We start from the raw sequence: 219819 nt of genomic DNA, 5'->3' as shown, positions 1-219819 counted from the left end.
GCCCAGCACAGCACCGCGTAGGAGAAGGCGCCGACGTCCGTATCCCGGTTCACGATGTGCGCCATCTCGTGAGCGGCAACCGCCTCCAGCTCCTGCCGGTTCAGCAGAGCGACAAGACCTTCGGTGAACACGATGAAAGCGCGGTCACCGGAACCCATCGTGTACGCATTACACATCCCCTCGTCACTGACGACCACGCGCGGGGCTGCGATGCCGAACTCCTCAGCCACCCGCTCGACCGCGCCAGCCGCAACACGCGTGGACTCATCGAGCTCCTCCCCGCCGGCCGCCAGGCGGACCGACCGATTGCGCAGCCATGCCAGGAAGCTGGCGGCCATCAGAGGGGCGATCACCAACAGGACCGGGATCAGGGAACGGGCCTCTCCCGCCACAACCGCGGTGATGATCGAGACATTCAGCAGAGCGACGACCGCGACGGCGACGGTGAGCCATCTGTTACGTACGATCTGGCGACTGGTCAGCCGCCGGTGAGGTGGCGTGTGACCCCCTTCTTCCATCCCGCCCCCCTTGAACAGCCTTGCGCACTACGCACATCCGGGTCGACCTGGAAGGTCGAATACTTCAAGGCCGCGAAGAAGGAGAAGGTCTCGCCTGCATCGATCGAATGAACGCGCCGTCGGTGAATTGTCTTCGTCCTCCCATAAAGACCCACACCAGACAAACGTCAAGGGCGCCCGACGCAGTCGACCGCGCCCCCCACTGCCGCGGCGGGCAGTGCAGCGCTCCGGGTCTGATGGAGGCTCGATTCCCTGAAAGGATCGAGTCATGGCACGTCCGTCTCCCTACCCGCCCGAGCTTCGTGAGCGTGCGGTGCGCATGGTCGCGGAGATCCGTCCCAACTACCCAACTGAGTGGGCCGCGATGAAGGCGGTTGCGGCGAAGCTGGGCATTGGTGCAGCTGAGACGGTGCGGACGTGGGTCCGCAAGGCCAAGGTCGACGCCGGCCGGCGGCCGGCGGCCCGGCACCACGTCCGACGAGGCCACGGAGATCAAGCGTCTGAAGGCGGAGAACGCCGAACTGCGGCGGGCCAACGAGATCCTCAAGGCGGCATCCGCTTTCCTCGCGGCCGAGCTCGACCGGCCGTCACAGCGCCCGTAGCGTTCATCGACGCCCACCGCGAGGTGTTCGGAGTCGAGCCGATCTCCCGAGTCCTGACCAGCCACGGACTCAAGATCGCGACGAGCACCTATCACGCGGCCGGGAACCGCGCTCCCAGCACCCGGACACTGCGCGACGCGGAGCTGAAGACGCAGATCAGACGCGCCCACGCGGACAACTTCAGCGTCTACGGAGTCCGGAAGGCCTGGCGACAACTGCACCGCGAAGGCATACCGGTGGCCCGCTGCACCGTCGCCCGGCTGATGCACGACCTCAGCCCGGAGGGCGCCCGACGCGGGAAGAAGATCCGCACCACCATCCATGACGACGGCCACGAGCGAGCTGTCGACCTGCTCAGGCACGACTTCACCGCATCCCGCCCGAACAACCGATGGGTGGCCGACTTCACCTACGTGGCCACCTGGTCCGGGATCGTCTACGTCGCGTTCATCGTGGACGTGTTCTCCCGGGCGATCGTCGGCTGGTCCGCCGCCACCAGCAAACAGGCCAAGCTCGTCCTCGACGCCCTCGACATGGCCCTGTCGCGCCGCGACCGCGCCGGAACTCCCCCTGGACCGGAGCTGGTTCACCATTCGGATGCGCCCAGTACGCGTCTTTCGCGTTCACCGCCCACCTCCCCGAGGCCGGCACCGACGCCTCGATCGGCACCGTCGGAGACGCCCTGGACAACGCCCTCATGGAATCCCCGATCAGCCTCTACAAAACCGAGCTGATCAAGCCCCGCAGGCCCTGGCACGGCCTGGCCGACGTCGAACTCGCCACCGCAGAATGGGTCGACTGGTTCAACAACCAGCGCCTCCACACCACCATCGGCGACATCCCGCCCCACGGACACGAGACCAACTACAACGCTCAACACCAGCCCCAACCGGCAGCTGGAGCCAACGCATAGAACCTCCACCGATCCCGGAGCACTTCACCGCCCGGTTGGGTTTCTGTCGGGCCAGCGGTTGACCGATACTGGGGCCGTGGCGGACGCGCGGAACGGCCAAGCGGTCGAGAGGGTGCTGAGGCGTGTCCGTCGGCAGGCGGATGAGCCGCCTGCCGGGGGATCAAGGGGGTTCTGGCTCGTCGTTCGTGGAAGAGGATCACGGCAGCGGGCAACCGTCTGGACCCCGCCGGACGCCGACTCGCGTATCGCGAGGTGCTGGCCGACTGGGCGGCGGCGGGCGCCCCCGACGACGCCCGCCCCGACGTACTCGCCGAATGGGCGGGAGGCCACGAGCAGTTCGCCAACGAGGTCATGGAAATGGCGATGGAGCCCGGTGCCGACCACCGCATCGCCCTGGGGGCATTCTGCACGCGGAACGAGAGCAAGCCCTACCGGCGAAACCAATCCGGCTGGGCGCTCCTCTGCGTCCTCACCGGGCAGGGGGAGCTGTGGCAGGCATTCGACCCAGACGGCTCATTGCTCGGCGAAGCCGATCGGTTCCTTCTGGGTCGCCCTGCCCACCGGGCCGCGCTCCGCGAGGCGCTGGAGGAAGTCGACATCAGCGCGGACGTGATGCGGACGGTGCTCGTGTCCAGACGCCGCATCTCGGAGATGCCCGCCGACGAGCTCGAGTACCTGGTCCGGCGCGGCGTGACACCCGATGACCCGATGGGCCAGGCGTGTTTCTTCGCCCTGACCGGGCAAACGGAGCAGCGGCAGGCGGTGGACCCGGACGGGGCGCTGCTGGCCGCCGCCTATCAGGATGCCACAGAAAACGGGCGGGCCGCGTTACAGAAGGCCATGGAGCGCGACGCCGTTGTGGACGCGGTGCGCGTGGTGGCAGACGGTGGGCAGCAGATCGCGAATATCACGAATGCGGAGCGCAAGTACCTCATGGGTCTGCTTCGCGACCGCCGGGACTGGGCTGCACTGTGGCGGCTGGCGCTGGATCTGCCGGTCGCCAACGCGGCGCGGGCGGTGCGGCTCATGGACCCGCAGTGGCGTCCGGCGGCCCAGCGGGACCGCGAACTGTTCAGCCTCCTCGCCGAGATCAGGCCCGCGGACATCCGGCAGGCGCGCAAGGCGATGGACCAGAGCCAGGTGGTCCACCTGGAGGTACCGGGCAAGGTACGGGCGGGCGCGCTGAGCGACGACGCGCGGCGGGTGGCGCTGTGGACGCACGACAGCCGCCCTGTCGGCAACAACGTCTGGCCGGAGGCGCCGAGTCCGGGCACGATCAGCATCCACTCCCTGCCCGATGGGGCACTCCTGGCGCGGCACGCCGCCACCATGTGGCAGGAAGCCTTCCTCGCTTACTCCGGCGGCACGCTCACCGCATTCACCGTCCGCCACTCAAGGCCCTCTCAGGAAGCGTGGCTGTACCACTGCCCGGAGGACGGGCGCCCCATGGAACTCACCCACCACGACGAGCACACCGCCGAGCACGGTGCCATCGCGATGGCTGCGTTCCAGGACGGTCTCGTCACCGCTCGCCTCGGCAACGCGGTCGGGTTCCACGACAGCACCGGCAGGGAAGTCGCGACCACCCGGTACGGCGACCCGTTTACCCTCCAATGGACCGACTACCCGTCCGGTTACTCATCCACGGTCGCCTCGATCACCGTCGATCAGCAAAGCGGGCGGATCGCCGTGATGCGCGACCACTACGGTGTCCTGCTGGACGGGGAGAAGCGGACTCAACACACCATCCCGTTGGTCGGCCGGCTCGAGCGACCGATCAGCTGGCACGGGATATGCCTGCGCGGCGGGGGCCATCTCGTCGTGGCTGACACTTCGGGGCTCGAGCGGTGGCACCTGACCAGCTCCTTCGAGCGGTCCTACTGGAGTAGGGGGGCCGACGTCACCAGATCCATGCGGCCGGGCGCATGGGACGTGACGTGGATCCGGGCGCGAGACGAGATCTGCTACAAGTCAGCCACGTCGGGCGCCGCAAACGTCCACTACGTGAAGGGAGCGGGACTCAGGCCGGTGGAGGCAGGCGGCGAGCTGACCGGCAAGGAGGCGACCGTGCTGTTCGGCTCGGCGGGCGCGACCTGCCACGCGATCGGCGGGGACGGGTACGCGGACATCGCCGTGGGCGAATACCAGGCCGTCGGGATGCTGGCGGACAGCCCGCAGGCCGCGTGGCAGCCGGACGACCTGCGCACCATCGCGGCGGCAGGCCGACTGACCACGAGCCATCACCACCCGGCACAGCCGCTCTACCGGCTGGTGCGTTCCTGCATGGAGCACCGGTTCAGCGACGATGAGGCCGACATCGCACGGTGAGAGGCATGCGTAACGGTTGTAGCGATTCCTCGCCGACACCGATTGCAGCCAATGCGATGCGGCCCGAATGTCCCCCTCGACTACTTGCCACCCGGCGGCAGTTCTGCGAGTGCAAGACTGCCCCGGGGCTCCCAGACGAGATCACTCGGACGGGCCCACCGCACAGTCCCAACGTGCCGTCGCGAACATGCAGTCTATGAATCGTCGCAGTTCAGAGTCGGTTAGCGGGTTCCTGCGGTCGGAAATGTCGAGGACTACTGCAGGAGCAGCTCCAGCTGGGTCAGCAGCGTCAGGGCCGTGAGCTCCTCGTCGAGGGGCAGGTCCCCCGCTGCTGTTTCAGCACTGAGGCGCTTCAACGCGGTTTCCACCACCGTGATGAGGGCAGACGCGGCGCTGGCCGTACGGTCCGGGTCCCAGAACAGGACGGGCGTGTCATCGGCCAGGAGCAGCGCCTTACGGATCTCGGCGAGGGTGTAGGGGCAGTGTTCCGAGCTGCCGCGCAGGGCCAGGACGTATGGCATGCGGCAGTCGTCGAGGTAGTTGAGCGCGTTGTAGCAGTCCGCCATGCGGCGGGGATCGGCCAGCACCACGGCCCCGAGCGCGTCCTTTCCGAGGGCATCCCACACCTGCGGGTCAACGTCGTCGGGCGGAGCGACGTTGTAGAGCAGGAGGCCATCCGGCAGCGTGATCCGGCCGAAGAAGGCGGTGGTCACCAAGTGCCCAACGGGGATGACGAACTCGGTGGGCGCACTGAATGCGGAGACCTTTCGGATGAACGCGGCGGAACCTGCCCGCTCACCTCCCGCAATGAGGATCTTCCCGGTCACCGGCCCGCCGCAGGTAGTCGCGCCCGACTCGCCCTCGGACGCCATCGCGTCGCCTGCCGGGTCGTCGTCCTCCATCCAGGCCATCAGCCGGTCCAGGCCGGTCTGGTCGTACCCGGGCGCCGAGGGAGCGACGCGATCAAGCTGGCTGAGGAGCTCCTCCACCGTGATCGTGCCGTGCGCCTCCCCTTCGGCCGGACGGAACTGGTCAGGAGTGCGGTCAGCGCTGCTCATTGGGTACCTCCTCCTGGAGTGACTCCCACCAATCGGACGGAAAGAGGATCTCCGTCCCGAACTTTTCGAGCAGCACCCTGCGGGCCCCGTGCAGGTGGACTCGTACCGTGCTGGTGGTCATGCCGAGATGCTCGGCGATCTCGCGGGACGTCCAGTCTCCCTGCCAGCGCAGCAATGCGACACGCCGCTGTGTGGGCGGCAGTTCGGCTATCGCGGCCCAGCACCGCTCCAGCAGCACATTGGCTGCGGCGATCCGCGGGGTATCGACGGCCGACGCGGAATCCGGCGTATCCGGCAGCGGCGCTCGTCTGCGTGCCGAGCGCCACTGGTCGGCCACCTTGTTCCTGACGAGCTGGAACAGCCACGCCCGCTGGGACGGACGGTCCTGGGACCTGAGCCTCCCCCATCGGCTCGCCGCGGCTTCGAACGCCTCCTGTGCGACATCGGCGGCCGCGTCGGAGTTGCCCAGCAGCCGGCCGGTGTACTCCGTGAGTTCGCGGCCGATCTCCATGTACAGCAGCGCGATCTCCGACCGGTGCTTGTGCGGGATGCGGCTCACCCGGATTCCCCGCTCTCCGAGGCGGCCGCGCGACCGCTGCCCACGCTGATCCACAGGGCAGGCCCGCCCGCACCGTCCCCCTGGACGACCTGCGTACCCGCAGGCGCACGCGTGGCCACATCCACCAGCGTCCTGCGCCGGGCCCGTTCCACCAGCAGCCGCCGCACCCCGCCTAACAGCAGCACCGAGCCCACGGCGGGCCAGGCAGGGCCGGCCAGCCCCAACTCCGTCCACATCTCGCAGTCGTCCTCTCACTCAACCTTGAAAACGCGTACACCTATACATCTGCCGAGAGGGCAAAAGCGTTTAGAAGATCGGCGCAACTTGTCCGGAGATGTTCGGAATCTGAGCATGTTTGCCGCCCCGCAGCGCGCGATCGTCGGCAGCTGGACCACCGCTCCCAGCGCGCTGCACCCCGTCTGAGCCCGAGGAAAACGGAAGATCGACGCCTAACGACGGGGCCGTCGCGGCAGCCCCAGCAGGACGCGCGCAGCGGCCCGAGGCCGGCCGTTGCCACCGATGTCGGGGGAACTCACCCCGGAGTACGATCCACCGGGCGGGGGAACCAGACCTACGCCAGGAACGACGATCCCGATCTCACCCCCGCCGCCCCGGCCACCACCAGCACGCCCGCACCCCGGCCCACCGAGGTCGTTCACCCGATCACGAGCCGGGCCGCCCGGATCGCCCTCACCACCGTCGCCCTCGGACACCTGGCCTGCGTTGCCTTCATCACCGGCAACGTCGCCTACTTCTCCCACTACTCCAGCGAGCCGACCTTCTGGCTCCTGCCCCCGTCGATCATCTGCGCGCACCTGTTCATCGGCAGCTTCTACGGCTACCGACAGCTGCCCACCGCCCTCGCCATCCTGATCGACCCGCCCGTGGTCCTCCTCATGACCGTCGGCTTCGGGCTGATGTTCAGCGACCTCCTCGGGGCCAACATCAACCCGCTCGCGATGGGGGTGGCATGGGCGAGCCTCTTCTCCCCCGGGATGCTCGCGCTCACCTACGCCTTCCGCTCCTGGTTCGGCCAGATCCGGTTCACCGAGGCGTAGTACCACCTCGGCGCACTACGTCAGCCGCGGCGGGAGGCACGGAGGTGGTCGCGGACGGTACGTGCGGTGCTATGACCGTGCGGCGGAGATGTACGAACGGGAGCGGTCCGCGCTCGTGCCGCCGGCGTCGGCAACCGCCGCCCATCCCCCGGCAGCCGGCAGGTGCCCGTACGCGGCGAGGTAGGTGGGGATCCACGCGTCCGCACTGCCGTCCACACAGTGCAGAAGGACCGCTCCTCTCGGCAGCAGCGTGGCCGCCATATCCCTCGCGAGGTCGAAGGCCTTCTCCAGGGACGGGATTTCCGTGCACCGTACTTCGTCTTCGGACGGACGCCCGACCACCATGATGGTCACCTGCCACTGATCGCCCGTCGTCCGCTCGTAGTTCGCGAATCCACCCGGCCCGTTCTGGAGATTCGCGTGCATGTCAGCCGCGGAGGCCCGCTCCTGATCGACCGCCGTGACCATCCACCCAGCAGATGCCTCGACATGCTCCTCGGAAACCTGCCCGAGATCCACCGGCCGCTCCCGCCGGGGCTTCTTCACCTTCACCCGTCCCATCACAACTCCATCCGAATCGCGGCGACTTCCGCAGGTCCAACGAGGCGATCGCCCCGAGCGCACGGTCCCCGCCCGGCTGATCGCTGACACATAGTCTCTTGACGTTGATCCGGGTCTGCGCGCATCGTGGCGCCTCGATCGGAATCTGCACCAAGGGGGCCTGCTGCGTCGTTTGCGTGGCGCTATTACGTTCGTTCCGACGGTTCCTTCTGCCGCCCCATGAATATCGACGGGTCTCTCGACTCCCTGGGCGATGAGGACCTCGCCCGCTGCCCCACGTGGGCAGCCGCGAGAAGACGGAGTCGACCCCCCTGCTCTCGGTGTGCGGCGGAACTGCTGCTGTACTGGAACGGGCCGGCGACGACCGGGGTCTGGCTGGAGCTGTGCCCGGTCTGCGACGCCAACCGCCCCGCCGGGACTGCCCTCATCGCCTGGATCCGCGACTCCGACCGGCGCCCCGCAGACCTGCCGCAGCTCTTCGACGACTGGGAGTCGAAGACCATGCAGGCTCTCGGGTGGTCCGTCGTCCCCGCCGCCGGGACGCCCGCAGAGCTGCCGTCGTACGAAGAGCATGCTCCGCGAGGACACGGCTGACGACGGGTGAGAATCGGAGCCTGCGTCAGCCGACGGGCTGGGGAACTCGGTCGAAGAAGCGGGCGCGAGCGAGTTCGACATCCACCTCGATGGTCCCGGTCCGACCGTGGCGATTGTGAGGCACGAAGAGCTCGGCGAGCTGGACGGCTGGCTCCTGCATGTTCACGTGGTGTCGTCGCCTGTGCGAGCGGGCGAGCGGCGGTAGTGGTCCAGGGCTGCAGCATGCTCGTGGTAGGGGATGCGCGGGAGACGGGAGACCAGGGACCACATTGTGCGCTCGGCGGCGATTTCTTTGGGAATGTCCAGGCCGAGTGATGCGGCCAGGGGGTGTCGTCCGACGTTGACCAGGGCCCGCACCGCGGCCGCCCATTCATCTGTGGCGCTGACGGCGCACCGGTACCACACGGGCAGAAGTGCGGCGAGGACGACAGCTGTCGTCGCTGCGGCCGGCGCGCCGGTGGAAGTGGACGAGAGGGTCGCTACGGCGGCGAGCAGCACGGCAAGGTGGCCGTAGAGCAGGCAGACGAAGAAGTCGACGCTGGTCCGTGCGGTGTCGACCTGGCGAAGGGCCTGCTCTGGGGCGGTGGAGGTCAACTCGTTCCACAGGAGCTGCGAGTCCAGTTGATAGCGGTCGTAGGCGTACACCTCGAAGCGGCGGATGGCGTTGCCCAGACGAGTCGGGGCGAGGTGGCTGTCGTCGATGGGATAGCGGGCGAGGCGCTCTTGCAGGAGGGCACGGCGGGTGACGGTGCTGCGCCGGTCCAGGCTTTGATAGCGGGCGAGATGGCGACTGTGGCGCAGGAGGGTGAGGTCGGCTCGGTCGATGGCGGACAGGCCGGGGCCCGCGGCACGGCGTTCGAGGCGCAGGAGAAGTAGCCGGTCGGCCAGGTCACGTCTGATCACCTGGTGACGGCGGCAGCCGTATTCGTAAGCGAGTGAGGGCCACAGCAGATAGCCCTCCAGGATGCGGTAGAGAGGGTTCTGCAGCGCGTTGAGGACCAGGCCCAGCATCAGCGATGCGGTCAGGAAAGCCAGTGCGCCGCGGCCTTCGGCCAGACTCCAGGCACGTTCGAACGGCGGAACCTTGCGAAGGCTGGGGAGTAAGGTCGTAGTGAGGACGGCGAGGTTGAGGGCGGTGGGGAGCACCCACCCGACCAGCAGACTCCAGGCGCCTCCCAGCGCGCCCTTGGCGATGTCTCCCATCAGGCGCCAGCGCCCCGTTGCGCACGGTGAGGAGCGATCGGCGTGGTGGGCGGCGGGGCCGGCCATTCATCGTCGTCCGGGGCGGGCGAGGGCCCGGGTGAGGTGTGCAGGGCCCCGAAGTCCACGGGGTTACGAGCCCGGTAGGCATCCCGATACGCGGCCGGGGAAGAGCCCAGTTGGCGGCGGAAGTGACCGCGCAAAGCCGTCGGCGTGCGGAAGCCGCAGCGTTCGGCGATCTCGTCGACGGAGAACTCCGAAGTCTCCAACAGGCGCTGGGCCTGGAGAACCCGCTGTGTGGTCAGCCACTGCAAGGGGGCACTACCGGTGAGTTCACGGAAGCGGCGGTCGAAGGTGCGCCGGCTCAGGTACGCGCGTGCCGCGAGCGTCTCGACGTCGAACCGCTCATGCAGGTGCTCCAGCGCCCAGGCCACGACCTCGGCGAGCGGGTCGGCGCCGATCTCGTCGGGTAGCGCGCGGTCCAGGTAGCGTTCCTGGCCTCCCGTCCTGCGGGCGGGCACCACCAGGCGGCGGGCCAGTGCGCCTGCCGCCTCGCTGCCGTGGTCCGTCCGGATGATGTGCAGGCACAGGTCGATGCCGGCCGCGGTGCCGGCGGACGTCAGGATGTCGCCGTCGTCCACGAAGAGTTCTCTGGGATCGACGTGCACGGACGGATAGCGTTTGGCCAGCGTCGGTGCGTACATCCAGTGCGTCGTCGCGGGGCGGCCGTCCAGCAGGCCCGCCGCGGCAAGGACGAACACCCCGGTGCCGAGCCCGACGATGCGGGCGCCTTCCTCGTGCGCCTTACGGAGCGCGTCGAGCGCCTCCTCGGACGGCGGGGAGGTGATCGACCGCCAGGCCGGCACCACGACCGTCCCCGCGCGTGAGATCGCGTCCAACCGGTGCGGCGCGACGAGTTCGAGCCCTCCTGTGGTCTGTAGCGGGCCGTCCTCGCCGGCCACCACCAGCAGGCGGTAGCGCGGCACGCCGGCGTCCTGGCGGTCGATCCCGAACACCGACAGCGGAATGGAACTCTCGAGGATGGGGCCGCCCCGAAACAGCAGCACCGCGACAACTTCCTTGCGGCGCCGCCTGGGTATCTTCCAGGGCGCGGCATCGACGGTGCCGGGAGCCGCGGCCGCCTGGGAGGGCTCTCCGGAGGCCACCGGGAGGTGACCGGCTTGGGGGCGCGGCTTCTTCAGCACGCCAGCTTCTGCTGTTACCGGCAGGAATTGGCCTACCAGAAGCCGAAGTTGAGTGCTTGCACGGGGCCGGTCGCGCATGACACGACGCAAGCGCATCCGCAGTTCTGCTTCCACATCGGCAACCGTCTCCTCCTCACTGCGCTCGAAGGCGCGGAGCAGGTCACCGCGTGCACGCTCCAGCTGCTGCCGGACATCGTTCGCACGCGTCGCGCTGCCCGGTTCGTTGTCCACGAGGAACGTCACGAGAGCGTCGCGGACCAGCGGCCACGACTCCTCGCGCATGTGCCTGACGAACTCGGCCGCGCAGACCGTGACGAAGTCTTTCAAGGAGGTCCCCCGTTTCCCCAGCAGCGGCCCGGCAGCCCGTGGGCTGTCGGGAACACGGTAGGAGATCATCACCAACTCTGCACGGGCGAGCCGGACTTGAACGCAGTGACCAGATTCGGTGTACTCCAGCGGAGTTTCGTACCGAACGCGGCGGCCGCGGGGGCGAGCATGGAGGACGACCCCGACGGGCCGTTCGGCAGCCGATGTTTCACGCTAACGCTGTCGGAGGCGATCGACCGGGGAACTGTGCGCCGTACCAGGTGGTGTGTATGGACATCACCGACACGCCGTTCCAGGCCGCCCTGCTGCCGGGTGCCGAGGGCCGGTCGGACGAGATGCGCGGGGCACGTCTCGCTGCGCTCCAGACGGCCCTGGTGAAGGCATCAGCCGAAGAGGCATTCAAGCGCACGCTGGTGTTCCACCACGTCGTGAAGGAGGCCGAAGCGTTCTCGGCCGGGGTGCCGGATGTCGCGGCGCAGCTGCACGCGGCCGATCCGGAGCTGTACCCGGCGGCGGTGTGGGCGGACTGGCTGTGCGGCGATCACAAGGCGCTCCACCGCCGCCGGGTGCTCGGGGAGTTCTCCTCCCTCATCGCCACGGACGGCACGGTGGTGGAGAAGGCGTTCCTCAGCTCGGTGAAGCTGTTGGGCGAGGGCGTAGATACCCGCAACTGGGACTCTGTGTACTTCGCGGACGTGCGCGGGTCGATGCCGGACCTGGTCCAGGCCGTGGGCCGTGCGCTGCGGATGCAGCCCGGTGAGGGCAAGATGGCCTCCCTCGTGGTGCCGGTGCTGCTGGCGCCCGGGGAGACGGCGGACAAGATGCTCACCAGCCGGGCGTTCGGCGGGTTGGCGAAGCTACCGAGTCACCCGGGATCCGACAACCGCCTTCGCTCAAGTCGCGATCGGCCGGGTCGAGGCGCACATTGGAAGCAAGGGTACTTTGCCCCGCGAGGGGATTCCCGCCTTCAGAGTCGGTGACCTGCCCGCGGGGCCGGGCTGAGGAGGTCATCGATGGCCCGCACCGAACTCCCGCTGGGCGGCGTCGAGTCGGAGAACCATCCGTGGAAGATCCGCCTCGTCGAACATCCGAAGCGATTTGAGTCCGCGCAGTTCCGCGCCGCCAAGAAGACGGCGCACGCGATCCTGCGCTCCATGGACGACACCGACCTGCCCTATGGGCCGAGACCCGTTGACCCGGGGGCGGGACCCGGCGCTCCCGAGCACTGGGAGATGCACCACGGGGGCAGCCTGTGGGTCAAGGGGGCCGGGGGCTGGCGTATGTACCGGGCCCGCGTCGGCATCGAGTGGAGCATGCAGTTCTGTGCGGATCCCGCGAAGGTCGAGCGGCTCCGGCAGGAAGCCGCCGAGCTGGTGGACGCTTTCCCGCCGACCCTGCCCGCGCTGGCGGAACTTGGTTACGAGGAAGCCGAGGCCCTCCTGCGCACACCGGTCAAGGATGCCGACGGGGTCGAGGCGTGGACCGACTCCCTGTTCAATGCGTGCGTGCCGCTGAGCCGCGGAAACCACCAGGGCGTACTGCCCGATGTGCCCGGCGAGCACCACTACCCGTGGCCGGTGAAGGCCGCGGACTTCGTCCGGTACGACGACTTCCAGCTGTGGGTGACCCTGCCCGACGGCACCCACGGCGCAGTCACTCCGGTGGATCGCCGCGGGTCCGGCGACGGGCACGTCCGCCTGGCGTTCGTCCCCGAGGGCAGCGCCGCCGCCCCGACGATCGCCGAGGCGCAGGCCCGTGGCCTGATGGCCGTCCTGCCGGCGAACAGCGATGTGGCCATGCAGGCGTTCGCTCAGCAGATCGACCCCGGCCGGCGCACCGCCTCCGGCCCGATACCCACCGGTTAGAAGGGAACACCGACATGCCTCGTGCGATCGTCGTGTGCCTCGACGGGACGGGCAATCAGGTGGGCGCCAGCCACCCCACCAATGTGGTCAGGCTGGTGGAGATGCTGGACGCGGACGATCCGGCACGCCAGCTCGTCTACTACGACCCCGGGGTCGGAACCATGTCGTCCGGCACCGCTCACGGTCCGGTCGGCCGCCGGCTGTCCCGCTTGTGGGGCCTCGCCTTCGGCAGCGGGCTGAGAACCAATCTCGCCGAGGCATACACGTACCTCATGCGGCACTGGCAGCCAGGCGACGAGGTGTACGTGTTCGGCTTCAGCCGGGGCGCCTACACCGCCCGGGCGCTCGTCGGGATGCTCAACAAGCCTGGTCTCATGCGTCCAGGCTCGGAGAACCTCGTGCCGTACGCCGTGTCGAAGTACGCCTTCAACCACGATATCGAGCAGAGCGAGGAGGAGGTCGCACGGTTCTCGCACGCATTCTGCCAGCGCACCGAGAACGAGCCGCTGTGGGCGCAAGTGAAGCAGAACAGTCCGCGCCAGGTCTCGCACCACGCGCTGCCAGTGGCTTACCTCGGTGTCTGGGACACTGTGAAGGCGGCCGGCCTGCTGCGCCTGGGCAATCTGCAGTGGCCGTACACCCATCAGCTGCCGAACGTGGCCCGCGTCCGGCACGCCGTGTCGCTCGACGAGACCCGTCGCCCTTACCACGAGTTCCTGGTGACGCCCCGCCCTGCGCCACGTCAGGGCACTGCCGAGGAGGTCTGGTTCGCGGGGGTGCACTCGGATGTCGGCGGCACCTTCGCACATGCTGAGGGCGAACCTCTACTCTCGACGATCCCCCTGAAGTGGATCACCGACGGTGTCGCCCAGAGCCTGGTGTTCCGGCCGCAGGCCTACGGCACTGGCTGCGCGGTCACCGAGGAATTCGCCGGTGCTCCGGTCCACGACAACGGCCCGCTGTGGATCCTCGCGGGCCGACGCTCGCGTCCGGTGCCCGGCAACGCCGTGTTCCATTCCAGCGTCAGGCTGCGCCGGGAGCGGGACCCCAGGTACCGCCCGGACCTTCCCAGTCCCCAGGAACCGGGGCGATGGGCCGACCCAGACTGGACCAAGCCGCTACCTCCGCCAGAGGGTTGACTGCCCGTCATGGCTCCCGTGGCAGGACTTGAGTGGGGCGGAGTTTCCACGACCGGCCGGAGCCGGTTGACGACTTCAACAAACTCCGGTTCGCCCAGCTGGAGCTCAGCCTCACCGCCACTCCTAAGCGGCTTTCCAGAAGTTCTGTCGATAACTGGTCGGGAACCATGTGCTGGTCCAAGGCGCGGCAGTGGTCAAAAGCTGGCCGCGTGAGCGGTTGCGGAAGAAGGCGTGGACCTGGCGTCTGCGGGCTGGCCGGCACGCCTCTACGAGCCCTGCGCACCACCCTCACCGACGCGGTCGCCCGCTCCCACGGCCTGGCCGCCGCCGGCCTGAAGTCCGAGAAGAAGACGGGCCTACGCGTCCATGGCCGCACGGGCGAGCCCTGCCCGGTCTGCGGCGACACCATCCGCGAGGTGTCCTTCAGCGACTCCTCGCTGCAGTACTGCCCGACGGCCTGACGGGCGGGAAGCCGGTGGCGGACCGGAGGATGTCCCGGTTGCTGAAGTAGTCGCCGAAGCGTCACCAGTACGGGCTGCCCACCAGGTAGGCGATGTCCGCGAGGACGGCCAGGACCAGCGCCGGGATCGTCAGACCTTTCGCGATCGAGGTCAGTGCGTGCGTGGCACCCGCCGCCTGCATCGTGTAGCGCTCCTGTCGCCTCCTCAGGTTGTGCCGGGCGAACGCGCCGACGATCAGGGCCAGCGCACCGGTGATCAGACACACGGTGAGCGGCGCGAGCGCTCCATGGTCGTGGATGTTGTCCTCGACGTTTCCGTACACCCCTTCGTGGCTTCGCTCGATCACGGCTGACACCGCCGCTTGGATGGCCACGATGGCCGTGATGGCCGCTGTGCCGGCGAGGACGAGGGCGGTGTCGGCGAGGACGAGGGCGAGGCGGGATGTGTGTGGTTCCTTCCGTCCGGTTACGGGTCCTGGGGGCGGTGTCGATGGGGGCTCGGGTATGGACGGCGGCGGAGTCGGGGGCTGGATGATCGTTGTGTCCGTCCCGGGACCGGACGGCGGGGGCTCGGGCTCCTGATCCGTGGGTCCGGCTGGGGGCGCGGACTCGATCCGCGAGCCCACCACCGCCTCGACGTGGATCAACGCCTCGTCTGCCACACCCTTGAGCACGATGTCGCCGGACAGGTGCCCTTCGGCGGCCGTGTCGACGTGGACCTCGAGACCGCTCTGCGTCGGATCGACCTGCAGCCATGACTGTGTGGGCTGGGCCACGCAGTGACGGGCCAGCGGTGGGCCCTGCATGGTCACGGACTTTTTCCGAGCGGGCGCTCCCTTCGGCAGCAGGCCGAAGTCCAGGTGGTCCGGTGACGGTGCCAGGTGGATCTCGCTCAATACGTCCGACGCCAGATCGGCAACTTCCGGGATGTCGTTGTGCGCGACCTCTTCCAGGTGCTGACGTGCCCCTTCCGCAATGGGCAGCTCCGGGTTCTGCAGTCGCTTGTTCAGCCACAGCAACACGGTGTTCTGTCGTTTGATGACCTCGCTGCTGTTCATGGCCTCCCGCAGGGCGGGCGGCGAGGGTACGGCAACGATCTTGAGTCGGCCACGCCGACTGTGCGCCAGCCACGGATCCCCCCGCATCTCCACCGTGCGTTTCGGTGTCTGGTTCGGATTCTCCTCCCGCACGCGCTCGTACACGTAGTCGTACAGCTCGTTGAGGCGGACCTCGCCGTCTTCGTCGCGATCGGCCTCGCCGCTCTTGAGGCCCTCCACCACCGCGTGCGTGAAGACCGACGGCCGCGGAGCGGAGTTCTCGGCGAGTTCCGGGCCCTCGAAGGCGTATTCCATGGAGTCGGATGCCGTGATGACGGCCCAGCCCTGCCCGCCGGGCTCCTTCTCCGTCTGGAACGACTCGAGGACGTTCACGTCTCCGCCGGCCCGCACAGACGCGCCCCGGGAGAAGGCGCCGCCGTAGCAGCAGTCGAGGAACAGGACGGTCCGGCCTGCCTTCGTCCGGGACATGCACCCGCGGACGAACTGGGACGAGATCGCCGTGGCGTCCAGCAGCTGCGGCTCGGTGTCGCCGGCGGCGAAGTAGAACTCGCCGGACTCGCTCTTGAGGCCGTGGCAGGAGAAGTGCAGCAGGAGGGTGTCGTCGCGGCGGCGGTCCTTGAAGAAGCGCTGGATGCTCCTGCGCATCTCGTCGGCCCGCGCGTTGTGAACGACCTGGACCTTGAACTCGCCGATCTGTGGATCCTCCAGCACCCCGGCAAGGGCCGCGGCGTCCTGCGCGGGCGCCCTGAGCTTCTTCAGCCCTTGGTCGGCATAACGGTCGTTTGCGATGATCAGTGCGTGCCGGGACTCCGTCATGACCGGGCTCCCGCCGTCGCATGCTGCTGCACAAAGACTCTGAGCGCCTCCGCGATCTGTTCGTCGGTCGCCTTGGACACCTCGATGGCGTCGCCGTCCATCTCGAGACGCAACGACGGACGTGAGTCATGAAATCGGTCCAGCCACGACCGAACCGCGTTCACCACCTGGCTCAGGGCGGTCGCCGAGCTGCCCAGAGCCACCAGCAGGGAGCCGATCTGAGTGACGTCCACGGCCCGCGTTCCGGGCGGGGTCTCCGCGCCGGGGAGCGCCGTGACGTCGTCCACGTCGAGATCGAGTAGTTCCTCGCGCAGGTAACTGGTCAGCTCTGCCACGCGTTCAGGTTCCGCTTCCTCCTCGGAGAGGAGTATCAGCAATTGCTTCTCCACCGGGTCAGCCCCTTTGTTCGTGCTGGTCGGGGCGGCGCAGAGTCGGACCATCGGTGGGCTCTACGTCATCGTTTACAGTCTCTGCCGCTGATGGCACGGCGGCAAATCGTCGATGACGGAATGCATTTCACGGTTCAACCGTAACGTTCACCGTTCAACCTCCGTGCTCGCGCCGGGTATTGGCTACTGCACCGGGAGAGTCACCAGGTGCTCCCCTTCCATGGTGCGCACCTCGTAGCGGACGATCTCGTCCGGGTGCATGGAGGAGGCGCCCATCATGGTGTTCTCGCGCGCGTCGTGCCGCTCCACGTCCCAGGTGGTCACACTCGTCGAACGCCTGGCATCAGCGGACCAGAGGCCGCGCCACCCGTACGACGGTGGCAGGTCGAAGGCCAGGTGAACGGCCACTGGGGCACACTCCTGCGGGACGTCGCCGAGAGGGACCGCGCCATCGGCTCCATCCGCCGGCGCCGCAGGCAGTACCCCACCAGCGAGTTCCGTCTCGTCCAGCGTCACCACGAGCACCTTCGACGACCCCGACGCTCCTCCGGAACCCATGACCGAAGCGACCGACCGGTGCCTCTGGTGCGGCGCACCCCACCCAGGGAAGGAAGCCGCAGCGTGAGCGACAGCCCCAACCTGCCCGCCCGTCCGCGAGCCGACGACGGCCCGCCCCACAAGGGTGTCCGCATCGAATACCGGGCCACGGTGCCCCGCCACCTCCTCGGCGCCGCCATCGCTGAAGCGTTCGAGATCATCGAGCGTGAAACCCGGCCGGACGACGACCAGCCCGCGCTCGACTGACGCGGGCAAAGCAAAACCCCCGGGGTGGACCGGGGGCTTTGTTGCGTGGACAAGCAGGACCAGCGTACGGCGGTCGAGATCACGAACGGGCTCCCGAACCTGCCAATAGCGCACGCCGGTCCTCGTGTCGAGTGCCCTGATCCGGTCCGCGAGGTGCTGATCGGGCAGGTGGTACCTGGTGCCCTCGACCTCCTCCACCTTCAAACCGGTTCACCGCCTCCCGCACGGACGCGATGCGGGGGCGAGCCGGGTGGATCTCCGAGATGCGAGGGAGGCTGAAGTTGATGTCGATGCGGGTGTCCGCTTTGAGGGCTTGGCCGATCCAGTGCTCGGCGTCACGCAGTTCCCCGCGGCGCAGGTGCTGCAGGTACAGGCAGTATGCCGCGGTCGCGTCGCCGGCGCCTTCGGCGAACTGCCACCACCAGATCGCTCCCTCGTCCTCTTGGGCGAGGCTGAGCAGGCAGCCGAAGTACAGGGCGCCCTCGATGTTGCTGAGGTCCTCGACGATGCGGGCCACATGGCCGGAGGCCTCGGCGCGGCTGACGAGGCTGCAGGACAGGGCGTTGAGGTAGACGTCGGCACGCTGCAGCTTGGTCGCCTGGCGGGCTTCGCGCTCAGGGTAGGGCGGGGCGGCGAACATGAGCACCGCGGTGACATCCCGGGTGACCTCCCGCTGCAGGTCGCCGTGAAGGGTCCTTTCCCAGAGACGGAGTTGGGCACTTGCTGGGAGCGGATCTGGGAAAAACCTGGGACGCGACTGGGACCTCAGTCGCCGAGCAGGCCGAGCACCGCCCGCTGGTAGACGGCATACACCGTGGGGAGTTCGGCGAGGTGGGCTCGTTCGTCGATTCCGTGCAGCCCTTCGTATGGCACTCCGAAGCCGGCGGTGGCCGGGATGCCCTCTCCGGCCAGCAGATTGCCGATGTTCGAGGGCCCCGCGGTCTTCGGCCGGACCATGAGGCCCGCTTCGGCGGCTGCGTTCAGCAGGGCCGCCCCGGGCTGCTCGGCATCGGCGAGCTGGAACGGGGGCCACGCGGCCACCAGTCTGATCTCGGTCGGGCTCTGGACGGGCATTTCGGCATCCAGTTCGGCTGCTGCCTTGCGGACGAGCGTCTCGGCGTCATGGGCATCGAATCCGGGCGTCGTGCGCACGTCCACGTTGAGGTCGCAGCGGTCGGGGGTGACCGAGAAGCCTTCGCCGCCGTGGCAGGCGGTGACCGACAGCTTCGGCGGGAGCGGGAATTCCGCGCCGGCCTCCACACCAGGAAGTTCGGCCGCGTCGAGCAGTCGAACCAGGTGCGCGGCGCGGGAGATCGCACCGACCACGGTCCTGCTGGACCCGGAGTGCCCGGAGGGAGCGTGGACGGTGAGGACTGCCCGCCACAGGCCCCGGCCGCCGACGACGACCTCATCGATTCCGGGATACCCGATCATCACCCCGGCTGGGCGGACTGCGGCCTCGTCGGCGAGACAGGCCCGCGCACCGCCGAAGTTGCCCGTGTGCTCGTCGACGTCCAGGAGCACAGCGAGCCCGCCGCGCAGCTGCGAGACTCTGGGGGCGAGGTCCTCGGCGATGTGGCAGAACATCGACGCGGCCAGCTTGGAGTCGGCCCACGGTCCCGACCCAGGCCAGCAAACTCCGGCAGCCAGCAGCTGTGGTCGCAAACGACCGGCTGCCCAGCACCGTTCCGAGCATGCTGAGGACCACCACCACGTGGCAGTCCTTGTGCGTGTCGACCCCGAAGACGATCTCCGTCTGATCGGATTCCCTCGCACGAACGGTCACAGCCACCATCTCCCCTCCATCTCCGGACGGCAGCACACCCGGCGGCAAGACGGTCAGACCTGTGACGGTGCCGAGGCAAGGCCCCTATGCAGACACGCATGCCCACCCGACGGCTGCACCGTCCCCGGCGCGGACGGCAGATCGCACTCAGGGCATCCCAGACGGAGCCAGGCAGAATATGGGCCAGGCCGCACCGCAGATGGCACTCTCCATGCTCACAGGCAGAATACGGAACCAACGCTGCTCCTGCGCCTGTGGGTTGAGACTTCGAACACCTCCCCCAACGGCACGGGAGCCTCGTGCGTTGCGGACGGCGCTACGAACCGGCGCCTCCACCGCCACTTACGGCTTGACAGACAGCATTAGGAATCAAGGGCCACGCTGAAAGAGCTCAGTGACCATCGCCGGGGGGGCTCGTCGAGCTGGGCGCGGAAGTCATCGCACGACGGGCGAGCCCGAACACCAGGCCCGGGCACACGTTGGCCCGCTCGGCGGCCTCACGATGGAGGCGATGTCGCCGCGCACAGTGAATTCAACGGCGGTAACGGTGCCGGCAGCAGTGCCGGAGCCGACCGCGCATGCGTACGCGTCCTGCGCGTCCCGTTGCTCGTAGGGATCCGGGAGTTCGGCTGTCTCCCGGACCCGCTCGACGGCGGTGTGCAGGCGTTGGCGCTCCTGATCGGAGAGGGTCTGGCGCAGGGCGGTCACCTTCAGTGTGCCCGGGCCGGAGGCTTCCGGCAGGGCGTCGAAGTCGACGTCGCCCATGGCGGGAACAGCGGCCGGCGCGGCGCTGCTGGGGCAGCTCGACGAGCCCTCGGTCGCGGTCGCCAAGGCGATCGCAACCGAGGGCGCCACCGCCATCACCGCACCGGTCAGCGACGTGAACGGCACGACCGTCGCGGCGCTGAGCGCCGTCGGCCCCTCGGTCCGGATGCCACCACGGGTGATCACACGCTACGGCGAGCAGCTCCGCGTCCGTGCCGCGGAGCTGTCCGATCTGCTGGGCGGCAAGAGCGCGTAGCGCTTCAACGGCCCGGCCAGGACCCCGCCGGGCGGGGAGACGACGACCGCGCCGTCGCCGATCGGGACGGCGTCCGGCGCGTCGCCCTCGGCCTTGCAGCGTCCGCGCCGGCCCTGCCCAGACCCGGGTACACCGTCACCGACGATCCCGCCCACAGATTGCTCCGTCGTCTGGTCGAGGAAACGGCCGACGGGAATGAGCGGAGTGCGATGAACACCCTGGCAAAAGAAGAAATTCAAGGTCCTGCGGCTTTCTGACCCTCCATCGCGGCAATTCTTGCCCATGAGGCAAAATCGAGTCCGCTATGCGCGGTGCGCCGTGAGGATTCCGTAACTCGCCCTTATTCCGGATGACCTGGTTCGGTAATCGCGGCTGGCTGAGGTAGTGGTCACACGCAGCGGCGAGGGGCCCTGAACCCGGCGCCCGGCATGGAGGATGTCATGCCCGAGATGTATTTCGACGTGCGCTGGCCCGATGACACGACCCAGCGCTGCTATTCCCCCTCGACGGTCATCGAGGAGTATTTCACAACCGGCGACACCTACGAACTGGGGGATTTCCTGGAGCGCAGTCGAACAGCGCTCGGAATCGCGGGTGAGCGGGTCCGTGAGAAGTTCGGTTTCCACTGCACCGGCGCTTCGGGCCAGCTGGAGCAGATCGAGGAGACGGTGCGCGTCCGCGCCTTCCCCGCCGACAGCAAGGTCACGGTCGAGGCGCTTCTCGACGCCGACGGGAGTCCGAGGTGAGCGCGGCGCCCCGCCTCGCCGGGGCCCACCACACCGTCGCCGTGATCGGCGGCGGCCAGGCGGGACTGTCGGTCAGCCACGGTCTGCGCGAACGCGGTGTCGACCATGTCGTCGTCGAGGCGAACCGGGTGGGGCACGAGTGGCGTGAACGCCGCTGGGACTCCTTCTGCCTGGTCACCCCCAACTGGCAGTGCAGACTGCCCGGTCACCCCTACGCCGGCGGCGACCCGGACGGCTTCATGGTCCGCGACGACATCGTGCGCTATCTGGAGGACTACGTCGCGTCCTTCCGACCGCCGCTGGTGGAAGGCGTGTCCGTGACCCGGCTTCGCCGGTCGCCGAACGGCGTCTTCGAGGTCACCACCACGGCCGGAGGGTTCACCGCCGACCAGGTGGTCGTCGCGACGGGCCCCTACCACACGCCGAAGATCCCGCGGATGGCCGAGCGGCTGCCGGCCTCCGTCACACAGGTCCACTCCTCCGGCTACCGCAACGCCGGCCAACTCCCCGACGGTGCCGTCCTCGTGGTGGGCACGGGCCAGTCCGGCTGCCAGATAGCCGAGGACCTCCACCTCGCCGGCCGTCAGGTGCACCTGGCTGTCGGCAGCGCACCCCGGGTCGCCCGGTTCTACCGGGGCCGTGACTGTGTGGCATGGCTGGACGAGATGGGCCACTACGACAAGCCCATCGACGTGTTCGACGATGCCGACGCGGTACGGATGCGGGTCAACCACTACGTCACCGGGCGCGACGGCGGCCGCGACATCGATCTGCGTGCCTTCGCCCGCGACGGCATGCGGCTGTACGGGCGGCTCACCGGAATCAGCGGTACGGAGATGGAGTTCGCCGACGACCTCAAGGTCAACCTCGACCACGCCGACGCTGTCGCGGAGGGCATCAAGGACGCCATTGACGCGCACATCACCACCAAGGGCGTCACCGCGCCGGACGAGCCGCGCTACGTGCCGGTGTGGGAACCGGACGAGCAGCCCCGCGCCCTGGACGTGACCGAGGCCGGCATCACCTCCGTCGTCTGGTCCACCGGCTTCACCCGCGACCACCGCTGGATCGAGATCCCCGCCTTCGACGGCCGCGGCTACCCCATGCACTGGCGGGGCGTCAGCAACATCCCCGGCCTGTATTTCCTGGGCCTGCCCTGGCAGCACTCCTGGGGGTCGGGCCGGTTCGAGGCGGTGGGCCGGGACGCCGGGTTCCTGGCGGACCACATCGACGCGGGACGCCGTATGGCAGACGTGTGCGGAGCCCTCACCGGTGCGCCCACCGCCGTCGCTCCCGCACTCCCGATCGGCTGACGCCCATGGTGTTCGACGCACACCGCCACATCGGTATCCTGCCCGCGTATCCCTTCTACGGCGGGCCGCCCGTCAGCCCCGACACCACGGCCCGCGCCACGGTGAAACAGCTCATCGCCGACCTGGACGCCGAAGGCACCGAACGCGCCCTGGTCATCCCCAACTACGGCGTCCCCGACCCCGCGATCGCCTTCTCCTTCAACGAGCTGGCGATCGAGGCCGCGCAGAGCGACGACCGGATCCGCGCCGGCCTGTGGGTCTCCCCGCGCCCGGAGGACGCCCAACGCACCGAAGCGGCACTCCAGTTGGCAGGCGAGGAGGGCGTCCGGGCCCTCAAGCTCAGCTTCCTGCTCGGCGGCCGCCCCACGGACCCGGCCTGCCGCCCCCAGCTCGACCGGATCTTCGCCACCGCCGCGCGGCACGGACTGGTCGTCCACGTCCACACCTCCCCCGGCGCCGCCTCCGACATCGACGAGGTCGGACACCTCGTCGACTGGTACGCCGACCAAGTGCCCGTACATCTCGTGCACTTCGGCGGCGGGATGAGCGGCCACATCAAGCTCGCCGGCTCCCGGTTCTTCGACTGGATCACGGCCGGCAAGCGCGTCTACACCGACCTCTCCTGGGCCATCGGTTTCACTCCCCGCTGGCTGGCCCAGGAGATCGAGCGCCGCGGTATCGGCCACGACCGGGTGCTCTTCGCCAGCGACCAGCCGTGGGGCGACTTCGCGGGCGAGTACGCCCGTCTTGCCGCGGCCACCGGCGGCGGCGCCCTGGGGGACCTGGTCTTCCGGGACACGTTCGCCGCGCTCTACGACTGATCCCAACCCCCTTCAGCACGCACCGTACGCACAAGGAGACAGCCATGTCCGAAACCGCCCAGCTCAGCGACGTCGAGCAGAAGTCCCTCGACGAGATCCCGCACCCCTCCCTCCCCGAGGGTTCCAGCATCTACGGCTCCACCAAGGTCTTCCCCGACTACCAGGCCGAGAACGGCGAGACCTACTTCACCCTCGTCCACGGCATCGCCCACGAGTCCTCGGTGTCCTTCGTCGCCGTCCTCCAGGCCACCCGCGCCCTGCGCAAGGGCTTCGAGACCGCCATCTACTTCTACGGCCCCGGCTCCCTCAACTGCCTTGCCACGCGCGGCTTCCCGACCACCGGCAACTCCGCCTTCCCCGGCGAGCACAACATCAACAACCAGCTCAAGACCTTCATCGCCGAGGGCGGCAAGGTCTACTGCTGCCGCTTCGGCCTCTCGCTGCACGGCGCCCGCGAGGAGGACCTCATCGAGGGCGTCATCCCCACCCACCCCCTCGACGTCCAGGACGCGCTGATCCACTACGCGCGCAAGGGCGCCATCATCAACTCCACCTACCAGCTGTAAGGAGTCGGCATGAGCGTGGACACCGGCTCTACGGCGGTGGATGTACGGATCACGACCCGCGCCGAACTCGCCCTGCGGGGCGTCGCGTTGGACGCCCCCGTGCGGCGGCCCGACGGCGCGGGACCCAGCGACGACGGACACGTCCTGGTCGACGGCGCCGGTGCCGCGCTCCCCCGCAACCCCGACAGCCCCTACACGGTCCGCGACGGGAAGGTCTGGCTCGGCGACGACGACACCGGCCTCACCCTCACCGCCGTACACCGTCCGAAGTTCTACGACCTCACGACCGACGACGGCGTCCCCTACGAGCACATCGCCCGCCTGCACGGCGCCGACGTCCTCGCCACCACCGTCGTGCAGACCTGCATCCGCTATGCCGAGTCCGACCGCTGCCGCTTCTGCACCATCGAGGAGTCCCTGCGCTCCGGCGCCACGGTCGCCGCGAAGACCCCACAGCAGCTCGCCGAGGTCGCCGAGGCAGCCGTACGACTCGACGGCGTCAAGCAGATGGTCATGACGACCGGCACCACCACCGGCCCGGACCGCGGTGCCCGCAACCTGGTCCGTTCCGTGCGGGCCGTCCTGAAGGCCGTGCCCGGGCTGCCCATCCAGGTGCAGTGCGAGCCACCCGGCGACCTCGCCTGGATCCGCGCCCTGCACGACGCCGGGGCGACCTCGATCGGCATCCACGTCGAGTCCCTCGACGACGGGGTACGCCGACGCTGGATGCCCGGCAAGTCCACGGTCCCGATGGCCGAGTACGAGGCCGCCTGGGACGAGGCGGTGCGGGTGTTCGGACCCAATCAGGTCTCCACCTACCTGCTCGTCGGCCTGGGCGAGGATCCCGACGAACTCGTCGCGGGGGCCGGGAGGTTGATCGAGCGGGGCGTGTATCCGTTCGTCGTGCCGTTCCGCCCGATGAGTGGCACCCTCGCCGCCCGGAACGGGATCACGGCGCCGAGCGCGGAGCTGCTGCGGTACGTCACCGCGGGCGTCGCCGGGAAGCTGCGCGCCGCCGGGATGCGCGGCGCGGACCAGAAGGCCGGGTGTGCGGCCTGCGGGGCGTGCAGCGTGCTGCCCGCGGCGGGCGGGTGACGGACATGCAGCTCGACGGATCCACGACGGCGGCGACCCCGGACGGCGCGTTCGACGTCCTGGCCCTGCTCGGTGACCGCAACACGCTGCAGCGGCTGGCCGCCTTCCACATCGAAGAGGCCCGCGCGGCGGCCGACCTGGCCGCATACCGCCGGCTGCGCCGGGACGTCTTCGTGGCCGAGCAGGGGCTGTTCACCGGCGACGACCTCGACGACCGCGACCTGGACGACCGCACGATCGTCCTCGTCGCCAGGGCCAAGAACGGCGCGGTGGTCGGCGGGGTTCGTCTCGGGCCCGTCGACGACGGCCCGGACGTGGGCTGGTGGGCGGGCGGCCGGCTGGTCGTCGACCGCCGGGCCCGGGGCCCGCACGGCGTCGGCGCAGCCCTCGTCCGCGCCGCCTGCGCACGCGCGGAGGCGGCGGGGGCACTGCGCTTCGACGCGACGGTCCAGGCCCGCAACGAGCCCCTCTTCCGACGCCTGGGCTGGCGATCCGTACGACCGGTCACGGTGGCGGGCACACCCCATGTGCTGATGCGCTGGCCGATCGGCCGGATCGCGACCCAGGCGAGCGCCGCCAAGTCAGCCCTCGGCCCCCTGCTGGCGGCCCTCCACGAACCGGCGGGTCGCGCCCACGCCCAGGACCCGGTCGGCGGGGCCCAGGGGCCGGGGACGCGGGCCGTCCTCGGCGGCGCCGGCTTCGTCGGCGACGACGGCTCGCCCGTCCCCGCCACCGACGTGATCGCTGCCTGCGACGCGATCGTGCCGTCGATGGTCGAGCGTGACCCTGAGTGGGCGGGCTGGTGCTCTGTCCTGGTCAACGTCAACGACCTCGCCGCGATGGGCGCCGCACCGCTCGGGCTGCTCGACGCCCTCGGCGCCAGGGATGGCCTGCACGCGGCCCGGGTGCTGGACGGACTGGCCCGCGCCGCACGGTCGTACGGCATCCCGGTCCTCGGCGGGCACACTCAGCTCGGTGTCCCCGCAGCCTTGTCCGTGACCGCGCTCGGCCGTACCGCAAACCCGGTGCCGGGCGGTGGCGGGCGGCCGGGGCACGAGGTGCGGCTGACGGCCGACCTCGGCGGCGGCTGGCGACCGGGATACCGGGGGCGTCAGTGGGACTCGACGAGCCATCGCCGTACCGACGAACTGCGTGCCATGACCGGCGCGGTCGCCGCTGCCCGGCCCGCCGCGGCCAAGGACGTGTCGATGGCCGGGATCGCCGGGACGCTCGGCATGCTCGCCGAGGCGAGCGGCTGCCGAGCGGTCCTCGACGTGGCCGCCGTGCCGCGCCCGGCGGGTGCGGCGGTGGGCGACTGGCTGACCTGCTTCCCCGGCTACGCGATGCTCACCGCCGACGCGCCGGGCGCCCCACCGCTGCCCGCCGGGCCCGCCACGGGTGCCGTGTGCGGCGAACTGACCACTGGAGAAGGCGTCGGGCTGCGCTGGCCCGACGGCGAGATCACCGAAGCGGTCGCCTCCACGGTGACCGGGATGGGACCCGCATGAGCACGCTGCGCATGGCCGCCGTGGCCGCCGAGTTCGGCCGCGACCTGGATGAGGACTTCCTCGTCGCCGAACGGCTGATCAAGGAGGCCCGGGAGGACGGCGTACGGCTGCTCGCCCTTCCCGAGGCGTGCCTGGGCGGGTATCTGCTCAGCCTCGACGACTCCGCGGAAGTCGACGAAGGCCCGCCGGCCCTCGCCCTCGACGGCCCGGAGATCCGCCGACTGGCCGCCCTGGCCGGGGAGATGACGGTCGTAGCCGGCTACTGCGAGGCGGACACGGACGGCAACCGCTACAACAGCGTCGTCTGCGTCACCGGCGACGGCGTCCTCGGCAACCACCGCAAGGTCCACCAGCCGCTGAGCGAGGACGCCTCCTACTCCTCCGGGGACCGCTTCCACGCCTTCGACACGCCGGTCGGCCGGATCGGCATGATGATCTGCTACGACAAGGCCTTCCCGGAGTCGGCGCGAGCGCTGGCGCTGCACGGGGCGCAGATCGGGGTGTGCGTGTCGGCATGGCCGGGTGCGCGCACCAACGCGGCCGCCGATCTCGAACAGGACCGCTGGAAGCGGCGGTTCGACCTCTTCGACCGGGCCCGTGCGCTGGAGAACCAGATCGTGTGGCTGTCGGCGAACCAGGCGGGAACGTTCGGGTCGCTACGCTTCGTCGGCAGCGCCAAGGTCGTCGACCCCGGCGGCGAGATCCTCGCCGACACGGGGGTGGCGTCCGGCATCGCCGTCGCCGAACTCGACGTCGTACAGACTCTGGAAACCGCTCGCCGGTCGATGGGGCACCTGCGCGACCGGCGGCCCGAAACCTATACGTATGCAGGAGCAGTCACCGCATGAGCACCATCCGGATCGCGGCCGCGGCCGCCCACTTCGGCCGCGACCTGGAGTTCGACCTCGCCCGCATCGCCAAACTGATCGACGACGCGCGGGCCTCCGGCGCCGGACTGCTCGTGCTGCCGGACGCAGCCCTTGGCGGTTACCTGGCGGACCTGCGCCACCCGGACCCCGAGGCGCTGCCCCCGGCCCTCAAGGTCGACGATCCGCTGATCCTCCAAGTGGCCCGGATGGCCGCCGAGATGGTGGTCTGCGTCGGCTACTGCGAGGACGGCGGGGACGAGCGCTACAACGCCGCCGTCTGCGTCAGCGGCGACGGCGTCCTGGGCCGCCACCGCAAGGTCCACCTTCCGGCCGGGGAAACGGCCGCCTACTCCCCCGGCGACCGCTTCGCCGCCTTCGACACCCCGGTCGGCCGGATCGGCATGCTCATCGACTACGACAAGACGTTTCCCGAATCGGCCCGCTCGCTGGCACTGGACGGCGCCGAGATCCTCGCCTGTCTGTCGGCGTGGCCGACCAGCATCACCAATCGCGCCCCACGCATGGCCCAGGACCGCCAGGCCAGGCTCTTCGACCTCTACGACCAGGCCCGCGCCGCCGAGAACCAGGTGATCCTGGCCTCCTCGAACCAGACGGGCGCGATGGGTGGCATGCGCTTCCTCGGCCAGGCCAAGGTCGTCGGCCCCGGCGGCGACATCCTCGCCCGAACCTGGTCCAAGGCCGGCCTGGCCGTCGCCGAGGTCGACGTCACAGCAGACCTCGACCGCGCCCGCCGCATCCTGCGCCACCTCGACGAACGGCGCCCCACCGCCTACCGAGAGAGCCCGTCCTAATCCTGTCTCCGGGAGCACCCTCGTGAAAATCGCCCTGCTCAGCTACTCCACCAAGCCGCGCGGCGGGGTCGTCCACACGCTCGCCCTCGCCGAGGCACTGGCGGCGCTGGGCGAGGACGTCACCGTGTGGACGCTGGGGCGCGGTGGCGACGCGGGCTTCTTCCGACCGGTCGACCCGGCCGTACGGCTGCGGATCGTGCCGTTTCCCGACGGCCCGCCGGACGAGACCGTCGGGGCCCGCATCCTGCGCTCCATCGACACGCTCGGTGCGGCCTTCGAACCCTTCGCGGCGTCGTACGACATCGTCCACGCCCAGGACTGCATCAGCGCCAACGCGGTCGGCGGCCGCTGCGTCCGCACCGTGCACCACATCGACCACTTCACCACGCCCGAACTGGCCGCCTGCCACGAACGTGCCATCGTGGAACCCGAGGCGCACATCTGCGTATCCCGGTCGGTCGCCGAGGAACTCGCCGCCGGCTGGGGCCTGAAGCCGGCGGTCATCCCCAACGGGGTCGCCTACGAACGCTTCACGGCCACGGACCCGGCCGCCCGCGCCGACTGGCGTGCCCGGCTGGGCCGTTACGTGCTGACCGTCGGCGGCATCGAACCCCGCAAGGGCTCCCTCGACCTGTTGGAGGCGTACGCCCTGCTGTGCGCCGCCCACCCCGACGTGCGGCTGGTGATCGCAGGCGGTGAGACCCTCTTCGACTACCGCGACTACCGCGCCCGCTGGGAGCGGCGGGCGGCCGAACTCGGTGTCGAACCGGTCGTGTTGGGACAGGTCGCGGACGAGGAACTGCCCTCGCTGGTGGCCGCCGCGGGCGCCTTCGCCTTCCCCTCCGTGAAGGAGGGCTTCGGCCTCGCCGCGATGGAGGCGCTGGCCGCGGGCGTGCCCTTGGTCGTGCGGGAACTTCCGGTCCTGCGGGAGGTGTTCGGGCCGGCCGCCCGTTTCGCGTCCACCCCGCAGGCCCTCGCCGCCGCACTCGACTCGGCGCTCACCTTCGACGATCCGGCCCGGCGGACCGCCGGACGCGCCCTCGCCGCGCGGCACACCTGGGCCCAAGCCGCCCTCCGGCACGTGGAGTTCTACGACTCGCTCCGCGCCCGCACCCCAACTCACCTGTGACTTAAGGACGTCCTGGTCCTGCTGGAGCGGTCCAACGCCCCGCGGATGGCCGCCCGTCCGGCCAAGGACGTCTTCACCGACCTCGACGGGCAAACCGTCGTGGCGGGCACCGAGGCGGCCGCGCCGATGGTCCCCAGCCTCGCCGGGCCCCTGACCGCCGCGCTCGAACAGCGACGACCGATGGAGAATGGAGAAACGGCTCGAAGAGCTGCTGAAGGCACACGCGCTTCCCCAGCTCCTGACGTCGATGCCGGGCGTCGGTGTCAGGACCGCGGGCCACCTCCTCCTCGGCATCGGGGTCGGCACCAAGTCCCCCACCGCCGCCCACCTCGCCGCCTGTGCCGGACTCGCTCCTACTACCCGCAGTCCCGGCTCCTCGATACGAGGCGAACACCAGTTGAGGAGAGGAGACAAGCAGCTCAAGCGGGCTTCTTCCTCTCCGCGTGCGCCGCCCTGTCCGCCCCAGACGTGCTCTTCGCGATGCGCCGCGACGGCACCTTCTGTCGACCGCCAACCCCCATTGCCCCTTGACCGAAGTCATACGGAGCCCCCGGAGTCGTGTTGCCCCCAAGGCAGGGCATCCGGGATCGAGGGTGGGGGAAGGCTGCCCCATGGCTTTTCGCTTCCATCTCACGCAGGACGACCTCCGTCGGATTTCCCTGGCCCGCAGGACCGATCCTCTGCTGGAGACGGTCCTCAGTTTCCGTCTCCTGCAACAGCGGCATGCGGGGCCGCTGTTCACGGACTGGCAGACCTGGGCGCTGGCCCGGCTGCCCCGTTCCGCAGGCTTGCTGCGGTCCTTGGTTCCGCGCGAGGACTTCTGTCCCGACTTCCTGTCGCCGCTCGGGACCACGGACGTCGAAGAGGGCCTCGACACGGTCCTGCACACCACCAAGGCCCGCCTGCGCGCGGACTTCGACGCGCTCGCCACGCTCGGCTCCCCCGCGTGGCGCCCCCTGGCCCCGGCCTGGCTGCGAGCGGTGGCCGACGGGGAGCCACGGGCGTTACAGGCCTTGGTGGCCACGGTGAGGGACTGGTATCAGGTGCTGGTGGAACCCTTACGCGAGCACATGGAGACAACCACCGGGTCGGCACGCCTGACAGCGGGGGAACTCCTGGCGGAAGGGCTCGACTCCCTGTTGTCCGGTCTCCACCACTCGATACGGTGGCGGCCTCCCGTGCTGGAACTTCGTTGCTCGGGCTATGACTGGGACATCCGTATGGACGGCCGCGGGCTGCGGCTCATCCCCTCGTACTTCTGTCAGGGCGAGGCTCTGATCTACCTGGACCCTGCGTTGCCCCCGGCCGTGATCTACCCGATCGACCACGAGAGCGTCTGGACACCTGCGACGGAACGCCGCCGGGAGGGCTCCGGACATTCGCGCCAGACCAGGCTGGCCGCGCTGCTGGGGACGACCCGGGCCATGGTGTTGCGGGCGATCGCCGACGAGGGCGGGAGCGCGGCCGGCGATCTGGCCCAGACGACGGGCATTTCGTCCGCCACCCTGTCGCACCACACCAAAGTGCTCCGCCAGGCAGGTCTCATCACCACATCGCGCTCCGGCGGCAGTGTGCGGCACGCCGTGACGCCACTGGGCCGGCACCTGCTCGGCGGCCCGTGACACCCCGACGAAAACCACCTCGTCCACCTGCGTGTTTCGAGGAGGGTCGAAAAGGTTGGTGAGCCAGAGGCTGTAGCGCAGAATGGGACGTCCAGAGATTCTCTGTTCAACGGCTGATGACTTGGTTTTCCATCAGATGGGAGGTTCATGTCCGACGCCGAGCAGCCCGCCACTGCCAAGGCAGTCATCTCGCAGACATTCTCTACACCGGTGGCCCGGATTCCGTGTCCGTATGCGGACGAAATCAACGGCCCGCTCACCGAACTCGTCCTGGCCCGGCTCGATCCCCTGTACAAACGGCTCGGTTACAAGTCCGAGACCCCTGACGACCTGACCCGGTGGGGTGATCCGGTCGCCGACCGGCTCTCGCGGTGGGTGGTGCGGATGGCCCGGCAGTTCACGGAGGCCGTCACCGGGCGCAGCCTGGAGGCCTCCTTCGCCGCATCGATGACCAGGGAACGCGGCGATGTGCCGTCGGAGGCCGACAGCAGGTCCGTGCGGATCGCCGTGAGCCGCAGCTGGGCGAGCGTCTACCGCAAGGGCGACCGGCACGAACCGCACTTCCACCCGAACACGGCGCTGGCCGCGGTCTACTACGTGACGGCTCCCGAGTCCTGCGAAATCGACCTCCTGGACCCACGCCCGGCCGTGGACTACTACGACCCCGGGATCTCGCTGGCCGGTGACGGCCACCGCGTCCGGATGAGTTGCTCGCCGGGCGAACTGCTCCTGTTTCCCGGCTGGCTCAAACACGGCGTTCCGGAATTCCAGGACGGGTCCGTACGCATATCCGTCTCGTGGAATCTCAACTACGCCGTCGTCCACTGATCAGTGCCGCGCAATTCTTGCGGTCTTTCCTGCCTTCTTGGCAATGACGCACCCTTTCACGCCCAAAGGAACGCACGTAAGAGAAGGGAAAAGACATGCGCAACATAGAGCTCTTTTCGACCGACACCGACGACGGCGTCGTATCGGTCGTGGCGAAGACCGGTCGGGGCGAGCACCGCACGGTCAAGCAGATCCGGGTCGGCAACGCGCCGCGCGGCGGGGTGAAGTTCACCAAGAGCGGTCGTGGCTTCGTCTGCAACACCAGTCAGAACACGCTCTCCGAGATCGACGCCGTCGCCCTCACGGAGGTGCGGCGGATCGAGGTCGGTCACGGCCCGCGCGGCCTGGGCATCGTGCCCGGCGAGAAGTACCTGCTGGTGAGCAACTCCGGTTCCGACAGTGTCTCGATCGTCGACCTGGGGCTCAGCACCGAGCTGACACAGATCCCGGTCGGTCGCGACCCCCGTCACATGGGCATCAGCGCCGACGGCACCGTGGCCTACGTGTGCGTCTGGGGCGACGGCTACGTCAGCAAGCTCGACATCAGCGGCCTGGCGAACGGTGACGCGGCGGCCGTGCACGAGATCGCGCGCATCCCGGTCGACCGTGCCGCGCACCCGTACAGCCTCAACATCGACCCCAGCGGACGGCGGGTCTTCGTCGCCAACACCCAGGCCTCGTACGTCACGGTGATCGACGTGGCGACGGACGAGACGCACCGGGTGGACCTCGGCCACATCGGCGGCCGGGCCGTGGCCTTCAGCGACGACGGCAAGTACGCGCTCGTCACCGTCGAGACCGTCAGCCGTATCTACGTCATCGACGTCGACACGCTGGAGGTCACCCGGCACATCCCGGTCGGTCCCGGCCCGCGCGGACTCGTGGTGGACGCGGTCGACAAGACGGCGTACGTCACGAACTTCGCCCGGGTCGGCTTCACGATGGCCTCGGAGAACCCGGCGTACGCGTCCAACACCCTCACCATGGTGGACCTGGACTCCGCACCGCTCGACCGTCCGGAGGGCGAGTTCGAGTACGAGGAGATCTTCGTCGGCTACGGGCCGTGCAGCGTCGTGATGTTCGACCTCGACACCATCCCCGAGGACGAACGGCTGCGGCGCGCGGAGCACATCGACGCCTGACACCGTCCCGAACCCACCTGACGTGGTCCGCCGCCGTGCCGCCGTCCGGCACGGCGGCGGAGCACCGTCACCGTCCTCCGGGGAGCCAGTCGATGGTCGAAGTCACGTTCTCTCAGGTGCAGCCGTGGTCGCTGGTGCCGGATCCGCCCCGGGCCGACCGGGCCGGCGCGCGGGCCGAACGGGACGCCTACCGCAAGCACTTCCGGTACAAGCGCATCACCCGTCTGCCGGTCGACTGTCCACCGTGGGTCCTCGGCCAGGAACTCGGCTGGCTGGTGCGGTCACCTGTGTCCATCGACATGGCACCGCTCGGAGACCTGGACTTCGACGTGCCACCCGACGAGGAACTCCGTGACGTGGGACGGAAGATCAACCGCAGCGAGGTGTGGCACCGCGGCGACGGCTGGATCGCCACCCGCGACAGCAGCTGGCTGCGGACGTACGACTACCGGAGCGACGACGACAACTGGGAGAGCATGTTCCTGCCCAACGGCCTGGGCACGGTCGAGTGGCGGCTCGGCTGGGGTGTCACGATCCCCGAGCGCTACTTCCTGATGGTCATGGACGTGGCCGTACCCGGTCTGGAGGTTCCGCTCGGCGTGATCCCGGCCAGGGCCGCGAACGGCATGGCCGAGCGCGGCGGCTTCAGCGTCGCGGTCCGGCCGACCCGCCCCGTCAGCCTGCGCCGGGGCGACCCGATCGCCCGGCTGGTGCTGCTCCACGCCGACTCGCTGCGTTCGTCCACCGGCCGTCCGGCCCCGGAAGGGAGCACCGATGACCGTTGAGCCGGTGACCGAGGGCGGCGAGGAGGCCGCCGTCGCAAGGACGGGCCTTGCCGTGCTCGCCCGGTCGTCCGTGGGCGGCCTGCTGGCCATCGCCTTCCTCAGCCGGGTCACGGCCGCGGTGCTGCCCATCACCCTGCTGGTCGGCCTGGCCCAGACGTACGGGTACGGCAGGGCCGGCATCGTCAACGGGAGCGGCACGCTGGTGCTGGCGCTCCTGGTGCCGCTGCGCGGTCGGGTCCTCGACCGTTTCGGCCACCGAAGGCCCCTGCTCCTCATGGCCGCGACCGCGACGACCCTCATGTCGCTGGCCGCCGTGAGCGTCGGGCTGCGTTGGCCCTGGTGGTCGCCGTTGCTGTTCGTCGTCGCCGCGAGTATGACCAGTCCGCCGCTCAACGCGGCGCTGCGATCGTCCTGGCGCACTCTGGTGGACGGTCAGAAGGAGCTCAAGACGGTGCACTCGGCGGACTCGGTCCTGGAGGAGGCCGGGTTCGTGGTGGCGCCGCTGGCGGCGGGGCTCGCCATCCTGGTGTTCGGCGCGCGGCACGCGTACGAGGTGACGGTCGGCTGCTATGTCCTGGTCGTCATCGGATATCTGGTGATGGCCCGGCGCTGGGGGCTGAGCCGCCCGGCGACCGGCGCGGCACCCGTACCGGCCGACCGCAGATCTGTCCGGCGGCGCTGGCTGGGGCCCCTGGCGGAGCCACGGATGTTGATGATTCTGCTGCCGCTGCTGGTCATGGGATGCGTGTTCGGCGGCATGGGCGTCTACACGCCTGCCTACACCGAACACGTGGACGCGGTGGCCTGGCTCGGGCCGCTCCTCGCCGCGATCAGCGTCGGCGGAGTCGTCGGTGGCATCGCCTACGGTCTCGTACCGTGGGAAGCGGATCTGTGGCACAAATTCCGACTCCTTGTCCTGGGGTTCGCTCTGCCGGCCTGTTTCTTGTTCGCGGCGCGGTCCCTCTGGCTGCTGGCCGCACTCCTGCTGTGCGCGGGACTGTTCGTCACACCGCTCTTCATCAACGCCTTCCTGCTGGTCGACGCGACGGTGACGGACGACGTGCGCAACGAGGCGAACACCTGGGTGGGTGCGAGCACGGACATCGCGAACGGTGTCATCGCGATGCTGGTCGGCGCCCTGGTGGCCGGACAGCACTGGCAGACCACCAGACTGCTGCTGAGCGGCTGCGCCTTCGCGGGCGTTCTGTTGGCGCTCCTGTGGCGCGGTCCGGCACAATCACCGCAGTCTCCCGGGGACCGGGAGCAATTACAGGAGTCCTGTCCCCAGGAGAGAGCCGGGAGTTGAGCGGGTAGTGCGACCGAGCGAGGACCGGGCCGCGGTGCCCCTGTCGCAGGCCGAGGCCCGGGCGATCGCGGTCCGCTCGGCCCGGCCGGACCCTGTGGGCGAGGGCGGCATGCCGGGCGTACTGCGGCATCTGGGTGCAGTGCAGTTGGACTCGATCAGCACGCTCGCGCGTGCCCACCAGCTCACCCTGGCGGCTCGGCTGCCAGGCGCGACGGGGACAGCGGTGGACGAGGTCCTGTGGGCGGACAACGGCGAGCCCTTGGCGTTCGACTTCCCGGCCCATGCACTGGCTCTCGTACCGGTCGAGGACTGGCCGCTGTGGGCGTTCCGACGGCGGGCGACCCGTCTGCGCCGCGAATACCCGGACCGGGCGACGGCTCGGGCGGTGCTGGAACGCGTCGCGGCGGACGGGCCGTTGACCTTGCGGAAGATCAGGGGGGACGAGGCGGGCGGGGGCGGTGGCTGGGACTGGGGCCCGGTCAAGACCGCCGTGGAGTTCCTCGTCTGGTCGGGGGAACTCGCCTGCGTACACCGTGACCGCTGGCAGCGGCTGTTCGGTCTTCCGGAGCGGGCTGTTCCGGCACGTTTCCTGACCGACGCGCTGAGCGACGACGAGTGCCTGCTGCGCTTGCTGGAGAAGGCCGGACGCGTCCTCGGCGTCGCGACCGGCGACAGCCTCGCCGACTACATCCGGATCCGCCCCGCCCGCGCCACCACGCTGCTCCCCGGGACGTCCCTGGTCCCGGTGGCCGTCGAGGGGTGGGACTCCGTCGCCTGGGGCCACCCGGCCGCGCTCGCGGACGAACGGAAGCTGGAGCAACGGGCCGAGTTCATCGGCCCGTTCGACAACCTGATCTGGCACCGGCCGCGGGTCGACCGGCTCTTCGGCTTCAACCAGGTCCTGGAGGCCTACAAGCCCGCGGCACGGCGCGTGCACGGGTACTACGTCTGCCCTCTGCTCGTCGGCGACAGGCTCGTCGGCCGGGCGGATCTGGCCCGCAGGGACGGAACGCTCACCGTCCTGCGCGCCTCCGTGGACAACCTGGGCGAGGCCGTCGTCGACGGTTTCGCCGAGGCCTGTCATCGCATGGCTGCAGTCGTCTGCCCAGGTGACGCGCGCACGGTCGTGATGGACGACGCGGCCGACCCCGCAACCGTGCGGGCGTTGCGCTCGGCTTTACTGCGGATGGCCGGGCGGCCCTCATCCGCCGTGCTTGAGGACCGGTCCGTGACGTGATCCCGTTGCCGGGGCGGTTCAGTGGAGCAGCCGGCCTGTCCCGAGTCGGGTGGAAGTCCGTCGCCGCCTCCAAGGGCATGTCAGCGGGCCCAAGGACGCAGGACTTGCTGCGCTATCGGGCGCCGATGCCGGCCCTGTCGCCACTCTCGCCGCCGCGATCGTGACTGTCCTGGCGCAGGCACGAGCGCAGCGTGATCAGTGGCGCGCGGGGAGACAGCAACCGCAACGCCGAGGACACCCTCCTGGCTGCCGAACGAGAGCGCATTCTCTACCGAGCGGTGAAGGACTTCCGCCTCGCAGTCCGCAGCGTCCTCGGCAACACGGACGGACACAACGAATCCTCACCGGAACCCTCGCCGAGCAGGGCGAACCGCTGACTCGTACAGCAGGAGCAGTACGGCGCCGAGGCGGACGTCCGTAACGTGCCGCGGGGCGCCGGCTGAGGCAAGCCGTGAACCGCTTGCCGAACCGTGGCTCGCCCGGGGTGTGTTCCCCACCCGGTGCCCGTCCGGGTTTCGTCTCAGTACCTCGTCCGGCCTGCGCCAACGCAGGTCGGACGAGGTATGGCGGTAGCTGGGGGTTCGGGGAGCAGGCCGTGCTGTCGCCGCCGCCTCAGCTCAAGCGGTCCTTGGCCTTGTAGTAGGCGCCGCCGAACGGCAGGAACCAGGCGGTGCCGTTGCAGAAGGGCACGGGCACCTTGGGGAAGCCGAGGCCGCGCAGAGGGTTGGCGCCCGGCTTGCCGTCCATCATCTCGGCGACCGCGCGACCCATGTACGTGGCCATCTGGACGCCGTGTCCGCAGTAACCCATCAAGTAGTAGAGACCCTTGGCGCCCTCGGCCTCGCCCGCGTGCGGGATCCGGTCCCAGGAGAAGCCGGCCGTGCCGCCCCAGACGTAGTCGATCCGGACGTCGGAGAGTTGGGGGAAGATCTCCGTCATCTCCCGCTTCGGGATGTCCCCGCTCTTGACGTCGGAGGCCGGGTTGGACGGGGCGAAGCGGGCCCGGCCGCCGAAGGCGAGGCGGTGGTCCGGCGTGAGCCTGATGTAGTGGCCGCCGAGGAACTCCTGCACGAACTCAGCCCCGCAGAGCGGCTGGTGCTGCGCAGCCAACACCACGTCAAAGCGGCCATCCGAGCCCTCGACCGCGACCTTGAACACGAACACCATGCCACTGTCGATCTCAGGAACGCCCGCAACCTGAATCCCGGTGACCTCGACGACCGCGATCGTGCCCGTCTGCGCTACTTCGCCCGGTATCTCGACCGGGTCCGGGACCGCACCCGCGAACTCGCCTCCCACCTCAACCGGGGGCGCCGTATCCGCGACAACGAGCTCGACAACGCCCGCACGCTGGCCCACGACATCGCCCACGCCCGTGAACTCGTTTCCCCCAACCCTGCCCTGGACCGCGCCCGCGACCTCAACCACGGACTCAACCGCGAACTCGACCCTGCCTCTGCCCACGCCCGGATCGTCATCATCGACATCCGCAGCACCGAAGTCCTGCGGGCCATCGGCGAAGTACTGCGCCAGCAGCCCCCGACGCTCGACGCGCCCTCGCTGTATACGCTGCTGGACGACTTCACCACCGCCGACCTGACCGGCCTCGACAGCGGCACGTGGATCATCCGATCCGGCACCGCCCCTCTGCGCGACTACGCCGAACTGCAGACCGCTGTGCCCTTCCCACTCCACAGGCGACCGCCCAGCCCTAGCCCCCTTGCAGAGCACAACACGAACCGGCACCTCCTCCTCCAGCCACCGCAGGAGTGGGGAGGTGCCGAGCTGCGCATGCCGAATACGGGTGGCAATCCAGTCGCGCCAACGAGCCATCAGCTCGCAGGCCTGCTGCGGCCGGTCGCATGAGCGGGATCCTGGTCACCCTCGCGGCCGGGGCCTACAAAGGTTGCGAAGTGGCCAGAGGCCCTCGCCATTCCCGTCGAAGCAGCCCGGGTCGTACAGGCACGTCCCACCACCCACCAAGGCCGAACTGGCGTTGCAGCCCGGCCCCGGGACAATGAACCCTGGGACGGTCCCCCGAAGTGGACTTGGCGGCGGCCAGCCAGCACGGGCGGGCCCGGGGCACGCCGAGTGGGCATACCTTCGCCGGCGAGCTCGACGAAGCAGTCGGATGCGGGGGCGGGGACGGGCGTTCCTCCCGTGCCCGCTCAGCTCTGTGCAGAGCCTGCGGTTCCACGCTGCCAGGACTTCGGGATCTTGGAGTCGTCCGGTTCCGGGTCCGGGCGTCCCACTTCCGACAGAGTCTCGCGGGCGCGTGCGTCAACGAAGCGGGTCACGAGATGCTGGGCAGCCCCGAAAATAACGGCCCAGGCGACTATTTGCGGGCTGGAATCCAGATCGCTCAGGCCGGGGATGAATGCCCCCCTGATGAGCACCACTCCTACGAACGCGGTAAGAGCTCCGGTGGGGAATTTGAGCAGGGCCGCCGACAAGGGAAGCATATAAGGACTGCTCGTCCCCTGAATCCGACGCAGAGACGCGATGACGGTCAGGGCTGCGCCAGCCAGTCCTGCCGCCTCGGTGACGAGGACGTCGACGTGCCGGGCATAGTCACTCGGAACAAAATTCGGGTTGCGAGGGACTTCCCCGGAAGGGCATGCGGCAAAATTCTTTCCCTCAGGGAGAAAACACATGTTGAGCGAGTCGGGGCAGTACCAGCCCCAGACTTCGAGCCCACCCGCACCGAGGAGAACGAAGAAGGTCGCAATCCGCAGGATCGTGCTGAGGCTGCGTACTCTGCTGAACTCGGCGTCCAGCGCATCGTACGAAGCGGCCAAAGCAAGGACAAGGAACCCCCGATCTCCCGGCAGGGGTCCCTTCGTCTCCATACGCTCCACGACTGCCCCCACCTTCACCCGTAGTGGGTCGCCGGGGCGAAGGTGCTGTTCCATGTGGCTTGATACGTCAACGCTTCGGCTGATCAAGTCTTGTTCCGGACACAGGCTGAGCAGCATCACGTCGGTGGCGCGCACATTGGCCCAGGCCCTCTCGAGAGCTGCGGCTCCCGAGAAGAGGTGGCGCCGGGCGGAGATCGCGTTTCCTGCCTCTTCCAGTTGCCGTGCGATCCCCTCCAATGTCTTTTCCCGCTGGCATTGCTCAGCTCGGTCACTTACTACCCGGCATCTCTCGCGATCTGCTTGCTGTTCCAGGTAGAGAATGCGTGCGGAAGCCCGCTCGCGCCAGGCTGTTTTGTGGGCCCTGAACAGCCCTTTAGGAATTTTAGGGAGCTGAGCGGCGTTCTTACGTCTCGTCGGCTTGTAGGGGTGATCACGCGTCGTTTGATCTGACGTTAGCGTGTTCCCGAGAATGAGCGAGGCGATCCACAGGAGAATGAAGAGAGAGACGCTTCCCCTGGCCTTCTTCTGGGTTTCTGTACCGTTGAATACTTTCCCGTTGGTCATCCCGACCTCCAGCAAAGGCTTCCCCTCCCAGCGTAGGACGGACAGCCAGCAGGTGCACGTCAAGAACCTGTCGCGCTGCGCAACGGCTTCTTGAAGGGCCGTGCTGTGATGGCGGACCTGATCGGCATCCAAGGTGCACAGGATGAATATGCCAGTTTCAGCAACACCGTGGGATGTCATGCCTTCCACACCGAAGCGGCGTTCTCCGGCGGCGAGGTGCCGTTCACCTCTGCGAGCGGTGTCGCACCTCACCATCTGGTGCCAGCGCCTGGGCAACCACTGCCGGCCGGGCTCGCCATCCCGCAGCACTGGCAGAAGCGGAGGTGACGTTCCCGGAGTCGGCTTGCGCGGCGAACCGTGGCGTGTCGTGGGGGCCGAGCCCACAACTGGCGTTATGGCGGAGTGAGGCGGCCGTTGTGAACGCGGGTGCCGGCCTGCTTGAGGCGGCGTAGGACCGGGACCACGTCCACCTGGGTGACGGCAGGGAGCGCACCGACGGCGTCGGCCACGTAGGCGTAGAGGTCGTCCGTGGTACGGCAGGTGACGGTGACCAGGAGGTTCGCCGAGCCGGTGACGGCGGCGGCGAAGGTGGTCTCGGGGTGACGCGAGAGTGCCTCGCCGGTGGTCCGCAGGCTGCCCGGGTTGACGGTGAGCCACAGATAGGCGATGGCGTGGAAGCCGAAGCGGGCGTAGGCGAGGTCTACGGCCAGGTAGAGGGCCCGTCCTCGGAGCAGTTCCTCCAGGCGGGAGGAGACGCCGGCCCTGGGCCAGCCGGTGGTGCGGGCCAGGTCCAGCACGCCGGTGCGCCCGTCCAGCGCGAGTTGTGTCAGCAGCGGGGCATCCGCCTCGCTGAGCAGTTCCGCGCGCGGGTCGGATGCCTGCTGCGCCGGGGCGTCGTCGCCGTGCAGCAGCTGGATCTCGGCGGGGGTGAGTGGTTCGTCGAACGCCCGCCACTTGGCCTCGGGTCCCAGGTGGACGTGGAGTACGGCGTAGGCATGAAAGCCCAGCACTCTGGCGGTGCGCGGCAGCCGGTGCAGCACCGAGCCCTGCGGGTGGGCAGGGTCGCTGCGGGTCTGGCAGACGATCTCGGCCCCGCCGGAGGTGATGCTGACGTAGGCGGTGTCCTCGCGTGCGGCCAGGGCTTCGGCCAGGGCTTCGGCGGCGTCGGGGCGGCACTGGACCCGTACGAACCAGGTTTGCTCGCGTGATCCGCCGTGGCTGGGCAGGGCTCGGACGCGCACGGCGCCATCGGCCACCAGCGTGCGGTAGCGCCGCGCCACGGTTTGCTCCGAGACGCCCGCGACCCGCGCGATACGACGGAAGGAGGCCCGGCCGTCCTGAAGCAGGCACTGCACGATCCGGCGGTCAATCTGATCCATGACGGAACTATAGGCAGCAGCACGGACCGTCCATGGAGGTTCTGCTCTGTTTCGCGCCTATGACTGCTGGTCCGGGCCGGGCGGCGGTCACAGTGGAGGCATCTCCGATTCCACCGCCCCTCCAGAGGAACCCACGATGAGCGACACCCTTCCCGGCGGCACCCTGCGCCTGTCCGACACCCTGACCGTGACCCGGGTCGGATACGGCGCCCTGCAACTGGCCGGGCCGATGGCCTACGGCCCACCCCGCGACCGCGACGAGTCCCTGGCCACGCTGCGCGACGTGGCCGAGGCGGGAATCACCCACATCGACACCAGCGACTACTACGGGCCGCAGTACGTCAACCGGCTGATCCGTGAAGCCCTGCACCCCTACCCCGCAGGCCTGCGCATCGCCACCAAGGTCGGCGCGCGCCGAACTCCCGACCGTGACTGGCCCGCCGCGCTCTCCCGCCCGGAGCTGATCGACGCCGTTCACGACAACCTCAAGCACCTGGGCCTGGAAACACTCGACCTGGTGAACCTGCGCATGACCGACACGTTGGAGGCGGACGACATCGTCGAGCCCTTCACCGTGCTGGCCGAACTGCGCGACCAAGGACTCATCCACAACCTCGGCGTCAGCAACGTCAGCGCCCAGCAGGTCAGGGCCGCCCAACAGATCGCCCCGGTCGTGGCGGTGCAAAACCACTACAACCTCGTCCACCGGCAGGACGACGCCCTGGTGGACTGGTGCGCGCAGCAGGGCATCGCCTTCGTTCCCTTCTGGCCGCTGGGCGGCTTCCGCCCCCTGCAGGTGCAGGCCGTAGAGCAGGTGGCTTCCGATCTCGGCGCCACCACGCGCCAGGTCGCGCTGGCCTGGCTGCTGCACCGCTCCCCGACCATCCTCCTCATCCCCGGCACCTCGACCCGCCCTCACCTCGCACAGAACATCGCCGCAGCAGCCCTCGACCTGCCCCAAGAGGCACTTCGGCTGTTGGACGCCGTTGCCGGCACCGCCAGGTGACACACAGCCAGCCGCCCCCTCCCACACACGGAGATCCGTCATGCCCCAACCCCAAGCCGTACACCGCACGCTGGTCCTGTCCGGCAGTCTTCGCACCGGGTCCATCACCACCCAGATCGCGCACGCCGCCCTCGCCCACGCCCGCTCCGGCCACGAGATAGTCCTGGGCACCGGATTGGACACGCTGCCCCTGTTCAACGAGGACCTGGACACCGACCGCGTACTGCCGCAGGTCGGCTCGCTACGCGCCCAGGTCCACGCCGCGGACAGCCTGCTGGTCGTCAGCCCCGTCAACAACGCCAGTATCTCGGCCGTTCTCAAAAACGCCCTCGACTGGCTCTCCCGCCCCCGTGACGACTCCCCCCTGACGGCCAAACCGGTCACCAGCCTCATGATCGGCTACCGCTCCCACGGCGCAGAACACCATCTCAACGCTGTCCTACGAGCCACCGGGGCGGCTGTTGTGACCAGCCCCCTTCCCATGCTCGGCCTGCGCACGATCGACCAGCGCGACATCTCCCGGGATCCCCGGGTCAACACCGCCGTCGATCACGCCCTGAACAGCCTGCTGCGACCCGACCCCGTGACGGCCTGACCTCCCGGCCAACCGCCGACCGTAGGAGATCCGGCCCGCGCGATACTCATCGACCAGCCGGTCGAAGATCCGGTTGGCGGTGTACCGCTGCTTGCGCGGGACATCCAGGTCCGCCCACAACATGCCTGCGGCCACGCGGACTTCATCGCCTTCTGCACCGCGGGGTGTCCTACCCCGTACTTGCGCATCAGACCATGCTTGCCCAGCGCGGCACGATGATCACGGTGGAACCGGCGCGTACAGATCAGGCCTCGACTTCGCACCCACCGGAGAGGCAGGGCACCCGCATGCTCCCGCCGCAAGCCCCCCAGGTGTTGCTGGAACTCATCAACACCGTTCCCCGCTAAGAGGTCATCTCGATAGGTGGGGTTGGTCCATCGAAGTGCCCTGCTGGTTGGGTCAGTAGGCGGGGGTGCAACGGTGCGGGCATGCGCGAGTTGAGCCAGCTGATCGACGTCGAGGAACCAGCCTGGCCGGGGCTCCGAGAGACTCTTGGCAGTGGACCGGTGTCTGTCGTGGTGCTGCCACCTGATAGCGACCTGGCCAGGTCATCGCTTCTCCAGTTGCAGGTGACGACCAGGTCGTATCTGGGTGCGGTGGTGCTGCACTGTGGCGCGCTGCTGGTGGACCACGGGTGGGTGAGGGTCTTCGGCAGCCCTTTGTGCGGGGCGGCGCCGAGTCTGGCTCGGGTCAACCAGTTCCCGGGAGTGTTCGACTCTGCTTGGCGACCTGATGCCGGTCTGGTGCTGTGACCGGGAAGGTTGGCCGGGTTGGGGTCTTCCGCCGGTGCTGATGGCCTCGGAGTATCGGAGTGTGGGGCATCAAGAGGGTCTGTTAGAGGCATTCCGGGCGGAAGCCGGCGTTGAGTTCGCGTTTCTGGTCGAGGACGCAGGTTTCTCGGGCTCGGAGCAGACTGACGTTGGACTGCTCTTCCGCAGCAGTGATCTCGACGTGGAGGTCTGGTTCCTGGATGGGCATGAGCCCGTGGTGACGACGCTGGTCGCCCCGGTTGCACCGGACGGGGCGAGGACCAGGGGAGTGTGGCTGGACGAGCTGTACGTCTTGAGCGGATGCGGTCCCGCTCAAGACGTGCCCGGCTCGGCCCCGACCCGTCGAGCCACGCTTAAGCGTGTCCATCAGCATGCGGCTGCCCTGCGCCTGCTCATGCCGCAGTTGCTCACCGCTGAGGGTGCACAGCTCATTGCCCACTGTCGCCAGGACTGACTGCGGCGCCTGGATCCTTATGCGCCTTGGCTGCGGGGCGTCCGCCCCAGCGGATGCCTTTCTCGCTGCGGATGCGGGCGCGCTCCTTGCGCTCGGCGGCCAGGACGTCGCGGTGGCGGGCATTGGCGTTGCGCCAGCGCAGATAGGCGTGCAGGGCCCGGGTCTGCATCGTGTGGTTGGGGTGATGGGAGTTGGCGACGGTGAACTGCCGCAGCGGTCCGAAGTGGGCCTCGATGGGATTCGCCCAGGAGGCGTAGGTCGGTGTGAAGCACAGCTCGACCTTGTTCTTCTTCGCCCAGCGCCGGATGCCGGTGCCCTTGTGGGCGGAGAGGTTGTCCAGGATCACGTAGATCGGTGCGCCGTCGGGCCGGGTGGCGCGGATGGACTTCAGCGCGGCCAGTGTGTTGGCGGCCCCCTTCTTGCGCCTGTCGACGCCCCACAGCCGGTCGTCGCCGACCGAGTAGCAACCGTGGAAGTACCGCACGCCGTGGGTCCGTTGTTAGGTGGCGGGCAACCGGTCGGGGCGTTTCCGCGCGCCCCAGCACGAACCGGCGGTGGGCCGGATCCCGAGCGGGCCGAACTCGTCGAAGGCGGACACCCGGTCCGGAAAGCGGTCGAGGACTTCCTCGATCCTGTCCAGCTTCACCTCGCGTTCGGGGTCCGGGGATTCCATTAGGTCTTGGTGCGCTGGAAGGTGACGCCGCGGCGGGCGAGCAGGCAACGTAACGCCTCGCGGCCGATGCGGATCACCCGGCCGTGCACTTTGCGCAGGTAGGCGACGAGTTTGCGCAGCGACCAACGGGTGAAAGACTGGCAGAGCTTGGTGGGACGTGTGGTGGCCGTCTGGATGACGAACTCCTCGTCGTCACGACTGAGCAGGAGGGGACGGCCTCCCGCCCACCGAGGGTCCAGACAGGCCAGGCCGATCTCACTGAACCGGTGGATCGCATCGCGGACGGTGTCCTCATCGGCCTGCACCAACTGGGCGATCACCGGCACGCGGTTCCCGCCGGCCGAGGCCAACAGCATCATCGCGCGCCGGTAGCGCACCGAGCCGGTGCTGCCCCGACGCACGATCTGCTGCAGCTTCTGCCCCTCCTGATCGGTCAGTCTGCGCACACGGACAGGCTCAGCCACCACACATCCAGCGGTCGGACGGACATCACCGCACATCCAACCGCCACAACGGCCAACCCGGCGAACCTTCCCGGTCAGAGCACTAGCGGTGGTTTGTTGATATGGGACTTGTAAGGCTGTCGCCGCCCGTGCCACTTCCGGAAGGCCTGCGCCCCAAAGAGGGCACGCGAACACTTCATCGCCTCCCTGAACTGCCGTGCTTCCCATCCGCGTTGCTCGTCGCTCAGCCGATTGACGCGGTGCATGGCGTCGGCAAGGAACTGGTCGAAGTCCCGACCGCCGTACTCGGTGGGCGGGGTGAGCCGGAAGGCCAGGAAGCGGAGGACCATCTCCCGGTCCGCCATCCGTTCGTTCGACACGCTCCAGTCCGTCGCGTCGCCGAAGGCGGGGTCCTCGGCGAGGTCCGCAAGGAAGTTCCGGGCGGGACCGGGGATCACGGCGTGCCGGATCTCCTGCCGCGCGACGGCCCACCGGCACTGATACGCGAGAAGACGTTGAACTTCACGGCCTCGGGGGTGCCGTGCCGGACGATGTGCACGGCGAGACGGGTCTCGCGCAGCCTGATGCGCAGCCGTCCCGGGAGGTGCTGGTGGCCCATGCCGTGGAACCCTCGAAGGTAGTCGAGCCCACTCAGTCGTAGCGGCCGCATGTCCACCGCCTCCTGGCGCCATGAACCGGGCGAATCGCCGTGAGCCGCTGGATGCCGTCGACGACCGACCAGGTGTCGTCCTTCTGCTGGGCCATGAAGAACGATGAGACGGGGATGCCCAGAAGGAGCGACTAGATGAGCCGGCTCTGCTGCAGGTCGCTCCAGACGCCGCCCCGGCGCTGGAAGTCCGGCGCCGGGGCGATCGTCCTCTCTCAGCCGGAACAGCAGCTCGTCTACGGTGAGGTCGTGGGTCTCGATGCCGATGCCTGAGGACTCGAGTGGCGCCGGTGTCGAGACCCGGTCCGTCTCGTCCTCGGGCAGTTCCAGCTCCACGCCCGTGGACCGCCCGTTCGCACCGAGCTCGACGGCGGGCTCGGCGATCAACGACAGCCAGAGGTCGTCCCCGAATCCGTCTCCGCCCAGAGGCTGCTCGCGCTGGTTTCCCACGGCGCAACCCTACCGAGCGGTTGGCCGGATCGGCGGGTGGCAGGTCAGGTGAACAGCGCGTTCACCGTGGCCCGGATCTTGTCGACGACGGTGAGCACACCGGTGGCCGCGCCGACGGCGGTCGTCAGACCCGTCAGCAGCATGTTCAGGCGTGGGCGCCGCGGCTGACCGCTGGTCAGCTCCTCCTCGATCGCGTCGACCGTCTCGTTGGCCTGTTCGATGTCGGCGACCTGCGCCGCCTGGGAGGCCAGTGCGGCGCGGAGCTCCTGGAGCCCCTCAAGAGCGGGCCCGGACCTCATGTTCTGCGTCAGGTCGCGACCCGCGGCACCGCCCATCACCTCGTTGCGGTTGCCCCGCACCTCAACTCGGTTGCTGACACGCGCCCCCGGTTCCCGGTCGTCTCGTGGTCGTCGTCGCTGTGCCATGTTCACCCCTTGCCCTTCGGCTCCGCCGGCGCCTTCTGCGACCCGGTCTGTTTGCTGTCCCTGCCGGCCGCGGAGGTCATCACCTTGTTGTTGTCCCCGGTGACGTAGGTCGTGTTGAAGACGTTCGACACCTGCTTGTCGAAGTCGACGAGGTCGGCGCCGTGCTCGTCGAGGAAGTACCGCACCCTGGCGAACATCCAGACCTGGAGGGTGTGCGCGTGACGCAGCGCGTCCTCCCACTGGTGCATGTCCTCGACGCTCGTCCGCTGGCAGTGCTCACGCAGGCTGACCGGCTTCTTCTCGTCTTCGTCGTCGACGTCGCCGGTAGCGCCGACGGTGCCAGCGGACACGCTGCCCTGGTTGACGACCGTCCCACGGCCCGTGCGCTCCAACGGCAGGCTCCGCCGCACCGTCCCGTACGCCCGGATCGCCAGGTCGACCGTGTCCCCGACGGCGTGCAGCGGGACAAGCAGCAGATCGCCGGCCAGGGCCCAGCCCCCGCGCGCCGCGACCGCCGTGTCCTTGCGGAGCGGGGTCAGGTAGTGCGGTCGGGTGACGAAGTGCAGCATGCGCCCTTCGAGTGCCGCGTGCGCGAAGATCGTGACCACGATCTGCCCGTCCCAGCTGATCACCTGAGCGGTGAGATAGCGCCGGGTGGCCGTGCTGGACGGTGCGCCCCTCGCGCCGCGGACCATGTCGTCGGCCTCCGGCCAGACCTTTTGCAGCCCGACGGGCAGGTTCTTCCACTCCGTTTCGGGCACGCCGAGCATCTCGGAGACATCGCAGTTGGGTAGCGAGTGCGTTTCCACGAGGACGTCCCGAAGGCGCTCCAGTTCGTCCCGTACGTCGTCCATCAGCTCGTCGGCCTCGAACTCCCGGAGGCCTTCGAGTTCTTCGTGGTCCTGGTTCTTGCCGTCGTCCTCGTCGTCTCCGCCGGCCGCCTTGAGCCGGATGCGCGACGACGTCTTGTCCCAGGGGATGCCCGCACCGACGAACCGGTACTCGCTGCCGTAGTTCGTGTAGGCGACGGACTGCCAGGTCTCGGTCACCTTGATGGCGGCGGTCTTCCTCGCCGAGACCGGAGCGGCATGGGGCCGGTCGCCGATCGTCCGGCGTCCCGGCCGCACCGCGAGCACATAGGCCCAGGCCACCCACCGGTCCAGGACGTACACAGCGGTGACGGCCAGAGCCAGCAGTACGGCCTCCCGCGCACCCTGCCGCAGAGCCTCACGGAGCACCGGAGCGTAGGTACCCGCGAGGCGGTAGACGGCGAAGGCGGCGAGGCCGAGCAGGATGAAGGAGATGAACGACGTCGTCCCCCACCGCAGGATGCGTCCGACCCTGCCGCCCCGAAGCGACATGTGCAGGAGTGCCGCGGCGATGAGGATCCCGGCACCCCACGGATACCGGAGCGCGGTCAGGCCGACCACGACGACCAGCAGAGCCGCGCGCAGGCGCCACTGCCTGCGCGCGGCGACGCAATGGCTGAGCACGGGCGCGAGCTGGAAGCCGAACGAGGGTACCGGCCGCTTATCCGCGAACAGCACCTCGCGCAGAGCCAGCCGCGCCAGGTACTCCCCCGCGTATGGGCCGAGCTGCGGTATGCGCCGCTGTCTCCGCCTCCCGCGCGCCTGGTCCTCCATACGGCCCAGCAGAGCCTTCATCTGCTTCAGACGGTGGGGCCGATCGTGCACCGATGCGCAGATCTGACGGGTGACCGAGGTGTCCGGTATCTCATCGCGATGGGCGTACGATCTCCGCCACACCGACTCGTCAGGCGCCGGAACCTCCGGTTCGGGGTCGGCCGGCTCTGCGTCGCGACGGATACGTGGGCTCCCCGGTTTCAGGTCTTTCCAAGACGGTAGTACCACACGCCCTCCCCCGACTCGCGCCGACGCAGGCCAGTATTTTCCCGACCAGCCGGGGCGCGCGCCAGAGTGCGCGATCCGTGTCAGACGAAGGCTCTTCGAGACTCCGGCAAGTAGCCGAAGTGGCGTACGTACGGCGGCACTTGGCACCTAGCGGTGGTTTGTTGACGGCGGATCGGGGCGGTTGAGGTCAAGAGGTCTGCCGGTGGCGACGGCGTCGATCAGGGCCTGGAGTTCGCTGGGTGGAGGCTGGGCTGTCCAGGCTCGCCAGCAACGTTGCAGCATGTTCCAGGGCACCAGCCAGCCACGGACGGCCCGGATCGCGCGGGGCCAGCCGGGCAGTTGGGGCGGATGATGTTCTGTCCCGCCCCCTCTCTGCCGCTCTTGACGGCGTGTCAGGTTCAGGTGTCGGGTCGACCGACGCCGGTGGCGGTGGGGCGAACCAGGTGTTCCAGCAGAAGCTGAATGCGCAGTTGACCAGGGTCTGATGGCGGCGGATGGCGGTGTCGGAGCGGACCTGGAAGTCGGCCCAGCCGAGTTCGTCCTTGACCTGCTTGTAGCTCTGCTCGACCCAGTGCCGCAGCCCGTAGATCCGCATGATCTCGGCGAGGTCGGCGGGCAGGTAGGGCGAGTCGGCGACGCGCGGGGAGCCGGGTCGGGGCAGATCCGTGGCCAGATACCAGGTCGCCTTCGCCGGCAGGGTGGCCGGGTCGGTGGTGGCCACAACCAGGCGGACGTTCCCGTCCGGGCCCCATCAGCCGAGCCGGGCTTCAGCGGCCCACCAGGTGGCAGTGTGTCCGTCGCGGAAGGTGCGCTCGATGCGTGTCCAGTCCCCGGGGTGGTCTGCGTCGGTCCAGGTCAGAGCGTGAGCGGCGTCGACGGGGGTGTAGGCGTCGGTGCCGTAGGACCAGGTGCCGTGCCGGGGTTTGAGGGCCATCACGAACGCCAGGCCGGCTGCGTGCAGGCCGGCACGGAAGCTGTCGTGGTCGCCGTAGGCGCAGTCGGCGGCCACCGCCCGGAAGACGAGCCCGGCGGCCTTGGTCTGAGCGGCCAGGGCCACCGCGATCTGCAGTTTGGACTGGAAGTCCGGGGCCTTCTTCTCCTGCGGGAAGTGGTGGGCCGGGGTGTAGGGGCGGGCGTGCACGGGGTAATAGATGCGCTCGTCCGCCCAGCAGGTGGTCACGGTGACTACACCCCGGTCGATCTTCCCGACCGAGCCCAGGTACTGCTTGCCCACGTGCGCGGTCGCCGTCCCTGACTTGCGGTCCCCGGAATCATCGATCACCAGCACCCCGCTCCCGTGTGGCGCGGTGGCCGGATCGGCCAGCAGCAGCTCCAGGCGGCGCCCGTTGACCTGGTGGTTGTCCCAGGTCGACTCCGAGAGGAAGAACTGCAGCCGCTGCACCGCCGCATGCTGGGCACCGACCACCGGCTCGGTGCCGACGAGGCAGGTCAGCGTCTTGTTCCGGTCCCGTGGAAGCAGCAGCCCGGCCAGATACTCGCGAAACCCACGCCGCTGCGCCAGGGTCTCGAAGAGATCATCGAAGGGGGCGGCGTAGGCTTCCAGCGGACCGGGGGCGGGCGGGCATGGCATCCGCTTCGTCATCTGAGGCTCCACGAAGGCGAGTTGGAACTCTCACTTCCGACTACTTACGCCCCGATCCGCCGTCAACAAACCACCGCTAGTCGAGGCACTTGGGTCCGGTATATCGGTGCCGCAGGTGGCGGCGGACGGTGTTGACGTCCCCGCGGTGGCCCAGTTGCTGGGACTGCCCCAGTGCAAGGTCGGCAGCGGCAGCCAGGCGGTGGAACACCTCGGCGCGTGGGGCCACCCGCTCGACAGGGTCCTGCACGAGGCCCTCGCCCTCAGCGCCGGGCATGCTGCGACCACCCGGACGTCTCTGTCCGGCCAGACACCCGGGTCGAGATCCCGCTCACCCGGGTTGCTTGTCTCTACCACCGGTTGAATTGCCGACCACGTCCGCCATCTGACGGCGCACAGTATCGCAAATGGAGCAGATCATCGCAAACTAGATGTAGGAATTGCTAAATTTTGCAATTGGTTAGATGCTTTGTTGGCTGTGTTCGCAGGTAGCCGTGGGCACAGCCTTTCGTGTCGGCCCCCCGGTGGGGCGTGTAGGGGAAGCCGAGGGGTCGTGTCCGTTCCGCTGTATCAGGCCAAGGCCGAGTTCTTCCGGATGCTGGGGCATCCGGTCCGCATCCGGGTGCTGGAACTGCTGCAGGACGGTCCGAAGCCTGTACGGGAGCTGCTGGCCGCCATCGACGTGGAGCCGTCGAGCCTGTCGCAGCAGCTCGCGGTGTTGCGCCGCTCCGGCATCGTCGGCTCGGCCCGGGAGGGCTCGACGGTCGTCTACGCGCTGGCCGGTGGGGATGTCGCGGACCTGATGAGGGCGGCGCGCCGGATCCTGACCGAGATGCTGGCCGGGCAGAAGGACCTGCTGGCCGAGCTGGAGGAAGCCGGGGTCGCCGCGCGATGACGACGGCCCTCGCACGGATCACCGAGCTTCTCCCCCACCGTGACGACCTGGCGCAGATGCGTCGCGATCCCCGCCGCGACCTGCTCGCCGGCCTGACGGTAGCCGTCGTCGCGCTGCCGCTCGCGCTCGGCTTCGGTGTCTCCTCCGGTCTGGGCGCGGCGGCGGGCCTGGCCACCGCCGTCGTCGCGGGTGCACTCGCCGCGGTCTTCGGCGGCTCGAACCTTCAGGTGTCCGGGCCGACCGGGGCGATGACCGTGGTGCTGGTGCCGATCGCCGCCAAGTACGGCCCGACGGGTGTGCTCACCGTCGGACTGCTGGCCGGGCTGATGATCGTCGCCCTGGCGGTGGCGCGAGCCGGAAAGTACATGCAGTACGTGCCGGCGCCGGTCGTCGAGGGCTTCACGCTCGGGATCGCCTGCGTGATCGGGTTGCAGCAGGTGCCGAACGCGCTGGGCGTGGCCAAGCCGGAAGCCGAGAACACCGTGGTGGCCGCCGGACAGGCGCTGGCGGAGTTCGCCCGGCACCCGAACTGGACCGCCATCGGGCTGGCGGTCGCGGTAGCCGTGGTCATGCTGTCCGGTGCCCGGTGGCGGCCCACCGTGCCCTTCTCGATCCTCGCGGTGATCGCCGCGACCGTGGTGGCGCAGGTCGCGGACCTGGACGCGGCGAAGCCGATCGGCGCGCTGCCGCCCGGGCTGCCCGCTCCCTCCCTCGCCTTCCTCGACCTCGGCGCGCTGAGCTCGCTGTTGCCTTCGGCGGTGGCGGTGGCGGCGCTGGGCGCGCTTGAGTCGCTGCTTTCGGCGTCCGTCGCCGACGGTATGACGGTCGGTCAGAAGCACGACCCCGACCGGGAGTTGCTCGGGCAGGGCCTGGCGAACATCGCCGCCCCACTGTTCGGCGGCGTGCCAGCCACCGGCGCGATCGCCCGCACTGCGGTCAACGTCCGTTCCGGGGCGGGCTCCCGCCTCGCCGCCCTCACCCACGCCGCGATCCTCGCCCTGATCGTGTTCGCGGCGGCCCCCCTGGTCTCCAAGATCCCCCTCGCAGCCCTCGCCGGCGTCCTGCTCGCGACGGCGATCCGCATGGTCGAGGTCGGCTCGCTGAAGGCGATGGCCCGGGCGACCCGCTCGGACGCGGTCATCCTCGTACTGACCGCGATGGCCACCCTCGCCCTCGACCTCGTGTACGCCGTCATCATCGGCCTCGTCGTCGCAGGCGCCCTCGCCCTGCGCGCGGTCGCCAAGCAGGCCCGTTTCGACCAGGTGCCGCTCGACCGGGGCGACCACAGCGTGGAGGAGCATGCGCTGCTGGCCGAGCACATCGTCGCGTACCGCATCGACGGCCCACTGTTCTTCGCCGCCGCCCACCGCTTCCTGCTGGAGCTGACCGAGGTCGCCGACGTACGCGTGGTGATCCTGCGCATGTCGCGCGTCTCGACGATGGACGCCACGGGTGCCCTGGTGCTGAAGGACGTGGTGGAGAAGCTGAACCGGCGCGGCATCGCCGTGATGACGTCGGGCATACGCCCCGGCCAGCGCCGCGTCCTGGACTCGGTCGGCGCCCTGGGCCTGCTCCGTCTGGAGGGCCGGGAGTACGCCACCACACCCGAGGCGATCAAGGCCGCGCGCGACCACCTGGAAGTGGCCGGCATCCTGCCCACCGTTTCCGTACAGAAGAACCACGTCACCAGCGAGGAAACGGTCCGATGAGCACTGCCCCGGCGAGCTTGCGCATGGTCGAGGTCTCCGGCGCGGAGGCCCTGTGGCTGCTGGAGGCGTGGCGGCATCCCGCTGCACGTACACCAGCCGCCCGAGCTTGCTGCCCCAGGTGGACGAGATCGGCGCCGCGACGGGCACGGGCTGGACGGTGACGACCACCGGCCCCGCCGACGTGCTCACCGACCCGAACGAGGTCGCGCACCACCGACGCACGCTCGCCGGGTGGACGCACGGCCCGCACGACACGATCACGCGAATTCATCCGCAGACGGTCACCGGTTTCCGCTTCACCCAAGGCCCGGAGAGCTGATGTCCTCGCAGCTGGAAACCCTGCCACACCGGCACGTGCTCACCCTGCCCACCGAACCAGCCGCGGTCCGCACCGCCCGCGTGAGCGCCGAGCAGGCCCTGGTCGAGTGGGGCATCGGCCTGCGCCACCCCGCGGTGGACCCGGCCCTGTTGATCCTCGGCGAGCTGGTGACCAACAGCGTCCGCCATGCCGCTGTCCTCTCCCCGCAGCTCACGGTGATCTACGCAGCGGGCGAGGGTTGTCTGGCGTTCGCCGTGCACGACCGGCACCCGTATCAGCCTGCGCTGTACGGCGCGCTGACCGACGCCGGCACGAGCGGCCTGGCCATCGTCATGGAGCTCACCCTCGGCCTGAGCGGCACCGCGGTCGTCCGCCCCGACGCCGACGGCCAGGGAAAGAGCATATGGATCACACTGCCCCTCTGACCGGAGAGCAGACCCCCAAGCCGGAAAACCGCGCAAGGAAGTACACGACATGACCATCGAGTGGCGCTACACCATCGAGCAGGACCTGGGCGTCCTGTCCATCGCGGGCTATCTGGGCCCGCAGGCGGTCCACCGCTTCAGCGGCGCGGTCGGCTGGGTGGTCGCCCGCGGCACCGGACCGGTCATCGTCGACCTGACGGGGCTGCGCAGTTGGTCGGCGGAGGGCCAGCTGGCCATCACCGACGCCGCCCGCCGGCTGGCCGAAGCGGGGCGGGGTCTGGAGCTTGCCGCCATCCCCGCCGAAGGCTCCCTCGTCCCGGCGGGCGAGGGCCCGGACATCCCCGTCCACTCCGACCTGGCCGCCGCGCTCGCCGCCCACACCGGATTCGGTCCGGGCGGCGAGGGCCAGCAGGAGTGGCGTACCGACGGCTGGCCCGCCTGACCTACATCTTGGTCCTCCCGACCGGGAATCGGCTCGCCCGCACGAGAAAGTGACATGTGATGAGTGAAGAATCCCTTCCCTCCTGCCCCAAGTGTTCCGGCGTCTACACCTACGAGATGGGCGCGCTGCTGGTCTGCCCGGAGTGCGGACACGAATGGTCGCCATCGGCCACAGCCGAAGGCAGCGGCGAGGACAAGGTCATCAGGGACTCCGTCGGCAATGTCCTCGCCGACGGGGACACGGTGACCGTGGTCAAGACGCTGAAGGTCAAGGGCAGCCCGAGCGGAATCAAGGCGGGGACCAAGGTGCGCAACATCCGTCTCGTCGACGGGGTGGACGGCCACGACATCGACTGCAAGGTCGACGGGTTCGGTGCGATGCAGCTCAAATCCAGCGTCGTCAAGAAGGTCTGACCCGCGGGGTGGGAGGCCGGACCGGTTGCTCGCGCCGGGGCGACGGCGCCGTCGCCGTCCCTCAGCGGTACGACGGCGCAGGTGTCCTCCTCGGCGGCGATCGCCACGTCCTCGACGGACCCCATCGCGGCCAGCTCCCGCCCGGAGGCACTGGTGGCGACCGCGTGAGAGACGTCGCCGGTGCCCTCGTAGCCCGCCTTGACGGCGGCGGCCTCCGCCGACAACGGACCCGCACCCTGCAAAGCCAGATCGCAGACCAGCGCTCCGGCACCGAGCAGGTCCTCCAGCCCGGGACGCAGGCCGCCGTCCAGCCACGGCCGCCAGCGGCGATCACCGCGACGGGGCGCTCGGGCGTGCCATACGGCTGGGGGTGAGCCAGCCGCCGACGGCGGTGACGTTGCGCAGGCAGGCGTCCACCACCCTCACCGCGGTGGTGAACGACAGCACGTCGACCACGACCGGACAGGCGGCCCGGGCGGTAAGGCGCCGCGCTCCGCCCGGCCCCCACTCGAACCGGACGCCGCTGCCGCACTGCGCAGCCCAGTCACCCATCACACCACTCATTCCCCAGCTGGGTCACCCGCCACCGGTTTCCGACGCGGAACAGGCTGCCCGTCCGCTCACGGACGGCCCGAGCATGCGGGCACCACCACACTGCGGGCCGATGCCCTCCTCGCGGACAGCGGTGGTGCGGTGGATGTGAGGATGGCGCCCGGGCGCGTGAACCACAGGGCGGCTGCGCCGCCCAGAGGAGCGGTTCTCACCAGGACTCTCACCTCACGTATGAAGTTGCTAATGTTAGCAATTACTGAGCTCATCATTCCTGGATCCGACGGCTCGATCCCCGTGTGGGTCCGACGAGCACCGCGGGCGAGGATGGGCCGCATGTCTGTGACGAGTGGGTGGACGCGATGTACCAAGGGCCGGCCGGCGGGGCTCTGCTCCTGGGAGGGAGAGAGGACCACGCGATGAGTACGCCGCTGTACCAACTGAAGGCCGAGTTCTTCAAGACCCTCGGCCACCCGGCCCGTATCCGCGTACTGGAACTGCTCAGCGATCGCGAGCACGCGGTCGCCGAGATGCTCCCCGAGGTCGGCATCGAGCCTGCACACCTGTCCCAGCAACTGGCGGTGCTGCGCCGGGCGAACCTGGTCGTGACCCGCAAGGAGGGCTCGACCGTCTACTACTCGCTGACCAGCCCGCATGTGGCCGAGCTGCTGCGAGTCGCCCGGACCATCCTGTCCGGCGTCCTGACCGGGCAGGCCGAACTGCTGGCCGACCTGCAGGCAGCACAGCGGGAGGCGAAACCGCCGTCGTGACGGCGGCCCTCGATCGGCGGCCTCTCCCAACGGAGTTCGACAGCGCTCCGTGGTGCGGGGCGGCGGCCCTCTCCACCTGAAGGTGAAGCAGGGCCAAACATCGGAAAAGCGCCGTAACTCCTTTCGTGGGACGGCCGGTTGGTCCCCCACGAACGGTCCTCACCGTCGCAGGGAGGGTTCATGGGCCTGTTGCGCAAGATCCGCACCATCGGGATGGTGGCCGAGCCCCCTCCGCCGCGCCCGGAGGGCGAAGGCGCGGGAGCTGGGCGGGTCGGTGCAGGTGCGGTGCGTGGACGCCGGACTGCCCCAGCACGCCGAGGAACTGCTCACCCAGGGCCACCGGCTCGCTCTGGTCACCGCCCACCTCGACGAGAGCGGCCCGCGCGTGGTGTACCTGTTCACCTCCGGCCCGCCCGACAGCCGCACCGAACTCTAGGTCCGTCTCCACCCCGACCACCCCGAGGTGCCCTCCCTCGCCCACCTCTCCTTCCCGGCGGGCCGGTTCGAGCGCGAGATGCGTGACCTGTTCGGCATCGTGCCCCTGGATCACCCGCTCCCCCGCCGCCTGGTACGGCATTTCCACTGGCCGCGCGGCTGGTACCCGATGCACCCCGATGCCGGATCACCACCCGCCTTCGGCGAGCAGGAGGGGCCGTACCCCTTCCTGGAGGTGGAGGGCTACGGCGTCTACGAGATCCCGGTCGGCCCGGTGCACGCCGGCCTGATCGAACCCGGCCACTTCCGCTTCTCCGTGGTCGGCGTGACCATCCTCAAACTCAAGGTCCGCCTGTGGTTCGCCCACAAGGGCATCGAGAAGCTCTTCCAGAACCGCTCGACGGCGGCCGGCCTCCCACTGGCCGAGCGCATCAGTGGCGACACCGCCGTCGGCCACGCCTTCGCCTACTGCCTGGCCGTCGAGGAGGCCACCGGCACCGATGTCCCGCCCGAGGGTACGTGGTGTCGGGGACGTACACGACGCTGCTCGTGACGCGTCAGCGGCTCTTCTGGAACTGCGTGGTGGTCAAGTGCTTGAGTATCGCCGGGCGTTCGGGGATGGGACGGACCGCGCCGTGGCCGGTGGTAGTCAGGGCCGCGGCCACCGCCGCGTACCGCGCCGCCTCCACCGGCGAGGCCCCCTCGACCAGACACGCGGCGAACGCCCCGTCGAAGGTGTCCCCCGCCCCGGACGCATCCACAGCCGTGACCCGCTGCGCCGGGATACGCGTCACCTCGCCGCCATCGGCCAACAAGGCGCCCTGCTCCCCCAGTTTCAGCACCACCACCTTCGGGCCCCGGGCGCACAACGCCCGCAGCACCGCCTCCGGGGACTGCTCCCCGTCAGCATCCGCCCCTCCTCCATATTGGGCAGCGCGATGTCACACAGCTCCAGACTGCGCAAGATCACCGCACGCGCCTGCTCCTGCGTCCACAACGCAGACCGGTAATTGGGGTCGTAACTCACCAGCGTCCCTTGCGCACGGGCCACCGCCATCGCATGCAAGGCCGCATCGCACGCCGACGCACCGATGGCCTGCGTGATACCCGTGACATGCAGCAACCGCGCCTGAGCCACAGCCTGCTCGGGCACATCCGCAGGACTCAGCCGACTCGCCGGCGAACCCGCCCGGTAGTACGTGAACCCGTGCCCGGCCGGACCGCGGGCAATGAAATAGACACCCGTACGCCCACCTGGCTCACGCACCACGTGAGTCGTGTCGACGCCCTCCCGCTCCCACAGCCGGGTGAGAACGCGACCGAAGGCATCATCACCGATCCTGGTCACGTAGCCGGCACGGGCACCCGAACGCGCCGCGGCAACAAGGAAGTTGGAGGTGTCACCGCCGTAGCCGACCGCGAAGGACGCGGCATCCTCCAACGCCCCGTCCACATCCGCGTTGAACTCCACCATGGGTTCACCCAGGGCGAGGACAACGGCAGGGACCGTATGTTCGTGTGTCATGGCCTCAGATCCGGTCTCGGCGCGCTGCGGCGCGCGGGATGCAGGGGGTGGAGCGTTTTCACGGGCCCGCCGCGCGCTCCGATCGCGCGCCGGGGGTGTCGTCGGCAGGCTCGTCGGCCTTCGCGTAAGCCTCCTGCACGCGTCGGTCGCTGACGCGGAGTGCGAGCAGGGAAGCACCCGCGCACAGAGCCGCCAGGACGGGAAAGGCGACACGGTACGGGAAGGCGCCGTCGCCACCGGTCGGTTCGGCGAGTGAGGCCGCCAATGTCCCGGCCAGGGCCACTCCGAAGGCGCCCGCGGTCTGCCGTTGCATGTTGAGGAGGGTGGTGGCGTCGGCCGTGCGGGGGGTCGGCATGGTGACGAAGGCCGCGTTCTGGGCGCTGGCGAACAGCAGGCCCACGGACATGCCGAGCAGGTACATCGCCGGGTACAGGGCGAGCGGATGCGAGCCGGCCGTCAGGACCGCCAGTCCGACGATGATCAGCGCGGCTCCGGCTCCGCCTGCGACCATCAGGCGGCGGGGGCCGACCCGGTCGTGGAGGCGGGGCACGATCTGGGAGGCGGTCAGCATGCCCAGCGCCTCGGGGGAGGTGGCCATTCCCGAGTGGAGCGCGTCATAGCCACGAACTGTATGCAGGAACTGGGGGTACAGGTACAGAACGCCCATGAACGCGGCCCCGGTGGGCAGTAGGACCAGCTGCGTGGTGCGGAACAGCTGGTCCTCCACCACCCGTAGATCGATCATGGGGTGTCGGGCACGCAGCTCCCACGGCACCAGCACGGTGAGGAACACGACCCCGCCGGCCAGCGGACCGAGGACCGCCCCGCTCCCCCAGCCACGGTCCGGGGCCGTGGTGAGGGCGTACAGGACCGCCGCCAGTCCGCCGCCGGCGAGGACGAAGCCCGGCACGTCGAAGCGGGGTGAGCCCGGTCCGGGGAAGTCGGGCAGGGTGCCCAGCCCGAAGAGCAGGGCGAGCACGCCTACGGGCAGGTTGACGAGGAACACCCAGTGCCAGGACGCGGCGTCCACCAGCCAGCCCCCCAGCACGGGTCCGAGGGCGGGTGCGACGGCGGTCGGCAGCATGACGTACTGCTGTGCGCGCAGCCGCTCGGCCACGGGAAACGCCCGCAGCATCATCGTCATCCCGACGGGGGCGAGCAGGCCGCCCCCGACGCCCTGCAGGACACGGTAGGCGGTGAGCGCCTCGATCGTGCCGGCGGTGGCACACAGCCCGGAGGCCCCGGTGAACAGCAGGAGGGCGGTCAGTGCGGTACGCCGGGTACCGAAGCGGTTGCCGAGCCAGCCCGAGACGGGGATGAAGACGGCAAGGGCCACCAGATAGCCCACGTTGACGGAGCTGAGACCGGAAGGGTCCACACCGAAGTCGCGGCCGATGGCCGGAAGGGAGACGTTGACGATCGTGGTGTCCATGATCGCCATGAAGTTCGCGGCGACGAACACCCCGCAGACGGCGATCTTCGCGGAGACCCAGTGACCGAGTCGCGGCGCGAGGACGGGGCTGGTCGCGTGCTCGGCCCTCACCGGCCGTCCCGGAGCCATCGAACCTGCTCCTCGGTCAGCGTGAGGCGGCGGGCGTGCAGGGAGCTGTCGATCTGGGCGGTCGTCCTGGGGCCAATGGACGGCCAAACACCGGGATGGTGGAGCGTCCAGGCCACAGCGACGGTCTCGGGCCGGGAGTCGAGCTGATCGGCGAGTTCCCGGCAGCGCAGCCGTCGGGCGCGGTTGTCCTCGGTGTCGTAAGGGTCCGGCTTGCCGTGGTGCTCCTTCGGGGCGTTGCGTGCGAAGTAGCCGCGGGCCTGCGAGGACCAGCCCAGCAGGGGCAGTCGGTGGGTGCGTACAACGTCGAGTACGGCCTTGTCGGCGTGCAGGCTGCCTTCCAGCAGTGCCGGGTCGGGCTCGGCGAGGCTGAACTGGTAGCTGGCGACGGGGGTGTGGCCGCGCCCGCCGAGTTCGGCGGCGAGCTGCGCCAACCGTTCGGGGCGCCAGTTGGAGACGCCGACGCGGCGGACGTGTCCGGCGTCCACCAGGGCCACGAGGGTGTCGGCGAGTTCGGCGACGGATCGGGTGGGGTCGTCGCAGTGGTACAGCAGGACGTCGAGCTCCTCGACACCGAGGTTGTCCGCCGCGGACCGCACGTGCTCGAAGACGGTGTCGCGATCGAGGGGGATGTCGCCGCCGGTCGTGTCGTGGCCGACCTTGGTGGCCACGCCGAGCGTGCCGGGGTTCGCGCGCAGCCACTGGCCGACCGCGGCCTCGGCCTTGCCTCCGGCGTAGCTGTGGGAGGTCTCGACGAGGAGGCCACCGGCGTCGGCGAAGTGGGCGAGCCGCTCGGCGGTGGCCTCGGCGGGTTCCGCTCCGAAGGGGCCGCCGAGGACGAACCGGTGCGCGGCGCTCTCCATGCCGTCCTCGTCGAGGAGTCCGTCCAGCAGTTGCAGGGGGGAGTGCGGCATCAGGCGTCGCCTCCGGAGACCCGCCGGAAGCCGTCGACGTCGGCGAAGGGGCGCGGCAGGTGCGGCCGCAGCGGGATCTGGAAGGTATTGAGCATCATCGCGGACATGCTGAAACTGCCGATGCAGCCGATCAGGTCCAGCACGCCGTCCTCACCGAACAGCTCCATCGCCTGAGCGTAGGTGGCGTCGGTGACGAAGTGGTCGTAGAGCATCTCGTGGGCGAAGGCGTGGAACACGCGCTCGTCCTCGGCCTTGAATCCGGGGTCCTCGCCGCGTGCGAGGCGGTCGAGGCACTCGGCCGGAATGCCCTCCTCGACGGCCTGCTGGATATGGGCGTTCCAGGCGGCCTGGCTGTCGAAGTGGCGTCCGGCGATCAGCACGCTCAGCTCGCGCAGCTTCTGCGGGAACCTCGACTCGTTGCGGCAGTATCGGCCGAGGTTCTCCACCCAGTGGGCCAGTTCCATGTTGCGCGCCCAGGCGATGAAGGGCGGCGGTGGTTCGACTCCGGGGCCGACGATGGTTTCGAGGAGTTCGGTCTGCTCGGGGGTGAGGCTGGTCAGCGGGGTCAGTCTCATGGTCTTGCTGCCTTTCGAGGGGGGAGAGATCGGATCGCCGAGTCGATGTCCGCGCCCACGGGGGACGAGGGTGGGAGTCCGTCGGATGGGCCCGCGCCCAGGGCGGCCCGTCCATGACCTCGGAGCGCGCTCGACGGGCGGGCGGCCCCGCGGTCGGGACGGTGGTGGGAGGCGCCCCGGGCACGGGCGACCGCACCGGCGGGCCGAGGGGGTGGCATGTCGGCGCCCGGGCGGGGATGGGGGCGATGCGGTGACTCGGCGCGGGGAACATCCCGGACGGGATGCTCAACCCGCTGGAGGAAGGGGTGAACGCGGAGCGTCAGGCGGTGCGCCACCACGCGTAGTACTTGTCGCCGTAGCCGTCCATGATGTCCGGGTACTCGTGGTCGGCGTCCGGGAACTCGAAGAAGTCGTGCGGTACTTCGAGGTCGGTGAAGCGGGCGTCGAGGTCGCGGATGGTGGGCGCGAGGCGGGTGTCGAGCCGGCCGGACAGCAGGCGGACCTGGCTGGTGCGGCGCAGTTCGGGGGCGTTGGCGAGGACCAGGCTCCAGGGGTGGCAGAGGTCGTAGTACTCCTGGTCGCCGAAGTAGGTGTTGTTGACCCGGTCCTCGGGTTCGTCCTTGAGGTTGCGCAGGATCGCGGGGGCGACCGCCGAGCACTTCCCGAAGACCTTCGGGTACTTCAGGCCGAGGTGCAGGGCCCCGAAGCCGCCCATGGAGAAACCCTCGACCGTGCGGGCGGCCGCCTCGGGGATCGTGCGGTAGGTGGAGTCCATGTGCTGGACCAGGTCGAAGGCCGTGATCTGGGCGAGCGGGCGGGCACCGTCCTTGGAGTCGACGTACCAGCCGATCGGCAGGATCTGCGGGACGACGACGATCGTCGGCGGCATGACCTCGCCGCGGACGGCCTTGTCGATCCGCGCAACCATTTCCGAACCCTGGCGGGCATTGCCGAACCCGCCGTGCAGCCAGTAGATGACGGGGAAGCGCCGTTCGGGTTCGGCCTCGTACTGCGGCGGAAGATAGAGCTGGTAGCTGCCCCGGGCGTCCGCCTCACCCCGGGAGGGCTGGGGGTAGAGGCCGAAGGTGGTGAGTTCCTGGTCCTCCTGGACCTCGTCGATCCACTGCTGCTCGATCTCTGCCATCTGCTCGGGGGTCGTGCGTACCTTGTGAACCTTCTCGGGCACGGGGCTTGTCCTCTCGGGGAAGCTTGTGGTGCGGTTCCCGGGTCCTCCGAGGCAGGTGCGGCAGCCCTCCGACCCACCAACCCGGGCGTTCCGTTACGCGAAACGATGTATTCTCTTGTGGAACGTTCATCAGTGAAACCGCGCGACGGGAGCCTGTCAATGGCCGGGATCGAAACTTCAGTGGACTCACAGACGGGCGGGCGCGGGGGACGCAGTTCGCTCGCGGGCAACGCCACCGACAAGGCGCTGAACCTGCTGGAGGCCGCCTCGACGCCTGGCTACCCGCACCGCCTGGGCGACATCGCGGCGGCCGCCGGAGTGCCCAAGGCCAGCGCGCACCGCATCATGACCAACCTGGTGGCGACCGGTTTCCTGGCCTCGGACGGACAGGGCGGCTACGGCCCCGGACCACGGGTCCGCGCGCTCGCCGCCCGGATCACCCAGGGCTGCGAGGAGGACCAGGTGATGCGCGCCGAGCTGGAGGTACTCAGCCGCCGCATCGGGCACACCGTGCACATGGGCGTACGGACCGGCGACGTCGTCACCCTGCTGGTCAAAGTGTCGGGCCCCAACGCCGTACAGGACTCCTCCCGAGTGGGCATGCAGCTGCCGCTGCACACGACCGCGATCGGCAAGTGCGTGTTGGCCGGCCTGGCCGACGAGGAGCTCACCGCCCTGGTGGGACGGCTGGGACTGCCGGCCCGCACGGAGAACTCACTCACCGAACTCGCAGCCCTGCACGCGGATCTCGCCAACGTGCGCGAGCGGGGTTTCGCCCTGGACGACGAGGAGAACGAACCCGGCGTGCGCTGCCTCGCCGTACCGGTACGAGACGCCAAGGGCGCGGTCATCGGCGCGGTGAACGTCTCGACGATCACCTTCCTGGAGACGCGAGAGGCCCTGCTGGGCTGGGCCGACGCCGTACGCACGACGGCCGAGGGACTGCACGGCCTGCTGGGCTGAGGCCGACCGGCACGCACACCGCACACGCCTCTACGATGACGTCCGATTCGTATGCCAGAGCATGATCCGCACACTTATCTTTCGCGCCCGGCGCCCAATTCCCCTTGCACGGATGCTGGACAGCAGGGCGTCGTTTCAGCAGGGTTACACCACTGGGCCGATCGCGTCTCGTCCGCGCCGCGGCCGAAAGGCGCCCAGGCTCCGCTTCACCGGCCAGCCCCCGGTGAACCGGCACCACCTCAGTACCTGAGCCTGATCCTCGCGAGCAGCGGGAGCACCTCCGGTTCGTCGCCGCTCATCCCCGAAGACCGCTTGCCTCGTACGGCCCGTTTCCGGCCGTCGCCGCACAGCGGTCCCCTGCGACGCACCCGACCCTCCGCACCTACCCGGCCCTCCGCCGGCTGGCTCGCAACCCCGTGAACATGCGCGGGTGGACCCTTTGCGGGCGCCACCCGGGCTCGGCGATCCCATCGTCCGCGCCCGGCACGTGCAGAAATTCCCATCACATCCAGCTCCCCGCCCTTCCGGCCCCTGTCGCCGTGGCGGACCTCCCGTGGCGCTAGGAGAAGACATGCACCGCTTCGACTCCCCCGCTCGCCGGCTCACCCCGAGAGCACACCGCACCGCCCGCACCGGCCTCATCGCCGTGTGCGCCGCGCTCTCCCTCACCCTGACCGCCTGCGGTGGCAGCAAGAACGCCGCCACCGGCGCCAAGGACACCGGCAAGGCGGTGCCCGGCGACACCCTGACCGTCGCCGAGCAGCAGGCCCCGACCGCCCTCAACCCGGGCACCGCCGACCTCGGCTCCGTCGACTTCACGATGCTGTCGTACGAATCACTGTTCTACCTCTCCCCCGAGGGCAAGGTCGAGCCGGCTCTGGCGAAGTCCTGGAAGTACGTCGGCTCCGGCAACACGGAGCTGTCCATCACCCTGCGCCCGGGCGTGAAGTTCAGCGACGGGACGGCGGTGACCGCCGACGCGGTGAAGGCCTCGCTGGAGTACGCCAAGAAGGCGCAGGGCAACCAGGCCCACTACCTCACCGACGCGACCATCACCGCCACCGGCCCCCTGGCCCTGACCATCAAGCTGGCCAAGGCCAACCCGATCCTGCCCACGCTGTTGACTCAGTCGTACGGCATCGGCCAGATCATCAGCGCCAAGGGCCTGGCCGACGCGAAGAGCCTGACACCGACCAAGACCAGCCAAGGCGCGGGGCCGTACATCTACCAGCCCTCGGACAGCGTGGCCGGCGACCACTACACCTACACGGCCAACCCGGACTACTACGACAAGTCCAAGCAGCACTACAAGAAGATCGTGATCCGAATCGTGCAGAACGGCCAGACCGCGGTCAACGCCATGAAGACCGGCCAGATCGACGTCTACAAGGGCGACTACACCTCCGCCTCCTCCGCCAAGTCCGCCGGTATGTCGACCGTGGGCCTCCCGGTGATCCTCCAGGGCCTGAGCCTGATCGACCGCAAGGGCGAGGTCTCCAAGCCGCTCGGCGACGTCCGGGTCCGGCAGGCGATCAACTACGCGATCGACCGGGAAGCGGTCACCAAGGCCCTGCTGGGCTCCAGCGGAACGCCGACCGTGCAGACCGTGATCAAGGGCGGCGACGGCTACTCGGACGAGCTGGCGAAGGAATACCCCTACGATCCCGCGAAGGCCAAGCAGCTGCTCAAGGAGGCCGGCTACCCGGACGGCTTCACGCTGCCCGTCCTCGCCGCCACCTTCGTCGGCTTCGACACCATGGCGCAGGCGATCGCCGGCCAGCTGTCCAAGGTCGGCATCAAGGTGAAGGTCACCGCGGTCACCAGCATCACCTCGTTCGTGGAGAACCAGACCAACAAGAAGTACCCGGCCGTCTCCGGCGGGTTCACCGAGGAGCCGATGTACCTGGAGGGCCTGGACCTGTTCATGCCCGGCTCGAAGGTCTTCAACGGCTTTGGCAGCAGCGCTCCCGAACTGACCTCGCTGTTCAACAAGGCCGCCGCCGCCGAGCCCGCCGAGCGCGCCGAGCTCGACCAGCAGATGCAGGAGTACCTGGTGAAGAACGCCTGGTACGCCCCAGTCGCCTTCACCCCGGTCAACTACTACGTCCGTCCCGGCATCGGCGGTGTGAAGGTCAGCGCGGGCGCTCCCTTCGTCAGCCCGCTCGCCATCTACGCCACCAAGTAAGTGCTCCGGGCGGCCGCCGTACCTGACCACGGGGGCCGCCCGGCTCGAGAAAGGAGTGAGGTGAGATGCACAGGATCCTCTTCCGCTGGCTCGTCGGCGCGATCCCCGTGGTGTTCGGCGTGACCGTTCTGACCTTCGTCCTGACCAGCCTGGTCCCGGGCGACCCCGGCCGGACGATCCTCGGCGCGAACGCCAGTCCCGCCCAGGTGAAGGCACTGGACACCCAGCTCGGCCTCGACCATTCGCTGCCGGTGCGCTACTGGGACTGGCTGACCGCCGCCCTGCACGGCGACCTCGGCGACTCCATCACCTCCGGGGTTCCGGTGAGCGACCAGCTCACCTCACGCCTGGGCACCACCCTGTCGCTGATCGGCGGCGCGATTCTGGTCGCCGCGGTCGCCGGAGTCGCCCTCGGTGTCCTCAGCGCACTCAAGGGCGGCTGGCTCGGGCGCGCCGTGGACGGCATCGCGCTGGTCGGCCTCGCGGTGCCGAACTTCTGGTTCGGACTGGTCCTGATGACCGCGTTCGCCGTGCAGCTGCCGCTCTTCCCCGTCTCGGGCTACGTGCCGTTCACGGACTCCCCCGTGCAGTGGTTCGAGTCGCTGGTCCTGCCCGTCCTCACCCTCGGGGTGCCCGCCACCGCGCCGGTGGCCAAGCAGACCAGGGACGGTGTGCTGACCCAGCTCAACCGCGACTACGTCCGGGTGCTGCGCGCCCGGGGCATCCCCGAGCGCTCGGTGATCTTCCGGCACGTACTGCGCAACGCCGCGGCGCCCATCGTCACCGTCCTGGGCGTGGTCGTGGTGACCCTGTTCGGCGGCACCGTGCTCGCCGAGACCCTGTTCGTCATGCCGGGCCTCGGCGGCCTGGCCGTCACCGCCGCGCAGACGCAGGACATCCCGACGGTCCAGGGCGTCGCCCTCGTCTTCACGGTCACCGTGATGCTGATCAACCTCCTGATCGAAGTGGTGTACGCGATGCTCAATCCGAAGGTGCGGACATGAAGGCGCCGGCCACCGACCCCAAGACGGCGTCCGCGACCGGACGTGGAGACCGGTCGCCACGTGCTGCGCGGCGCGGTTTCATCGCCCGGCTGCTGCGCAAGCCCGCCGCGGCCGCCTCCGGCGGCTACCTGCTCCTCATCGTCCTGGTCACGGGGCTGGCGGGCCCGCTGGCCCCGTATGCCCCCGACGAGCAGGACCTGACCGCCGCTCTCCAGGGCCCCAGCGGCGCCCACCTGCTGGGCACGGGTGAGCTCGGCCGTGACGTGCTCAGCCGCCTGATGCACGGCGGGCAGATCACCCTGCTCGGTGTCCTGATCACCCTGGCCGTGTATCTGCCCCTCGGAGTCCCGGCCGGAATGATCGCGGGCTACAAGGGCGGCTGGTTCGACCGGCTCGTCCTCAAAACCGCCGACCTGATCTCCGCCGTCCCCGTCATCATCGTCCTGCTGGTGGTCCTGTCGGTCTTCACCAACAACGAGAGCGCGGCCATGGCCGCCAACGGCCTGCTCGGCGCGCCCCTCCTCGCCCGCGTGGTCCGCTCCGCGACGCTCGGTGTTAAGGAGGAGCTGTACGTCCGGGCGGCGGTGGCGGGCGGCATCCGTGACCGGGTCATCATCCGCAGGCACGTCCTGCCCCGTGTCACCGGCGTCGTCCTCGTCCAGGCCTCGGTGTTCGGCGCCTACGCCGTTCTCCTGGAGACCGGGCTCGGCTTCCTGGGCCTGGGCACCACCGAGGCCAGCTGGGGCAGCATGATCGCCGAGGCGTCCAAGAACATCGGCACCGACCCGTGGCTCCTGGTCCCCTCCGGCTTCATGATCATCAGCTTCATCCTGGCGCTCGGCCTGCTCAGCGACGGCCTGCGCGACACCCTCGCCGAACGCTACTCACCCCCGGCCGACAAGCCGCCGTCCCGCCGCATGGGCCGCCCGCGCGGAGCGACGTCCGAGCCGGTGCAGGCCGAAGTCCCGGACACCCCGAGGGAGATCGAGGAGCCCGACCCCGACGCACTGCTGTCGGTGCGCGGCCTGACGGTGTCCCTGCGCATCGAGGGCACGCCCACCGAGGTGATCCGGGACGTGTCGTTCGACCTACGGTCCGGTGAAGTGCTCGGCATCGTGGGCGAGACCGGCTGCGGCAAGACCGTCACCGCCACCTCCCTGCTGGGGATGCTGCCCGCGGGCGGCGAGATCTCCTCCGGCACCATCCTCTTCGAGGGCGCCGACCTCGCCCGCGCCGACGCCGCCGCGATGCGCCGCGTACGGGGCCGCCGTATCGGATGGATCTCCCAGGACCCCATCTCCAGCCTCGACCCGTCCTTCACGGCCGGCGCCCAGGTCGCGGAGGCCGTGCGTCTGCACACCGGCTGCTCCCGCAAGGAGGCCAGGCGGCGCACCCTGGAGCTCTTCGCGAAGGTACGGCTGCCCGACCCGGCCCGGGTCGCGGGCAGTTACCCGCACCAGCTCTCGGGCGGCATGGCCCAACGGGTCGGCATCGCCGCCGCGTTGGCGGGCGACCCCGCGCTGGTGATCGCCGACGAGCCGACCACCGCCCTCGACGTGACCGTACAGGCGGAGATCCTCGACCTGCTGCGCGACCTGCAGGCGGGCGGCACCTCCATCATCCTCATCACCCACGACTGGGGCGTGCTGGCCGACCTGTGCGACCGGGCCGTGGTGATGTACGCCGGCGAGGTCGTAGAGGAGGCGGAGGTCACCGACCTGGTCACCACGCCCGCGCACCCCTACACGGCGGGCCTGCTCGCCTCCGACCCCCACCACGCCCTGCCGGGCCAGCCGCTGCCCGCCGTCGAGGGCGCGGTGCCGCCCCCGACCCAGTGGCCCGTCGGCTGCCACTTCCAGAACCGCTGCCCACGGGTGACCGACGCCTGCAAGGAGAAGCCCGTCGTCATCTCCCATCTGGTCGAGCTGGAGCGGTCGACGCGGTGCATACGGCCGCTCGAACTGATCGGAGGAGAGGCGCATGAGTGAGCTTCTTCGGGTGCGCGGACTGGAAGTCACCTACCGCCGCTCCCGGCGGCGCGGCGGCGACGTCAACGCCGTCCGCGGCGTGGACCTGACCGTGGGCCGCGGCGAGACCGTAGGCCTGGTCGGCGAGTCCGGCTCCGGCAAGTCGACCATCGGCTCCGCCGTACTGGGCCTCGTCCCGGCGACCGGCGGCAGCGTCGAGTTCGACGGCGACGACATCACGCACAGCACCCGCGCGGACCGCCGGCTCCTGGCCCGCCGTATGCAGGTGGTCTTCCAGGACCCCTACGGGTCCATGAACCCCGCGCACACGGTCGGCGACACCCTCGCCGAAGCCCTGCGCCACAACCTGGGCCTGCCCCAGGAGAAGATCCACGAACGCGTCCTGCGCGCCCTGGACGACGTCGGCCTGCCGCCCGGCGCCGCCCACCGCTACCCGGCCGCCTTCTCCGGCGGACAACGCCAACGCATCGCCATCGCACGGGCGTTGGTCATGGAACCCGACTTCATCGTATGCGACGAAGCGGTCAGCGCCCTCGACCTGTCCGTACAGGCCCAGGTCCTCAACCTACTGGCCCGCCTCAAGCAGACCCGCGGCCTGAGCTACCTCTTCATCTCCCACGACCTGTCCGTGGTGCGCTATCTCAGCGACACCATCGTCGTCCTGTACGCCGGCCGGGTCGTCGAGCGCGGCCCGGCGAGCCTCGTCGCCGACCATCCCTCCCACCCCTACGCCCAGGCCCTGCTGGCCGCCGCCCCGGTTCCCGACCCGGTCGTCCAGCGGCGCCGCCAGGCCGAGCGGCGGCTCGCCGGCACGGCCACCCCCGCCACCGGGCGCGTCAGCACCGGCTGCGCCTTCGCCACCCGCTGCCCGTTCGCGCAGGAGAAGTGCTGGACCGACCAGCCCGACCTCGTGGACCACGACGGGGTCGCCGTCGCCTGCCACCGCCGCGACGAGATCGCCGCCGGCACCGCGGTGCCCCTGCAGACATCGGCCGGAGCCTCCTGACCGCCCCGCCGGCCCCGGCTCCTCCGCCACCCCCACCTCACAAGGAACTCGATGACCACCACCGCTCCCGCCTCCTTCGACATCACCGCACTCCTGCCCGACAGCGCGCACCTCATCGCCGGCGCATGGGTCCCGGCCCGCTCCAAGGCCGTGCTGGAAGTCATCAACCCGGCCACGGGCGCGGTGCTCGCCCGGGTGCCGCGCGGCACGGCCGAGGACATCGACGACGCCGTACGCGCCGCCGAGGCGGCGCTGCCCGCCTGGCGCGACACCAGCCCCGCCATTCGCGGTGAACTCCTTTACCGCTGGGCCGAGTTGGTCCGCAAGCACGACGACGACATCAACCGCCTCGAGGCGATGGAGGTCGGCCACCCGGTCGGCCCCTCCCCCATCGCGGCCCGCCTGACCTACCTCGCCGGCAAGGCCGACAAGGTCTTCGGCGACACCCTGCCCACCCGCTCCCCCAACCTGCTGGGCCTCACCCTGCGCGAGCCCTACGGCGTCATCGGCGCGATCATCCCGTGGAACGCGCCCGGCCCGATGACCGTGTTCAACACCGCCGCCCCGATCGCCGCCGGCAACACCGTCGTCCTCAAGCCGGCCGAGGACGCCCCGCTGACCGCCCTCTACCTGGCCCGTCTGGCCCAGGAGGCGGGTCTGCCGCCCGGCGTGCTCAACGTCGTCACCGGCTACGGCGCCGAGGCCGGCGCGGCCCTGCCCGCGCACCCCGGCATCCGCAAGATGAGCTTCACCGGCTCGCCCGCCACCGGCACCGCCGTGATGGAGGCCTGTGCCCGCAACCTCATACCGCTGCAACTGGAGTTGGGCGGCAAGTCCCCGCAGATCGTGCTGCCGGACGCCGACCTCACCAAGGCCGTCCCGGCGATCGTGCGCAGCATCGTCATGAACAGCGGCCAGGTCTGCGCGGCCGGTTCGCGTGTCCTGGTACACCCCTCGCTGCACGACCGGCTCGTGACGGAGGTCGCCGACGCGTTCCGCGCCGTGCGGGTCGGGTTGTGGGACCAGCCCGTCGACATGGGGCCGCTCATCAACGCCCGCCAGGAGAAGCGGGTGCTGGACTACCTGGCCATCGGCCGCGAGGAGGGCGCCGAAGTCGTCGTCGGTGGCGGGAAGCTGACCGGGGCTCCGTACGAGGACGGGTACTTCGTCGAGCCGACCCTCTTCGACCGGGTGCGGCCCGAGATGCGCATCGCCCAGGAGGAGATCTTCGGTCCTGTCCTGTCGGTGCTGACCTATGAGGACGAGGAGGAGGCCGTCGCCATCGCCAACGGCACACGCTACGGCCTGACCGCGACCGTCTGGACCCAGGACGTCGGGCGGGCGGTGCGGCTGGCCCGGCGGGTCCAGGCCGGTCAGATCGCCGTCAACACCCTTGGCGACGGCGGGCCCGCCGGGGCGATCGGGGCGCCCTTCGGCGGCTACAAGCACAGCGGCTTCGGCCGGTCCATGGGACCCGACTATCTGGAGGACTGGACGCAGGTGAAGTGCGTGGTCATCAACGCCGGATGAGTTCCGCGGCGTCGGCCACGGGCCACGAGCACCCGTGGACTGCCGGGCCACACAGAGACGGGAACACCGTATGACTCCGTTGGACCTGCAACGCCGCGCGTTATGCATGGGGTTGGGAGCCGGGACCGTGGGAGCCGCTCCGGCCGTGAGCGGTCAACGCACGGCGAACGTGGCCAAGTCCGCCGACGCCGGGTACCTCTTCGTCGGCGGCCGGCCGGGGACGAGCCGCGTGAGGGGGTTGTGGCCGCAGCACGTCGGCCGGCGGGCCGGGAAGATCACTCCTGTCGGGCGGATCGGTGGCGAGTTCGACTGCGGGCCTCTCCCGGCAAGTGGCGTCGGACGTATCCTCACCGGCCGCGTCGATTCCTCGGACGGGGAGCCGACCGCGGCCGCCGTCCACAACTCGTCCGGCTCTTCACGGCCTCTTCCGGGCTCGAAGCACGGCCTGGGCAGCGACGGCACCCGTGACCACGTTTCCAGTTTCGAGATCGACCAGCACACCGGCAGACCACAGCCGCCAGCGTCAACTTCTACCAAGGCCAGGTGATCACCATGACCGTTTCCGGATCGAACACGAGGCCACGACGCCTCGGGCGCGGGCCGCTCGCCAGACTCCCGGCGACGCTGCTGCTGTCGGCCGCCCTCCTCGCGGGCGGGACAGCCGTGGCGGGCGGAGAGAGCTTCGCGGACACGCCGGCCACCGACACCACGGCCGACCCCACCACGTCCTGCCCCTCCGTCACCGGCACCCAGTCCGCCACACCGACCGCCGGCTGGACCTCCCAACAGGCCGCCCAGGCCTTCGCCACCGAGAAACTGGCCGCGTCACCGCGCACGTCCCGCTGGGTGAGCCTGCCCTTCCACGGGCAGACCATGCGAGCGTGGGCGGACTACCCGATCGGCAAGAGGAACGCACCCGTCGTCCTCGTCCTGCACGAAGTGTTCGGGCTGACCGACTCCACCCGCAACACCGCCGACAAGATCGCCGCGATGGGCTACATCGCCATCACGCCCGACATGATCTCGGGTCTAGGACCCGACGGCGGCGGTGACGCGCGCACCCTCACCGGCACCGGCGGCGGAACCTCCGACTTGGTCACGGCCGTCCCCGACGAAGAGGTCAGCGCCCGCATCGGCGCCTGGGTGAACTACGCCGAACACCTGCCGCGTTCCACCGGCCAGACCGACATCGTCGGACTCTCCTGGGGCGGCGGGGCGGCGTTCCGGTACGCCGCGACGGGCACGAGGTCGGTCGACTCGGTGTTCGTGTTCTACGACGTCGGCCCGCCCGCCGTGACCCAGGGCTGCCACCGCACCGAGGGCCTCACCGACTATCCCGTCGACAAGATCGCGGTTCCGGTCCACGGGTTCTACGGCGAGACCGACACCCGCGTGATGACCAGTCTCCCCGCCACCACCGAGGCGATGTCAGCCGCCGGGAAGTACTACGACCCCGTCGTCTACGCCGGCGCGGACCACGCCTTCATGCGCCTGGGTGAGGATCCGTCCGACACGAATGCCGCGAACTCCGCGGCGGAGCGGGCCAGTCTGAAGCGCCTCAAGAAGGAGATACGGCAGTCCTTCGCCCGCTGAACCTGGTCATCACCCCTGCTCGGGCGGCGGGATCCGCGGTGACTCCGATGGACAACTCCCCTGGTCGCGCGGGGTGATGACAATGCACGGCCATGCAGGCCCTCGCTTGCGACAGGCCGTCCCGGCAGCCACGAAGCTGTGAACCAGTCAAACACCCGACAATATTGTTGACATTATTGCCAACAAAAATCTAGCCTGAACGCCACAGTCACCCACCCGCAATCAAGCAACGGTCGGCCGTGCCGGGCCCGATGCCACTTGTCGAGCAGGCCCGCAGCACCATGGGGCGCCGCCGACCGAGAAGGGCCTTCCTGACCATGAAGCGCAGGACTGTCATATCCGGGCTCGCCGCAGCGGCGGCCGTGCCGGCCGTCACCACCCTCTCGGCCACCCCGGCGAAGGCCGCCCCATCGGCCGGCAGCACCACGGCCGCCGCCAAGACGTCCAGTTCGGGAGACTCGGTGTCGTTGAAGTTCGACAAGGACGCCTACTCGGTCCTGACGACCACGATCACGACCGGCAGCGGCGACCACTCGGTGACATACCACTTCTACAAGGCCGTCACCTACGTGGCGAAGCCGGTCGACCATTACTACCAGAGCATGAACATCAGCGTCCCCGTCGAGATCGACGGCACAGCCGTGGACGCCTGCAACGCACCGATCATGCTGGCCAACATCATGGGCGGCTACACCTCCTCCTTCGTCACCGACGCCACCGGCATCGGCGCCACCGGGACGCCGGGTGCGACGCCCACGGGCGACACCTACCAGGTCCCCGGCACGCCGACCCCGATCGGCGGCGGCGCGGGGGTGGCAACGGAGCGGGCCAGGGCGCCACCGCCTCGCAGAACAACGCGCTGTACGCGCTGGCGCACGGCTGGGTCGTGGTCGAGCCCGGCGTGCGCGGCCGGGACAACGTGAACACCGCCGGTGTCTACTTCGGCAAGGCACCGGACTGCATCGTCGACCTCAAGGCCGCGGTGCGCTACCTGCGCCACAACAAGCACCGCATCCCCGGCAACACCGACTGGATCGTCTCCGGCGGCGGCAGCGCAGGCGCGGCACTCTCCTCCCTGCTCGGCGCCTCCGGAGACAGCCCCCTCTACCACCGCTACCTCAAGGAGATCGGCGCGGCCGACGAGAGTGACGCCGTCTTCGCCACCACCGCCTACTCCCCCATCACCGACCTCGACCACGCCGACATGGCCTACGAGTGGATGTTCGGCACCCTCCCCCTCGCCAGCGGCGCCAAGGCCACCGAGCCCTACTCCACAGAGCTCACGGACGCCTACACCGACTACCAGCAGTCCCTGCACCTGCGCGGTATCGAGGGCTTCGGCCGTCTCAGCGCCGACAACTACGCCGACTACATGGTCAACGTCTACCTCCAGCCCTCGGCCACCGCCTACCTCACCGCCCTGCCGGACGCCGACCGCGCCACCTACCTCGCCAACAACACCTTCATCAACTGGTCCGACGGCCAGGCCACCTTCACCTGGGACGGCTTCCTCTCCCACATCGGCAAGCGGATGAAGAACGCCCCCTCCTTCGACACCCTCGACGCCAGCGCCTTCGAGAACCAGGAATTCGGCGACGCGACCACCAACGCCCGCCACTTCACCCTCTACAGCCTGCGCACCGCCACCGGCAACGACACCGCGCAACTCGACGCCGACCTGCCCGAGAAGATCAGGCTGATGAACCCGATGTACTTCCTCGGGCAGCGCAACCCCCACCGCTCCCGGCACTGGTGGCTGCGCACCGGTGCGCTCGACACCAACACCTCGCACAACATCGTCCTCAACCTCGCCGCCAAGCTCGACAACCTGGGCGACGACGTCGACTCCTACCTCTACTGGGACGGCGGCCACGCCGTGAACCAAGACGCCGACGCCATGATCGCCTGGATCAACAACCTCACCGGCCACCGCCCCGCCTAGCCTCCCGACGTTCATCTACCTAAGGAGCCTCACTCACGTGAAGACATCACGCCGTGGCTTTATCGGCCTGGCGCTGGCCTTGGCGCCCGCCACATCCTTCACATCGATGTCGTCGGCCGCTTCCGCCGCGCCCCGTCGGGTTTCCGGCACCACGACGAAGACGGTCGACGCGGACGGAGTCACGGGCATCACCGACACGTCCAACGACACTCTCTTCAGCAGCGGAAACGCCGAACAGGGGGTAGCGGACCTGATCGCGGCAGGCGCGGTGAAGGTCAACGACGTGCCCGTGCCCACCGTCACAACCACCGGCGGGTACAGCGCGGACCGGCTGGACATCAACGGCGGCAGCGGGCTGTGGAAGAACGCGGACGGCACGTGGTCGTACAACGTCCAGGTGCTGCTGCAGGGATCGAACGAGAGCTACGCGACCGCTGTCGTCGACTTCGTCAACGCCGTCACGCTGATGCGTGGGATCAGCTACCGGCTCACCCTCGTGGACGACGTGGTCACGGCGATCGACGCGACCGTCAAGGACGCCGCTTTCGCGAACAAGGTGAACAGGGGCCGTCATGTAACGACCTTCGACATCGTGGGGCGCGGCGACGGGAGCACCGACAAACCCGATCCGTCCACGATCAGCTTCCCGAACACGAACGTCGAGGGCCGTCCGCAGAGCCAGGACATCGTTCTGTACTGGAAGGACGCCGCGGGATGGCATCTGGAGCGCGCGGCCAGCAAGAACGTGGTCCTCGATGTGAGCGTCGATGCGTCGGGGAACTGGACGGAGTCGGTGAACGGAGCCGCGTTCACCGACTCGCGCCTGACCCTGCAGTACTCGGCGCCCTGGAACAGGCCCACGCAGCCGTTCCGGGCCATGCACTGGATGGGCGAGAACGACGTGAACGCCACCCAGTGGTTCGCCACTCCCGGCGTCACCGTCGGCTTCTCGCGCGGAGCGGGTGCTAGGTCCGAGCTCGCAACGGCGGTCACGAAGGCGGCGGACGCCCTCAGCACCATCGCGGTGTCCAGCGCCGGAGACGGTTCCGACGTGGCCGAGGGAAAGCTGTGGGTCTCCGGGGCCTACCACGAGATCTTCACCCGGGCAGTCACGGACGCGCGGACCGAACTCGACGACCACCGCGCGACGAACGACAAGTACCAAGGCGCGCTCTACCGTCTCGCCCAGGCCTACGGCGGCCAGACCGGAGACAGGTTCAGCTGGCTGGAGAACACCTATTTCGGCAGTGGTGACGACTACGGCTTCGGGACGCCGTTCGACACCGGATACAACGGGACCGGGTTCTGGACATTCGCCCAGACACACCTCGGGACCGGTACGGCAGATTAGAAAAGCAGGTCGGTCGGGCCCGGACGCGTGTGGTCGGCGACGGCGGCCGCCCTCCGCGGGTACTCACCTCGGCGGCAGGGAGCAGACGAGCTTCCCACGCACATGACGGCCGGCCAGCTCGGTGAGGGCCGCCGGGGCGTCCTCGATGGCGCGGGTCCTGGCCAGCATCGGGTCCAGGCGGCCGTCCGCGACCAGCGTCAGCAATTCGCCGAGCATCGTGGACAGGTCAGCGCGGGCTCGACCGTCACCGCGGCTGTAGGCGGCGCCGAGGGCGATCTCGTGGACGGACGGCGCTTGGTGAACGGGGCCACCGCGGACAGCTCCGGCCGTTCGGCGACGGCTGCCAGCCCGCCGCCATGCACCGTCAGGGCCAGATTGGCCTCGGCCGACTCCCTGCCCACGGTGTCGACCACCGCGTCCACGCCCCGCTTCGCGGTCAGTTAACGCACCCGGGCCGTCACGTCCTCGGCGCGGTAGTCGACGACCTCGTGTGCTCCCAGCTTCCGGACGTGTTCGGCGTTGTGCGCGGAGGCGGTGGCGATGACCCGCGCGCCCGCCCGGGCTGCCAGCTGGACGGCGAAGCCGCCGACCCCGCCCGCGCCCGCGGTGACCAGCACGGTGTCGCCCTCCGCGACGCGCAGACGCCGTACCACCGCCTGGTACGCCGTCATGCCAGCACAGGGCAGGGCGGCGGCCGTGGCCAGGTCCAGCCCGTCGGGCACCACGGCGAGAGTCGAGGCGTCGGCGAGGGTGAACTCCGCGAGGCCGCCGGGGCGGCGCAGGTCGCCGTGCCCCGCGCCCCTCTGACCGGGGCTCAGACCCTTCACTTCGTCGCCGACCGCGTCGACGGTGCCGGCCACGTCCAGCCCGAGGACGTGCCGACAGACCCAGTCGGGATGACCGCCAGCCGCGACCTGGTAGTCGACCCGATTGAGGCCGCACGCGGCCACCCGGACACCAACCTCTCCCGGGCCGGGTTCGGGGACCGGCAGGTCGGCCGGGCGAAGCGTGTCGGGGGTGCCGGGGCGGTCCAGGACCAGGGCACGCATGGTGTAGCGCGAGCCAGCCGACGTCGTGACGCAGCTACTCATCCCGGACCTGGTCGTACCTGCGTGCGAGCTGATCAGCGCAGTGCACCCCACACTCGAACCTGCCGAAGCTGCCCGACTGGGGTCCGCGATCCTCTCGATCCGGCCGGCCGCTTCTCACCACGAGCAGGGTGGGGTGGAGCAGCCCCGGTACCGAAGGCTCGTCAGCGCGCTCTCCGCAGAGCACCTGGCTTGATGACCCAGCCAGGCCGCTGCTCCGGTTTCCCGGAACCAAACGCGGAACCCGCCGACTCGACGACCTCACCCACGCCTGCCGCACCTGGCTCCAACCCGTCTGACCAGCAATAGGAGCATCAACGCCCCGCGATCCTGATCCCGCTCCTGATCGGCGTGCGTTACCCCGCTCGGGTGAGAAGTCACCGCCCAGTTCGCCGTCGACTCCGCGGAACCCACCGCGACCGCGTCGACCAGATCCTCAACCTGCTGCCGTGCGAAGGGCATGTTCTGGCTTTCGGCGCGATCACGGCGGTGCTGCGGCGTCCTGGCTCAAGGAGCCGTGGGTCGCGGGGAGGCGGGCGGCCGGACGGGCACGCAGCGGAGTCGCGGAGACCAGCCCACCGGGATCGGAAGGCTGCGGGTCGACGGGACGGCGGCCGAACGCACTGCCGGGTTCCGCCGTCCGGGATGCTGTGGCAGGGCGGGGCCGATCGGCTTTTACTGGAAGGTAAGGATCACCAGAACAGGTGACCGAATCGTTTCATAAAGGCAGGAGGTCGTGCCATGGACCCGCCTCTGCGAGAGCGCGACCTACCGCACCTGGTGGTCGACCGCCCGGACCGGCTGCGCGGCCGGGTCTTCGTCCTCGACGACCAGCCGATGCTGGTCGGGCGGGACTCCGACTGCCAGATCCAGGTGGGCGATCCGGGCGTCAGTCGACGGCACGCGGTGGTGTGGCGGGCCTCGGGCCGGACCACCGTCGAGGATCTCGCCTCCACCAACGGCACCATGCTGAACGGTCACCCGGTGTACGGGCAGCAGGTGCTCCACTCGGGCGACGTGCTGGATTTTGGGCCCTTGGAGGTGCATTACGAAGAGCTGCGCCCCACCGACCGGACCGTTCAGGCCCCCAAGCTCGGAGTCGGCGGCACCTCGGACACCATGCCTGGCTGGGGCCCCGCCCGTGAGCCCGGGCCCACGCCTTACGGCGCTCCCGCCGCAGGGCCGCCACCCTCCGCCCCGCCGGGCCGCTCGGCACCGCGCGAGACCAGCCGTACACCGCCCGGCGCCGAGCGGCGGTTCGACATCGGGGCTCAGCAGGCCGACCGGCTGAGCAACGTCGCCGGGAACCAGTACAACTACGTTCAGCAGGCGCAGCGCGAGAGCTTTTTCAAGGAGATCGCCGCGACCCGTACCAGGGCACGACACCTGATCATGCTCGGCTTCCTGCTCTTTGTGGTCGGTGGCGGGATCTACGGCTGGGTGATCATCCGATTCATTGCCAGGACCAACGACGATATTTCGTCGGGGAGTTCGAACTTCGGCTCCTCCTCGGAGCTGCTCGGACCGAAGGTGGCCGGAGTGTCCGCAGGAGCGGTCGGGTTCGCGATGGCGGCCATCGGGACGGTTCTGACGGTCATCGGGATCGTTCTGCACATCGTGACGACGTCCCGGCGCCGCCGCTTCGAGGATGCCGAGCGGCAGGCGTCCTGGCGGCAGCGGTGAGGAGATGAGGAGCCATGGCCTTCAACATCGGCAACCAGCAGGGTGGCGTGGTCAACAACGTCGCCGGGAACCAGACCGTTCACGGTGGCCAGTCGGCCGTCTTCACGGCGGGCGGGCAGGAGGTGCGCGGTCTGGTCCGGGAACTGAGGGCGTCGATCGAGCGGACGGCGTTGCCGCCAGCAATCGAGCCGGAGGTTCGGGCCGAGTTGGACTCGCTGGACGAGGAGGTCGCCCGGCCTGAGCCGGACCGTGAGGCAGTGGCGGGCCGCCTCGGCCGGATCACCCGGCTGCTGTCCTCGGCGGGTGCGCTGGCCACGGCCGGCACCGGGCTGATCGGGCCGATCGGAGCACTCGCGGGCTGGCTCGGCACACTCGGCCAGCCGATCTTGCGGGCGATCGCAGGGTGACGGGAGGAGGCTGACGGAGAGGGCCTTGACCCCGGATGTTGGACCAGCGCCATGCGGGTCGGACAAGACCCAGCCTCAGCCGCTCACCACGGGGATCCCCATCTGCCACCGCCGTCCCGGCGCCCCCGGTGGAGAAGCCGCTGCAGGGTTCCCGCAGCCTCCTCTCGCTCTCCAGCATTCCCAGCACCGACGCCACCGCGCACCCCTCGGTCATGCAGCGGACACAAGACGCCGTATACCGCCCTCACTCTGAGCGAAATGATGCCTGACCTGCAGAAACCAAGGAATGAGGTTCGGTTGAGAGACTGCTTGCAATGTCGCGGTCGCCCACCGTCCGCAATGGATCCCATCGAACCCGGCGGCGGTAACGCCGGTACGGCCGAAAGATCCGAACCGATACGGGGAATCAGGCCGCGACGAGTTCCTGCTCGCGGACCGGCGTTTCGGCGTTGGGCTTCTTGTTCGGCAGCGAGAGGCGGAAGACCTTGTGCCACGCGGAGAACACCTGCTTGGGCAGCGGCCCGGTGACGTAGTCCAGCTCGTACTTCTCGAACAGCGCGCGCACCTTCACCGCGACCTCGGCGTAGCGGTTGCTCGGCAGGTCCGGGAACAGGTGGTGCTCGATCTGGTGCGAGAGGTTGCCGGTCATGAAGTGCATGGCCCTGCTGCCGCTGATGTTCGCCGAGCCCATCATCTGGCGCAGGTACCACTGACCGCGTGTCTCGCCCGTGATCGACCGGCGCTCGAAGACCTGTACGCCCTCGGGGAAGTGCCCGCACATGATCACCGAGTGAGACCAGATGTTGCGGACCAGGTTCGCGGTGAACGTGGCGGCGAGCGTCGGGAGGAACGACGGGCCCGACAGCAGCGGGTGGATCACGTAGTCCTTGAGTACCTGCTTGCGGATCTTGCGCCCGACGGCCTTGGCCCTCGCGCGGAACTCCGGGTTCTTGCGGCGGCGCTTGCGCAGGTTTTTGCCGAGTTCCAGGTCGTACGCCGCGATGCCGTACTCGAAGAAGCAGGCGTTGATGAAGTTCCACAGCGGCTGGCCGAGGTGGAAGGGGTGCCACTTCTGGTCCTCGTCGACGCGCATGATGCCGTAGCCGAGGTCGTTGTCCTTGCCGATCACGTTGGTGTACGTGTGGTGCAGCTCGTTGTGCGAGTGCTTCCACTGGTCGGCGGGCGAGACGTGATCCCACTCCCAGGTGGTGGAGTGGATCTTCGGGTCCCGCATCCAGTCCCACTGGCCGTGCAGGATGTTGTGGCCGATCTCCATGTTGTCCATGATCTTCGCCACGGACAGGCCGGCGGTGCCGATCACCCACGCGGGCGGGAAGATCGAGAACAGCAGCACGGCCCTGCTGGCCAGCTCAAGCTTGCGCTGCGCTCCGATGACCTTGCGGATGTAGGCGGCGTCCTTCTCGCCGCGGCCGGCGATCACCTCGTCGCGGATCGCGTCCAGCTCGCGGCCGAGTTCCTCGATCTGCTCGGCGGTCAGGTGGGCGGTGGGGTCGATGGCGGTCAAGGTGCTCCTACCGTTCGATGTCGCAGGGGCCCGCCGCGGCGGACACGCAGGTCTGGATGAGGACGCCCGGCTCGGCCTCGGTGATCTCGCCGGTGCGCAGGTCGCGGACGGCGCCCGCCTTGAGCGGCGTGACGCAGCCGAAGCAGATGCCCATGCGGCACCCGGGGGGCATGAGCACGCCGGCTTCCTCGCCGACGTCCAGCAACGGCGTGGCGCCGTCCGCGTCGACGGTCTTGCCGGTGGCGCTGAACGTGACCTCGCCGCCGTCGCCGGTGGCGACGATGCCGGGGCGGAAGCGTTCGGTGTGCAGACGCTCCGGGACGCCGTGCTCGCTCCAGTGCTTTTCGGCGGCGTCGAGCAGGCCCGCGGGCCCGCAGGCCCAGGTCTCGCGCTCGGCCCAGTCGGGCACGAGTTCGTCGAGACGGGTGATATCGAGCATGCCGTCGGTGTCGGTGTGGAGCTCGGTGAGCCGCAGTTTCTTGTCCGCGACCAGGTCGTGAAGTTCGTTGCGGAAGATCACGTCGTGCGGCTGTGGCGCGGAGTGGATCATGACGACGTCGTCGAACTCGGTGTCGCGCAGCATGCCCATCACGGGTGTGATGCCGCTGCCGGCCGTCAGGTAGAGCACCTTGGCGGGCTTGGCCTTGGGCAGTACGAAGTCACCGGTCGCCTGGTCGAGGTGGATCAGCGTGCCCGGTTTCGCCCTGCGGACCAGGTGGTTGCTGACCTTGCCGTCCGGGATCGCCTTCACGGTGATCGTGACGCGGCCGTCCGGGCGGTTTGCCGGTGAGGTGACCGAGTAGGCACGCCACAGGCGCACCCCGTCGACGTCGACGCCGATCCGCACGTACTGACCGGCCGTGTGGCCGCGCCAGCCCCGTCCCGGCCTGATCACGATGGTCGCGGCGTCGCCCGTCTCGGGGTGCACGGCCTCGATGCGTCCACGCAGGTCGGCGCCCGCGCGTAGCGGGCTGACCAGGTCGAGGTAGTCCGACGGCAGCAGTGGCGTCGTGACCATCTCCAGCAGTTTCCACGCCCTGCTGCGGAGGGCTGTACTCGTCATGACTCCAGCTTGCTGTGCCTGGAAGGGTAAAGTCCTGACCGCAGGACGTGAATTCAGTCGATTGAATTGTTCGCAGGGAACAAAGACGTGAGCCATGCAATGCGGAGGGTCAGCGAGCTGGCCCTGGATGAGACGACGGTCACGGCACTTCGGGCCGCGCTGAAGAGCACCGCCGACGAGGTCGTCCAGGCGATCATCGATGAGGTCCCTCCTTACGCAGGCGCCCTCTCGGGCAGCATGGGCGGCACCATCCGCCGAGCCGTCCGCACCGCTCTGGGGCACTACCTGGACCTCGCGAGCGGGAACGCCACAGGCGGCGACGCCAGCGACGCGGCCTACGAGCTGGGCCGCGGCGAGGTCCGGGACGGCCGTTCGATGGACGCCCTGCTCAGCGCCTACCGGGTCGGCGCCCGCGTGGCCTGGCGATGCCTGGCAGCGGGTGCCGTACCCGCGGGTCTGCCCGCCGCCGAGGTCGCCAAGTTCGCCGAGCTGACCTTCGCCTACATCGACGAGCTCTCCGCCGCGAGCGCCGCGGGCCACGCCGACGAACTGGCCGCCCGGGGCCGGGCCCACGAGCGCCACTTGGAACACCTCGCTCGCGACCTCCTCGCCGGCGCCAGCCCGGACGTGCTGCTTGTCTCGGCGCAGCGGGCCGGGTGGCAGCCTCCGGTTTCGCTGACCGCGGTGCTGCTGCCCGCCGCCCAGGCCCGGCCCGCCTACCGCGCGCTCGACCCGGGCACCCTCGTCCTCGACGATCTGCCGGACGCCTTGGGCGTGCTGCTCGTCCCCGATGCCGACCGCTCACATCTCTTGCGGCAGCTCACCGGACGCACCGCCGTGGTCGGCCCGGCCCGGCCATGGACTCGTGCGTCCGCCTCATACGCGCGAGCCGTCCGCGCGCGCTCCCTCTCCTCCGACATCCGCGACACCGAGGACCATCTGGCCGAGCTGGTGCTGAGCGCGGACATGGATGCGTTCGCCGACCTGCGTGCCCGAGCCCTCGCACCGTTGCGGACCTTGCCTGTGGCGACCGCGCGGCGGCTGGAGGAGACGTTGCGGGCGTGGCTGCTGCATCAAGGCAGGCGGGACGAGGTGGCGGCGGCGTTGTTCGTCCATCCCCAGACCGTCCGGTACCGGATGTCGCAGCTACGGGAGCTGTTTCCGGATCTCGCGTCGCCGCACCGGGTCCTTGAACTGACGCTGGCGGTCGGGCTTCAGGTCAGCTGACGCGTACTTGGACCGTCCAGGGCCTCGTCCGCGAGCGGTCCAGGAATCGTGCCGGGTCCTCGGTGCGCCCACGCTGTTCCTACCTGGCATTGGGGGGAGGATCAGATCTTCCAGGAACGCAGCTGCTCGACGACGGCGGGAACGCCCGGACGCTGGAATGCCGATCGAGTCGAGCCGTTCAGACGCGAACGAGAACGGGCTCCGATCTGACCCGGGCGACCGTCACGGCGTACAGGAGCAGACCGGCGGTGGTGAGGACGAAGCCCGCCCAGACGGTGGACAGGGTTCCCAGCCGGCGTCGAGGGCGACCGCGCTGCCGATCGCGCCAAGACTGTTGGCCAAGTTGAGGACGGCCGTCAGTCGACCTGGTCGGCTTCCATGACAGTTTCTCGGTGTACACATCGCCGAGCAGCGGGCCGATGACCGTCGTGTCACCGAGCACCACGCCAGCGGTGGCCACTGCCCGTCCACCCACCCCCGTACGGACCGCGCGGCGATGAGGACGGGCACGCTGTTGGCCGGGCCGATGGTCTCGGCGAGCCTGTACGTCGTCACGACCCGGCTCGGATGCCCGGGCCGCCGAGATCTCCCACGATCGTCGGCATCACGCTCGACGCGATCGTCCGCACCCATGGCCGACAGCAGTCCCAGCAGGATCATCGTGGACACGTGTTCCTCCGGGCCCGGAACATGGGACTGGGCTGGGACCGGGCTGGGCCCCGGCACCACGATCAACAGTGCCGGTTGCCGAGCGTGTCCGACCTCCTGTCGCGAGTGAGCCGCGCTCACGCGGTGACGACAGCCGTTGCGACGTGTACGGCGGTCAGGAGCGAGGCGCCCGCGATCATCGTCCACTTCCGGGTGGCGGCTCCGATGACGGCGTCGCCCACCTGGGCCGCGGCGGCCGCGCACAGGACGAGCGAGACGGCCGGACCCGACCACGCGAGCGGTGCCATGAGGGCCGCCACCCCCAGTGGCACTCCCCGGGTCGCGTACATCCAGCCGTAGAAGCGTTCCCCGGCGGTCGGCGTACCGCTCTCACTGAGCGCCGCCGGGCGTATTCCTCCCACCAGGGCGAAACCGATACCGGCGACCGCGGCGACAGAGTTGGCCCCCAGAAGGAGATTCACGAGGCGTACTCGGCCGACGGTTCGGTGCCGTACTTCGTCCAGACCCCTGCGACGGCGTCGTGCGACAACGGCTGCCCGGACTCGACCATCGCCTTGAGGTCGCGGAAGTACTGCACGTACAGGTCCGGAGTGAAGGTGTTGAGCATGACCGCCGTTTCATCACTCACGTTGGCGAAGGTGTGCGGTGCGCCCGGCGGGACCATGACCCACGTGCCGGCTCCGGCGTCGTGGTCGTCCTGCCCGACGGTGAACCGCACGCTGCCCGAAAGTATGTAGAAGCCCTCGTCGTGCTGTGCATGGCGGTGCTGCGGAGGGCCGGCGGTGTGCGGCGGGATGGTGATCTCACCCATCCCCAGACGGTGCTCGGTGTTGCTGCCGTCCTCGAGGATCCGGATCGTCGACGGGCCATTGACGATGAGCTCGCCCTCGCCGGGACCCGTGATCGACACCTTGGCCATGAAGTCTCCCTGGATTTGGTGGGGTTGCCAACGCCAGGACCCTATGGTCGATCCGAACACCCATGCAAGTCGACTCTCAAAAAAATAGTTGACTCTCATTCGGTGGTCTCGCCCGATATGCTTTCGGTCGGCGCGGAAGGATGATCATGGTCGAGCGGAGTCGCCCGAAAGGGCTCAGTAACCAGATGGAACGCACCAGGTCGGCGATCGTCAGGGCGGCCCGCGATCTCGCCGACACCGGAGCGGAGATCACGATGCCGGCAGTCGCGGCCGAGGCGCGGGTCTCCGAAGCGACCGCCTATCGCTACTTCCCCGACCTCCTCTCACTCCTGCGCGCCGCCGTGATGTCGGAAGATCTGGTCGCGGTCCTGCGATCGGCGACAGGCAGCGACGATCCGGTCGAACGGATCGGTCAGGCCGCGGAGATCCTCGGCCGGGCAGTACTGCGCAGGCAGGGTGCCGTCCGGGTGGTTGTCGCCTCGGCCATCGCGAAACCTTCGGCGTCCAAGGACCGTCCCGCCCACCGCTTCGGACTCATCGAGCACGCTCTGGCCCCGTGGGCCGACATGTGCGGCTCCGCGCAGCGCGCGGGCGTGGAACAACTGGTCCGCGGCCTCGCCCTTGTGATCAGCGCCGAGTCGCTGTTCGCGCTGATCGACCTCTGCGGCCTGACCCCCGACGACGCCATCGCCAGCCTCGCGACCACCGCACGGCAGATGACCGCAGCGGCAGTCGCGGCCACCCCCACGGGACCTGCCACCGGCTGAACCGCCGAATGCCGACTGTGCTTGCTGCACGAGAGGCATTGCGCAGGCCTGGCGCATCGGGTCGGCCCGGATCGCGTGAGGCATCCGGCGGACAGGGATATCGGTCAGGCGGGGCGCCGTCGGCGTCTCCCCGACACGGACACGCGGGTACGACGAGACAGGCACTCTCACCTGGAAAGTGCCCGCCCGTCACCTGGCCCAAATCGCCAGACCCTGCAGTTTCTCCGCCGCACCGGCCCCCGCAATCCGCCGGCCCCCCAGCGGAACCGCCGCATCCACACCAAATCACCTCGCGCCACCCGGTGAGGAAGAGCGATTGCGGAGGCCGAACTGTCGCTGAAAGTTCGCGAGTTGCTCTAGGGGTTCGCCGGGAAACCGGCCATTCTCCAGCCGGTACCGGCCACTCCGGCAACCCTCGCCCCAGCACGTCGCTCCTACTCTCGCGGGACCATTTCCAGGCTGTTGACCGCGGCCTGCGTCGCATTTCGGGGGATGCCATGTTGACGTTCCATTTCACCGGCGCGGACATCGCCCGCGTTCGGGTGGCGAGCAGACCGGATCCGTTGTGGGAGCTGCTGCTCAGTCTGCATCTGGTCGGGGGAGACGACGGCGCGGTCGTCTTCGGCCCGTGGAAGAGGCAGGTGCGGTCGCGGCTCTCCGCTCCCGTCCATATGCTCTTCGACCTCGCCCCGCCCCGGGGCTACTCGGCCGACTTCCTGACCCCGGCCCCCGGTGGGGACGGGGTGGAGGCGGGACTCGACGCTCTTCTGTCCACCCCGCGCCGAGTGCTGCGCCGGGACGTCGGAAGGCTGGCCGCCGCCCAGCGACCCGGCACCTGGATCCGGTCCCTGGCCGAGGGGGACCTCGGCACCCTGCGCCGCCTCGGCGGGATCCTGCGCGCATACTTCGCCGTCGCCCTGCGGCCGCACTGGACCCGGGTGCGAACGGCCTTCGACCGGGATCGTGAGCTGCGGATGCGAGCCGTGACGGACGGGGGCGTCGAGGGCATGCTGGCCACTCTGCACCCGGATCTGCGCTGGCGGTCCGGTCTGCTCACCATGGCCGGCGCCTGCGACCGCGACATCCACCTCGACGGGCGGGGCCTGCTCCTGCTGCCGTCGTTCTTCTGCTGGCGCGCTCCGATCACCCTGCGCGATCCCGGTCTGCCTCCGGTGATCGTGTACCCGATAGCCCACGACCTGGGCTGGGCGCAGCCGCAGGCCGAGCTGCTCCGCGATCCGCAGGAGGCCCTGCGTACCCTCCTGGGCCGGACCCGCGCCGATCTGCTCGTCGCCCTCACCACGAGCGGTGGGTCGACCGGGGAGCTCGCCCAGCGGCTCATTGTCTCCCCCGCCTCGGTGTCGCAGCACACCGCCGCTCTGCGTGACTCCGGGCTGATCGTCACCCAGCGCCGCGGACCGGCCGTCCATCACAGTGCGACCCCGTTGGGGCAGGCACTGGTGGACGGCCGGCGCGGTATTCCACCGGTCATGTCCGGGTGACGCGGCCCTGATCAGGCACCCAGGGTGAACACTCCCGCGCCCTGCCCCGGAGCCTGGCTCCACCCCTTGATCCGCAGGGCGAGGCCGCGGAGCCGGGGGTCACCGGGGCGTACGGCGATCTGGAAGTGCGCCGCGTGCGGCCGGCGCAGGCGGCCGCCCCAGGCCACCACTCCCCCGCATTCCTGGACGATGTCCCGCACCACGGCCAGCTGTTGGGGGAACAGCACGCCGGTCGCGGCCAGGGGGTAGGCGGCCGGGCGTATCTCGACGGCCGTGCCGGAGGCGTAATTGGTGGTGTGTCCCGTCAGCCCCGCGGCGGGGCGGTGACCGGCGAGTTCGTGGCGGGCCACCTCCTCGACCTCGTAGTGGAATCTGCGGATGACGTGGACGAGCACCGTGGAGACGTCTCCCTCCAGCAGCGCGACGGAGGCCGGGGTGCCCGGCACCGGCAGGGTGCTGATGCCGGTGGTGGTGACGGGCCATCCGTTGGCGCTCGTGGTACCGGCCGCGGCCGAGGCGGGGGTGGCCGTGGGCAGGGAGATGCCGGCCGCCACCGCCCCTGCGAGTCCGGTGAGCAGCAGGGTCCGCCGGGGCAGGCCTCTGCCGCCCGGTCTGTCCGTGTCTCTGATCTGCATGCCGGTTCCCCCTTCAGCCGCGCACGACTGCGTTGTAGGCCTCGAAGATGTTGTAGAGGTCGCGCGCTCGGCGGCCGTACTCGTCCGCGCCGTTGTACAAGGAGAGCACGTTGACGATGTCGGCGTCGGAGTAGCTCAGCCGGTCGGCGGTGATGCCGTCGATGGCAGCGGACCAGATGTGGATCAGCGGGACGGTGCTCACGTTGTAGTCGTCGTCGTTGCGCAGCTGGTCCCAGACCGCCCGGCGTGCCCGCCAGTCCTCCGTGTCCTGGATCGGGGCCGAGATCACGTCCGCGCGGATGCAGTGGTTACGGGCCTTGATCGCGGTCCTGCCGAAGATCTGGGCGACGCCCGTGCTGGAGTCGTCCCTGATCACGGTCGGCGGGGTGGGCGGTGACCCGACGGGGTTCTGCTCCCAGGCGGCCTGCGCGTCCTTCCAGTTGTAATAGGCGTCGACCAGTACGTCCACGGCCTCGTCGGTGAAGTCGGCCTGGTACTCCCAGAAGACCACGGCCTGGATGAGCGACTTGCGCATCCGGAAGGAGCGGGCGAGACCTGTGATCAGCGCGTCCATGTCGAGGACCTTGGCGATGCATTCCTCGGCGCTGCGGGCCCGGTACCAGTCGTCGTGGCCATTGGCCACGATGTAGGCAACGAGACCCGAGGTCAGGCCACTTCGCAGGCTCATGTCGAAGGGGACGTCCAACGCGGTGTCCGGCCCCCGTGGCGTGAACTGGGTCTGCCCGGTGTCGCGCCCGGACGCGACATCCTTGTCGATCTCGATGAACCCGGTGCCCGATCCCACCGTGATCGTCGCGATCTGGTCGAAGGCCCAGTCCTTCGGCAGCGGGAAGCCCAGGTTGCCGCTGTAGCCGGTCGACATGTCCGACACGAAACTGGCCACCGTCAGACCGGCCTTGGCGAGCCGGCTGCAGATGTTGCGGGGCGCGTAGACACCGACGCGGTACTCGCTGCCGTAGGCGGCCATACGGCCCGCCAGTCCGCGGAAGTGCGGGATGACCCGGCTGGTGATCTCCTCGTCGACGGCGTCGTAGTCGACGGAGAAGTAGATGGTGGTCCCGGCACGGAAGCCGTGCCCGCGGGCCGCCTCCAGGGCCGCCAGGGCGTCCGCGGCGCCCTGCTGCGCGTTGAAGTACTCCGGATCGCCGCCGTTGGTCTGGTAGATCGGGAAGACCGAGAGGCCGCCCGCGACGATGTTGGCGAGTTCACCGGGCTGGATCTTCTTGTTCTTCGGGTTCGTGACGTTCGCGTTGGTCAGGTACCGCCCCACCGTGGTGTATCCGGCGGCGCGCAGCGCCTGGGCGCGGGCCGGGGTGATCTCGGTGATGCAGTCGGCTGCGGTGCCGGGCCGGCTCGGGTCACCGGTGCTGACCAGCAGCGAGGCCCAGGTGCGGAAGTCCGCGGTGCCGGTGGTGGGCAGCAGTTGGGCGAAGTGCTGGAAGTCCACGACGGTGCTGAGCAGTTCCCCGGAGTAGAGGCCGTCGAACGCGACGTCCCAGCCGTTGAACCGCATCGCCGCTTGGAACAGGTGCACGAACTGCTTGGCGCCGTCGGCCGAGCCGAGGCCGAGCAGCGCCTGCGTCCTGATGCCGTCCTGAGTGCCGGGGCCGAAACGGCCGTTGGCGACGTCGTCGCTCATGCCGATCTCGTACTGGAGGGCGAAGACCAGCGCCTTTTGCACGTCCCGGGAGAAGTTCCCGTCGGCCGGGCAGATGAAGAACTCCCGTCGCTGGACGTACCGCCCGTTGAGCCACTGCTGGATCTGGCGTACCTGCTCGGTGCCGTTGCCCACCCGCACGTACGGGTCCATCGTGAGGAGCGCCTTGAACACCTTCGGCTGCAGCCCGCTGCCCGGACAGGCCCCGCTCACGCCCATGTCGGACTTGAGTTCGGCGACCGAGTCCGCGGTCCTGCCGTTGTAGGTGCCGTCTATGCCGCCGCCGTCGTAGCCCTTGCAGTACAGGCCCGACTGGATGATCCGGTAGACGTTGCCGTGCCGGGTCAGGTCGTCGATCTGCGGTCCGAACCGGGACTGGAGCGTGCTCAGCGTCGTCGGACCGAAGGTGTCCGACAGCGAGGTGATGCCCAGCTCGTACTGGAGCGCCCGGGTCAGCGCGTACATCACCGACCAGCTGGTGCGCCCGTTCACCTCCACCTTCGGGATGCCGGACACGTTGTAGGAGTTGATGAACCGCTGCGCGAGCTCCACCATCTCGTCGGCCATGTGCGCCTCTTCTCGGTGTGGTGGGGCGTCAGACCCAGTCCTGGTAGATGCCGCCGTTGCAGCCGGTGGTGCGGAATCCGCTGTCGTCGCTGTCGTCGATGCAGTCGTCGGTGTACTGGTTGCGGAAGGTGAGGCGCACCGAGTGGTGGCGGATGACGTACCAGCTCACGTACTCGGAGCTGTCGCAGTACTGGGCGCTGAAACCGGCCGGGCCGTCGTAGAGGCACCGTCCCGTGACCTGGTTCTGGAAGCGGCGCGTGCCGTCGTTGAAGACGTGCACGTCCCACTGCTGGTAGCGGCCGCTGTTGCAGGGGAACGTACGGAACCCGTATTCATAACTGTCGTCCATGCAGCGCTGCGTGCCGAGGCTCTGGAAGGTGTTCACGACCAGGACGGTGCTGCCGCCGTCCTGGGACTCCTGCGCGGCCTCGGCGCTGCCGGTCGTGGTGACCAGTGCGCCCGCGCAGAGCAGCGCCGCCGCGGCCGTCTTGAGCAACTTCATGTCATCCCCCGGATGTCTTGGTGGTCGGTTCTCGCACGCCAAGACTGGGACCGGGGTCCCACGGGCACCAAACGTTTCAGCTATAACCGAAAAGGGGTTGGCGGCCACAAGTGGTCGTCCTGCTGGGGCGCTACGGCCGAGTGGATGTCCAGCGGCGCGGCCTGGCTTCGGGCAAGCTCAATCTGCTCGCCGACGACACTGTCGGGTCCGCCGCGAACTGCCCCCTGGCTGGTCACGATGGCCGACGGCGGGGTCGAGCAGCTCCTCACCACACTCCGCGGTCCGTTGAGTTGCTGCACTTGTCGTGGCAGCAACTCCCCAGCACCAGCTGACTGGTTGAACGAAAAGCCGACACCGGACCTGGCTTGCTGACCGGCGGCCCGGAGGGATGTTGCAGAGACCATGCCGTATCCGAAGGAGTTCCGCGACGACGTCGTGCGGGCCGCGAGGAGGCGCGGCCCGGGTGTGACAGTGGAGCGGGTGACCGCCGACCGGCACGCCGGCGGATCAAGCTGCCGAGCAGGAGAACCAGATCGTGCGCCGGGCGCGGCCTACCTGTCGCAGGCGCATCCTTCGGCAAGGATCCGCCTGCTCGTGAAAGAGCCGGCCGCGGACGGTGTGCCCGTCACGGTGACGTTCCGGGTCCTCAAGCTCGTCAGACAACCCCACCACCGTTGGCTGGCCAAGACAGGCCGTATCTCCGTGCGATCAAGCACGTCTTCCGCAACAGAATCGGGGGCTCCTTCCCTGTCGCCCGTGGCATGTACGGCTCGGTCCGCTCAGTGGAACAACACGTGACGGGCCCTTCCTCACCCACCACATTGCTCACGGGCACCCCTGCACCGCAGACCGACGAATGTGCGGGGCCATGCACTGATCATCGGAATCGGGGGAACGGCACATGGGTATTGAGGGCACCACCGACACCGCCGCGGCCGGGTCGGTCATCTCGTTGCCCAAGGGGGGTGGCGCGGTGGGCGGGCTGGGGGAGAAATTCTCGCCCGACCTGTTCACCGGGACCGGGAACTTCTCGGTGCCGATCGGGCTCCCGGCCGGACGCGGCGGATTGCAGCCCCAGTTGACGCTCTCCTACAGCACCGGGAGCGGAAACGGACCCTTCGGACTCGGCTGGCGGCTCTCCCTGCCCGGCGTGTCCCGGAAGACCTCGCGGGGTCTGCCCCGTTACACCGACGCCGATGTGTTCGTGCTGTCGGGCGCGGAGGACCTGGTCGCCGTCGAGGGCGGCTACCCGGGGCGGGTGCGCTACCGCCCGCGCACCGAGGGCATGTTCGCCCGGATCGAGCACGTCAGTGACGCCACCGGCGACTACTGGGAGGTCCGCGCCAAGGACGGCTCACGCACCCGGTACGGCACCCCGCGGCCGGCCGACGCACCGGACGGCTGGCGGGACCCGGCCGCGGTCGCCGCCCCCGGGACCCCGGGCCATGTCTTCGGCTGGCGGATCACCGAGACCACCGATGCCCTCGGCAACCTGGTCAGGTACTCCTATCGGCGCGATCTCGGCCAGGAGCCGGGCCGGGTCTGGGACCAGCCGCTGCTCGCCCGGATCGACTACGCGGACTACGGCGACCGGGCCGACCCGGCGTTCCTGGTCACGGTGGACTTCGACTACTCCCAGCGCCCCGACCCGTTCTCCGACTACCGGGCCGGTTTCGAGGTCAGGACGTCCCTGCGCTGCGACACGATCCGGGTGACCACGCACGCGGCCGACGGGGTGGCGCGGGTCGCCCGCGAGTACCGCCTCGGCTACGCCCAGGCCGCCTTCAACGGCGTGTCCCTGCTCACCGACGTGACCTGCGTCGGCATCGACGAAGGGACCACGGACAACTCGACGGACGCCCCGGGGACGGGAGGCATCGGGTCGGGCGGGCCCGTGTCGGAGGACGGCCCCGGCGGGCCCGCGTCAGGCGGCGAGTCCTTCGCACCGACAGCAGCACAAGCCGCGCCCTCCGAGCTCACGATCACCCCGGCCGCCGCAGCACCCGCTCCTGCCGTCGAGTCCCTCCCGCCCCTGGTGTTCACCTACACCGGCTTCGACCCGGCGACCCGCGCCTTCGCCCCCGTGACGGGCCCCGGCCTACCGACCACCGCACTCGACAACCCGACCTACGCGCTCGTCGACCTCCGCGGCGTCGGCCTGCCCGACGTCGTGGAGCTCGGCGCCGCGCAACGGGTCTGGCGCAACGCCGGGAACGGCCGTTTCGAGCTGCCGAGGACGCTGCCCGAGGCCCCGCCGTTCCGGCTCGGGGCGTCCGGTGTCTCCTTCCTGGACGCGGACGGCGACGGACGTCCCGACCTGGTCGTCTCCCCCGCCGCCACGCCTGGCGCCCGCGTCGCCAGGGGCGGCGGCCCGACAGGGTATTTCCCGATGACGTTCGCGGGCGGCTGGTCACGGCATTCCTTCCGGCCCTACCGGCAGGCACCGAGCGTGAGCCTGGCCGACCCGCACGTGAAGCTGGTCGATCTCGACGGTGACGGGCTCACGGACGTACTGCGTTCAGGCAGCCGCCTCGAGGCCTGGTTCAACGACCGGGATCCGCAACTGGCCTGGCAGGTCACCGCGGTGAGCAACGGCAGCGGGCCCGGCGTCGACCTGTCGGATCCCCGGGTGCGGCTCGCGGACATGACCGGCGACGGCCTCCAGGATCTCGTGCTGCTGCGCAACGGCAACATCTCGTACTGGCCGAACCTCGGCTACAACCGCTGGGGCGCGCGGGTGACGATGCGCGACTCGCCGCGGCTGCCCGACGGGTACGACCCACGCCGGGTGCTGCTCGGCGACGTGGACGGCGACGGCATCGCCGACCTGGTGTACGTCGAGCGCGGCCGGGTGTCGCTGTGGGGCAACCGGTCGGGCAACGCCTGGACCGCCGAGCCGGTCACCGTCCACGGCACCCCCGATCTCGTCGACTCGGACTCGGTCCAGCTGTCCGACCTGTACGGCACCGGCATGGCCGGGCTGCTGTTCAGCCGTGCGGCGGGCGGCCCGGGACGCGGCGGGTCGAGCCTGCGGTTCCTCGACATCACCGGCTCCACCAAGCCGTACCTGCTCACCGGCATGGACAACAACCTCGGTGCGGTCACCCGGGTGACGTACACGCCCTCGACCCGGGAGTACCTGCGGGACCAGGCCGATCCCGCGACCCGCTGGCGGACCACGCTGCCGTTTCCCGTGCAGGTGGTGACGAAGGTCGAGGTCGACGACCGGATCTCGGGCGGCCGACTCAGCACCGAGTACCGCTATCACCATGGCTACTGGGACGGCGTGGAGCGGGAGTTCCGCGGCTTCGCGATGGTCGAGCACCTCGACACGGAGACCTTCGGCGCCGCGCCCACCGGACCCGGCGCGGTGCCGCCCGAGCACTACTCGCCGCCCACGCTGACCAAGAGCTGGTTCCATCCCGGGCCGGTCGCCACCGCCGAGGCCGGCGACTGGACCGAACTCGACCTGCGGCACGAGTACTGGACCGGCGACGCGCCGATGCTGTCCCGTCCGGCCGCACAGGACGCGTTCCTGGCCGCCCTGCCGCGCGACGCCCGCCGGGCCGCACTGCGCACGCTGCGCGGGCAGGTGCTGCGCACGGAGCTGTACGCCCTCGACGACACCGCCCGCGCGGCCCTCCCGTACACCGTGACCGAGACGCTCTCGGGGATGCGCGAGGAGTCCGCGCCGACCACTGCCGAGGACCCGCGCCGGGAACGGATCTTCTTCCCGTTCTCCCTCGGCACCCGGACCACGCAGTGGGAACGCGGCGCCGAACCCATGACGCAGTTCGACTTCCCCACCGGTTACGACGTCTACGGCCTCTCGACCGGACAACTCGCCGTCGCGGTGCCCCGGGGCCGGGACCCGCTGGCCACGGCCCCGCCGGGGGCATTCCCCGAGCCGTACCTGGCCACCTTCACGACCACCGAGTACGCCCGCCGCGACGACGCCGGCCACTACCTGGTCGACCGTGTCGCGCGGACGAGCGGCTACGAGGTCGTCAACGACGGCCGACCGTCCGTACCCGACCTACGTGCCGCGGTCCTCGCGGGGCAGGCCGCCGGGGACGGCATCTCCCTGCGCGTGATCGGCCACACCCGGACGTTCTACGACGGCGACGCCTACGTCGGACTGCCGCTCGGCACGCTCGGCGAGTACGGCCTGGCGACCCGCACCGAATCGCTCGCGTTCACCGACGCCTTCCTCGACGCGCTCCACCCCCCGGGCGACCCCCGGCCCCCGTACCTCGTGCCGGGCGGGGCTGCCTCCTGGCCGGCCGAATACCCGCCGGAGTTCCAGCGCCTGCTGCCGCCGCTGGCCGGCCACACCCACTACACCGACACCGACTTACCCGGATCGCCCGGCGGCTACTACGTGATCAGCGCCCGCCACCGCTACGACGTCCACGTCGCCGGAAGGGTGCCGCGCGGGCTGCCGGTCTCGTCACTGGACCCGCTGGGCGCCGAGAGCCGGATCGAGTACGACCGGCACGATCTGCTGCCGGTACGCGCGGTCGACCCGGCGGGGCTGGAGATGGCCGCCGTCTACGACTACCGGGTGTTGCGGGCCCGCGTGGTGACCGACCAGAACGGCAACACCGCCGAGGTGGCCTTCTCCCCTTCCGGGCTGGTCACCGCCCACTTCGTGCGGGGCAAGAACGGTGAGGGCGACCTATCCGCGCCGAGCACCCTGATGTCGTACGACCTGCTGGCGTTCGCCGAGCGCGGCGAGCCCGTGTCCGTGCGCAGCGTCGAGCGGGTGCACCACGACACCGACACCGGCGTCCCGGCCGACCGGCGGGACGAGGTGATCGTCTCGGTGGAGTTCACCGACGGGTTCAACCGGGTGCTGCAGTCCCGCGGACAGGCCGAGGACACGCTGTTCGGCGACCCGGTGTTCGGCGGCGGCCTCATACCGGCCGGGGATCTCGCATCGGTCGGCGACACCACGGGGCGCACCCGAGGCCCGTCCGATCCGGACAACGTGATCGTCTCCGGCTGGCAGATCTACGACAACAAGGGCCGGGTCGTGCGGAAGTACGAGCCGTTCTTCTCCACCGGCTACGCCTACGCGCCGGCACTCGAAACCCAACTCGGGCAGCGGACCAGCACGTTCTACGACCCGCGCGGACGAGCCCTCCGGACGGTCCGGCCGGACGGCGCGGAGCAGCGCGTCGTCCTCGGCGTCCCCGCCGACCTGACCGACCCCGACCGGTACGCGCCGACCCCGTGGGAGTCGTACACCTACGACCCCAATGACAACGCCGGCCGTACCCACCCGGACACCGGCACCGCCTTCCAGGGCCACTGGAACACCCCCGCGAGCACCGAATTCGACGCGCTCGGCCGCACAGTACGCGCGATCGTCCGCAACGGAACCACCGTCGAGGACCGGCTGACCACGGTCTCGGCCTACGACATCCAGGACAACCTCGTCTCGGTCACCGACCCGCTGGGCCGGATCGCCTTCGCCTACACACACGACCTGGCCGGGCGATGCTGGCGGACCGACGGTATCGACGCAGGCCGGCGCGACACCGTGCCCGACGCGCTCGGCGGCCCCGTCGAATCCCGGGACGCCAAAGGCGCGTTGACGCTCGGCACCTTCGACCCGCTGCACCGGCCGGCCCGCGTCTGGGCCCGGGACGACGCGTCGAGGGCGGTGACACTGAGGCAGATCGTCGAGTACGGCGACGGCGGCACGCCCGCCCAGGCCGCCGCCGACCGTGCCGCGGCCCGCGCGGCGAACCTGCTCGGCAGAGTGGTACGCCACCACGACGAGGCGGGCCTGGCCACCGTCACCGCGATCGACTTCAAGGGCGGCGTGCTGGAATCCGCCCGCAGGGTGATCGCCGACGCCCCGATCCTCGCGACCTACACGTCCGCGGCGGCGAACGGCTGGCGGGTGGCGCCGTTCCAGGTCGACTGGACGCCGGCCGCGGGCCAGGACCAGGCAGCGCGGGACGCCGTACTGCTGGAACCGGCCGGCTACCTCACGACGACGCGCTACGACGCGCTGGGCCGGGTCGTGTCGCGGCTGCTGCCGGCCGATGTCGAAGGCCGCCGCCGCGAGGTGCGGCCCGGCTACAACCGGGCCGGGGCACTGGAGGCGGTCAGCCTGGACGGTGCCGTCCTCGTGCAGCGGATCGCCCACGACGCCAAGGGCCAGCGGACGCTGATCGCCTACGGCAACGGCATCATGACCAGGTACGCGTACGATCCGCACACCTTCCGACCGACCAGGGCACGCAGTGAGCCCTACACGCTCGCCGACGGGCCGACGTACCACCCGTCCGGGGGCGCGGTGCAGGACCACGGCTACGACTACGACCTCGTCGGGAACATCCTCGCTGTCCGCGACCGCGCGCCCGGCAGCGGCATCCCGGGCAACCCCGAGGCCCTCTCGACGACCGATCCCGTGCTGCGGGGGCTGCTCGGCAGCGGCGACGCGCTCAACCGCAGGTTCGCCTACGACCCGGCGTACCGGCTGCTGTCCGCCACCGGGCGCGAGCACCAGGCGCCCGCCGCCGGTGACCCCTGGCCCGGCCTGCCGCGCGGCACCGACGTGACGCAGACCCAGGCGTACACCGAGACGTACGGCTACGACCCGGCCGGGAACCTCCTCGCCCTCTCCCACGCCGGCACCGGAGGCTTCACCCGCGCCCACACCGTCGCCACGGGCAGCAACCGGCTCCAGCGGACGACCGTGGGGAACACGGCATACGACTACGCCTTCGACCCCAACGGCAACATGCTGTCCGAGACCACGTCCCGGCACTTCGGGTGGGACCACGCGGACCGGCTGACGGCGTTCGCCACCCAGACCGCGGGGGCCGAGCCTTCCGTGCACGCCCAGTACCTGTACGCGACGACCGGCGAGCGGGTGAAGAAGCTGGTCCGGCGGCAGGGCGGGGCCGTGGAGGTCACGCACTACCTGGACGAGACGTTCGAGCACCACCGCTGGGCGACCGGGACCCCGAGTGCCGCCCAGAACAACCACGTTCACGTGATGGACGAGCACCAGCGCGTCGCCCTGGTCCGTTTCGGTCCGGCCCACCCGGACGACCGCGGCCCCGCCACCGCCTACCATCTGCCCGACCACCTCGGCAGCAGCACGGCCGTGCTCGACGCCGCAGGCACCCTCGTCAACCGTGAGGAGTACACCCCGTACGGCGAGACCAGCTTCGGCAGTTACGCCCGCAAGCGGTACCGGTTCACCGGGCAGGAGCGCGACGAGGAAAGTGGGCTCGCCCATCACGGCGCGCGCTACTACGTTCCGTGGACGGCGCGTTGGGCCTCATGCGATCCGACAGGCGCGGCCGGAGGTGTCAACCAATACCAGATGTGCGGTGGTGATCCGGTCAACCGGACGGACCCACGCGGCACGGACTGGGAGTTCACCTGGGATCCACGGGAATGGGCCCCGCTGGAGTTCGCCAAGGAGGAGATCGCCCCCAGAGCGGCGGGCGCCGCCAAGGTGGTGGCCGGCGCGGGCGCCTTCGTCGCCGGAGCGGCGCTGTGCGAGACAGGGGTCGGCTGCATCGCCGGCGGCCCGCTGATGGTGATGGGCGCCGACGTGGCCGGCTCGGGGGCGGTTCAGACGGTACAAGGCGCGCCTGCGCCCACGGCGTTGGGCACACTTGCCGGTCCTTCGGCCCAGCAGTTCGAGGAGAACGTGGTGGCGGCCGCCGGCCTCGCTCACATGGCTGCACAGGGCTATGCGATGTGGCAGACCGGTCGGCCGCTCGGACCCCCGTCCGCGCCGCCCCGGCCGGGCACCGGAACGAGGCCCACGGGAACAGGCGGGGGGAATCCGGGTCCTGGGGGCAGGCCTCCGGCCGGGCCACCCGCTGAGCCGACGTTCCTCAAGTCCAAGCCGCCCGAGCCCGCCGCCCCGGCCCCCAAGGCGCCCCGCGCCGAGCCACCGCAGTCTCCACGCTTCCAGATCGGTGAAGGCGTCCGCAGATCGGTGGCCCATCGAGAACTGGGCATCCCCTCCGTCGAGGCGGTCCACTCCGTCACTCGCCAGCCGCTGGGCCGGATCCCGGTCGACCAGTTGCTGTCGCCCAAGGCATCCGTGGCAGCGGACTCCCGGTACCTGGATGTGCTCCGTGGGGTCGGAGGCGGCAACCCTCCGGGCGTGCCGGGTCCACCGCCCATCGCGGTGGAGCCGCTGCCGCCGGGGGCCGATACGAGCAACCTCACCCCGGTTCCTCAGGTTCGCCTCACCCGACCGCGATGAATTCGCAGGTCCTGTCCTGCCCGTCCGGCGCGACCGCCAGTAGCCGAAGAAGAAGCCCCATGACCGGATTGGAATTCTCGTGACCGTCAACGAATCCCCAGCCCTGAGCGGTGCGACAGCGGCGACCCAGACGATCCCCAAAGCACCCCCGGAAGTCTTCCCGTCGGTGACCATCGCCCCGATCACCGCCCGCGTGGTGGCGGGAGTCGCGACCGCGGTCACCGTGAACGCCAACCGGGGCACGCACTGGGTGTGGCTGTCCGGGGACCTCAGTTGGAACGACGAGCCGATGGTCACCTTCCAGGAGACCAGGATCAGCATCGACGGTGTGCAGGTCCTCTCCGACCACCGGGGAGGCGGCGGCACCGAGGCGGTGACCTTCCAGACCCCCGGCACACACACGCTGGTTGCGTCCGCCGTGACCACCGACGGGGCCGTCTACTCGTCGGACCCGATGAGCGTGCGGGTCTACGCGGCCGGGCCGCCCGCGTTCACGGTGGCGGCACCCGCGGCCGGCACCACCGTCAACCTGGACGAGGCCGGTAAGGACGTCACCGTCCAGGTCACCACGACGAGCGACCAGTACCTCCCGCTCAGCGTCAACGTCACCTGGGACGACAGGGTGACGACCGGGCAGATACCCCTCGGCAGCACCCAGTTCCAGACGACGATCCACCTCGCCCCGATGCCACTGGGCACGCGGACCATCTGGGTGACCGTCGCGGATCCCGACGGAGTCGGCTCGACCAAGACCACCTCGGTGACCTGCAAGGACGTCTCACCGGCCCACGTGCAGGTCGACTATCCGCCGCAGAACGGCAACATCCCGGGCGACGACACGGGCGCGGCGACCGTCGCCATGCACGGCACGGCGACGGACCCCCAGAGCGGCATGGTCGGCGGCAGCGCCTCGGTCGCCTGGGCCCTGACACCCACCGGGACCAGGACGGTGGCCACCCCGGCGGCCACCGGGGACTTCAGGAACTGGACCGCCTCGGTGCCGCTGACCCCGGCCGGGTTCGGCGCGCACACGATCTACGTGTGGGCGACCGACTCCGCAGGCAACACGATGGCGTCCCCGCAGACCGTCCCGGTGACGGTGATCAGCTCGTACACCCCGAAGACGCTGGACGAACGACTCAACGACCGTGAGTACCTGGCAGCGTTGCTGTCGTTCGCCCAGGAGCAGGTGACGTTACCGGGGACCCCGCCGACGCCGCTGGACACCCACACCCTGGTCGGCGCCCTGCTGCAGCCCGTCGACCGGTTGAGCCAGCCGCTGTCGGCCGCCCTCGACCAGGGGAACCGCGACATCAACCAGTTGCGGGTGCCCATCGAGGTGCTCCGGTCCCACATCGCCGCCACGAACACCTCCACCACGCCGGGCGCGAACGGGGACCGGGCCTATCGCATCGCCGCGTACACGGCCCTGCTCGCCGCCGCCGGAACCTCGTACACCGAACTGCGCCTGGCCAGGGGCGCCGACCCGGCTTCCCGGCAGGCACTCGCTGCGCGGCTGGGCATCCGGCTGTCGGCGACCTCGCCCGACGAGCTGGACCTGTTGCTGCTGGATGCCACGGGTCCGGCCGAGTCGGTGCTGGAGACCGTCTTCGGGCTGCAGGCGACCACCGGCGCCGACCCGCTGCGGGTGCCGTCGACGCCCTGGCTGCTGACGTGGCGGCAGACCGCCCTCGCGCTGACCTGGGCCGAGCAGGACCAGCACCCGGCCGTGCCACCGGCCTACCGGGTGCTCGCCGACCCCGACGTGATCGCCGCCACCGACATCGTGCCCGGCCCGAGCGGCGACCGCGTCCGTACGCTGCTCGGCTCCCGGACCCTGCTGCTCACCCTCTACCTGGCGCAGCTCAACGACGCCCGGACGAAGGCAGCCAACCCCGCGGCCGGCCTCGCGGCGATGCAGAACCTGGCGCTGCCCGGCGTCGACCTCGCGGCCCTGGAGACCAGGGACGGACAGGGCGAGGACATCAGCGCCGCCCTCGCCGCGGCGGGGCTCACCCGCAGCGGGTTCCTCCTTCTGCGGAAACTGAGCAGGCTCGCGGCCACCGGGACCGTCACGACGGCCGAGTGGGGCGACGCGATGTCCGTGCTCGTCGGCGCACACAAGGAGACGCTCTACGCGGGCTGGCGGGCACAGGAGTCCACGTTCGTGCTCTCCCCCGACTTCTTCGTGCTCACCACCGCCGCCGGGCCCACGGTCAGCCCCTATCGTGTGGACCCGCGTGCCCGCACGGACTGGCAGGCCACGTTGCGCACCCGTATCACCCAGCGCCAGGACCTGATCGACGCCAACGACCAGGCCGTCGCGTCGGCCGAGCAGGCCGCCCTGCCCATCCTGCGCGACGCCCTCCTGGCCGACCTCGCCCCCTCCACCACGGGCAACATCGGCGAGGAGATGTCGGCGCGGTTCTTCATCGACGTCCTGGCCGGCGGCGCACTGCGCACCACCCGCATCCGGCAGGCCGTCGAGAGCATCCAGTCCCTGCTGTCGGCGAAGCGCTCCGGCGAGCTGCCGGCCAACCATCCCGCGGCGGCCTGGATCCTGGGCGGCGCCTCGTTCAGCGGCGCGTGGACGTGGATGGGCGAGAAGGAGAGCTGGCAGGCGGCCACCCTGGCGTTCCTGTTCCCCGAGCGCCATCTCGACCCCGCCCTGCTCGTCCCGGCCGACGGGCCGCTGCACGCCCTCTTCGAGACCGTTCGCGGCGCGGGTGTCTTCAACGGCTCCGTGGCCGCGCAGGCGGCGAAGGACTACCTCAAGGCGATGAACAGGACCTTCGGCTACTTCGACGCGGCTCTGTGGACCGCGCAGCGCCCGCCGGAACCGGACAACACGCAGATCTTCTGGACCGTACCCATGCTGCTCGCCCAGCGGCTGCAGGCGTCCGGCGACTACCAGGCCGCGCTCGACTGGTACCGGCTGATGTACTCGTACGACGTCTACGACGCCGGGAAGCCGGTGTCGCTCTACGACCGGATCAACACCGAGAAGGTCGTCCGCCCCGACCTCAGTTTCCCGCCCGGCTGGACGACCGCGCTGGACCCCTTCGCGCTCGTCGCCAAGCGCCCCGCGCCCTACACCCGGTACACCCTGTTGTCCGTGATCAGATGCCATCTCGACTACGGCGACGCCCAGTTCACCCGGGAGACGGACGAGTCGGTGGCGCACGCCCGCACCCTCTACGTCACCGCGCGCCGCCTGCTCCAGAACCCCGCGCTGCAACCGCAGCTGCCGCTGAACGCCGGTGAACCCGCCCTGCCCATCCCCGACCTGGACGTGCTGCGCAACCGGGCGGAGGTGCAGCTCGCCAAGATCCGGCAGGGGCGGAACATCGCGGGCCTGCCCCGCGCGCAGGGTACCGAGGCCGCGACGGTCGTCCAGCCCACCCCCTACCGGTTCAAGACCCTCCTCGAACGGGCCAGGCAACTCGCCGCCCAGGCCGCCCAGATGGAGGCCGGTTTCCTCGCCGCGCTGGAGAAGTACGACGACCGGAGCCTGCGCCTGTACGACGCGGTCAAGGGCATCGACATCACGGCCGCGCAGGTCGGCGTTGCGACGAGCCGGGTACGGGAGGCCGCCGACGCCGTCCTCGCCGCAACGGCGCAGCGGACCAAGGCGGACACGATGGTCACGTCCTACGCGGCGGCCATCGACGCGCCGCCGAGCCAGTACGAGCAGAGACTGCTCGACAACTATGCCGACATGCGCGACATCAAGGACCACATATCGGAGGCGAACACCGCGATCGGAGTGGCCCAGGCGGCCTCCACGGCGGCCAGCCTCTTCGGGCTCCTCGAGAGCGGCGGCGCGAAGGCGGCGCTTGCCGTGGGCATCGAGGTGGCGACCGTCGCCAGGGGCGCCTTCGAGCTGCAGCAGAACTCCCTCGAAGCGCAGATGCAGGCCAACCAGCTGCGGGCCGGCATCGAGCAGCGCAAGGACGAATGGCGACTGCAGCAGGTCTCCGCGCAGCAGGATTCACTGATCGCCGCCGCCCAGGTCACCACGGCCCGCGACCAGGTCACGATCGCCGTCCAGGAGCAGGCCGTCGCCACGCTGCAGCACGACCAGGCCGTGGCCACGCTGAAGTTCCTGGGCGAGCAGTTCACCAACGCCGACCTGTACCTGTGGATGAGCAACACCCTGGGCGGCGTGTACCGGTACTTCCTCCAGCAGGCCACCGCCACCGCCCGGCTGGCCCAGGCCCAACTGGCCTTCGAGCGGGCCGAACCGGCACAGACCGTGATCCGCAACGACTACTGGCAGTCGCCGGCGGAGCTGACGGCGAACACCGCCCAGGCCGACCGGCAGGGCCTGACCGGCGCGGAACAGCTCACCGCCGACCTGGCCCGGCTCGACGACTACTCCTTCAACTCGGCGCGGCGACGCCTGAATCTGTCGCAGACGTTCTCGCTGGCCCGGCTGATGCCGGTGGAGTTCCTGGAGTTCCGGCGCACCGGAACACTCGCCTTCGCCACGCCGATGTCCCTGTTCGACGCCGACTTCCCCGGCCACTACCTGCGGCTGATCCGCCAGGTGCGCACCAGCCTCGTCGCGCTCGTACCGCCCGACCGGGGCATCCGCGCGACCCTGTACTCCAACGGCATCTCCCGGGTGACCACCGGCTCGGACGGCACCTTCCAGGACGTGACGGTCCGCTCCGATCCGGGGGTGGTGGCGCTCACCTCGCCGGTCAACGCCGGCGGGGTGTTCGAGCTCGACGTCCAGTCGGACCTGCTGCTGCCGTTCGAGTCCAGCGGCGTGGACACCTCCTGGGAGTTCCAACTCCCGCCCGCGGCCAACCCGTTCGACTTCTCCAGCATCGCCGACGTACTGCTGACCATCGACTACACCGCGGCGTACGACGACACCCACCGCAGACAGCAGCTCACCCGGCTCAACGCCGACCGCAGCCGTGGCGCGGACTGCGTGTTCAGCCTGGCCCGTGACTTCCCCGACCAGTGGTACGACCTCAACAACCCCGCCGATCCCAAGGCCCGTTCGGTGACCGTCCCCTTGCGGGACATCGACTTCCCGCTGGGGATCGACTCCCTGTCCACCGCCGCCGTGACCGTGCACCTCTCCAGCGGCGCCCCGGTGCCCGACACGACCGTCACCCTCACCCACGGCCAGACCGGAGGCACGGCCACCGCCACGAACGGCATCGCCAGCACCAGACGCGGCAACGCGACCGCCTGGATCCCCCTGTGCGGTCCCAGTCCCGCCGGAACCTGGCAGCTCACCTTCGGAAGCGACTCCGCCCCGCTGTTCGCCTCCGGCGCCCTCGACGACATCGTCCTCGTCATCGGCTGGACCGGCCAGGCCCCCACCTGGACACCCTGAGCAGACCCGGTCCCCTCCGGTCCGGCCTCGGAGGGGACCTCTCCATCGTGCTCAAGGAATGTCATGACGTGGTCGGCGTCGTCGACGCTGCCGGAGGCGAACAGCGGGGCGATCTCGATGCTTGTGGCGAACGGCCTAGGTCCGGTGTCTAGCTCAACAGGCGCAGCTGCCGTCGGACACCCGCACCTGCGGCGGAGAAACCCCATGGCCATGCTCTGTCTCACCCGCTACCCGTGGACACGGTGCCGGTCTCGGGAAGCGGGTGGGCGCGGCGCTCTTCCGCTGTCAGCGAGCGGAAGATGCGTTCACGAGCCGCCGGCAGGAGCGCGGTGATGTCTCCCTCGGCGGCCCAGACCCGGATGGTGCGGTCCTCGGAGGCGGAGTCCACCCGACGGCTGTCGGGAAGCCAGGCGACAGGGGAGCATCGGTCGCGATGGATGCCGATCACCCTGTTCTGGCCGCCGTCCAACGGATTCCACAGACGGACCGTGCGGTCGTCCGGGCCAGCGGCGATACGGCTGCCGTCCGGCGACCAAGCGAGCCCGTGGACACGGGCCTCATGCCCCTTCAGGATGTGCCGGAGCGTACCCGTCGCGGCGTCCCAGATGCGTATGGTCCAGTCGCCGGAACTGGTGGCGAGCCAGGAACAGTCGGGGGACCAGGCCACCGCGTCGACTCGGCTCTGATGGCCTGTCAGACGGTGCAGGAGACGGTGATCCGGCACATCCCAGATTTGCGCCGTGTGGTCGTCCGAACCGGTCGCCGGCATCGTCCCGGTCGGTGACCACGCCAGCGCGCAGACTCACTGGGAGTGCTCTCCGTACTGTCCGAGATCTGTGCCGGTCGCGACGTCCAGCACGGTGGCATCCTTGTCGCGTTCGGCGATGGCGAGGCGAGCTCCGTCCGGGGGCCAGGCGAGGCCTGTACGCGGTTGGTGTGGCCGCGCAGACGGACGAGTTCACCGCCGCCATCGAGGGAGCGCACCTGGACCTCGGGCCCGCGTGAGGAGACGACGAAACTGCCGCCGCGAGGCGAGCAGCACAGATCGGTGACCAGCTCGTTCGACTCCGGGAACGTCTGCCTCACCTGTCCGGTCCTGGAGTCCAGGACCCTGATCCGGTGATCCACCGCGCTGACCAGACACTTGCCGTCCGGTGTCCAGGAGACGGGCGTGGCGTGGTTGTTGGAGCGTTCAAGAACCTGTTGCGGGCGTCCGGTCTCCATGTCCCAGACGATGCAGGTCCGGTCGTACGCGGCGGAGACGAGTCGCGTGCCGTCCGGGAACCAGGCGAGCCGGTAGATCTCGTTGCGGCGGCCGGACAGCTCCGCCGCCTGCTGCCAGCTCGCCGTGCCGAAGAGCCGGATGCATCGATCGCGCGAGCAGGCCGCGAGCCGGGGGCCGTCGGGAGACCAGGCGACGTCCCGGACCGTGTTGTGAATGCGGTCAGTACGGTGACGGCCTGTCCGGAGACGGCATCCCACACCCGCACCGTCCGGTCGCGTGACGCGGTGGCCACGCGCCGCGAGTCCGGCGACCCGTGCACGCCGCCGACCCCCGACGTGTGGCCGGTCAGCAGCGTGGCGGGCGCGCCCGGCACGGCGTTCAAGATGCGGGCGGTCCCGTCGAGTGACCCCGTCGCGATCGATGTCCCGTCGGGCGACCACGCTATGGCACGTACACCCGCCGTGTGGCCGGTGAGATCGGCCTGCGTGTGGTTGTGCGTGAGCGCGGCCATCAGGGCACGTACGGCCGTGGCGGTGGGTGGGCACTCGGCGAGGACCGTCGCCGCGAGGAGGGTGCCCAGTTCCGGGTCCCGTTCGGTGTTGGTCAGGACGTACCGGCCGACCGATTCGGAGACCTGGTGCAGGAAAGCCCGGTCCCGACTGCGGCAGGCTGTGACCAGTCCCCGCATGTCCGGGGTCGCTTCTCCCGCGGGCTCCCGCGCGGACAGCCACCGTCGGGCCAGGGCGAGTCTGTCCCCGGTGAGGAGGTAGTCGGGGCTGCGTCCCGAGGACCGCCAGTCGGCGGCCCAACGCTCCAGCTCACTGCGGGTGTTGAGCCGTTCGGCGCGTACCGCGTCACTTGCTCCACCGGTACCGCTTCCAGATGCGGAAACAGCCTCCCGGTCAAGTCCTCACACGTCAGCCAGGATCCCGGCAACGTGGCCCAGCGTCACGGGCGTACGGAACATGATCGCCTTCACGGAATGCGCGCCGGGACCCGGTTTCAGTCGCCGTAGCCAGCATTCACGAATTGACGGTCACGGCGGCGGACCGTCCGCCGCGATCGGCTGGCTGCCGACATGCTCCTCGAAGCCGGCCGGCACCGGCGTCACGCGCGCGCACGAAGGCTAGCGTGGTGGGGACTCCGTTCACCACGGACACGCCGGGGCCTGGGGACCACGGCACGGTCCCCAGGCCCCGACGTCGCCGTCAACGTGTGTGCTGGGCCGAATGGAGTTGACCGATGAGCTGCGGGGTGAGCAGCGCGCCGGCGCGATCGGCGAGGACGGCCATCTCGTAGCCGACCAGACCGACGTCGCAGCCGTCCGCCGCGAGGACGCCCAGGCAGGAGCCGTGCCGTATGTGGTTGACCATCATGAACCCGTCGACCATCTCGATCATGACGAGTTTCATACCGCGGTAGCCGTAGGCGTCGGCGGCGTTCTGGGTCAGGGACACGATGCCGGACACCAGGGCGGCAAGATGGTCGGCATTGTCGCGGCCGAGGCCCTCCGACGCCGCGATGAGAAGGCCGTCGGAGGAGACTGCGACGGCGTGGTTCACGCCATCGGTGGAGCGGACGAAGTCGGAGACGAGCCAGGCGAAGTTCTGATGTGCGGAGGTCACTGGTGTTCCTATCTGGCTTCGGCACGCGCAACGCCTGCGCGGAAGCCGTTGAGCATGGATGAGACGTACTTCCGCCGATCAGGCGACGGCGCCTCGTCAGGGGCGAGGATCTGGGCAGGGAGGGTGACGAGCACGGACACACCCCCGGCAGGGGTGTCCGAGAGCAGGACCTCGACACCGAGACGATGGGCAAGGCGGCCCACCACGTAGTGGCCAAGGAATCGGGTGGGAGCGACGAGGAATGCTTCCTTTCCGGCGATACGGGCATTGGCGCGGGCCAGGTCCTCGGAGGACATGCCGACGCCGTGATCGACGACGGCGATGCAGTAGTCCTCGCCGTCCTTCCAGCCGTAGACGTCCACGGCCTGCTCCGGCGGTGAGAACGTGAGGGCGTTCTCGATCAGTTCGGCGAGCAGGTGGGACAGCTCGGCGACGGCTCGCCCGCTGATTCGACGGGGCTCGATCTCGGCCAGAACGACTCGCCTGTACTGTTCCACCTCGCCGACGGCGGACTGCACGAGTTCGCGGCTGCTGGCGGTCACACTCCCGATCTGCGGGCTGCGTTCGTCGACGAGGACCAGCAGGCTCTCGGCGTTGCGGCGCATACGAGTGGCGAGGTGGTCGAGTTCGAACAGCTCGGCGAGCGCCTCGGGATCGAGTTCCTGCTGTTCGAGGGCCGTGATGAGGGCCAGCTGCCGGCGCACGAGTCCCTGGTTACGGCGGCCGAGGCTGGCCAGGGACTCGGAGGTGTTGCGGCGCAGCACGGCCTGCTCGGCGGCCAGACCGACGGCCGTGCGCTCGACGTTGTGCAGGGCCGTGACGACACGGGAGATCTCCTGCGCGCTGTCGGCGGGCCGGTCACCCTCTTCGTCCTGGGTCAACTCGCCACCCTGGATGCGGGCCACGGTCTCCGGCAGGCGGCGCTGGGCAACGTCGTCGGCCTCGCGGGCCAGCGCGTTGAGGGGCCTGGTGATGGAACGGCCGGCGAGAACAGCGGCCGCGCTGAGGGCGGCGATGACCACCAGACCGAGGACGAGGTACCCGGTCAAGGTGGCGGCGGCATCGTCACTGAGGGAGTTGGCCCGGGCCTGCGCGTCCGCGTCGACCCTCCGCTGCGCGTCGTACATCGTGCTGTCGACGCGGACCATGTTGCGGGAGAATTCCGTGGCGGTGTACGGAATTCTGTCCCCGTCGAAAGCCATCAGAGCCGCGTTCTCGATGGTGTCGACGCGCTTGGCCACCGCGGAGGAGAACATCTTCAGGACGGCGTCACGCTGGGAGGGAGTGGCACTCCCGTAGAAGCGGGCCATGGCCGAGAGACGGGTCGCTCGCGCCTGCATGAAATCCGGGTAACTGGTTGCACGGAATGCACCCGCCGCCAGAACACCGCTGAGCAGGCTGCCCTCCTGGCCACCTGCCTCCTTCGCCTCGCCGAGGGCCTGCAGCGCGTCCAGATCTTTGCGCAACTGATCATCGCTCCGTGTGGCCGTGTCTTTCGTGGGGTCCGCGGCGTTCAGGGCGCTGATCAACTTGGTGTAGTACGTGTGGGTCTCCTTCTTGTCGGCGAAACCGGAATCAACGGACGCGCGGACCGAGGCCAACCGGTCCGCACTGCCCAGGATCTTGGCCACCACCGGTTCGTCGCTCAGCTCACGGCGGAAGACATCGGCCTTTTCGCGTGCGTCGCCCATCTGTGCCCGGTAACTCTTCTCACCGCCGATCAGGCCCTCGGTGAAGGTGCGCTCCTCCTGCAGGCGATGCACCAGCCCCTGGATACGGAGGGTCACTGCGATCTGCGACTTGGTGTCGCGCGCGTCACTGTATGCCTGGATCTGCTGTGCTCCCGCCGTTCCGAGCAGGACCAGCAGGAGACAGGTGGGGACGGCGAGGATGACCGTCATACGCCCACGGATGGTGTGCCAGCTCACGACATCGCGCAGGGGCAGCGCTGTTCCACGGCGGAGGAAAGACCGAACGATTCCGGGCATGCAGGGACTTCCTGTTCTTGTCGCCCTGTCTGTCAGGGCAGGAGCGGTTGCGCCGGATGTCGCCGAGGGAAGAGACCGTCAGTGCGGCGCGGATGTACGCGAGGCGGCCGATCGCGCCGTCCGCGACGAATGTGCGTATGAGGAGGGCCTGGGGGCGGTGGCGGTACATCTGGTTGAGGGCGAAGGGGTTCTCGAACAGCACGCGCGTGCCTGCACTGAGGCCCTTGATCGTCCACTCGGCGGGCATCGAGACAAGCAGCCGAATGCACACGGGGCCGAGAACGGCACGGCCACCGACCGCGACCAGGTCCGCACGCCGCGGGCACTTCAGTGCTGTGGCCATCTCCCTGCCGCTCCCCGCAACGGAGAGGAGCCCCGGGCGAACCGCTGTCGTCGCGGTTCCCCGCGCGTCGCCGGGTCGACCTTCACCATGCGTCCGGTGTGCAGGCTCTCCCCGGTCACGTAGGCCGGCCCGAGATTGGCACGACCGTCGTCGAAGTCGGGCTGGGGCGCGACCCCGCTGGTGATCGCGTGGATGAAGTGGGCGAGTTCGGCGCGGGAGGCGGAGGTGTAAGGATCGAGGAAGAAGCTCAGGTGGGGCGAGGCACCTTCGGTGCCCTCCGCGCTGAATCAACGGGCGCCGTCGGGGGGCAGGTTGCCCACCGAAAGCGTGCCGAGTGCGCCGAGAGCCTCCAGGCGCCGGTCGTAGCCGGAGGTGCAGCGGCGGCCGTGGGTGATGTGCGCCGGCGCGCCGTCCGCCCCGCGCAGCGTGACCAATGCCCCGCCGACAGCGCCGGGGGCCGGGATGCAGGCGGCGACCAGACTGCTGCCCACCGCCGAGACCTCGACGACCTCGACGAGCAAGAAGCGTGCCATGTCCGGGTCGTGGGTGGTCATGTCCCGGAACAGACCAACGGGAGTCCGCAGGTATTCGGCCGGGGCGGATGCGGGGTCCCGGATGATGACGATCAGCTGCTCCAGCCGGCCGGGCACAGCCCGCCACGCGGTCGTGCGCCGCACACAAGGAGGATTGGAAGCAGCGGTTGAACCCGACCATGACCCGGGAAGCGGAGGCACCGATACCGGCACGGCAGTACAGCACGGCCTTGCCCGTCTCTATCGCGCGGGTGAGGAGGTCGACGTGGGCCGGTGTCGGCGAGGCGACGGCCACCACATCCGCCTCCGGATCCGTGAGCGCCACGTCCGTGCCGGAACCCGGGATGCCGCCGAACAGGGCGGCCACCTCCCGCGCGGCGATCTCCGCAGGGTCGCAGATCCGAACGAGTTCGGCCTTCTGGTGCAGGGCAATCAACTCGGCGTGAACACGCCCGATGCGCCCGCATCCCATCAGGGCGATACCCATGAGAACTTCCTTTAGAGCGATTTAAGCGTCTTGTAGCCCGAATCATGGATTGCCCCTACCTCGTCGTCAAGACTTAACTTAGATGGTCCGTACTGCTAACTTCGAGCATTCCCGGGGCGGCCTGCCAGAGGCCCGATCGCCAATGCGATAAATGCTCCTGGCCTGGAACAACAGGCCCGTACATTACAAAATACGGACGCGTGCCTGGGTGTGGGCTGTGGACCCTGCTCCGGCCGCCCGCAGGCACGTGGTCGTGGACATCGACGGCGTGCACGTGCTCGCGCATTCCGAGAAATGGGATGCCGCCGCGACCTGGAAGATGACCTTCCGTCATCATCCCCTCGTCGCAATCTCCGTTCACAGCCGGGCCAGGGCGGGTCCGGGGACCCTGTGGCCGCCCTGCTGCGGCTCGGCAACGCGGACTCCGACACCGCCGACCGCATCGATACCGCCAGGCCGGACCTGGCCCAACTCGCGAAAGGACTGCGGCGGGAACGCCAGACGCTGACGCGGACCGACTCCGGCGGCGGCACACGCCTCCTCGACCGGCTCTCCAGGCCCGACGGGCGGCTCGTCGGCTGTCGTACTCCGTTGCAGGGACCATCACCGACGCCACCTGCAAGCCGTCCCGAAGATCCCGAGGAAAGCACGACTCCGCCAGGAGGCCTATCCTGCTGCAGATCGTCCAGATCGCTCCCGAACTCCCCGCATGGCTGCCGATGCTCGCCCTGACCGGCGGAAACCGCAGACGGGGCCCACCGTCTTCGACTGCAACGGTTCTCCCCCTCGATCCCACTCCTCACCACCGCCCGCCGTCGGCTCCTAAGACTCGCGACTCACCGGCCTTGGACCATGTGCCACTCGCCGCCCGGCGCCCTCTTCCCGCCGTCGTAGCCGCGTGAGGCGGCCGGCACCGTCGCGGCGGCACGCACCGACTGCGCGTCGATGATCCCGGCCCGGTCTGCCGGCTTTCGTGCTCACGCACCCGGCCGTGCGGCCGGTCGTGGAAATCGGTGAATACTCGGTGCTCGTGCCAGCTGCGCAAGAAGGCGTGAGCCGGGCTTCATGGAGGGAGATCCGCCGGCATCGCCCACCGGGAACGTCGTCTGGGGCGCCGAGCCGCTCAGCCACGTACTCCAGAACGTCGCCCCGCGGTTCGTCCGGGTCCCATCCGCTGCGCGAGAGCAGATGCCGCAGCCTGTAGGCACAGTTGTGACCGGCGCCCAGACCGACTGGCGACTGCTCTTGCGCCCGACCGGGCCCAGCAGGCTCCGGACGCGGTCCTGCATCCGGCGCCACGCCTGAGCCCGGCCGAATCATCCGCTCATCCGCAGGAAAACCTCTCCAACTCGGCACTCCGGCGTCCCGTGACGAACTCCGCCGTCATGCCCCGAGCCTGCACATCTGCGCCCACCCTGAACGACGGCTGCCCCGAACCGGCCCCTGATCCCCCGTCAGCCCGCTCGGCTCTGAAAGACCGCCGACGACCAGTGGAATTGAAGAGGCCCCGCTGGAGTGCTAGTTCGACGAGCGTGCGTCGCCGTCCCGCAGTGAGTCCAGCAGCCTGGGCGATGCCTGGAGTCCCGTACGCTGCATCAGGTCCAGGACTCCGCGTGTGCCCGCCATCTCGGAACCTCCACCGGCCCGGCCCGGGCCGCCGTGACGCAGGGCGGGGAGCGGGGACCCGTGTCCGGTGGTCTGCTTCATGTTCGTCGAGTCCAGCAGGTGCAGGCGTCCGTGCCACGGAGCCGCCTCCCGGACGAAGGCTGTCGTCCAGGCGAGGTCATCGCCGATCACGGAGGCCGCGAGGCTGCCTCGGCCGCGTGCGATCAGATCCGTCGCGTGGGCGGTGTCGCGGTACGCCAGCACGGTCGCCGCAGGCCCGAACGGCTCGACCTCGTGAGGCGCGGCGGCGTCCGGGTCGGCGGAGATCAGCAGCGTGTCCAGGAAGGCACCCCGCTCCGCGTCGGCGCCCACCACCCGCACCTTGTCCGGGTCACCGTGCACGAAGCGGCCCGACTCGGCGATGGCGCGCGCCGCCCGCCGTACGTCGTCACGTTGCTCCAGGCTGACGACCGCGCCCATCCGGACGCCTTCCGCACGAGGGTCGCCGATGGTCACCCCGGCCAGTTGGGCCGAAATCGCGTCCAGGGCCGCGAGTTCGTGCACGCGAGGAACGAGGATCCGGCGGATCGCGGTGCACTTCTGACCCGCCTTGACCGTCATCTCGGTGACGACCTCGCTCACGAACGCCTCGAACAGCGGGGAGCCCGGCGTGGTGTCCGGGGCGAGCACGATGGCGTTGACGGAGTCGGCCTCCGCGTTGAACCGGACGGAGTGGGACACCAGATGGGAGTGGGTGCGCAGGGTCTCGGCGGTGGCGGCCGAGCCGGTGAAGGACAGCACGTCCTGTTCGCCCAGCAGGTCGAGCGCCGTACGGACCGACCCCGCGACCATCTGCAGGGCACCGGGGGGAAGCACCGCGGCGTCAGCCACGATCCGTACGAGGTGTTCCGTGAGGTATGCGGTGGGCGTGGCCGGCTTCACCACGCTCGGCATTCCGGCCAGTACCGCCTGGGCCAGCTTCTCCAGTGGGGCCCAGACCGGGAAGTTGAAAGCGTTCACCTGCAGCATCAGGCCCGGTGAGGGGTGACGAGGTGGACGCCGAGGAAGTCCTCGCCGCGCGCGAGGCGTTCAGCAGGCCCCTCCAACAGGTAGGGGGCGTCCGGGAGTTCGGCCCGCGCCCGGGCCGCGTAGTCGCGCAGGACGCGGATACCGCCGTCGATGTCGTACCGTGCGTCCGACAGAGTCGCTCCGGCGCGGGCGGAGAGCGCGTAGAGCTCCTCGCGACGGGCACGCACCGCGGCGGCGACCGCGTCCAGGAGGCCGGCTCGCTGGGTGAAGGTGAGGGCGCGCAAGGCGGGACCACCGACGGATCGGGCGTGGTCGAGCGCCTCGGCGACGTCGAGTCCTTCGGAGGAGACGTGACAGACGGCCTCGCCGGTGACCGCGTCGCGGACTTCGACCGCCGACTCGGCCTTGCTCGTGGGGGTGACCCAGGTGTCCTGCAGAAAACTCTGAAGCATGGGTTACGGCTGCTTTCGTCGAGGGCGGTGAGGGAAGGACCGGTACCGTCGGTCCACCGGACGGACGTCCGGCCGTGTCAGTCCACCGGGTGGTGACCCCAGATGTCGGCCGTGTAGACGCGGCTCACCCAGGTGCTCTCGTCGACCTGCACACCCCCCGCACCGATCTCGATGCCGAAGCCGGCGGGTGAGGTCATGTAGAAGGAGAACATCCCGTCGTTGGCGTGCTTGCCGAGTGTCGCCATGAGCTGGACGTCGTGCTCGCGGGTCCGGTCCAGGGCGCGGCCGACCTCCTCCGGGCTGGTCACCTCGCACAGGATGTGGTGGGTGCCCTCGTTCTTGTAGGAGCGGATGAAGGCGATGCTGTGGTGCCTCGGGTTGCAGCCCAGGAAGTAGAAGGTGCCCCAGGGGTAGTCGGCGGTGTCGCTCAGCCGGAAGCCCAGCACGTCGCCGTAGAAGTCCACCGCCTCCTGGACGCGCGGTGTCTTCATCACCACGTGCCCGAGCCCCTGTTCCCCCGTCACGAAGTCGACGCCCAGCGGTGAGACGAACTGGCTCGGGGCGAGACGGCGACCGCAGAACAACTCAGTGCGGATGCCCAGCGGACCGGTGAAGTGCACCATGCGGGCCACCTGGCGGTCGCGGCACTCCTCGTCCGTGCCGGCGCTCACGTCGACCCCGGCCTCCTTGAGGCGCACCGTCATCGAGTCGATCGCGGCCGGGTCGCGGACCTCCCATCCGATGACAGTCACGCCGCCGGTCCGTGCCTCGGTGAGCCACATGCGGAACGGGTGCTGGTCCATCCGCAGGCGGTGCGACGCGAACTCACCGGGCTCCCCCGTCTCGACGGAGAGGCCTATCACTGTCCGGGCGTACTCCGCCCATGCATCCGGGTCGGGCGTACCGATGCCCACGTACCCAAGGCTCTGGATCGTCATGACCAGGACGATATTTGTTAGACCCTTGACGGTCAAGACTTTGACCAATACGTTGGCGCCATCGAGCCGAGGAGGTCCCCGATGCCGGGAGAAGTGCCCGAGAAGGCCCGCCTGCAGCCCGTCGACGAGAGCGAGCTGCACGAGAAGACGCTGGCGTCACTGGCGCCGTACCGCGACCAGGACGGGCGGATCTACACGATCTGGGCGACCCTCGCCCACCACGAGGACGCGCTGCGCCGCTTCATCGTCTTCGGCAACCACGTGCTGGGGAAGAACACCCTGCCGCTGAAGTCCCGTGAGCTTATGATCCTTCGGATCGCGGCCCGGGCGCAGGCGGCCTACGAGTGGGACCAGCACGTCCGGATCGCCCGTCGGGCCGGCCTCGCCGACGAGACGATCCTTGCAGCCGCGACCGGCACCCGGGAGGGGCTCGACGAGGTGGACCGGGTGCTGCTCACCGCCACCGACTCGCTCCTGGACCGCCAGGGCGTCGACGACGACCTGTGGGAACGGCTGACGGCCCACCTGAGTACCGAGCAGGTCATCGACATGCTGTACACCGTCGGCCAGTACCTGACGATCGCCACGGTGATCAACACCCTCGGGGTCCAGGTCGAGGGCGACCTCGCACTGCCGCTGCCCGAAACGACCGAGAAGGAAGAAGCCGTATGAAGCTCGCCAACCTCGCCGGCCGCCCGGTCGTCGTCCGCGACGATCTCGCCCTCGACATCGCGGACGCCAGCAAGGGGGCGATCGAGCCGCGCCTCGAGGTGCTCTCCGACCTCTCGCTCCACGACGAGCTGCGCGCCCTCGCCGAGCGGGCCGAGACGGCGGACTGGAAGCCGTTCGAGACTCGCCGACTGGGCCGGGTCGCCAAGCCGTACAAGGCCATCGGTGTCGCCCTCAACTACCGCGCGCACGCCGAGGAGTCCAACCTCCCCGTGCCGGACGAGCCGTCGGTGTTCGCCAAGTTCGCCTCGTCCGTCGTGGGGCCGTACGACTCCGTCGTGGTGGAGGCCCAGTACGACAAGGTCGACTTCGAGGCCGAGCTCGTGGTGGTGATGGGTAAGGTCGGCAAGAACATCCCGGAGGCCGACGCCTGGTCCTACGTGGCAGGTGTCACAGCAGGTCAGGACATCAGCGACCGCAGGGAACAGTGGCGCAAGCCCATCAACCAGTTCACGCTGCCGAAGTCGTACGACACCTTCAGCCCGATCGGCCCCTACCTGGTGACCGTCGACGAGTTCGAGGACCCCGACGACATCGAGGTGGCCGGCTGGGTCGACGACCTGGAGGTGCAGCGGGGCCGCACCTCGGACCTCATCTTCAGCGTGCCCGCGCTGATCGCCTGGCTGTCGAAGCGGGTGACGTTCGAGCCCGGCGACCTGATCTTCACCGGCACCCCGGCCGGCTGCGGAGTCCGCCGCACGCCCCGGCTCTACCTGACCGACGGTAAGGTCCTGCGGACCGAGGTCACGGGCGTCGGCACTATGGTCAACCCGGTAGTCGGCGGCTGACTTCGGTCCGGCCGGACCTGAGAGGGTGGGAGAACGTGACGGACACCGTTGGGGAATCGGAAGCCACGAGTCTGCGCCGGACCCGGGAGTTCTCAGAACTGCTGCGCCACCACCACCGCGAGCTGGGCACCACCGACCCACGGGATCTCGACGCGATCGAGATGGTCACCGACCTCACCCGGCTCGAAGCCCGGCTCACCAAGGACTTCGAGAAGCACGTCCACCGGCCGCTCGGCCTGACCTGGGCGGGATTCCGCATCCTCAACGCCCTGTGGGCCTACGACGGGCTCGCCCAGCAGGACATCGGCCGGGTCTCCGGGTCCACCCGCGCCAGCATCTCCAGCGCGCTGACGACCCTGGAGAACCGCGGTCTCGTCACCCGTCGGCGCGACGAGACCGACCGCCGCCAGCTGATCGTCGAGCTCACCGAGGAGGGCCGCGAGACGCTGCGGAAGGCCATCGAAGCCCAGACCCTCCGGGAGCGGGCGTGGACCGCGGTGCTGCGCGACGACCAGCTCGGTGAGCTGGTTCACCTGCTGCGGACCCTGGTCAATCAGGAGACCCCGGCCGCAGACTGAACGGCCCCGCCCGGTCGCCCGGAGCCCTGGATGGCGTCACCCCCCGAATTCGTAAGAACTTTGACTGTCAGACCTCTACCCAATATCTCTCAAGCGCTTTAACGTTCAGCCACCTTCACCTGACGCCCCCGTCGGTTTCTCAAGGGAGAGAATCATGGTTCGTCGTGTCGTCACCGGTGTCAGCCCGAGCGGCAAGCCCGCGATCGTCAGTGACGGCGAGCCGCCGCGCACCCGTCAGTACACCCACACCCCGGCTTCGCCCGGTCCCTGGTGTGGAACACGGCGGCGCCCGCCGTTCCGTCGGCCGACCCGACGGAGTCCCTGAAGTCGTTCGTCCCCGCCCCCGGCGAGACGATAGCCCTGACCGTCACCTTCCCGCCGGCCAGTGTCTACGCCGACCCGGCCTGGGACCCGGTGGCCGCCGCCGGCGAGCAGCTGGCGGCCACCCCGGGCCTGGCGGAGCTGTTCGAGCCGGACAACCCGGGCATGCACACCACACCCACCGTGGACTACGGCGTCGTCCTGAGCGGCGAGATCGTCCTGGACCTCGACGGCGGCGAGGTCGCCACGCTGGGGCCCGGCGACCTCATCGTGCAGAACGGCACCCGGCACGCCTGGCGCAACAACGGCACCGAGCCCGCCACGCTCTTCTTCGTCCTGATCGGCTCCGGCGGCACCGCGTGAACGCGCTGATGACCGCGGCGCCGGGTGCGCCCGTCGTCGAGCTGGATCTCGCCGAGCTGCGCGACGACCCGTACCCGGCCTACGCGGAGCTGCGCCGCACCGCACCGCTGGCGTGGGTGCCGTCGGTCGGACGGCATCTGCTGACCCGGTACGAGGACATCGTCCACGCGGAGAAGCTGCCGGAGGTGTTCAGCTCCCGCGAGGAGGGCTCGCTGCTGCTGCGCACGGTCGGCCCCAACCTGCTCCGCGAGGACGATCCGGAGCACCGGCGGCTACGGGCCGCGGCCGAACCGCCGACGCGCCCCCGTCAGGTCCGCGACCTGTGGGCCGGGACCTTCGAACGCAACGCGCACGACCTGCTCGACCGGATAGCCGGGCTCGGCGAGGCCGACCTGATCGCCGACTTCGCCGAGCCGCTCGCGGCAGCCAACCTGGCCGTGGTCCTGGGGCTGCGCAACGCGAGCTCCGACGACATCTCCGACTGGTCACGGGCGATGATGGCCGCGAACGGCAACTACGCCGACGACCCGGACATCTGGCTGCGCGCCGAGCGGGCCACCCGGGCCATCGAGGACGCGGTGGCCGAGATGGCCGAGGCCGCCCGGCGCGAGCCCGACGGCTCGGTGATCTCCTCCATGGTCCACGCGGCGGGCCCGGTGTCCCTCACCGAGATCCAGAACAACATCAAGGTCATCATCGGCGGCGGCGTCAACGAACCGCGCGACGTCTTCGGGGTCGGTGCCCAAGCACTGCTGCGCCGCCCGGACGTGCTCGACCGGGTCGTCGCCGATCCGGGGCTGTGGAAGCGGGTCTTCGAGGAGACCGCGCGCTGGATCTCGCCGATCGGCATGTATCCCCGCCAGCTCACCCAGGACTACGAGATCGCGGGCGTCGCCCTCCCCGCCGGAAGCCGCGTGGCCCTGGTCATCGCCTCGGGGAACCGGGACGAGTCGGTCTTCGAACGGGCCGACGAGTTCGACATCGACCGCCCCCACCGCCCGCATCTCGCCTTCGGCGGCGGCCCGCACTTCTGCATGGGCGCGTGGGTCGCGCGCCACGAGGTCAGCGCGCTCGCCTGGCCGCTCGTCTTCAGCCGCCTCAAGGGACTCCGCCTCACCGAGGGCGCGGAGGACCTGTTGGAGGGCTGGGTGTTCCGGGGACTCACCTCGCTGCACGTCGCCTGGCAAGCCTGAGCCCCACCGGGAGGACTTCATGCCCATCGTCATCTTCGAGCTGCCCGACGGCACCCAACGCAAGGTCACCGCCGACTCCGGGACGGCTCTCATGCAGGCGGCCGTGTCCAACGGCGTCGACGGCATCGTCGCGGAGTGCGGCGGAAACGCCTCCTGCGCCACCTGCCACGTCTACGTCGACGAACGGCACAGCGAGCTGGTGGGACCGCCGAACGACATCGAGGACGAGATGCTGGACTTCACCGCCGCCGAACGCCGGCCCACCAGCCGGCTCAGCTGCCAGGTCCAGGTCTCCGACGCGCTCGACGGGCTGGTCGTCCACGTGCCCGAGGAGCAGGTGTGAGCGGCGTGGTGGTGGTCGGCGGCGGGCAGAGCGGCTTCAGTGTCGTCCAGGCCCTGCGCGGTGCGGGGTACGACGGCCCGGTCACCGTGTTCGCGGACGAGGCCCGGCTGCCGTACCAGCGCCCTCCGCTGTCCAAGAAGGCCCACACCGGACCCGAGAGCCTGGGCGTCGACCTGGTGCCCGAGTCGTTCTACCGCGAGCGGGACATCGGTCTCCGGCTCGGTGAGTACGTCGCCGCTGTCGACACGGCCGCCAGCACGGTGACCACCGGTTCGGGCGAGCGGGTGCCGTACGAGCACCTCGTCCTGGCGACCGGCGCGCGCAACCGCCCGTTGCCCGTCCCCGGCGCCGAGCTGGCGGGCGTCCACGCGCTGCGCTCCGCCGACGACGCGCTCGCGATCGGCCGGGCCCTGACGACGGCCCGTGACGTGGTGGTCGTGGGCGGCGGTTTCATCGGACTGGAACTGGCCCAGGTCGCCCGGGCACGGGGAGCGAACGTGACAGTGGTCGAAATGGCCGACCGGCTGCTCAGCCGGGCCGTCTCACCCCAGCTCCAGCGGCACCTGCGGGAGCGGCACGAACACGACGGCATCCGGATCCACACCGGGACGGCCGTCGAGCGGATCGAGGGCACGGACGGGAAGGCCCACCGGGTCCTCACCAGCCGGGGCCCGCTCCCCGCCGATCTCGTGGTCTACGGCATCGGAGCCGCGCCCAGGGACGAACTGGCCCGCGAGGCGGGTCTGACGGTCGACGACGGGGTGATCGTGGACGAGCAGCTGCGCTCGGTCTCCGACCCCCGGGTCTCCGCCGTGGGCGACTGCGCCCGGTATCCGCATCCGCACGCGGACGGGCTGGTCCGGCTGGAGTCCGTACAGAACGCGATCGACCAGGGAACGCTCGTGGGCCGTCGTATCGCCGGGGGCGCCCCGGAACCGTACGGGAGTCTGCCGTGGTTCTGGAGCGACCAGGGTCCGGTAAAGCTCCAGATCGCCGGGTTGCGGGCGAGCACCGACGAGGTGCGGGTGGTGCCCGGCGACACCCCCGATCGGCTGGCCGCGTACGCCTTCCGGGACGAACGGCTGGTGGCCGTGGAGACGCTGAACTGGCCCGCCGAGCACGTGGCGGCCCGTCGGCTGCTCCAGCAGGACCCGCCCGTCTCCCCCGCCGATCTCGCGGGGACCACCCTCGGCGCCCTCGCCCGCGGCCGGCGTACGAAGGAGGTGCGGGCATGACCGCAGACGCCACCGCCACGTGGTTCGGCGCCCATCTCCTGACGAGCGCGGCCGAGGCCGGCTCGCGCACCGCCCTGGTCTTCGCGGACAGGTCCTGGAACTACGCCGAGCTGGACCTGGCCGTACGGCGCACGGCCACCCGTCTCGACACGTTCGGGGTACGCAGGGGCGACCGCGTCCTGATGCAGGGGTCGGCCCGGCCCGAGGCGCTGATCACGCTCTTCGCCGTGACACGGATCGGCGCGGTCCTCGTACCGGTCCATCCCCAGGTGACCGGCGGCGAACTGGCGGTGTTCCACGAGGAGACCACGCCGCGTGCGACGGTCGGTGACGAGCACTTCCTCGACGCGGGGCCGGCCCGAGACGACGGTATGTGCTTCCGGCTGACGTGGGACGAACTGCACCCCGGAGGGGAAGCGGCCACGCCGGCCGCCGATCCCGAGCCGCCCAGCGGGTCCGACGTCGCGGTCATCGCGTTCACGTCCGGGACCTCCGGCCGTCCCAAGGGGGTCGCGCTCACCCACGACAACCTGTACTGGAGCATGGTCAACGGACTGTCCCTGCTGCCCGTCGGCGAGGACGACATCGCCCTCGTCTCCACCCCGCTGGCCCATGTGGCCGTGCTGGGCGGGCTGCCGCAGTACACCTGGGCGCGGCGCGGAACAGTGGTGCTGGCACCGAGGTTCCAGCCGGACCTGTTCACCGACCTGGTCCGCGACCACCGGGTGACCTGCGCGTTCGCGGTACCGGCGATGGCCGCGCTGCTGGCCGGGCACCCCCGGTTCACGAGCGGTGACCTGGACACCCTGCGGTGGATCCTGTCCGGCGGGGCGCCCGCCCAGTCGGGCACCCGGGCCCGGCTTCACGAGCGCGGTATCGGGGTCGCCGACTCCTACGGGCTGACGGAGACCTGTGCCGGGGTGACGTACTCGCCACTCGGCACGACCGCCGCCGTCGCGGGGCGGGCCGTGCCCCATGTCGACCTGATGGTCGCGGACGGGGCGGGGATACCCGCACCGACCTGTGCCGCCGGCGAGATCTGGGTGCGCGGGCCGTCGGTCGCCGCGCACTACTGGACGGCGACCGGGCTGCGGCCCGCCACCGACAGCCAGGGCTGGTTCCACAGCGGCGACCGGGGACGGGTCGACGCGGCGGGACGGCTGGAGGTCGTGGGCCGGGTCAAGGACACGATCATCACCGGCGGTGAGAACGTCGACCCCGCCGAGGTCGAGAACGCGCTGGCCGACCTTCCGGGCGTCGTCGAGGTCGCGGTGTCCGGGGCGCCGGACGAGGTGTGGGGCGAGGTGGTGACCGCGTTCCTCGTCTCCGACTCCGGCGAGCCCATCACGCTCGACGCCGTCCGTACCCACCTCCACGGACGGCTGGCCCGCCACAAGTGGCCCCGCCGCCTGTGCGTCGTCCCCGCACTCCCCCGCGGGGCGACCGGAAAACTCCAGCGACAGCGCCTGACGACGCTGTTGGACGACTGAGATCACACCCGCCGTACGGGCGACGACGCCCGGCGCGACCGGGCGGCCGGTCACTCCGCACGAAGACCGCTGCGATGCCGGACCGGCCCGACAGTGCCGTACGAAGGTCGGCAGCGCCGTCCCGGAGCCGTACCTCCCGCCCCACCCAGAGAGCCCCACGCAGATCCCTCGCCCCCACACCTACATCCCCGACCTACGAGATGGGGGCCGGCTCCACCGGCGACATCTCCACACCACGAAGGAGTGGCCATGAGTGCGACCATGCGAGCCGCGCGGATGCACGCCGTCGGCGAGCCGATGCGGATCGAGGAACTGCCCGTACCCGAGCCCGGCCCCGGTGATGTCCGGGTGGCCGTGCACGCCTGCAACATCGTTCCGAACCTCGCCAACATCCTGAACATGTGGACGACCTGGTTCCCGCACAGCCCCCTGCCGACCCTGCCGGCGATCTTCGGCCTCGACCCGGCGGGCGTGGTCGAGGCGGTCGGTGCGGGCGTCCAGGCCTTCAAGCCCGGCGACCGGGTCTACGTCAACCCGGGCCGCTCGTGCGGCTCCTGCCGCTCCTGCCGCGGCGGCGACTCCATCAACTGCGCCAGCTACGCCTTCGCCGGCTACTTCGGCTTCTCCGCTACCGCCGTCGACCTGCTCGACCGCTACCAGGGCGGCCTCGCCGAGTACATGGTGGCCCCGGCGTACAGCCTGGTGAAACTGCCGGACTCACTCTCCTTCGAGGCCGCCGCCCGGTTCGGCTACATCGGCACCATGTACTCGGCACTGCGCAAGGCCGACGCCGGCCCGGGCAAGACCATCCTCATCAACGGCATCAGCGGCACCCTGGGCATCGCCGCCGCGCTCCTCGCACCCGCCATGGGCCTCACCCACGTGTACGGCACCGGCCGGGACAAGGCTCTCCTCGACCAGGTGAGCAAGCTCGCCGGCGGTCGGCTGCACCTGCACTCCCTCGATGACGGCCCGCTCGACGAGTGGATCCACGAGGAGACCGGCGGATACGGTGTCGACATCTACATCGACGCCCTCGGCCCCGGCGCCCCGCACGAGACCTTCCGGGCGGGCATGCGGGCCATGGCACGCGGCGGTATCGCCGTCAACATCGGCGCCGTCGCCGGAGACCTGCCGATCGACATCCACCGGATGATGGACCAGCAGCTCCGGCTGATCGGCTCGGCGTGGTTCACCTCCGCCGAGGGCCAGACCATGGCCGACATGGCGGGGGCGGGTCTGCTGGACCTGAGCCCGCTGGAGCACCACGTGTATCCGCTGGAACAGGTCAACGACGCCATCGGCGGGATCGCCGTGCGCAACGGCGGCTTCAGCAACTTCGTCATCAGCCCGACCGCCGCTTCGTGAGCGGCCTGCGGGCCTGACGGCCGCCCTGGAGCAAGGGGCCGCCGGTCGACTTCCCTTCCGGCGGTCCTCTCCTTTCCGACTCCCCTTCCCCGCTGCTGACTTCTGGAGCACTCGTGCACACGCAGAACCCCGGCCGCCCGGCCGATCCCCTGGACCTGGTGGAACTGGACAGCCTCCTGACCCCCGACGAGCGCGCCGTCCGCGACGCCGTGCGCACCTTCTGTGACCGGCGCGTGGAGCCGCACATCGCCAAGTGGTTCGAGCGAGGCGCCATCGAGGACATCCACGGCCTCACCAAGGAACTCGGCGGACTCGGCCTGCTGGGCATGCACTTGGAGGGCTACGGCTGCGCCGGCATGAGCGCCGTCGACTACGGCCTGGCCTGCCTCGAACTGGAGGCCACCGACTCCGGACTGCGCTCCCTGGTCTCGGTCCAGGGCTCCCTCGCCATGTACGCGATCCACGCCTTCGGCTCCGAGGAGCACAAGAAGGCGTGGCTGCCCCAGCTCGCCGCCGGCACCGCCATCGGCTGCTTCGGGCTGACCGAGCCCGACTCCGGTTCCGACCCGGGCAGCATGCGCACCAACGCCCGCCGTGACGGCGGCGACTGGGTCCTCGACGGCCGCAAGATGTGGATCACCAACGGCTCGGTCGCCGACGTGGCCGTGGTCTGGGCCCGCACCGACGACGGCATCCGCGGCTTCGTCGTCCCCACCGACACCCCCGGCTTCTCGGCGCCCGCCATCAAGCACAAGATGTCCCTGCGAGCCTCGGTGACCAGCGAACTCGTCCTGGACTCCGTACGCCTGCCCGACAGCGCGGCGCTGCCGGAGGTGCGAGGCCTCAAGGGCCCGCTGTCCTGCCTCAACGAGGCCCGGTACGGCATTGCCTGGGGTGCCATGGGCGCCGCCCGCTCGTCCTTCCGGGCCGCCCTCGCCTACGCCGGCGACCGGGTGCAGTTCGGCCGCCCCATCAGCGGCTTCCAGCTGACCCAGGCCAAGCTGACCGACATGGCCATCGAACTGGCCAAGGGCACGCTGCTCGCCTTCCATCTCGGGCGTGTGAAGGACGACCGGGGACTGCGCCCCGAGCAGGTCAGCTACGGCAAGCTCAACAACACCCGCAGCGCGCTGGAGATCTGCCGCACCGCCCGCACCATCATGGGCGCCAACGGCATCTCGCTGGAGTACCCGGTCATCCGGCACGCCAACAACCTCGAGTCGATCCTCACCTACGAGGGCACCGTCGAGATGCACACCCTCATGATCGGCCAGGCCCTGACCGGGCAGGCGGCCTTCCGGTGACCGCTCGGACCGCGGACATCAGCAGGGTCGGCGTCGTCGGCTGCGGTCTGATGGGCGCGGGTATCGCCGAGGTCTGCTCCCGGGCCGGGCTGGACGTCGTGGTCCACGAGGTGAGTCCGGGTTCGGCCGCGGCCGGCCGGGCCCGGATCACCACCTCCCTCGACCGGGGCGTACGACGCGGGAAGCTCACCGGCGAGGAGCGCGACGCCGCCCTCGGACGGCTCCGGGTCACCGCCGACCTGGCCGAACTGGCCGACCGGGACCTGGTGGTGGAGGCGGCGACGGAGGACGAGGCGGTGAAACTCCGCCTGTTCGCGGCCCTCGACCGGGTCGTCGTACGCGAGGACGCACTGCTCGCGTCGAACACCTCCTCGCTGCCCGTGATGAAGCTGGGCATGGCCACCGCACGACCGCACCAGGTGATCGGGGTGCACTTCTTCAACCCGGTCCCCGTCCTCGACCTGGTGGAGATCGTGCCCTCCTTGCTGACAGGTCCTGGGGCCCAGTCCCGGGCGGCGGAGTTCGTCACCGGCACGCTCGGCAAGCAGGTGATCCGCTCCCAGGACCGGGCGGGCTTCGTGGTGAACGCCCTGCTGGTGCCCTACCTCCTGTCCGCCATCCGGATGCTGGAGTCCGGCTTCGCCTCGGCGGAGGACATCGACAACGGCATGGTCCTCGGCTGCGCCCACCCCCTCGGGCCACTGAGGCTCGCCGACCTGATCGGCCTTGACACCCTCGCGGCGATCGCCCACGCGATGTACGCGGACTTCAAGGAACCCCTGCATGCCGCGCCGCCGCTGCTGCTGCGCATGGTCGAAGCAGGACTGCTCGGACGGAAGTCCGGGCGCGGCTTCCACGACTACTCCGAGAAGGGCAACTGACACCATGGCGCAGGAAGTACGCGGCGTGATCGCACCGGGCCAGGACGAGCCGGTCCGGGTGGAGACGATCGTCGTGCCGGACCCCGGCCCCGGGGAAGCCGTCGTACAGGTGCAGGCCTGCGGGGTCTGTCACACCGACCTGCACTACAAGCAGGGCGGCATCAACGACGAGTTCCCCTTCCTCCTCGGGCACGAGGCCGCCGGCGTGGTGGAGTCGGTCGGCGCGGGCGTCACCGACGTGGCACCCGGCGACTTCGTGATCCTGAACTGGCGTGCGGTGTGCGGTCAGTGCCGGGCCTGTCTGCGCGGACGGCCGCAGTACTGCTTCAACACCCACAACGCCAAGCAGAAGATGACCTTGCTGGACGGCACCGAGCTGTCCCCGGCCCTGGGCATCGGCGCCTTCGCCGAGAAGACGCTGGTCGCGGCCGGGCAGTGCACCAAGGTCGACCCGAGCGTCGCACCGCAGGTGGCCGGGCTGCTCGGGTGCGGTGTGATGGCGGGCATCGGCGCGGCGATCAACACCGGCGGCGTCGGCCGCGGGGACAGCGTGGCCGTCATCGGCTGCGGTGGCGTGGGCGACGCGGCGATCGCCGGGGCGAACCTGGCGGGCGCGGCGAAGATCATCGCCGTGGACATCGACGACCGGAAGCTGGAGACCGCCCGGTCCATGGGCGCCACCCACACGGTCAACTCCAAGGACTCCGACCCGGTCGAGGCGATCCAGGAACTGACCGGCGGCTTCGGCGCCGACGTCGTCATCGAGGCGGTCGGCCGCCCGGAGACGTACCAGCAGGCCTTCTACGCCCGCGACCTCGCCGGGACCGTGGTCCTGGTCGGCGTGCCCACCCCCGAGATGAAGCTCGAACTCCCGCTCCTCGACGTCTTCGGCCGTGGCGGCTCGCTGAAGTCCTCCTGGTACGGCGACTGCCTGCCGTCCCGTGACTTCCCGATGCTGATCGATCTGCATCTGCAGGGCCGTCTTCCGCTGGACAAGTTCGTGACCGAGACGATCGAACTGACCGATGTGGAGAAGGCCTTCGAGCGGATGCACCACGGTGACGTCCTGCGCTCGGTGGTGGTGTTCTGATGACCGCTCGTATCGAACGTCTTGTCACTTCCGGTCAGTTCAGCCTCGACGGCGGGACCTGGGACGTCGACAACAACGTGTGGATCGTCGGCGACGACCACGAGGCGATCGTCATCGACGCCGCCCATGACGCCGACGCCATCCTCGAGGCCGTGGGCGACCGCCGCCTGAAGGCCATCGTGTGCACACACGCTCACAACGATCACATCGACGCCGCGCCGGCCCTGGCCGACCGCACCGGCGCCACCATCTGGCTGCACCCCGACGACCTGCCGCTGTGGAAGCAGACCCACCCCGACCGCGACCCCGACGCCCATCTCGTCGACGGCCAGGTCATCGAGGCGGCCGGCGCCGACCTCACGGTGATCCACACCCCGGGCCACGCACCGGGCGCGGTCTGCCTGCACGATCCCGGGCTCGGCGCGGTGTTCACCGGCGACACCCTCTTCCAGGGCGGCCCGGGCGCCACCGGCCGCTCCTTCTCCCACTTCCCGACGATCATCGACTCCATCCGCGACCGCCTGCTCACGCTCCCGCCCGACACCAAGGTCCTCACCGGCCACGGCGACCCGACCACCATCAGCGCCGAAGCCCCGCACCTCGGTGCCTGGATCGAGCGGGGCCACTGACCATGCGCGCGTCCGACGAATTCGACGCGGATGTGGTGATCGTGGGCCTGGGGCCCGTCGGTGCCACGGCGGCGAACCTGGCTCATGACCTCGGTCTGCGGGCGGTGGTCCTCGAGCGGGCCACCGAGGTCGAACCCCTCCCCCGTGCCATCGGCTTCGACCAGGAAGCCATGCGCGTGTTCGCCGGATTCGGCCTCGCCGACACGCTCGCGGACCATGTCATGCCCTACCGGCCCTCCGAGTACCACAACAGCGGTGGTCAGGTCATCAAGCGCATCCACACGGCGCCGCCGCCCCACCTGCTGGGTTGGGCACCCAACTACGTCTTCCTGCAGCCGCAGTTGGAAGGCGCGCTGCGCGAGCGAGTCGCACGAGCGCCCGGCATCGACGTACGCCTCGGCACAGAGGTGACGGACGTACGCCTCGACGACGACGGCGCCACGGTCGAGACGGTCGACGCCACCCGGGGCCGACGTACGCTGCGGGCCCGCTATGTGCTGGCCTGTGACGGCGGCGGCAGTCCGCTGCGCAAGCGTACGGGCATGCGCATGGAGGACCTGGGGTTCGATCAGCCGTGGCTGGTGGTGGACGTACGGCTCCGCCCGGGTGCGGGAGGCGAACTGCCCACGACGAACGTCCAGTTCTGCGAGACGGCACGACCGAGCACGTTCATCGTGGGGCCGGGCGACCACCGCCGGTGGGAATTCATGATCAACCCTGGCGAGCGCCCTGAGGACGTGTCCGACCCGGCCTTCATCCGCGCCCTTCTCTCCCGCTGGCTGCCGCCCGAGGACTACGACCTCTGGCGCGCGGCCACCTATCGATTCCACGCCCTCGTCCTGAAGCGATGGCGTGTGGGGCGGCTGCTGTTCCTGGGCGACTCGGCGCACATGACGCCGCCGTTCCTCGCCCAGGGCATGTGCCAGGGCATACGTGACGCCTCGAACCTGATGTGGAAGCTGGCCCTGCACATCCGGCACGGCGCCGCCGGGTCCCTGCTGGACACGTACCAGCAGGAACGCGAGCCGCATGTGCGTCAGGTGACGCTCACCGCGAAGGAGTTCGGGCGGCTCATCTGCGAGCGTGACGAAGCCACCGCCGCCGATCGCGACAAGGACCTGCTGGCGGAGCTGGCGGCCAGGCCGGAGGGAACCGTCCGCCAGTCCCTCATTCCCGGACTCCTGGCGGGCTTCCTCGCGACCGAGGAGTTCCCGGCTCGGGGTGACATACTGCCGCAGCCGCGAGTGACCGACGGCCAGGCCCGCAGAGGACTGCTGGACGAGTTCACCGGCAGTGCCTTTCGGCTGGTCGTGCGATGCGGCGCAGATGTCTCACAGGTCGAGCCCGCTCTGCGCACGCACCGCAGAAAGGGCGGATTCCCCGTTCGCCTCGTACACCTGGTGAACGAAGCAGAGACGGGTGGGACCGACGGGTTCCAGGAGGAACAGCCCGTCCTGGACCCGTGGATGCGTCAGCGGTCCTGCGAAGCGGTTCTCGCCCGCCCCGACCACTACGTGTTCGGCGGTGTCCGTTCCGTGTCCGACCTGGCGTCTCTGCTCGCGTCCGCCCGCCGCCGGCTTCGGAAGGCCGGCCCGGAAAATCCGTGACGCCGTTACAGGACCACCACCGACCGCAGGACATCCCCCTTGTGCATCCGCTCGAAAGCACCCTCGACCTGGTCGACGGTGATGGTCTCGGAGACGAACGCGTCGAGATCGAGGCGGCCTTGGAGGTAGAGCTCGATCAGCATCGGGAAGTCGCGGGAGGGCAGGCAGTCGCCGTACCAGGACGACTTCAGCGCGCCGCCGCGGCCGAAGACGTCCAGCAGGGGCAGTTCGAGTTTCATGTCCGGTGTCGGAACACCGACCAGGACAACCGTGCCGGCCAGGTCCCGCGCGTGGAACGCCTGTAGGTAGGTCTCGGGGCGGCCCACCGCGTCGATGACCACGTCCGCGCCGAAGCCGCCCGTCAGCTCGCGTACCGCCGTCACCGCGTCGGATTCCCGGGAGTTGACGACATGCGTCGCGCCGAGCTGTATCGCCGTGGCGAGTTTGCGGTCGTCGATGTCCACTGCGATGATCCGCGCGGCCCCGGCCAGCCGCGCGCCCATGATCGCGGCACCGCCGACTCCGCCGCACCCGATCACGGCCACCCTGTCCCCTCGTCCCACCGCCCCGGTGTTGACGGCCGCGCCCAGACCCGCCATCACCCCGCACCCCAGGAGTCCGGCGGCCGCCGGCGCGGCGGTCGGGTCCACCTTGGTGCACTGTCCGGCCGCGACCAGCGTCTTGTCCGCGAAGGCTCCGATCCCCAGCGCGGGGGTGAGTTCGGTGCCGTCCAGCAGGGTCATCCGCTGTCGGGCGTTGTGGGTGGCGAAGCAGTACCAGGGGCGCCCGCGCCGACAGGCACGGCAACTTCCGCAGACCGCACGCCAGTTGAGGATCACGAAGTCGCCAGGGACCACCTCGCTCACCCCCTCCCCCACCGCTTCGACGATCCCCGCGGCCTCATGTCCGAGCAGGTACGGGAAGTCGTCCCCGATACCGCCTTCCCGGTAGTGCAGATCGGTGTGGCACACCCCGCACGCCCGCACCTGCACCACGGCCTCTCCGGGCCCCGGGTCCGGCACCACGATCGTCTCCAGCCGCACGGGCTCGCCCTTGCCGACCGCGACCACGCCCTGGACCTGCTGTGACATGCTTCCAACCCTTTCGCCGCAATACGAGTGATGCGATGCCGCCGCGAGCACGACGGCCCGTGTTCAGGTGTAGGTGTAGAAGCCCCGGCCCGCCTTCCGTCCGAGGTGTCCCGCCGCGACCATGCGACGCAGCAGCGGCGGCGGGGCGTAGCGGGGCTCGCCGTGCTCCTCGTGCAGCGACCGCGCGATCGCCTCGGCCGTGTCGAGGCCGATCAGGTCCAACAGCCGCAGCGGGCCCATGGGATGGGCACAGCCCAGCTCCATGCCGCGGTCGATGTCCTCGGCGGAGGCGGTGCCGGCCTGCACCATGCGCACGGCCGCGAGGAGATACGGCACGAGCAGGCCGTTGACGACGAAGCCGGCCTGGTCCGGGGCATGGATGGCGGTCTTGCCGAGCTGCCCGACGGCGAAGGCGCGGGTGCGATCGACGGTGTCGGCGCTCGTAGTGAGCGCGGGGACGATCTCCACCAGAGGTTGTACCGGGACTGGATTGAAGAAGTGGAGTCCGATGACGCGGTCCGGGCGGCCGGTGACGCCGGCCAGGTCGGTGAGCGGGATGGACGAGGTGTTGCTGGCGATGATCGCGTCGGCCCCGAGTGCCTTGTCCACGTCGCGCAGGAGGGCGCGCTTGAGACCCGGGTCCTCGGTGGCGGCTTCGATGACGAGTTCGCGGTCGGCGAGGTCACCGAGTTCGGTGGTGAACGTCAGCCGTTCCAGGGCCTGTTCGCGCTCCGAGTCGGTGAGCTTGCCGCGGTCGACTCCGCGCTGGAGCGAGGCCAGCAGTCGTCGTCTGCCGTTGTCGACGGCCGTGGGGCTGATCTCGACGACCAGGACGTCGACGCCCCGTCTGGCCGCCGTCTCCGCGATCCCCGAGCCCATGAGCCCGCAGCCGAGGACGCCCGTACGGGAGACGGTGTTCACGCGGGAGCCTTTCGGTCGGCGGTCTCGGCCGTGCGCGCGAGAGGGGAGCGCAGGCTGAAGCCGGGCGCGGCCACGTCGTCGGGGGTAACCCGGATCCCTGCCGCGAGGAGCCGGCGCGCCGCCATGTGGTCCGGCGCCCGGTTGACGGACTCGACCGCGATGAGCGACCCGGCGCGGAAGCAGAGCACCGAGAAGCCCCGCTCGGGCTCTCCCCGCACGACGGTGTGGTCGTGTCCGGTGGACAGTCCGGCGATCTGGAGTCTGAGGTCTCCCTGATAACTCCAGAACCAGGGCAGCGCGTTGTAGGGGTGGGGTGTGCCGGTGAGTCCGGCGGCCACGCAGCGGGCCTGGTCGGCGGCGTTCTGGACAGACTCCAGCCGGACCCGCCCGGTGCCGCGCGGGTCGGGGAAGGCCGCGCAGTCGCCGATCGCCGAGATCGCGGGGTCCGCCGTTCTGAGGTACTCGTCCACGGTGATGCCGTTCCCGGTGTCCAGTCCGGCGGCCTCGGCGAGTTCGACGTTGGGCACGACTCCGATGCCCGTGACCACGGTGTCGGCGGGGAGGACCTGCCCGTCCGTCAGGCGTACGCCTGTCACCCGTCCGCCGCCGCCGACGAGTTCGGCGGGGGCCCGGCCCAGCAGGAGCCGGGTACCGTCCCGCTGATGACGCTCGGCGAAGTGGGCGGCGACGGGCGCGGACACAGCCCGGCCCATCACCTGGCCGGCGACGTCGAGGACGACCGGGCTGAGCCCGGCGGCGCGGCAGACGGCCGCGAACTCCAGGCCGATGAATCCGGCGCCGATCACCACGACGTCCCGCGCGTCCGGCAGGCGTGACCGGATCTCCCGGGCGTCGGCCAGGGTGCGGAGGTTCAGCACGCCGTCGAGGTCACCGCCGGGCACGGGCAGCGGGCGGGGCCGGGCGCCGGTGGCCAGGACGAGATGGTCGTACGGCAGTGTGGTGCCGTCGTCCAGGGTCAGTCGCCGTCGGTCGCGGTCGAGCCGGACGGCGCGCCGCCCGAGGTGCAGTTCGACGTTCCGGTCCGTGTAGAACCGGGAGCCCCGCAGGGCGAGTTCGTCGGCCGTGACCTTGCCCGCGAGGTACTCCTTGGACAACGGAGGCCGCTGGTAGGGCAGTTGTGGCTCGTCGCCGACGACGGAGACCGGGCCGGTGAAACCGGCCTCACGCAGGGACTCCGTCAGCTGGATGGCGGCCTGGCCGGCGCCGACCACCACGACGCCGGATCCAGGGCTCATGTCTGGGCTCCGGGAACGTGGATGGTCAGCGCGTTCACCTCTGCCGTGAGGCCGAGCTGACAGCTGAGCCGGCTGGTGCCGAGTCGTGGGGCCGCCGTGCAGTCGAGGAGTTCGTCCTCCTCGTCGGTCACGGCCCCGAAGACGTCTCCTTCACCGTCCGCCGTGTACACATGGCAGGTGGCGCACATCAGGTTCCCGCCGCACTCGGCGACGATGCCGGGCACCCCGGCGGCGACGGCACCGCGCATGACGGTGCTTCCGGCCGGAAGGTCGAGCACGGTCTCGGTGCCGTCGGGCTGGACGTAGGTCACCTTGGGCATGGTGGTAATCCTCTTTCCCGGATGGTGCGTCAGGGGCAGATGACGTAGTTGCTGAAGCCGCCACTGCGGTTCTTCAGCACCGCCAGAGCGGTGTTGACGTCGCTGAGCTTGAAGACCTCGTGCTCGAACACCGACAGGTCGACCGTGCCGCTCTCCGCCAGGTCCGCCATCTCCTGTCCCTCGGCGGTGCTGAACCAGGCGGAGCCGCTGAGCCGGGCGTCTATGTCCATGATCTTGTGCAGGTGCACGGGCACGTCCCCGGCGATGGCGCCGATGTTCACGTGGTGGCCACCACGTCCGAGGGCGTCGACACTCGCCAGGAAGGTCTCGTGCGGTGCTCCGGGACCGAGCGCGTCGATCACCACGTCCACGCCGACGCCGTCCGTCAGCGAGCGGGCCCACTCCCCCACCGACACCGCGTCGTCGAGGCTGTGCACCTCGATGCGGTCCGGGGCGATCGCCTTCACCCGGTTCAGCAGGTCGCGGTCGCGGGCGGTGCCGAGGATCTTCCGGGCGCCGAGGGCGAGGGCGAACAGGGCGACGCCGAGCCCGAGGGTGCCGCTGATGCCGTTGATCAGCACGGTGCTGCTCGGGCCGACCTCGGCGCGGCGCAGGGCGCGGTAGCCGGTGCCGAGGTAGCCCCAGCGGGCAGCGGTCTCGTGGGAGACGTTGTCGGGCAGGACGACCAGGCTGTACTGCGGGGCGGTCATGTACTCGGCGAGGCCACCGTAGGGGTAGTCCTCGAAGAGCTGCTGGGAGTAGGGGCTGAAGCCGAAGTAGCCGTTGAAGGCGTAGGCGCGGCAGGCCGTCGTCTCGCCCAGGCGGCACTTCCGGCAGCCGCCGCAGTGGCGGGCCGGATTGACGTACACCCGGTCTCCCGGCTCTATGCCGTGGACCTGCTCGCCCTTCTCCACGACCACACCGGTCGCGTCGAGCCCGAAGATCGCGGGCAGCTGCGGCAGGTAGAGGTGGGGAAACCACTCCTGGAGGTGGTGGAGGACATTGCCGAGGTTGGGCACGATCCCGCAGGCGCGTACCTCCACGAGCACGTCCGTGGGCCGCACCCGGGGGCGCTCGACCTCGTCGATGGTCAGGGGCTGTCCCACGCCGTGCATCCGGGCGGCGCGCATGGTGGTCGACGTCATTGTCGTCTCCGTTCGGTCTGGTGATTCGAAGAGGGTGTTGCCGTGGTCAGGCGAAGGCCCGGAAGCCGGTGACCGCCTGTCCGATCACGAGGGCGTGGACCTCGTCGGTCCCCTCGTAGGTGCGTACCGACTCCAGGTTCGCCATATGGCGCATGACCGGGAAGTCGCTGGTCACGCCGTCGCCGCCGAGGATCGTACGAGCGGTCCTGGCGATCCTCAGGGCCTCGCGCACGTTGTTGAGCTTGCCCACGCTGATCTGCGCGGGAGCGAGCGTCCCGGCGTCCTTGAGGCGGCCGATGTGGGCGGCGAGCAACAGACCCTTCTGGTACTCGACAGCCATGTCGGCCAACTTGCCCTGAGTGAGCTGGAGTTCGGCGAGAGCCTTGCCGAACACCCGCCGCTCCTGGGAGCGTTCGACAGCGACGCGCAGGCATTCACGGGCCGCGCCCATGACGCCCCACACAATGCCGTAGCGGGCCTCGTTCAGGCAGCTGAACGGTCCGCGCAGGCCGAGCGCCGTGGGCAGGACGGCGTCGGCGGGCAGCCGACAGCCGTCGAGCCGGACGTCGCACTGGACGGAGGCCCGCAGGGAGAGCTTGTTGGTGAGGTCGGTGGCCGTGAACCCGGGGGTGTCGGTGGGCACGACGAAGCCGCGTACGCCGTCCTCGGTCTGCGCCCAGACCACGGCGACGTCAGCGACGCTGCCCAGTCCGATCCACCGCTTGGCCCCGTACAGGACCCAGTCTCCGCCCTCCCGCCGGGCCACGGTCACCATGGCCTTGGGGTCGCTGCCGCCGTCCGGTTCGGTCAGGGCGAAGCAGCCGACGGCCCGGCCCGCGGCCAGCTCCGGCAGCCATCGCTGCTTGTGCTCCTGCGACCCCCACTTGGCGATGGCGGACATGGCGAGGGAACCCTGCACGGAGACGAAGGTGCGCCAGGCGCTGTCGGCCGCCTCCAGTTCCAGACAGGCGAGCCCGTACGACACCGCGCCCGCGCCCGCGCAGCCGTACCCCTCCAGATGCATACCGAGGACGCCCAGCCGGCCCAGATCAGCGACGAGTTCGCGGCGGAAATGCCGGTCCTCGAAGTCGGCGTCGACGACCGGGGCGATGCGTTCGCGGGCGAAGGCGCGCACTTTGTCGCGCCAGGCGATCTCCTCGCCGCTGAACAGGTGTTCGCAGTCCAGGTCGAGAACCGCGGTGGGGACGTCCGCAGCGGTGGTGCTCACGTGCTGTCTCCTTCTCCGGGGTGGAATATCTCGGGGGTGTGTTCGCCCAGGCCGGGGGGCGGCAGCCGGTATCGGGCGGGTGTGGCCCCCAGTCGGATGGGGTTGGCCACCTGGGGAACACCGTCGAGGTCCACGACGGCCCGCAGTCCCAGCCGCTCGGCGTAGGCGAAGGCGTCGTCGATCCCGTTGACCGGACCGGCCGGTACTCCCGCGGCCGACAGGACGGCCGCCCAGTGGTCCGCCGTCCCGGCACGCAGTTCCTTCTCCAGGACCGCGCGCAGTTCCAGGCGGTGGGCGACCCGGTCCGGGTTGGTGCGGAACCGGGGGTCGTCGGCCAGTTCGGGGCGCCCAAGGAGCGTGGTGAGGGCGGCGAATTGGCGATCGTTGCCGATGGCGAGCGCGAGGGGCCGGTCCGCGGTCTCGAAGGTCTCGTACGGCGCGATGCTCGGGTGGGCGTTGCCGAGCCGCCCCGGCACCACCCCGCCCGCCACGTAGCCCGAGGCCTGGTTGACCAGTGCGGACAGCAGCGAACCGAGCAGGCTGACCTCCACCAACTGGCCCTCACCGGTGCGGTCCCGGTGCCTCAGCGCGGCCAGGATGCCGAGCGAGGCGTGCAGTCCGGTGACGACGTCGACCAGCGCCACCCCCGCTTTCACCGGCGGCCCGCCGGGTTCGCCGGTGACGCTCATCAGTCCGCCGACGGCCTGCACCAGCAGGTCGTAGCCGGGCAGACCGGCGCCCGCGTCGGGGCCGAAGCCGGTGATGGAGCAGTAGACCAGCCGCGGGTGCTCGGTCAGCAGGTCCTCCGCCCCGAGTCCCAGCTTGCGCATGGTCCCGGGGCGGAAGTTCTCCACCACCACGTCGCAGCCGGCCACGAGAGTACGGGCCCGGGCCCGTCCCTCGTCGGTGGCGAGGTCGAGAGCCACCGACCGCTTGTTGCGGTTGACGGCCAGGAAGTACGTCGAGGTGCCCGCGGCGTCGGCGGGCGGCCGCCAGGCGCGGGTCTCGTCGCCGGCGCCGGGCCGCTCCACCTTGACGACCTCCGCGCCCAGGTCGGCGAGGAGCATCGTCGCGTAGGGACCGGCGAGGACGCGGGAGAAGTCCGCGATCCGCACTCCCTGGAGCGAGCCGGGCGGTTCGGCCGTCGTGGCGTGGTGTGCGGACATCGTCAGGCGGGCTTGCGCACGGAGGTGGACTGCCAGTTGACGACCTGCCAGCCGTCGCCGGCCGGGGCGTAGACGATCGTGAACCGGTTCTGGATGTCCCGGGTCTCGCCCGCGATCTCGCACTTCATGTCGGCCACGCCGCTGACGAAGGCGATCCCGCCGTGGAACCGTACGCTCTCGTCCGAGCAGTCGATGGCCAGGTACTTGGTCTTCCCCGACCCGATGGAGGCGAGGAGGCCCTCCCTGGTGTCGACGCGGGCCGTGGCGTGGATCCACATCACGTCCTCGGCGAGAAGCTCCCGGAGGGCGTCCACGTCGGCGCGGATCATCGCGTCCCGGCGTTCCTGCTCCAGCTGGAGGATGGGGGCGGCGTCGGTCATGTCTGCTGTCCTTTCGTACGGGTGGGACGGGAGGGGGCCGGTCACTGGTCCTTGACGATCTCCGCGGTCAGCCGCCCGAGGCCGGTGATCTCGCCCTCCAGGAGGTCACCGGGCTTCATCCACTGGCCGGTGCCGAGGCCCACGCCCGCGGGCGTGCCGGTGGAGACGACGTCGCCGGGTTCGAGGGTGGCGTGCTCGGTGATCTTCACCAGCTGCTCGGGAATGGACCAGATCATGTCGCGGGTGTTGGCGTTCTGCTTCAGCTCGCCGTTGAGCCAGAACTGGAGCTGGAGATTGCCCTCGTCGACGAACCGGGCCGGGACGATCGCGGGGCCGAGCGGGCAGCTGTCGTCGAAGGCCTTGCCTCCGAACAGGTCGAACTTCACCAGGTGCTTGGGGTGGCGCTGCCAGTCCCGGGCCGACAGGTCCAGGACGACGGTGTACCCGGCGACGTACTCCATCGCGTTGTCGAGGGTGAGCTTGCGGCCCCGCCTGCCGATGACCACACCGAGTTCGAGTTCGTAGTCGAACTTCTCCGACTGCTCGGGGTAACGGACGGTCTTGCCGGGGCCGACCAGCGTGGTGGTGGGCGGCTTGAGGAAGAAGACGGGGATCTTCTTGTCCTTCTCCCAGTCGGTGTGACCGCCGTCGTTCTTCATGTGGTCGTAGTAGTTCGCGCCGGTCAGGACGATCTTCCGCGGGTACTGCAGGGGCGTGAGGACGTCCTCCGGAGCAGCCGGCGCGGGCAGCGCCTCCGCCGTCAGCTCGCCGGAGGCTAGGCGCTCGGCGGTTTCGACGAGGAGCGGTTCAGTGCGCTCCCAGTGGTCGAAGACGTTCATCAGGCCGCGGGCCGGCTCCGGTTGCAGGGCGTCCGGGGCGACATCGGCGAGGGCGAAGGAACGGTCACCGACGGTCAGTACGGGGGTAGGGCGGTCGGCCACACGCCAGGTGGCGAGCGAGAAGGTCATCGCAGTGATCTCCATGATCTCGGAAACGGATGCTCCTGAACAGATGTTCGGAGCGCTTCTCTTCGGATGGTCAGGTGGGGACCGCGTCCCGCCAGACGGCGAGCACCGGGGTCAGGGTGTCGGCGGGTGTGCCCAGCAGGCTGGTGGCGACCTGTCGGACCAGGTCGCGTGGCGCCGGGTCGTCCAGGTACTCGACCGGTGACTTGCCGTCGACCCTGGCCAGCAGCAGGGCCGGCAGCAGAGTGGCGGCGCGCTGCTCCAGCGCGGTCCGCGGCTCCCAGTCGACGTGCGCGAAGTAGGCGTGGGCGAGCGCGTCGGCCGAGGCCAGCAGGTCCGCGGTCACCTCGGGGCGGACCAGGCACTTCAGCAGCAGGTGGTTGAGGCAGAAGGCCAGGTCGAACGCGGGGTCGCCGTACCAGGCGCACTCGGCGTCCAGCAGGACCGGGCCGTCGGGACCGGCCAGGATGTTCTTCGGACTGACGTCCCCGTGCACCAGCGCGAGCCGGGTCCGGGCCGTACGGTCGACCAACTCGCCGAGGGCCCCGGCGAGTTCGGGATGGGCTGCGGCCGTGGCCAGCAGGTACGGCTCCAGGCGCAGAGCGTGGAAGGTGTCGTCGGTGGCGAACTCCCGTGCCAGGTCCGGGTCGCCGGCACTCGCCCGGTGCAGCCTGCCCAGGACGTCCCCCACGCCTTCGGCGGTGTCCCGCCGCACCAGGCCGCCCATCAGCTGTGTCTTCCACACCGGATGGCGTTCGGGCGGAAGGTAGCTCATCGCGAACAGCCCGGCCTCGGGGTCGTGGGCGAGCGGGACCGGCACGTTGCCGGGGCGGTGGCGGGCGGCGAACTCCAGCCAGGCCCATTCGTTGGCGTTGCGGGAGACCGGAGCGTGCCAGTCGGCGGCGACCCGGAGCCGTTCCAGGGCACGCTTGACGCAGATCGAGCGTCCGGGCAGGTCCACCCGCCACAGGTCGGAGGAGACCCCGCCGTTCAGCGGGGTCCAGTGGGACTCCTCGCCGCTCTCCGCCAGCCCCCGCGTGAGCAGGAAGTCGACAGCTGCGGGCTCGACGGCCGTGGAGTTCACGCGCCCACCGCCTCCGGCAGGACCAGCTCCGATGTACCGGCGAACGGCAGGCTGTCGTCCTCGGCGATCCGCAGCAGCTGGTTGTACTTGGCCAGCCGGTCCGAGCAGCGCACGGAGCCGATCTTGATCTGGCCGGCGGCCGTGCCGACCGCGAGGTCCGCGATGAAGGAGTCCTCCGTCTCGCCGGACCGGGCGGAGATCACCGGCGCGTACCCGGCGGCCCGGGCGGCGGCCACGACGTCCAGCGTGCCCGACAGGGTGCCGTTCTGGTTCACCTTCACCAGGACGCCGTTGGCGCAGCCCTCGGCGATCCCGCGGGCGACCCGGTCGGGGTGGGTGGTGAAGAAGTCGTCGCCGATCAGCCGGACGCGGTCGCCGAGCCGTCCGGTGAGTTCTCGCCAGCCCGTCCAGTCGTCCTCGTCCAGGGCGTCCTCCACGGACACCACCGGGTAGTCGCGCACCCAGGCGGCGACCAGGTCGGCCATCTCCGCGGACGTGGCCCGGCGTCCCTCACGGGCGAGCTCGTAGTCGCCGCGCTCCGGGTCGAACAGGGAGTGCGCGGCCACGTCGATGGCGATGGCGATGTCGGTTCCGGGGCGCAGTCCGGCATGTTCGCAGGCCTCCACGAGCAAGGCCAGGGCGTCGGCACCGGTGCGCAGGCCGGGGCTGAGACCGCCCTCGTCGGCGAGGAGGGTGGTCAGGCCCCGGGCGGCCATCACCCGGGCGGCCGCGTCGCGGACCCGGGAGACGAGGTGGATCGCCTCCTCGGTGGAGTCCGCGCCGACCGGTACGGCGAGGAAGTCCTGGACGTCCATGCCACGCCCGGCGTGCAGACCGCCGCTGAGGATGTTGACCATGGGCAGCGGCAGACTCGGCGTGTCCACGCCGGCCAGTTCGGCGATACGGCGGTACAGCGGCTGTCCGGTCGCGACGGCGGCGGCACGGCACACGGCCAGCGAGGTGCCCAGCACGGCGTTGGCGCCCAGCCGGGCGAGCTGCGGGGTGCCGTCCAGCTCGCGGAGCACGGTGTCGAGCCCCCGCTGGTCGAGGGCGTCCCGGCCGCGTACGGCGTCGGCGATCTCCTCGTTGGCGTGCGCCACCGCCTTGCGGACGCCGAGGCCGGCGAATCGCTCGGCGTCGCCGTCGCGCAGCTCGTGGGCCTCGTTGCTGCCGGTCGAGGCGCCCGAGGGGACGGCGGCGCGGCCGAAGGAGCCGTCGTCGAGGACGATGTCGACCTCGACGGTGGGGCGGCCACGGGAGTCGAGGATCTGGCGGGCCCGCAGGTTCTGGACGCGTGTCATGGACGTACTCCTCGGGGTTCGTTGCGGGGCTGCGCCGGAAGGTCACCGGACAGGACGCGGACGACCTCCTCGGCCGCGCGGCGGCGCAGTTCCTCGACGGACGCGGTGGAGGAGAAGGCGATGTGCGGGGTGACCAGGACACCGGGCTGCTCCAGCAGTTCGGCCGGCACGTCCGGTTCGCTCTCCAGCACGTCGAGTCCGGCGGCGGCCGGCCGGCCCGCGGCCAGGGCGTCCACCAGGGCGCCGGTGTCGACGAGTCCGCCGCGGCTGACGTTGACCAGAATGGATCCGGGCCGCATCCGGGCGAGTTCCTTGGCTCCGATCAGATGGTGGGTGGCCTCGGTGAGCGGGGCGTGCAGGATCACCGCGTCGCTCCGGTCGAGAAGGTCGTCCAGGGTGGTCAGCTGCACCCCGGACGCGTCGGCGGGCGCGTACGGATCGTGGGCGAGCACGTGGCAGCCGAAGGCGGCCAACTTGCCGGCGGTGGCCCGCCCGATCCTGCCGTATCCGACGATCCCGCAGGTCAGCGTGGACACGCGGCGCAGCTTCGCGGCGGCGGGCCGCCACTGGCCGGCGCGGACGTCACGGTCGAAGACGGCCAGGCCCCGGGCCCAGGCGAGCACCATGCCGACGGCGTGGTCCGAGACCTCCTCGACGCAGTAGTCGGGGACGTTGGTGACCCAGACGCCGCGTTCGGTGGCGGCGTCGACCGCGATGTTGTCCAGGCCCACCCCGAGCCTGGCGACGATCTTCAGGTCCGGCGAGGCGGCGATGGCGTCGGCGGTCACCGGGGCCCAGCAGGTGAGGACCGCGTCCGGCCGGTGTTCCCGGACCAGGGCCTCGATGGCGGCGGCCGGCGCGGGGTCGGCGGGGCCGGTCACCAGGGTGAGTCCGGCGGCCTCGACGACGGCGCGTTCGACGCTGTCGTCGGGCCAGGCGTGGTCGGTCAGCAGGACGGTGCCGGAAGTGGTCATGGGGGTTCTCCTGGGCGTGGTCAGCGGTTGCCGTCGTGCACGGAGATCTCGGCCGCGCTCAGTCCGCCGGCGCGGGCGTGCACCCGGCCGCCGGTCGCCATGGCGAGGGCGTAGAGGATCTCGTCGGGGCGCGGGGCGTCCTGGATGCCGACCTCGATGGTGTTGAAGTGGCTGCGCACGTAGGCGGCTTCGATGTGGTGGAGCGGGATGAGGAGCCGGTAGCCGGTGGCCGCGACGACCTTGGTGGACGGAACGATGGCCTTGGGGTCGCCGAGCGCCTCCCGCATGGCCCAGCCGCCCGCCTCGTGCCACAGCGCGCCGTGCTCCAGTTCTCCGGCGACGCCCACGATGGCGCCCTTGCCGTAGGCTTGGACGTTCTTCGTGTCCAGCAGGTCGACCAGCTCGGTCGCCAACACCGCGCCCAGCGACCGGAGTTCGGTCTGGAATTCCAGCAGGTCGGGTTCGTAACGGCCCGCGAAGGGGTTGCGGATCACGGCGGCCGCCGACGCCAGCCTGAGCGGCTCCGCGACGCGCGGGCCACCCTCGTGGTGGACCGTCTCGACCACGATGCTGGTCTTGCGTACGTCGATCCCGTCGATCATGAGCGCTCCTCGGCGAGTTGGGCGCGTACCCCGTCGCGGAACTGCTCGATGGGCATGAACTTGGGGTCGTCCTGGCACATGGCGAGGGTGTCCGCCACGATCCGCTCGGTGGGCAGGGCGGGGTCGAAGAGGTCGCCGTGCGGCTGGGCGATGTACCAGGGGCTGTCGACGTACAGCTCGACTGTGTTGCCCTCGGGGTCGAAGAAGTACACCGACCACGACACCCCGTGGTTGAGGGGCTTGAGTGCCTCGACCCCGTATTCCTTGACCTTGAGGTACATCACGCGCAGCTCGTCGAGCGTGTCGAGGTGGAACGAGATCTGGTTGATGGTGCTGCGGGGCGACTCCGGATCGCGTCCGCTGGCCAGCGCCACCTGATGGTGCGTGTTGGGGTCGACGCTCATGAAGACCAGGTCGGCCTTGAAGTTCTTGCCCCGGCCCCGGTCGGTGACGACGAGGCCGAGGACCTGCGTGTAGAACTCCTCCATCTTCTTGATGTCGTAGACGTTGATGCCCATGTGGGTGAGCTGGGGTCGTACCTGTGTGGTCATCAGGACCTCCTGGGAGTTGCTCGCGGGGGCGCCGTGCTGCCCCGGACGACCAATGAGCCGGGCGAGACCGAGGTGTGGGCGGTGTCGTCGAGGGGGTTCGTCGTCAGGCGGTTCAGCAGCCACAGCGCGCAGTCGGTGGCCATCTGCTTCACCGGCAGTCGTACGGTGGTCAGTCCCGGACCCCACCAGGAGAAGCCGGGTTCGTCGCCGAAGCCGACGACCGACAGCTCCTGCGGGACGGCGACGCCACGGGAGTCCAGTTCCTCCAGCACCCCCAGGGTGAGCTGCACGGATCCGGCGACCAGCGCGGTGGGCGGGTCGGCGGTGTCCAGCAGGCGGCGGGTCGCCTGGCGGCCGAAGGTGACGGAGGAGGGCTTGCCCAGCCTGGTCGTCCCGGTCTCCTCGGGCAGCCCGGCCTCCCGCAGCGCGGAGTGGAAGCCACGCAGTCGCTCGGCGCCCGTCGGCAGCGCTCGCGGGCCGCCGATATACCCGATCCGGGCGTGGCCCAGCGCGACAAGATGCGCGGTCGCCTCCTGGAGGACCTGGAAGTCGTCGATGCCGAACCACTGGGCGCCGAGCGAGGGGTGCCTGCGCAGCAGCTGGACGTGCGGGAGCCGGCTGAACAGCCGTACCGAGTCGGGGTGCGGGCGGGCGGTGGGCACGATGATGACGCCCGCCACCCGGCTCGCGGACAACTCGGTGAGATGGCGCAGCTCCCGCATCCGGTCGTCTGCGGTCTCGGAGAGGATGAGCTGGCGGCCGTCGGTCTCCATGTTCCGGGACAGTTCGTGGGCGATGGTGGAGTAGAAGCCGTTGCGGATGTCCGGGATCACCAGGCCGACGACGTTGCTGGAGGCGCCGCGCATCATCCGCGCCGCCCGGTTGGCGACGTATCCCATCTCCGAGGCGGTCTGCCGGACTCGTGACTTCGTCTCCTGGGAGATCCGCGGGTCGTCGGCGAGCGCGCGCCCCACCGTGGAGACGGACAGTTCCAGGCGTACGGCGATGTCCCTGGTGGTGATCATGGCCGGCGCACCCCGCGCGGGTCGCCCGCCGCGACGTACGCGGTCTTCGACGTCGTGAAGAACTCGCGGGCGGCGGCGCCCTGTTCGCGTGGCCCGTACGAGGAGGCGCCCCGGCCGCCGAACGGTACGTGGAAGTCCACGCCGGCGGTCGGCACGTTGATCATCACCATGCCGGCGGTCGAGCGGCGGCGGAAGTCCGTCGCGCGGGCCAGCGAGGTGGTGACCAGGCCGGCCGTGAGGCCGAACTCGGTGTCGCCCGCCACCTCGACCGCCTCGTCGTAGTCCGCGACGCGGATCACCGAGGCGAGCGGCCCGAAGACCTCCTCCCGGTTCACGGTGTCGCCGGGGCGGGTGCCGACGGCGAGCGCGGGCGCCAGGTAGAAGCCCGCCGCGGACCGCTCCAGGCGCTCCCCGCCGATGACGTCGGCGCCCTCAAACGCCGCGATCCGCACGTACTCCAAGTCTTGTTCGAGCTGGGTGGCGTCGACCACCGGGCCCATGTCGGTGCCGGGCTTGCGGGCGTCGTCGACGGTGAGGGCCCGCATCGCCGCGCCGAGGCGCTCCACGAAGGCGTCGTGGACGGCATCCATCACGACCAGCCGGGAGGAGGCCGTGCACCGCTGGCCGGTCGATCCGAACGAACCCTGGAGCGCGAGGTCGACCGCGAGGTGGAGGTCGCAGTCGTCGGCGACGACCAGGGGGTTCTTGCCGCCCATCTCCAGCTGCACCCGCGCCCGGTGGGCCTGGGCGGCCCGCAGCACCCGTTCGCCGGTCGCCGTCGAGCCGGTGAAGGAGACGGCGGAGACCTGCGGCGCGCCGGTGATGACGTCTCCGATGTCCCGGCCGCGGCCCATGACCAGGTTGAGCACCCCTGCCGGCAGCCCGGCCCGGTGGAGGACGTCCACCAGAGCCCAGGCGCTGCCGGGGACGAGTTCGGCGGGCTTGAAGACCACCGTGTTGCCGTGGGCGAGGGCAGGGGCGATCTTCCACGCCGGGATGGCCACGGGGAAGTTCCAGGGCGTGACCACGGTGACCACGCCCACCGGTTCCCGGGTGACGGTGACCTCCACCCCGGGGCGCACCGACTCGACGTGCTCCCCAGTGAGCCGCAGCGCCTGGCCCGCCTGGAAGCGGAGGATCTGCCCGGCCCTGACCACCTCGGCCACCGCCTCCGGGAGGGTCTTGCCCTCCTCCCGGGCCAGCAGGTCGCCCAGTTCGTCACGGCGACGCAGGAGTTCCTCGCCGGCCCGGTCGAGGATCTCGGCCCTGGCGGCGCCCGTAGTACGGGCCCAGCCGGGCGCGGCCTCGGCGGCGGCCGCCACGGCGGCCCGGGCCTGCTCGGCGTCGGCCAGGGCGTAGTCGCCGATGACATCGCCCGTGTCGGAGGGGTTCACGTTCAGCGTGACGCCGTGGCCGTCCTGCCACTGACCGCCGATGAGGTTGCGGTGGGTCATGCGGAACTCCCCACCACCGGTGTACGGCGCCTGCGCAACCGGACCGCGAGACCGCGTGGCGCGTATCCCCGATCTCCCAGGACTGCCAGGACCAGTACCGTGCCGGTCACCACCTGCTGCCAGAACGTCGGTACGTTCGAGAGGCTGAGCCCGTTCTGCAGTACCCCGATCAGCAGGACTCCCAGCGCGGTCCCGCCGACACCGCCGGCTCCCCCGGCGAGGGCCGTGCCGCCGAGGAGGACGGCGGCGATGGCGCTGAGCGGCAGGGTGTTGTCGGGTTGCGGGGCCGCCGCGCCGACCCGGCCGACCGCGATGATCCCGCCCAGCGCGGCCATGGCTCCGGCCAGCGCGTAGACGACGACCAGCGTGCGCGGGGCGCGGATGCCCGACAGCCGGGCGGCGACCGGGCTGCCTCCGATGGCGTACAGATCCCGGCCGAAGTAGGTGCGGGACTGCAGGAACAGGAAGAGGGCGAGCGTCAGCAGCATCAGCAGGACGGGCACGGGCACCCCGATCAGCCGTCCGCTGCTCAGCCGGGTGACGGTCGCGGAGGTGACGTACACGGACTGGGTGTCGGACCACAGGCTGACGATCCCGGTGAGCGCGGTCATCGAGGCCAGGGTGACGACGAAGACGTTCAGACCGAGGACGCCGACGAGGAGGCCGTTGGCGAGAGCTCCGACGGCGGCCCCGAAGAGGATCACCAGGACGATGACCAGTGGTCCGGGGACCGCGGTGGCCAGCAGGTCGGCGAGGCAGATCCCGGCCAGCGCGGCGATGGCGCCGGACGAGAGGTCGATGCCGCCCGTGAGCTGGACGAACGTGGCGCCCAGGGCGATCATCCAGAGAATCGACACCGAGACGGCGACGTTCTCCAGGTTGTCCAGGGTGCGGAACTCCTCGTTCACGAGACTCATGACCACGAACAGCGTGCACAGCACGGCGAGCGCCGGCCGGAAGGACCGTGTCTGCTGCCAGAGGGACGAGAGCCCCGCCGTTCGCTTCCCGGGCGTCCCGGACGAGGCGGGTTCCACCGAGATGACCTGTGCGTTCATGAAGTGGCTCCCGTCGGAACGACTCGGGCCCGCGGGGTGTCCGCCGCCAGGGCGACTCCGGCTGCCGCCGCGGTGACCTGGGACTCGGTGGTCTCGCCTTCGATACGCCGGACCACCTGACCCCGGTGGAGTACGACGATCTCGTCGCACAACGTGATCAGTTCCGGAATCTCGGACGAGGTGACCAGGAGGGCCAGCCCCTCCGACGCGAGCCTGCGCAGGTGAGCGTGGATCTCCGCCTTGGCCGCCACGTCCACCCCGCGGGTGGGGTCGTCGAGAAGCAGGACGCGCGGCTCCGCGCCCAGCCACTTGGCCAGCACGACCTTCTGCTGGTTGCCGCCGCTGAGAGTGCCGGTACGCCGGGACAGGGTGACGAACAGGCGCATCAGTCCGGACAGCCGCTTCGCCAGCGAGACCGTGGCCCGCCGGTCGACGGTGCGCAGCCGACTGCGGCGGTGGGTGGCCACCATGGTGACGTTGTCGCCGACGGCCATCCCGAGGGCGACGCCCTGGGTCTTGCGGTCGGGCGGGACATAGCCGATACCGGCCGCGATACCGGACCTCGGCCCGGCGGGCCGGTGCGGGCGGCCCGCCAGGGTCATCGTGCCGCTTACCGAGGTACGCGCGCCGAAGATGGTCTCCAGCAGTTCGGTGCGGCCGGATCCGACCAGACCGGCGACCCCGACGACCTTGCCGCGGTGAAGATCCAGGTCTACGGCGTCGAACGCGCCCGGGGAGCTCAGTCCCCGTATCACCAGCAAGGGGTCGGCGTCGGGTGGTGCCGCCGGCTCGCCGGCCGGGCGGCGGACACCCACCCCGAGGTCCGTCTCGCCCACCATGTCCCTCATCAGCGTCCCGGTCGTGTAGCGCTCGGCCGGGCCCGCGGACACGGTCCGGCCGTCGCGCATGACGGTCAGCTCGTCACTGATCCGGAAGACCTCGTCCAGCCGATGGGAGACGAAGAGCACCGACACGCGCCGCTGCCGGAGCTGGTCGACCGCCTCGAACAGCCGGTCCACCTCGTCGTCGGTCAGCGTGCTGGTGGGCTCGTCCAGGATCAGCAGATGCGGATCGAGGGACAGCGCCCGGGCGATCTCGACCAACTGCCGCTGGTCGGGGCGGAGCCGGCGCACCATCGCGCGCGGGTCGTACTCGAGATCCAGCTGTGCCAGGACCGAAGCGGCCCGGCGGCGGCTGGCGGCCCAGTCCACACCGCGTGCCGTGCGCACCATGCGGCCCAGGAGGATGTTCTCGGCGACCGTCAGGTCGAGGGCGAGGGCGGTCTCCTGGGTGACCATGGCGATGCCCCGGCTCACCGCGTCCACCGGACCGCGCAGCCTTATGTCGTCGCCGCGCAACCGCAGTGTGCCGGCGTCCGGGCGGATCTGGCCCGAGAGCACGCCCAGCATGGTGGACTTGCCGCAGCCGTTCTGCCCCATCAGCGTGTGCACCACTCCTGGCCGGGTGATCCGCAGGTCGGCCCCGCGCACGGCCGCCACACCGCCGTAGGACTTGTGGATGCCGGTCATGGCGAGCAGGGGCACGTCCGTGTCCGGCTCGGGCACCGGTTGCGGCGTGGTCATCCGATCCACCGGGCCTTGTCCGCGGTGTCGGCGGTGACCAGGTACGACGGCACGTTCACGATCGCGGGCAGCGGCAGGTTCTGCTTGCTCACCACGTCGTAGGCGGCGATCGCGGACTGGGTCCCCATGTTCTCCCAGGGGGTCCGGTACACGAGGTCCAGCCGCTTCGCCTTCAGCGCCGCCTGGCTGATCGACTGGCCGCTGTTGGGCGTCGCCACGAAGATCTTCTTGCCGGCGGCGGCCACGACCGAGGCCGCCGCGACGGCGGACTGGTCGTTGTAGGTGACGATGATCTCGGTCTTGGGGTACTTGGTGAGGATGGTCGAGGCAGCGGGTGAGAAGCCGGACGGTGTGTCGTTCTGGGCGTCGACCTTGCCCTGGAACTTCAGTCCGAACTTCTTGCCCCAGAACTCCATCCGGGCGTTCATGTAGGTGAGTTGGTCGACGGGCAGGGCCAGGCCCATCGTCGAGAAGGCGGCGCCGGGATGGCGTTCGGACAGACTCTTCATGGTCCGGTAGACGATGTAGTCGAAGCCCTGGACGACCGCGGTGACCGCGCCGGGCACTCCGGCCTTCGTCTGGTCGAAGGGGGTGCCGATCGCGATGAAGGGGATGCCAGCCGCCTTGGCCTTGGCCACGGAGGGGGCGAGGGCACCGGAGACCACGGGGTGCCCGATGATCACGTCGACCTTGGCGGTGATCAGCTCGTTCATCTGGCTGACCTGCTTCTGCGGGTCCACCGAGGCGTCCTTGGCGATGAACTGCCCGCCGAGTTTCTCCACCTCGGTCTCGGCGGCCTTCTGCATGGCCGTCAGGACGGGCTGGCCGCCGTTCAGGGTCAGAAAGCCCACCTTGAAGGCGACCCCGTCCTTCTTGGACGGCTCCTTGAGAGTCGTGAAGTTCTTGCTGTCGGGACCCGTGTACGCGGGGTCGACGGTGGTGGAGAGTCCGTCGGCCGCGACGGCGCCGGCCGATGTCGATGCGGCGGCGCCGCCGCTCGATGTCCCGGCGTCCGAGCAGGCCGACAGGGTCAGGACGAAACAGACCGAGCCCAGTGCCGCGAGTCTTTGCGAGTAGCTCTTGAACACGTGATCTCCCAGTTGATGCGCCTGCCGGGGCCCTCGGCGCACGGCGAACCGCGGACCGGGGCCGTACGGCCGGATGAGGGAAGAGGGTGGGGTGACGCGCACCCTCGAAGTGCCCGCATGCGGCCCCCGGTGGGGCGAGGAACGCATCGTGTACGAACGAGACCGACTATCGGCAAGGTGCTATCGATAGCGCAATGGAGGTGTCGGCGTGGAATTCTGAAGAACTACATAAGAAAACTCGGCGAATCGGCACTCAGTCGTCGGCACCCGCCGGACCGGGCCGAGGAGCCGGAACGGCGGGAGCCGCCAGCGCGTCCCGCGCGTACTGGGCGAACGCACGGGCCCGGCGTGTGGGTGTGACGCTCGAAGCGTGTGCGATCACGACCTTCACCTGGTCCAGGGGGTCGCTGATCGGTACCGAGGCGAGGGGCAGCCCCTCGAAGCTGGTGTCGGTGGGCCACCGCTGGAGCAACATGGAGAAGCCGAGGCCGCGGGCCACCAGGCTGCGCACCGCCTCGATGCTGGACGTCCGGTAGCGGATGGCCGGCTTCACGCCGGCGCCCAGCAGCCAGCGCTCTGCGTTGCTCGGCGCGGGCGGGGAGGCGTACACGACCAGTGGTTCGTCGGTGAGTTCGATCAGCGAGACGGCCTCACGGCGGGCCAGCGGATGGTCGGCGGAGAGGATCACGTACGGCCGGCAGACGCGCACCGTGGTGCAGGACAGGCCCGCCTCGGCTCCGGTCTCGTAGAGGAGTGCCAGGTCGCAGGCGCCCTCCAGGAGAGCTTGCCGGATCTCGTCCTGCGGACCGTCCATGAACTGCAGATCCACGGCCGGATGAGTCTTGGTGAACCCGTCCACGAGCGGGGGCACGAGAAACGGGGAGAGAGTCGCGTAGCAGCCGATCGTCAGCCTGCCCGCGAGCCGTCCCTTCTCCTCCCGGGCGCTGGCCGCGAGGTCCTCCGCCCCGGCGAGCATGGTCTGCGCACGGTCGAAGACGCGGACGCCCGCCTCGGTGAGGAAGACACCTTTGGACCGCCGCCTGACCAGCAGCTGGACCCCCAGGCGGCGCTCCAGATCGGTGATGGCGGTGGATATGCCCGCCTGGGAGGCGTGGCACTGCACGGCCGCTGCACTCATGGAGCCCGTACTCGCCACGGCCACGAAGTACTCGAGCTGCCTGAGCGAAAAGTCGGCGGTCACGTTCTCTCCCTCACCGTCGAGGTGCGCGAATTCCCTGGATACCGGCGAAGTCCTCGAAGTCCTGAGGAAGTACATCGGAAAATCCGCGTTTTCCGTGGCTTAACACAGCCGTCACCATCGTCCACAGTCGGCTCAGTGAACCGAGGCAGTCCAGAAGGGACACCGTCGTGGCGACGTCCGTCAGTCATCCCTCCGAGCCCGTGCAGCTTTCCGAACTGTGGCGTGATCCTTATCCGGCATACCGGTACCTCCGTGAGCACGACCCCGTGGCCTGGGTGCCGGAGGCCGGCCGCTACCTGGTCACGCGGTTCGAGGACATCATGCATGTGGAGCGGCATCCCGAGACATACCTGTCCGCGGAAAACCCCTCCCTGATGACCCGGTCCATCGGTGAGACCCTGCTGCGCCAGGACGGCGCCGCCCACCAGCGGCTGCGCCGGGCCGCGGAGCCACCGCTGCGGCCCCGGGTCGTGAAGGAGCACTGGCTGCCGACCTTGCGGCGCAACGCCGAGGACATCCTGGCGCCCCTGGTGGAGCAGGGTGGGGGCGACCTGTTCCACGATGTCGCCGGCCCGTTCGCGGCACGCAATCTCGCGGCCCTGCTGGGCCTGCGCGGAGTGAGCGACGCGGACATGCAAGAGTGGTCCCAGGCGATCATCGACGCCGGCGGCAACTACGGCGAGGATCCGGAGATCTGGGCGCGCTGCGCCCGCGCGGTCACCGACCTGGACGCGGCCATGGACGAGGTCTTGCCCGTCCTGCGGCGCGAACCCGACCCCTCGGTGATCTCCTCCATGCTGCACGCCGACGATCCGCTGACCGAGGACGAGATCCGCACGAACATCCGCGTCTTCCTCGGCGGCGGGCTGAACGAACCGCGCGACTCCATGGCCGTCGCCGCCTACGCCCTCCTCACCCATGACGACCAGCGGCGCGACGTGGAGGCGGACCCCGCCCTGTGGAAACGGGTGTTCGAGGAGGCGGTCCGCTGGATCTCCCCCATCGGCATGTACCCGCGCCGGGTGGCCGAGCGCACCGAACTGGGGGGCCGCGTCCTGGAGGCGGGCGACAAACTCGGCGTCGTCATCGCCTCCGGCAACCGCGACGAGCGCGTCTTCGACCGCCCCGACGCCTTCGACATCCACCGGGCCGAGACCAGTCACGTGGCCTTCGGCGGCGGCCCGCACTTCTGCCTCGGCACCTGGGTCTCACGGGCGGCCGTCGGACAGATCGGCCTGCCCCTGCTCTTCCGCACACTGTCCGGCCTCCGTCTCACCGAGACCGACGTCCCGTTCGGCGGCTGGGTCTTCCGGGGCCCGCTACGGCTCACGGCCGCCTGGTCCCCGTCCTGACCCCGCCCGTTCCCAGAAGGAGCAACCTCATGCGCAGAGTCGTCACCGGCCACGACGAACACGGGAAGGCGGTCTTCGTCAGCGACGGGCCCGCCCCCCGGACCCACGAGTTCGCCAGTCTCCCGGGCTGGACATCGGTCCTGCCCTGGGCCACGGAACCGGGACAGCCCGCGAGCCGCACGGGAGAGGATCCGACCGCGAAGGTCACGAACTTCGTGCCCTCGCCGGGCGGCACCCGCTTCATCGTCCTGACGCTCCCGCCGGTCTCCGCACTCGCCGATCCGTCATTCGACCCGGTCGCCTTCGGGCAGGAGCAGCTCGCCGAGTCGCCCGGCATCGCCGAGCTCATGGAGATCGAGAACCCCGGGATGCACACCACCCCGACCGTGGACTACGGCATCGTCCTGAGCGGCGAAGCGACCCTCGAACTGGACGACGGCGCCGTGACCCGGCTGTCGGTCGGCGACATCGTCATCCAGAACGGCACCCGGCACGGGTGGCGCAACCACACGGACGAGCCGGTCACCCTCGCGTTCGTGCTGATCGGCGTACCCACGACGTAGTCGCGCACGAACCGGCGTCGGTCCGCTTCGCGGAGCGCACCGACGCGAGCCGTCGGAGTCCCGTCGGCGGGACTCCGACCGACGCACAGCGGCTGTCGAACGGGGCGACCCGCACATGTGGCCGGGCGGGACACCACCTCCTCGGGTGCCCGGCCCTTCCCGGCGCCGACGACCGCTCAGGGAAGGGCCGGACTCGCGTCACGGCCGGGTTCCGGTCGGTCGTGAACGCCGGGAAGGGCCCACTGCCGCGCCGCGTGCGCCGCAGCCGGTCGTGCGCAGACCGACGCCCGCGCGCGACCGGCCCCGACCGACGAAGTGAAGCGACTCCCCGGTGCGCCCTGGCCTCGCACCGGGACACCCAACTTCCCGGCCTGATGGGGATCTGCCGGGTCCGCCTGGCGTATTCGAGGACGTCGGCACCCAGAGGAACACCACGTGCCCGGATGGCACCCGCCCTCGCCGGTATGCCGGTCGCAGGCCTCACCACGGGACGTCGACGGTGCCCTCGCACCGCGGTCAGCGCTCCCCGGATGTACCCCCGTCCCCCAGCTCCCGGCCTCGGCGACACGTCGGAACGCCCGGGCCAGCGCACCCACATCGACACCCTCCAACTGCGCGAAGAGGCTGCGCCGGACGCCCGCGATGTGCAATGGCCAGGCCCGTTCCAGGAGGGCGAGGCCCTCATCCGCGAGCACGGTCCTGAAGGACCGGGCATCACGGCTGCGCTGTTCCCTCGCGACCAGCCCGGCCGTCTGAAGGTGCTGCACGACAGGCCCGGTGTGCGACGGCGACTGCTGGCACAGCTCGGCCAGGTCTCCCAGCCGCAGCGCGCCCGGGGAGCTTCGGACAGGAACACCGGGGTGACGTACTCCGCGTGTCCCAGTCCCACGGACTGGAGGTCGGCGTCACGAGCACGGTTCAGGGCGGCACATCGCCGGTCTCAGTGCCACGATTATGTCACTTGCGTGCGCAATCAATGTTTATTGCGCACGCACGCCGAAGTGTGTGAGAGAGAGCGCTCTCCGATCCGGATGCTTGGCCGACCACCCGACGGACTCCTGACGCTCGGTGCCGGCGAGGGTTTCGGGTCCCGCTACCAGGTCGCGGTCCGGTGGGCACGCACAGAGGGGTTAAAAACCCCGTAAGGCACCTCGGTGAAACCCCGTAAAACTACCCGTGCCCCACAGTGCCCCAGGCCCGATCCTGACACCACGACGCAAACGTGGACGCGGTGACCCTGGCCACGGCCGGATCGTCCGGGCACGCGTGGCGTCGGAACAACAGGGCCCCTTCCCCCCGGGGCTCTGCCCGAGCATCCCGTAGCCGGTGTGTCGAATCCAGTCCGTCGAACACCGGATCCGCGCGACGCCGCCGTCGGCGCGTACCGTTCCCTGCCCTTTCGGGCCCTCCCCCTCGGGAACGTCCTTGCTCCCGATCACCCCGAGGCCACGGCCCGACTCACGCACGCCCCGGGGCCATCAGGAACGGGTGCCTGCCCACCACCTCGAAGGGAAGAGCATGCCAAGAAGGAACACAGTTGGGGTGGCCACCCCAACGCGCCCCAGAGGCACGTCACTGCGACGGCGGGCGTCGGCCTGTGTCATCGCCGCCCTGAGCCTCGCCCTCGCCGTCGGCGCGCTCACCACGGCGTCCCCGGCACAGGCCGAGATCACCAACGGTCTGGTCCTGCGTTACAAGCTCGACGAGACGTCCGGGACGGTCGCGCACGACTCCTCCGGGAACCACCATGACGGCACAGTGAACGGCACCGTCGACTGGGACGGCGCGGGCATGGCCTTCAACGGCTCCGACACCTACGTCAAGGTTCCCGACAACATCATGGCCGGACTGACCTCGATCACCGTCGACTTCGACGCCTGGATCGACCCGACCATGGGCAAGCCCTACTTCCTCTACGGCTTCGGCAACACCGGGAGCGACGGCAAGGGCAACGGCTATCTGTTCTCCACCGGCAACCAGTTCCGCACCGGCGTCACCCTGTCCACCTCCCAGGCGGAGCAGCAGACCCGGCCCTCGACCTCGTACCAGCTGGCGCGCGGCATGTGGAAGCACGTGACGTACACCCAGACCGGCAACACCGGGATCCTGTACGAGAACGGTGTCGAGAAGGCCCGCAACACCAACGTCACCGTCACCCCGGGCGCGATCGGCGGCGGCACGACCACCGCCGACTACATCGGCCGCTCGCTGTACACGAGCGACCTCTTCTTCAAGGGACGGATGCGGGACTTCCGGGTCTACAACCGCGCCCTGAACACCTCCGAGGTACGGGCCGTCGCCACCGGCACCGAGAGCCAGTGGGAGCAGCTCCAGGCCCTGGCCTCCTACAACGGAGCACTGGCGGCCTTCGACGACCCCGACATCGGGCCCGTGGTCATCTTCCCCTCGGACTACACCGGTGACCTGGACCACCTCACGGCGCCGCCGGACTGGGTCGACGAGTTCGGCCAGACGCCTGCCGACTGGCCGACGCCCACCACCGCCAAGAGCCCGCTGTTCACCGTCTCCCAGATCACCGACATCCAGGACGCGGTCACCGCGGCGGTCCAGCCGGACGGCGACGACACCGCCTACCAGCTGAACGTCTTCTACGACGGTGTACGCGACCGCGTGGTGGCCCAGACCAACGCACCCGCCTCGGTCACCGACCCGCTCGCCACCCAGTACACGGGCAAGCTGGTCGTCGAGTCGTACAAGCTCGACAACCCGCCGCCCGCCAGGTGCACGCCGGACGAACGCACCGTCGGCACGGTGCTGTCCACGACCACGGGCCCCGCGGACGACGTCAGCGATCCCGCCACCAAGCTCCAGTGGCAGCAGGTGCAGGCCCTCGCGGGGTACAACTGCGCCCTCGCCGCCTTCAACGACCCCAACATCGGTCCGGTCCTCATCTTCCCGTCCGACTACAGCGGCGACACCGATGCCCTGGCCAAGCCGCCCGGCTGGACCTCCCAGTACGGCGAGACCCCGGCCGACTGGCCCCAGCCGACCACCGCCAGGAGCGCCCACTTCACCCTCGCGAAGATCACCGAGATCCAGGACGCGGTCGAGCGCCAGGTCTCGAACGACGGAGACACCACCGCCTATCGCCTGGCGGTCCGCTACGACGGCCCCAGCGACCGTGTCGTGGTGGAGACCGACGCCCCGTCCTCGGTCACCGACCCGCTGCTCACCCAGTATCCCGGTCTGATCCAGATCAAGACGGCCACCGATCCCACCCCGGCCAACCCCTCCGGCGGCAGCGCGGACCTCTCATGAACGGCCGTATCCCCCGCATACTCCACGCCGTGGCCGGCGCGGACCAGGAAGGACGACACATGTGGAACCCTCTCTCCCGGGCGTCCCGCCCAGGACGGACCGGCGGGCTCCGGTCACGGACCGGACGTCTTGTGCCGGTGCTCGTACTGAGTCTGCTGGCGGGCCTGTTCATCTCGCTGTCGGCGCCACAGCAGCGGGCCGAGGCTGCCGTCGAGGACCACACCAACGCCACCTACAACATGCAGGGCGGCGGCAACAAGTGGACCACCGACATCCCGCAGATCCTGCGCCGCGGATTCAACGTGGTCTCGCTCCAGGAGGTCGGCCCCCGGCCGCCGGGCACGCTTACCTGGACCTCGAACTACCTGGGCGGTACCGCGAACTGGAACGGCTGGCGCGTTCAGGAGTACCAGTGGCGGCCGCTGGGCCAGAGCCGCAACTGGTACATCTACTACATCCGTACCGACTTCAGCGGCGTGGCCGGGGCCAACGGCGGCCGGGTCAACCTCGCCATCCTGACCCGCGACCACCCCAGCCAGGTCCATGTGGCCAGACCCGCCTTCTACGGCAACAACGGGCTGCCGACCTCCCGTCCCGCCCTCGGCATCACCCTCGGCAACACGCTCTACTTCAGTGTGCACGCGTTGGCGACCGGCGGCAGCGACGGGGCCCAGCTGGTGGAGAACATGGCGGCCCTCGCCGGCAACCAGCGCACCTGGGCCGCGATGGGCGACTGGAACCGCCGTCCCAGGGATCTGTCCATCCGGCGCGGCTGGCACAAGTACACCGTCGGTGGTCCCACCCACCAGAGCGGCAACGAGCTCGACTACATGGTGTCCAACGAGCGGATCAACTCCTACCGGGGCTGGGCCCGCGGCTACGGCTCCGACCACTGGTCGGTGGAGTTCCGCAAGCTGGCGGCCAACGCCGAGGTGGAACTGCTCAACACCCATGACAACGACCGCCATATGACCTTCCAGAACTCCGTCAGCGGAACCAGGCTGGTCTCTGGGCCGCAGAACGGCGACACCTACAGCGGTTTCGAGTTCCAGCCGGCCGGGAGCGGCCTCTACCGGATCGTGTCGAACGGCACGGGCAAGTGCTGGAGCGACAACGCAGGCGGGATCATCCTGTGGCCGTGCAACACCGCGGGTGACCAGCTCTTCGACCTCAACTACTGGAGCGACACCGGGCAGATCCAGATCCGGCCGAAGAACCGCACCACCTGTGTCGGTGACGACTCCGACTTCGGCTGGGGCTCCGAGATCATCACCACCGCGAACTGCCACGGTGGCGAGACCCGGCTCGACTTCCGCTTCGACGAGGACCCGGGAGGCAACCCGGCCGTGGTCTTCTAGGGGCACACGAGCGCGTGACCACAAGGCAGGGAGCCCGCCGACGGCGGGCTCCCCGTTCTCGGTGCCGGAGTTCCGCTCAGCGGGGAATGGCGACGACCGTGTAGTCGGCGGTCTCGGGGTTCGGAGTTCCGAAGCGGGCGTTGGGCAGGTAGAAGCGGTCGCCGTACGCGGCGATCGTGGTGGGGATGTCGAAGCGGGGGTCGGTACGCCGCTCCACGACCCGTCCGGCCGTGCCGGCCCGGTTGAGGTGGACGACGGCCGCCGTGGCGTTCGAGGTCGAGCTGGGCTTTGAGGGTCTGGTTGACGGACTCGATCAGCTGCCGCAGCGGCTTGAACAGTTCAGCCCCGGCCCGCTCGGGTTCGCCCTTGCGGGCCGGCCGCAGCAACCGGACACCCAGGCCGGCAAGCTGGCGTTCGAAGTCACGGCCGTAGTGGTTCCGGTCGGTTGGCAGGGCCGGCGGAGGCCGGCCGGACAGCAGGGCGGGCTCGATGGTGAGGATGTCCAGCAGCACCTCGCGCTCGACGGCTTTCGCCCCGGTCAGCGCGAAGGCGACGGCAGGCCGTGCAGGGTGCACACCACATGCAGCCGCATGCCCCAGAAGAAGCGGGAGTGGCTGGCGCAGTAGCCGTACTCGGCCCATCCGGCCAGGTCCGAGCGTTTCGCCGTCTTCCGCGAGCGGCCGCACTCCACAGCGGTGGAGTCCACGATCCACACGTCGTCGTGCCAGAACGCGGTGTCCTGGGCCAGTGCCCGCAAGATGTGACGGATCAGGCCGGCGGCCCGGCGCAGCCTCTTGTTCCAGCCGCTCTGCCGGGGCAGATACGGGAACAGGCCGTGCAGGTGGGCGTGGGCATAGCGCAGCCACCGGGCCTCGGAGACGAAGCCCAGCAGGGCCTGCATCACCGCCAGCGTGACCAGCTCGGCATCGCTGAGCTTCGGCGCCAGGCCCACCCGCGGACGCCACGGCGCCCAATGAGGCGAAGCCTTCAACAGGTCATCCGCCCGCACGTACAGTGCAGTTGCGAGGGTGTCTATCTCGGTCGTCACACACTGAGAGTGGGCACCCTCGCGCCAACTGCGCAGCTACCCCTTGGAATCAATCATCTAGAAGATCACTGAAAATGTTGCGGGTTCTGGCTCCGGATCATGCGGTCCGGGGCCAGTCTCGTGGGTATGCAGGGCGAGTGGACCGGGGAGCCGGTCGGGCCTGATGTGTGGGAGACCTGCCGGGAGTTGATTCCGCCGGGCAGTGTCTTCGCGTTCCTGGCCGAGCACCGTGAGGTGCTCTTCCCGCCGGAGATGTTCGCGGACATGTATCCGTCGGCCAACGGGCGCCCGTCGATGCCGCCGCAGGTGCTGGCCGCGGCCGTGGTACTGCAGAGCCTGTACCGGCGCTCGGACTTCGAGGCGGTGCTGGAACTGCGCTGCGATCTGCGGTGGAAAGCGGCCTGCGGACTGGGGTTGCTCGACACCGCCTTCGACCCGTCGTTGCTGACTTATTTCCGGCGTCGGCTGCAGCACTCGCGAGATCCGAACCGGCTGTTCGCGAAGGTCAAGGAAGTCGTCGTGGCGACCGGCGCGCTCAGAGGAAGGCAGCGCCGGGCGCTCGACTCCACCGTCTTCGACGACGCGGTGGCCACCCAGGACACCATCACTCAGCTCGTCGCCGCGATCCGTGCGGTGCTCCGCGAGGTCCCCGGGGCCGACCAGGTCGTCGCCGCGTACTGCACCGCGCACGACTACACCGACCCGGGCAAACCCAAAATTGCCTGGAACGACGAGGCCGCCCGCGCGGCCTTGGTGGACGCGCTGGTCACCGACGCGCTCAACGTGCTGGGGCACTTACCCGACCAGCAGCTCGACGAGGCCGGCGCGAACGTGGTCGGCATCCTGGCCCTGGTGGCCGGGCAGGACGTGGAACCCGCCGAGGGTTCCGACGGCGGCGACGGCCGGTGGCGGATCGCCCGCCGCACCGCCCGCGACCGGATCGTCTCCACCGTCGATCCCGCCTCCCGGCACATCCACAAGAACCGCGCCCACCACCAGGACGGCTTCAAGGGGCATGCGTCCTTCGAGCCAGAAACGGGCCTGTTCACAGCTGTCGCCCTCACCGGCGGTGGCGGCGCGGACCACCACGAGGCCGCCGTGGCCGCCCGGTTGCCGGCCGAAGAGGCCGGCACCCTGACGGTGCTGGGCGATTCCGCCTACGGAACCGGCGATCTGCGCGCTCACCTGGAAGAACAGGGCCACCGGGCGGTCATCAAACCGGCTGCGAAACGACAGGCAGTCCCCGGCGGGTTCACCGTCGACGACTTCGCCATCGACGCCCTCGCGGGCAAGGCCGTCTGCCCGGCCGGACAGGTGGCCGACCTCGGCCGCCCGCGCACCGACGGCACCCGCACCGCCCAGTTCAAGAGCGTCTGCGGCCCCTGTCCGCTGCGGGAACGCTGCACCACGTCCAGGACCGGACGACTGATCAACATTCATCCCCGGCACGCGGAGCTGGCCGCCGCCCGCCGTCAGGCCGCCACCGATCCCGTCTGGCAGGCCGAGTACCGGCGTTGGCGGCCCCCGGTCGAGCGGGCGATTGCCTGGCTGGTCGCGGGCGGCAACCGCAGAGTGCCCTACCGGGGTGTGATCAAGAACGACACCTGGCTCCACCACCGGGCCGCCGCCCTCAACCTCCGCCGACTGATCAACCTCGGACTCACCCGCACCGCGGGCACCTGGATGATCAACGCGGCGATTCCCTGACCCCGGGGCGCAACCCGCCCTGAACCCCCAGCTGAACAGGCAACATTTTCAGTGATCTTCTAGCCGGACTCGGCCGGCTCCACGGCCAGCTCGGCCCAGATGGTCTTGCCGGTGGCGGTGTGGCGGGTGCCCCACCCGAGGCTGAGCTGTGCCACCAGCAGCAGACCGCGACCGCCCTCGTCGTAGGTACGGGCGCGGCGCAGGTGCGGCGCGGTGCTGCTGGCGTCGGAGACCTCACAGATGAGGCGCCGACCCCGGAGCAGGCGCAACTCGATGGGCGGCGCCGCGTGCCGGATCGCGTTCGTGACCAGTTCGCTCACCACCAGCTCGGTAGCGAAGGACACCTCCGACAGGTTCCAGGCGTCCAGCTGCGCGGTGACGAGCTTGCGCGCCCCGGCCACCATGGAAGGGTCGGCGGGCAGCTCCCAGGCCACGACATGCCGCGGGTCCAGCGCCCGGGTACGGGCGATGAGCAGGGCGATGTCGTCCGCAGGGTCGCGGGGAGAGACTCTGGCGAGCACCTTGTCGCACAGGTCGTCCAGGGATGCCGCGGGACCGGCGAGGACATCGCTCAGCCGTGCCCGCCCCTCGTCGATGTCCTGCTTCCGGGATTCGACCAGGCCGTCCGTGTACAGAGCGATCAGACTTCCCTCCGGCAGGGTGATCTCGGTGGTCTCGAACGGCAGCCCGCCCAGACCCAACGGCGGACCGGTCGGCACGTCCGGGAAGCGCACGGTGCCCGTCGGGCCGACCACGGCCGGGACGGGATGACCGGCGCTGGCCAGGGTGCAGACGCGCGAGACCGGGTCGTAGACCGCGTACAGGCAGGTCGCGCCGAGGCCGGTGGCCATCTCGGCGGACTGGTCGCGCGCCGAGGCACCCTCCGGTCCGGTGTCCGCGGAGAGCCTGATGACCAGGTCGTCGAGATGGGTGAGCAGTTCATCGGGGGAAAGGTCGAGGTCGGAGAGAGTCCGGACGGCCGTGCGGAGCCGTCCCATGATCGCCGATGCCTGGACACCGTGCCCGACCACGTCGCCGACGACCAGGGCGACCCGGGCACCGGACAGCGGGATCAGGTCGAACCAGTCGCCGCCCACTCCCGCCAGGGTGTCCGTCGGCAGGTACCGGAAAGCCGCTTCCACCGCGGGCTGCGCGGGCAGCCGCTGCGGGAGCAGGGCTTCCTGGAGAGCCAGCGCGGTCTCCCGCTCTCGGGTGTAGCGGCGTGCGTTGTCGATGCAGACGGCGGCCCTGGCCGTGATCTCCTCGGCCAGCAGCAGATCGTCCTCGCCGAAGGACTCCGGGGTCCGGTGGCGCAGGAAGACAGCCACACCGAGGGTGTGGCCCCGAGCCTTCAGCGGCACGGCCATGACGGAGTGGATACCGAAGGCACGAACTGCCTCCGCCCGCTCGGGATGTCCCACCGACCAGTCGGCGGAGTCCGGGCCGAACGCGGCCTCGAGCACGGCCCGGCCGGTGGTGAGGCACCGCGCCGACGGGGAGTGCGCACTGTACCCGTCCAGGTCCCCGAGGTGGAGAACCGCCTCGGCGACGCCGGGCAGTACGGACTGCTGGGCCACGCGCCGCAGCAGGAACGGGCCCTCCGCGGTCGGCCCGGACAGCGCGCCTTCCTGCGCCGCCGCCTCCACCCGCTCGACGTCCGGAAGGAGGTCGACGGTGGCGAAGTCGGCGAAGTCGGGGACGGCCACGTCCGCCAGTTCCTGGGCCGTGCGGTCGATGCCCAGCGTCGTCCCGATCCTGGCGCCCGCGTCGCTCAGCAGCTGGAGCCGTTTGCGGGCCCAGTACTGCTCGGTCATGTCATGGGCGGACAGCCCGACGCCGCGCAGAGTGCCGGAGTCGTCCCGGACCGGGTACAGCGAGAGGGACCACGCCTGTTTGCGGATCTCCCCGGCGACCTGGACCCGCACTTCGACGTCCTCGGGCTCCCCGGTCTCCAGGACCCGTTTCATGCGCTGCTCGACCCGGTCGAACTCGGGGTGGGCCACCAGCTCGGCGTGCCGCAGTCCGCGCATCTGCGCCTCGCTCAGATTCAGCGCGCGCTGGGCGTAGTGGTTGGCCTGCCGCAGACGCAGGTCCACGTCGTACGTCTCCAGGGAGCAGCAGGTCGTCTGGTAGAAGTTCCACACGGCCAGCTTCTCCGTGTCCCCGACGGCATCACGCTCGACGCCCACGGCGAGCGGGGACAGCAGCACCCACTCCGGGGCGCTCTCGTCGCACCGACGGTGGGCGACCACCTGGGCCTCCACCTCGTGGCCGTCCCGGTGCCGCAGCCGGACGGTCCCGCTCCAGCCTCCGAGTCTCGGCAGTCGGCGCAGCACCTCCTCGGACATCTCCTCGGCGACCAGGTCGGCCGCGGGTCTGCCGACAACCGACCTGAACGTGTGGCCGAGAAGCCGCCGGGCTCCCTCACTCCAGTCGGTGACCACGCCGTGGTCGTCGACGACGGCGTACGCGGCGCCCGAGCGCAGGACGTCGCGGCTGCTTCGCCGTCCCTGCACCTGTCCCACCTCCGCCATGGACTCCCCCACCCTCGCCTCCCATAGTGCTCCTTTAAATCCCTTAACGTCCTTTCCTGGGCGAATCACACCCAGCACCGAGCGGCGGTACGTATTATGCGAGCACTTCAGGACAGGGATTAGACCAGGACGGCGACGTCGACGACCCCGTCGATGACGCTCGTGGGATAGGTGGTGAGCGGCGCGGTCGCGGGCGGTCCGTTCGGCTTCCCGGTGCGCAGGTCGAACCTGCCGGCGTGCAGGGGACATTCGACGAAGCAGTCCTCCACCCACCCGTCGGAGAGCCACGCCTGCTGACGGCTGCACCGGTCGTCGACGGCGTAGAAGGCGCACTCCGCCCTGAAGACCGCGAGTCTCGGTCCCGGAGGAGCGTCGAGGACCCGGACGTCCCCCTCCGCCATCTCGTCGGCTCGGCCCACGGCTCGCCAGCGGACGGTGCGGGGGGGGCGTCGGCCGACCTCACTTGACCCCCATCGACGCGTGGTACCAGTCGTACCACTGGTTGATGATTGGCTGTTCGCTCGGCACGAGGACGCCGCCGGCCCGGGAGGTCATGTTGCTCTGGCACCACTGCGCGGCCCGGAAGTCCTGCTCGTTGACGCGGTGGAAGAGTTCGACGGCCACGGAGGGGTCGTGGTCGCCTTCCCGCGCGACCTCTGGCGGGAACAGCCAGTCGCAGACCGCCCGCGTCCGGGTGGGAGACAGCGGTTCGAAGCGGTGGACGATGACGTGGTCGGGTGTCAGCGACAGAAAGGCGTTGGGGCGCAGGACCATGCCGAAGTACTTCAGGTCGTCGTCCGAACGCGGCCCGGGCAGCCGTGGAAGGCGTCGCTCACCGGTGATGGAGAAGGCCTCGTGGCCCTCGGTGAGCCGGTAGCCGTCGTGGTTGTAGCCGCCGACCGCGAGGCCGGGCGCCTGGAACGCGGGGACGGCCTCGACGAGTTCGGGATGGATGGTGCCGCAGTGGTGGCACTCCTGGAAGTTCTCCAAGATGAGCTTCCGGTTGGCGTCCACCTCGTAGGTGATGCGGTGGCCCAGGGTCAGCTCCCCGATGCCGTAGCGGTCCAGCACGTCGAGGTTGGGGCCCAGCCGGTATTCCAGTTGGTCGCGCAGTTGACCGTCGTACAGCGGGATGTCGTCGTCCCCGAGATTGACCCAGACCAGTCCGTTCCAGACTTCGAGTCGCGCCTTGTGCAGGCCGTAGGAGGGCCTGCCGATCGCGCTCATTGCCTCCCAGTTCGGCGCGGTGATGAGCGGCCCGTCGAACCGGTAGGCCCAGGCGTGGTAGGGGCAGCGGATGGCGTTGCCGACGTTGCCGGTGTCCGTGGTGCACAGGGTCGCGCCGCGGTGGCGGCACAAGTTTCATCGCGTTCGATGAACTGGACGCCGCGGACATCCGGGCCCGCTACCCCCAGTGGCGGGTCGACGACGACACCATCGGCTTCTTCCAGGAGGACGCGGGGATCATCGACATCCGCAGAGCGGTCTCCGCACACACCTCGCTCGCCCTCGCGTCCGGAGTGGAGTTCCTGCCCCGCACCCGCGTCGAGGGCATCGTCGCCCGGGACGACTCGGTCACGGTGCCCCCCGGGGGGGGACACTTCCACGCGGCCCATCTCATGATCGCCGCGGCCTCCTGGAGCGGGGAACTCCTCCCGGACCTCCTCGACGTCCCGCTCGTCCTCTCCCAGGGGCAGGTCAGCTACCTCGCCACCCCCACCTCGCCGACTTCGCGCCCGGGAGGTTCCCGATCTGGATCCACCACGGTGAGGAGGTCGTGTACGGCTTCCTCGTGTACGGCGAGGCGGCGGTCAAGGTCAGGCGGGACATGCGGGGCCGCCTCATCCGCAGCGGGGACCGCGTGTTCGAGGGCGACGAGGAGGGGGCCGACCTCCTGCGCTCGTTCCTGACCCGGCACCTGCCCTCGGACGTCGGCCCGACCCTGGCGAACAGGACCTGTGTCTACGACATGCCGCCGGACCGGGACTTCATCCTGGACACCCTGCCCGACCACCCCCACATCGCCCTGTTCAACGGTGCCGGGCATGCGGGCAAGTTCGCCGCGCTGATCGGGAAGATCCTGGCCGACCTGCTCACCGAGGGCGTCACGACCCACGACATCAGCGCCTTCAGCCTGCAGCGGCTGGCGCTCACCCACTCGGAGTTCCAGCCGGTCTTCCGGCTCACCTCGTGACCGGAGCCCCGCCCGCCGCCGCACCCGACACCAGGGAGACCCCCGCATGACCAGGAACGACTTCCAGACCGTCGTCGTCGGTGGCGGCTGCACCGGCAGCGCCACGGCCTACTGGCTGGCCGTCCGCGACCAGCGGGACGTCCTGCTCCTCGAACAGCGTCCGATGGGCCATGCGCTGGGGTCGTCCGGCGACCACTCCCGTATCATCCGGCACAGCTACCACGACAACATCTACGGCCGGCTCACCCGGCGGATGTACGACATGAGGGCGCGTCTGGACCGGGAGAGCGGGCAGCGCGTCTTCGTCAGGACCGGCGGACTGGACATCGCGGTCGAGGGCAGCTCGGGCACCGACTCCGTGGAGACCTACCGCCAGGTCATGGAGACCAACGGCATCCCCTTCGAGAAGCTCGACAAGCGGCGGCTCCAGGAGCGGTTCCCGCAGTGGGACATCACCGAGGACGACGTACGGGCCACGTACCAGCCGGACACGGGCCTGATCGACATCCGTCGCACCACCGTCACCCATCTGACCCTGGCCGAGAGCCTGGGTGTCACAGTGCGGGACACCATCACGGTCCGTGCCCTGGAGCCCTTCGACGGGGGCCTGCGGATCGTCACCGACGGTGGGACCCACACCGCGGACAAGGTCGTCGTGGCCGTCGGCTCCTGGGCGGACCAGCTGCTCAAGCCGCTCGGCCAGACCTGGGACACGACGATCACCGAGGAGCAGGTCGTCTACGTGCGGACCCCGCGCCTCAAGGACTTCTCCGTCGGTGCCTTCCCCATCTGGGCCTGGCACGGGGACGACATCTTCTACGGTTTCCCCACTACGGCGAGGTCGCGGTGAAGGTCGCCCGGGAGAACCTGCGTCGTGTCGTCACCCAGGAGACACGCAGCACCGCACGAGGACGAGACGGCTGCCCTGCTCGACATCCCGGGCGCGCGCCTTCCCGGCGCCGTCGGGGCCGCCGACGCGGCCAAGTTCGCCGGTCCACTGGGGGAGATCGTCTCCGAACTCGCCGTCAGCGGCACGTCGTCGTTCCCCATCGAGCCGTTCCGGGCCGACCGTCCGGCGCTCAAGGCCAAGGGCTTCGTCCCGATCTTCTCCCTGAAGGGCTGACTCGCGGCGCCCGCGTACCGTTGCCGGACGGTGCGCGGGCGAACCCGCGCGGACCGCCGTCACAACTCCACGAGATAGCTCGTGAATCCACCCGCGCCACTGGACACGCCCGAGATCGCCTCGTTGATGTCGTCGAGAGGCCAGCTCCTGGGTTCGAGGACGGAAAGGTCGATCACTCCGCTGCCCACCATCCCGGCGAGTTCCATGCCCTCGGCGGCGGTGAACCAGACCGAGCCGACGAGTTCCATCTGCTCGTCCATCCACCACTTCACGTTGATGCCCAACTCGCCCGCCGTTCCACCGATGTTGACGATGCGGCCACCGCGGGCGACCCCGCGCATGGCGTCCCCCAGCGCGTCGAGGGAGGCGACGGCACCCAGCGTGTCGATCATGAAGTCCGCGCCCCGGTCCCCGGTGCGCGACTTCACCCACTCCTCCGTGCCGCCCTCGCGGTTGGAGAAGGTCTCGATCCGCCCGGGGGCAAGTTCCTTCAGCCGCTCCAGCAGCGGCACCCCGCGGGCCACGGCGAGGACGCGGGAGACGCCGAGCGCCAGCGCGACGAGGGTGACCCCGACTCCCAGGGTGCCCGTCGCGCCGTTGACGATCAGCGTCCGGTCGGCCAGCGGACCGAGCTTCTTCACCGCGGCGTACGAGGTCCCGAGGTAGCCGAGCCGGGTCGCGTGCCGGAATTCCAGGCTGTCGGGGAGCTTCACCAGGGCGCTCTGCGGGGCGAGCATGTACTCGCAGAACCCGCCGTAGGGATAGCGGGCGAACATGTCGAGGCTGCCCGGGTTGTAGCCGAAATAGCCGCCGAGCGTCCAATAGGCGCATTTCTGCGGGGCGTTGGAGCCGCAGGGATGACAGGCACCGCAGGAGCGGCCGGGGTTGACGTAGACGCGGTCGCCCGGCTTGACGCTCACCACCTGGTCGCCGACCTCGTGGACGACGCCGACGGGGTCGAGGCCGAAGATCGCCGGGAGCGGGGGCAGCGGCATCCGCGGGTACCAGGTCCGCCAGTTGGCGAGCACGTTGGCGAGGTTCGGCACCATGCCGCAGCCCTTCACCGCCACCACCACGTCGGTGCCGGTGGCGGTGGGCCGCTCCACCTGTTCGATCAGCATCTTCTCGCCGACCGCGTGGAGCCGCGCGGCGCGCATCAGTTCGGTCATCGTCTCGCTCTCGGTGGTTTCGGTACGGGGATCCGCGGGCTGTCCGGTCAGTACTCCGGCGCGATCGTCACGCGCATGCCGTCGAGGGCCGGGCCGAGGACGATCTGACAGGACAGTCGAGAGGTGTCGGTGAGTTCGTCGCAGGCGTCGAGGAGGTCGTCCTCGTCCCGTGACCTCTCGAGGAGTCCGCCGCCTTCGGGGAGTGCGTCGACGTAGACATGGCAGGTGGCGCAGGAGAGGGAGCCGCCGCAGATCGCCTGGAGTTCGTCGAGCCCCGCGTTGCGGATGTTCTGCATGAGCGAGAGGCCCTCGCGTGCCTCGACCGTGTGCTCGGCGCCGTCGCGGGTGGTGACCGTGACCTTCATGGTGTTCCTTCGTGTTGAGGGGACTGGACCGGCGGGGCGATCTCCTTGAGCGGCAGCCGCTCGTCCGCCAGGAGTTCCGGGGCGACCCGGGCGCCCGCCGCGACGAGGCCACGCCCCTGCAAGTAGTCGCGGGGCTGGTTGACGCAGTCCAGCGCGACCACCGCGCCGTCCCTGAGGTAGACGAGCGAGAAGCGCCGGCTGTCGGGGTTCCCGCGCAGCACGGTCCGGTCGTGGCCGAGGCTGAGACCGACGGTCTGCAGGCGCAGGTCGTACTGGTGGGACCAGAACCACGGCAGCAGGCGCAACGGTTCGGGCCGGCCGCTGATCGCCTTCGCCGCGGTCGCCGCCTGCTCGGTGGCGTTCTGCCGGGACTCGATACGGATGCCGGGGCCGTCCCGCATGACCGCGCTGTCGCCAGCGCAGTAGACGGAGGGCAGCGAGGTACGGCACAGGTCGTCGACCAGGACGCCCGCCCCGCCCGGTGCTTCCTCCGCGCCCGCCCGGCGCAACGGTCCGGTCGCGGGCTCGATGCCGATGCCGACGACGACCTGGTCGGCCGGGAGCACCGTGCCGTCCGTGAGGCGTGCCCCTCTCACCGCGCCGCCCCTGCCCAGCAGTTCGGTGACGCCCCGGCCGAGGAGCAACCGGACGCCCTGGGCGCGGTGTTCGGCCTCGTAGAAGCGGGAGACCGGTTCCGCGGCGACCCGGGCGAGGACCCGGTCGAGGGCCTCGACCAGCACGATCTCCTTGCCGAGTCCGCCCAGTACGGCGGCGGCCTCCAGCCCGATGTGGCCACCGCCGATCACCACGATGCGACGGCTGTCCGGCAGCGCCCGGATGAGCCGGTCGCAGTCGGCCTTGTCCCGGATCGTGTGGACGCCGCTCAGATCGTGGCCGGGGCAGCTCAGGGCCCGGGGCGTGCCTCCGGCGCACCAGATCAGGTCGCCGTAGTCGATCGTGGTGCCGTCCGCGCAGCCGACCGTGCGGGTCTCGGCGTCGACGGCGACGGCTTGACGGCCCAGCAGCAGGGTCACGCTCTGCCCGGGCCAGAACTCCGCCGGGCGCAGGAGGAGTTGGTCGAACCGCTTCTTGCCGGCCAGGTACTCCTTGGACAGGGCCGGACGCTCGTAAGGGAGTACGTGTTCGCCGCCGAGGAGGCCGATGCTTCCTTCGGAGCCGGTCTGCCTCAACGTGATCGCGGCCTGCGCGCCCGCGTGTCCGGCGCCGACGATCAGACAGTCGAAGTACCCCGCCGGGACGGGCACCGCAGTCATGCGGGGGCACCGCCGATCAGGACGAAGCACAGGGTCGCGGGGCAGTCGCCCTTGTGCCGCCACGCGTGCCGGGTGCCGCACTGGACGGCTATGTCGCCCCGGTGAAGGTGTGCCGTGGCGCCGTCATCCAGTTCGAGCCAGATCTCACCATCGAGGACGATGTCGTAGTCCACGGTCTCGGTCCGGTGCATGCCGGGCACGTCCGGCTCCAACAGCTCGGCGAGACCGGGGATGCGCTCCCGCTGCTCGGCGTCCGCGGCGGCCGGGTCGAACTCGGGGCGGGCCATCGTCGTGTCGGGCGGAGAGGTGACCACCATGAGGCGGGTCTCGCCCGGCCCCGGGGGTATGTGCAGACCGGGCGGCGCCGCTTCCGCCTCCCCCTGGAGCAGCGGCGGGGGCGCCGCGGTGGCGTAGACGACCGAGGTCATCATGCCGGGGATCGCGGTGTAGTGATGGGCGTTCGGGACGGGGCCGTCCTCGGCGAAGACCGCTCTGCCTTGGCGCATCGCGGTGATCACCCGGCGTGGTGCGCGGGGTCCGGCCATCGGGTCCCCGACTGTCTCACTCATAGGTCAGTCCCTTCTCCCGCAGCCGGTCGCGCATGGCGTTGACGTCGAGGCTCAACGCGCCGGACGCGTACAGGGCCCGCTTCTCCGCCTCCAGCGCGGCGCGGCGCCGGGCCCTGTCGAGCACGTTCCCGGCGCCGTCCCGGGGCACCACGCACACTCCGTCGTCGTCCGCGACGATCACGTCCCCGGGGGTGATCAGCCTGTCGCCGCATACGAGAGGGACCTGTACGTCGGTCAGGGTCTCCTTGACGCATCCCTGGGCGCTGACCGCCTTGCTCCAGACCGGGAAGCCCATCGCGAGCAGCTCGGCGACGTCGCGGACTCCGGCGTCGATGACGAGGCCGCGGATCCCTCTGGCCCGCGCCGAGGTGGCGAGGAGGTCGCCGAAGTAGCCGTCGTCGCAACGGGAGGTCGGACTGACGACGAGGATGTCGCCGGGGCGTGCCTGCTCCAGGGCGACATGGATCATCCAATTGTCGCCGGGCGCCACTTCGCAGGTCAGCGCTGTTCCGGCGATGACCGCACCGGACTGGCGCGGTCGCAGCCGGGGGTGCAGGAGTCCGGTGCGGTCCTGCGCCTCGTGCGCGGTGGCCACGCCCAGCTCGGCGAAACCGGCACAGGTCGTCGCGTCGGCGCGGTCGACCTTCGTCACCACACGAGCCATGGTTCAGTCCTCCGGCAGGAAGCTCGGGTCGAGGACACCGGCTGCGTCGGCAGCCCGGTCGGCGGTCAGCAGCCCGGACCGGACCATGAGGTCGGCCGTCGCCTCCCACGCCTTCGCCGTCACGGCCAGCCCCTTGGGCCACATCCCCATGTCCCGGGTGTACGCCAGTCCGCGCGCGGCCAGGTCGGGCGCGTCGGGTGTGGTGATGCGCCGGTAGATCGGCAGGGTGAGGGCGTCCTCGGTCGGGTCGTTGACGAGGTCGTGGGCCTCGGCCAGCGCCGCGAGCAGCCGCTCGACCGTGTCCCTGTTCGTTGCGGTCCAGTCGTCGCGGCCGATGACGCCCGCGAAGACGATCTCGGGTATCGCGTCGTTCACCTCGCCGATGAGGCGGTAGCCCTCGCGTTCGGCGAGGAAGTTCCACGGCGCGGGCTGCGGGGCGCAGTCGATGTCGCCCTTCCTGAGCGCCTCCCATCGGGATGTGTGTACTCCGGCGAGGGCGAAGTCGTAGTCACCGGGGTAGGCGAGACCCTGCTCGCCGAGCATGATCTGGGTGTAGAGCGCCGTGCCCTCGGTGAGGGAGGAGGTGCCGATGCGCTTGCCGCGGAGTCCGGCGACGTCCTCGATGCCGGGGCGGGCGACGAGCGACATGGGCAGGCGGAGCGAGTTGGCGGCGACGATGCGCAGCGAGCCGCCCGCGGCGTAGTCGGTGACGGCGCCCTCGGGGGGTGTGATCGCCAGCTCGGCGGTGCCGTCACGCACCGCCGACGTGACCTTGTCCACCGAGCCCAGCCTCAGGTACTCGACGTTCAGCCCGTACCTGCCGAACAGGCCCCGCTCCTCGGCGACGAAGACGGGGAGCCAGTTGAAGCCCTGGGCGCCGCCGGCGAGGCGGACGGGGGTCGGGTCGGTCGTCATGATGGATGCTCCAAGTGCGGGGAGTCTCTGGGTGTCGAACGCCCGTGCGGGATGAGCGGTGAGGTGGGGGCCGGCGGTCGTCAGCGCCCCTGCGCGGCGAGCAGGGCGTCCAGACGGGGGTAGACCCGCCGGGCGTTGCCCGCGAGGACGGCGGACCGGGTCCGGTCGTCGAGGCCGAGGGCGTCGACATAGCGCTTGGTGTCGTCGAAGTGGTGGCCGGTCTCGGGGTCCACGGCGCGGACCGCGCCGAGGAGTTCGGAGCCGAAGAGCAGGTTCTTCGGGTCGATCACCCCGAACAGGGTGTCGATACCGGGCTGGTGGTAGACGCAGGTGTCGAAGTACAGGTTGCGCATGAGGTGTTCGGAGAGCGGCGGTCTGCCCAGCGCGATGGCGAGGCCCCGATAGCGGCCCCAGTGGTACGGCACCGCCCCGCCGCCGTGCGGGATGACCAGCCGGAGTCCGGGGTGCCGCTGGAAGAGGTCGCCCTCGACCAGCTGCATGAACACCGCGGTGTCGGCGGCCAGATAATGGGCGCCCGTGGTGTGCAGGGCCGGGGCGCACGATCCCGACACATGGACCATGCCGGGTACGTCCAGCCGGGTCATCGCCGCCCACAGGGGGTCCCACCAGGGGTCGTGGAGCGGCCGAGCCGACCAGCGTCCGCCCGACGGGTCCGGGTTGACGTTGCAGCCGACGAAGCCGGCCGCCACGCAGCGTTCCAGCTCCTCGACGACCGGGCCGAGTTCACCGTCCACGGTCTGCGGCAGCTGGCACACGGCGGCGAAGTTGCGCGGGAACAGCTCGCAGATCCGCCGGACGGTGTCGTTCGACAGCCGGGCCCACTCGGTCGCGATGTCCTGGCCCGGGACGTGGTGTCCCATACCGGACGCGCGCGGTGAGAGAAGGGTGAGGTCGGAGCCCCGTTCCCGCTGCGACCGGAGCTGGTGGTCCGCGATGATCCCGCGCAGCGTGTCGTCGTCGACGCCGTCGTAGGCGGGCCGGTCCGCGGACCTCCCCTCGGCGAAGGCCACCTGGGCCCCGCGGAAGGCGTGGAAGTCGGCCGGTTCGGTGGTGAAGTGGCCGTGGCAGTCGATGACCAGGCCTGCGGTCGCCGCTGTCACCGCCGTCACGCGTTCCACACCGCGGGCAGGTCCGAGACGCCCCGGAAGCGCCAGCCTTTCGCCGTGAGCCCCCGGCTGTCGTCCAGCCGCAGTCCGGGCAGCCGGCGGAAGGCCTCCTCCAGCGCGATCTCCCCCAGCGCCCGGGACAGCGCGTGACCGGAGCAGAAGTGCGGCCAGAAGCCGAAGGACAGGTGCGGGCGCTTCTTGCGGAACATGTCGAACCGGTCCGGGTCCTCGAAGCGGGCGGAGTCACGGTTGGCGGAGGCCATGACGATGGCGACCGAGGCGCCCGCGGGCACGGTCGTCCCGCCCACGACCACGTCCTCCGCGGCGACGCGCGGGGTGACCCCGATCGGCGCGATCCACCGCAGGCCCTCGTCGAAGGCGCGCATCGCGTGCTCCTCGGGGTCGGCCGCGACGACCTCGGCCTGCTCGGGGTCGAGCAGCAGGCCCGCGCAGGCGTTGGCGGCGGCGTGGCCGGGCTCCTGCAGGCCGCCGAGGATGATCACTTTCATGGTGGGCAGGACCTCGGCGAAGCCCCGCGTCTCGCCGTCGGGCATACCGCCGTGCACGACGTGGCTCATCAGGGTGTGGTCGGGCCGGACGGACACCCGCTCGTAGAGGTCCCCGAGCCGGGTGTCGATCTCGGCGAGCGCCCGGTCGAGGCGGTCCCACACGGCCTTGTCGTCGCCCACGTTCTGGAGTCCGGCGCTCATCGCGTGGAACCACTCGACGAGGGTCTCGTTCGGGGTGTCCGTGAGACCGATGACATTGCCGATGCAGCGCACCGAGACCGGTTCGAAGAGGTCCGCGGTCAGGTTGGCCGCGCCCCTGGGCAACAGCTCGGCCAGGCACTGTTCGACGACCGGGCGGGTCAGTCTCCCGACGTAGCCGCGGACCGTGTCCAGGGTCAGGTTCTCGTCGATGCCCAGGCGGAGCAGCCGGTGCTCCTCGCCGGTCATGGTCAGCACGTTGGGCATGCCCATGACCCGCGCTTCCGGCCGGTCGGGGCTGCCGGACGGGCCGAAGACCCGGTCGTCCGCGCCCACCGCGCGACAGTCCTCGAAGCGGGTGACCAGGTACTCCTGAGTGCCGTCGAAGAAGGCGACGGGCTCCTCCTCGCGCAGCCGGGCGTAGACCGGATAGGGGTCCCAATACAGGTTCTCACCATTGAGTTCCACTGCAGACATCACGACTTCCTGAGGTCGTCCCCTGGCGCCGCGCGCACCGTACGACGGCTCGGCCGCGATGCCGCGATGCCGCGATGCCGCGATGCCGCGAAGGGGAGGTCTGATCAAGTTCAGATTCTTATCTGACTTCGAATACCAACGAGTATTTGAATGCTGCGAGCGCGCTGTCAAGACGTTCGACACGAACAGTCCAGAGCCCAACTTCACGCTTGATCCACAGAGCCAAACAGCCCAGAACTTCCTTTGACCGATCCGTTGACAGGGGTCGCACCGAAGAATACGGTCCGGAACTCGAAGACTGATTGGTATTTCAAGAGCCGACTCAGATGCCACACCGGATTCCTGGTGGACGGCATTCCCGATCTTCGTTTCGGTGGCCCGGTCCCCTCTGAGAAACGAGACGACCATGACCGACGTGTCCCTGGCCCCGCCCTCCCTCCCGGACGAGATGGTCCGTGAGCTCACGGCGGTCGTCGGCGCGGACTCCGTCCACATCGAGCGCCGCAGGGTGGACGAGTTCAAGGACGCCTACTGGATCCCGGGCGACGAGACGTACGCCGCGTCGGCGGTCGTCCAGCCCGCCACGACCGACCAGGTGCGGGAGATCGTCCACCTCGCGGGTCGGCACGGCGTCCCGGTGTGGCCGCACAGCCAGGGCCGCAACCTGGGGCACGGCGGCGCCTCGCCCCGGGTGCGCGGCTCGATCCAGATCGGCTTCCAGAAGATGAACCGCGTCCTGGAGATCAACGAGGAGCTGGCGTACGCGGTCGTCGAGCCGGGCGTGACCTGGTTCGACCTGTACGAAGCCGTCCAGGCGAGCGGTCACCGGCTGATGACACCGTGCCCTGACCTCGGCTGGGGTTCGATCATCGGCAATTCCATGGACGCCGGTCACACCTACCAGCAGTACGGCGCCGACTACATGCTCCCCACCGGGTTCGAGGTCGTCCTCCCGGACGGCGACCTACTGCGTACGGGAGCGGGCGCGATGCCGGGCGGCCAGGCCTGGCACGTCTACAAGCGCAGTCTCGGGCCTTCCCTGGACCGGTTGTTCGTGCAGTCCAACCTCGGCATCGTCACCAGGATGGGGGTCTGGCTCAAGCGTCTGCCCGAGGCCTACGCCCCGCTCATGCTCTCCGTCGGCGAGGACGACGACCTCGAAGCCGCCGTCGACACCATCCGGGAACTCCGGCTCGCCGGACACCTGGAAGGCGCTCCGGCGCTCTTCTCCACGCTGCGTGCCTCGCACATGCTGCGGGACCTTCCCGTCGCCGCGCCGCACCTGCTCGACGACGCGGAACTCCGCGAGATCGGCGAGCGCACCGGCGTCGGCGCGTGGGCGGCCCGCGCGGCCGTATGGGGCGACCAGGAGGTCGTCCAGGCCAAGGTGCGCAGGATCCGGCGGGCCTGGGCGCGGATCCCGAGCGGCCGGGTCGAGTCCCCGCGGCTCTACGGGCCGGACGAGTACGGCGAACTCACCTGCTCCGCCGACCAGATCATGATCGGCATCCCCACGCTCAAGGCGATCGAATCCACCCCCGACCACGTCGCGCACATAGACGTCGCCCCCGTACTGCCCCTGCGGGGCAGCGAGGTGAGGACGATGGTCGAGCGGGGCCGCGCGCTCATGCGCGAGGCGGGGGCGAACTTCGGGGCCACTCTCGTCGTCACCGGCGAGCGCTCGTGCGTGGTGATCCTCGGCATCCGCTACGACCGGACCGACCCGGCCGGCGCGCGCGCGGCCTTCGGCCTCGCCAGGCGTCTGGTCGCCGAGGCAGGCGCACTCGGCTACGGCGAGTCACGCCCCCATCTCGAGTGCATGGATCTCGCCGCCGACCAGTACTCCTTCAACGACCACGCCTATCGGCGCTTCGTGGAGAAGATCAAGGACGCCGTCGATCCGACCGGCATCCTCGCGCCGGGCCGGCACGGCATCTGGCCTGCCTCGTACCGCGACGGGGCCCCAGCTTCGCCCTGCCACTGACGCACGCAGAGAAGAGAAGGACGGTTCGACGATGACCGATCCGGTACACGGCGCGGCACTGCCGCACGACACGGCCCTGCTCGTGGACGAACTGGGAGTGGGCTTCCGGGGCGTGCAAGCGCTCCAGGACGTCTCGTTCGCGATCCCGGCGGGCGGCGTCTCGGCGGTGATCGGTCCCAACGGGGCCGGAAAGACAACCCTGTTCAACTGCGTCAGCGGCGTCGTCCGGCACACCGGAAGGGTCGCGCTCGAAGGACACGACCTGAGCCGGCTGCCCGCCGACCGCCGCGCCGCCCTGGGGGTCGCCCGTACCTTCCAGACTCCGCTGCTCGTACCCGACCTCACCGCCCTCGACAACGTCCTGCTCGGTGCGCACTCCAGGACCAGGGCGGGCCTGACGAGCTCGGTCCTGCGACTGCCGTCGGTCGTACGGGCCGAGAAGGCGGTGCGTGCGCGAGCGGCCGGGCTCCTCGAACGGCTCGGTCTCGGCCGGGCCGACGTCCGTCGCGCCGACAGCCTCCCCCACGGCGACCGGCGCAGGGTCGAGGTGGCACGGGCGCTCATGGCCGAACCCCGGCTGCTGCTGCTCGACGAACCGGCGGCCGGCCTCGGCGCCGACGAGGCCTCCGGTCTGCTGAGCGACGTCGAGGCGTTCGCCGCGGAGACCGGCATGACCTGTGTGCTCGTCGAGCACGACGTCGGGCTCGTGATGCGGGTCTCACGCCATGTGGTCGTGCTCGACGCGGGCCGGCTCCTGGTCGCCGGGCCCCCGGCCCGGGTGGCGGCCGACGAACGTGTGGTCGCCGCCTATCTCGGTGACGACTGGTCGGAGGTGACGGTGTGACCGCCCCGCTGCTCGAAACCCGTGGGCTGGTCGCCCGGTACGGCTCCGTACAGGTACTGCACGGCATCGACATCGCCGTCCCGCAAGGAGAGATCGCCGTCCTCCTCGGCCCGAACGGCGCCGGCAAGACGACCCTGCTCCGGGCGATCTCCCGGACGGTGTCGACCCGCGGTGCCATCGAGTTCGACGCCCAGGACATCACCGGCCGCAGCGCCGCCCGCACGGCGCGGGCCGGCGTGGGCCATGTGCCCGAGGGGCGCGGCACCTTCGTCGACCTGACCGTGGAGGAGAACCTCCGCCTGGGCGGACTGGCCAGGCCGCGCGTCCGCCGGGCGTCCGCGGGCCAGGACCTCCAGCTCGTCTACGACACCTTCCCCGTCCTGGCCGAGATGCGCCGCCGCGCCGCCGGCCTGCTCTCCGGCGGGCAGCAGCAGATGCTCGCGATCGGCCGCGCGCTGATGGCCAGGCCCCGGCTGCTGCTCATCGACGAGCCGTCTCTCGGTCTCGCTCCGCTGCTCACCCGTCAGCTGTTCGACGTACTGGTCCGGGTCAGGGACGGCTGGTCCACCTCGCTGCTGATCGCCGAACAGAACGCCCGGCTCTCGCTGGAGATCGCCGACCGGGTGATCGTCCTCACCGGTGGCCGCGTCGCCGCCGCCGGTCCCGTCGCAGGCTTCCGGGACGGCGACGTGATCAGACACGCCTATCTGGGCGACGCGCATCCCGCGCACCCGGAGGCGGTGGGCGGCCGGGATACGGCGACCAGGGCGATCGGAGACAAGAAATGACCGAACTGTTCCAGCAGATGGTCGACGGGCTCAGTTCGGGGCTGGTGTACGGCATCCTCGCGCTCGCGCTCAGCGTCGTCTTCCAGGGCACCGGCATGCTCAACTTCGCCCAGGGCGAGATGGCGACCCTGTCCGCCTACCTCACTCTGGTCCTGCTCACCTCAGGACTGTCCTACTGGGTGGCGCTCCCCATGGTCGTCGTCCTGTCCGCGGCAGGCGGAGCGCTGCTCGAGCGGGTGCTCGTACGACGGGTCGAGGGCGCCGACGAACTCCCGCTGCTGACGCTCGGCGTCGCCCTCCTCCTCGGACTGAACGCCATCATGGCCATCGTCTGGAGCACCGATCCCCGAACCTTCCCGAGCCCCTTCGGCAAGGGACTGGTCGAGTTCGCGGGCCTCAGGATGACGGACCAGCAGATCGGGTCGCTCGTCACCCTGCTCGCGGTCATGGCCGTCACCGCGTTCCTGTTCAACCGGACCGGTGTCGGACTGCGGCTGCGCGCCGTGGCGCAGAATCCCGCTTCCGCCACGGTCCTCGGCCAACACCAGGGGCTGTGGCTGATGATGGGCTGGGCCGTGGCCTCGGCCGTCGGCGCCTTCGCGGCCGTCGTCGCCGCCCCGGTGCTCACCCTCACCCCGGGCATGATGACCTTCCCACTCCTGCTGGCCCTGGCGGCGGGCACCCTCGGCGGTCTGTCAAGCCGGATCGGCGCGGTCGTCGGCGGTGTCCTCGTGGGCGTCTTCAACGGTCTGGCCGGCCGGTACGTGCCCGGCCTCGACGGCGATCTCGCGGTCGTCGCCCCCTTCCTGCTCACCGCGGTCGTCGTGTCGCTGCGGCCGGCCGGACTCTTCGGCAGGACAAGGACGGTACGGGTATGAGCACGCTGCGCCGCTGCGCCGTCCCCGGCGGCTGGACCGCCGCCCTGCTGGTCGGCCTCGTCGTTCCCTTCGTCGTGTCGGACTACGACCTGCTCGACCTCACCCGCGTGCTGACGATCGCGATGGCCGTCGCCGGACTCAACCTGCTGCTCGGTCACTCCGGGCAGATCAGCGTCGGCCACGGCGCCGTCTTCGGCCTCGGCGGGTACTGCGCACTCATCGCCGTCGCCACCCACGGCTGGGCCTGGCTGCCCGCCGTGTTGCTCGCCACCGCGCTGTGCTCGGTGTTCGGCCTCCTGATCGGTGTCCTCGCCCTGAAGATGGGCGGCGCAAACCTCGGTCTGCTCACCATCGCCGTGGCCGCCCTCTTCCCGCTCGTCCTCATCCGTTGGGAATCCCTGACCGGCGGCACGTTCGGCGTGTCGCTCGCGCACTCCGCCGTCGAGCCGCCCGCCGGCCTCGGGCTCACCGCGGCGCAGTTCGGCTTCCTCCTCAGTCTCCTGGTCCTCGGGCTGACCCTGCTCGCCCTGCGCAACCTGGCGACCGGCCACACCGGCCGGGCCCTCGCGGCGGTCCGGACGAGCCCCCTGCTCGCGGCGGCGAACGGTGTGAACGTCAACCGGGTGAAGCTCACCGCCTTCGCCGTCAGCTCGGCCGCCGCCGGAGTCGGCGGTGCCCTCTACGCGTTGACGATGGCCATAGCGGTCCCGGACAGTTACCAGATCGCCTTGTCCATCACCCTTCTCGCGGCCTCCGTGGTCGGCGGCAGCCGGACCTGGGCGGGCGCGCTCGTCGGCGCGGCGATCGTCGTCTATCTACCGACCCTCGCCGAGAACGTCGTCGGCGGGGAGTCCGCGGGCAACTGGGCCCAACTCGTCTACGCCTGCGGGCTCGTCCTCGCGCTGGTCGTCGCGCCGTCCGGCATCGTCGGCGGCGTCACGGCCCTGGCCCGCCGGCCGAGCGCCCGCGTCGGACAGACCTCCCCCGGCCCCCGCTGAACGTTCCTCCCCCGCCCCACACCTTCGCCGAACCACCACCCCTCTGTACGTCTGCGCGAAAGGAAGTTCAATGAGGAACTGCCCAACGAAGCTGATCGCTCTGGTCGCCGTGACCGCGGCGGCGACAGCCTGCTCGGGCCGGTCTGCCGCCCCGGCCGGCACCGGCGACATCGTCATACGCGCCAGCTACCCCCTGAGCGGGGCCCTGTCGTCCGCGGGGGTGTCGGCCGACGGCGCGGCGGCCTACTTCGACGCCGTCAACGCGGCGGGCGGCATCAACGGCCGGAAGATCGACTTCCGGGTGAAGGACGACACCTTCGACCCAGCCCGGCTGGTCTCCAACAACACCGCGTTCGTCAAGCGCGACAAGGCGACCGTCGTCATCAACTTCGGCGGCATCGCGGTCGCGGCCCGGCCCCAGCTCAACGCGGCGGGCGTGGCGCAGATCGTGCAGGGCGGCGAGACCGTGCTCAGCGACGTCGAGAAGTTCCCCGACACCCGCGCGTTCGTGCCGGACATCGCCTGGGAGGGCGAACTCCAGGGCCGCTACATCTCCGACAGGACGCCGAAGGCCGTCGTCGGCTTCATGGGCTTCAACAACGACCTCGCCACCAGCCAGCTCGCCGGGCTCGCCAAGGCCGGCGTCAAACCGGTCAAAACCCTCAGACTCCCGCCCGGCCAGGCGGACATCGCCTCCCAGGTGACGGAGCTCAAGGCGGCCAAGGTCGACACCCTGGTCGTCACCCTGGGCCCGCCGACCCTCGGCGCCCTGCTCTCCTACCTGGGCCAGATCGACTACCGGCCGCGGATCTTCATCGGCAGCCCCTACGCCGACTTCGCCAGCACCGTGAAGCCCGCCGGCGCCGCCAACGTCAAGGACGCCCTGTCGTACCAGTGGTTGAAGGATCCGCAGAACCCCGCCGTGCACGGTGACAAGGGACTCGTGAAGTACCGCGCGGACATGGCGAAGTACTCCCCAAGGCCGACGCGAACCAGTCGTTCGCGCTGACCGGCTACGGACTCGCCGCCGCGATCGTCTCCGCTCTGAAGAAGACGAAGGACGTCAGCAGCAGGAGTTTCCTCTCGGCCTGGGACTCCCTGTCCCAGGCCGAGGACCCGCTGCTGATCGGCGGGGCGGCACTGACCGGTGAATCCGACGGCCGACTCGTGCACGAGTATCAGCTGCACGAATTCAACGGCACGAGCTGGGTACCGCAGGGGAACATCGTCAACGTCTCGAAGAACGGTGTCTCCGGCTGAACCGTTCGTCTCGCGCGACCGGGGCGCGACGCAACACTCGATCCACCCCGGGGCCCGGGCGACCGTGATCACGGCTGGATACACCGGATACACTTGCACACGGCTGATCACGCGCCGGCGCGACCGCTCACAGAGGTCCGTTGTCCGATTCCTCCACCGATACGGCACCGAAGCGTCGAACAACGCGATTGATTTGAGTGGGGAGAGCACCATGGCGAGGCTGACGCGGGAGCAGAGTCAGGCGCGAACCCGGGAGAAGCTGCTGCGCTCGGCACGGGACGTCGTCGCCCGGGATGGCTATGAGGGCGCCTCCGTCGAACGCATCGCGGAGGAGGCCGGCTTCTCGAAAGGCGCCTTCTACTCGAACTTCTCCTCCAAGGACGACGTCCTCCTGCAACTCCTCGAAGGGAATGCGGGACACGACGTCGAGGAACTCACGGAGCTGCTGCGGGAGGTGACCGACCCCGATGCCGTCATCGAATGCGTCGCCCAGTGGTCCGACACCCGTGCCGCCGAACAGAAATGGGGAATCATCGCCATCGAATTCCTGCGCCGCGCACAGCGCGACGGAAACCTGGGGATTCGGCAACGCCAACTGTTCGTGAGTCAGTGGGAGGAAATCGGAAGGCTCCTGCTCAAGAAACTCTCCTTGGGTGACGGTATCCACCTCAGCGCGCTCGACATGGGCGGCATCGTCCTCGAACTCACCTACGGCGGCATCTCCGGCTTCCTGCGCGCCAACACCGCGGGGCAGATGGTCCGTCACGTACTGACAGCGTTCCGGAACTCCGCCCGTCCGGCACTGTCCGACTGACCTGTCTGGGCCGGCCGCGACTCCGGCGGCCCGGGAGATGGCCATGGTCGGCGGACTCATGGTGGCCAAGGACGCCGTGGCGGCCCGTCACGCCGACGGGTCCGGCGCCGGAACCCCGGCACCGGCGGTGACCTCGGGCGAGTACATGGGGGCTTGCTCGTGGGACGGTGCGATCGCGCCGTACTACCGCCTGATGCTCAGCACCACCCACTACCATCAGGTCCGCGACGCGACGGGGGTGTTCACCTCGGCCGCGTCCTGCCACTCCATTCAGCGGGCCGTCGACAACATCATGCGCTACAACGACGTCACCGACGCCGTCGCGGACTACGTCACCACGAGAGCCTCAACCAGCTGCTCCTCGCCCTCGCGGTCCGTGGCCCGGCCCTCGCCGAGGTCACCGACACGTCCTCGAATGCCCCTGCGGCCTCCCCGGTCATGAGGAGGCCGCCGAACTGTCCATGGGTGCCTGCCTCTGGTACCCGCTCACCCCCCGTTACCAGATGAGACGGCAACTCACCGTGTTCTCCCGAGCGGGTGGTGACATAGCGGCCGCGTACGCCCCGGGCCGAGGCCGACGGCCGTTCCCGGGGCACCGCGTGCGGATCCGCGGCGGGAGCCGGAATCCCCCAGTCCGGCCGGCGAACGGGCACAGCGCATCGCCAGACGGGCTCTGCCCGACGCCACCACGCTCAGCCCGTGCACAGCCGCCGCTCTGTCCGCCCTCACCGGCTGCGACCGCGCCGACAACGACAGCGCCCTCCTGGGGCTCGACGTTGGCTGGCAGCGGGTGTTCGACACCGCCCTCGTCGGCACCACGGCTGCAGGCACGGTCCATGTCACCAGGTTGCAGAACTCATCGGCCGCTTCTGGCGGCAGGCAGTTGTGGGGCACGACGCCGGGCCAAGTACGGACGCTCACCTGGTCATGGACGTCGACGAGGCGGTCAGGGCCAGCTTCCGCCTCGATCCCACCGAGGGACTGCGCCTGCGACGTGCGTTCCTGGGCGTGGCGAGCGGTGCGGCGGAACTCGCCAGCCTCAATCCGTTCGCCCGCCTCACGGACAGTCTCGACGCGATCTGCGAGTGACGCGTGTCCGGCACCCCCCTGGGAGGCCGGAGTACCTTGGCTTCCTTCGAGCGAGAACGCCCCGATCATGATGAGGCGGACCGGAAGCCAGGCACTGTGCTCCACACGCCCCGGCGCGGCGGACCGCCTCCTCGGTTCCCGGCAGCGGGAACGTGAGCCGCATGAAGTCAGCCAGTGGCCATCGGCGGCTTCCCGCCTCCGATCCGGAACTCGAAACCGCGTCGCGCGGGCGGGTAGGAGTGGTCGGCGTACTCGACGGGGCGGTCGGTCTGATCGACCATGGTGCGCGTCAGGGTCAGCAGCACGCTGCCCTCGGACACACCGAGCAACGCGCACTCCTCAGCCGTGGCGACACGGGCCCCGATCGTATGCCGTGAGGTGCACACGAGGATTCCGGCCGCCTGCATCAGGCCGTACAGACCTACCGCCGCCAACCGTCCGCCGGAGTGGTCGAGCGCCTCGGGAGGCAGCACGTCGTGGGGCAGATGGTTACGCAGCCGGCCGATGCACACGCCGTCGTCGGTGTACTGCAACCGCTCGAGAACCGTGATCTCGCTGCCCGCCGGAAGCCCCAGGGCCGCCGCCGCCTCGGGCGATGCGGGTGCGGTTTCGCAGGACAGGATCTCGGCGGCGGGAGCGCGTCCGGCCTCCCGCAGATCCTCGTGCACGGTCGCGAGATCGACGGTGTGCGGCGGCCTGCCGTGCGCCACATGGGTGCCGATGCCCCGGCGGCGTACAAGGAACCCCTGCTCCGTCAGCGACCGGATGGCGTGCCGGACCGTGATCCGCGACAGGCCGGTCTCCTGAGCCATCGTCGGCTCGCTGCTGAGTACCGTGCCGGGCGTCAACCGGCCGCATTCGATGGCGTGTCGGAGCTGTTCGGCCAACTGTCGGTGCAGTGGAGTCCGGCTCGTGCGGTCCAGGACGAGGCCGACGAGGACCGAGCCGGGCGCAGGGACATCAGGGGGTGCATCCCGCATGGCGTCGTCCTGACCTGTCGAGTGCGCACGTACGACCGAGCGGGGGCGCCCCCTCAGACGCCCCCGCGGCCGCCGTCGCGTGGTACGCGATCAGCCTTCGGAGCCCGTATCCAGCTCCAGCCCCATCTCCAGTTGCATCTTGGCCAGTTCGGCTTCGAGGTCGGCCATCGCCTCGCCGCCGGCCATGAGGTCGGTGATCTGCTCCCGGGTTCGCTCGCCCTGGCGGAAGTCGTCCGCCTTCTCGCCCCGGATGAGGACGGCGAAGTGGTCACCGACCATCATGGCGTGGCGGACGTTGTGGGTGACGAGGATGACCGCCACTCCCTTGGCGCGGGCCTGCATGATGATCCGCAGGACGTGCGCGGCCTCCTTGACGCCGAGGGCGGCGGTGGGCTCGTCCAGGATGAGGACGTTGGCACCGAAGTACACGGCTCGGGCGATCGCCAGGGCCTGACGCTCACCGCCGGACAGGCTGCCCACGAGGCGGTTGCCGTCGGTGACGCGGGTGATGCCCAGCGACTGCATCTCACGCACGGCGATGTCGCCGGCCAGCTTCTTGTCAAAGAGCTTGAACGGGCCGAATCCCTTGGTGGGTTCGGCGCCCACGAAGAAGCAGCGGCCGACGCCCATGAGCGGGAAGGTGCCGCCGAACTGGTGCACCGTGGCGATGCCCTGGTCGCTCGCGTCGCGCGGGCTGTCGAAGACGACCGAGGCGCCGTTGACCTCGATGGTCCCGGTGGTGGGCTTGTGGAATCCGGAGAGGATCTTGATCAGGGTGGACTTGCCGGCGCCGTTGTCCCCGAGCAGGCACAGCACCTTGCCGGCGTCCACCTCCAAGGAGATGTCCTGCAGCGCGTTGGTGCCGAGGAACGACTTGCTGATGCCCGTCAGGCGCAGCAGGGGTGCGGTCATGGTCAGGCCTTCTTCGCGGGTCGGGAGGCGGACAGGGCGAGCCGGCGGAAGGTGTTGTTCATGAGCACGGCCGTGAGGATGAGGACGCCCAGGATCAGGCTGGCCCAGTCGGAGTTCCAACCGGTGTAGTAGATGCCCTGGTTGACGATGGCGAAGGTCAGGGTGCCCAGGAGCACACCTAGGACGGAGCCGTACCCGCCGGTGAGGAGGACTCCGCCGACGACGACGGCGATGATGGAGTTGAAGACGAAGGACTGGCCGTTGGCGACCTGTGCGCCGTTGTAGAGGATCGTCTGGATCACACCGACCAGGGCGGCGCCGAAGCCACTGGCCATGTACAGGGCGATCTTCACCTTGGCGACCGGGATGCCCTGGGCACGGGCACTCTCCTTGTCACCGCCGATGGCGAAGATCCAGTTGCCGTACTTCATCCCCTGGAGCACCACCGTGACCAAGGCGGCGATGCCGAGCCACCAGAAGATCGCGACCTCGAACTGCCCGCCGATCAGCTGACCGAACAGGGACTTCGACAGCGGGTCCGGGTTGATGGCGACGCTGGTGGTGCCGGTGGTGACGCGGGAGAGGCCCAGTGTGAGGCCCGCGAGGCCGGAGAGGGTGGCGAGGGTGACCACCAGGGACGGGACGTTGGTCCGGGTCACGATGATCCCGTTGAGCAGACCGGTCAGCAGACCGAGGCCCAGCGCGCACAGGATGCCGACGATCATCGGCGCGCCCCAGTGCCCGGAGACGATCGCCAGGGTCATCGAGCTGGCGGCCAGCACCGAGCCCACCGACACGTCGAGTTCACCGGCGATCATCAGCAGCCCGACGGGGATGGCGATGATGCCGAGCTCGGCGGCGATGTTCAGCCAGCTCGCGGCGCCGGCCGGGGCGAGGAACTTCTCGCCGCCGAAGATCGCGAAGAAGACGAACACGCTGATCGTGCCGATGAGCGCGCCGACCTCGGGACGGTGCCGCAGTCGCCCCAGCCTGCTTTCGGACTGCTTCGGGGTGACGACGGCGTGCTTTTTCGCGGCCGTCGTTTCGGGGAATTGGGTTGTCATCGGTCTTCTGTCACCTTCGTGGATCTGGTTCCGGTACACGGCGGGCGTGCGCGGGAGAGGGCGGTGCCGGGCCCGGCGGGGCCCGGCACCTGGGGGGACGGGGTCAGCGGACGCCGGACTTGGTGCCCGCGATGGCCTGGGCGACGTTGTCCTTGGTGATCAGGAGCGGTCCGGTCAGCAGCGGGTCCTGCGGCGGGAACAGGCCGTAGGCCAGGTACTGGTAGGCCATGGAAACGGCGTAGAAGCCCTGCAGGTAAGGCTGCTGGTCGATGGCGAACAGCTGGGAGCCGGTCTTGATGCGGTCCAACTGGGTCTGCGAGACGTCGAAGGTGCCCAGCTTGACCTTGTCGCCGACGTTCGCCTGCTTGATCGCGGAGGCGGCGCTGTCCGCGTCGCTGACACCGATGGTCACCAGGGCGTCGATGCTGCTGTCCTTCAGCAGCGCGCCCTTGATCGCCTGGGTGACGGCGGACGGGTTGCCGAAGTTGGAGGAGGGCAGGGCCAGTTGCTTCGACGTGGCGCCCTTGCCCTTGGCTCCGTCCTTGATGCCCTTGCAGCGGGCCTCGGAATTGGCCCCACCGGGCAGGGTGTTGACACAGAGGATGTTCTTGGCACCGGACTCGGCGAACTTGACACCGCCCGCCTTGCCGGCCTCGTAGTCGTCGGAGCCGATGTACTTGAGACCACCGACCTTCTTGGCCGCGGCGGAGCCACCGGAGTTGTAGATGAAGACGGGGACTCCCTTGCCGGTCGCCTGCTTGAACGCGGAGTCCTGGCTGTCGGGCACCCAGTCCGGGCCGATGATCGCCGACGGGTTCTGCGACAGCGCGGTCTGCGTCAGCTTCGCGGCGTCCGGGCCGAGGTTGTCGTAGTTCTGCGGGCCGAGGAAGGTCACCTTGCCGCCGGCCGCCTGCACCACCTTCGCCGCGTCCTCGCCGCCGCGCTTGACCGCGGACCAGAACGGGTCGTCGGACTTGCCGCCGATGACGTATATGGAGATCTTGCCGCCACTGTTGGCCGCGGCCGTCGCCGTGCCGGCGCTCGCCGTCGTGTCGTCCGACGAACCACTCTTGGCTGCGCCGCTGCTGCATCCGGCCAGCGTGGTGGCCGTGGCGGCGAGCAGGCCCACCGCGGTGAAGACTCGTCGGGGAAGACGGCCGGGCAGCCGACGCCGGGTCTGCGTACGTTCCATGTGCGGGGTACTCCTTCGTGTGAAACCTGGCGCGAGCGTGGGGCGGGGCCTGGAGAGCATCAGATGACAAACGATGATTTGTCCTGTACGTACCAAGGGATGTCCTCGGACGCATGGGACGACGGGGCCGAACTGCCGCCGACCCTGATGGGGTCACGCGACGGCGGGGAGGGCCGGACATCCGATCCGGAACCGGGACTGCATGAGCGGATCCGGGCGGAGGCGCGGGGTGGAACGGGAGGGTTACGGTGATCACTACGCCGGAAGGCAGACGCCGACAGTCCGGCGACAACCCGCCGGGGCGTCTGCCGCCCGCAGCCACTCGACTCCTTAAAGCGCTTTAGGCGGTGCGCAGAGCATGCTTGTGTTTCAGGGGCGTGTCAAGACTTTGTGAGGACATGTGGACGTACCATCCGAATACAGGGGGACGCGCCGAAGCCTCTTGGTCCGCATCGGCGGGCCTGATGACTGACGTGCCGGCGGTACACTCGGCGGGACGCCACCCGGTGCCAGCACCCCATGGGGAGCTGAATGGCCCGACAAGAACTTCGACGCGATCCGGGCCCCACTCATGAGCAACCGGGCGGCACGCCGAACAGCGCCCCACCCCGCGCACACCCGGGCAGCCTGTCCGCCCACAGGGGCCGGCCCATCCGGCGCCGGGCCGAGCGCCACAGGGCCGGCCGGTGCTTCACCCTGGCGAACGCGTCCTGGGCGGACCCGATCCGTGCTCGTTTCGGACCGCTGAGACAGTTCGCCCTTGCCAACCCCCGGCGTCCCGGCGACGCGAACGCGCGTACGTCCGCAGCGAGCAGCCCGTCGCGGCGTAGCCGCTCATGGTCCGTCGCTTCCGCTGCACGGCGAACCTCAACAGGGCCACCGGCGAGGGTGATCCGGACCGCGCCCCGGGGACTCCGTCGGCTTGACCGGCTGCACCACTCGGCCGGACACCATCGAGCAGGGCATCCGCCGAGGTGGGCACCCACTCGCGGGAGCGGCCGGAGGGCCCGATGGCGTCCCGCCGGGTGGTGCAGCCGGCCAACGGACCGGAACTCGCAGTTCACGCCGGGGACTTCGGCCGGTCGGCGCCGTCCCGGCGTCTGACCGGGCACCTTCGCGCGACACGCCCAGCGGAGAGATCACGGCGAGCCGGACAGCGCACGGCAAGGCGCACGATCGCTTACTGCGCCTCGCGGGACGCGCCCGGGCGCCCTTGTCCGCTCTGCCTCTACGGCGGTCACCCACGGGCTCGGGTGCTCGCTGATACTCCTCGGGCCCTAGCGGCAGGGCAGAGACAGGGTTTGAACTGCGCGTCCGGGGAGTCCTGCGAGGTGGGTGTCAAATGCATCCCGATGCGCCGCACACACATGGACGCCCGCGAACTCAGTGGGCAGGGGTGTGTATCGGGAGGGGTATCGACAGTCACGGCAGGACAGTTCGGTGTTCTCGAGGATCGCGGCGAATCCAGGAAACAGGACACGATCCTGGTTGGCGAGGATCTCCCGAAAGCGGCTGTTGCCCTGCGGGCTCGCGCTGAAGCGGTACCAGAGCTTGACGTTCCTGCGTGCCTCCTCGATGGTCTGGGCACTTTCACCGTTGCCGATGGCGAGCCCGTCCTCGACGAATCGATAGCGGCGCATCGTCATGTGGATGGGACCGGCGATGTTGCGGAGGAAGTTGACGACGGGAGTACGTTCGGGGATGTCGGCCCAGTGGGCGTCGATCTTCCACAGCGTGTCGCGGTACGTGCGGTAGGTGTGCTGACGCAGGTCGGGGTTGGCATAGGCGAAGGTGTTGCAGATCTCGCCTTCGGCACGGTGCTTGTGATAGGCGATGGCGTCGTACATCGCGTCGCAGATTTCGGTGAGAAGCTGGTTCTGCTCCTCGGTCAGCCACGCGCCATCGATGTCGTTGCAGGCCAGGGCAGCGGCGATGAACAAGCGTGCCTGGGCGTCGCAGTCGCGGATCCGGAACCACTGCGCCGGGCTGTGGGCGATCGCCGCGGTGTAGCGTCGGAGGAGTTCCGCGTTCCCCTGCGGACGGGACTTCTCCGCAGTGACAAGGATCGACGAGTAGTACTCGCGAGCCATGACCTCGTGGACCGCGGTTCCCCCGAAGAGCGCTTCCAGTAGTTCACCGGTGTCATACCCCGCGATGACGGGGGAGACCAACGGATCGATGTGCTCGCCCCGGAACTCCGCCACGGTGGAGACAGCCGTGAGACGCGCGAGCGCGATGTACCGCTCGCGGTTCGTGTAAGCGGGGACGATCGTCCGCAGGTACTCCCAGGCGCAGGCGAGAGCTTCGTCGACCTGCTGCGGGACGAGACCTTCCGGTTCGAAGGTTCCTCGGAGGTCCCCAGGAAAATGCCAAGCCTCAACGGTCATTTGCCCCTTGCCCAGGTCGGAGAGTGCGAAGGTACGCCCTGGTCTCACCGCACGGCTTCCGTGTATACACCACAGAAACCGCCGGGGAGTCGCGCATCAATCCACGGAAGAACTGGTCCCGCGGGAACCGGGGTGCTCCGGCCTCGGCAGACCTTTCCGGTCACGGCAACGGCTGGTGAGCGGGCCGGGACGTCGTGCCACGGATGACGAGGTGCGGGGCGAGGATCACCTCGCGGGGCTCGGCTCGCCCCTCGTCGAGGCGTTCCACGGCGATGGCGACCGCCTGTCTGGCCTGCTCCTCGGCGTTCTGACTGACAGTGGTCAGGTCGAAGCAGCTCAGCCGGGAGAGCGTGTCGTCGTCGTAGCCGGCCACGGACACCGCGCCGGGGACCGCTACGCCGGCGCGGGTCAGTTCGGCCAGGACCCCGATGGCGGACTGGTCGTTGAAGGTGACGACCGCGGTCGGCAGGGTGCCGCCGTCCAGGAACTTGCGGGCGGCGCGCTCACCGGCCGCCTCGGTGTGGTCGCCGTGCAGGACCTGGATGTGGGCGTCGAGGCCGTGCCGGCGCATCGCGCCGCGGTAACCGCGACGCCGGTCGGTGGCGATGACGCCCTTGCCGCCGTCGACGTAGGTGATCGCGCGGTGACCGAGGTCGACCAGGTGGTCGATGATCTGGCCGACGCCGTCGTCGTCAGCGGTGCGTACGACGTCCAGGGCGGCGTCGGCGATGCGGCGACCGACCGCGATGACCGGGGCCTTCCGGTCGAGGGCGACGAGCGCGTCAGCGGGCAGCGTCGGCCCGAGCAGGAGCATGGCCTCGCTGCGGAAAGCCAGCAGGGTCTCGATGGCGCTCTGCTCGTCGCGGGTACGGGTCTGGGTGCTCAGGACGAGGTCGTAGCCGACCGCCTCGGCGGCCGTGTGCAGATGCTCGACGAGTTCGGCGTGAAAGGGGCGGTGGACGTCGACCATGACGCCGAGCAGCCGGCTGCGTCTGCTGGCCAGCAGACTGGCGGTGCGGTCCACCTGGTAACCGAGGTCGGCCGCCGCCTTCAGGACCCGCTGCCGGGTCCGCTCGCTGGGCCCGGGTATGCCGCGCAGCACCAGGGAGACGGATGCCGTGGACAGACCGACGCGTGCGGCCACATCCTCCAGCCTGGGGCGTTTGTGTGTGCCGTTACGGCGACGCTCGGGCCCTGCTTCGTCCACTTGTGCCTCCCTGCGGCGGATTTCCTCGTGCAACACCCTTGACACCCTGACGAAACAAGGTCGATAGTATCAGGACTTAAAGCGTTTTAAATTGTCCTGTTGTTCCAACGAACCGGCAAGATCCGATCCGAGAGTACGGCGTCCCAACACGACGCCACACACTCGGATCATCCGCCTCCCGGCCCCACCCCCAGCCGCCGAGGCCCTGATCACAGATCCCTCGACGGGGCCCATCCGAGGCCCGCTGCCCCCTCCCCCCTCAAGATGCACAGCGAGGTGCACTCCCATGACCCGTACAACGCTCCCCAGCTCCCGCAGAATCGTCCCCGTGGTGGCGGTAGCCGCGGCGGCAGCCCTGACCCTGGCGGGCTGTTCCAGCAGCTCCGGCGGGAAGAAGGCGGCGGAGAGCGCCGACGGCGTCTCCGCCGGCAAGGCGAACACCCCCCGCATGACCATCGCGATGGTCACCCACGCACCCTCCGGCGACACCTTCTGGGACACCATCCGCAAGGGCGCCGAGGCCGCCGCGGCCAAGGACAACGTCAAGCTCATCTACTCCAACGACGAGAACGCCGGCGACCAGGCGAACCTCGTGCAGAACGCGATCGACCAGAAGGTCGACGGCATCGCGGTCACCCTCGCCAAGCCCGACGCCCTCAAGGCCGTGGTCGCCAAGGCCGAGAAGGCCGGCATCCCGGTCGTCGGCCTCAACGCCGGCCTGGCCGTGTGGAAGCAGCAGGGTCTGCTGTCCTTCTTCGGCCAGGACGAGGCCGTCTCCGGCCAGGCACTCGGCAGCAAGCTCAACTCCACCGGCGCCAAGCACGCCCTCTGCGTGATCCAGGCCCAGGGTGACGTCAACCTCGAAGAGCGCTGCGCCGGCGTGAAGAAGACCTTCTCCGGCAAGACCGACATCCTCTACGTCAACGGCACCGACATGCCGTCCGTGAAGTCGACCATCACCGCCAAGCTCAAGCAGGACTCCTCCATCGACGAGGTCGTCACCCTCGGCGCCCCCGTCGCCCTGACCGCGACGCAGTCGGTGTCGGAGTCGAGCAGCAAGGCCAAGGTCGCGACCTTCGACCTCAACAAGGACCTGGTGTCCGCCATCGAGAAGGGCACCATCCAGTTCGCCGTCGACCAGCAGCCCTATCTCCAGGGCTACCTGGCGGTCGACTCCCTCTGGCTCTACAAGACCAACGGCAACTTCAGCGGCGGCGGCGAGCAGCCGGTGCTGACCGGCCCGGCCTTCGTCGACAAGTCCAACGTCGCCCAGGTCGCCAAGTTCGCCGCGAAGGGCACCCGGTGATGAGCATGACCCAACAGGCTGCGCCGACGGTGACCACACCGCCGGCCTCCGGCCCACGGCAGACCGATGGCCGGACCACTGAACGCCCCCTGGTCATACGACTGTTGGCCCGCCCCGAGATCGGCGTCTTCCTCGGCGCCCTCGCGGTCTGGGTGTTCTTCCTCGTCACCGCGCCGCCGGTACGCGACGGCGGCTCGATGGCCAACGTCCTGTACCAGTCCTCCACCATCGGGATCATGGCACTGCCTGTGGCGCTCCTGATGATCGGCGGCGAGTTCGACCTGTCGGCGGGCGTCGGTGTGATCACGTCGGCACTCACCGCGGCCATGCTGAGCTACCAGCTGACCATGAACGTGTGGGCGGGCGTGTTCTTCGCCCTGCTGGTCTCGCTGGGCGTCGGCTTCTTCAACGGCTGGCTGCTGGTGAAGACCGGTCTGCCGAGCTTCCTGGTCACCCTGGGCACCTTCCTGATCCTCCAGGGCGTCAACCTCGCCGTCACCAAGCTGATCACGGGCAACGTCGCCACCGACGACATCAGCGACATGGACGGCTTCCAGCAGGCCCACAGGATCTTCGCGTCGAGCGTGGACATCGGCGGTGTCCAGGTGAAGGTCACGGTGTTCTGGTGGCTGCTGTTCGCGGCCGTCGCCACGTGGGTGCTGCTGCGCACCAGGTACGGCAACTGGATCTTCGCGGTCGGCGGCAACAAGGAGTCCGCACGAGCCGTCGGCGTCCCCGTGACCTTCACGAAGATCTCGCTGTTCATGCTGGTCGGCTTCGGCGCCTGGTTCGTCGGCATGCACCAGCTGTTCTCCTTCAACACCGTCCAGTCGGGCGAGGGCGTTGGCCAGGAGCTCATCTACATCGCGGCGGCGGTGATCGGCGGCTGTCTGCTGACCGGCGGTTCCGGCTCGGCGATCGGCCCGGTCTTCGGCGCGTTCATGTTCGGCATGGTGCAGCAGGGCATCGTGTACGCCGGCTGGAACCCGGACTGGTTCAAGGCCTTCCTCGGCGTGATGCTCCTCGGCGCCACGCTCATCAATCTGTGGGTCAGCCGCGCGGCGACCCGGAGGTGACCCACCCCATGACATCCACCGACAAGGCCGGCACCCACGGCGAGGTCCTCGCGGACACCGTCACCGAACCGAAGGACGACGCCGCGGTCGTCGAACTGCGGGGCGCGGGAAAGGCGTACGGCAACATCCGCGCCCTGCACGGCGTGAGCCTGAAGGTCCACCCCGGCAAGGTCACCTGCGTGCTGGGCGACAACGGCGCCGGCAAGTCCACGCTCATCAAAATCATCTCCGGGCTGCACCAGCACACCGAAGGCGAGTTCCTCGTCGACGGCGCGCCGGTACGCTTCTCCACCCCCCGTGACGCCCTCGACAAGGGCATCGCCACCGTCTACCAGGATCTGGCGACCGTGCCGCTGATGCCGGTGTGGCGCAACTTCTTCCTCGGCTCCGAGATGACCAAGGGCCCCTGGCCGGTCCGACGTCTCGACATCGCCGTGATGAAGAAGACAGCGGACCACGAGCTGCGCAACATGGGCATCGTCCTGGACAACCTGGACCAGCCCATCGGCACCCTCTCCGGCGGCCAGCGCCAGTGCGTGGCCATCGCCCGCGCCGTCTACTTCGGCGCCCGGGTACTGATCCTGGACGAGCCCACCGCCGCCCTCGGCGTCAAGCAGTCCGGCGTCGTGCTGAAGTACATCGCCGCCGCCCGCGACAAGGGCCTGGGCGTCATCTTCATCACCCACAACCCGCACCACGCCTACATGGTCGGCGACCACTTCAGTGTGCTGCGCCTGGGCACGATGGAGCTCTCCGCGGACCGCAGCGAGGTCAGCCTCGAAGAGCTGACCAACCACATGGCCGGCGGCGCCGAACTCGCCGCACTCAAGCACGAGTTGTCCCAGGTCCGCGGCGTCGACGTCGACGAGCTGCCGGAAGAAGAGGATCTCACCGCGCCGGTGGCGGCCTCGTCCGAGGCTCCACCCTCCTGATCCCCGGTGTCGCGGCACACGCGACCTGCCGTCCACTCCCCCGACCCGAAGGCATTCCCCTATGAAGATCGCCCTCGACCCGTACATGATCCGCCACGTACCTCTCCTCGAACTGCCCTCAGTGGTGGCCGAGTTGGGCTATGAGTGGATCGAGCTCTCGCCCCGCGAGGACTTCATCCCCTTCTTCCGGCACCCGCGCGTCGACGACGCGACGGTCCGGAAGTTCCGCAAGGCGCTGGACTCGGCGGGTGTCGGGATCTCCTCCCTGCTGCCGCTGTTCCGCTGGTCCGGCCCGGACGAGGACGCCCGGCAGGCCGCCGTAAGGTACTGGAAGCGGTCGATCCAGATCGCGGCCGACCTCGGCGTCGACAGCATGATCTCGGAGTTCAACGGGCGGCCGGAGGAATCGGACCGCAGCGAGGCGCAGTTCTGGAAGTCGCTGGACGAGCTGCTGCCGGTGTTCGAGCGAGAGGGCGTCAAGCTGGCGCTGGAGCCGCACCCGGACGACTTCATCGAGAACGGCTACGACGCGATCAACCTGATCCGGGGCATCAACAACCCCAACGTCACCTTCCTCTACTGCGCCCCGCACACCTTCCACATCGGCAACGACGCCCCCGGCATCATCAAGCACGCGGGCGACCTGCTCACCCACGTGCACCTGGCCGACGCGTTCGACCACACGGCGTCCTCGGGCAACCGCTACATCCTCAACCCGCCCGGCACGACCGCCCGTATCCACCAGCACCTCGACATGGGCGAGGGTGAGGTCGACTTCGACGAGCTCTTCCGGGAGCTGCGCGCGAACGGCTTCGACGGCACACTCACCGCCTGTGTCTTCGCGTGGGAGGAACGGGCCAAGGAGTCCTCGGTGTTCATGCGCGACAAGATCACCGAGTACCTCAGCGCCTCGTCGTGAGGGGTTTCGGTCCCGCCGGCACACAAGTCGCCGGCGGGACCGAAATATTGCGCTAACACCCTATTGACATGACATTTGGCCGCGATGCATGGTACTGCCAGAGCTTCGCTTAAAGCGCTTTAAATCCATGGAAGGAACCAGCGAGATGCCGTTCGAAGTGCTGACCATCGGCCGGGTCGGAGTGGATGTGTATCCGCTCCAGACGGGGGTTGGGCTGGCCGAGGTCTCCTCGTTCGGCAAGTACCTGGGCGGGAGCCCGACGAACGTGGCGGTGGCCGCGGCACGGTACGGGCACTCGGCTTCGGTCATCACGAAGACCGGGCGGGATCCGTTCGGTGACTTCGTCCGTTCGGCCTTGGAGGAATACGGGGTCGACGCCGGGTTCGTGGGGGTGTCGGACATCGCGCCGACTCCGGTGACGTTCTGCGAGATCTTCCCGCCGGACGACTTCCCGCTGTACTTCTACCGGCTGCCGAAGGCTCCCGACCTGGACATCCGGCCGGAGGAGCTGGACCTGGACGCGGTGCGGGACGCGCGGATCTTCTGGGTGACGGGGACCGGGCTCAGCGACGAGCCGAGCCGGTCGGCGACGCTGGCGGCGCTGGCGCACCGGGCCAAGGCCGGGGTGGCGACGGTGTTCGATCTGGACTGGCGTCCGATGTTCTGGGCCGATCCCGCTCAGGCGCGCGGTTACTACACCGAGGCGTTGCGGCACACGACGGTCGCGGTCGGCAACCTCGACGAGTGCGAGGTCGCCACCGGCGAGCGTGAGCCGTACGCGGCGGCGAAGGCACTGCTGGACGCGGGTGTCGAGCTGGCGGTGGTCAAGCAGGGCCCGAAGGGTGTGCTGGCCATGGACCGCGACGGTTCCGCGGTCGAGATACCGCCGGTCCCGGTGGAGGTGGTCAACGGGCTGGGCGCCGGGGACGCGTTCGGTGGGGCGCTGTGCCACGGGCTGCTGTCCGGCTGGGACACCGCCCGCACGGTCTCGTTCGCCAACGCCGCCGGGGCGATCGTCGCGGGCCGGCTGGCCTGCTCCGACGCCATGCCGACCGCGGCCCAGGTCACCGCCAAGCTCCACGAGGCTGCCCAGACCGCCACCTCCTCCGAACGAAAGGCGTGACCCCGTGCTGTCCGAGAACGTGAGCCGGATCATGAACGCCCGCGTGGGCGACCCCGGTGCCATCGCCACCGCCGCGGCGCGCCGGGTGAAGGCCACCTCGCTGCTGGGCGAGCACGGCAAGGCGATGATCATCGCCGCCGACCACCCGGCGCGGGGCGCGAACGGCGTGGGCGGGAACCCCAACGCCATGGCCGACCGGTTCGAACTGCTGGACCGCCTGTGCGTCGCGCTGGAGCGGCCAGGTGTCACCGGCGTGTTGGCCACCGCCGACATCCTGGAAGACCTACTGCTGCTCGGCGTGCTGGACGGCAAGTCCGTCTTCGGGTCGATGAACCGGGCGGGGCTCGCGGGTTCGGTGTTCGAGATCGACGACCGGTTCACCGGGTACGACGCCGAGACCATCGCCGCGATGGGCTTCGACGGCGGCAAGATGCTCACCCGTATCGCGCTGGGCGACCCGGCCACCCCGTCCGTACTGGAGAACACCGCCCGCGCGGTGGACGAGCTCAATGACCGACAGCTGGTCGCGATGGTCGAGCCGTTCCTGTCGGTGTGGCAGGACGGGAAGATCCGCAACGACCTCACCACGGACGCGGTGGTCAAGTCGGTGTCGATCGCCTCCGGGCTGGGCCGGCGCACGGCCTACACCTGGCTGAAGCTGCCGGTCGTGGACGGCATGGAGCGCGTGCTGGCCGCCTCGACCCTGCCGGCCCTGCTGTTGGGCGGTGAGGTCAAGGACGCCGACGCGGCCTTCGCCTCCTGGGGCAAGGCGCTGCGGCAGCCGACCGCGCAGGGCCTGGTCGTGGGCCGTTCCCTGCTCTACCCGGCGGGCGGCGACGTCGCCGGGGCAGTCGACAAGGCGGTGAGCCTGCTGTGACGTCGACAAGCAAGTACTACCTGCCCGACCGCACCGCGGCCGAGGGCCCGTACGACCTGGTCGTCACTCCGGAGTCGGCGGGCTGGGGATACTCCGGCCTCAGGATCCTGACCCTGAAGCCGGGCGAGGCACACGCCCTGTCCACCGGGGACTGCGAGTTCCTGGTCCTGCCGCTGACGGGCTCCTGCACCGTCACCACGGACGGCAGCGCCTTCGAACTCGCGGGCCGGACAGGCGTGTTCGCCTCGGTCACCGACTTCGCGTATCTCCCCCGCGAGTCGGAGGCCCTGATCAGCAGCGCGACCGGAGGACGGTTCGCGCTGCCCTCCGCCCGTACCGAGCGGGGAGGTCACTCGGCCCGGTACGGGCGGGCCCATGACGTGCCCGTCGAGCTGCGGGGTGCGGGGGCGTGTTCGCGACAGGTCAACAACTACTGTCTGCCCGGCACGTTCGACGCCGAGCAGCTGCTGGTGTGCGAGGTGCTCACGCCGGGCGGGAACTGGTCGTCGTACCCGCCTCACAAGCATGACGAGGCCCGGCCCGGACAGGAATCCGAGCTGGAGGAGATCTACTACTTCGAGGTCTCCGGCGGCCAGGACGGTTTCGGCTACCAACGCGTCTACGGCACCGCCGACCGGCCCATCGACGTGCTCGCCGAGGTCCGTTCCGGCGACGCGGTGCTGATCCCGCACGGGTGGCACGGCCCCTCCATCGCCGCGCCCGGCTACGACCTGTACTACCTCAACGTCATGGCCGGTCCCGGCCAGGACCGCGCCTGGCTGATCTGCGACGACCCCGCCCATGGCTGGGTCCGCGACACGTGGACCACGCAGGACATGGATGACCGGCTGCCCTTCGGCGCCGAGGAGAACGAGTGATGGAAACGATTCGGCTCACCACCGCGCAGGCCTTGGTGCGCTTCCTGGCTGCGCAGTACAGCGAGCGCGACGGGCAGGAGCAGCGCCTGATCCCCGGTGTCTGGGGGATCTTCGGGCACGGGAACGTGGCCGGCATCGGGCAGGCACTGCTGCAGGCCGCCACCACCGGCGAGGCCGACCTTCCGTACTACCTGGCCCGGAACGAGCAGGGCATGGTGCATGCCTCGGTCGCCTACGCGAAGATGCGCGACCGGCTGGCCGCCTTCGCCTGCACCGCCTCGACGGGTCCCGGCTCCACCAACATGATCACCGGAGCCGCGCTCGCCACCACCAACCGGCTTCCGGTGCTGCTGCTGCCGTCCGACATGTTCGCCACCCGTGCCGCGGACCCGGTCCTGCAGCAGCTGGAGGACACCCGGGGTGGGGACGTCACGGTCAACGACGCCTTCCGCGCGGTGTCGAAGTACTTCGACCGCGTCCAGCGGCCCGAGCAGCTCATCCCGGCCGCGCTTGCCGCGATGCGGGTGCTCAGCGACCCGGTCGAGACCGGCGCCGTCACCCTCGCCCTCCCCCAGGACGTCCAGGCCGAGGCCTATGACTGGCCCGTGTCCTTCTTCCGCCGTCGGGTGTGGCATGTGGGCCGCCCGGTACCGGAGCAGGCCGCGATCGAGCGGGCCACCCGCCTGCTGCGGGGCGCGAGCAAGCCGTTGATCGTGGCGGGCGGCGGGACCGTCTACTCGGGTGCGGAGACCGCGCTGCGGGCGTTCGCGGAGGCCACCGGACTCCCGGTCGCCGACACCCACGCCGGCAAGGGCGCCATCGCCTGGGACCACCCCTGCGCGGTCGGCGGCATCGGCTCCACCGGCTCCTACGCGGCGAACGAACTGGCCCGCGACGCGGATGTGGTCCTCGGCATCGGGACCCGCTATTCCGACTTCACGACCGCCAGCCACACCGTCTTCGGCAATCCCGACGTCGCCTTCATCAACCTCAACGTCGCCCGCCTGGACGCGGTGAAGCACTCGGCGGAGCCGCTGGTGGCCGACGCCCGGCTCGGCATCCAGGCCCTCGCCGGGGCGCTGGCCGACTGGGAGGTCGAGGAGTCGTACCGCGACCGCACCCGTCGACTCATCGCCCGCACCAGGGAGATCGAGGAGACCTGCTTCGCCGCGGACCGCAACACCGGGGACCTGCCCGCCCAGACCCAGATCCTCGGCGCCCTCAACGACGTCCTCGACGACCGCGCGGTGGTCATCAACGCGGCCGGGTCCATGCCCGGCGACCTGCAGCAGCTGTGGCGGGCCCGGGATCCGAAGGCCTACCACGTCGAGTACGCCTACTCCTGCATGGGCTACGAGGTCGCCGCCGGCGTCGGCGCGAAGATGGCCGACCCGTCCCGTGAGGTCGTCGTCCTGGTCGGCGACGGCTCCTACCTGATGATGGCCCAGGAGATCGTCACCATGGTCTCCGAAGGCCTCAAGGTCATCATCGTCCTCGTCCAGAACCACGGGTTCGCCTCCATCGGTTCGCTGTCGGAGTCGCTCGGCTCGCAGCGCTTCGGCACGAAGTACCGCTACCGCAACGACGATTCGGGCCAGCTCGACGGCGAGGTCCTCCCGGTCGACCTGGCCGCCAATGCCTCTTCGCTCGGCGCGGACGTCCTGCACGCCACGTCGGTGGAGGAGTTCCGCGCGGCGATGGAGAAGGCCAGGGCCGCGACCAGGACGACGGTCGTGCACGTCGAGACCGACCTCTACGGCCCCAACCCGCCCGGCCACGGCTGGTGGGACGTCCCCGTCAGCGAGGTCTCCGCCCTCGACAGCACCCGGGCGGCCCACGACACCTACGCCGCCCACAAGCAGAACCAGCGCCACTACCTCTAAGGACCCGCCCCCGTGAACACCATTCCCCACTGGATCGACGGCAGCCCCACCCAGGGTGCCGCCACCGCCACCCAGCCGGTCTACAACCCGGCCACCGGCCAGGAACAGGCCCAGGTCGTCCTCGGCGGCGGCCCGGACGTGGACGCCGCCGTCGCCGCCGCCACCCGCGCCTTCGAGACCTGGTCGGAGTCGTCCCTGACCCAGCGCACCCAGGTCATGTTCAACTTCCGCCAGCTCCTCGTCGAGCACGAGGAGGAACTCGGCCGGATCATCTCCGCCGAACACGGCAAGACCGTCGACGACGCCCGCGGGGAGATCACCCGTGGCCGCGAGGTCGTGGAGTTCGCCTGCGGCCTCGGCGACGTACTCAAGGGCTCCTTCTCCGACCAGGTCTCCCGCGGCATCGACGTCCACAACTTCCGCCAGCCCCTCGGCGTCGTCGCCGGCATCACCCCGTTCAACTTCCCCGCCATGGTGCCCCTGTGGATGCACCCGATCGCCATCGCCACCGGCAACACCTTCATCCTCAAGCCCTCCGAACGCGACCCCTCCGCCGCCAACTTCGTCGCGGACCTGTACAAGAAGGCGGGCCTCCCGCACGGCGTCTTCAACGTCGTCCACGGCGGCAAGGACGCTGTCGACGCCATCCTGACCCACCCCGGCATCGAGGCCGTCTCCTTCGTCGGTTCGACGCCGATCGCCAAGTACGTCCACGAGACCGCCACCGCGCACGGCAAGCGGGTCCAGGCCCTGGGCGGCGCCAAGAACCACGCCGTCGTCCTGCCGGACGCGGACCTGGAGTTCGCCGCCAACCACATCACCGCCGGCGCCTACGGCTCCGCAGGCGAACGCTGCATGGCCGTCTCCGTCGCCGTCGCCGTGGGCGATGCGGCGGACGCCCTGGCCGAGATCCTCAAGCGCAAGGCCGACGACGTGAAGGTCGGCCCCGGCGACGCCCCCGGCATCGAGATGGGCCCCCTGGTCACCAGGGCCGCCCAGGAACGCGTCGAGAACGCCGTCGGGACCGCCCAGGAGCAGGGCGCCACCGTCGTCGTCGACGGCCGCGGACTGAAGGTCGAGGGCCACGAGGAGGGCTTCTTCACCGGCCCCTCCCTCCTCGACCACGTCACCACGGAGATGGACGCGTACAAGGAGGAACTCTTCGGTCCCGTCCTGGCGATCCTCCGGGTCGAGACCCTCGACGAGGCGATCGGCGTCATCAACGCCAACCCCTACGGCAACGGCACCGCCCTCTTCACCGCCTCCGGCGAAGCCGCCCGCCGATTCCAGCGCAACATCCACGTCGGAATGATCGGCATCAACGTCCCCGTCCCCGTCCCGATGTCGTACTACTCCTTCGGCGGCTGGAAGGACTCCCTCATCGGCGACTCCCCCATCCACGGCCCCGAGGGCATCCGCTTCTACACCCGCCCCAAGGTCGTCACCACCCGCTGGCCCCAGCAGGCCCACCAGGTCACCGCAGGCTTCAACTTCCCCACCTCCAACTGACCCTTCCCGTCCCCGCGCCCAGCGCCACCGTCGCGAACAGGGGTTCCCCGCCCACTCCCGCAGGTGTTCGCCGACCGATATCTCCTTGACCGCCTGAAAGGCACCCCATGACAACGAATGCCAAACCCCTCTCCGTCGCGGTGATCGGAGCCGGCATGGCCGGCCGCAGCCATGCCGCCGGATACCGGAACGTCAACACGGTCTTCGGAGGCGGCCTGCCGCCGGTCCGGCTGGCCGCGATCGCCGACGCGAACGTCGCGCTGGGCGAGGACGCCGCCCGCCGTTACGGCTTCGAGAGGGCGCTGCCGAGCTGGGAGGCGGTCGCCGAGGACCCGTCGATCGATGCGGTCTCCATCGTCGTGGGCAATGACCTGCACCGGCCCATAGCGGAGGCGCTGGTCGCCGCCGGCAAGCATGTGCTGTGCGAGAAGCCGCTGGCCGGGTCGCTCGAAGACGCCCGCGCCATGGCCGAGCTGGAGCGTGGCGCGGAGGTCGTGACGGCCGTCGGATACACCTTCCGGCGTGCTCCGGGCATCGCCGCGATCCGCAACCACGTGCAGCACGGGGAGCTGGGCGATCTCACCCTGTTCAGCGGGCGTTACTGGTGCGACTACGCCACCGACCCCAACGGTCCCCTGAGCTGGCGGTTCAAGGGCGGTGCCGGCTCCGGTGCGCTCGGGGACATCGGCTCGCACATCATCGACGCCGCCGAGTACGTCGCCGGACCCATCGCGTCCGTCTCCGGTGCCTCGCTGTCGACGCAGATCACCAAGCGACCGCTGCCGCTGGGCGCGGTCGTGGGGCACAACGCGGCGCCCGTGTCGGACGAGTTCGGCGAGGTGGAGAACGAGGACACCGCCACCTTCACCGCCCGCTTCGAGAGCGGTCTCGTCGGCACCTTCTCCGTCACCCGCACCGGCTTCGGGCTGCCCAACGGGCTGTTCTTCGACGTCCTCGGCGTCGGCGGGCGGGCCGCGTTCGACCAGCACCGCCCCGCCGAGTACCTCTTCGACGACGCCCAGCCCGAGGCCCGTACCCGCGGTGCCCGGCAGATCATCGCAGGCCCGCAGATGCCGTACTTCGCCGGCGGTGTGCCGATGGAGGCGCCGGGCGTGGGCGCGAGCAACGGCGACAACTTCACCTACCAGGCGCGGGCGTTCCTGGACCAGGTCGCCGGGGTCGCCGAGCCGCTGCCGGCCTGTGCCACCTTCGCGGACGCGCTGCGCACGATGGAGATCATCCGTGCGGTCGTCACCTCCTCGCAGTCCGACGGTGCCGTCGTCGCCGTCCCGCCCGTCAGCTAGCCCGCCCTCCGGCCGGTCCCCGCACGCTTCCAAGGAGCACGTACATGGCCCTCAAGCTCGGTGCCTACACCGCCTGTCTGCACGACCGCACTCTCACCGAAGCCCTCGACATCCTCAAGGAGAACGGTCTGACCTCCGTCGAGGTCAACACCGGCGGCTTCATTCCCTCCCCGCACTGCCCGGTCGACCTGCTGCTGTCCTCGGCCAAGGCCCGCGAGGAGTACCTGACCACGTTCGCGGAGCGTGGCATGGAACTGACCGGTCTGAACTGCAACGGCAACCCGCTCAACCCGCTCCCCGGTGTCGGCCCCAAGCACGCCGACGACCTGCGCCGCACCATCCAGCTCGCGGGCCTGCTCGGCGTGCGCCACGTCGTCACCATGTCCGGCACGCCGGGCTCCGACCCCGACGCCAAGTACCCGTCCTGGGTGGTCAATCCGTGGGACGGCGTCTACATGGACGTGCTGGACTACCAGTGGGGCGTGGCCGTCGAGTTCTGGAAGGAGATCGACGCGCTCGCCCGCGAGAACGACGTCCGGGTCGCCATCGAGATGCACCCGCACAACCTCGTCTTCTCGCCCGTCACGCTGAAGCGGCTCGTCGACGCGGGTGAACTCACCAACGTCGGCGCCGAGATGGACCCGTCCCATCTGATGTGGCAGGGCATGGACATCATCGCGTCCATCAAGTGGCTGGGCCCCTGGTCTTCCACGCCGCGGCCAAGGACGCCGCTCTCTGCCCCGGCGCCGACATCCGCGGCGTACTCGACACCTCCTTCGCCCGGGTGCCGGCCGACGCCCCCGGCAAGGTCCCCACCGGCTACGGCTTCTGGTGCAACGCCTGGCCCGAGAACCCGGCCTGGAAGTTCGTCGCCGTCGGCCTCGGCAACGACGTCCCCTTCTGGACCGAGTTCCTGCGCGCCCTCCACGAGATCGACCCCGACATGGCGGTCAACATCGAGCACGAGGACGCCGCCTACTCCCAGACCGAGGGCCTCGCCCTGGCCGCGAAGAACCTGCACAGCGCTGCGGCCGGTCTCTGAGCCACCTCCCGCCAAGGCCGTGGCCCCGTCCCCTCTCGGGGCCGGGGCCACGGCCTTGGCGTGCCCTGTGCCGGGCGGGTCTCATCGGGCCTGCTCCGACAGGCCTGCTGGAGGAACATCCAATATTTCCCCGGGGAAGGTTCGGGGTCTTCTGCGGACTCTCCGCTTGAACCATAGTTACCACCGTTCCACGGAAGTCAAATTCCGCCTAGCGGAATTTTGGATCGGAGGATGCTCGTGCCGCTGTCGGTACCATCTCTGCCACGACGCGCCGTTCGTCTGCTGCGCACCTCACTGTTCACGCAGGTCGCCTGCGCCCTGCTCCTCGGCGTCGCCGTCGGCCGCCTCTGGCCGGACGTGGGCACCGCCGTCCAGCCGCTCGGTGACGGCTTCGTACGGCTCATCAAGGCGGTCATCTCACCGCTCGTGTTCTGCGTGGTGGTCACGGGCATCGCCAAGGCCGGAAATCTGCGGGCGTTCGGGCGGATCGGCCTCAAGGCGCTGGTCTGGTTCGAGGTGGCGACCACGTTCGCGCTGCTCATCGGCCTGCTCGCGGGCAACCTCGTGCAGCCCGGCGCGGGGATGCACGTGGACCCCTCTCAGCTGGACGCCTCCGCCGTCGACACCACGACCGCCGGCGGTTCACTGCCCTCGACCAGCGAGTTCATGCTGCACGCGCTGCCCGAGAGCGCAGTGGGGGCGTTCGCCGACAACGCGCTGCTGCAGGTCCTGGTGCTGGCCTGTCTGGTGGGCGCGGCCCTGCTCCACCTGGGACACACCAAGGTCCCCGCCATCCTCCCGGCCGTCAACCAGGCGCAGGAGATCGTCTTCGCGATCGTCGGCTTCGTCATGCGGCTCGCCCCGCTCGCCGTCTTCGGCGCCACCGCGCACCTGGTCGGTCAGTACGGGCTCGGCGTCCTGTCCACATACGGCAAGCTCATCGGTGTCTGCTACGCCGTCGCGCTGCTGTTCCTGCTGCTGCTCTCGGTCGCGCTGAAGGCGTTCACCGGGCTGAGCCTGTGGAAGTTCGTCCGCTACACCCGCGAGGAGATGCTGCTCGCTCTCGGCACGGCCTCCAGCGAGACCGTGATGCCGCGGATGATGCAGAAACTGCGCCACGCGGGCTGCCGCGACGACGCCGTGGGCCTGGTGCTGCCCACCGGCTACTCCTTCAACCTCGACGGTGCCTCGATCTACCTGTCCGTCGCGACGCTGTTCATCGCGCAGGCGGTCGGCGTCGACCTCAGCCTGGGCCAGCAGGTGACCGTCGTTCTGATGCTCATGCTCACCAGCAAGGGCATGGCGGGCGTACCCGGTTCGGCCTTCCTCGCTCTCTCGGCGACCGCCTCCGCCCTCGGGGTCATACCGGCCGGCGCGGTGGCCCTCCTGCTGGGCGTGGACCGCATCATGGACTCCATGCGCGTGGCCACCAACCTCCTCGGCAACTGCGTCGCCGCCCTCGCGGTCTCCCGCTGGGAAGGCGCGCTGGACGTCGAGAAGGCCAAGAAGGCCATGAGCGGAGAGACCGCGTTCGTCCCCTCCCCGGACGACGAGGTCGCTCCGGCCGGCGACCTCGTCCGCAACGACCTCGTCCAGCCCGCCCAGCCAGGGGAAGCTCGCCGCCCCGTCCAGGCCGACTGAGCCGACGGAAACAGCACTCGGTGCGGCCGACCACCCGGCCCGCGTGACGAGCGGCGCCAAGCGGTGACGACGGATTGTGTTCCGCCCGGCACGGGCATGCCGGCGTCGGCCGCTCTGGTCCCCTCGGGTGCTCTGTGGGGGCACCTCCGGCCTTCGCGGACGTCGTGGACCCCACCGCGTGGCGCCGCCCGGACCGGGCGGCGCCACGGGCACGATCACCGCTACCTCCGTCTACACCCCGGACGGAGGTAAGGCGGCGTTCTCCGACCGGCTCTTCACCGCCGACGAGACGGATGAGATGGCCGTCCTGGCGAAGAACGCCCGTGTCCTGCGTCTGCTCCACCCCAAGGTGGTCACCAGCGGCAGCACCGAGTCCGCGGACGACAGCAGCATCCGCGGTCTGAACGCCACCGTGCGTGTCACCGGGGAGGCCAGCGGCATCGGCTCCCGTGGCGGCGACGTCACCACCACCGGCTCCGGGGCGACCGCGCTGCACGCCCACTATGCGGGCTCCGTCACCATGGCCGGCGGCGGATCGACGTCTGCGGGCAGGTCGTGCGCCCCGTCCTCGTCAGCCACGACGCCAGCGCCGTCCTGCGAGACGTCGCCATGGCCTCCACCGCCTGCCATGGTTCGGCCGTCGCGACCGACCGGGGCGACGGCACGATCGAGGTGTACGGCGGACGGCTGAAGGCCAGCGGCAGCTAGGGATTCGCCATGGGCACCGCCGACGACACGCTCCCCCTGCGGGGCGGGTCGCTCATCGCCTTGGGCGGCCCGGTGTTCGACCTCTCCGGCGGCACCACCTTGATCAACGTGCCCGCACCCCGCTCCGCCACGGACCAGTTGGGCACCGTGTCCGGCGGCGGAACTGTCACCCTCGACGTCTCCGGCACCCGGCCGCGCGGCACGATCGCCCAAGCCGCGCTCGTCCTGTCCCCAGCAGCGGCCTGATCCTCACCCGGCGACTCCGCGCTGACCTCCGTCACCGGGCTGCGGATACGAAACGGCCAGGCGCACACCATCACCTACGACGCCCTCGACGCCAACTCCTACCTGGGCGAACGGACTTACGCGCTGGTGGGCGGCGGGACGCTGACCCCGGCGTCCTGACCGCGGGCGAAGAGCTCTGCCTGTCGCTCCGCGTCCGCGGCCAGCCTCCGGAGAGTCGCCGCGAGCCGTTCCCGAGCGGCTTCCGCCTCGCCGTTCAGATCCGTGCGCCGAAACACCCGCCAATGGCGGATCAGGGGACGCACCACGTCGTCGAGATGGATCGTCAGGTTGTAGATGCCCGCGCCGACGACTCTCATGGCTTTGAGCCGGTAGCCGGGGACGGCCGTGCCGGGCATCCGGAAATCGATGATCTCCTGGCAGATCGCCGCGACCGTGTCGGAGGGGCTGATCTCCAGGGCCGCGTCCACCAGTGACCGGTAGAAGATCATGTGCAGGTTCTCGTCGGCCGCCACCCGCCCGAGGAGGGCTTCGAGGCCGGGATCTCCGCCGAGGCGTCCGGTGTTGCGATGGGAAATCCTGGTGGCCAGTTCCTGCAGCGACACGTACGCGAGGCTCGCCGGAACACTCTTGTCCCCCGCGGAGTAGCCGCACTGCACGGTGGCCATACGCTGCCGTTCGAGCCGGTCGGGATCCACACCACGGGCCACCAGCAGGTAGTCGCGGAGGGCCATCGCGTGGCGTCCCTCCTCCGCGGTCCAGCGATGCACCCACGTGCCCCAGGCATCGTCGAGACCGAAGCGCCGGGCGATCTCGAGGTGGTAGCTCGGCAGGTTGTCCTCGGTGAGCAGATTGATCTCCACGGCGGCTTGTACGGCCGCGCTGTACGGGGACTGTTCACGTTCCCAGGGGTTGCGGACATAGTCCCTTCCCCGGTCCCATGGGACATACACGTGCGGCATCCACTCCTGTGCCGTCCGAAGATGGCGGTCGAGATTTCCCTCGACGACGGGCAGCAGTTCGCGCAGAAGGTCTGTCGGCATGCGGACTCTCGTTCTCTCCGTGCGGGACGTCTCAAGGGGCGCTGAAAGCGAGCACGGCGTTCTGTCCGCCGAATCCGCTGGAGTTGACCAGTACGGACCGCAGTCCGGCGGGGCGTGGCGTGCCGCGTACGACGTCCAGGGTGATCTCCGGATCCGGGTCGTCGAGGTTCGCCGTGGGTGGGACGATCTGCTGTTCCAGGGACAGCACGGCAACCGCGGAGGCGATCGCCCCGGCCGCTCCCACGGTGTGCCCGATCGTGCCTTTGAGCGCGGTCACGGGAGGTCCGTCGGCGAAGCAGCGGGCCAGGGCCCTGCCTTCGATGACATCTCCGGTGGGCGTGCCGGTGGCATGCGCGCTCACATGGTCGACGTCCTGCGGCTGCCAGCCGGCGTCCGCGAGCGCGGCCCGCATGGCCCCGATCAGTCCGGCGCCGTCCGGATGCGGCGCGACGCGGTGATACGCGTCACTCGACGCTCCGAACCCGTCCAGGTGGGCACGGATCCGCGCCCTTCTGGCCAGGGCGTACGCCTCGCGCTCCAGGACGAGGACCGCCGCCCCCTCACCGAGGACGAAGCCGTCACGGTGGACGTCGAAAGGGCGTGCGGCCCTGGCAGGTTCGTGTCCACGTCGGCTCAGTGCCCGCATCTGGGCGAAGCAGGCCGCGGGCATGGCCGCGCACACGCTGTCACTACCACCGCTGATCACGATGTCGCACATGTTCTTCTCCAGCAGCAGCCGGCCCACACCCAGGGCCGTGGCACCCGAGGCGCACGCCGTGTTCACGGTGAAACTCGGTCCGGTGACGCCGAGATCGAGGCTGACGTCCCCGGCCACCAGATTGGGGATGCTGCGGGGAATCGCCAGCGGCGACACCCGGTCGGCGCGGTGGTCGTTGAGTCGGCCGAACTCTGCGGGATACGTCGCCATGCTGTTGCTTCCGACGCCGAGGACGACGGCGATCCTCGCCGGATCCCACTGCCGCTCGTCGAGGCCCGCGTCCAACACGGCCTCTCGGGCGGCGAGCAACGCCATCACGCCGAACCGGTCCAGTTGCCTCGCGGTCTTGTGGCCGAGGCGCCGGTGCGCGGCCAGATCCGGAACCCGGCAGCAGAAGTCGACGGGGAGTCCTTCGAGTTCGGGCTCGAACGCGGCCGTCGACTGTCCGGCCAGCAGCGCCCGCCACGTCGTCCCGACTCCAACACCGGCGGGTGTGACCAGCCCGATTCCCGTTACGGCGGCCCGCGTCATGACCGGACCGCCGTTTCCGAGGCAGCGGGGCCGCCGTTGCGGGACGTCGGAGGCGGCTGCGGTGGCAGCCTGACCACCTGTGCCGCGTAGCTCATGCCCGCGCCGTATCCGAGCAGCAGCGCCAGTTCTCCACCGAGCCGCGGGTGCAGGTGGAGGAGTCTCTCCATGGCCATGGGGATGGAAGCCGCCGCGGTGTTGCCGCTGTGCACGATGTCGCTCGCGACGATCGCCTCGGGCGCGAGCTCCAGAGCCGAGGCGAGTGCCGCAATGACTCGGCCGTTCGACTGATGGGGAATGAAGGCCGCGAGATCGTCGAGAGCGACACCGGCCCTGGCGACAGCTTCCCGGGCCAGGTTCGGCAACTCCTGCAGCGCCCACCGATACACCGACGGCCCGGACATCGTCAACGGAGCATGGCCGGCGCTCGTCCGTCGCTGTGCGCGGTGGTCCTGGTGGATGAGATCACGACGGGACGTGTCGCTGCCCCACACAGCGTTCCCGATCCCCGGGTCGGGCCCCGCGGTGACCACGGCCGCGCCGGCCCCGTCCGCGAAAAGGGCCGCCGTGGCGACGTCATCGGGATCGAGGAGGTCGGTCATCCGGTCGGCGCCGACGACGAGGATCGCACGGAAGGCTCTGTCCGCAACGAGAGAACGTGCCAGTTCAAGGGCGTAACAGAAGCCCGCGCAGGCCGCGTTCACATCCAGTGCCGGGCAGCCGGGGCGTATGAGGCGCTCGGCGACCAGCTCGGCCAACGCCTGTCTCCGCGGGCCGGGGCTCATCGAAGCGGCCAGGACGAAGTCGAGGTCCGCGGCGGTCAGTCCGGCTCGCTCCAGAGCCGAGGCCGCGGCCCGGGCCGCCATGGCGTCGAGGCTCTCTTCCGCCGACGCGACGCCGCGGGCCTCCACTCCCGTGCGCCGCTGGATCCACGCGTCGGTCGTGCCCAGTCCGGGGGCCAGGCGCGCGTTGGACACGGAACGGCGCGGACGACAGGACGCCACCGAGCGCAGCTGCGCGTGGACGCGGGTGTCATCCATGTCAACTCCCTTGCGCAGGAACATGGTTGCTGCGGAGGCCGAGACGGACGGGAAGCGCCACGGGTGTGCGGTCGAAGAGCAGTCCGATCCACCTGGTGGTGTCCAGCGGCACGGCGGGGCCGAGGTGGGGGAAGCGGTGGAACAGCTCCCGCAGCGCGACACGGATCTGGGCCCGGGCGAGCGGCGCGCCGACGCAGTAGTGCGGACCGTGCCCGAAGGCCAGGTGGGCGGGTTGGCCGGTTCGTCGTGGCCGGACCTCGTCCGCTTCCTCGTACGCCGCGGGGTCCCGGTTGGCGGCGGCCAGCAGGACGAAGACAACGGCGCCCGCCGGGATGAGTGTGCCGGCCACCTCGACGGGCTCCCGGGCGAACCGCCAGGGAGAGAACGGAAAAGGCGGGTGGTGACGCAGGAGTTCCTCGACCAGCACTCGGGACTCGGCCTCGTCACCCAGCATGGCCCGCAGGGCGGCGGCTGTCTCCGACAGGGTGGCGGCGCCCTGGACGATGGCGATCGCCGTGGAGGTGAGCCCCGCGCTCAACAGCATCATGACGGTGGACGTGACCTCGCGCCGGTTGATCCGATGCTCGGCCGCGGCGGCCTGCAACGCGCCGATGACGGTGCCCTGCGACGGCTCGGGTACGGGCTCCCGGGTCGTCTCGCGGATCAGGTCGACGAGATCGGCGAAGGCCCGTCGCATGGGCGGCGACTCGGGGTTCTCCCTTCTGCCGAGCCTGCGGGTCAGTGGCGCGGCGTCCGACATCGTCTGCGGCGGCATGCCGAGCACCCGCCCGAGTACGAGCTCGGGGACCGGCTGCCCGTAGGCGGACAGCAGGTCGATCTCGTCCGCCTGAATGTCGTCCAGTACGGTGCGGACGACGCTCTCGATCTCGCCGAGCCTTCTGGCGGCGGACTGCGCGGACAGCGGGCCTGCCACGACACCGCGGAGCCGCTCGTGGTCGGCGCCGTCGCTGTTGAGCATGTGCCGGCCGTTGGTGATGTAGAGGTCCTCGGCGTAACGGCGGCCCGCCAGCCCGTGCTCCGGATCGGTCAGTCGGCGCAGGTCCTTCGCGAACCGGGGATCCCGCAACGCCCTGCGACCCTCGGCATGACGCGTGATCACCCAGGCGGTGAGGCCTTCCGGCATCTCGACCCGTACGACAGGGGCCAGTTCACGCAGTGTCCGGAAGGCTGCGGTCGCCCCGCTCCCGAACTGAGGCGGCAGCAACTCCGCGCTCGGCGGGGTCTCGCGCAGTGGATTCATCAGCCGCCTCCTCTCGCGGCGATGGTCGATTCGATGAGCGCGCAGAGGTCGTTCCCCGTGCGCACGTCGAACAACTCGTCCTCGTCAAGGGTGACTTGCCATGTCCGTTCGACGGTGACGATGGCTTCCACGAGCCGTAGCGAGTCCATACCCGGCATTTCCGTGAGCCGGAGTTCCATGTCGACATCCATCGGCCGACATCCGAGCAGCTCCCCCAGGGAGTCTCGGATCATCGCGCGTACGCCGCCGGGATCGGCGACGCCTTCCTTGATCCGGGTCATCGCGTCATTCCTTGTCGTCGGCCTCGAGCGAGGGCAGGAGGTCACGGATCTTGTGCCGTTGCCACTTGCCGCTGCTGGTGCGGGGGAGACTGCGCGGCGGGACCAGGTGGACCCGCACCGCGGACAGGCCCAGGGAACCGGCCAGTTCGCGCTCGATCCGGTTCACGAGGTGGTCGCGTGACGCGTCCTGCGCGGACAGAGCCGTCTCCACGACGACGGCCATGCGCTCCTGCAGAGGATGGGGGATGGCCACGCACCGGCCGCGGTAGACATCCGGCACCCGGCCCACGGCGTGCTCGACGTCGTCCGGATAGAAGTTCCGGCCGCGCACCGAGATCATGTCCTTGAGCCGGCCTGCCACGTAGAGCGCCTCTTCGTGCAGGAAGCCGAGGTCTCCGGTGTGCAGCCAGCCGTCGCGCAGTGCGCTCCGGGTGGCCGCCGGATCGTCCCGGTAGCCGGTCGTGAGGCTGGGGCCCCGGACCACGATCTCTCCGAGATACCCGGCCGGCAGCGACGCGCCCTCCTCGGACACGATCTTGAGTTCCATGCCCGGCACCGGGGCCCCGACCGCCACCAGCCGGATGCTCTCCGGGCTGTGCGAGGGCATGAGCTGGATCTCTTGGCCGGGTTGCAGTTCCGCCCGGTGCACGGAGAGGCAGTGCGGCCTGGTTCCCGGCACGGGCAGCGTGATGGCGAGTGTGGCCTCGGCCATGCCGTAGCACGGAGCCATCGCCGACTCGGCGACGCCGAGGGGGCCGAAGGATCTCACGAACGCCTCCACGGTGTCGGCCCGCACGGTGTCCGAGCCGTTCAGTGCCAGCCGCCAGCGGGCCAGGGGATGCCCGACCCGCCTGTCGGCCGGGGGAACACCTTGTCGGCCGCGGCGGCGAGGAGGCCGTAGGAGAAATCGGGGCCGATGGTGATCGTTCCGCCGACCTCGGCGAGCCGTTCGAGCAGGACCCCCGGCCGTCTCAGAAAGGCCATCGGGCTGAACAGGTGTGCGTCACCCGGGGCGAGCAGGGAGCACAGGAGGGCGATCAGCCCCATGTCGTGGAAGAGCGGCGCCCAGGACACCAGTACGTCGTCGCTCCCGGCCCGAATGTGCCGGGTGATCGCGGACACTCCGGCCATCACCGCGCCGTGTGTCAGCATCACGCCTTTGGGCTGCGCGGTGCTCCCTGAGCTGTACTGCACCACGGCCGGCGCATCGGGTGCCGGCCTCACGGCGCTGAGCCGACCGCTCACAGCGGCCGAGGCCGCCGCCACGACCCGGAGCCCCTTGCGCTCCTGGGCCAGTTGCGCCGCCACCGTCGCGCCCGCTCCGCAGGCCAGCAGATACCGGATCCCCGCCCGCTCCAGGGTGGGTAGCAGAGCGCGGGCCGTCGCGGTGGGGTCCAGGACCAGAGGTGGCAACGGGAGTGCCGTGACCGCGGCTCCCAGCAGCGACGGAGCGAAGAAGGCGGGCAGGAACTGCGGTGATGTCGGCACCATCAGTCCGATCAGGTCGCCCGGCGCCACCCCCGCGTCGGCCAGGCGGCCCGCGAGGCCCACGGCCCGGTCGGGGATCTCCCGGTGCGGGACCGTCTCGTCCTGCTCCGGGAAGACCACCGCGCGATCGCTGTGCCGCAGACCGAGCAACAGGTCCGCCAGGGTTCCCGGTTCACGGGTCCCGGGATTCATTCCGCGACCCGTTCGACCACCACCGCGGTGGCCGAGAAGCCACCGCCGAAGCTGATCAGCAAGGCGCACTCCCCCGGCGCGAGAACATCGCGCTCCAGCAGGTGGTGCAGGTTCGCGGCGAGGTCGCCGGAGAAGAGGTGTCCGGTCTCTGCCGCCAGGCAGATGGACCGGGCGCCGGTCGTGGGTACCGCACTCGCCACGAGTGCCTGCAGGGTCGAGGAGGTCATCCGCGGGTGGACGACCGCGGCCAGACGGTCGTCCTGCGCGGCGAGTTCCGCGTCCTGGAGAGCGTTCGCCACGGCCTCGCGGACGCACCGCCGCAGCAGGAACAGGGAGTTGTCGTCGAAGAGTGCCTGATCGGCCTCGGCGCCCAGTGGTCCGGGGCGAACGGGGTTGAGCAGTGGCAGTCCGCGCTCCTGTTCGGGAGAGCCGTACGAGGCGATGGACCGGACCACAAGTCTTCCCGTGTGCCTGGTGAGCACCAGAGCGGTCGCACCGTCCCCGAGCGCGGTGCCGATCGCACGGAGTTGCCAGCGGCGCAGCGACTCGGGGCCAAGGGCGTCTCCCGTGAGCACCAGAGCGGCACGCGTCCGTGGCTCGGACATGAGGTGCGTCACGGCGATCTGCAGGGCCGTGGCACCCCCGTTGGACATCTGCTGGACGCCGAAGGCCGCCGCCCGGCTCGCACCCACCAGACGGGCGAGCCGAGGAGCCCACTTCCAGCCCGACGGGGAGTCCATGACCCAGGAACAGGCGACGAGCCCCAACCCTCGCGGCGCTTCACCGGCTTCGGCCAGTCCGGACAGAGCAGCTGACACCACCATTTCCTCGACGGTCTGCCCGTCCTTGGCGACAGGTACCGCTTCGATCCCCGCCGAGTGGGCCAACTCCTTTGAAACGACGCCCTTTTCGACTGCACACTGAATTCTCTGTCGACCTTCGGGAATGACGACACCGATCCCGCCCACCCGAATGTCACCGGCTACACGCATGGGAAACTCCCGTCGAAGCTGCAACGATCGTTCACTCTTCGACGAGAGGGATCGCGGCCTTGGAGCGTCAGATGTATCGACACCCCAAAGATCGGCCCGTTCGCGGCCGGGAACAAGGTGGCATCGGGTGTGCCCGGATCACATATGCGTGAGAGTTGTGCGCCTGGAGTGCAGCGGTCGGAAATTTCCGCCCCCGTGTGCGATGTGCGCAGAGTGAGAAACGAGAGGCGCCCCTGCCCGTGAGTTGCTCGCAAGAGCTTCTCTCCCGGCGGCACGAGCACCCGGGTGCGCCGTGGGCGCCGACCCGTGCCGCTGGTCAGTAGGCGCCCGTCACCTGGCTGAACTCCGTGTAAGGCGCGGTCGGGGCGGTAGTTCCAGTGCGTACTCCCCGTGCAGGGGCCGCATGTCGCCGGGGTTCATGTCGTCGGGTTCATCCGCCCAGCTCTTCTCGAAGGAGCACATGAAGACGACGTAGACCCCCCGTGTCCCTCCCGGGTTTGATCATCGGACTCACCGTTATCGCCTGCGGCCTGCTGGGGAACGGGGCGCGTGCCACTCCCCTCGTAGCGTGGAGTCCGTGATTGCAGGGGAAGTTGAGGTTCATGGGGTCCAAGCAACGGACATTCGGGGTCTTCAAACGGTCATCGACATGCACGTACAGTGCCGTCAAGAGGGTGTCTAAATCGGTCGTCACAGCCCGATGTTGGACACCCTCCCTACGTGTGAGAACTCCGCAATCGGGACTACTCGTCTAGGCCTTCTCCAGCTTTCCGATCTGGGCGGAGACCAGTTCGGCCGGCACCTCGGCGGTGGAGCCGGTGCCGCTCACGGTGGAGAAGAGGACGACCGTGGCGCCGCTGCGCACCACCACGAAGGCGTCCGAGTTGTCGCCCTGGGTTTGGAGGTGGAAGGCGACGGCGTCGTCGCCCGCGTCGGGTGCGGTGGCGGTCTCGGCGGTGGTGCGGGCGGGTACGCCGCCCTCGTAGGCGGTGCACGACTTGAGGGCGCTGCGGAGGTCGTCGAGGACGCCCTCGGCGTCCGGCTGGTCGTAGGCCATGAGACCGATGGTGGTGGCGGAGCCAGCTGAGGAGCCGGAGGATGCGTAGGCGAGGAGGCCGACGAACTGCTGAGGCGCCGGGTCGGGGGAGGCCGTGCGCATGTTCTCCAGCGGCTGGCAGGCGGCGGGCCGGGCGGTGCCGCCGCCGTCCGGCTTCGCCGGGAAGTCGGTCACCTGGAAGCCGTCGGCCTCGGTGCCGGACAGCGCCGCGGACTTCAACTCGGCGGCGCCGAGCGGACCGGCGGCGGCCTCGGACGTCTGCGCGGGCGCGGAGGCCGAAACGGACGCCGACCCCGAGGAGGACTCCGACGGAGAAGCGGCCGTGTCGGAACCGCTGTCGCTGCCGCCGCCTCCGCATCCGGCCACCAGGACCGCCGTGAACAGGAACGTCGCCAACTTTGTCCGTCTGAAGCTCACTTAATGACTCCCCCACTCGATTTCGGCTGAGTGGATCATCATTGCTTCATACATATCTCGATTGTGCGGTTTTACCGACACGTGATCATTGTGTGGACCTGGACTCCAGGAGTTCGGTGGCCATCTTGCACGCCGGGGTCTCGGTCTCTCGTGCGACCCGGTGGAAGGTCGACTGGGCCGCGCGGGCCGGCCAGGCGGAGGGCAAATGGCGGGCGGGCCGGCCAGGCGGGCCGGCGCTGGTCGAAGTCGGCGTAGCGGGCGCCGACGCCGCCCAGGTCCCAGGTGTCCCGGATCATCAGCCCGACGTCGGTGGCGTCGTCTGCCGTGGCGTGGAAGGTCTTGACGTGGGCGGCCAGGCATAACTCGGCGACGAGCGAGGACGCGTCGGATGTCACCGGGGCTGACCTGCCCAAAACCCCTGTCCAGGGCCTGACCCTCTACCAGGCCCTGGACCCGCTACAGCACCTCCTGGCCACCTGGACCGGCACTTGCCCCCCCTGCAGCCAACCCACCCCATGGCAGCACGACGACACGACCTACTGCTGGATTCCTCTCTCGGTGGGTATAGCTGCTGGTAGCGGGGCGATTGCGGGTACTCGGGGGCGGGTGCTGGTTCATGGTGCTGAAGGCACGGCCGGGCCGTGATGAGGGCGAGCACGCGGTGGTCCACCGCCTGGCGTCGGCCAGAAAGGCGCCGAAGGATGTGGTGGAGCGGTGCCGGATGGTGGAGCTGAGCTGGGACGGGTGGCTGGTCCCGCAGATCGCCGGCGAGTTGAGGTGCGGTCAGAAGACGGTGCGTCGCTGGCTGCACCGCTTCAACCGGTTGGGGCTGGAGGGCCTGGAGGATCTGGGCGGGCAGGGCCGCAGGCAAAGGATCACTGAAGCCGAACGCTCGAGGATCGTCGGCGTGGTCAAGCAGACCCCACCCGGCCGGCTCGAGGGCAGCCGTCGAACGAGATGTGGGCCGCGGACGAGTCAGGGCCTTCGGAGTGGACCTTGGACACACTGGCTGCCGCGGCCCGGGACCTGGGCATCGAGGTCAGCCGCTCCCAGGTGCGCCGGATTCTGCTCGCGGAAGGGGTCCGCTGGCGGCGCACGCGATCCTGGACGCGCTCGAAGGATGCGGACTTCGAGGGAAAAGGACGCGGATCGTCGAGCTCTACACCAGCCCGCCCGTCGGCGCGACGGTGGTCTGCGCCGACGAACTCGGCCCGGTGATCCCCCGCGCTTTCCCGCCAGCACCGGGCTGGTCGCCGGACGGGCACCGCATCAAGAACGAGATCGACTACTCCCGCGGGCCAGAGAAGACCTGGGTCTACGGCGCCTTACGCGTTCGCGATGGTCAAGCGATCACGATGACCGCCACCTCCCGCAACAGCGTCTTCTACCAGCGGTTTCTCCAGTTGGTCGAGGAAGCCAACCCCGCCGGGGACATCTACGTGATCACGGACAATCTGTCCTCGCACAATAGCGTGTCCACCCGCACCTGGCTCGAGGACCACCCACGCATCAAGCACGTCTTCATCCCGGTCGGCGCCTGCTGGCTCAACCTCCAGGAAGGCTGGTGGCGCATCTTCCGCAAGACCGCCCTGGCTGGACGCTCCTTCGGCGACCCGGGCCACATCACCCATGCCACCAACGTCGCCACCGGCCAGCTCAACTCCCGTGCCCGGCCCTGGATCTGGGGCAGACCGATACCACCCACCAGGCACTTACGCCGCCGCTATGTGTACTTCCATTGAGGAATCCAGCACTACCGGTAGTCCGTTAAACCCGGCGGTAAAGATCAAGGGGTCTTCCGGTGGTGACCGCGTCGAAGAGGGCTTGAAGTTCGGGTGGAGGGTCTTGGTCGGTCCAGGCCCGCCACCAGCGGGCCAGGTTGATCGCCGGGGTGAGCCAGGAGCGGACGGCGCGTAAGGCCCTGAGCCAGCAGGGCGGTTGGGTCTGGTGGGGCGTGTCCGTCCCCCCTCTCTGCCCCCTCGTCCGGGCGGGGCGAACCACTGGTCCCAGCAGAACGAGAACGCACAGTTGACCAGGGTCTGGTGGCGATGGATGGCCTTCGCGGAGCGGACCTGGAAGTCGGCCCAGCCGAGCTCGTCCTTGATCTGTTTGTAGCTCTGCTCGATCCACGGCCGCAGCCCGTAGATCCGGACGATCTCGGCGAGGTCGGCCGGCGAGTGCGGGCTGGTGGCGGCGTGCGGGGCGTCGGGGTAGGGCAGGTTGGTGGTCAGGTACCAGGTGGCCTTCTCCGGCAGGGTGCCCGGGTCGGTGGTGGCCACGACCAGGCGGCAGGTGCTGTCGGGGCCGTAGCCGCCCAGCCGCGCGTCGGCGCGCCACCAGGTCTCGGTGTGCCCGTCGCGGAAGCGGCGCTCGACTGGCCTCCACTCGCCCGGATGGTCGGGATCGGTCCCGGTCAGGGCGCGGGCGGCGCCGATGGGGGTGTGCGGCTCCTCCGCGCGGGCCCAGCTGCCGCGGTGCGGCCGAAGTGCCACGACGTAGGGAAGGTCAGCCTCGCGCAGGGCCAGGTACCAGTCGTCGCTGACCGAGTAGGCGCAGTCGGCGACCACGGCCCGGCAGGCGAAGCCCGCCTGCTTGCCCCGGACCGCGAGTGCGGCGGAGATCTGCGGCTTGGTACGGAAGTTGGGGTCGGCCCGGCCGCGGGCGAAGTGGTGTGCGGGGGTGTAGGGCTGCGCGTGCAGCGGGTAGTAGATCCGCCCGTCGGTCCATACGGTGGTGACCGTGACGATCCCGTTGTCGGTCTTGCCCAGCCGGCCCAGCCACTGGCGGCCCACGTGCGCGGTGGCGGTGCCGTCCTTGCGGTCCCCGGAATCGTCGATGACCAGCACCCCCTGAGCGTGTGGGGCGGTGGCCGGATTGTCGCGTATCAACTGCAGGCGCCGGTCGTTGACCGCCGCGTCGTCCCAGATGGACTCCGACAGGAAGAACTGCAGCCGCTGTACGGCCGCGTCCTTCGAACCGGTCACCGGCTCGGCGCCGACCAGACAGGTCAGCGTCTTGTTGCGGTCGCGCGGCGCCAGCAGGGCAGTGAGGTACTCGCGCAGGCCACGCCGCTGGGCGAGCGAGACCAGCAGGTCATCAAAGCGGGCCGCTCAGTCCTCCAGCGGGCCCGGAGCGGGAGGACAGGCGCGCCGCTCGGTCATCGCTCCTCCCGGGAAACGGTCTCTCGCACCGCTCCACGACCGAACCACCCAGCCGTCAACCCAGACTACCGCCGGGTTTAACGGACTACCGGTAACAAAGCCCTACTAGGTCTCACTCACCAGTACCGCCTTTCCCGGCGGCAAGCTGGGTACGGAGTTTAGCGATCATGTCCAGGCGCCAGTTGAGGTCTTCGCGTGCCTGGAGGATCAGGTCCCGGTCGGCTGGCATATAGGTCGTGATGCGGCCGACACGTCTGAATCTGTGCGGCCTCAGCCGAGACGAGGGGGCTCATCCCACTTCTCGCTACAGCCCGTCAGGCACGGAGTGCCATAGATCCGCGGACCTGACGGTGTGGCAGACCTCCCTGGTCAACCCGGACTTCGCCGCCTACGCCCGCTCCTGGGGCGCCACCGGCATCTCCGCGGCCACTCCCGGCGAGTTGGAGGAGGGAATGGCCGAGTTCTTCAGAGCCGAGGGTCCGGCTCTGCTGCATCTGCGTACGGACGCCCTTCTGGTCTGACCCGGTCGGTGGCGCCCGGCGCTGCCGAGCGCGCGTCGTACGTCCGGCGGGCCGCGTCGATCGCGGGCGCGGTCCGCTCCGCCCAGTCGCGGACGACATGCAGCACCTCACGCATCGTCGCGGCCACGGGCGTGACCGAATACTCGACGCGCACCGGGACCTCGTCGAAGACCCTGCGGTCCACCATGCCGTCGCGCTCCAGGTCGCGCAGGACCCGGCTCAGCCCCTGCCCGCTGACACCGAGCCGGGCCTTGATCTCGTTGAACCGCAGGGGTCTCGGCCTAAGGGCGTGCACCACGAGCACGGTCCACCGGTCGGCCAGCCGCTCGAGCGCTTCCTTGATCGGCGTCCCCGGGCCGTAGATCTCGTCGCCGGAGCGCCTCGGGGCTCGGAGCAGGGTTCGCGCGGAGGCGGGCTTACGGCGTGGCATGGCGGTTCCGGAACGGGTTGAGAAGCGTTCCACCCGAGTCCTGGCCGGGTCGGACACATTGAAGCCGCCCGGCCCGAGAGACCGGCTGGCGGCGGCGAACGCTCCGACGCCGACCGCCGGTTGCCGCAACGGGAGAACAATCCTTGCTTGCGCACACAGTTACAGAAACTGATTACGCCCGCAAGTAGCCACAGATCGTCCATGTGGCGGGCGCGGACCTCGACCGCGAGGAGCCCCTTCCCACCTCTCCCCAGGCCGCCCCGGACCGCCCTTCACACTTTCCGCCGGAGGCGTCACGCGGTGTGGCACACCCCAACCCCGACAGGGTCGTCGCGGACGTTGCGTAGAGTAAAGCCACCGTCCGGATTGCGTGCACATGCAAGTTCTAGAATGGCTGCATGGCCGATGACGACACCAAGACCGTTCCACTCACAGTGGACGAATATGCCCTGGTCAAGGCGCTTCGGCCGGCTATGGCTGCTCTGACCCGGGCCTTCGACGCCAACCTGTACCCCTTGGGCCTGACGCACGCCGAGTACGTCACGCTGATGTTCCTATCCGAAGCGCCTGACCGTTCCCTGCGCCTGGGAGAACTCGCCCGTCTCTGCCAGCAGTCCCCCTCACATGTCGGTCGTACGGTGCAACGTCTGCAGGCAGAAGGTCTGGTGGAACGTCACCAGAGCAGCCTGGACGCACGTTCCTATCGCGCCGTGCTCACCGACGCGGGTTTCGCCCGTCTCGAACAGGCCTGGCCCGTCCACATCGCCGGCGTCCGGCGTAACCTCTTCGACCACTTCGAGGGTGTGGATGTGGGCGCGCTCGCGGCGGCGTTCCAGCGGGTGGCCGACTCGGCCGTCTGACCGCGCCGGGCAGGACACGGTGAGAAACGGGGAAACCGCGCCGCGACTCTCCCCATCCGCCTCAGATCCAGCCCCGCTGCGCCGCGCGCCAGCCCAGTTGGATGCGGTTGTCGGCGCCGGTGAGGTCCATCAGGTGCCGGATCCTCCGGGTGACGGTGCGCAGGGATATACCGAGTCGGCCGGCGACCGCGCGGTCGGTGAGGCCTGCGAGCAGAAGGTCCAGGATCCTGGCGTCGAGTTGCGCGAGCCGCGGTGGTCCGGCCGGGACGGCGGGGATCGGAATCGGCTCTCCCGTCCTGACCGTGTGGGGGTGCAGGACATATGCCTCGGACCAGGTCTTCTCGAAGAGTGTGACGAGGGGGCTCAGCAGTCCGCTCGAGTTGATGAGGATCGCCCGGGGGGTGTCCTGGGGATCGGAGAAGGCCGGTACCAGGGCGATGGCCGAGTCCGCGATGACCATGGACACGGGTAACTCGGGGGCTATGGCGATCTCCTGTCCCCTGCCGAGGGCCTGGTCGATGTCGAGTCTGGACTCGGGGTCGGCCAGATAGGACTGCTCGACGACCGTCCGCATCCGCAGACCGCGCCCGGCTACGACCGGTTCAGCGGGGTTGTCCCTGGGACCGACCGCGACCGACGGCGCCTTGGTGAATCCGCAGATCTCCCTCTCGGCCGACTCCAGGATCTGCAGGAAGCGACGGCTAACGGGCTCCACACCGGTCACGATCTCGATCAGGCCGCCCAGGTCGCGGTGGGAGGCGGCCCGGTGACGTTCGGCCAGCTCGGTGATGGCGTGCTCCACCTGGTGCAGCGTGTCGCGGCGAGCGGCGAGGAGGGAACCGAGGGTGACGGTGGGCGGGCCGACGGCATGGCGAGCGGGTTCGTCGGGCGCGGTGCCTGCGGTGGTGATCAGTCCATGGCGTGCCAGGCCGTCGAGGGCTCGCCCGACGGCGTCCGCCGACTGTCCGAGATCCGCGGCCAGAGCATCGACGGTGGCTTCGCCCCGGTCGACAAGGTGCAGGTAGACGGCTTCCTCGCCAGGGTTGAGGCCGAGATCAGCCAGCACGGGTGCGTGCCTCCTTCGGATCGGCGTACGGTGAACGGCAGTTCACCATAGACGTCAGGCCGTGTCCCCGACACGGGGAGTCCGGAGCGCCCCGGCGCCGGGGCGGTCCGGACGAGCAGGCGACAGCCGGGGTCAGGTGCCGCTCGCGGCGAGCAGGAAGGCCCGCACGATCGTCTGATCGGCGGCGTTTCCGCGGCCGTCGGTCACCTTGGCGCGCAGCGACACGGAGGCGGCGCCCGCGGGGGGAACCAGCCTCAGTGTCCCGGCTCCGCGTCCGGCCACCGGCTGCCAGGTCGCACCTGCGTCGTACGAGACCTCCACGCTCAGGGACCGCACACCGGCGCGAGCGCCCTCGACCGTGACGGGGACGAGGACAGGCCGACCGGCCGGTGCGGTCGAGTCCGGCGCGAGGTGCGGGTGATAGCGGATGTTCAGCAGGGGAATGCGCTCGGTTCCGTCGGTGACCGTGCCGGAGCGGAAGGTCCACGTGGCGGAGATCCGGGAGGAGACCCCGGTGATACTGGCCTGCTGGGTCAGGTCGGTGGTCAGGGTGTAGCCGACGTCCCCCGCCGGGACCGCGATGTATCCGGTGGACGGCGGGGAGGCGATGTCGAAGATGCCGGTGCCGTCCGCCGTGAGCCTGGTGCGGGCGCTGCCGCCGTAACGCAGGCCCGTGCTTCCGGGATGTCCCGCGCCATCGGTGTGGAGGGGAAGACTCAGGCGCAGGCGGTCCCCGGTGCGGAAGACACCCCACCCCTCGCTGCCGAGGCTGTCGCGTCCCTCCGCCAGGCCGAGTCCGGGCCCGAAGGTGCCCACCCCATAGCTGGTGCGGTACGTCCGTCCGGGGCGGTAAGGCCGCTCCGGACTGTAGTAGTTGGCCTCGTTGCGTACGGTCTGACCGTTCTGGGTCACGATGAAGCCCCAGGAGACTCCGGCCTCGGTGTTGACGTAGTCGGTCTGGACGCGGGGCAGGGCGGTGGTGCTGCGCAGGGCGACGCCGCCGGAGCTCATGCCGTCCGTGGCGTAGGGGACGGCCGAGACGTCGGCGGTCTTGTCGGCGACGGAGGCGCCGAGGGTGCTGTCGATGCGGGCCAGGTCACGACGGGTGAGGTGCCGGATGAGACCGGCGCCGGGCCGGTCGGGCAACGAGAAGGCGAGACGGAACTGCGGTGGGTTGCCACCCTGGGACGCTTCGGGGCGGGTCCAGACGCCGCCGACCATGGCCTGCAGCGAGCCCGTGGTCGCGCTGCCGCCTGTCTGGGCGAAGGACAGCCCGTCGAACGATCCCAGCCAGTAACTCGCCAGTCGTCCTTGCCCGTCGGCCGTGTACCTGCGGACGGCCAGGGCTCCGGCGGTCGTCGTCGCCTGCCGGTCGGGCACTGTCACGGTGACCGGTTCGGCGATGCGGGCGTCGAGGGTCAGGGAGGTGTCCTTGTCCATGTCGATCTGTGGCCGGTAGAGGACCGCACGCGCGGTCGTGCCGTCCGCCTGGCGGGTGGAGATCGTGGTGGTGAGGTGATAGACGCCGGGTGGGACACGCACCGTCGCGGTGCCGTCCGAGCGCATGGACAGCTGGTAGAGCTTGCCGGTGGTGACGTCGTAGAGCGTGTCGCTCGTGCCGGGTGCCGGGATGTCGCCGGTCGCGGATACATGACGAAGTGACAGGTCATAGGCCTCCGTCTCCCGGACCACACCGAGCGGGGTGCGGGTGACGACCCCGGAGGACGTGGTCGCGGTGACGGTTCCCGACAGCTGGCCGAGCGTCTTACCCACCCGGGTGTCGGACGTGACGGTGGCGGAAGCCGCACCGCCGGCGGCGACCGTGAGCCGTCTCGGGGAGACGGTGAAGGTGCCGTCGTCGGCCGGCCGGCCCGAGCGGTCGGTCGTCGAAGCCGTCAGGTCGAGTACGACGTCCTGGTCGCTGTCGTTGTGGTAGGTGAGCGTCTTGTCGACCGAGGGATCGTCGGTGTGCGGGTAGGTGGCCAGACCGAAGCTGAGGGAAGGCGGTTCGCTGGTCACGTGCTCACCGAGTGCGGCGGCGACGTCGATCCGGCCGGCGCCCTGCTGGAACGCGCCCTGGTCGGCGCGGGGTTCGGCGGATGCCACCAGCACACGTTTCAGCTGCTCTCCCGACCAGTCGGGGTGGGCGCTCGCCAGCAGCGCCGCCGCGCCGGCAACGTGCGGGGTGGCCATCGAAGTACCGGACGCCGAGGTGTAGTAGTCGTCGAACGGACCGTCGCCGGGCTGGACGCAGGCGTTCTCGCACATCGACGTACCGGCCGCACGGGCGGCCGTGATGTGCACGCCGGGAGCCGTGACGTCGGGCTTCACCGCGTTGTCGCCGATCCTCGGACCGGTGCTGGAGAACGGGGCGAGGGCGTCGGAGTCGTCGACGGCGCCCACGGTGAGCGCGGCGTCCGCGCTGCCTGGGCTGCCCACCGTGCTGTCGCCCTTGGTGCCTTCATTCCCCGCCGCCACGACGAACAGCGTGCCGTGCTCGGCGGACAGGGTGTTGACGGCGTCCTCCAGCGGGTCGATGCTCGCGGTGTCCGTACCGCCGAGGCTCATGTTGACGAGCTTCGCACCCTGGTCCACCGCCCACTGCATGCCGGCGAGGATGGCCGAGTAGGTACCGTTGCCCTGGTCGTCGAGGACCTTGCCGTTCAGCAGAGCGACATCGGGGGCGACGCCCTCGAACTTCCCGCCGGACGCGGCTCCGCTGCCGGTGATGATCGAGGCTACGTGCGTGCCGTGTCCGAAGTGGTCGACGACGTCGGCGGTGCCGGAGAAGTTCCGTGCTGCGACAACACTGCCGGCCAGGTCCGGATGCCCGGTGTCGATACCCGTGTCGAGCACGGCGACCTCGACGCCCTGACCGGTGTATCCGGCGGCCCACGCGCTCGGCGCGCCGATCTGCGGCACGCTGTGATCGAGCGTGGCCTTCGCCTTCCCGTCGAGCCAGATCCTCCGGATCCCGGGGCGGTCGAACGGGGCGCTTCCTCGTCGGGCGAGCCGCTCGGCCGGGTCAGTGAACGCCACAGCGTGCCGGCCGCCTTCTT

Annotated in this window: 199 protein-coding genes and 16 pseudogenes (1 of these 215 running past the window's edge); 110 read left to right on the top strand and 105 right to left on the bottom strand. The window is 69.9% G+C overall.

Annotated elements, in window-relative coordinates:
* The coding region (locus ACQEWB_RS49720; RefSeq protein ID WP_432843579.1) for a M48 family metalloprotease at positions 1 to 518 on the bottom strand (518 nt) is incomplete at its 3' end.
* Positions 519 to 837: 319 nt separating this feature from the next.
* Here ACQEWB_RS49720 and ACQEWB_RS49715 point away from each other — a divergent pair.
* From ACQEWB_RS49715 to ACQEWB_RS49705, 3 genes are all read left to right on the top strand, one after another.
* Positions 838 to 1854, top strand: a complete 1017-nt coding sequence (locus ACQEWB_RS49715) for an IS3 family transposase (protein WP_432843577.1) — start codon at positions 838 to 840, stop codon at positions 1852 to 1854.
* Entirely contained in the window at positions 1818 to 2033 is a 216-nt protein-coding gene (locus ACQEWB_RS49710) for an integrase core domain-containing protein (RefSeq protein ID WP_432843575.1), read from the top strand. The genes ACQEWB_RS49715 and ACQEWB_RS49710 overlap by 37 nt, the downstream gene beginning before the upstream one ends.
* Before the next feature lie 252 nt (positions 2034 to 2285).
* Positions 2286 to 4361, top strand: a complete 2076-nt coding sequence (locus ACQEWB_RS49705; protein WP_432843573.1) for a hypothetical protein — start codon at positions 2286 to 2288, stop codon at positions 4359 to 4361.
* Positions 4362 to 4615: 254 nt separating this feature from the next.
* On the opposite strand, the gene ACQEWB_RS49700 is transcribed toward ACQEWB_RS49705, so the two are convergent.
* From ACQEWB_RS49700 to ACQEWB_RS49690, 3 genes are read right to left on the bottom strand one after another with little or no spacing between them, the layout of a single operon-like run.
* Positions 4616 to 5419 carry a hypothetical protein gene (locus ACQEWB_RS49700; protein WP_432843571.1) on the bottom strand — a complete coding sequence of 268 codons (804 nt, stop codon included), beginning with the start codon at positions 5417 to 5419 and terminating at the stop codon, positions 4616 to 4618.
* Complete coding sequence (locus ACQEWB_RS49695; protein ID WP_432843569.1) at positions 5406 to 5978, bottom strand: RNA polymerase sigma factor; 573 nt, start codon at positions 5976 to 5978, stop codon at positions 5406 to 5408. Before ACQEWB_RS49695 ends, ACQEWB_RS49700 begins: the two co-directional genes overlap by 14 nt.
* Positions 5975 to 6214 (bottom strand): hypothetical protein, encoded by a 240-nt coding sequence (locus ACQEWB_RS49690; RefSeq protein WP_432843567.1) that lies wholly within the window; start codon positions 6212 to 6214, stop codon positions 5975 to 5977. Before ACQEWB_RS49690 ends, ACQEWB_RS49695 begins: the two co-directional genes overlap by 4 nt.
* A 660-nt stretch (positions 6215 to 6874) precedes the next feature.
* Between ACQEWB_RS49690 and ACQEWB_RS49685 the strand changes: the two genes are divergently transcribed.
* Positions 6875 to 7036, top strand: coding sequence for a hypothetical protein (locus ACQEWB_RS49685; protein ID WP_432843566.1), 162 nt, complete (start codon positions 6875 to 6877; stop codon positions 7034 to 7036).
* Between the two features lie 69 nt (positions 7037 to 7105).
* On the opposite strand, the gene ACQEWB_RS49680 is transcribed toward ACQEWB_RS49685, so the two are convergent.
* Positions 7106 to 7597: a hypothetical protein gene (locus ACQEWB_RS49680; protein WP_432843564.1), complete on the bottom strand. Its 492-nt coding sequence runs from the start codon at positions 7595 to 7597 to the stop codon at positions 7106 to 7108.
* A gap of 219 nt (positions 7598 to 7816) precedes the next feature.
* Here ACQEWB_RS49680 and ACQEWB_RS49675 point away from each other — a divergent pair, with 219 nt between their 5' ends.
* Positions 7817 to 8191 carry a DUF6300 family protein gene (locus tag ACQEWB_RS49675; RefSeq protein ID WP_432843562.1) on the top strand — a complete coding sequence of 125 codons (375 nt, stop codon included), beginning with the start codon at positions 7817 to 7819 and terminating at the stop codon, positions 8189 to 8191.
* A 162-nt stretch (positions 8192 to 8353) separates the two neighbouring features.
* Here the strand turns inward: ACQEWB_RS49675 and ACQEWB_RS49670 are convergent, their stop codons facing one another.
* Both ACQEWB_RS49670 and ACQEWB_RS49665 read right to left on the bottom strand, forming a co-directional pair.
* Positions 8354 to 9394, bottom strand: a complete 1041-nt coding sequence (locus ACQEWB_RS49670; protein ID WP_432843560.1) for a hypothetical protein — start codon at positions 9392 to 9394, stop codon at positions 8354 to 8356.
* Complete coding sequence (locus ACQEWB_RS49665; RefSeq protein ID WP_432844405.1) at positions 9394 to 10557, bottom strand: GlxA family transcriptional regulator; 1164 nt, start codon at positions 10555 to 10557, stop codon at positions 9394 to 9396. The genes ACQEWB_RS49670 and ACQEWB_RS49665 overlap by 1 nt, the downstream gene beginning before the upstream one ends.
* Before the next feature lie 635 nt (positions 10558 to 11192).
* Between ACQEWB_RS49665 and ACQEWB_RS49660 the strand changes: the two genes are divergently transcribed.
* From ACQEWB_RS49660 to ACQEWB_RS49650, 3 genes are read left to right on the top strand one after another with little or no spacing between them, the layout of a single operon-like run.
* Entirely contained in the window at positions 11193 to 11903 is a 711-nt protein-coding gene (locus tag ACQEWB_RS49660; protein ID WP_432843558.1) for a helicase-related protein, read from the top strand.
* Between the two features lie 33 nt (positions 11904 to 11936).
* A complete protein-coding gene (locus ACQEWB_RS49655; protein ID WP_432843556.1) occupies positions 11937 to 12788 on the top strand; it encodes a DUF6424 family protein in 852 nt (283 codons plus the stop codon).
* A 14-nt stretch (positions 12789 to 12802) separates the two neighbouring features.
* Positions 12803 to 13927, top strand: a complete 1125-nt coding sequence (locus tag ACQEWB_RS49650) for a DUF2235 domain-containing protein (protein WP_432843554.1) — start codon at positions 12803 to 12805, stop codon at positions 13925 to 13927.
* 123 nt (positions 13928 to 14050) lie between these two features.
* Here ACQEWB_RS49650 and ACQEWB_RS49645 read toward each other — a convergent pair.
* Positions 14051 to 14182 (bottom strand): annotated as a pseudogene (locus ACQEWB_RS49645) (IS630 family transposase); the annotation flags it as partial.
* 17 nt (positions 14183 to 14199) lie between these two features.
* Here ACQEWB_RS49645 and ACQEWB_RS49640 point away from each other — a divergent pair.
* Positions 14200 to 14438: pseudogene (locus ACQEWB_RS49640) on the top strand (zinc finger domain-containing protein); the annotation flags it as partial.
* 11 nt (positions 14439 to 14449) lie between these two features.
* On the opposite strand, the gene ACQEWB_RS49635 reads toward ACQEWB_RS49640, so the two are convergent.
* The 3 genes from ACQEWB_RS49635 to ACQEWB_RS49625 form a co-directional block, all read right to left on the bottom strand.
* Positions 14450 to 16261 carry a caspase family protein gene (locus ACQEWB_RS49635; RefSeq protein ID WP_432843552.1) on the bottom strand — a complete coding sequence of 604 codons (1812 nt, stop codon included), beginning with the start codon at positions 16259 to 16261 and terminating at the stop codon, positions 14450 to 14452.
* The gene (locus ACQEWB_RS49630) at positions 16258 to 16650 is read right to left on the bottom strand and encodes an effector-associated constant component EACC1 (protein WP_432843550.1); all 393 of its coding nucleotides are present in this window, start codon (positions 16648 to 16650) and stop codon (positions 16258 to 16260) included. The genes ACQEWB_RS49635 and ACQEWB_RS49630 overlap by 4 nt, the downstream gene beginning before the upstream one ends.
* A 183-nt stretch (positions 16651 to 16833) precedes the next feature.
* Positions 16834 to 17058, bottom strand: coding sequence for a hypothetical protein (locus ACQEWB_RS49625; RefSeq protein WP_432843548.1), 225 nt, complete (start codon positions 17056 to 17058; stop codon positions 16834 to 16836).
* Between the two features lie 213 nt (positions 17059 to 17271).
* On the opposite strand from ACQEWB_RS49625, the gene ACQEWB_RS49620 reads away from it, so the two are divergent.
* Positions 17272 to 17454: a hypothetical protein gene (locus tag ACQEWB_RS49620; protein ID WP_432843546.1), complete on the top strand. Its 183-nt coding sequence runs from the start codon at positions 17272 to 17274 to the stop codon at positions 17452 to 17454.
* Positions 17455 to 17533: 79 nt separating this feature from the next.
* On the opposite strand, the gene ACQEWB_RS49615 is transcribed toward ACQEWB_RS49620, so the two are convergent.
* The 3 genes from ACQEWB_RS49615 to ACQEWB_RS49605 form a co-directional block, all read right to left on the bottom strand.
* On the bottom strand, positions 17534 to 18094 hold the full coding sequence (locus tag ACQEWB_RS49615; protein ID WP_432843544.1) for a hypothetical protein: 561 nt from the start codon (positions 18092 to 18094) through the stop codon (positions 17534 to 17536).
* Between the two features lie 125 nt (positions 18095 to 18219).
* Positions 18220 to 19119 (bottom strand): M20/M25/M40 family metallo-hydrolase, encoded by a 900-nt coding sequence (locus tag ACQEWB_RS49610; protein ID WP_432843542.1) that lies wholly within the window; start codon positions 19117 to 19119, stop codon positions 18220 to 18222.
* Positions 19120 to 19675: 556 nt separating this feature from the next.
* The gene (locus tag ACQEWB_RS49605) at positions 19676 to 20005 is read right to left on the bottom strand and encodes a hypothetical protein (protein WP_432843540.1); all 330 of its coding nucleotides are present in this window, start codon (positions 20003 to 20005) and stop codon (positions 19676 to 19678) included.
* Between ACQEWB_RS49605 and ACQEWB_RS49600 the strand changes: the two genes are divergently transcribed.
* The 17 genes and pseudogenes from ACQEWB_RS49600 (at position 20004) to ACQEWB_RS49520 (ending at position 36040) form a co-directional block, all read left to right on the top strand.
* Positions 20004 to 20261: a hypothetical protein gene (locus ACQEWB_RS49600; protein WP_432843538.1), complete on the top strand. Its 258-nt coding sequence runs from the start codon at positions 20004 to 20006 to the stop codon at positions 20259 to 20261. The two genes, ACQEWB_RS49605 and ACQEWB_RS49600, sit on opposite strands and share 2 nt — an antisense overlap.
* Before the next feature lie 440 nt (positions 20262 to 20701).
* Positions 20702 to 21007, top strand: coding sequence for an MSMEG_0570 family nitrogen starvation response protein (locus tag ACQEWB_RS49595; RefSeq protein WP_432843536.1), 306 nt, complete (start codon positions 20702 to 20704; stop codon positions 21005 to 21007).
* Complete coding sequence (locus tag ACQEWB_RS49590; RefSeq protein ID WP_432843534.1) at positions 21004 to 22320, top strand: MSMEG_0569 family flavin-dependent oxidoreductase; 1317 nt, start codon at positions 21004 to 21006, stop codon at positions 22318 to 22320. The genes ACQEWB_RS49595 and ACQEWB_RS49590 overlap by 4 nt, the downstream gene beginning before the upstream one ends.
* Before the next feature lie 5 nt (positions 22321 to 22325).
* Positions 22326 to 23141 carry an amidohydrolase family protein gene (locus ACQEWB_RS49585; RefSeq protein ID WP_432843532.1) on the top strand — a complete coding sequence of 272 codons (816 nt, stop codon included), beginning with the start codon at positions 22326 to 22328 and terminating at the stop codon, positions 23139 to 23141.
* Positions 23142 to 23185: 44 nt separating this feature from the next.
* A complete protein-coding gene (locus ACQEWB_RS49580; RefSeq protein ID WP_360833626.1) occupies positions 23186 to 23707 on the top strand; it encodes an MSMEG_0572/Sll0783 family nitrogen starvation response protein in 522 nt (173 codons plus the stop codon).
* 9 nt (positions 23708 to 23716) lie between these two features.
* On the top strand, positions 23717 to 24802 hold the full coding sequence (locus tag ACQEWB_RS49575) for an MSMEG_0568 family radical SAM protein (RefSeq protein WP_432843530.1): 1086 nt from the start codon (positions 23717 to 23719) through the stop codon (positions 24800 to 24802).
* 5 nt (positions 24803 to 24807) lie between these two features.
* On the top strand, positions 24808 to 26310 hold the full coding sequence (locus ACQEWB_RS49570; protein ID WP_432843528.1) for an MSMEG_0567/sll0787 family protein: 1503 nt from the start codon (positions 24808 to 24810) through the stop codon (positions 26308 to 26310).
* The gene (locus tag ACQEWB_RS49565; protein ID WP_432843526.1) at positions 26307 to 27158 is read left to right on the top strand and encodes a carbon-nitrogen hydrolase family protein; all 852 of its coding nucleotides are present in this window, start codon (positions 26307 to 26309) and stop codon (positions 27156 to 27158) included. The genes ACQEWB_RS49570 and ACQEWB_RS49565 overlap by 4 nt, the downstream gene beginning before the upstream one ends.
* Positions 27155 to 27991 (top strand): carbon-nitrogen hydrolase family protein, encoded by an 837-nt coding sequence (locus ACQEWB_RS49560; protein WP_432843524.1) that lies wholly within the window; start codon positions 27155 to 27157, stop codon positions 27989 to 27991. Before ACQEWB_RS49565 ends, ACQEWB_RS49560 begins: the two co-directional genes overlap by 4 nt.
* A 22-nt stretch (positions 27992 to 28013) precedes the next feature.
* Positions 28014 to 29120, top strand: coding sequence for an MSMEG_0565 family glycosyltransferase (locus ACQEWB_RS49555; RefSeq protein ID WP_432843522.1), 1107 nt, complete (start codon positions 28014 to 28016; stop codon positions 29118 to 29120).
* A 12-nt stretch (positions 29121 to 29132) separates the two neighbouring features.
* A pseudogene (locus tag ACQEWB_RS49550) lies at positions 29133 to 29651 on the top strand (transposase); the annotation flags it as partial.
* Between the two features lie 80 nt (positions 29652 to 29731).
* Positions 29732 to 30742, top strand: coding sequence for an ArsR/SmtB family transcription factor (locus tag ACQEWB_RS49545; protein ID WP_432843520.1), 1011 nt, complete (start codon positions 29732 to 29734; stop codon positions 30740 to 30742).
* A gap of 147 nt (positions 30743 to 30889) precedes the next feature.
* A complete protein-coding gene (locus tag ACQEWB_RS49540) occupies positions 30890 to 31570 on the top strand; it encodes a TIGR02466 family protein (protein WP_432843518.1) in 681 nt (226 codons plus the stop codon).
* 95 nt (positions 31571 to 31665) lie between these two features.
* Positions 31666 to 32712, top strand: coding sequence for a YncE family protein (locus tag ACQEWB_RS49535; protein ID WP_432843516.1), 1047 nt, complete (start codon positions 31666 to 31668; stop codon positions 32710 to 32712).
* A 92-nt stretch (positions 32713 to 32804) separates the two neighbouring features.
* A complete protein-coding gene (locus ACQEWB_RS49530; RefSeq protein WP_432843514.1) occupies positions 32805 to 33497 on the top strand; it encodes a hypothetical protein in 693 nt (230 codons plus the stop codon).
* Entirely contained in the window at positions 33487 to 34803 is a 1317-nt protein-coding gene (locus tag ACQEWB_RS49525) for an MFS transporter (RefSeq protein ID WP_432843512.1), read from the top strand. The genes ACQEWB_RS49530 and ACQEWB_RS49525 overlap by 11 nt, the downstream gene beginning before the upstream one ends.
* Before the next feature lie 7 nt (positions 34804 to 34810).
* Entirely contained in the window at positions 34811 to 36040 is a 1230-nt protein-coding gene (locus tag ACQEWB_RS49520) for a DNA glycosylase AlkZ-like family protein (RefSeq protein WP_432843510.1), read from the top strand.
* Positions 36041 to 36652: 612 nt separating this feature from the next.
* On the opposite strand, the pseudogene ACQEWB_RS49515 reads toward ACQEWB_RS49520, so the two are convergent.
* Positions 36653 to 37093, bottom strand: a pseudogene (locus ACQEWB_RS49515) (NAD(P)/FAD-dependent oxidoreductase); the annotation flags it as partial.
* On the opposite strand from ACQEWB_RS49515, the gene ACQEWB_RS49510 reads away from it, so the two are divergent.
* The gene (locus tag ACQEWB_RS49510; protein ID WP_432843508.1) at positions 37088 to 37906 is read left to right on the top strand and encodes a hypothetical protein; all 819 of its coding nucleotides are present in this window, start codon (positions 37088 to 37090) and stop codon (positions 37904 to 37906) included. The pseudogene ACQEWB_RS49515 and the gene ACQEWB_RS49510 overlap by 6 nt on opposite strands.
* A 302-nt stretch (positions 37907 to 38208) precedes the next feature.
* Here ACQEWB_RS49510 and ACQEWB_RS49505 read toward each other — a convergent pair whose 3' ends face one another.
* Positions 38209 to 39462, bottom strand: a complete 1254-nt coding sequence (locus ACQEWB_RS49505) for a hypothetical protein (protein WP_432843506.1) — start codon at positions 39460 to 39462, stop codon at positions 38209 to 38211.
* 108 nt (positions 39463 to 39570) lie between these two features.
* Here ACQEWB_RS49505 and ACQEWB_RS49500 point away from each other — a divergent pair, with 108 nt between their 5' ends.
* A complete protein-coding gene (locus ACQEWB_RS49500; protein ID WP_432843504.1) occupies positions 39571 to 39789 on the top strand; it encodes a hypothetical protein in 219 nt (72 codons plus the stop codon).
* Between the two features lie 65 nt (positions 39790 to 39854).
* Here ACQEWB_RS49500 and ACQEWB_RS49495 read toward each other — a convergent pair whose 3' ends face one another.
* Complete coding sequence (locus tag ACQEWB_RS49495; protein WP_432843502.1) at positions 39855 to 40841, bottom strand: Lrp/AsnC family transcriptional regulator; 987 nt, start codon at positions 40839 to 40841, stop codon at positions 39855 to 39857.
* Between the two features lie 136 nt (positions 40842 to 40977).
* Here ACQEWB_RS49495 and ACQEWB_RS49490 point away from each other — a divergent pair, with 136 nt between their 5' ends.
* The 4 genes from ACQEWB_RS49490 to ACQEWB_RS49475 all read left to right on the top strand — a co-directional run bounded on the left by ACQEWB_RS49490 (position 40978) and on the right by ACQEWB_RS49475 (position 43666).
* Entirely contained in the window at positions 40978 to 41847 is an 870-nt protein-coding gene (locus tag ACQEWB_RS49490) for an oxidoreductase (RefSeq protein WP_432843500.1), read from the top strand.
* A gap of 40 nt (positions 41848 to 41887) precedes the next feature.
* Positions 41888 to 42442, top strand: coding sequence for an NADPH-dependent FMN reductase (locus tag ACQEWB_RS49485; RefSeq protein WP_432843498.1), 555 nt, complete (start codon positions 41888 to 41890; stop codon positions 42440 to 42442).
* Between the two features lie 428 nt (positions 42443 to 42870).
* A complete protein-coding gene (locus ACQEWB_RS49480) occupies positions 42871 to 43194 on the top strand; it encodes a DUF2625 family protein (protein WP_432843496.1) in 324 nt (107 codons plus the stop codon).
* A 61-nt stretch (positions 43195 to 43255) separates the two neighbouring features.
* Entirely contained in the window at positions 43256 to 43666 is a 411-nt protein-coding gene (locus tag ACQEWB_RS49475; protein WP_432843494.1) for a hypothetical protein, read from the top strand.
* Here ACQEWB_RS49475 and ACQEWB_RS49470 read toward each other — a convergent pair.
* The 3 genes and pseudogenes from ACQEWB_RS49470 to ACQEWB_RS49460 form a co-directional block, all read right to left on the bottom strand.
* Positions 43641 to 44803 (bottom strand): annotated as a pseudogene (locus ACQEWB_RS49470) (IS630 family transposase). The gene ACQEWB_RS49475 and the pseudogene ACQEWB_RS49470 sit on opposite strands and share 26 nt — an antisense overlap.
* A gap of 74 nt (positions 44804 to 44877) precedes the next feature.
* Positions 44878 to 45240, bottom strand: coding sequence for a hypothetical protein (locus ACQEWB_RS49465; protein WP_432843492.1), 363 nt, complete (start codon positions 45238 to 45240; stop codon positions 44878 to 44880).
* Positions 45237 to 45401: a hypothetical protein gene (locus tag ACQEWB_RS49460; protein WP_432843490.1), complete on the bottom strand. Its 165-nt coding sequence runs from the start codon at positions 45399 to 45401 to the stop codon at positions 45237 to 45239. The genes ACQEWB_RS49465 and ACQEWB_RS49460 overlap by 4 nt, the downstream gene beginning before the upstream one ends.
* A gap of 186 nt (positions 45402 to 45587) precedes the next feature.
* Between ACQEWB_RS49460 and ACQEWB_RS49455 the strand changes: the two genes are divergently transcribed.
* Positions 45588 to 45722, top strand: a complete 135-nt coding sequence (locus ACQEWB_RS49455; RefSeq protein WP_432843488.1) for a hypothetical protein — start codon at positions 45588 to 45590, stop codon at positions 45720 to 45722.
* A 221-nt stretch (positions 45723 to 45943) separates the two neighbouring features.
* Here the strand turns inward: ACQEWB_RS49455 and ACQEWB_RS49450 are convergent, their stop codons facing one another.
* The 4 genes and pseudogenes from ACQEWB_RS49450 to ACQEWB_RS49435 all read right to left on the bottom strand — a co-directional run bounded on the left by ACQEWB_RS49450 (position 45944) and on the right by ACQEWB_RS49435 (position 50072).
* The gene (locus tag ACQEWB_RS49450) at positions 45944 to 46324 is read right to left on the bottom strand and encodes a DUF5955 family protein (protein WP_432843486.1); all 381 of its coding nucleotides are present in this window, start codon (positions 46322 to 46324) and stop codon (positions 45944 to 45946) included.
* A 2-nt stretch (positions 46325 to 46326) separates the two neighbouring features.
* Positions 46327 to 47988 carry a hypothetical protein gene (locus ACQEWB_RS49445; protein ID WP_432843484.1) on the bottom strand — a complete coding sequence of 554 codons (1662 nt, stop codon included), beginning with the start codon at positions 47986 to 47988 and terminating at the stop codon, positions 46327 to 46329.
* Between the two features lie 394 nt (positions 47989 to 48382).
* Positions 48383 to 49798 (bottom strand): annotated as a pseudogene (locus ACQEWB_RS49440) (IS701 family transposase).
* A gap of 76 nt (positions 49799 to 49874) precedes the next feature.
* On the bottom strand, positions 49875 to 50072 hold the full coding sequence (locus tag ACQEWB_RS49435) for a hypothetical protein (RefSeq protein ID WP_432843482.1): 198 nt from the start codon (positions 50070 to 50072) through the stop codon (positions 49875 to 49877).
* 276 nt (positions 50073 to 50348) lie between these two features.
* Between ACQEWB_RS49435 and ACQEWB_RS49430 the strand changes: the two genes are divergently transcribed.
* From ACQEWB_RS49430 to ACQEWB_RS49405, 6 genes are read left to right on the top strand one after another with little or no spacing between them, the layout of a single operon-like run.
* Positions 50349 to 50690 (top strand): ArsR/SmtB family transcription factor, encoded by a 342-nt coding sequence (locus ACQEWB_RS49430; RefSeq protein WP_432843480.1) that lies wholly within the window; start codon positions 50349 to 50351, stop codon positions 50688 to 50690.
* Positions 50687 to 52399: a SulP family inorganic anion transporter gene (locus ACQEWB_RS49425; protein ID WP_432843478.1), complete on the top strand. Its 1713-nt coding sequence runs from the start codon at positions 50687 to 50689 to the stop codon at positions 52397 to 52399. Before ACQEWB_RS49430 ends, ACQEWB_RS49425 begins: the two co-directional genes overlap by 4 nt.
* A 52-nt stretch (positions 52400 to 52451) precedes the next feature.
* Complete coding sequence (locus ACQEWB_RS49420) at positions 52452 to 52718, top strand: hypothetical protein (RefSeq protein WP_432843476.1); 267 nt, start codon at positions 52452 to 52454, stop codon at positions 52716 to 52718.
* On the top strand, positions 52718 to 53143 hold the full coding sequence (locus ACQEWB_RS49415; protein ID WP_432843474.1) for an ATP-binding protein: 426 nt from the start codon (positions 52718 to 52720) through the stop codon (positions 53141 to 53143). Before ACQEWB_RS49420 ends, ACQEWB_RS49415 begins: the two co-directional genes overlap by 1 nt.
* Before the next feature lie 49 nt (positions 53144 to 53192).
* Entirely contained in the window at positions 53193 to 53585 is a 393-nt protein-coding gene (locus ACQEWB_RS49410; protein ID WP_432843472.1) for an anti-sigma factor antagonist, read from the top strand.
* Between the two features lie 59 nt (positions 53586 to 53644).
* Entirely contained in the window at positions 53645 to 53998 is a 354-nt protein-coding gene (locus ACQEWB_RS49405) for a zinc ribbon domain-containing protein YjdM (protein ID WP_432843470.1), read from the top strand.
* Positions 53999 to 54120: 122 nt separating this feature from the next.
* Here the strand turns inward: ACQEWB_RS49405 and ACQEWB_RS49400 are convergent.
* Positions 54121 to 54240: pseudogene (locus ACQEWB_RS49400) on the bottom strand (2-phosphosulfolactate phosphatase); the annotation flags it as partial.
* A gap of 88 nt (positions 54241 to 54328) precedes the next feature.
* Positions 54329 to 54550 carry a hypothetical protein gene (locus ACQEWB_RS49395; RefSeq protein ID WP_432843468.1) on the bottom strand — a complete coding sequence of 74 codons (222 nt, stop codon included), beginning with the start codon at positions 54548 to 54550 and terminating at the stop codon, positions 54329 to 54331.
* 416 nt (positions 54551 to 54966) lie between these two features.
* Here ACQEWB_RS49395 and ACQEWB_RS49390 point away from each other — a divergent pair, with 416 nt between their 5' ends.
* The 3 genes and pseudogenes from ACQEWB_RS49390 to ACQEWB_RS49380 all read left to right on the top strand — a co-directional run.
* Positions 54967 to 55317 carry an ArsR/SmtB family transcription factor gene (locus tag ACQEWB_RS49390; protein WP_432843466.1) on the top strand — a complete coding sequence of 117 codons (351 nt, stop codon included), beginning with the start codon at positions 54967 to 54969 and terminating at the stop codon, positions 55315 to 55317.
* Between the two features lie 289 nt (positions 55318 to 55606).
* Positions 55607 to 55753 carry a hypothetical protein gene (locus tag ACQEWB_RS49385; RefSeq protein ID WP_432843464.1) on the top strand — a complete coding sequence of 49 codons (147 nt, stop codon included), beginning with the start codon at positions 55607 to 55609 and terminating at the stop codon, positions 55751 to 55753.
* Between the two features lie 21 nt (positions 55754 to 55774).
* A pseudogene (locus tag ACQEWB_RS49380) lies at positions 55775 to 56305 on the top strand (NADH-quinone oxidoreductase subunit C); the annotation flags it as partial.
* Between the two features lie 4 nt (positions 56306 to 56309).
* Here ACQEWB_RS49380 and ACQEWB_RS49375 read toward each other — a convergent pair.
* From ACQEWB_RS49375 to ACQEWB_RS49350, 6 genes are all read right to left on the bottom strand, one after another.
* Positions 56310 to 56633 (bottom strand): PfkB family carbohydrate kinase, encoded by a 324-nt coding sequence (locus ACQEWB_RS49375; protein ID WP_432843462.1) that lies wholly within the window; start codon positions 56631 to 56633, stop codon positions 56310 to 56312.
* Positions 56588 to 57226 (bottom strand): sugar kinase, encoded by a 639-nt coding sequence (locus ACQEWB_RS49370; protein ID WP_432843460.1) that lies wholly within the window; start codon positions 57224 to 57226, stop codon positions 56588 to 56590. Before ACQEWB_RS49370 ends, ACQEWB_RS49375 begins: the two co-directional genes overlap by 46 nt.
* Before the next feature lie 109 nt (positions 57227 to 57335).
* Positions 57336 to 58838, bottom strand: coding sequence for a DHA2 family efflux MFS transporter permease subunit (locus ACQEWB_RS49365; RefSeq protein WP_432843458.1), 1503 nt, complete (start codon positions 58836 to 58838; stop codon positions 57336 to 57338).
* Entirely contained in the window at positions 58817 to 59749 is a 933-nt protein-coding gene (locus ACQEWB_RS49360) for an aldo/keto reductase (protein WP_432843456.1), read from the bottom strand. The genes ACQEWB_RS49365 and ACQEWB_RS49360 overlap by 22 nt, the downstream gene beginning before the upstream one ends.
* On the bottom strand, positions 59749 to 60324 hold the full coding sequence (locus ACQEWB_RS49355) for a carboxymuconolactone decarboxylase family protein (protein ID WP_432843454.1): 576 nt from the start codon (positions 60322 to 60324) through the stop codon (positions 59749 to 59751). The genes ACQEWB_RS49360 and ACQEWB_RS49355 overlap by 1 nt, the downstream gene beginning before the upstream one ends.
* A gap of 319 nt (positions 60325 to 60643) precedes the next feature.
* Positions 60644 to 61510 (bottom strand): alpha/beta hydrolase, encoded by an 867-nt coding sequence (locus ACQEWB_RS49350; protein ID WP_432843452.1) that lies wholly within the window; start codon positions 61508 to 61510, stop codon positions 60644 to 60646.
* Between the two features lie 180 nt (positions 61511 to 61690).
* Between ACQEWB_RS49350 and ACQEWB_RS49345 the strand changes: the two genes are divergently transcribed.
* The 9 genes from ACQEWB_RS49345 (at position 61691) to ACQEWB_RS49305 (ending at position 75072) form a co-directional block, all read left to right on the top strand.
* Positions 61691 to 62473: an IclR family transcriptional regulator gene (locus ACQEWB_RS49345; protein WP_432843450.1), complete on the top strand. Its 783-nt coding sequence runs from the start codon at positions 61691 to 61693 to the stop codon at positions 62471 to 62473.
* A 571-nt stretch (positions 62474 to 63044) separates the two neighbouring features.
* Positions 63045 to 64658 (top strand): ABC transporter substrate-binding protein, encoded by a 1614-nt coding sequence (locus ACQEWB_RS49340; RefSeq protein WP_432843448.1) that lies wholly within the window; start codon positions 63045 to 63047, stop codon positions 64656 to 64658.
* Positions 64659 to 64723: 65 nt separating this feature from the next.
* On the top strand, positions 64724 to 65662 hold the full coding sequence (locus tag ACQEWB_RS49335; protein ID WP_432843446.1) for an ABC transporter permease: 939 nt from the start codon (positions 64724 to 64726) through the stop codon (positions 65660 to 65662).
* Positions 65659 to 67650, top strand: a complete 1992-nt coding sequence (locus ACQEWB_RS49330) for a dipeptide/oligopeptide/nickel ABC transporter permease/ATP-binding protein (protein WP_432843444.1) — start codon at positions 65659 to 65661, stop codon at positions 67648 to 67650. The genes ACQEWB_RS49335 and ACQEWB_RS49330 overlap by 4 nt, the downstream gene beginning before the upstream one ends.
* On the top strand, positions 67643 to 68656 hold the full coding sequence (locus ACQEWB_RS49325) for an oligopeptide/dipeptide ABC transporter ATP-binding protein (protein WP_432843442.1): 1014 nt from the start codon (positions 67643 to 67645) through the stop codon (positions 68654 to 68656). The genes ACQEWB_RS49330 and ACQEWB_RS49325 overlap by 8 nt, the downstream gene beginning before the upstream one ends.
* Before the next feature lie 51 nt (positions 68657 to 68707).
* The gene (locus tag ACQEWB_RS49320; protein WP_432843440.1) at positions 68708 to 70186 is read left to right on the top strand and encodes an aldehyde dehydrogenase family protein; all 1479 of its coding nucleotides are present in this window, start codon (positions 68708 to 68710) and stop codon (positions 70184 to 70186) included.
* A gap of 552 nt (positions 70187 to 70738) precedes the next feature.
* Positions 70739 to 71779, top strand: a complete 1041-nt coding sequence (locus ACQEWB_RS49315) for a dienelactone hydrolase family protein (RefSeq protein WP_432843438.1) — start codon at positions 70739 to 70741, stop codon at positions 71777 to 71779.
* A gap of 337 nt (positions 71780 to 72116) precedes the next feature.
* Positions 72117 to 73721: a subtype B tannase gene (locus ACQEWB_RS49310; protein WP_432844404.1), complete on the top strand. Its 1605-nt coding sequence runs from the start codon at positions 72117 to 72119 to the stop codon at positions 73719 to 73721.
* A gap of 106 nt (positions 73722 to 73827) precedes the next feature.
* Complete coding sequence (locus tag ACQEWB_RS49305) at positions 73828 to 75072, top strand: hypothetical protein (RefSeq protein WP_432843436.1); 1245 nt, start codon at positions 73828 to 73830, stop codon at positions 75070 to 75072.
* A gap of 63 nt (positions 75073 to 75135) precedes the next feature.
* On the opposite strand, the gene ACQEWB_RS49300 is transcribed toward ACQEWB_RS49305, so the two are convergent.
* The gene (locus tag ACQEWB_RS49300; RefSeq protein WP_432843434.1) at positions 75136 to 75288 is read right to left on the bottom strand and encodes a zinc-binding dehydrogenase; all 153 of its coding nucleotides are present in this window, start codon (positions 75286 to 75288) and stop codon (positions 75136 to 75138) included.
* A gap of 224 nt (positions 75289 to 75512) precedes the next feature.
* A complete protein-coding gene (locus ACQEWB_RS49295) occupies positions 75513 to 76163 on the bottom strand; it encodes an alcohol dehydrogenase catalytic domain-containing protein (protein WP_432843432.1) in 651 nt (216 codons plus the stop codon).
* 738 nt (positions 76164 to 76901) lie between these two features.
* Here ACQEWB_RS49295 and ACQEWB_RS49290 point away from each other — a divergent pair.
* On the top strand, positions 76902 to 77843 hold the full coding sequence (locus ACQEWB_RS49290; protein WP_432843430.1) for an FHA domain-containing protein: 942 nt from the start codon (positions 76902 to 76904) through the stop codon (positions 77841 to 77843).
* Between the two features lie 14 nt (positions 77844 to 77857).
* On the top strand, positions 77858 to 78250 hold the full coding sequence (locus tag ACQEWB_RS49285) for a hypothetical protein (protein ID WP_432843428.1): 393 nt from the start codon (positions 77858 to 77860) through the stop codon (positions 78248 to 78250).
* A 406-nt stretch (positions 78251 to 78656) separates the two neighbouring features.
* Here ACQEWB_RS49285 and ACQEWB_RS49280 read toward each other — a convergent pair whose 3' ends face one another.
* Together ACQEWB_RS49280 and ACQEWB_RS49275 are read right to left on the bottom strand one after the other, a co-directional pair.
* Positions 78657 to 79775, bottom strand: a complete 1119-nt coding sequence (locus tag ACQEWB_RS49280) for a fatty acid desaturase family protein (RefSeq protein ID WP_432843426.1) — start codon at positions 79773 to 79775, stop codon at positions 78657 to 78659.
* A 7-nt stretch (positions 79776 to 79782) separates the two neighbouring features.
* Complete coding sequence (locus ACQEWB_RS49275) at positions 79783 to 80838, bottom strand: ferredoxin reductase (RefSeq protein ID WP_432843424.1); 1056 nt, start codon at positions 80836 to 80838, stop codon at positions 79783 to 79785.
* Between the two features lie 87 nt (positions 80839 to 80925).
* Here ACQEWB_RS49275 and ACQEWB_RS49270 point away from each other — a divergent pair, with 87 nt between their 5' ends.
* A complete protein-coding gene (locus ACQEWB_RS49270) occupies positions 80926 to 82065 on the top strand; it encodes a PucR family transcriptional regulator (RefSeq protein WP_432843422.1) in 1140 nt (379 codons plus the stop codon).
* A gap of 785 nt (positions 82066 to 82850) precedes the next feature.
* Here ACQEWB_RS49270 and ACQEWB_RS49265 read toward each other — a convergent pair.
* Together ACQEWB_RS49265 and ACQEWB_RS49260 are read right to left on the bottom strand one after the other, a co-directional pair.
* Positions 82851 to 83195, bottom strand: a complete 345-nt coding sequence (locus ACQEWB_RS49265; protein WP_432843420.1) for a hypothetical protein — start codon at positions 83193 to 83195, stop codon at positions 82851 to 82853.
* Positions 83192 to 83653 carry a cupin domain-containing protein gene (locus ACQEWB_RS49260; RefSeq protein ID WP_432843418.1) on the bottom strand — a complete coding sequence of 154 codons (462 nt, stop codon included), beginning with the start codon at positions 83651 to 83653 and terminating at the stop codon, positions 83192 to 83194. Before ACQEWB_RS49260 ends, ACQEWB_RS49265 begins: the two co-directional genes overlap by 4 nt.
* Positions 83654 to 83838: 185 nt before the next feature.
* On the opposite strand from ACQEWB_RS49260, the gene ACQEWB_RS49255 reads away from it, so the two are divergent.
* Entirely contained in the window at positions 83839 to 84420 is a 582-nt protein-coding gene (locus tag ACQEWB_RS49255; RefSeq protein ID WP_432843416.1) for a TetR/AcrR family transcriptional regulator, read from the top strand.
* Positions 84421 to 84917: 497 nt separating this feature from the next.
* Complete coding sequence (locus tag ACQEWB_RS49250; protein ID WP_432843414.1) at positions 84918 to 85922, top strand: ArsR/SmtB family transcription factor; 1005 nt, start codon at positions 84918 to 84920, stop codon at positions 85920 to 85922.
* A gap of 11 nt (positions 85923 to 85933) precedes the next feature.
* On the opposite strand, the gene ACQEWB_RS49245 is transcribed toward ACQEWB_RS49250, so the two are convergent.
* From ACQEWB_RS49245 to ACQEWB_RS49235, 3 genes are read right to left on the bottom strand one after another with little or no spacing between them, the layout of a single operon-like run.
* Positions 85934 to 86557, bottom strand: coding sequence for a hypothetical protein (locus tag ACQEWB_RS49245; RefSeq protein WP_432843412.1), 624 nt, complete (start codon positions 86555 to 86557; stop codon positions 85934 to 85936).
* Positions 86558 to 86570: 13 nt separating this feature from the next.
* Positions 86571 to 88802: a glycoside hydrolase domain-containing protein gene (locus ACQEWB_RS49240; protein WP_432843410.1), complete on the bottom strand. Its 2232-nt coding sequence runs from the start codon at positions 88800 to 88802 to the stop codon at positions 86571 to 86573.
* A gap of 28 nt (positions 88803 to 88830) precedes the next feature.
* Positions 88831 to 89304 carry an RICIN domain-containing protein gene (locus ACQEWB_RS49235; RefSeq protein WP_432843408.1) on the bottom strand — a complete coding sequence of 158 codons (474 nt, stop codon included), beginning with the start codon at positions 89302 to 89304 and terminating at the stop codon, positions 88831 to 88833.
* A gap of 901 nt (positions 89305 to 90205) precedes the next feature.
* Between ACQEWB_RS49235 and ACQEWB_RS49230 the strand changes: the two genes are divergently transcribed.
* Together ACQEWB_RS49230 and ACQEWB_RS49225 are read left to right on the top strand one after the other, a co-directional pair.
* A complete protein-coding gene (locus ACQEWB_RS49230) occupies positions 90206 to 97552 on the top strand; it encodes a SpvB/TcaC N-terminal domain-containing protein (RefSeq protein WP_432843406.1) in 7347 nt (2448 codons plus the stop codon).
* Between the two features lie 79 nt (positions 97553 to 97631).
* Positions 97632 to 102908, top strand: a complete 5277-nt coding sequence (locus ACQEWB_RS49225) for a hypothetical protein (RefSeq protein WP_432843404.1) — start codon at positions 97632 to 97634, stop codon at positions 102906 to 102908.
* Positions 102909 to 103128: 220 nt separating this feature from the next.
* On the opposite strand, the gene ACQEWB_RS49220 is transcribed toward ACQEWB_RS49225, so the two are convergent.
* From ACQEWB_RS49220 to ACQEWB_RS49175, 10 genes and pseudogenes are all read right to left on the bottom strand, one after another.
* Entirely contained in the window at positions 103129 to 103701 is a 573-nt protein-coding gene (locus ACQEWB_RS49220; protein WP_432844403.1) for a WD40 repeat domain-containing protein, read from the bottom strand.
* Positions 103602 to 104390 (bottom strand): WD40 repeat domain-containing protein, encoded by a 789-nt coding sequence (locus ACQEWB_RS49215; RefSeq protein ID WP_432843402.1) that lies wholly within the window; start codon positions 104388 to 104390, stop codon positions 103602 to 103604. The genes ACQEWB_RS49220 and ACQEWB_RS49215 overlap by 100 nt, the downstream gene beginning before the upstream one ends.
* 5 nt (positions 104391 to 104395) lie before the next feature.
* Positions 104396 to 104644 (bottom strand): annotated as a pseudogene (locus ACQEWB_RS49210) (WD40 repeat domain-containing protein); the annotation flags it as partial.
* A 697-nt stretch (positions 104645 to 105341) separates the two neighbouring features.
* Entirely contained in the window at positions 105342 to 105758 is a 417-nt protein-coding gene (locus tag ACQEWB_RS49205) for a roadblock/LC7 domain-containing protein (protein WP_432843400.1), read from the bottom strand.
* 8 nt (positions 105759 to 105766) lie between these two features.
* On the bottom strand, positions 105767 to 107659 hold the full coding sequence (locus ACQEWB_RS49200) for a sensor histidine kinase (RefSeq protein ID WP_432843398.1): 1893 nt from the start codon (positions 107657 to 107659) through the stop codon (positions 105767 to 105769).
* A 717-nt stretch (positions 107660 to 108376) separates the two neighbouring features.
* Positions 108377 to 108766: a Gfo/Idh/MocA family protein gene (locus ACQEWB_RS49195; protein WP_432843396.1), complete on the bottom strand. Its 390-nt coding sequence runs from the start codon at positions 108764 to 108766 to the stop codon at positions 108377 to 108379.
* Positions 108767 to 108902: 136 nt separating this feature from the next.
* Positions 108903 to 109094: pseudogene (locus tag ACQEWB_RS49190) on the bottom strand (Gfo/Idh/MocA family oxidoreductase); the annotation flags it as partial.
* A 1533-nt stretch (positions 109095 to 110627) separates the two neighbouring features.
* Positions 110628 to 111734, bottom strand: coding sequence for an aldehyde dehydrogenase family protein (locus tag ACQEWB_RS49185; protein WP_432843394.1), 1107 nt, complete (start codon positions 111732 to 111734; stop codon positions 110628 to 110630).
* Positions 111735 to 111742: 8 nt separating this feature from the next.
* Complete coding sequence (locus tag ACQEWB_RS49180; RefSeq protein WP_432843392.1) at positions 111743 to 112195, bottom strand: aldehyde dehydrogenase family protein; 453 nt, start codon at positions 112193 to 112195, stop codon at positions 111743 to 111745.
* Positions 112196 to 112272: 77 nt separating this feature from the next.
* Positions 112273 to 113133 carry a VOC family protein gene (locus ACQEWB_RS49175; protein ID WP_432843390.1) on the bottom strand — a complete coding sequence of 287 codons (861 nt, stop codon included), beginning with the start codon at positions 113131 to 113133 and terminating at the stop codon, positions 112273 to 112275.
* Between the two features lie 81 nt (positions 113134 to 113214).
* Between ACQEWB_RS49175 and ACQEWB_RS49170 the strand changes: the two genes are divergently transcribed.
* The 14 genes from ACQEWB_RS49170 (at position 113215) to ACQEWB_RS49105 (ending at position 127052) form a co-directional block, all read left to right on the top strand.
* A complete protein-coding gene (locus ACQEWB_RS49170) occupies positions 113215 to 113805 on the top strand; it encodes a carboxymuconolactone decarboxylase family protein (RefSeq protein ID WP_432843388.1) in 591 nt (196 codons plus the stop codon).
* The gene (locus ACQEWB_RS49165; protein ID WP_432843386.1) at positions 113802 to 114650 is read left to right on the top strand and encodes a fumarylacetoacetate hydrolase family protein; all 849 of its coding nucleotides are present in this window, start codon (positions 113802 to 113804) and stop codon (positions 114648 to 114650) included. The genes ACQEWB_RS49170 and ACQEWB_RS49165 overlap by 4 nt, the downstream gene beginning before the upstream one ends.
* 35 nt (positions 114651 to 114685) lie before the next feature.
* On the top strand, positions 114686 to 115228 hold the full coding sequence (locus tag ACQEWB_RS49160; protein WP_432843384.1) for a MarR family winged helix-turn-helix transcriptional regulator: 543 nt from the start codon (positions 114686 to 114688) through the stop codon (positions 115226 to 115228).
* Between the two features lie 270 nt (positions 115229 to 115498).
* Complete coding sequence (locus tag ACQEWB_RS49155; RefSeq protein ID WP_432843382.1) at positions 115499 to 115912, top strand: cupin domain-containing protein; 414 nt, start codon at positions 115499 to 115501, stop codon at positions 115910 to 115912.
* Positions 115909 to 117105, top strand: coding sequence for a cytochrome P450 (locus ACQEWB_RS49150; RefSeq protein WP_432843380.1), 1197 nt, complete (start codon positions 115909 to 115911; stop codon positions 117103 to 117105). The genes ACQEWB_RS49155 and ACQEWB_RS49150 overlap by 4 nt, the downstream gene beginning before the upstream one ends.
* Before the next feature lie 19 nt (positions 117106 to 117124).
* A complete protein-coding gene (locus ACQEWB_RS49145) occupies positions 117125 to 117448 on the top strand; it encodes a 2Fe-2S iron-sulfur cluster-binding protein (protein WP_432843378.1) in 324 nt (107 codons plus the stop codon).
* On the top strand, positions 117445 to 118683 hold the full coding sequence (locus ACQEWB_RS49140) for an NAD(P)/FAD-dependent oxidoreductase (protein ID WP_432843376.1): 1239 nt from the start codon (positions 117445 to 117447) through the stop codon (positions 118681 to 118683). Before ACQEWB_RS49145 ends, ACQEWB_RS49140 begins: the two co-directional genes overlap by 4 nt.
* Complete coding sequence (locus ACQEWB_RS49135) at positions 118680 to 120173, top strand: class I adenylate-forming enzyme family protein (RefSeq protein WP_432843374.1); 1494 nt, start codon at positions 118680 to 118682, stop codon at positions 120171 to 120173. Before ACQEWB_RS49140 ends, ACQEWB_RS49135 begins: the two co-directional genes overlap by 4 nt.
* A gap of 249 nt (positions 120174 to 120422) precedes the next feature.
* Positions 120423 to 121541, top strand: coding sequence for an alcohol dehydrogenase catalytic domain-containing protein (locus ACQEWB_RS49130; protein WP_432843372.1), 1119 nt, complete (start codon positions 120423 to 120425; stop codon positions 121539 to 121541).
* A 113-nt stretch (positions 121542 to 121654) separates the two neighbouring features.
* Positions 121655 to 122845, top strand: coding sequence for an acyl-CoA dehydrogenase family protein (locus tag ACQEWB_RS49125; RefSeq protein ID WP_432843370.1), 1191 nt, complete (start codon positions 121655 to 121657; stop codon positions 122843 to 122845).
* A complete protein-coding gene (locus ACQEWB_RS49120; protein WP_432843368.1) occupies positions 122842 to 123726 on the top strand; it encodes a 3-hydroxybutyryl-CoA dehydrogenase in 885 nt (294 codons plus the stop codon). The genes ACQEWB_RS49125 and ACQEWB_RS49120 overlap by 4 nt, the downstream gene beginning before the upstream one ends.
* A 4-nt stretch (positions 123727 to 123730) precedes the next feature.
* Positions 123731 to 124816 carry an S-(hydroxymethyl)mycothiol dehydrogenase gene (locus tag ACQEWB_RS49115; RefSeq protein WP_432843366.1) on the top strand — a complete coding sequence of 362 codons (1086 nt, stop codon included), beginning with the start codon at positions 123731 to 123733 and terminating at the stop codon, positions 124814 to 124816.
* Entirely contained in the window at positions 124816 to 125445 is a 630-nt protein-coding gene (locus ACQEWB_RS49110) for an MBL fold metallo-hydrolase (protein ID WP_432843364.1), read from the top strand. Before ACQEWB_RS49115 ends, ACQEWB_RS49110 begins: the two co-directional genes overlap by 1 nt.
* A 2-nt stretch (positions 125446 to 125447) precedes the next feature.
* Positions 125448 to 127052, top strand: coding sequence for a bifunctional 3-(3-hydroxy-phenyl)propionate/3-hydroxycinnamic acid hydroxylase (locus tag ACQEWB_RS49105; RefSeq protein ID WP_432843362.1), 1605 nt, complete (start codon positions 125448 to 125450; stop codon positions 127050 to 127052).
* A gap of 5 nt (positions 127053 to 127057) precedes the next feature.
* Here the strand turns inward: ACQEWB_RS49105 and ACQEWB_RS49100 are convergent, their stop codons facing one another.
* From ACQEWB_RS49100 to ACQEWB_RS49005, 20 genes are all read right to left on the bottom strand, one after another.
* Positions 127058 to 128143 carry an S-(hydroxymethyl)mycothiol dehydrogenase gene (locus tag ACQEWB_RS49100; protein ID WP_432843360.1) on the bottom strand — a complete coding sequence of 362 codons (1086 nt, stop codon included), beginning with the start codon at positions 128141 to 128143 and terminating at the stop codon, positions 127058 to 127060.
* 63 nt (positions 128144 to 128206) lie between these two features.
* Positions 128207 to 129064 carry a 3-hydroxybutyryl-CoA dehydrogenase gene (locus ACQEWB_RS49095; RefSeq protein ID WP_432843358.1) on the bottom strand — a complete coding sequence of 286 codons (858 nt, stop codon included), beginning with the start codon at positions 129062 to 129064 and terminating at the stop codon, positions 128207 to 128209.
* Positions 129061 to 130320, bottom strand: a complete 1260-nt coding sequence (locus ACQEWB_RS49090) for an NAD(P)/FAD-dependent oxidoreductase (RefSeq protein WP_432843356.1) — start codon at positions 130318 to 130320, stop codon at positions 129061 to 129063. The genes ACQEWB_RS49095 and ACQEWB_RS49090 overlap by 4 nt, the downstream gene beginning before the upstream one ends.
* Complete coding sequence (locus ACQEWB_RS49085) at positions 130317 to 130640, bottom strand: 2Fe-2S iron-sulfur cluster-binding protein (RefSeq protein WP_432843354.1); 324 nt, start codon at positions 130638 to 130640, stop codon at positions 130317 to 130319. The genes ACQEWB_RS49090 and ACQEWB_RS49085 overlap by 4 nt, the downstream gene beginning before the upstream one ends.
* Positions 130641 to 130669: 29 nt before the next feature.
* Positions 130670 to 131785 (bottom strand): alcohol dehydrogenase catalytic domain-containing protein, encoded by a 1116-nt coding sequence (locus ACQEWB_RS49080; protein WP_432843352.1) that lies wholly within the window; start codon positions 131783 to 131785, stop codon positions 130670 to 130672.
* A 46-nt stretch (positions 131786 to 131831) separates the two neighbouring features.
* Complete coding sequence (locus ACQEWB_RS49075) at positions 131832 to 133013, bottom strand: acyl-CoA dehydrogenase family protein (RefSeq protein ID WP_432843350.1); 1182 nt, start codon at positions 133011 to 133013, stop codon at positions 131832 to 131834.
* Complete coding sequence (locus tag ACQEWB_RS49070; protein ID WP_432843348.1) at positions 133010 to 134179, bottom strand: CaiB/BaiF CoA transferase family protein; 1170 nt, start codon at positions 134177 to 134179, stop codon at positions 133010 to 133012. Before ACQEWB_RS49070 ends, ACQEWB_RS49075 begins: the two co-directional genes overlap by 4 nt.
* 2 nt (positions 134180 to 134181) lie before the next feature.
* Positions 134182 to 134559, bottom strand: a complete 378-nt coding sequence (locus tag ACQEWB_RS49065; protein WP_432843346.1) for a nuclear transport factor 2 family protein — start codon at positions 134557 to 134559, stop codon at positions 134182 to 134184.
* A 41-nt stretch (positions 134560 to 134600) separates the two neighbouring features.
* Complete coding sequence (locus ACQEWB_RS49060) at positions 134601 to 135527, bottom strand: fumarylacetoacetate hydrolase family protein (RefSeq protein WP_432843344.1); 927 nt, start codon at positions 135525 to 135527, stop codon at positions 134601 to 134603.
* A gap of 70 nt (positions 135528 to 135597) precedes the next feature.
* Positions 135598 to 136608 (bottom strand): phosphotransferase family protein, encoded by a 1011-nt coding sequence (locus ACQEWB_RS49055; protein ID WP_432843342.1) that lies wholly within the window; start codon positions 136606 to 136608, stop codon positions 135598 to 135600.
* Positions 136605 to 137909, bottom strand: a complete 1305-nt coding sequence (gene eno, locus ACQEWB_RS49050) for a phosphopyruvate hydratase (protein WP_432843340.1) — start codon at positions 137907 to 137909, stop codon at positions 136605 to 136607. The genes ACQEWB_RS49055 and eno overlap by 4 nt, the downstream gene beginning before the upstream one ends.
* Positions 137906 to 138883: a C-terminal binding protein gene (locus tag ACQEWB_RS49045; RefSeq protein WP_432843338.1), complete on the bottom strand. Its 978-nt coding sequence runs from the start codon at positions 138881 to 138883 to the stop codon at positions 137906 to 137908. The genes eno and ACQEWB_RS49045 overlap by 4 nt, the downstream gene beginning before the upstream one ends.
* A 20-nt stretch (positions 138884 to 138903) precedes the next feature.
* Complete coding sequence (locus ACQEWB_RS49040; protein ID WP_432843336.1) at positions 138904 to 139485, bottom strand: amino acid synthesis family protein; 582 nt, start codon at positions 139483 to 139485, stop codon at positions 138904 to 138906.
* Complete coding sequence (locus ACQEWB_RS49035) at positions 139482 to 140036, bottom strand: VOC family protein (RefSeq protein ID WP_432843334.1); 555 nt, start codon at positions 140034 to 140036, stop codon at positions 139482 to 139484. Before ACQEWB_RS49035 ends, ACQEWB_RS49040 begins: the two co-directional genes overlap by 4 nt.
* On the bottom strand, positions 140036 to 141061 hold the full coding sequence (locus tag ACQEWB_RS49030; protein ID WP_432843332.1) for a LacI family DNA-binding transcriptional regulator: 1026 nt from the start codon (positions 141059 to 141061) through the stop codon (positions 140036 to 140038). Before ACQEWB_RS49030 ends, ACQEWB_RS49035 begins: the two co-directional genes overlap by 1 nt.
* Positions 141058 to 142515 (bottom strand): aldehyde dehydrogenase family protein, encoded by a 1458-nt coding sequence (locus tag ACQEWB_RS49025; protein ID WP_432843330.1) that lies wholly within the window; start codon positions 142513 to 142515, stop codon positions 141058 to 141060. The genes ACQEWB_RS49030 and ACQEWB_RS49025 overlap by 4 nt, the downstream gene beginning before the upstream one ends.
* Positions 142512 to 143570, bottom strand: a complete 1059-nt coding sequence (locus tag ACQEWB_RS49020; RefSeq protein ID WP_432843328.1) for an ABC transporter permease — start codon at positions 143568 to 143570, stop codon at positions 142512 to 142514. Before ACQEWB_RS49020 ends, ACQEWB_RS49025 begins: the two co-directional genes overlap by 4 nt.
* Positions 143567 to 145153 carry a sugar ABC transporter ATP-binding protein gene (locus ACQEWB_RS49015; RefSeq protein WP_432843326.1) on the bottom strand — a complete coding sequence of 529 codons (1587 nt, stop codon included), beginning with the start codon at positions 145151 to 145153 and terminating at the stop codon, positions 143567 to 143569. The genes ACQEWB_RS49020 and ACQEWB_RS49015 overlap by 4 nt, the downstream gene beginning before the upstream one ends.
* The gene (locus ACQEWB_RS49010) at positions 145150 to 146241 is read right to left on the bottom strand and encodes a sugar ABC transporter substrate-binding protein (RefSeq protein WP_432843324.1); all 1092 of its coding nucleotides are present in this window, start codon (positions 146239 to 146241) and stop codon (positions 145150 to 145152) included. The genes ACQEWB_RS49015 and ACQEWB_RS49010 overlap by 4 nt, the downstream gene beginning before the upstream one ends.
* A 253-nt stretch (positions 146242 to 146494) precedes the next feature.
* Positions 146495 to 147442, bottom strand: a complete 948-nt coding sequence (locus ACQEWB_RS49005) for a LysR family transcriptional regulator (RefSeq protein ID WP_432843322.1) — start codon at positions 147440 to 147442, stop codon at positions 146495 to 146497.
* A gap of 167 nt (positions 147443 to 147609) precedes the next feature.
* Here ACQEWB_RS49005 and ACQEWB_RS49000 point away from each other — a divergent pair, with 167 nt between their 5' ends.
* The 4 genes from ACQEWB_RS49000 to ACQEWB_RS48985 all read left to right on the top strand — a co-directional run bounded on the left by ACQEWB_RS49000 (position 147610) and on the right by ACQEWB_RS48985 (position 153994).
* Positions 147610 to 148794: a cytochrome P450 gene (locus ACQEWB_RS49000; RefSeq protein WP_432843320.1), complete on the top strand. Its 1185-nt coding sequence runs from the start codon at positions 147610 to 147612 to the stop codon at positions 148792 to 148794.
* A gap of 29 nt (positions 148795 to 148823) precedes the next feature.
* Entirely contained in the window at positions 148824 to 149357 is a 534-nt protein-coding gene (locus ACQEWB_RS48995) for a cupin domain-containing protein (protein WP_432843318.1), read from the top strand.
* 1542 nt (positions 149358 to 150899) lie between these two features.
* Positions 150900 to 152636 carry a LamG domain-containing protein gene (locus ACQEWB_RS48990; protein ID WP_432843316.1) on the top strand — a complete coding sequence of 579 codons (1737 nt, stop codon included), beginning with the start codon at positions 150900 to 150902 and terminating at the stop codon, positions 152634 to 152636.
* Positions 152637 to 152773: 137 nt separating this feature from the next.
* Positions 152774 to 153994: an endonuclease/exonuclease/phosphatase family protein gene (locus tag ACQEWB_RS48985; protein ID WP_432843314.1), complete on the top strand. Its 1221-nt coding sequence runs from the start codon at positions 152774 to 152776 to the stop codon at positions 153992 to 153994.
* 76 nt (positions 153995 to 154070) lie between these two features.
* On the opposite strand, the gene ACQEWB_RS48980 is transcribed toward ACQEWB_RS48985, so the two are convergent.
* Positions 154071 to 154211: a hypothetical protein gene (locus ACQEWB_RS48980; RefSeq protein WP_432844420.1), complete on the bottom strand. Its 141-nt coding sequence runs from the start codon at positions 154209 to 154211 to the stop codon at positions 154071 to 154073.
* Between the two features lie 31 nt (positions 154212 to 154242).
* Positions 154243 to 155042, bottom strand: a pseudogene (locus ACQEWB_RS48975) (IS982 family transposase); the annotation flags it as partial.
* A gap of 126 nt (positions 155043 to 155168) precedes the next feature.
* Between ACQEWB_RS48975 and ACQEWB_RS48970 the strand changes: the two are divergent.
* A complete protein-coding gene (locus ACQEWB_RS48970) occupies positions 155169 to 156749 on the top strand; it encodes an IS1182 family transposase (protein WP_432843312.1) in 1581 nt (526 codons plus the stop codon).
* Positions 156750 to 156808: 59 nt separating this feature from the next.
* On the opposite strand, the gene ACQEWB_RS48965 is transcribed toward ACQEWB_RS48970, so the two are convergent.
* From ACQEWB_RS48965 to ACQEWB_RS48955, 3 genes are all read right to left on the bottom strand, one after another.
* Positions 156809 to 159283 (bottom strand): SpoIIE family protein phosphatase, encoded by a 2475-nt coding sequence (locus tag ACQEWB_RS48965; protein ID WP_432843310.1) that lies wholly within the window; start codon positions 159281 to 159283, stop codon positions 156809 to 156811.
* A gap of 119 nt (positions 159284 to 159402) precedes the next feature.
* A complete protein-coding gene (locus tag ACQEWB_RS48960) occupies positions 159403 to 159702 on the bottom strand; it encodes a non-heme iron oxygenase ferredoxin subunit (protein ID WP_432843308.1) in 300 nt (99 codons plus the stop codon).
* A gap of 40 nt (positions 159703 to 159742) precedes the next feature.
* Positions 159743 to 160642 carry an SRPBCC family protein gene (locus ACQEWB_RS48955; RefSeq protein WP_432843306.1) on the bottom strand — a complete coding sequence of 300 codons (900 nt, stop codon included), beginning with the start codon at positions 160640 to 160642 and terminating at the stop codon, positions 159743 to 159745.
* 5 nt (positions 160643 to 160647) lie between these two features.
* Here ACQEWB_RS48955 and ACQEWB_RS48950 point away from each other — a divergent pair.
* The 4 genes and pseudogenes from ACQEWB_RS48950 to ACQEWB_RS48935 all read left to right on the top strand — a co-directional run.
* Positions 160648 to 160956 (top strand): annotated as a pseudogene (locus ACQEWB_RS48950) (FAD-dependent oxidoreductase); the annotation flags it as partial.
* A 104-nt stretch (positions 160957 to 161060) separates the two neighbouring features.
* Complete coding sequence (locus ACQEWB_RS48945) at positions 161061 to 161477, top strand: FAD-dependent oxidoreductase (protein WP_432843304.1); 417 nt, start codon at positions 161061 to 161063, stop codon at positions 161475 to 161477.
* A gap of 46 nt (positions 161478 to 161523) precedes the next feature.
* A complete protein-coding gene (locus tag ACQEWB_RS48940) occupies positions 161524 to 162327 on the top strand; it encodes an FAD-dependent oxidoreductase (protein WP_432843302.1) in 804 nt (267 codons plus the stop codon).
* A 24-nt stretch (positions 162328 to 162351) separates the two neighbouring features.
* The gene (locus ACQEWB_RS48935) at positions 162352 to 162600 is read left to right on the top strand and encodes a hypothetical protein (protein ID WP_432843300.1); all 249 of its coding nucleotides are present in this window, start codon (positions 162352 to 162354) and stop codon (positions 162598 to 162600) included.
* 59 nt (positions 162601 to 162659) lie between these two features.
* Here ACQEWB_RS48935 and ACQEWB_RS48930 read toward each other — a convergent pair whose 3' ends face one another.
* The 8 genes from ACQEWB_RS48930 to ACQEWB_RS48895 all read right to left on the bottom strand — a co-directional run bounded on the left by ACQEWB_RS48930 (position 162660) and on the right by ACQEWB_RS48895 (position 169867).
* The gene (locus tag ACQEWB_RS48930; RefSeq protein WP_432843298.1) at positions 162660 to 163769 is read right to left on the bottom strand and encodes an alcohol dehydrogenase catalytic domain-containing protein; all 1110 of its coding nucleotides are present in this window, start codon (positions 163767 to 163769) and stop codon (positions 162660 to 162662) included.
* A gap of 47 nt (positions 163770 to 163816) precedes the next feature.
* Positions 163817 to 164134 (bottom strand): 2Fe-2S iron-sulfur cluster-binding protein, encoded by a 318-nt coding sequence (locus ACQEWB_RS48925; protein ID WP_432843296.1) that lies wholly within the window; start codon positions 164132 to 164134, stop codon positions 163817 to 163819.
* Positions 164131 to 165408, bottom strand: coding sequence for an NAD(P)/FAD-dependent oxidoreductase (locus tag ACQEWB_RS48920; protein WP_432843294.1), 1278 nt, complete (start codon positions 165406 to 165408; stop codon positions 164131 to 164133). The genes ACQEWB_RS48925 and ACQEWB_RS48920 overlap by 4 nt, the downstream gene beginning before the upstream one ends.
* Entirely contained in the window at positions 165405 to 165977 is a 573-nt protein-coding gene (locus ACQEWB_RS48915) for a cupin domain-containing protein (RefSeq protein WP_432843292.1), read from the bottom strand. Before ACQEWB_RS48915 ends, ACQEWB_RS48920 begins: the two co-directional genes overlap by 4 nt.
* Positions 165970 to 166641, bottom strand: a complete 672-nt coding sequence (locus tag ACQEWB_RS48910) for a 4-carboxy-4-hydroxy-2-oxoadipate aldolase/oxaloacetate decarboxylase (RefSeq protein WP_432843290.1) — start codon at positions 166639 to 166641, stop codon at positions 165970 to 165972. The genes ACQEWB_RS48915 and ACQEWB_RS48910 overlap by 8 nt, the downstream gene beginning before the upstream one ends.
* Positions 166642 to 166644: 3 nt before the next feature.
* On the bottom strand, positions 166645 to 167556 hold the full coding sequence (locus ACQEWB_RS48905) for an ABC transporter substrate-binding protein (RefSeq protein ID WP_432843288.1): 912 nt from the start codon (positions 167554 to 167556) through the stop codon (positions 166645 to 166647).
* A gap of 80 nt (positions 167557 to 167636) precedes the next feature.
* On the bottom strand, positions 167637 to 168656 hold the full coding sequence (locus tag ACQEWB_RS48900) for an amidohydrolase family protein (RefSeq protein WP_432844402.1): 1020 nt from the start codon (positions 168654 to 168656) through the stop codon (positions 167637 to 167639).
* Between the two features lie 26 nt (positions 168657 to 168682).
* Positions 168683 to 169867 (bottom strand): cytochrome P450, encoded by a 1185-nt coding sequence (locus tag ACQEWB_RS48895; RefSeq protein WP_432843286.1) that lies wholly within the window; start codon positions 169865 to 169867, stop codon positions 168683 to 168685.
* A gap of 406 nt (positions 169868 to 170273) precedes the next feature.
* Here ACQEWB_RS48895 and ACQEWB_RS48890 point away from each other — a divergent pair, with 406 nt between their 5' ends.
* From ACQEWB_RS48890 to ACQEWB_RS48850, 9 genes are all read left to right on the top strand, one after another.
* Positions 170274 to 171851, top strand: a complete 1578-nt coding sequence (locus tag ACQEWB_RS48890) for an FAD-binding oxidoreductase (protein WP_432843284.1) — start codon at positions 170274 to 170276, stop codon at positions 171849 to 171851.
* Positions 171852 to 171882: 31 nt separating this feature from the next.
* A complete protein-coding gene (locus ACQEWB_RS48885; protein ID WP_432843282.1) occupies positions 171883 to 172695 on the top strand; it encodes an ABC transporter ATP-binding protein in 813 nt (270 codons plus the stop codon).
* Positions 172692 to 173483 (top strand): ABC transporter ATP-binding protein, encoded by a 792-nt coding sequence (locus ACQEWB_RS48880; protein ID WP_432843280.1) that lies wholly within the window; start codon positions 172692 to 172694, stop codon positions 173481 to 173483. The genes ACQEWB_RS48885 and ACQEWB_RS48880 overlap by 4 nt, the downstream gene beginning before the upstream one ends.
* Positions 173480 to 174361: a branched-chain amino acid ABC transporter permease gene (locus ACQEWB_RS48875; RefSeq protein ID WP_432843278.1), complete on the top strand. Its 882-nt coding sequence runs from the start codon at positions 173480 to 173482 to the stop codon at positions 174359 to 174361. The genes ACQEWB_RS48880 and ACQEWB_RS48875 overlap by 4 nt, the downstream gene beginning before the upstream one ends.
* Positions 174358 to 175359, top strand: coding sequence for a branched-chain amino acid ABC transporter permease (locus tag ACQEWB_RS48870; protein ID WP_432843276.1), 1002 nt, complete (start codon positions 174358 to 174360; stop codon positions 175357 to 175359). The genes ACQEWB_RS48875 and ACQEWB_RS48870 overlap by 4 nt, the downstream gene beginning before the upstream one ends.
* 70 nt (positions 175360 to 175429) lie before the next feature.
* On the top strand, positions 175430 to 176368 hold the full coding sequence (locus tag ACQEWB_RS48865) for an ABC transporter substrate-binding protein (RefSeq protein ID WP_432843274.1): 939 nt from the start codon (positions 175430 to 175432) through the stop codon (positions 176366 to 176368).
* A 462-nt stretch (positions 176369 to 176830) separates the two neighbouring features.
* Positions 176831 to 177433, top strand: coding sequence for a TetR/AcrR family transcriptional regulator (locus tag ACQEWB_RS48860; RefSeq protein WP_432843272.1), 603 nt, complete (start codon positions 176831 to 176833; stop codon positions 177431 to 177433).
* A 43-nt stretch (positions 177434 to 177476) separates the two neighbouring features.
* The gene (locus ACQEWB_RS48855; RefSeq protein WP_432843270.1) at positions 177477 to 177875 is read left to right on the top strand and encodes a hypothetical protein; all 399 of its coding nucleotides are present in this window, start codon (positions 177477 to 177479) and stop codon (positions 177873 to 177875) included.
* A 485-nt stretch (positions 177876 to 178360) separates the two neighbouring features.
* Positions 178361 to 178522, top strand: a complete 162-nt coding sequence (locus ACQEWB_RS48850; RefSeq protein ID WP_432843268.1) for a hypothetical protein — start codon at positions 178361 to 178363, stop codon at positions 178520 to 178522.
* A gap of 167 nt (positions 178523 to 178689) precedes the next feature.
* Here ACQEWB_RS48850 and ACQEWB_RS48845 read toward each other — a convergent pair whose 3' ends face one another.
* The 6 genes from ACQEWB_RS48845 to ACQEWB_RS48820 form a co-directional block, all read right to left on the bottom strand.
* Positions 178690 to 179502, bottom strand: a complete 813-nt coding sequence (locus ACQEWB_RS48845) for a GntR family transcriptional regulator (RefSeq protein WP_432843266.1) — start codon at positions 179500 to 179502, stop codon at positions 178690 to 178692.
* 90 nt (positions 179503 to 179592) lie between these two features.
* The gene (locus tag ACQEWB_RS48840; RefSeq protein ID WP_432843264.1) at positions 179593 to 180414 is read right to left on the bottom strand and encodes an ATP-binding cassette domain-containing protein; all 822 of its coding nucleotides are present in this window, start codon (positions 180412 to 180414) and stop codon (positions 179593 to 179595) included.
* A 2-nt stretch (positions 180415 to 180416) separates the two neighbouring features.
* Positions 180417 to 181478, bottom strand: coding sequence for an ABC transporter permease (locus tag ACQEWB_RS48835; RefSeq protein ID WP_432843262.1), 1062 nt, complete (start codon positions 181476 to 181478; stop codon positions 180417 to 180419).
* 103 nt (positions 181479 to 181581) lie between these two features.
* A complete protein-coding gene (locus ACQEWB_RS48830; RefSeq protein ID WP_432843260.1) occupies positions 181582 to 182670 on the bottom strand; it encodes a sugar ABC transporter substrate-binding protein in 1089 nt (362 codons plus the stop codon).
* A gap of 1277 nt (positions 182671 to 183947) precedes the next feature.
* Positions 183948 to 185105: a hypothetical protein gene (locus ACQEWB_RS48825; protein ID WP_432843258.1), complete on the bottom strand. Its 1158-nt coding sequence runs from the start codon at positions 185103 to 185105 to the stop codon at positions 183948 to 183950.
* Between the two features lie 112 nt (positions 185106 to 185217).
* Complete coding sequence (locus ACQEWB_RS48820; protein ID WP_432843256.1) at positions 185218 to 186264, bottom strand: LacI family DNA-binding transcriptional regulator; 1047 nt, start codon at positions 186262 to 186264, stop codon at positions 185218 to 185220.
* A 286-nt stretch (positions 186265 to 186550) separates the two neighbouring features.
* Between ACQEWB_RS48820 and ACQEWB_RS48815 the strand changes: the two genes are divergently transcribed.
* The 15 genes and pseudogenes from ACQEWB_RS48815 (at position 186551) to ACQEWB_RS48745 (ending at position 201708) form a co-directional block, all read left to right on the top strand.
* A complete protein-coding gene (locus tag ACQEWB_RS48815) occupies positions 186551 to 187570 on the top strand; it encodes a sugar ABC transporter substrate-binding protein (protein ID WP_432843254.1) in 1020 nt (339 codons plus the stop codon).
* Positions 187570 to 188646, top strand: a complete 1077-nt coding sequence (locus ACQEWB_RS48810; RefSeq protein WP_432843252.1) for an ABC transporter permease — start codon at positions 187570 to 187572, stop codon at positions 188644 to 188646. The genes ACQEWB_RS48815 and ACQEWB_RS48810 overlap by 1 nt, the downstream gene beginning before the upstream one ends.
* Before the next feature lie 8 nt (positions 188647 to 188654).
* Positions 188655 to 189578, top strand: coding sequence for an ATP-binding cassette domain-containing protein (locus ACQEWB_RS48805; RefSeq protein WP_432843250.1), 924 nt, complete (start codon positions 188655 to 188657; stop codon positions 189576 to 189578).
* 61 nt (positions 189579 to 189639) lie between these two features.
* Positions 189640 to 190497: a sugar phosphate isomerase/epimerase family protein gene (locus ACQEWB_RS48800; RefSeq protein WP_432843248.1), complete on the top strand. Its 858-nt coding sequence runs from the start codon at positions 189640 to 189642 to the stop codon at positions 190495 to 190497.
* A 145-nt stretch (positions 190498 to 190642) separates the two neighbouring features.
* Positions 190643 to 191620: a 5-dehydro-2-deoxygluconokinase gene (gene iolC, locus ACQEWB_RS48795; protein WP_432843246.1), complete on the top strand. Its 978-nt coding sequence runs from the start codon at positions 190643 to 190645 to the stop codon at positions 191618 to 191620.
* Positions 191621 to 191624: 4 nt separating this feature from the next.
* The gene (locus ACQEWB_RS48790; RefSeq protein ID WP_432843244.1) at positions 191625 to 192497 is read left to right on the top strand and encodes a Cgl0159 family (beta/alpha)8-fold protein; all 873 of its coding nucleotides are present in this window, start codon (positions 191625 to 191627) and stop codon (positions 192495 to 192497) included.
* Positions 192494 to 193375, top strand: coding sequence for a 5-deoxy-glucuronate isomerase (iolB, locus tag ACQEWB_RS48785; protein WP_432843242.1), 882 nt, complete (start codon positions 192494 to 192496; stop codon positions 193373 to 193375). The genes ACQEWB_RS48790 and iolB overlap by 4 nt, the downstream gene beginning before the upstream one ends.
* Complete coding sequence (iolD, locus tag ACQEWB_RS48780) at positions 193375 to 195258, top strand: 3D-(3,5/4)-trihydroxycyclohexane-1,2-dione acylhydrolase (decyclizing) (RefSeq protein ID WP_432843240.1); 1884 nt, start codon at positions 193375 to 193377, stop codon at positions 195256 to 195258. Before iolB ends, iolD begins: the two co-directional genes overlap by 1 nt.
* A 12-nt stretch (positions 195259 to 195270) precedes the next feature.
* Positions 195271 to 196767, top strand: coding sequence for a CoA-acylating methylmalonate-semialdehyde dehydrogenase (locus ACQEWB_RS48775; RefSeq protein ID WP_432843238.1), 1497 nt, complete (start codon positions 195271 to 195273; stop codon positions 196765 to 196767).
* Positions 196768 to 196874: 107 nt separating this feature from the next.
* Positions 196875 to 198071, top strand: a complete 1197-nt coding sequence (locus ACQEWB_RS48770) for a Gfo/Idh/MocA family protein (protein WP_432843236.1) — start codon at positions 196875 to 196877, stop codon at positions 198069 to 198071.
* A 44-nt stretch (positions 198072 to 198115) separates the two neighbouring features.
* Positions 198116 to 198697: pseudogene (locus ACQEWB_RS48765) on the top strand (sugar phosphate isomerase/epimerase family protein); the annotation flags it as partial.
* 62 nt (positions 198698 to 198759) lie between these two features.
* Positions 198760 to 199113 (top strand): hypothetical protein, encoded by a 354-nt coding sequence (locus tag ACQEWB_RS48760; RefSeq protein ID WP_432843234.1) that lies wholly within the window; start codon positions 198760 to 198762, stop codon positions 199111 to 199113.
* Positions 199114 to 199344: 231 nt separating this feature from the next.
* The gene (locus tag ACQEWB_RS48755) at positions 199345 to 200754 is read left to right on the top strand and encodes a cation:dicarboxylate symporter family transporter (RefSeq protein ID WP_432843232.1); all 1410 of its coding nucleotides are present in this window, start codon (positions 199345 to 199347) and stop codon (positions 200752 to 200754) included.
* Positions 200755 to 200932: 178 nt separating this feature from the next.
* Positions 200933 to 201445, top strand: coding sequence for a hypothetical protein (locus ACQEWB_RS48750; protein ID WP_432843230.1), 513 nt, complete (start codon positions 200933 to 200935; stop codon positions 201443 to 201445).
* A gap of 26 nt (positions 201446 to 201471) precedes the next feature.
* Positions 201472 to 201708 carry a hypothetical protein gene (locus ACQEWB_RS48745; protein ID WP_432843228.1) on the top strand — a complete coding sequence of 79 codons (237 nt, stop codon included), beginning with the start codon at positions 201472 to 201474 and terminating at the stop codon, positions 201706 to 201708.
* Between the two features lie 116 nt (positions 201709 to 201824).
* Here ACQEWB_RS48745 and ACQEWB_RS48740 read toward each other — a convergent pair whose 3' ends face one another.
* The 10 genes and pseudogenes from ACQEWB_RS48740 to ACQEWB_RS48695 all read right to left on the bottom strand — a co-directional run bounded on the left by ACQEWB_RS48740 (position 201825) and on the right by ACQEWB_RS48695 (position 210701).
* Positions 201825 to 202748, bottom strand: a complete 924-nt coding sequence (locus ACQEWB_RS48740; RefSeq protein ID WP_432843226.1) for an acyl-ACP desaturase — start codon at positions 202746 to 202748, stop codon at positions 201825 to 201827.
* 31 nt (positions 202749 to 202779) lie between these two features.
* A complete protein-coding gene (locus ACQEWB_RS48735) occupies positions 202780 to 203997 on the bottom strand; it encodes a beta-ketoacyl-[acyl-carrier-protein] synthase family protein (protein ID WP_432843224.1) in 1218 nt (405 codons plus the stop codon).
* Positions 203994 to 205034, bottom strand: coding sequence for a beta-ketoacyl-ACP synthase 3 (locus ACQEWB_RS48730; protein ID WP_432843222.1), 1041 nt, complete (start codon positions 205032 to 205034; stop codon positions 203994 to 203996). Before ACQEWB_RS48730 ends, ACQEWB_RS48735 begins: the two co-directional genes overlap by 4 nt.
* Before the next feature lies 1 nt (position 205035).
* On the bottom strand, positions 205036 to 206295 hold the full coding sequence (locus ACQEWB_RS48725; RefSeq protein ID WP_432843220.1) for a cytochrome P450: 1260 nt from the start codon (positions 206293 to 206295) through the stop codon (positions 205036 to 205038).
* Positions 206295 to 206576 (bottom strand): acyl carrier protein, encoded by a 282-nt coding sequence (locus ACQEWB_RS48720; RefSeq protein ID WP_432843218.1) that lies wholly within the window; start codon positions 206574 to 206576, stop codon positions 206295 to 206297. The genes ACQEWB_RS48725 and ACQEWB_RS48720 overlap by 1 nt, the downstream gene beginning before the upstream one ends.
* Before the next feature lie 4 nt (positions 206577 to 206580).
* On the bottom strand, positions 206581 to 207357 hold the full coding sequence (locus tag ACQEWB_RS48715; protein WP_432843216.1) for an AMP-binding protein: 777 nt from the start codon (positions 207355 to 207357) through the stop codon (positions 206581 to 206583).
* Positions 207358 to 207386: 29 nt separating this feature from the next.
* Positions 207387 to 208256 (bottom strand): AMP-binding protein, encoded by an 870-nt coding sequence (locus tag ACQEWB_RS48710; protein ID WP_432843214.1) that lies wholly within the window; start codon positions 208254 to 208256, stop codon positions 207387 to 207389.
* Complete coding sequence (locus ACQEWB_RS48705; protein WP_432843212.1) at positions 208253 to 209074, bottom strand: ketoacyl-ACP synthase III family protein; 822 nt, start codon at positions 209072 to 209074, stop codon at positions 208253 to 208255. Before ACQEWB_RS48705 ends, ACQEWB_RS48710 begins: the two co-directional genes overlap by 4 nt.
* A 778-nt stretch (positions 209075 to 209852) precedes the next feature.
* A pseudogene (locus ACQEWB_RS48700) lies at positions 209853 to 209942 on the bottom strand (IS982 family transposase); the annotation flags it as partial.
* Between the two features lie 57 nt (positions 209943 to 209999).
* The gene (locus ACQEWB_RS48695; protein WP_432843210.1) at positions 210000 to 210701 is read right to left on the bottom strand and encodes a hypothetical protein; all 702 of its coding nucleotides are present in this window, start codon (positions 210699 to 210701) and stop codon (positions 210000 to 210002) included.
* 637 nt (positions 210702 to 211338) lie between these two features.
* Between ACQEWB_RS48695 and ACQEWB_RS48690 the strand changes: the two are divergent.
* Positions 211339 to 211620: pseudogene (locus ACQEWB_RS48690) on the top strand (helix-turn-helix domain-containing protein); the annotation flags it as partial.
* A 289-nt stretch (positions 211621 to 211909) separates the two neighbouring features.
* Entirely contained in the window at positions 211910 to 212464 is a 555-nt protein-coding gene (locus tag ACQEWB_RS48685) for a transposase (RefSeq protein ID WP_432843208.1), read from the top strand.
* Between the two features lie 44 nt (positions 212465 to 212508).
* Here ACQEWB_RS48685 and ACQEWB_RS48680 read toward each other — a convergent pair.
* A pseudogene (locus ACQEWB_RS48680) lies at positions 212509 to 213883 on the bottom strand (IS701 family transposase).
* A 350-nt stretch (positions 213884 to 214233) separates the two neighbouring features.
* Between ACQEWB_RS48680 and ACQEWB_RS48675 the strand changes: the two are divergent.
* The gene (locus ACQEWB_RS48675) at positions 214234 to 214404 is read left to right on the top strand and encodes a thiamine pyrophosphate-dependent enzyme (protein WP_432843206.1); all 171 of its coding nucleotides are present in this window, start codon (positions 214234 to 214236) and stop codon (positions 214402 to 214404) included.
* On the opposite strand, the gene ACQEWB_RS48670 is transcribed toward ACQEWB_RS48675, so the two are convergent.
* A complete protein-coding gene (locus tag ACQEWB_RS48670) occupies positions 214349 to 214834 on the bottom strand; it encodes a winged helix-turn-helix transcriptional regulator (protein WP_432843204.1) in 486 nt (161 codons plus the stop codon). The genes ACQEWB_RS48675 and ACQEWB_RS48670 overlap by 56 nt on opposite strands.
* Positions 214835 to 215232: 398 nt before the next feature.
* On the opposite strand from ACQEWB_RS48670, the gene ACQEWB_RS48665 reads away from it, so the two are divergent.
* Entirely contained in the window at positions 215233 to 215694 is a 462-nt protein-coding gene (locus ACQEWB_RS48665; RefSeq protein WP_432843202.1) for a MarR family winged helix-turn-helix transcriptional regulator, read from the top strand.
* 61 nt (positions 215695 to 215755) lie between these two features.
* Here ACQEWB_RS48665 and ACQEWB_RS48660 read toward each other — a convergent pair whose 3' ends face one another.
* The 3 genes from ACQEWB_RS48660 to ACQEWB_RS48650 all read right to left on the bottom strand — a co-directional run.
* Positions 215756 to 216760, bottom strand: coding sequence for a helix-turn-helix transcriptional regulator (locus tag ACQEWB_RS48660; RefSeq protein WP_432843200.1), 1005 nt, complete (start codon positions 216758 to 216760; stop codon positions 215756 to 215758).
* A gap of 132 nt (positions 216761 to 216892) precedes the next feature.
* The gene (locus ACQEWB_RS48655; protein WP_432844401.1) at positions 216893 to 219616 is read right to left on the bottom strand and encodes a S8 family serine peptidase; all 2724 of its coding nucleotides are present in this window, start codon (positions 219614 to 219616) and stop codon (positions 216893 to 216895) included.
* Positions 219499 to 219819, bottom strand: the 3' end of a protein-coding gene (locus tag ACQEWB_RS48650; protein WP_432843198.1) for a hypothetical protein. It continues 432 nt past the right edge of the window; the window shows 321 of its 753 coding nt (coding positions 433–753); its start codon lies off the right edge, out of view; the stop codon is at positions 219499 to 219501. The genes ACQEWB_RS48655 and ACQEWB_RS48650 overlap by 118 nt, the downstream gene beginning before the upstream one ends.

Origin of the sequence: Streptomyces sp. CA-249302, assembly GCF_050936785.1 — a bacterium.
In the GTDB taxonomy this organism is placed as follows: domain Bacteria; phylum Actinomycetota; class Actinomycetes; order Streptomycetales; family Streptomycetaceae; genus Streptomyces.
Note: the sequence above shows the minus strand (reverse complement) of the source record. Positions and strands in the feature narration are given on the sequence as shown.

Bases quoted from the DNA above. Each gene is read 5' to 3' on its own strand.
- ACQEWB_RS49715 (WP_432843577.1), top strand. From the start codon at position 838: ATGGTCGCGGAGATCCGTCCCAACTACCCAACTGAGTGGGCCGCGATG.
- ACQEWB_RS49710 (WP_432843575.1), top strand. From the start codon at position 1,818: ATGGAATCCCCGATCAGCCTCTACAAAACCGAGCTGATCAAGCCCCGC.
- ACQEWB_RS49700 (WP_432843571.1), bottom strand. From the start codon at position 5,419: ATGAGCAGCGCTGACCGCACTCCTGACCAGTTCCGTCCGGCCGAAGGG.
- ACQEWB_RS49690 (WP_432843567.1), bottom strand. From the start codon at position 6,214: ATGTGGACGGAGTTGGGGCTGGCCGGCCCTGCCTGGCCCGCCGTGGGC.
- ACQEWB_RS49685 (WP_432843566.1), top strand. From the start codon at position 6,875: ATGACCGTCGGCTTCGGGCTGATGTTCAGCGACCTCCTCGGGGCCAAC.
- ACQEWB_RS49680 (WP_432843564.1), bottom strand. From the start codon at position 7,597: ATGGGACGGGTGAAGGTGAAGAAGCCCCGGCGGGAGCGGCCGGTGGAT.
- ACQEWB_RS49675 (WP_432843562.1), top strand. From the start codon at position 7,817: ATGAATATCGACGGGTCTCTCGACTCCCTGGGCGATGAGGACCTCGCC.
- ACQEWB_RS49670 (WP_432843560.1), bottom strand. From the start codon at position 9,394: ATGGGAGACATCGCCAAGGGCGCGCTGGGAGGCGCCTGGAGTCTGCTG.
- ACQEWB_RS49660 (WP_432843558.1), top strand. From the start codon at position 11,193: ATGGACATCACCGACACGCCGTTCCAGGCCGCCCTGCTGCCGGGTGCC.
- ACQEWB_RS49655 (WP_432843556.1), top strand. From the start codon at position 11,937: ATGGCCCGCACCGAACTCCCGCTGGGCGGCGTCGAGTCGGAGAACCAT.
- ACQEWB_RS49650 (WP_432843554.1), top strand. From the start codon at position 12,803: ATGCCTCGTGCGATCGTCGTGTGCCTCGACGGGACGGGCAATCAGGTG.
- ACQEWB_RS49635 (WP_432843552.1), bottom strand. From the start codon at position 16,261: ATGACGGAGTCCCGGCACGCACTGATCATCGCAAACGACCGTTATGCC.
- ACQEWB_RS49615 (WP_432843544.1), bottom strand. From the start codon at position 18,094: ATGTTCGCCGCCCCGCCCTACCCTGAGCGCGAAGCCCGCCAGGCGACC.
- ACQEWB_RS49600 (WP_432843538.1), top strand. From the start codon at position 20,004: ATGGCGGGAACAGCGGCCGGCGCGGCGCTGCTGGGGCAGCTCGACGAG.
- ACQEWB_RS49605 (WP_432843540.1), bottom strand. From the start codon at position 20,005: ATGGGCGACGTCGACTTCGACGCCCTGCCGGAAGCCTCCGGCCCGGGC.
- ACQEWB_RS49595 (WP_432843536.1), top strand. From the start codon at position 20,702: ATGCCCGAGATGTATTTCGACGTGCGCTGGCCCGATGACACGACCCAG.
- ACQEWB_RS49585 (WP_432843532.1), top strand. From the start codon at position 22,326: ATGGTGTTCGACGCACACCGCCACATCGGTATCCTGCCCGCGTATCCC.
- ACQEWB_RS49580 (WP_360833626.1), top strand. From the start codon at position 23,186: ATGTCCGAAACCGCCCAGCTCAGCGACGTCGAGCAGAAGTCCCTCGAC.
- ACQEWB_RS49575 (WP_432843530.1), top strand. From the start codon at position 23,717: ATGAGCGTGGACACCGGCTCTACGGCGGTGGATGTACGGATCACGACC.
- ACQEWB_RS49570 (WP_432843528.1), top strand. From the start codon at position 24,808: ATGCAGCTCGACGGATCCACGACGGCGGCGACCCCGGACGGCGCGTTC.
- ACQEWB_RS49565 (WP_432843526.1), top strand. From the start codon at position 26,307: ATGAGCACGCTGCGCATGGCCGCCGTGGCCGCCGAGTTCGGCCGCGAC.
- ACQEWB_RS49560 (WP_432843524.1), top strand. From the start codon at position 27,155: ATGAGCACCATCCGGATCGCGGCCGCGGCCGCCCACTTCGGCCGCGAC.
- ACQEWB_RS49545 (WP_432843520.1), top strand. From the start codon at position 29,732: ATGGCTTTTCGCTTCCATCTCACGCAGGACGACCTCCGTCGGATTTCC.
- ACQEWB_RS49540 (WP_432843518.1), top strand. From the start codon at position 30,890: ATGTCCGACGCCGAGCAGCCCGCCACTGCCAAGGCAGTCATCTCGCAG.
- ACQEWB_RS49535 (WP_432843516.1), top strand. From the start codon at position 31,666: ATGCGCAACATAGAGCTCTTTTCGACCGACACCGACGACGGCGTCGTA.
- ACQEWB_RS49530 (WP_432843514.1), top strand. From the start codon at position 32,805: ATGGTCGAAGTCACGTTCTCTCAGGTGCAGCCGTGGTCGCTGGTGCCG.
- ACQEWB_RS49525 (WP_432843512.1), top strand. From the start codon at position 33,487: ATGACCGTTGAGCCGGTGACCGAGGGCGGCGAGGAGGCCGCCGTCGCA.
- ACQEWB_RS49505 (WP_432843506.1), bottom strand. From the start codon at position 39,462: ATGACCAACGGGAAAGTATTCAACGGTACAGAAACCCAGAAGAAGGCC.
- ACQEWB_RS49500 (WP_432843504.1), top strand. From the start codon at position 39,571: ATGGCGGACCTGATCGGCATCCAAGGTGCACAGGATGAATATGCCAGT.
- ACQEWB_RS49495 (WP_432843502.1), bottom strand. From the start codon at position 40,841: ATGGATCAGATTGACCGCCGGATCGTGCAGTGCCTGCTTCAGGACGGC.
- ACQEWB_RS49490 (WP_432843500.1), top strand. From the start codon at position 40,978: ATGAGCGACACCCTTCCCGGCGGCACCCTGCGCCTGTCCGACACCCTG.
- ACQEWB_RS49485 (WP_432843498.1), top strand. From the start codon at position 41,888: ATGCCCCAACCCCAAGCCGTACACCGCACGCTGGTCCTGTCCGGCAGT.
- ACQEWB_RS49480 (WP_432843496.1), top strand. From the start codon at position 42,871: ATGCGCGAGTTGAGCCAGCTGATCGACGTCGAGGAACCAGCCTGGCCG.
- ACQEWB_RS49460 (WP_432843490.1), bottom strand. From the start codon at position 45,401: ATGGGCCACCAGCACCTCCCGGGACGGCTGCGCATCAGGCTGCGCGAG.
- ACQEWB_RS49455 (WP_432843488.1), top strand. From the start codon at position 45,588: ATGAGCCGGCTCTGCTGCAGGTCGCTCCAGACGCCGCCCCGGCGCTGG.
- ACQEWB_RS49450 (WP_432843486.1), bottom strand. From the start codon at position 46,324: ATGGCACAGCGACGACGACCACGAGACGACCGGGAACCGGGGGCGCGT.
- ACQEWB_RS49445 (WP_432843484.1), bottom strand. From the start codon at position 47,988: ATGAAGGCTCTGCTGGGCCGTATGGAGGACCAGGCGCGCGGGAGGCGG.
- ACQEWB_RS49435 (WP_432843482.1), bottom strand. From the start codon at position 50,072: ATGCCCGGCGCTGAGGGCGAGGGCCTCGTGCAGGACCCTGTCGAGCGG.
- ACQEWB_RS49425 (WP_432843478.1), top strand. From the start codon at position 50,687: ATGACGACGGCCCTCGCACGGATCACCGAGCTTCTCCCCCACCGTGAC.
- ACQEWB_RS49415 (WP_432843474.1), top strand. From the start codon at position 52,718: ATGTCCTCGCAGCTGGAAACCCTGCCACACCGGCACGTGCTCACCCTG.
- ACQEWB_RS49410 (WP_432843472.1), top strand. From the start codon at position 53,193: ATGACCATCGAGTGGCGCTACACCATCGAGCAGGACCTGGGCGTCCTG.
- ACQEWB_RS49405 (WP_432843470.1), top strand. From the start codon at position 53,645: ATGAGTGAAGAATCCCTTCCCTCCTGCCCCAAGTGTTCCGGCGTCTAC.
- ACQEWB_RS49395 (WP_432843468.1), bottom strand. From the start codon at position 54,550: ATGGGTGACTGGGCTGCGCAGTGCGGCAGCGGCGTCCGGTTCGAGTGG.
- ACQEWB_RS49390 (WP_432843466.1), top strand. From the start codon at position 54,967: ATGAGTACGCCGCTGTACCAACTGAAGGCCGAGTTCTTCAAGACCCTC.
- ACQEWB_RS49370 (WP_432843460.1), bottom strand. From the start codon at position 57,226: ATGGTGGAGTTCAACGCGGATGTGGACGGGGCGTTGGAGGATGCCGCG.
- ACQEWB_RS49365 (WP_432843458.1), bottom strand. From the start codon at position 58,838: ATGGCTCCGGGACGGCCGGTGAGGGCCGAGCACGCGACCAGCCCCGTC.
- ACQEWB_RS49360 (WP_432843456.1), bottom strand. From the start codon at position 59,749: ATGCCGCACTCCCCCCTGCAACTGCTGGACGGACTCCTCGACGAGGAC.
- ACQEWB_RS49355 (WP_432843454.1), bottom strand. From the start codon at position 60,324: ATGAGACTGACCCCGCTGACCAGCCTCACCCCCGAGCAGACCGAACTC.
- ACQEWB_RS49340 (WP_432843448.1), top strand. From the start codon at position 63,045: ATGCACCGCTTCGACTCCCCCGCTCGCCGGCTCACCCCGAGAGCACAC.
- ACQEWB_RS49335 (WP_432843446.1), top strand. From the start codon at position 64,724: ATGCACAGGATCCTCTTCCGCTGGCTCGTCGGCGCGATCCCCGTGGTG.
- ACQEWB_RS49330 (WP_432843444.1), top strand. From the start codon at position 65,659: ATGAAGGCGCCGGCCACCGACCCCAAGACGGCGTCCGCGACCGGACGT.
- ACQEWB_RS49325 (WP_432843442.1), top strand. From the start codon at position 67,643: ATGAGTGAGCTTCTTCGGGTGCGCGGACTGGAAGTCACCTACCGCCGC.
- ACQEWB_RS49320 (WP_432843440.1), top strand. From the start codon at position 68,708: ATGACCACCACCGCTCCCGCCTCCTTCGACATCACCGCACTCCTGCCC.
- ACQEWB_RS49315 (WP_432843438.1), top strand. From the start codon at position 70,739: ATGACCGTTTCCGGATCGAACACGAGGCCACGACGCCTCGGGCGCGGG.
- ACQEWB_RS49305 (WP_432843436.1), top strand. From the start codon at position 73,828: ATGTCGTCGGCCGCTTCCGCCGCGCCCCGTCGGGTTTCCGGCACCACG.
- ACQEWB_RS49300 (WP_432843434.1), bottom strand. From the start codon at position 75,288: ATGCTCGGCGAATTGCTGACGCTGGTCGCGGACGGCCGCCTGGACCCG.
- ACQEWB_RS49295 (WP_432843432.1), bottom strand. From the start codon at position 76,163: ATGAGTAGCTGCGTCACGACGTCGGCTGGCTCGCGCTACACCATGCGT.
- ACQEWB_RS49290 (WP_432843430.1), top strand. From the start codon at position 76,902: ATGGACCCGCCTCTGCGAGAGCGCGACCTACCGCACCTGGTGGTCGAC.
- ACQEWB_RS49285 (WP_432843428.1), top strand. From the start codon at position 77,858: ATGGCCTTCAACATCGGCAACCAGCAGGGTGGCGTGGTCAACAACGTC.
- ACQEWB_RS49275 (WP_432843424.1), bottom strand. From the start codon at position 80,838: ATGACGAGTACAGCCCTCCGCAGCAGGGCGTGGAAACTGCTGGAGATG.
- ACQEWB_RS49260 (WP_432843418.1), bottom strand. From the start codon at position 83,653: ATGGCCAAGGTGTCGATCACGGGTCCCGGCGAGGGCGAGCTCATCGTC.
- ACQEWB_RS49255 (WP_432843416.1), top strand. From the start codon at position 83,839: ATGGAACGCACCAGGTCGGCGATCGTCAGGGCGGCCCGCGATCTCGCC.
- ACQEWB_RS49250 (WP_432843414.1), top strand. From the start codon at position 84,918: ATGTTGACGTTCCATTTCACCGGCGCGGACATCGCCCGCGTTCGGGTG.
- ACQEWB_RS49245 (WP_432843412.1), bottom strand. From the start codon at position 86,557: ATGCAGATCAGAGACACGGACAGACCGGGCGGCAGAGGCCTGCCCCGG.
- ACQEWB_RS49240 (WP_432843410.1), bottom strand. From the start codon at position 88,802: ATGGCCGACGAGATGGTGGAGCTCGCGCAGCGGTTCATCAACTCCTAC.
- ACQEWB_RS49235 (WP_432843408.1), bottom strand. From the start codon at position 89,304: ATGAAGTTGCTCAAGACGGCCGCGGCGGCGCTGCTCTGCGCGGGCGCA.
- ACQEWB_RS49230 (WP_432843406.1), top strand. From the start codon at position 90,206: ATGGGTATTGAGGGCACCACCGACACCGCCGCGGCCGGGTCGGTCATC.
- ACQEWB_RS49200 (WP_432843398.1), bottom strand. From the start codon at position 107,659: ATGACGGTCATCCTCGCCGTCCCCACCTGTCTCCTGCTGGTCCTGCTC.
- ACQEWB_RS49180 (WP_432843392.1), bottom strand. From the start codon at position 112,195: ATGCTTCAGAGTTTTCTGCAGGACACCTGGGTCACCCCCACGAGCAAG.
- ACQEWB_RS49175 (WP_432843390.1), bottom strand. From the start codon at position 113,133: ATGACGATCCAGAGCCTTGGGTACGTGGGCATCGGTACGCCCGACCCG.
- ACQEWB_RS49170 (WP_432843388.1), top strand. From the start codon at position 113,215: ATGCCGGGAGAAGTGCCCGAGAAGGCCCGCCTGCAGCCCGTCGACGAG.
- ACQEWB_RS49165 (WP_432843386.1), top strand. From the start codon at position 113,802: ATGAAGCTCGCCAACCTCGCCGGCCGCCCGGTCGTCGTCCGCGACGAT.
- ACQEWB_RS49145 (WP_432843378.1), top strand. From the start codon at position 117,125: ATGCCCATCGTCATCTTCGAGCTGCCCGACGGCACCCAACGCAAGGTC.
- ACQEWB_RS49135 (WP_432843374.1), top strand. From the start codon at position 118,680: ATGACCGCAGACGCCACCGCCACGTGGTTCGGCGCCCATCTCCTGACG.
- ACQEWB_RS49130 (WP_432843372.1), top strand. From the start codon at position 120,423: ATGAGTGCGACCATGCGAGCCGCGCGGATGCACGCCGTCGGCGAGCCG.
- ACQEWB_RS49115 (WP_432843366.1), top strand. From the start codon at position 123,731: ATGGCGCAGGAAGTACGCGGCGTGATCGCACCGGGCCAGGACGAGCCG.
- ACQEWB_RS49110 (WP_432843364.1), top strand. From the start codon at position 124,816: ATGACCGCTCGTATCGAACGTCTTGTCACTTCCGGTCAGTTCAGCCTC.
- ACQEWB_RS49105 (WP_432843362.1), top strand. From the start codon at position 125,448: ATGCGCGCGTCCGACGAATTCGACGCGGATGTGGTGATCGTGGGCCTG.
- ACQEWB_RS49100 (WP_432843360.1), bottom strand. From the start codon at position 128,143: ATGTCACAGCAGGTCCAGGGCGTGGTCGCGGTCGGCAAGGGCGAGCCC.
- ACQEWB_RS49090 (WP_432843356.1), bottom strand. From the start codon at position 130,320: ATGAGCCCTGGATCCGGCGTCGTGGTGGTCGGCGCCGGCCAGGCCGCC.
- ACQEWB_RS49085 (WP_432843354.1), bottom strand. From the start codon at position 130,640: ATGCCCAAGGTGACCTACGTCCAGCCCGACGGCACCGAGACCGTGCTC.
- ACQEWB_RS49080 (WP_432843352.1), bottom strand. From the start codon at position 131,785: ATGACGTCGACCACCATGCGCGCCGCCCGGATGCACGGCGTGGGACAG.
- ACQEWB_RS49070 (WP_432843348.1), bottom strand. From the start codon at position 134,179: ATGTCCGCACACCACGCCACGACGGCCGAACCGCCCGGCTCGCTCCAG.
- ACQEWB_RS49065 (WP_432843346.1), bottom strand. From the start codon at position 134,559: ATGACCGACGCCGCCCCCATCCTCCAGCTGGAGCAGGAACGCCGGGAC.
- ACQEWB_RS49060 (WP_432843344.1), bottom strand. From the start codon at position 135,527: ATGACCTTCTCGCTCGCCACCTGGCGTGTGGCCGACCGCCCTACCCCC.
- eno (WP_432843340.1), bottom strand. From the start codon at position 137,909: ATGACACGCGTCCAGAACCTGCGGGCCCGCCAGATCCTCGACTCCCGT.
- ACQEWB_RS49045 (WP_432843338.1), bottom strand. From the start codon at position 138,883: ATGACCACTTCCGGCACCGTCCTGCTGACCGACCACGCCTGGCCCGAC.
- ACQEWB_RS49040 (WP_432843336.1), bottom strand. From the start codon at position 139,485: ATGATCGACGGGATCGACGTACGCAAGACCAGCATCGTGGTCGAGACG.
- ACQEWB_RS49035 (WP_432843334.1), bottom strand. From the start codon at position 140,036: ATGACCACACAGGTACGACCCCAGCTCACCCACATGGGCATCAACGTC.
- ACQEWB_RS49030 (WP_432843332.1), bottom strand. From the start codon at position 141,061: ATGATCACCACCAGGGACATCGCCGTACGCCTGGAACTGTCCGTCTCC.
- ACQEWB_RS49025 (WP_432843330.1), bottom strand. From the start codon at position 142,515: ATGACCCACCGCAACCTCATCGGCGGTCAGTGGCAGGACGGCCACGGC.
- ACQEWB_RS49020 (WP_432843328.1), bottom strand. From the start codon at position 143,570: ATGAACGCACAGGTCATCTCGGTGGAACCCGCCTCGTCCGGGACGCCC.
- ACQEWB_RS49015 (WP_432843326.1), bottom strand. From the start codon at position 145,153: ATGACCACGCCGCAACCGGTGCCCGAGCCGGACACGGACGTGCCCCTG.
- ACQEWB_RS48995 (WP_432843318.1), top strand. From the start codon at position 148,824: ATGCGCAGAGTCGTCACCGGCCACGACGAACACGGGAAGGCGGTCTTC.
- ACQEWB_RS48970 (WP_432843312.1), top strand. From the start codon at position 155,169: ATGCAGGGCGAGTGGACCGGGGAGCCGGTCGGGCCTGATGTGTGGGAG.
- ACQEWB_RS48965 (WP_432843310.1), bottom strand. From the start codon at position 159,283: ATGGCGGAGGTGGGACAGGTGCAGGGACGGCGAAGCAGCCGCGACGTC.
- ACQEWB_RS48940 (WP_432843302.1), top strand. From the start codon at position 161,524: ATGACCAGGAACGACTTCCAGACCGTCGTCGTCGGTGGCGGCTGCACC.
- ACQEWB_RS48930 (WP_432843298.1), bottom strand. From the start codon at position 163,769: ATGACCGAACTGATGCGCGCCGCGCGGCTCCACGCGGTCGGCGAGAAG.
- ACQEWB_RS48925 (WP_432843296.1), bottom strand. From the start codon at position 164,134: ATGAAGGTCACGGTCACCACCCGCGACGGCGCCGAGCACACGGTCGAG.
- ACQEWB_RS48920 (WP_432843294.1), bottom strand. From the start codon at position 165,408: ATGACTGCGGTGCCCGTCCCGGCGGGGTACTTCGACTGTCTGATCGTC.
- ACQEWB_RS48915 (WP_432843292.1), bottom strand. From the start codon at position 165,977: ATGAGTGAGACAGTCGGGGACCCGATGGCCGGACCCCGCGCACCACGC.
- ACQEWB_RS48910 (WP_432843290.1), bottom strand. From the start codon at position 166,641: ATGGCTCGTGTGGTGACGAAGGTCGACCGCGCCGACGCGACGACCTGT.
- ACQEWB_RS48905 (WP_432843288.1), bottom strand. From the start codon at position 167,556: ATGACGACCGACCCGACCCCCGTCCGCCTCGCCGGCGGCGCCCAGGGC.
- ACQEWB_RS48895 (WP_432843286.1), bottom strand. From the start codon at position 169,867: ATGTCTGCAGTGGAACTCAATGGTGAGAACCTGTATTGGGACCCCTAT.
- ACQEWB_RS48890 (WP_432843284.1), top strand. From the start codon at position 170,274: ATGACCGACGTGTCCCTGGCCCCGCCCTCCCTCCCGGACGAGATGGTC.
- ACQEWB_RS48885 (WP_432843282.1), top strand. From the start codon at position 171,883: ATGACCGATCCGGTACACGGCGCGGCACTGCCGCACGACACGGCCCTG.
- ACQEWB_RS48875 (WP_432843278.1), top strand. From the start codon at position 173,480: ATGACCGAACTGTTCCAGCAGATGGTCGACGGGCTCAGTTCGGGGCTG.
- ACQEWB_RS48870 (WP_432843276.1), top strand. From the start codon at position 174,358: ATGAGCACGCTGCGCCGCTGCGCCGTCCCCGGCGGCTGGACCGCCGCC.
- ACQEWB_RS48865 (WP_432843274.1), top strand. From the start codon at position 175,430: ATGAGGAACTGCCCAACGAAGCTGATCGCTCTGGTCGCCGTGACCGCG.
- ACQEWB_RS48860 (WP_432843272.1), top strand. From the start codon at position 176,831: ATGGCGAGGCTGACGCGGGAGCAGAGTCAGGCGCGAACCCGGGAGAAG.
- ACQEWB_RS48855 (WP_432843270.1), top strand. From the start codon at position 177,477: ATGGTCGGCGGACTCATGGTGGCCAAGGACGCCGTGGCGGCCCGTCAC.
- ACQEWB_RS48850 (WP_432843268.1), top strand. From the start codon at position 178,361: ATGGACGTCGACGAGGCGGTCAGGGCCAGCTTCCGCCTCGATCCCACC.
- ACQEWB_RS48845 (WP_432843266.1), bottom strand. From the start codon at position 179,502: ATGCGGGATGCACCCCCTGATGTCCCTGCGCCCGGCTCGGTCCTCGTC.
- ACQEWB_RS48840 (WP_432843264.1), bottom strand. From the start codon at position 180,414: ATGACCGCACCCCTGCTGCGCCTGACGGGCATCAGCAAGTCGTTCCTC.
- ACQEWB_RS48835 (WP_432843262.1), bottom strand. From the start codon at position 181,478: ATGACAACCCAATTCCCCGAAACGACGGCCGCGAAAAAGCACGCCGTC.
- ACQEWB_RS48830 (WP_432843260.1), bottom strand. From the start codon at position 182,670: ATGGAACGTACGCAGACCCGGCGTCGGCTGCCCGGCCGTCTTCCCCGA.
- ACQEWB_RS48815 (WP_432843254.1), top strand. From the start codon at position 186,551: ATGACCCGTACAACGCTCCCCAGCTCCCGCAGAATCGTCCCCGTGGTG.
- ACQEWB_RS48810 (WP_432843252.1), top strand. From the start codon at position 187,570: ATGAGCATGACCCAACAGGCTGCGCCGACGGTGACCACACCGCCGGCC.
- ACQEWB_RS48805 (WP_432843250.1), top strand. From the start codon at position 188,655: ATGACATCCACCGACAAGGCCGGCACCCACGGCGAGGTCCTCGCGGAC.
- ACQEWB_RS48800 (WP_432843248.1), top strand. From the start codon at position 189,640: ATGAAGATCGCCCTCGACCCGTACATGATCCGCCACGTACCTCTCCTC.
- iolC (WP_432843246.1), top strand. From the start codon at position 190,643: ATGCCGTTCGAAGTGCTGACCATCGGCCGGGTCGGAGTGGATGTGTAT.
- iolD (WP_432843240.1), top strand. From the start codon at position 193,375: ATGGAAACGATTCGGCTCACCACCGCGCAGGCCTTGGTGCGCTTCCTG.
- ACQEWB_RS48770 (WP_432843236.1), top strand. From the start codon at position 196,875: ATGACAACGAATGCCAAACCCCTCTCCGTCGCGGTGATCGGAGCCGGC.
- ACQEWB_RS48755 (WP_432843232.1), top strand. From the start codon at position 199,345: ATGCTCGTGCCGCTGTCGGTACCATCTCTGCCACGACGCGCCGTTCGT.
- ACQEWB_RS48745 (WP_432843228.1), top strand. From the start codon at position 201,472: ATGGGCACCGCCGACGACACGCTCCCCCTGCGGGGCGGGTCGCTCATC.
- ACQEWB_RS48740 (WP_432843226.1), bottom strand. From the start codon at position 202,748: ATGCCGACAGACCTTCTGCGCGAACTGCTGCCCGTCGTCGAGGGAAAT.
- ACQEWB_RS48735 (WP_432843224.1), bottom strand. From the start codon at position 203,997: ATGACGCGGGCCGCCGTAACGGGAATCGGGCTGGTCACACCCGCCGGT.
- ACQEWB_RS48730 (WP_432843222.1), bottom strand. From the start codon at position 205,034: ATGGATGACACCCGCGTCCACGCGCAGCTGCGCTCGGTGGCGTCCTGT.
- ACQEWB_RS48725 (WP_432843220.1), bottom strand. From the start codon at position 206,295: ATGAATCCACTGCGCGAGACCCCGCCGAGCGCGGAGTTGCTGCCGCCT.
- ACQEWB_RS48720 (WP_432843218.1), bottom strand. From the start codon at position 206,576: ATGACCCGGATCAAGGAAGGCGTCGCCGATCCCGGCGGCGTACGCGCG.
- ACQEWB_RS48710 (WP_432843214.1), bottom strand. From the start codon at position 208,256: ATGAATCCCGGGACCCGTGAACCGGGAACCCTGGCGGACCTGTTGCTC.
- ACQEWB_RS48670 (WP_432843204.1), bottom strand. From the start codon at position 214,834: ATGCCACGCCGTAAGCCCGCCTCCGCGCGAACCCTGCTCCGAGCCCCG.
- ACQEWB_RS48665 (WP_432843202.1), top strand. From the start codon at position 215,233: ATGGCCGATGACGACACCAAGACCGTTCCACTCACAGTGGACGAATAT.